The following is a 226,694-nucleotide window of genomic DNA, read 5'->3' as shown; positions in this document are numbered from 1 at the left end:
TGCTCAGACAGCCAAGGTATCGAGGCGCTGTCAAAGCTCGCCGAACCATAGGCGTGGTATTTTAGAATCACGACCGAGCAAGCCCAGTACGTTGCGCCTGCGATAAAACACCCAATCAAGATCGCGATAGGGAAATCACGTTGTGGGTTTTTAAACTCTTCTCCCATATGCGCGAATGCTTCTATACCGACAAAGCACCAAAACATTACACCAAGCGCCGCGCCGATACTCCAGAGGGATTCTTGAGTAAGTTCTGGCATAACCATGTCTGATGTACCAATTGAACCTTGCCACCAAAAGCTCGCGATGAGAGCGAAAATACTCAGCGCGATGACCGTTTGTAACCTTCCAGAGGATTTGGTCCCCGCGAGGTTGACCGCGACAAGCAGACCGACGGCGATAATTTGTGCCACAAGAGAGCTATTGATTGGCTGTGGCAGAAGCTGTTGTAAAAAACCGGCTGCCAAGGCAATCGCAGCGGGAACGCCAACAGGAATCACGCTAACAAACAACCAAGCGACGCTTTTTTCTAACCGCTTATTGAACGCTTGTCTGACAAAGTAGGCAGTGCCGCCTGCATTTGGGTAACGTTTTCCAAGTTGGGCAAACGTTAGGGCGATTGGGCAAATGGCGACAAACAGAATCAACCAAGCCCAGAGAGAAAAGTGGCCAGCAATACCCGCGGCGATGGCAGGCACCATAAATAGACCTGTGCCGAGTAACGTGGTTGAGAGTTGGCCTATGCCAGAGATTAAGGTGATGTCCTTTCTGAGTTCGCTCATTGCATTGCTTCCTGTGCTAGTGGATTACAGCTTAATCAATTACTCGCATGATGACAGCCATCAATTCGTCGTAGATAAAAGTCAATGTGACGGAAATTCCTGTTAGATAAGTCAAATTGAACACTTTCCCCTGTCGGGCGTTTGTGTCACATTACTTTTAATCAACAGGATAAGTTGGGTAATGAGCTGGAAGAATATGGACAAATTTGATCATCAAATCATAGAGATACTAAAACGCAACGCGAGATCCTCCGTCAGTGACATTGCTCGTCAGGTCAATCTGTCGCGTTCGGCGGTGACGGCACGCATTGCTAAGCTGGAGCAAGAAAAGGTTATTTTGGGCTATCACGCTCAACTTGCAGATAAACAAAGCGATGCTCCTAAAATTCAAGCCTATTTGGCGCTTAAGTTCGATATGTCCTCGACGACTCAGTACTGCGAGACTTACGCAGAAAAGATCTACCAGATTGACGGGGTGAAGTGGTGTCATGCGATCAGTGGCGAGACTGACATGATGCTCTTTGTGGAAGTGCCAACCATGCAGCGGTTGAATCAAGTCCGTGATGAACTGCAAACCATCCCTGAGTTACGACATTTAATGACCCATACCGTCTTAACGGAGTTTTTCAATACCCATGGCCATTGACCAGATCAACCTAAACCTGCTTCGCTCATTGCAAGTGCTGTTAGATGAGTGCCATGTGAGTCGTGCCGCCGAGAAGCTCAATCTAACTCAATCGGCAGTAAGCCGACAGCTGTCCCAACTGAGAGAGCTGTGCGGTGATTCCCTATTGGTCCGTGATGGCAATCAGTTGATCCCGACACCCAAGGCGATGGAAATGAGAGGAAAGCTGGCTCAGCTGCTGGGTGAGGTGGACCAACTGCTCAATGATAAACCGTTTGATCCTTTGCTGTGGCAACAAGAATTTGTCATCTCCTCGAGTGACTACGTGGCGCAGTATATTCTACCAAATATTGTCGCCCTTGGTGCAGAGCATGCGCCGAAGGTGAATCTGGCGTATCGTCTATGGCAGCCTGACTATTTTTCCAAGATGAATGAGCAAGGCATACATTTAGCATCTACCATGTTGCCTGAGCCGCCCAAACATCTGAGCAGTGTTCAAATTGGCGAAGATAAATCCCTTTGCTTGATGCGAAAAAACCACCCATTGGCGAGCATTGAATCGCTGAGCTGTGACCAGATAACGGCGTATTCACATCTCAAAGTGACGGGGGGAGGAGACAAAGACAGCCCTGCAGATATTGCCCTGAATGCATTGGGTTATCAGCGCAGAATTGCACTTAAAGTGCCGTTTTTTTCGGCTGCCATTAACGCCTTACTTGCCAGTGATTATTTGATGATTGTACCTGAGCATATTGCGATTAATCTCTCACGTGAGTATCCACTTACTTACGCGACTCTCCCTTTTGATACTCAGGCACACCAGTATTGGCTGATGTGGCACCCGAAATATGACCTCGATAGCGCGCATCAATGGATGAGAGCGCAGGTCCTCCATGTCATGCAAACATGCCCTTATTCAATAGGCATGATTTGAAATCATGAGTGGTATGATTAATGACAATTTCAAATCATAACCTGTGTCATTTACCTTGGTAAAAAAAGGAAACAACAATTAGGAAAAAAAGATGACTCTGACAGTTTGGCTTTCACTGTTTACTATTTGCCTATTGGGTGCGATGTCACCTGGGCCAAGTTTGGCGCTCGTGGCGAAACACAGCTTGGCAGGAGGCCGTATGAATGGGCTCGCGGCGGCGTGGGCTCATGCGACAGGGATTGGTATCTATGCGTTTATTACCCTTATCGGCTTGGCTGTGGTGCTGCAGCAATCCCCGCTATTGTTTAAGAGTATCAGTTACGCGGGCGCGGGCTACTTAGCCTACTTGGGATTCAATGCGCTGCGCTCGAAAGGTGGTGTTGCCGCTAAGCTGGAATCGGGTGAGCAAACTAGCCTTTGGCAGTCGGCGCGAGAAGGCTTCTTAATCTCACTGCTTAGCCCGAAGATTGCTCTTTTCTTTATCGCACTGTTTAGCCAGTTTGTTGCAGTCGGAGATGGCTATGCGGCAAAAACGGTTATCGTTGCAACACCTCTGGTGGTCGATGGTTTGTGGTATACCTTGATTACTTTTTTACTATCCAGCCCGAAAATAATTGATAGAATTCGTTCCAAAGCACAGTTGATCGACAGATTGTCTGGCGCGGTACTCATATTGCTTGCTATCCGAGTCGTGCTTACAGTCTAGATAACAACCATGCCCACGTTAGAGTGGGCAATCAGGGAGAAAATAATGATAAGACTTGCGGTCATTGGGACAAACTGGATCACAGACCAGTTTGTTGAAGCGGCATTGAAATCGGGGGAGTATCTACTCGCAGGGGTATATTCGCGTTCACTTGAAAGTGCAGAAAAATTCGCAGAAAAGTATGACAACCCTGCGCTGTTTGATGATCTTGATGCGCTAGCGACATCACCTTTAGTCGATGTTGTGTACATAGCGAGCCCCAATAGCCTACATGGTCCACAAGCGATTCAAATGATGGAAGCGGGTAAGCACGTCATCGTTGAAAAACCGATGGCCTCAAGTTTTGAACTCGCACAGCAGATGTTTGAGGTGGCAAAAGAACACAATGTGATTCTGTTTGAAGCCTTTATGTCTTGTCATATGCCTAACTTTAAGCGTTTAAAAGACGCCCTTTCGGGAATCGGCAAGATTCGCAAAGGTTTGATCACCTATTGTCAGTATTCGTCGCGTTATCAAAAATACCTCGCGGGCGAAAATCCCAATACGTTCAATCCAGCGTTTGCCAACGGTTCCATCATGGATATTGGTTTCTACTGTTTGAGTTCGGCGGTTGAGCTGTTTGGTGAACCCTTGGCAGTGAATGCGCAAGCGCACCTTTTGGAGTCAGGAGTGGACGGCAGTGGCAGTGTCACTATGAGTTACGATGGCTTTGAAGTGGTCTTGCAACACTCGAAAATCAGCGATTCCTACTTACCGAGTGAAATTCAAGGGGAAGAAGGGGCACTGTTGATTGATATGATCTCGACAGCGAAGAAGCTCACCAAATTCACTCGAGGCAGTGACTTAGGCGTGGACCTGAGCGTTAAGCAAGAGACCAACCCAATGTATTACGAAGCACAAGAGTTTGCTAGGCAGTTCAAGCAGAAATCAGCAGATGAAAAGTGCACGCAACGATCCTTGATTGTGGCAAAATTACTTGAGGAAATTCGCCGCCAAACCGGTGTGAAGTTCCCTACAGATACGATTAGCTCAACCAAATAAGAGAAAAACAGATGCAAGCTGAAGTGAAATGGATTGATGAGTTTAAGTTTTTAGGTCACTCCCAGTCGGGGCATTCCGTGGTAATGGATGGCAACGGCGGTGCGACCGCGCCAAGCCCGATGGAAATGGTATTGATGGCCGCTGGTGGTTGTAGCTCGGTAGACGTTGTCGATGGGCTCAAAGAAGCGGGTCAAGCTGTGACAGCATGTACTGCTAAGTTGACCACAGAGCGTCGTGAAACGGCACCACGTATTTTTACTAAGGTGAATATTCATTTTGAAGTGTCTGGAGAGAGCCTAGATGCAGAGGTCGTCGCGAAAGTCGCTGCCGATTCTCTGGAAAAGTATTGCTCAGTGTGTTTGATGCTTGGCCAAGGTGTGGAGATGACACACAGTTGGGAAATCATCTAGTTTAACGCTCACCTCATAACTAGCCGAGCAATTTGCTCGGCTTTTTTGACGAAGATAATCACTATGTTTCAAACCCATAAATTTACTATCGCCGGTATTGCGGCCATTCTGCTTTGGAGCAGTGTGATGGGCGTTGCGCGTGCGGTGACGGAAATGCTTGGCCCTGTTGGCGGAGCCGCGTCGATTTACACCGTTGCTGCCCTGTTTCTTGTTGCGGTGATGGGCGTGCCCAAATGGCGCCAATATTCTCTGCGTTATGTGCTGCTCGGCGGCGGGCTTTTTGTCGCCTATGAAATGTGTTTAGCTCTGGCTCTGGCAATGGCGAATGATCGCCAACAAGCCATTGAAATGTTGGTGATTAATTACTTATGGCCAGCGTTAACCGTGCTTTTGGCGGTGCTGGTGAGTGGCAAGAAAACCAATGTGCTGGTTTATCCAAGCGTGGCACTGGCGTTTGTTGGCGTCGCATGGAGTATTTCCGGCGATCAAGGGCTCTCTTTAACCCAAATCAGTGCCAACATTGCCACTAACCCGACCACCTACGCGATGGCGTTTGTTGGCGCTTTTTTATGGGCAATCTACTGTAATTTGACCAAGCGAATTTCCAACGGGCAAAATGCTATCACGCTGTTTTTCATCATGACGGCGATTTCTCTCTGGATTAAATACGCTCTAAGCGCAGAAACCGGAATGAGTGTGACGTTAGAGTCGGGCAGCTTACTTTTGGTAGCTGGCGTGTTTATGGGCAGTGGCTATGCGTTATGGAACTACGCCATCATTGGTGGGAACATGGTGCTACTGGCGACGTTGTCGTATTTTACCCCTGTCTTATCGACCATTATTTCGTCGATTATTTTAGGGATTGCACTGTCGTCTAGTTTTCTACAGGGCGTCGTGATGGTGACGTTGGGGTCGTTGATGTGCTGGTGGGTGACACGAGATAAACCGATCACCAAACAATCTCGATAGGCGTGCCAATAGTCACTAGGCTGAGTAACTCGTCCATTTCTTGATTAGTAATGGCGATACAGCCGTCCGTCCAGTCAAAGCTTTGCACATAATTGGCTGGACGACGCTCTCCGTTTTTCAAACCGTGTATCTTGATGTCTCCGCCTGGGTCGAGGTTGTGCACCCTTGCATACGTTCTATCCCGTAGGTTGGGATAGCTAATATGGATCGACTTATAATATTGCGAGTCTTCGATAACAAAATCGAGATAGTAGCGACCTTCTGGGGTTTTTTGATCACCTTCCTGTCTCTTATGTCCTTTTGGTGATTGCCCCAGAGCGACTCTATACTCCCGCACCACCTCTTTGCCATCCATCAGGTACATTCGGCGTTTAGATTTATCCACTTTGACTAAGTCTACGCCTGCAATGGACACCGCTGAAAACAGAGTCAGTAAAGTCATCAACAATAGCTTTTTCAATGGTCTCTCCAGAGATATTGGGGGTGTACGCCCTTGGTACTTTTATTTTATACCGATCCAAACTTAGGGATGATTCTCTTTCTTCGAGGTCGTATCGGATAAACAAATTACATATTGCTCACTGATGTAAGTTTTGGAAATAAGATCATAAAAAATGTAAGTCGTATCATATCTCGTAAACTTGCTTCATATGAAATGCGAGGCACTTAACAATGGCCCCGAATAACATTTGATTGCACCTTGGTAACTGTTACTTTTTTAATCGAAAAAAGATAATAAAAAAGGTCCAGGCTAGGATTATGTTCCCACGAATGCTACTCAAAAACATCTTATCAGCTAGGAACCAACGGTTTCTCGCTAATTCGTTGTTCCAGTATATCGATGAACTCTTGGGTGTAGAGCACATCGGTGTGTTCAGCGAACCAAAAGTCGGCAACTCCGCTGAGTTCCTTTACAAAAAAGGGGAACCCGCTGACTTAGAACTATACCCTAAAACTTTCTGGACTTGGGTATCGCAATTTGACACCTCTGATGGTCTTCTGCCTCTAAAAATGAACACGTGTCAGTGGGCATACGAACAGCATATGTCATCTGAGAGCTATGTGTTCATGCTCGACAATCATCCTGAAATGCGTACCTACCTTATTGCCGAGAATGTGGACCCTCAGCGTATCAGCCAGTCGAATGAGAGCAATCAACTGGAGGCGCTACAGATTATCGCCGCGCGCTGGCAATGTGTTCGTGCGGAAACCGAAGCTGCGAAAGAGTTCAAACAGCGAGACATCAAAGAAGCCAAATATTTAGATGTCATCAAACAGCGCGAGTTATTTATTGAAAATATGAAACTTGTCCAACAAGTGGCGGTGGACATTTCTAACCCATCTAATCTTGATGAGTTATATCGAATGGCTGTTGAGTCAGTGCGAGATAAACTAGGGTTCGACCGCGCTGTGTTTATGCTGCTCGACATTAAAAAGCGCTGCTTTAGTGGGACTTACGGCACCGACGAGTTTGGTAACACAGCTAGTGAGCACCATACTCAATATGATTTGCATCAGCTTGAAGAAACCTACATTAACGCCTTGTTTGAAGGGAAAGAGAACCTAGTGATTGTTGACGGTGCGCCATTGTACACCGCTGGCAACGTGATTGGTCAGGGCTGGAACGGTATGCTCATCCTCCGTGATGGCGAAGAGATCATTGGTTGGATTGCGCTCGACAATTATATTAATCGTAACCCTATTACCTCCTATCAACGCCAAATGCTCGAGTCATTTGGCTCGCTCCTTTCCCAGATTTATATTCGTAAACGTCAAGAACAAAATGTGCGCATGTTACACGCCAGTATGGTTGAGTTGTCGCGCTGCATGACAGTGAGCGAAGTGTGTAAATCTGCGGTCACCTTTGCCATTAACCGATTGGGTATCGATCGTTTTGCGGTATTTTTGACCGATAAAGAGTGCACCCACATGCAAGGTACTTGGGGTACCGATATTCAGGGCAATGTGGTGGACGAATCCTACTACCGTTCAGATACGGTCGAGCGCTCAATCGTGAATGCGGCTAAAGTCAGCCCAAACGATGTGGTGTTTGAAGAGTCGGTTCCCATCTACCATGACTTCCATATTGTAGGTTTTGGTTGGACTGCGATGACGATGCTTGTCGACAATAACGGGGAGCCTATTGCGTTTATCGCAGCAGACAACCTGATTAAGCGAACTCCTCTGACGCACCAACTGCGAGAGGTCATTCGTATGTTTGCGTCCAATCTGACGGAAGTTCTGTTGCGCACTCGGGCTCAAGAAGAGATTCACCAGATGAACGAGAATCTTGAGCAAGAAGTGAAAGCGCGTACTCGCGACCTACAGAAAGCGAATGAACAGCTTGAAATGATGGCAAAGATGGATCCATTGACGCGATTGGGTAACCGTCGCATGCTCGAAACGACGTTAGAAGAGTTGTGTATGAGTTGCGAGGATGGGAGCCAACACTACGGTTTAATCCTGGTCGACATCGATCATTTTGGTTTATACAACAATCACTACGGCCATATGCAAGGCGATATCGCATTGATGCGAATCGGCAATATTTTGCAGCATCATACTCAGTCAGAAAACGAAGTGTTTTGCCGAATTGGTGGCGAGGAGTTTGCCTTACTGGTGGTAAATCAATCTCCAGAACGTGTTGCCCATTTGGCGGAATGTATCCGAAAATGCATTGAGGATGAGCAAATCCCGCATCACCTCAATACGTGCAGCGAGTTTCTCACCGTCTCTGTGGGGTATGCGGTACTGGAGCTTAATCAAAGTGAGTTCAGTTTCGACCGTTTGTATGTCGAAGCGGATGACTCACTGTATCGGGCAAAAGAGCTAGGCAGAAATACGGTCAGTGGTAGTGTCAGTCTGATTGAAGTTGCGTAACTGAGCCCCGAGAATAGCAAGGCAGCCTCTGGATGGCTGCCTCTATTTTTCTCGTTATTACAACGATGCAAGTTCCGTACGAGCTGCTGGCTTTTTATTTTGTATTTTTTCCACCTTTTTGATGAGTTGTACAAGCTGGCGGCTATCCCAAGTTACGCTGCTTGATGAGTATTGGCTTTGGTTCATTGCCTCAAGCTCTAAATCGATTTGGCGTTTCAAATCGTCATCTTGAATTTGAATTTCTGACCACCAAAGATTGAAGCGGTAACCGACCTGAACCAAGTCTCGGGTTTTAATTGCATCCATCAATGAGTCGAGGCTTGATTGCGCTTTTGGCGAGGTGCCTTGAGCTTGGCGCGGCGCTCGTTTCAATTTCAATAACCAAGCAAGAGTCATCAGCCAAAGAGAGGCAAACAGAGCTGTTGCGTGGGGCCAATAGCCTCGGTCAACAATCGTTACTGTCTCTTGCGCCAACTGCGGTGTATTGAGTAAAACTGGTTCACCAGTATTGATTTGCTCTCCTGGAGCAACATTTAACGTGATACCTTCAATGTTGGCCGTTGCAGCGGCTTCTTTTTGGCTATCCCACCAATTGAGTTGAATCGCGTTGAGATCAATGTTTCCTTGCTGCTGAGGGATCAACACCTGCTTGACTGTCATACGCGTGACGTCGTCACCCAAGGCGGAAAACTGCGGTTTTTCTTGATACACACGCACAGAGCTTGGGTAGTTGACCTTGATGTCGGGGAAGCGCTCGCTAGAAAGCCCCTGAATATCAAGGGTAATCTCGCGGCTAATGGAGTCTCCAACTGTTGTGTCTAGGACTGCGGAGGTGAGAGCGTTGCCTTCACTGTCCATCCAACGTTGGGTCATTGATAGTTTGGATGCAGGCAACCAGTGCCCTTGAAAGCTCTCTGGGATCGCGTGGACCTTGATAGTGAAGGTTTTTGGCTCAGTGTTTGCTGACACTAGTTTGGTGGTGCCGCTACGACTGTCACCAACAATCACGCTACCTGTAAAGCCAATCCCAGAGAGAACAAAGTCGCCGGGCTTATCTGCGGTGATACGGTAGTTTTGAACGAGAACCGTCACCTCAACACCGTCTAGAACGCTTTGGTACTGATTCGGTTCCCCGATCGCGTCCAACGTTAACCCTTCGCCTTTCGGTGGAAGTACGCTCGGGTTTTGCAGCCTTCTTGGATCCGCTTTAATGATCAATCGCGTTTTTAGCAGAGCGCTCTCACTTGGATAGAGAGTTTGTTTATTGAGGGTGTTCTGCAGCTCGACAAGATCACTAGCCTTAGGCGCTTCACTGTCCATATTTACTTCAATGGCGATAGGATCAGATTGCGCACCTTCGACTGAAAATGACGGGATTCGGGTTATACCTAAGCGCTGAGCGGCGAGAGACACGTTCCACTCGCTCCTCGTTGTTCGGCTGCCGTTGATAATGTTGAGTGAGGTACCAAAACTAGGTCGACCGACATAAAAGTCTTGTTCTAGTACGCTAAAGTCAATCTCATCAGAGTCGACTTTTTCGTCTACCACAATACGCAGTTGAAACACTTCGTTTTTAACCACTTTGTTTTTGCTGACCGTCACCCAAATGTTCGCGGCAGACGACGGAGCGCTCACCAACGCGAGTAAGGTGACGAGTAAGCTGATAAAAATGCGTGTGTTGAGGTTCATCATTACCATTTCTTACCTGTTTGTTGTGGTGGTTGTTTTTGTTGTGCTTGTAGCAGCATTTGCGCTCGCAGCAAACGGCTGGGATCTCTAGCAGCTTCCATTTGCTGGAGTTTTCTCAACTCGGGATCAATCGGTTGTTGGTTGTCTTGGCTGAGATCGGCAGCAAGAGCGTCAGAGTCTGTTTGCGGCTCGTTGGTTGAGGGTTGAGCCTGCGATTGAGGGCTTGGCTCACTGTCCTCTTGTTGACCTTGTGGCTTCTCTTCTTGTTGACCGCTTGGCTTGCTTTTTTGCATGCCATCTGGGTCATCTTGCGCTTGCTCACCTTGTTGAGGTTGGGATTTTTCCTCTTGTGTCGATTGTTGTTGTGGCTCACCTGTGTCAGAGGCTTGCTCAGGGTTCGACTGCTGCTCAGAAGGCGTTTGTTGACCTTTTTCCTGCTCTGAAGAGGAACGGTTTTGCTGAGCATTTTGATTGTTTTGTTCAGGTGACTGGCTAGAATCGCCTTGCTGTTGCTGTTGCTGTTGCTGTTGCTGTTGCTGTTGCTGTTGCTGTTGCTGTTGCTGTTGCTGTTGCTGTTGCAGTTGCTGTTGCAGGCGCTTCTTTCCCCACTCTAAATTGGTGCGTGCGTCTTGATTGTCTGGCTCTTGTTTTAGAACCGATTCGTAGAGGTCAATCGCATCTTGATAGTTTCCAAGTTGAGCCAAGGCATTTGCTCGGTTGTACATTGCCTGTGGGCTAGAGAGTGGCGCGAGGGTTTCTGCTGCGCCTTGGTAGTCGCCCGACTCATATTGGGCAATGCCTTTCCAATTCGGATCCTCAAACAAGTCTGCGGCTTGTTGGTATTGTTTGTTTTCGAAATGCTGCATTGCTTGCTGATCTTTGGTTAACCATGGGCTCGCTTGGGCCGACGGTGAGTGAGCAAGTGGCAGAACTGCCAGAGCAATCGCAAAGAAGACTCCTCGGCGAAACATCAATAACGCTGGAATAATCAGTAGCGGAATCAACCAAAAACCTTGATTGATTCTCTCCTCAATCATTTGATCGCTTTTGGTTGCACTTGTTTCATCAACTTGGGAAGTGGATCGGGCAATTTGCAACACATCATTGTTGGTAACTTGTACGGGAACAAATTGACCACCCGTCTCGAAAGCCAGCGTTTGCATATTGGTAAAGTTGGATTTCGCAACAACAGGTTGGCCGTTGTCTAGCGTCATTAGGCTGCCATTGTCCAGTTTGATTGGCGCGCCTGCACGAGACCCTATGCCCAGTATCGATAGGTGCCAGTTTGAGTTGCTCAGCAGGGATTCGATGGTGTTTCTCTCGGTATCATCAATATCGTCAGTAACCAATACGATATGACCAGTCGCGAGGCCAGTATTTTGCATCATCTCGATGGCGAGCTTTATGCCACTGGCAGCATTCGCGCCGGGGTAGGGCATAAGTTCAGGTGATAAGTTAGGCACCAAGTTGGCGATGGTGTTGGCATCACTAGTCATTGGGCTGACCATATAGGCGTCGCCTGCATAAGCGACCAAACCCGTGCTCCCTTCTTGCCAGTGAGAGAGGAGATCGGTCACTTTGTAGCGTGCTTGAGTGAGTCGGTTGGGTTTAATGTCGGTGGCGTACATAGACATCGACATATCCATCACAACGACACGGGCACTGGTGTTGGCAAATCTTGGACGCTCAAGGGCGTGAAAACTAGGGCCGGACAGCGCAACTATTGCAACCACCCCACTCAATGCGATGAGAGCGAATCGGCGGCGATTGAGCGTTGTGCCTTGAACTCCCATCGCTTTTGCTAGATGGGGGGCGATTAAGGTTTGTGTTCGCGCTCTACTCTTTATCCAGAATATGAGGGCGAACCATGGTAGCAATGCGATTAACCACATCGGGTTAAGGAGAACGAAATTAGACATGATTTCTCCTCAATAAGATCAGAAAAACAAAGCCAAGCAAGGCAATGCTCAGCGGCAGTGGAAACCACTCTTTTTGTGGACGCCAAGTTTGTGTCGCCTGAGAAATTGGCTCCAAACTGTTGATGGTGTCATAAATTGTCGCGAGATCTTTGGCGTCGCGGGCTCTGAAGTACTGCCCGCCAGTCACTTGCGCAATGTCCATCAGTGTTCTTTCGTCGAGGTCTTGGGCGGTGTTGACTTTGCGGGTCATAAAAAACTCTTTCACGACCATTTCTCCAGCGCCCACGCCGATGGTGTAGATCGTTGCGTTGTATTTTTTCGCGATCTTGGCGGCTTCTAGCGGATCCAGCACGCCTGACGTATTGCTCCCATCGCTAAGCAACACCATCACGCGTTGCGGCGCATCGCTATCGACAAAGGTTTTGGTGGCAAGACCAATGCCCTCACCGATTGCCGTTTTTTCCCCAATCAAGCGTAATACCAATTGATTGACCTGCTCGGCAATGGTCTTTCTATCGAGAGTCAGAGGGGTTTGCAAATAGGCGTGATCGGCAAACAAGACCAATCCCAAGCGATCTCCCTCTCGTTTGCTTGCGAAGTCACTCACGACCTTTTTTACCGCGGTGAGGCGATCGACGTAGTCACCATCATCAAGCATATCTTCCTTGCTCATGGAGTAAGAAAGATCGAGGACCAACATCAAATCTCGATGCTTCGGTTGAGTGGTGACAGGCTCTCCATACCAGACGGGTCTTGCCATTGCCGCAAGCAGGGCAACCCAAACAATGGCGGCGATGATTTTTGCCAGCCCATTTTTCGGCGCGTTTCCTTGTCCATGACTAGGAACGTACGGCAGATAAATGGGCGATTGATGTTTAGCCGCTGGCGCAAAGTAGTAAATGACCAGTGGCAAAGGTAGTAGCAATAAGCTCCACCACCAAACAAGATCAAAACTAGCCAACTATGTTCTCCTTCTTTTCGGTGGTAGTGCTTGCTCTACCCAATCTTTGCAATCTTGGATCAGTTCATCGCCATTAGAGATCGGCTGCTTGCTGTACAGCGCCTGCTGCCATTGTGTTTGATTGGGCGTAAAGCGCGGTGCTTTGAGTTGACTGTCTAAAAACTCATACCAAGTTGTTCCGGTTAACTGGGCGATCTCTTCACGAGGGTAGTAACAAAGTGCCGCTTGCCTAACGAGTTCAATCGCTTCTGACGGTTTAGTTCCTTGAGTTAACAGTCGCAAAGCCGTTTTCTTGGGCGCAAGGCGCTTTTTGTTCCAACGCAGCAGTAGCCACATAACGAGCAAGCATAAAAGGACTGCTGCAAAAACTGCCCACCATCCCCATGCGAGTGGAAACCAAGCTGGGGCCTCTGGTAAATGCAGAGGTTGGAGTGAGAGTGGTGAGGCTTGAGTGTCTGTACTCATGATTGGAATCCATGTAGCTGGTGAATAAGCGCAGTGTCGCTAGAGAGCGTCGAAAAACTCATGCCCAAGCGATGGGCAAGGAGCTTGAGTTGCTGCTGCTGTTGATTGAAGGCAGACTCAATGCCTTGGCGCGTTTTCTTTGATGAAAAGTCGAGCCAACGTGTTGTGTGTTTGTCTGACACTTGTTCTGTGCCACGAAAAGCCGTAATGCCTTGCTCAAGCGGATCACAGATTTGAATCAGACGAACCCGATTATGCTGACCCAAACGGCGAAGCAGGTTTTGATCTTCTTCACTGAGTCTAATGAAGTCGCTTAACAGGACGATCTCACTGCCTTTCGGACACATGCGCACCAAGGCTTGAAGCCCTTTGGCCATGTTTTCATCAGCGCTGTTGGGCTCGGTAAGTTGAGCTTGATGATGGGTCACTAGGGCTTGGGCAATCGCCAATGCTCCTTTATTGCGCGATGTCGGTTTTAGCTCAATAAGCTGGTTTCCCAAATCCAACAATGCGCCAACCCTATCTTGCGCAGAGACACTCAGCCAAGCGATTAGGCTCGCCATGTGCGCCATCTGGACCGATTTGAGCATTAACTGAGAACCAAATAGCATACTTGCACTTAAATCAAGGTAGAGCACTATTGGCTTTTCTCGTTCTTCAGTAAACAGCTTGGTATGAGGTTTTCCAGTGCGAGCGGTTACTCGCCAATCAATTGCGCGGATGTCATCACCACTTTGGTATTGGCGAACCTCACTAAAGTCCATGCCTCGACCAAGTTGTCGGCTTTGGTGTTGACCAAGCATCTGTGACCACAGACTTTTGGCGGGGGGCAACCATTGGACACATTGCTGCTTGTAGTAAAGCAACTCATCCAAGTTGAGGTTAACGCCATCACTGTAAGGCGCGAGTTCTGGTGTCATACTCACCTCTACGCGCTGCCGACTAACGATAAAATCTTGTTGATGACTTGATTCGGGTGTATCCCTTCCGCCTGTGCTTGGTAACTGAGTAGCAGACGATGGCGCAATACAGGGAATGCCATCGCTTGGACATCTTCAGGGGAGACGAAATCACGTCCGTTTAACCAAGCGTGAGCACGAGCGCAGCGGTCTAAGGCGATGGTCGCGCGCGGGCTGACACCCATTTCAAGCCATTGGTTCAGTGTATCGTCGTACTGCGACGGTTGACGAGTCGCCATAACCAAGCGAATGATGTATTGCTCAATCGTGTCAGCCATATGAATATTCAGCACCTCTTGGCGCGCAGCAAAAATATCCTCTTGGCTCAATCTTGGCGGCTTAGCACTACTGTCACCTTTCGCTTCGCCTCGATTTAAGCGCAATATAGCCAATTCACTTTCTGCGTCTGGGTAGTCGACATCAAGGTGAATCAAAAAGCGATCCAACTGAGCTTCTGGGAGTGGGTAGGTGCCTTCCTGCTCGATCGGGTTTTGAGTCGCCATCACCAAAAAGAGCGCTGGCAAGGTGTAGGTTTTGCGCCCAGCAGTGATCTGCTTTTCTGCCATCGCTTCGAGCATGGCTGCTTGCACTTTTGCCGGAGCACGGTTTATCTCATCAGCCAGAATGAGCGAATTGAAGATCGGACCTGCTTGAAAGGTGAACTCGCCAGTTTCCGGGCGATAAATGTCGGTGCCTGTTAGGTCGGCGGGGAGGAGGTCAGGGGTAAACTGGATACGGTGAAAATCCCCTTCAATACAGTCGGCGAGTGATTTTACTGCGCGAGTTTTGGCTAAGCCAGGAGGCCCTTCAACTAAGATGTGGCCATCTGCCAACAGTGCGACCAACAATTGCTCGACCAATTCACTTTGACCAATAACTTGGCTGTTTAAGTACTCTCTTAGCTGTAAAAGTGCCTGTGATTGCATTCCATTTTCTCCTCATTTTTTCACTTAGTGATTTGCAACTTAGAAAAGTTCCGTCCCTTAAGGTGTTTTTACCTCACTTGGCGATAAAAGCATCAATAAGAACAAGCCATGTCGATAAAGCCTTATCGGTCAGCAGGTTAAGATATGGGGCTAAAATCTAGAGAAACAATATTTCATTAGTGAAATCACAAATCTCAAACTAGATAGCAAAGTTTTGCAGGAAAAATGTCCGGTTAACTACAAATTAGTAAAGGAATGTGTCAAAACGTCGATATACTTAGAAGATTGGACAGGCCTCACGTAGGGAGAGCATCGGCGAATGTCGTCAGTGTGAAGGCCAAACATTTACAACCATTGCTTTCAGAAGGCAGAGAACCAATGAAATTTAACTCCATTAGTATCAAGCAAAAGGTCGTTGCAGGGATTACCTTCGCTGTACTAGCGTCCACCATTATTGTTGGTGTTATGGCGCAACGACAAGCGCGAAGCGTTCTTGAACATCGTCTTATTGACATCGAACTCCCGTCAATGCTTGAGCAAATCAATGCACAGATTGACCGCGAAGTGATGCAGCTTTTGCTAGCGGCAGAACAAGTCGCGAACAACGAATTTATTAAGCAAGCGGTCAATACCACATCCATTGATGCGCAAACCGAAGCCTTGTTGGTGAAAGAGCTTAATAACGTACGTAGTCAATATCAGTTGAATGATGCGTCTGTTGCGAACCGAAACACCGCATACTATTGGAATCAAAACGGCTTCTTACGCCAACTAAACCAACAACAAGATGGTTGGTTCTTTGGCTTTACGCAGTCAGGTAAGCCGACGTCGGTCAGCATTTTCCAAGAGGCGAATGGCGATGTGAAAATGTTCGCCAACTTCCAGCTAACCAATGGGTTGACCATGTCCGGCTTGTCCAAATCAATGGACGATATGGTCTCTTTGCTAAACGGCTTTAAGATTGAGAAAACCGGTTTTGTCTTTTTGACGGACGCAGAAGGTAACGTTCAAATCCACCGTGACAGCAGCAAAGCAAAATCTTCTCTGTCTCAGCTGTTTGGTCGTGAATCGGCAGATCTATTAGGCAAATCAGGTTTTAACCTCATCGAGGCAGATTCAGATGGACAGCGCGTGTTCGTTGCCAGCACTTACATTCCTTCAATGAACTGGTTTGTCGTTGGTGTTGTACCTGTTGATGAAGTGTTCGCCGATCTAAACAGTGTTGCCAAGCAAATGATGATAACGACTGTTGTGGTAGCTGGCTTGTTTATCTTTATGGGTATCTTCCTTGCCAACAGCATTGCGAGCCCAATTCGAGCGATTGCAGAACGTTTCAGTGACCTTGGAAAAGGCGACGGTGATTTATCTCAGCGTATCGAAGTGAAAGGCAGCGATGAAATTGGCCAGCTTTCGGAAGGGTTCAACGGCTTTATCGAGAAGATTCACGAATCGATGAAAGAAGTGGCATCGACCAGTGGTGCGCTTCAGTCGGCTGCGGATGGGGTTTCAAGCAAAGCCCATACTACGCACAACAACAGTCAGATGCAGCGCGATCAAACTATCCAAGTAGTGACAGCGATTAACCAAATGGGCGCAACGATCAGCGAGATTGCATCGAATGCCGCGACCGCTGCTGAAACGGCTTCACAAGCATCAGACAACACTCAAGTCGGTCAAGATGTGGTCAACAAAGCCAAAGATGCCATCAGTCGACTTGCTTCCGACATTGAGAGTACTGGCCAAGTTGTAGAACAGTTAGCGTCTACCACGCAGGATATTGGCTCAATCTTAGACGTAATTCGTGACATTTCAGAGCAAACCAACCTGCTTGCACTTAACGCGGCCATCGAGGCTGCACGTGCTGGTGAGCAAGGTCGAGGCTTTGCGGTGGTTGCGGATGAGGTTCGTAACCTTGCTAGCCGCACCGCAGACTCTACCGAAGAAATTCAGAAGATGATCAACCAACTGCAAAGCGACGCAAAAGATGCGGTAACCGCGATGGAAGCAGGTAAAGCGGTAACGGGTGAGGGCGTTTCCTCTTCCGATGAAGCGGTGGAAGTATTGATCTCTATTTCTGAGCGTATTCATGATATTTCAGATCGAAACACGCAAGTGGCAACGGCGACCGAAGAGCAGTCAACGGTTGTTCATACCATTAACCAAAATATCGAAGAGATTAATGCAATCAACGAAGTGACCACGGGCACGGCAGAAGAACTGGCGGCAGCAAGTGCGGAGCTGAAAGATCTCTCGATGCGTCTTGATCGTATGGTTGGCAGTTTTAAACTGTAAACTGCACGCCAAGCTAGAAAAAATGGGGCTAAGTGGGTTACACTTAGCCCCATTATTTTTAGGTAAGTTTGAAATATAGGGTCGTTGAATCATGAGTGATTTCGAGAAAGAACTAGAGCAAATGTCTCAAGAAATGGGTGATCAGCCAGAAGTCGCGCTGCCAACAATTGACGAGCAAAAGGCGATTGCAGCAGAGCTGAAACAGCTTGAGGCAGAAGGCAAACTCACTCCAGAAGTACTTGAACAGTACTTTGGTAAGTTTTACGCGAAGAACGACAGACCTGTTCATTAATTCGTCGTGATTGCATTTCGAAAGCCGCCAATGGCGGCTTTTATTATTTGGACGACAGAAATGTTTATTGTTTATCGATTGATTAAGTTAGCCGTGATTTGTGCGGTCTTTTTTACCCTTTATGATCTTATCGCTTTCGGTGAAATTACTTGGGTAAGTCGGCTCATTGCCCAGTTTTAGGCTTGCGTACAAACTATCGACAAAAGTTTTGCTTCAAGACTAGAGATAACTCTTTGTAAAGACTAGGCTATCAGTATATCCCTCATCACAAAGAGACAGATAATGGAACAAAAGCTCTATTACTGGCTACATCGAGCCTACATGTTGGGTCTAAAAGTGGCAGCCAAAGTGCTTCCCATCTCCAAACCGACCCTTTTCTTGGGTAAAGAAGCGCTTAAACAGCTTTGCCACAGTGTCTCTATCATGGACATCAAAAAAGTGCTGATTGTGACCGACAAGGGGATTGTAAAACTCGGCTTAGCGAAAAAGCTCGCGTTTGAGTTTGAACGTGTCGGGGTGCACTGCGATATCTATGATGGGGTTGAGCCTGACCCGACATACAATCACGTGGAAGCAGGGCTGTCTCTGTATCGAAAGCATCGGTGCCAAGCTGTTGTGGCACTTGGTGGCGGCTCTCCAATCGACTGCGCGAAGGTGATTGCTGCTTGTGCAACCAACCATAAACCGATTCGACGTTTGGTCGGTTTGCTCAAGGTATGGAAGGCACCTGCTCCAATCTTCGTCATTCCGACAACGGCAGGCACAGGATCAGAAGTGACCGTTGCTGCCGTGGTATCTAATCCTGATACTCACCAAAAAACACCCATCATGGACCCGAAACTTGTGCCAATTGCAGCAGCTCTGGACCCAAGTTTGATGCTCGCGTTACCAGCGCATATTACTGCGCAAACTGGCATGGATGCATTAACCCACGCTATTGAGTCTTATCTTTCAGGCAATGCTACTCAAGAAACCGATCGCTACGCGTTAGCGGCTATAACCTTGATTGATGAAAACCTCGAAAAAGCGGTCAAGTTTGGCCAAAACGCGACAGCTAGGCAGAACATGGCGCTGGCTTCTTACTATGCGGGTCTCGCGTTTACCAAAGCCAGTCTTGGGTATGTTCACGCGATTGCTCACACGCTCGGGGCGAAGTACGGTATTCCTCATGGGTTAGCAAATGCAGTCGTACTGCCGCACGTACTCGCGTTTTCTCAGTGCGCGGCAAAAGAAAGAATGGCGAAGTTGGCCGATACGCTGGCATTAACCGACAGCCATGTCTCAGACTCGTTAAAGGCGCAAGCGTTGGTTGACTATGTTAAGCGTTTACAGAAGCAGCTAGATCTGCCGTCAAGTTTTGACCAAATCTTGCAAGAGCATGTTACGGAATTGGCGAAGCAATCTTTACATGAGGCGAGGTGGAATTACCCTGTGCCCAAGTATATGCAGCAAGAAGAATGTGAGCAGTTGATTTTGGCGGTCGCCGTAAATAAATAAAAGCCCCAAGCATGGCTAAGGGACTATCAACTATTTACAAGATTGGTTTTCTATTTAACGGTCCAACCGATGGTTTCGCCTGCGCGAATCGGTACAACGATATCATTGCCAAATGGCATAGATTCAGCCACTGGCCATTCTTGTTTAGTAAGCGTTACGGTATCTGTGTTGCGAGGCACGCCGTAGAAATCAGGGCCATTATGGCTAGCAAACGCTTCAAGATTCTCAAGTTTACCTTCCAACTCGAACACTTCTGCGTAAAGTTCTAACGCTGCATGCGCCGTGTAAGAACCCGCACAGCCACAAGCCGCTTCTTTCATGCCTTTCGCATGTGGCGCTGAATCTGTACCAAGGAAGAACTTTTTGCTGCCGCTCGTTGCGGCTTCAACTAGTGCTTTTTGGTGAGTATTGCGTTTTAGAATAGGGAGGCAGTAAAAGTGTGGCTTGATTCCGCCAACCAGCATGTGGTTGCGGTTGAACAGCAGGTGATGAGCGGTGATCGTTGCTGCCACGTTGTCGTTCGCGTTTTTCACAAACGTTGCCGCATCTGCGGTCGTGATGTGCTCTAAAACAATTTTTAGATTTGGGAAATCATTGACGATAGGCGCTAAAACCGTATCAAGGAACTCTTTTTCACGGTCAAAGATGTCAACATCATGGTGAGTCACTTCGCCATGCACGAGCAGTAGCATGCCGACTTCTTGCATTGCCTCTAGCACGTGGTAGATGTTTTTTGCGTTAGTCACACCAGAGTCTGAGTTGGTTGTTGCCCCCGCAGGGTAGAGCTTAGCCGCAACAACAGCACCGGATTCTTTCGCTTTGCGAATTTCGTCTGGCGTTGTGTTATCCGTTAAGTAGAGCGCCATAAGAGGCTCAAACTGCGCACTTGGTTTTTCTGCCATGATACGTTCACGGTACGCAAGCGCCATTTCAGTGTTGGTCACAGGTGGGACAGTGTTTGGCATGATTAGCGCGCGGCCATTGTAGCGGCTAATATCTCGCACGGTATCCTTTAGAACGTCGCCATCACGAAGATGAACATGCCAGTCGTCAGGACGTGTGATCGTAAGTGTTGTCATTATTGCTCCCACCATTAGTAAGTTGTCTGATTGGAGCCCAAGCCAGCGAAAACTGTGAAAGCAAACGCTTACGCTTAGGCGACAGGATGATAGAGCAATCAGCTTTGTATTTCATCCCTTTTTTGCGGGCGCAAATAATCGTTGGACTTTTACTCAGTTATTTCATCGTAAGCCACAATGCGTGGATGCTGCCGGGAAGAAAGAAAAAGATCGTTAACACGAGGTTGATAATGAAGTCTTTATTGAGTCCTTTGTCGAGAAATACCGCGAGTGGCGGCAAGAAGATACAAAGTAGAATCATGACCAGTTTGTTCATAGGAGTTTCCTTGTTGATAGAATAGATAACAACACTATAGAGTTTTTTAAATATTTGGTGTTTTTTGTTTAGAGAAAGCAATGCTGTCTCAAACTTAAGATAGATTGAAACGTAAACCTTATCTGTACAAAACAATGACGACAATCTAAGGGAACTATCTATTCCAAGACAGTCGAGTCGAGATGAGTATAATATAGCCAAATTATTACAAGCTCAGGATTAGCAATGTCAGCTTCAACTCTTTCTCAAATCAATGTTTTTCCGGTTAAATCTGTTGGTGGTATCTCACTCTCTTCTGCATGGGTGGAAAAGCAAGGTCTCGCCTTTGATCGCCGTTTTATGCTTGCCCTTTCTGATGGTTCTATGGTGACCGCGCGTAAATACCCTCAAATGGTGCTGGTTACCTCAACATTAACACCGGACGGGTTGATTTTTACCGCTGCAGGATACGAGCCGCTGCGCTTGCGTTATCAAGACTTTAAAATGCAAGAGGCGCCAGCTCAGGTCTGGAAAGACAATTTTACTGCTTACACAACGACGGATGACGCGGATGATTGGTTCAGTGAAGTACTTGGCCAGCGTGTGGAGTTGCTGTTTACAGGTGAACAGTCGAACCGTGTCAGGGAAAAGCTCGGACATAACGTGAGCTTTGCTGATGGTTATCCGCTGTTGGTGATCAGCGAAGCGTCATTGGATGAGTTGAACCGACGCAGTTCAGAGACACATTCGATGGACCAGTTTCGTACTAATTTGGTGGTCAGTGCCAGCGAACCTTTTGTTGAAGATAGCTGGAAGCGAATTCGCATTGGTGAAGTCGAGTTTGAAGCGGTAAAGCCTTGTGAGCGCTGCGTTTTGACGACGGTAGACGTTGAGAAAGGTGAGTTTCGTGCGTCCAAAGAGCCGTTAAGTACTTTGTCACAGTTCAGAGCGAACGAACGGGGTGGCGTTTTCTTTGGTCAGAACTTAGTGGCGAAGAATGAAGGAATGATTCGCCAGGGCGATCAAGTCGAGGTCCTAGAGTATAAAGAGAAAGAGGTCTACGAAGACAATTCTCCGGTACAGCGTCTCATGACATGCGTAGAGCGAGAAGATATCGCCCGAGATTTCACCACATTTTGGTTGGAGCCTCAGCACGGAGACATGCCGATTTATCGATCGGGTCAACATCTGCCGATTACGTTGGACATTGACGGTGAGCAAGTAGCGCGTCGCTATACGTTGTCATCTAGTCCATCACGACCTGGTCGTTTGGCCATCTCTGTTAAGCGGGTTAACGGTGGTCGCGTGTCTAACTGGCTAGCCGACCACTTCCAAGTCGGCGATACATTGAGCTGCGAAGACCCTGATGGACGTTTTCATATTGGCAATAAGCAAGGTTTACCGATGTTGCTGCTATCGGCTGGGAGTGGCGTCACACCCATGATGTCTATGCTTCGTTATCTTTCAGATCATGACCAAGTCAATGATGTCGTGTTCTACCATCAATGTCGCAGTGTGGAAGACATTCCGTATAAAGAAGAGCTGGATGAGTTAAAGCGCAAGCATGAAGGATTGACTGTGTTTATCTCGTTGACTCAAGCGCCGATAGACTGGTTTGGCTTGAAAGGAAGATTAAGCCTTTCTCACCTCAAGCAAATTAAAAATCCAGATCAGCGTCAGGTGTTTGTGTGTGGTCCTGATGGCTTCATGCAAAAAGCGAAGAACTTGCTGTTAAGACAGGGGCTGCCTGAGTCTTGTTATCACCAAGAAGCATTTGGTGTGGCGACTGTCGCCGTGAAAGAGCACAAGTCAGTCACGATTTCGTTAAATGGCAATGTGTTTACAGGGGACAACCAAAAAACATTGCTTGAGCAAGCTGAAGATGCCGGTTTACCCATTGCAAACAGTTGTCGTGCGGGGCTGTGCGGCGCTTGTAAGGTGACGGTAGAGTCAGGGAAAGTGCATCAACCTGATGTGCCAGCTATCACCGAGGAAGAGCGCAATATGGGTGTCGCGTTAGCTTGTTGCTGCGTCCCAGAAACCGACCTTGATATCGTTAACTAACGAAGGTTAGCGTCTCTTTTTTTGAGGCGCTTTTCGTTTTCATCTCGATAATCAGCGGATCGCACTTTTGTTGCGTCCGTTGTGCTTCGCATCATAAAGCGCTTGATCGGCGCGTCGGTACAACGCGAAAAAATCGCAGTCTTCACGGGTGAGCTCAGTCACTCCGCATGAAATTGTAAACGGAGCAGTCACATGATTGATCGGCGAGTTCTGAAAGTTAGTTCGTAAGCGCTCAGCAATCTCATGCGCACCTTGTGCTGAGGTGTTACTCAATACAATCAAAAACTCTTCACCGCCAATTCGTCCACAGCAGTCAGCACTGCGCAAGTTGCGGCGAATAATATCAGCTAGCTCGACAATCACTTTGTCGCCAAAATCGTGTCCGTGTGCGTCGTTTATTTTCTTGAAATGATCAATATCGATAACGATACAAGAGAGCGGTGTATTTAACTCAGACGCTTGGTGGTAAGCGCTGGAAAAAAACTGCCACAGCTTACGTCGATTGCACAATTTGGTGAGTTCATCGGTATTGGCGAGTTCGGCTAATTTCTCCCGCATGTTGACCAAATCGGTTATATCCGTTGAAACGCCAATTAAGCCAATGACTTTCTTCGTGTTGATGCAAATAATGGGCTTTTTGATGGCTCGGTAGATGCGCAGTTTGCCGTCGGGAATGGCTTTGGTGTGCTCTTCGTGAATGACCGTATTCGCCGTTTCAAACACGGTTCGGTCGCTGGTTAGAATATCGTCGAGCAGCTCGGGGTCGAAAAAGTCATGATCGGTTTTCCCTTTTAGCGCTTCGAGGTCAGTGTTGAATAACTCCAGAGTGAGTTGATTGGCGTATAGGTACTCTCCATGACGGTTCTTGACGAACACGTAAGAGCCTATTTCATTCAAGACCACTTCATGCAGTGTGAAGTGGTCATGGTTGTAGATGTCTTCAATGCGCTCCAGTTCTATCATAAAACCTCCCAACGTGAGTGAGGTCTAGCCCATTTTTTACTGACGTTTGCGCAACTAACAATCTTATCTAATTATAAAGTACATTTTAGCTCGCCCTTTAACCATATACTGAATTGTCAGTAACTACCTATATCTGGTTAACGTTTTGCAGCGTTTGTTGTGTCTTACGTTTGAGTTTTAGTTGAGAAAGTAGTACGCCAGAGATCACCATCAACCCACCAAACAGGTGATAGTGTTGAATGGTTTCACCAAGTAACGTTGCTGCAAGGGTTATCGCTACGACCGGCATTAGGTTCATAAACATCGCGCTTGAATCTGCGCCTATGATGTCAATCGCTTTAACCCACATCCAAGGAGCGAGAACCGACGCCGCAACGCCTGCATACGCGATGAGTGGTAAAGATTCAGTGGCCGGCAGTAGTTGATCGCTGGTTAACCAGAGCGGGGTGAGCATCAACAGTGCCAATACGCCTTGCATGTAAACCATAGTCCAATTCGAGATTGGCATTTTCCAACGTTTAAGCAGGACACAATAGGCGGCGTAGCATACTGCGGTGATCACCATCAGCCCGTCACCAAACGAAATAGAGTTATGCAAGAAGAAGGTGGCATCACCTTGACCCAGCATCAGCGCTAACCCAGCGAGCGCCAAAACGCCCCCTATGATGCTTAAAGGTGAGATGGATTTACCCAATAATGGCACGCTTAGGAAAACGCTGAGTAACGGAACCAGTGATGAAATCAGTGCCATGTTTGATGCGCTGGTGGTTAATCCGGCGTAGTACGCTAAGGTCTGGTTAAGTACCATGCCAAGCAATGCCAAAAACGCGATTTTTGCCAAGTAAGGTTTGATGATGCCCCACTGCTTGATCACTTTCGAGAGGCAAAAAGGGGTCAACAAGGCAATCGCCAGTAGCCAACGGTAAAAAGCCATTGAGCTTGGTTCAATGACCTCTGACGCCATCTTGTTAATGATTGCATTTCCGCCCCAAATGAAAACGGTAATGAGGGGTAACAGGTAAACCATGTGATTGCCATCGCGTTATTTTGATGGAAACTAGTGTGACAGGTCTATATGATTGCAAATATCTTTAAAAAGACATTAGGCGTTGTAGGAAGACAAGTTTGAGAAAGTCAGCGAAACATCTTCATCCGTCTTTATCAATCGATAAAGCACCATCCGATGTATTTATGAATTTTGAGGCGTTTTTGTCCAACACAGAAACCCGAATGCACAGCCATCCGTGGGGGCAGGTGCAATTGATTAGTGGTGGAATTTTAGAGATGGAGGCGGAAGATACTCGATTTCTCGCGCCGCCTCATCTAGCGATTTGGGTACCCGCGGGGGTAAAACACACAAGTTATAACCGAAAGCCCTTATCCTATTGTTCGTTAAACATCGATCATACTCTCACCACAAATTTTCCTGATTGTACAAGCTTGATCAAAGTGACGCCGATTGTGTCGGCGATTATCGACGATTTTCGTCAACGTGGGGTAAATGTGGCGCAGACTGAGCAGGATAGGCGATTGGTTCAAGTGCTGCTTGATCAACTCGCTACGCGGGATACGCAACATCACTTTCTTCCGTCCACGGACAATAAGTATCTGGCGACGATATTAGCAGCGGTAGAAGAAAACCCCATCGACAACCGCAGCCTATCGGAGTGGGCGGAGCACGTTCACACCACGGAGCGTACGCTCGCGCGCCATTGCCAATCTGAACTCGGAATGAGCTTTACGGAGTGGCGGTTGCGTGTTCGTTATCTCTATTCGATGGATCTTTTGCGTAAAGGTCATTCGGTGAAAGAGGTGGCGCTCACCTTAGGCTATAACCAAGCGAGTCCGTTCATTGCCATGTTTAAAAAGTACTCTGGGCAGACACCAGAGCAGTACAAAAACAAACTGCTGTAATTGTTTGGTTAAAGCGCAGGCTAGGTACGTTCGTTAGAAACCAAAAAAGGCGCAATATTGTCTGCGCCTTTGTTGTAGTGAGTTGATCTTTAGAGCTGCTCTATTACAAAATCTAGCCCACCGACGATCGCAGCGACTTGCGCGCGGTTGCATTCGTCGTCGGTGACTTTGTCACTATCTGGATACACTTCGGTTGTGGTGCCAAAAGTGCAGGTCGTGACGCCTCCGCACAGACCAAGTTTCACCATCGGGTAATTGATCACGCCATGTTGCACAACCGGTGAACCGATGATCTCGCCTTGCTCATCGGCAGGTGCGATATGTGTGACCTTGCTCACCGATGCAATCACTGCTGCTTGGAACTCAGGTTGTGGATTTTCCGTATCGCCCACGGTGTAGAAGCCATCAGGAATCATGCCTTCGATGTATTCGATACCCTCTCTTGCGGCGAGCGCTGGTCGAAACTCACTCTCATCTGTATCCGTTGTTTCATGCAGGTCGATATGAACCAGCACATCGCCTTCAATTGTCGCAACAAGAGCCATAAGGTTTGCTGACTCTTCAGCAGGACTGTTTGCGTAGAAAGAACGGTTTGGATCGATGGCCAGTGGGTTCCAACGATTGATGGTTTCATAACCCCAAGGGCTAACACAGGGCGCGACGATGATATTGAACTGTTGGCTATATTTCTCCATCTGTTCATCAGCAAACAGCAGAGCGCCATGTACGCCGCTGGTTTCGTAGCCGTGGACGCCGCCTGTGATTAAAACCGTTGGTTTCGCTGCGTCCCATTGTTTGCTCTTGATGCACAAAAGAGGGTAGCGCTCAGGGTCATAAGAGAGCGCGCCATATTGCTCAACATTAAAACGTTCAGCTAGCGCTTTAATTTTAGGCACAACTTCTTGCTGGTATTCGCGTTTGATGGTGGTTTGTTCACGCCAAGCGATTCGTTCCGCATCTCCCCATTTTTGTCCTGGGGTGCCGATAGGGTAGGTGTAAGAACTGCGCATTACCTTGCCTTTGAGGTTATTAAAATATCGCCACAGCATAGTGCGCAATGCGCAGTCTCGCAATCACTAGGCGGTAAGAATGGTCAGTTTTTCCCTCTCTTAGCGTCAATTTGATTTGTCCTTTCTAATTCTAGTGTTACATTTGCTTACATTGATTGATGGTCCTAATGAGAGTGGACTTATGGCAGGTGCAAGCCTTTTAACCTTGTTGGATGATATCGCAACCGTTCTTGATGACGTTGCATTAATGTCGAAAGTCGCGGCAAAGAAAACTGCCGGAGTTTTAGGTGATGATCTTGCGTTGAACGCGCAGCAAGTATCTGGCGTGACAGCAGAACGTGAGATCCCCGTAGTTTGGAGTGTGGCGAAAGGATCATTTCGCAACAAGCTCGTGTTGGTTCCTGCGGCGCTATTGATTAGTGCTTTTGTCCCTTGGCTGATTATGCCGCTGCTATTGCTTGGCGGCTTGTTTCTGTGTTTCGAAGGGGCAGAGAAGATCATTGAAAAGCAGTTTCATAGTAAGCATCCCGAGCAAGAGAAAGTGCAGCTGGACAATGAGTTATCCATTGAAGAGTATGAGAAGCGAAAGATCGCCGGTGCAATTCGAACCGATTTTATCCTTTCAGCGGAAATTATTGTGATTGCGTTAGGGACAGTGCAAGGTCAGTCCACACTTACCCAAGTGCTGGTGGTGAGCTTAATAGCGGTATTGATGACGATCGGTGTCTATGGTCTTGTTGCGGGTATCGTTAAGCTCGACGATCTTGGTTTTTACTTAGAGCGCCGAAGCCAAGGTAAAGGGATGATGGCGACAGTTGGACGAAGCTTGATTGCGTTTGCCCCTAAACTGATGAAGGTGCTGGCGGTCGTCGGTACAGCGGCCATGTTTCTTGTTGGTGGTGGGATTGTGGTCCACAACGTTCCGATGATTCACCACTGGATAGAGCCGATTATCATGGACATTCCCAACATCTCTTTGGCAAAAGCGCTGTTTCCTAGCTTATTAAATGGCTTGATTGGCGTGGTCGCTGGCTTGGTCGTGGTCTCTGTTTGGTGGCTGATTGGGCGAGTTAAAAACCGATAAACTAAGGAGAACCAAGGCTCTCCTTGTTACTCTTGTGTGATTTGTCGTAACGCTGAAATCAAGAGGTCGGTTGTTTGCGCCCCTGAGATCAGATGCTTTTGATTAATGATAATCGCAGGTACGGCGTTGATACCAGCTTCAAGCCATTGTTGCTCCGTAGTGGCGACACTCTCTGCCCAGCCTTCATCACGGATAACCTCTTCGGCCACACTTGGGTCTAGACCGACGCTTTGAGCGCATTGGATCAAGACTGCTTCGTCTCCGATATCTTGATTGTCGGTGAAGTAGCAGTGGAAAAGTGCAAGTTGTAAGTCCAACTGTTTCCCTTCGCTCGATGACCACATTAGCAACTGGTGTGCTTTGCGCGTGTTGTAGATGCGCATATCCGGAGTGAAATGGAATGAGAATCCAACTTCATTCCCGAGTTGGGTTAACGTTTGCCTAGCGGCGTCACTCGCTTCATCGTTGGTGCCATACTTTTCCTGTAAATGCTGTTTGAGATTTTGCCCCTCTACGCCCATTGCTGGGTTGAGTTCAAAAGGGTGCCAGTTAATATCGGCTTCCACTTTATCAGACAGTGTCATCAAGGCTTGCTCTAAACGTTTGTAGCCGATGATGCACCATGGGCAAACCACATCAGAGACGATATCAATACGAACTTTGTTCATTGTGCTTCCCTTACTTAACTTATCTATCAGTATAGCCTCGTCTTGGAGGCAATTTTATTGGAAGGGTCACTGTTTCGCTATCTCTACGCCTTATGGCTACTACGCAAAAAGTGCATCTTAGGGGGATAGGAAGGGTGATCCTGTTTGCTACTATGATGACAATGAAATGATTACGTTCAATAAAGAAGAACAACCAAAGGAACAGGTGATGTGTAACATTCACGCAACTGATGTCATTTTGCATGCGTTTGATTGGCCCTACGAACTGGTGACCAAGCGAGCGAAAGAAATTGCCCAAGCTGGATATAAAACCGTATTGGTCTCGCCACCAATGAAATCACTAAAAACAAAGGCGGGAACTCAATGGTGGCAACGTTATCAACCACAAGATTATCGCGTTATTGATAACCAGCTAGGTAATACTGACGACGTCAAGACAATGATTGCAGAGTTAAAGCAATACGACGTTCGCGTCTATGCCGATGTGGTGTTTAATCACATGGCCAATGAGTCGTCCGTGCGCACCGATTTACAATACCCAAGTGATAATGAGTTAGCAGACTATCAAACAGAAGCGGACTACTTCGAACAACAGAAGTTGTTTGGCGATCTGACTGAGCCCTTGTTTGACTATCCTGATTTTGTTGAAGCGTTCGGCATCAAGGACTGGGAAGACAAGTGGCAAGTCCAAAACGGTCGTATTACTGGAGGTCCGCAAGATCCAGGATTACCGACCTTACGAGTCTGCGACAACGTTGTGACCCAACAGCAAAACTACCTTTTAGCGCTCAAAAAGTTAGGATTTAAAGGGTTTCGCATTGATGCGGCAAAGCACATGACTCTAGAGCATCTACAACAAGTTTGGACCGAGGAGATTTGCCAAGACACGCATATTTTCGGCGAGATCATTACCAGTGGCGGCGCCACTAAGCCCGAGTACGAGCTATTCTTGGAACCTTTTCTCGCTCACACCCGCTTCGGTGCTTACGATTTCCCATTGTTTCAGGTGACGTATGACGCGCTCGAAGCCGGCGGAAGTCTAAAAAGCTGGGTTGATCCATACTGTTTTGGGCAGGCGCTATCACAAAGACGAGCCATTACTTTTGCCATCACGCATGACATCCCCAATAACCAAGTTTTTGAAAACCTTGTGATGGACGAAGCGTTAGAGTGGCTAGCCTACAGCTATATTTTGGGGCGAGATGGTGGGGTGCCACTCATCTACACCGACCTAGATACCAGTGGCTACTTAGATAAACGTGGTAACCCGAGATGGTTAAATGCGTGGAATGACCCTAAGATGGTCGCTGCGATCAGGTTCCACAACTCTGTTCACGGTGAACCGATGAAGGTCATTGAAGCGTCGGATGACGTTTTGGTCTTCTCTCGTGGGGAGAAGGGCGTTGTTATCATCAACAAATCGAAACGGGCGCAAACGATAGAGTTGACCTCTGAGCACAATTGGACTGATTTGCTCTCCGGACGCGAGTACTCCTCCGTGAAAGGACGTGTCGAAATGCGTGTTTCTGGCACAAGCAGCATGATGGCGGTCAGCACTGAATAAATAAAAAAAGGGCGCATAGATTGCGCCCTAACATAGGGTTGATTAGCGTCGAGCTTAGACGGTGAACTTGTTCAGTATAGAGTCCTGCTCACGAATATTCTCTGTTTGGGCTTGCATCGCGATGTTAGCGTTTTCAGCCGCATCCGCCACTTGTGTGGAGAGATCTTTTATCTTCACAGTGTTGTTGTTGATTTCTTCTGCGACCAAACTTTGTTCCTCTGCAGCAGAGGCGATTTGGATATTCATATCGCTAATGCGTTGAATAGCATCGCGAATACTGTTGAGCGCGACATTGGCTTCTTGCGCACGTGCAACTGCATCGGTTGCAGTGGATTTACTCATGTTCATCGCGTTGGCAACTGAGCTTGCACCGGCTTGAAGTTGTTCAATCATATTGCGAATTTCAGTGGTCGACTCTTGAGTGCGCTGAGCCAAGGTTCGCACTTCATCGGCAACCACGGCAAAGCCGCGACCAGATTCGCCCGCTCGAGCTGCCTCAATCGCCGCGTTAAGAGCAAGTAAGTTGGTTTGATCGGCAATGTCATTGATCACTTTCAGAATGGTTTCAATGTTATCGGTTGCCGACTCTAACACCTTAACCTCTTCTACTGCCTCATCGATTTTCTGCGACAGGTTATTAATTGCGCCCGTCGTATCGCTGACAACCGAAGTCCCCAAGCTTGTCGCGTCGTCGGCTTCTTTTGCTGCTGCGGCGGCGCCTTGGGCATTGTTGGCGACTTCACCAGAGGTGGTAGCCATTTCGTGCATCGCGGTAGCAAGCTGTTCTAACTCATGAAGCTGATCTTGCATTGCAGCTGCTGACTCTTGTAGGCCCATTGATGTCATTTCCGAGCCACGCAAAATTTCAGAGCCGATGGCTTTCGACTGGGTTATCAGTTGTTGCAGGGTTCCTGTAAAATCATTAAAGCCAGAAGCCAGCACTGAAAACTCTTTGTCTGTTTTAGTGTCCAGGCGCTTGGTCAAATCACCTTGCCCAGAGGCAACGTCTTGGATGGCGTCATTTAATGTATCTAGAGGTTTCATCAGAGCACGAATCAGTAACAGTAGTAAAAACACACTGATGACAAGCGCGATAATCGAGTAGACAATCGAGCTGTTTCGCAAGTCCGCGAGGGATTGATACGCCACTTCCTCGTCAAGTATCACACCAATGTACCAGTCTTCACCGGACACTTTAGAAAAGTCGAGGGTGAACTGCTTTCCATCCAACATGACTTGTTGAGGCTCTTCTTTAATTTGAGCGTCGCCGAGGAAATCTCTCATCGGAGCGCCATTTAGCTCCGTTTTGGGGTGGGCAATGGTCGTACCGTCTCCAGATACGATAAATACATAACCGGCGTTGAAAAGTTGGACTCGGTTAACCAACTCGGCAAGGGCGGCCAAGCTTACGTCATAGAAAATAGCACCAATGAACTGGCCGTTATCACGAACAGGGGTGGCAATCGAGACCAGAATCTCTCCGGTAGCAGAATCGGCGTAAGGCGCGGTGATGATCAGTTTGCCGGAGTTTTTCGCGTCAATGTACCAAGGGCGAACGCGTGGGTCCCACGTTGGTCCGGGATTCCAAGAAGGGTCATTATTGATGTTCGAGCCATCTTTCTCAAAACCTAAACCGGCGAGTAAAAAGGTCTCTTTGACAACCGGTCTCGTTAATACCGCTTCGATGGATTTGGGCGATAAATCGACTTCAAGCATACTTGTCGCGTATGCCGCGATCGCCTTGCGGCTGTTGATTTCTGCGCCGGTCGTGTCCCTTACCCCATCAACGATTTCGTTGACACTGGAGGTGACTTGCGAGCGGATTTCACTTTTGACGGTGTAATATTGTTGGAGCGTAAGTAAAGTGACGGTGGCAAGCAAGAGAGCAGATGATGCTGCCACGATTTTATGGCTGAATTTCATTCGGACATCCCTATCTATAAAATTGAGCGGTTACTCATAGATCTATAGTTAGTAAATGATTATTCAGCCAGTAAATTGTTAAACTTTTCTACTAGTCACCTAGCGTGATGGATTCCAGTTGCGTGAATAGCGCTTCGTTTCCATCAAACATTTGATTGATGACTTGCGCTCGTTTGTTGCCCGACAAAAGCCTCTTTTTTGCTTCACGGATTTTCAATACCAACTGATGCTCATTTATTAGGTCAGACTCTGCGCAATCCCACGTCCATTGATTGACCTGTTGGGTCAATGGACTCTCTTGCAGAGTGGGTGCCAACTGTGCGATGTCGGCTTTCAGCACTGTGAGCAGATCGACGTCGTTTTGAGTGTTTCGTGAGTCGTCCGATAAGCGATTGAATATCGCTTGAGCAAGTTCAGTTAGGGACACAAATCCACCTTGTTTCGGCAACGACACTTGGACTCGGCTCGAGATTTCAATACATTGAACGCGTGTATTTGGGAAGTAGCTAACTGCACATAAAGTATCAAACGGCAACCAGAAGCTCTGGCGAGGTTCTACGGCATACTCTAACTTGCCTAACTTGACCAATACCAAACCTTCTTTGACCTGCAAAAGGGTGTGCTTTAACAGTTTTCGTCTTGCCGTGGAGTGGAGGAAGTCGTATCGCGAAGTCTGATGTGAGATGGCGTAGTGCATGGGAATACTCATTACAAATGGGGCGCTAAGAGTAACGTGTCTCGTCTCAAAATCCAATATCAAATCAAGTTAAGGTAAAAACGTGGTCTGACCTTTGCAAATCTGAGAGAAGTATAGCTGCTAAGATCGCCATCTATGCGTAGAATAGGCCAGCTTTTTGTTTGATGTAACTAGAAATGACTAAAACTAACGACCCATTTATTGATATCCGTCCTTACAATGATGACGAGATTCCAGCGGCGATTGATCGACTGGTAAACGACGAAGAATTTATTAGCGCTATTTTACAGCACCGTTTCTCTAACCACGCTGGCTGGTTTAAGGCACTGATGTCACCTTTGGTGAAAGTGTACTTAAGAATGAAATGGTCCAAGCTCAACTCCGTTGAAGCGATACAGTTTGAAGTAAAAAAATATCTTGAACAAACCCTTAGCACCACAACAAACGGGGTGACTTATAGCGGTTTGGAGAAGCTTGATAAGCAGGAATCCTATCTCTTTGTTTCCAATCACCGTGACATTGCGATGGATCCTGCCCTAGTTAACTATGGTTTGTACCAAAGCGAACACAAAACGGTTCGTATCGCGATTGGCGACAACTTACTAAAAAAACCGTGTGCAACAGAACTGATGCGTTTGAACAAGAGTTTTATCGTGAAACGCTCAGCGAAAGGCCCGCGTGAAATGATGAAGGCGCTTGGGACATTATCTGCTTATATCAAGCACTCGTTGGATACGGGGCATTCGATCTGGATTGCGCAAAAAGAAGGACGCGCGAAAGATGGCAATGACTTTACCGATCCAGCGATTTTAAAGATGTTCCACGTTGAAGGACGTAAGCAGAAAATTGAGTTTTCTGAGTACATTAAATCGTTGAAGATTGTTCCGGTGTCTATTTCTTACGAAAATGATCCGTGTGACATCGCAAAAGCGTTAGAGCTATGGCAAAAAGCAGAGCACGGAAGCTACGAAAAAGGTGAGTTCGAAGACATCGAGAGCATCATTCAAGGCATCGTGGGAGAAAAGGGTCGTGTCCACGTTGCGTTTGGTGACGTTATCTCCCAGACCTATGACACGCCAGAAGCGCTCGCAGAAGAAATTGATCGCCAAATCCATCTGCACTACAAGTTGTTTCCGATCAACCAACTGGCAGCAGGAAATGAGGACGTTGATCAAAGCGTCAAGCAGAGCCTGAAAGATAAGTTGGTCCAATTGCCAGAAGCTGCTCAGCCTTATTTGATTGCCAGCTACGCGAATCCGGTGAATAACCAAAATTAGTGATAAAAATGAATAAAGGGATGCCGTAGCGCATCCCTTTATCGTTTAACCACCCCATTATGGAGCAACGGCACCCCCAAGGTTGAGTTTGGTTGGCCATTTACTGATCCGGTTTCCACCTAAAAAGATGTTTCCCCGTACCGTCATTGTATTTGGGAACTCGGTAATTTTTGAGCCACCAATGTACAAATTACCCTCCACGACCAATCCTTCCGGTAGCTTCGTTAATGGCGTGCGAATGACACTCAAATCGCCTTTTACTCTGAGTCTTGGTGGCAGAGAGGTGAGCGGCGTATCAGTTAGGTTGAGGTAACCCCCAAGTTGAATACCGGGCGGCCAGCGTTTGATATTGGCGCCGAGTAAGTTGGCAAATCCTTTGATGCTCACCCCTTTCTCCAACCGACTCAGGGCGCTATTTGACGCATCAAGGCTGCCATGAATTTCCAATCCCTCAGGGAGCGTTTTAATACCCGTCTTTGCAATGTTTAAGTTTCCATCCACGATAAGACCTGGGGGGAGCTCATCATAAGGCTTATTTCGCAGATCAAGGTTGCCGTAGTTATCAAGATGATTGAGTATTCGAAACTGATCTAATGGAGCGGCGTAGCTAATGCCCGTCGTGAGGGTTAACAACATCGCCAGAGCTATTGTGCGCATACCTTGCCTTTACGAATCAAACTTTCTTAAGTATGGATTGACTCGTAACCTTGGGTCAATCTGAGAAGGCTGCAGACATAAAAAAACGGGCGTGATGCCCGTTTTATAGTCCACTTGGAAAGTTATCGTGCCAGTGAGCGAGTCTTCAATTCGAAGATCAGTTTTTCTGCGCTGACTTCAAATTTAAAACGTGCTGTTAGCTCGTTTGACTCTTCTTCGATAGGGGACACTTCATATTGCACTGCCGCGCAGACTTGTTGCGCCAGTTCAATGTATTTAGCCAGTTCACTCTCAAGCAGTGCTTTGCCTTGCGCATAGATTGTCACCTCAGCGACATCGTCGCCTTCTTTGATGATGAAACCCATTTCTCCAGCGCAACCGCAAGCTTCACAAACGTCTTGTTGTTCAGTGCTCATCTCAATATATCCTCTTACTTAAATTAGGGTCATTTTAGCGACTAATGATCGGTTTATCTATAAAAAGCAAAGGGTGTTGAATTTGTTTCAAGGCTGCGTTTTATGTTGTTTCCAAGTTACTAACTGGATGGATTTTGAACGGAGGATCTACCGCCATGAGATCTAGATCACTAATTGGCGAAATTTAATGTCATTTACGCGTCAGAATGCCATTCAGTTAGTTGTCAGCTAAAGTAAATTATTAGACTATCGGCAATCAAATTATATCTAGAAAAGATGATGCCTTTTCATTTCATAAGTTCGTGGAATGCGTACTTGTGTTGGTTAGCTTACACCATAATTAGATTGCTTGTACGGTTTATCTGATGCAAGCGCAGTATAGGTAGGCGACAGAGAAGAGGTTTTTTTATGCATGACTCTTATTGAGTTAGACAGACGGATTTACAAAGAGAAGAGCCTGAACATGCCAAAGCGTAGTAAAGAAGATACTGAGATCACGATACAAAAGATCATGGACGCGGTTGTTGATCAACTGTTGCGTCTTGGTTATGACAAAATGTCTTACACCACTCTAAGCCAGCAGACTGGCGTTTCTAGAACGGGCATTAGCCACCACTTTCCAAAGAAAACGGACTTCACTGCCGCGTTAGACGGTCGCATTTTCAAGATGTTTGTTGAGCATGTTGATTTTGATAACGGTTTAGAAGCGTTTTCTTCAAGCTGGGTGAAAGCGCTAGACAATGAAGAGTTTCGCGCGATTTTGCGTTTGCTTTTCCATCATATCGTTACCTCTCAAAGCACTCACGAGTTTGCGACAAATGGGATTGAGCGTTTGTACAAAATGACTGAAACACAGTTTGGTCAAGGCAGCGAGAAAGAGCTGGAATGGCTGATTGGTAAATCGCTGGTTCGTATGGTCTAGGTCGTACTATCGCTATGAAAAAGCCTTCATTTGAAGGCTTTTTTTGTATCTAGGCTAGAGCAAAGGTTTACTGCTGAACAGGCTCTTTCTAGTACGTGGTTTTGGGTATGGTTGCGCCCATTAGTCAATTTTCCTCTTCTCTCGCTGGATCAAATTGGCGCTGCAACTTGCTGAAATTCGATAGTTTTAAGCTACCCTTAAAATAGATAGCAGCGGCTAGGGCTAGTGAAGGTTTTTGGGTCAAAGTGGTCGGAGAGTAAACCGTTTGGCCAGCGTTTTTACGACCTTTGATAAAGTTAATAATTCAAAAACTTCCCGTACCTGATGCGCTAACTATCTGTTAAACTGAATTTATTAATTGTACGAATGGCAGTAGGTGTACGAATGTCTTACCCAGTTTTAATATGTGATGACTCCGCCTTAGCAAGAAAACAAATGGCTCGCTCATTGCCCGCTTCGCTAAATGCCGATATCACCTTCGCTGTTCATGGTTTGGATGCACTTGAGCAGTTAGAGCAACATCAATTTAAGCTGATGTTCCTCGATTTGACGATGCCAGAACTCGATGGCTTCGGTACCCTTGAGGAAATTGGTAAACGTGGCATTGATGTGCCAGTCGTTGTGGTCTCGGGCGATATTCAGCCTAAAGCCAAAGAGCGTGTAATGGGGCTTGGAGCAAAAGCCTTTATTCAAAAGCCGATCGATAAAGATGCGCTAAACGAAGTGCTTAGAAGCTTAGTTCAGCCTGCTGAGCGTCCTCAAGTCATCACGCCAGTCTCTATTGAGTTGCCGATTCTACGTCGCCGCGACATCTATATGGAAGTCGCCAACGTATCTATTGGTCGCGCAGCTGACGCTCTCGCTCGTCATTTTGATGTATTTGTTCACTTACCGCTTCCTAACGTAAACATCTTTGAAGTCAGTGAGCTTCACATGGCGCTGCGAGACTTAGCGGAAAACGATCAAGTGTCAGGAGTATGCCAAGGCTTTAGTGGTGAAGGTATCGCGGGGGAGGCGCTAGTCCTTTTAAGTGACTCCAGTGTCTCTGACCTTAAAAAGCTGATGAAAGTGCCAGCAGACAGTGAAGAGCTTGAAGAGCTTGAGCTGCTGATGGATGTCTCTAATATTCTCGTTGGTTCTTTTCTGAATGGCTTAGGGCAACAGGCTGAGGTTCGTTTTTTCCAAAGCTCGCCAGTGTTGTTAGGGCAACATATTTCGATCGACTCTGTTATTCAGTCCACGACCGGCTCGTTTAAAAAGACAATGACTTTTGAAGTCAGCTACAACATCGATGGAACGTCTATCCGCTGTGATCTTCTGTTTATGTTTGTCGATGAATCATTACCACTTCTCGATAACAAGTTGGCCTACCTCATGGAGGACTTTTAATGATATCTCTTCCTGCAGAATTCGAGCAATTCCACTGGATGGTGGACATGGTACAAAATGTCGATTTAGGTCTGGTGGTGTTGGATCGCGATTATAAGGTTCAAGTTTGGAACGGGTTTATGACCCATCACAGCGGGATTCAAGCGCATGAAGCTATCGATAAGTCTATCTTTGAGCTGTTTCCTGAAATTCCGCAAGATTGGTTCAAGCTTAAAACCAAGCCAGTCTACGACTTAGGTTGCCGCAGTTTTATTACGTGGCAACAACGTCCGTACCTATTTAAATGCCGAAACGTACGACCTGTTACTCAACAAGCGGATTTCATGTACCAAAATATCACGCTGAACCCAATGCGAACCCCGACTGGTGAGGTGCGCTCTTTATTCCTATCAATACAAGACGCGACAGCGGAAGCACTCGTCTCTAAAAACAGCTAATTTGACCACAGCGCCAAGGTTTTTCTTGGCGTTGTGGTTTATGCTCAATAGCGGTTCCCTTTTCATGGATGCTTGTAATGACACTTCCTCTTTATCTCTATACCGCAGAGCAGGTTAAACGTGGCGAAGTAGTCGCGGCTCAGCAAGCTGGAATCGAGTTATATCAATTGATGCTACGTGCGGGTGAAGCGACCTTTGCGCTGTTGCAAGAGCAGTATCCCAAGGCTGAGCACATTACGGTGGTGTGCGGTGCTGGTAATAACGGCGGTGATGGCTTTGTGGTGGCGCGTTTGGCTAAGGAGGCGGGCCTTGACGTTGACCTCTTTCTCACAAGCGATGCCACCCGCTTGATGGGCGATGCCGCTCAAGCCTATCAGGCATGGTTAACTGCTGGTGGTAGGCTAACGTCTTTCGACAAATTTGAGACGAGCCTTCAGAGCTGTGACGTGATTGTTGATGGCATTTTGGGAACGGGTCTACAAGGAGACGTTCGGGCTAATTTGGTGTCTCTATTTCAAGTCATCAATCAAGCAAATAAACCAGTCGTCGCGATTGATCTCCCTTCAGGACTATGTGCAGATACTGGGAGAATACTTGGGGCTGCCATCTGTGCGAATCACACCATTTCGTTTATTGGATTGAAGCAAGGGCTCGTCACGGGAGACGCAAGGTCGGTGACAGGTCGACTTCACTTTGCTGGCTTAGAAGTCGAAGAGCAATTTATCGAACTCTACTCTCCATCGGCGCAGCTGCTTGATTACCACAGCGTAGCGGAGCTGTTGCCAACGCGATCCCCGGTGGCCCATAAAGGAGATCACGGACGTGTCACCTGTATTGGCGGTAACCTTGGCTATTCGGGCGCTATACGGCTTTGCGCTCAAGCCTTAGTGAGAAGCGGGGCAGGATTGACCAGTGCTTTGTGCCACTCAGCCTCGATTTTACCTCTCCAACTTGCGTGCCCAGAGGTTATGGCGCGAGATTGGGATGGGAGCAAGCGTATTCTCTTTGAGCGGCTAAAAAATCAAGATGTCGTTGCGATTGGCCCTGGTCTCGGCATAGACGATTGGGCCAAAACAGCGGTTCAATCCGTTAACCAGATCCAGATATCTAAGGTGGTTGATGCGGATGCCCTTAACCTTCTCGCGCAAAGTCCAAATCGTGATGGAAATCGAGTGATCACGCCTCATCCCGGAGAAGCAGCAAGATTGCTAGCTGTAAGTATCAACGATATCGAGAGTGATCGCTACGCTGCGGTGAAAGCGCTCCATCAGAGGTACGGTGGTGTGGTTGTGCTAAAAGGCGCGGGTACACTGATATTCGATGGTCAGACTGTTTTTGTTTGTGCCGCAGGCAATGCGGGTATGGCTTCTGGTGGTATGGGTGATGTATTAACGGGTGTCATAGCGGCGCTCATCGGACAAGGGCTATCTATCTCGCAAGCAGCTCGACTTGGGGTTCTCGTCCATAGCCAAGCCGCAGATGATTTGGTCTCGACCCACGGCCAGATTGGTCTGACTGCAAGTGATCTAGTTCCTCAGATCCGGCGACTCCTCAATGGTATCCACAAGTCTTAGTACTAAATCGCAAACGATGCTTTTTTGTGACTTCGATTGTTATTTTATCTGATTCCGTTACAATGCTCTTTCGCTCCTGAGTTGTGCATCCGTATTTGCATATAAAAGGAGCCGATTCTGGTCTTTAATCGTTTGAATTTGATATTAAAGACATAATTTGAATTGCATGTGTTGCTTGGTGTGCAACACCACTGTAAAGGATATTTTAATGCCTATTATTACCCTTCCTGACGGCAGTCAGCGTCAATTTGACAACCCTGTTTCTACTCTTGAAGTTGCTCAATCTATCGGTCCAGGTCTTGCGAAAGCAACCATCGCAGGTCGTGTAGACGGCGAGCGTGTTGATGCATGTGACCTTATCGCACAAGATGCAAGCCTTGAAATCATCACCGTAAAAGATGAAGTAGACGGTCTAGAAATCGTTCGTCACTCATGCGCTCACCTTCTTGGTCACGCAATTAAGCAGCTTTACCCTGAAGCGAAAATGGCGATTGGTCCAACCATCGACAACGGCTTCTACTACGATATCGACCTTGAGCAGTCTCTAACGCAAGAAGATCTTGAAAAGATTGAAAAGCGTATGAAAGAGCTTGCGAAGACCAAATACCAAGTTATCAAGAAAAAGGTTAGCTGGCAGGAAGCTCGCGATGCATTTGAAGCTCGCGGTGAAACGTACAAGATGGAAATCCTAGACGAAAACGTCTCTCGTGATGATCGTCCGGGCCTATACCATCATGAAGAATACCTAGATATGTGTCGTGGTCCACACGTACCGCATATGGGATTCTGTCAGCACTTCACTCTACTAAACGTAGCAGGTGCATACTGGCGTGGTAACAGCGACAACAAGATGCTGCAACGTATCTACGGTACGGCTTTCCATGATAAGAAAGCACTTAAAGCTCACCTAACTCGCCTTGAAGAAGCGGCGAAGCGTGACCACCGTAAGATTGGTAAGCAGCTAGACCTGTTCCACATGCAACAAGAAGCACCAGGTATGGTGTTCTGGCATCATAACGGTTGGTCTATCTTCCGCGATCTAGAAGTCTTTGTTCGTGAAAAACTGACGGAATACAACTACCAAGAAGTTAAAGGTCCTCTAATTATGGACCGCGTGCTTTGGGAACGTTCTGGTCACTGGGATAAATACGCAGATGCGATGTTTACAACCGCGTCTGAAAACCGTGATTACGCTCTGAAGCCAATGAACTGCCCTGGTCACGTTCAGATCTTTAACCAAGGTCTAAAATCGTACCGTGACTTACCGTTACGTATGGCTGAGTTCGGCTCATGTCACCGTAACGAGCCATCAGGTGCACTGCACGGCATCATGCGTGTACGTGGCTTTACTCAAGATGACGCTCATATTTTCTGTACAGAAAGTCAAATCCAAGAGGAAGTGACGGGCTGTATCAAGATGGTATACGATACGTACCAAACATTTGGTTTCGACAACATCGTAGTGAAACTATCGACTCGCCCTGAAAAGCGCGTTGGTTCTGATGAGATCTGGGATCAATCAGAAGAAGCGCTGAAGCACTCACTTGAAGCGATGGACATTCCATACGAGATTCAAGAAGGTGAGGGTGCGTTCTACGGTCCTAAGATTGAGTTCACTCTCTATGACTGTCTCGATCGTGCATGGCAATGTGGTACGGTTCAGCTAGATTTCAACTTGCCTGGTCGCTTAGGCGCATCTTACGTTGATGAAAACAATGAACGCCAAGTTCCTGTTATGATTCACCGTGCGATTCTAGGTTCACTTGAGCGTTTCATCGGTATTCTTATCGAAGAATACTTTGGCTTCTTCCCTACGTGGTTGTCGCCAGAGCAGGCTGTTATCATGAATATCACTGATAAACAGGCTGATTACGCACAAGAAGTTGCTCAAAAACTACAAAAAGTTGGAATTAGAGCAAAAGCGGACTTGAGAAATGAGAAGATAGGCTTTAAAATCCGCGAACATACTTTGAAGCGTGTACCATATATGCTTGTTTGTGGTGACCAAGAAATGGAAGCCGGTGAAATCGCAGTACGTACACGTAAAGGTAAAGACCTCGGTAAGTTTAAAGTGGATGATTTTATTTCTTACATCCAAGACGAGATCTCTACCCGTAAGCTCAATCTGGAGGAATAAACTATTAAAGGCGGAAGACGCGGCCAAATACCGGCCAAACAAAATGCTCATCGTTTAAACGGTGAAATTCGTGGCGTTCGTGAAGTTCGTTTAACTGGCGCTGATGGCGAATCAGTTGGCGTTGTTTCGATTCAAGAAGCAGTAGCCGCAGCTGAAGAAGCTGGTATGGATCTGGTAGAAATCAGTCCAAACGCTGAGCCACCAGTATGTCGTGTAATGGACTACGGTAAATTCCTCTTTGAGAAGAGCAAATCTGCTAAAGAGCAGAAGAAAAAGCAAAAGCAGGTTCAGATTAAGGAAGTAAAATTCCGTCCTGGAACTGATATTGGAGACTATCAGGTAAAACTACGCAACCTGACGCGTTTCCTTGAAGAAGGCAACAAAGTGAAGGTAACAATTCGCTTCCGTGGCCGAGAAATGGCACACCAAGACATCGGTGTTGACGTTCTAAATCGTCTTAAGGAAGACACTGTTGAAATCGCAGTAGTGGAATCTTTCCCTAAGAAGATCGAAGGTCGTCAGATGATCATGGTTCTTGCCCCTAAAAAGAAGTAATTAACGGCTTTGCAAGTAATAAAACTCAGCTGCCGTAAAGTGGCTGAGTTTTGTTCGCCCTAATTACTATTGTTTAATACAACTCAACAATGCGGAGTTATTCATCATGCCTAAGATGAAAACCAACAAAGGTGCTGCTAAGCGTTTCAAGAAAACTGCTGGTGGTATTAAGTTTAAGCACGCTACTAAACGTCACATCCTGACTAAGCGTACTACTAAGAACAAGCGTCAGCTTCGTCCAAATGCAATCCTTCCTAAGTGTGAAGTGGCTGCAGTTGCTCGTATGCTACCATACGCATAATTCTTTTTAGTTTATTAATCGTTTAGTTTAGGAGAAGCATAATGCCTCGCGTAAAACGTGGTGTACAAGCTCGTGCACGTCATAAGAAAGTTCTAAAACAAGCTAAAGGTTACTACGGTGCACGTTCACGTGTTTACCGCGTAGCTTTCCAAGCAGTTACTAAAGCTGGTCAATACGCTTACCGTGACCGTCGCAACAAGAAACGTCAATTCCGTCAACTATGGATTGCACGTATCAACGCTGCATCTCGTCAAAATGGTCTATCTTACAGCCGTTTCATCAACGGTCTTAAGAAAGCATCTATCGAGATCGACCGTAAGATCCTTGCTGACATCGCGGTATTCGACAAAGCTGCATTCGCAGTTCTAGTTGAAAAAGCGAAAGCTGCTCTTTAATTAGAGTCAGTTATTAGGATTAAGGAAAGGAGAGCCTAGGCTCTCCTTTTTTCTTATCTATTCAACTACAAGTTTGATAGTGGGCTTTTAACTCCTCCGCCTCCTCGCTCTATCACGTGAGTGTATATCTGCGTCGTCTTTACATCACTATGACCGAGCTGCTCTTGAACCGTTCTAATATCGGTGCCTGACTCGAGCAAATGTGTCGCAAAGCTATGCCTCAATGTATGGCATGTCACTGCCTTAGTTATTCCTGCTTCTTTGGCGGAACGCTTGACTGCTCTTTGTAGAGATGTTTCATTTATATGGTGCCTCTTAAGCTCTCCAGTATTTGGGTCAACTGATAGCTGGTGGGAGGGAAATAAAAAGTGCCAGTTAAAATCTAACTCTGCTTCAGGGTATTTTCTCTGCAACGACGGCCGTATGTGGACACCAGCATATCCAGGCGAATTGATATCCTTTTTGTAGTATCTTAACGCGATGCCCTGCTGTTCTTTTAGTAGTGAAATAGCTTCACTCGCTAGCGTCACAACGCGATTTTTTCCTCCTTTTCCTTGCCACACACGAAGTGCCTTATAATCATAATCTATGTCTTGAACTCTCAGGCGGACACACTCCATAACACGTAAACCTGAGCCATAAAGCAGCATAATGTGTAACTTATACCTAGGATCTATATGCATCAGAAAACGGCGCATTTCGTCTTTGGTTAGCACAACAAGCAATTTTCTATCCAACTGTGATTTCTGAAATTTCATTTCCACTGAAAGTGGGGTTCGAAAATATTCCCTATAAAGAAAGCTAATAGAGTTGAGTGCCAGAGCTTGTGTTTTGGCAGCTACTTTGCAGTCAACCGCTAAATGAGTTAGAAAAGCTTCCACATGGCTTTCATTCAATTTGGATGGATGAGCTTTGTCGTTAAATAAGATGAACTTTGTGATCCAGAGTAGATATGCTTGAATCGTTTTGGGAGCATAATGTCGAGCAATCATATGCTCTTTTACACTTAGTAAAAACTGGCTTTTCATTGGTAATTTTTTAGTTATTTAAACTGTATTTATATACAGTTATCTTTAATTTGGCAGGAATCAATAATTAGTTGACACTTTGCGGCCTAATTGGGATCTCGGATACGATCCCTACTCCAACAAGTTGATTATTTTCATAGGCTTATGTGATAGTATTTTGTTCTATTTAATTAGTGTCGAAATGCAAGAGTACTGGATTAGTTCGGCTTGTTGTTTGGTAGATAGCGTTATGAGCTTTAGGAAAATTGAAGATGACGGAATTAGAAAAATCTTTAGAAAGTTGGAAGACGATCACCGATGAGAATGCTCACTATGACTCAATAGGAGCATTGGCCGAAGCAACGGTTTCAACAAGTCCAATTATTGATAAGTTATCAACTTGGGCAGCTGCTGGCAGTGCAGCTGTTGCAGGGCTTTCAATAACTAACATCGATAAAATGGCGAATTTTTATGATCATTCCGAGCTAAAGGTTTTATTTTCATGTTTGGCTGCATCTCTCTTATTCGCGCTATTTCAAAAATACTTCGCAATGTTATGTTCGCTCAGTATTTCAAGCTCTACTGAAGTTCGTGCACGTTTAGCACCAGTAATTGATAACTTCGAACAGCACGCTAATAGTATCGAGGAGATGGCAGAAAAAAACGGATTAGCTATCAAACCTGAATTTGATCTAATGAAAAGTATTTCATCTTTTCAAGAGTTATACCCGTGGTACATTAAGTTAGTTTTAAATCGCCCAATGAATAAGGCAAAAGAAAATCGTAATTATCACCATAAACGAATGGTAGTCACTCATTTTTGGCAGGGTATGACTCTATTTGTTCAATATTTGATTTTGGTCGCTTTTGTTGGAATGTCCGCCGTATACATTTAGCACGCTCATAACAAACAATTTAAGAGTGATTCAGCACGCTTGGCATTTTTGGTTTGGGTTGAATTCAGTGATTACAGTGGTCAAATCGAGTGTCGTGGTCGCGTGCTTCACACCTTAATTGGGCGTTATGTATATCGTTTGCGTAAATCATTGACAACAGTGTAAAATTGCATATTATTCACTTCGGCACTATGGTCTAATGCGGAAAGACGGCGGTTACTAAAATTTCTAGTTAAACCCGACGACGTAGGTTCGATTCCTGCTGGTGCCACCATACCTCAAGATACCCCATGTCAATTGAAAGCAATCATTTAAAAGAGTTCTTAGACGATGTAGGTCATAGTGTTCATTGTATGAATACTATCGCAGTTGCGTTGTCGACAATAACAGAAGAAACGACAGCACCTTCAACTTTAAATATTTCTTGGAAACCCGGAAATGCAAAACAGTCATCAATGAACTCTAGGCGTTTTGCTGTAAAGTCTGCAATTGTCTATTCTGTTGAAAGTTTGTTTGAATACTTGTCTAAGGTTAGCAACTCTGAATTGTGGCTTAACGAAGACATGAATTTTAATGTTAAAAAAAATCCTACCGACTCTAAAGCGGACAGGGTCGTTCGATTTCTTGAAGCTACACCAGAAGTGGAGCCTGAATGGATCATTTTAGTTGAGCTTCTATGCCACTGGAGAAACAAAGTTGTTCATGCTAAAGCATCTAATGCGAAATTGTCGAAAGCATCGATACAACACTTAAAAGAGAATGCTCAAGCAATATTCGATAGTTACCATCACTTTGATGTTAATGAAGCTTTATCCAACTACGGCACGGGAAAGTTTACTTTAAAGGATGTATCTACGTTGATCACTATGGTAATCAAGAGCATCCGTGCTGTTGATAAAGTTTATGTTGAACAGGCTTCATCTTTACCAGCTAACGAGTTAATTGCTTATTTGTCTAAGGATGAACAATTCATTCAATTTATGAAGCTTGCTGATGAACATACAAAGGCAAGAAAAATAAAAACTTGGCTGGAGATGCACTTTGCATTTTTGGGAGAAAGCCGAATAAAAGAGATCATTGCAACACTCTGATATACATAACAAAGCATTTAAGAGTGATTCGCAACGCTTGGCGCTTTCGCTTCGCTCAATTATAGCCAAGCGTCGCTCACACCTTAATGCGGCGTTAGGCAACGGGCAGAAAAGTTCTTTGTTCTCATCTTCTTAGTTCTCTTTGAGCATTTGTTTTTCTAAGTCGGCAATTAAGCGTTATCGGCTCAAATTCTTGAATATCTCTAACCATAAAACATGCCAAAGTTCGTGGGTTGCCTCATTGGTTTTTAGTGCAGGTTGGCGGTGAGTTCCACTGGCTTAAAGTGTGGCAAAGGCAAGTCAATCGAGGCTTTCGCTCTTCCTTTACGTTTGCAGCTTTATGCTTCGTCTTCTCAAAAGCAACTTGATCGCTGAAAGTCTGTATCTCGTGGTTGTCGAAATATAGGCTGAAACATAGTGGCTTTTATGGTTCTTGAATCACAAAAAGTCAGTGGGTGCTTGGTTGCATATTTCGTTTCGGGTAATCTGCTTTCAAGACAACTTAAACACTGGTGGAAAACTTCGCCTAACAAGGCGTTTAAGGCGGATTCACAACGCTTGGCGATTTCAGTCCAAGTCAGTTTAAGTGTTTAAGGTACAATGGTTTAGGTTTGGTGGTTGGCGTTGTTCACCACTTAACGCGGCGTTAGCTATTTCTAGTATATAAAGGAGTTCCAGTGGTAAAAGTTCTCGTTAGTTCATGTCTGGTTGGAAACAACGTTAGATACAATGCGAGCTGTTTATCAGTCAAAGAGCCTGAGCTGCTATGGCTCAAGTCAAACGCAGAACTAGTGACCTTTTGCCCCGAAGTCTCAGCAGGTTTACCTATTCCTAGAGCACCTGCCGAAATCATTACTGGTAAAGGTGTTGATGTGCTTGATGGTTTGGCAAACGTTGTTGGAAATGATGGTATTGATGTTACTGAACAATTTGTAAGTGGGGCAGAGAACGCTTTGGAGCTTTGCAAAAAACAGCAAATAAAGTACGCGATACTCGCTGAAGGCAGCCCTTCCTGTGGCAGTTCAAAAATTTATGACGGTACATTCAACGGGATCAAAATCGATGGCTCAGGGGTAGCTACTGCATTGTTAGAGCGCAATGGAATTAAAGTCTTCAGTCAACATACGATAGCTAAGCTCCGAGAGGCGTTGGAAAAAAATAGCTAACAAACTGTTCAAGAGGGATTCGCAACGCGTGGCATTTTTACTATGCGTTGATTTTAGTGATTAAGGTGGTATGCAGCGGCTTCGGTATTGCGTTGCTCACCCCTTAACAGGGCGTTATGTTAACGAACGAAAGGAGTTCCAGTGGAAAAGAAACTTGAAGAAGCATTGAGAAATATCTGGCATGTAACGTCATTGGAAATGGGACAGAGTATTCTCAAGTATCAATCTATTTGGGGTACAGATCCAGATGGAGCGGCAAATTTTCATCCAAATCAGGTTTCATCAAATATTCCTGCTCAAGATAGTGAAATATCTATTGGTTTCAGGTGGGAGGGGGAGATAAAGCTTTTGGATCTTAATGATTGTGAGCTGACGGGATTAAAGTCAGGTGTAATGTATGTAGTTTTAACCGAGGGCTTTCACAATCCGACCTTCGATACAGTTAAAGTTTGGACATGCAAGATTCCAAGAGGTACGGAAAGCCATCTTAGCTGTATTGACGTGGTACCTTTTACTGATATGTTGAAAAATAGAAATTTTAAAAAGCAGTTTAGTAAGTTTCAAACTGAGTGCTTAAAAACATTCCCAGTGAAAGTACCAAGTAGCCAAGAAATTTCACAAATAGTTAAGACCATAAAGGAAACTCCGAAAAAATCGTTGTTACAGCGTCTGTTTGGTTAAATTAACATAACAAAGCATTTAAGAGTGATTCCCAACGCTTGGCATTTTTCATTCAATCGTTGGGTTTTGTGTTTACGGTGGTCTGGTTAAGTTTTGTTGCAGCGTTGCTCACACCTTAATGCGGCGTTATGTGTTCGGAGGAAATCATGGGAAGACGCTACAGGCGAAGATCAAACGGTTCTGCGATAGTAAGTGATTCAGTTTATATAGCGGCTAGGTTACCTTGGTGGGCTGCGATTTGTTTCGGGTTTATATCCTTCTTAACTTTCTACTTCGGCTTTCCTGCATTTCTTGAAAGTAAGGCATCAGAATTGAGTGGTAGTGCTGTTTCACAAGCTTTTGAGTCAATCTTCATGCGTCGAATTCACTGGTTTAAATGGCTTGGAATAGCTTGTGGTTTAGTCGGCGTGTTTTTTGGTATTCGTAACTATTCAGTATCGTCTTATGCAGGGTATGAAGAGCGTGGGTTAGTTGCGTTTATAGCTAAAATTGTCAGTAGAAACATCAACTAACACACATAACAAAGCATTTAAGACGGATTCCCAACGCTCGGCATTTTTGGTTTGCTTCAACTTCAGTGTTTACGGCACAATGCTTTAAGTTCAGTGGTCTGCGTTGCTCACCACTTAATGCGGCGTTAGGATTAATTAGAGGGTATTTTAGTGGAAAACTTGTTTATTGATACGAATGTTTATCTGTCTTTCTATCATCTTAGCAATGATGATCTTGAGGAAATTCATAAGCTTGCTGTTCTGATAAAAACGAAAAAGATTAAGTTATGGGTGACTCAGCAAGTAAAAGATGAATTCTACCGCAACAGAGAAGTTAAAATTCAAGATGCAATCAAGAAACTTAAAGATCATAAAATTAAAGGAGCATTTCCTCAGTTTTGTAAGGAATACGATGAGTATGAGCAGCTAAAGGAATTACAGAATACCTATGGAAAATTACACTCTAAACTGCTGAAATCTATAACCGAGGATGCTTTGGAACGTAAATTCAATGCTGACGAAAAAATCAAGGAACTATTCAAATTGTCAAAGTTTGTTGAGACTTCTGATGACATCCTATCCGATGCAAAGTTAAGGCTTTCGGTTGGGAATCCTCCGGGTAAAAATGGTTCACTAGGTGATGCTATAAATTGGGAAGCTATTTTATACGAAATACCCAAAGATGAAGACTTACACTTTGTAGCTGATGACAAAGATTATTATTCCGTATTAGATGAGAACCGTCCAAAAGACTTCTTGTTGTCTGAATGGAATGATTACAAGCGTTCAGATATTTTCTTTTATCGACGCTTATCTCAATTCTTCAAAGAACATTACCCTGAAATTAAATTGGCTAGTGAACTAGAGAAAGAAATAGAAATCAAAAACCTATCTCAAAGTGGCAACTTCTCACGAACTCATACTGTTATTAGTAAGTTAACTAAATTTGAGGGCTTTTCACAGACTCAAGTAAATCAGCTAATTGAAATTGCAATTGAAAATGATCAGGTCCGATGGATATTTGGTGATGATGACGTTTATGAGTTTTATACAGAGCTTGTCGATCGAAACATAGAATCAATTGACGAAGATTCTTTGGAAAAAATCCAAGAATTGATAGCACGCTACGCAGATTAATCCTAACAATCTGTTTAAGAGTGATTCGCAACGCTTGGCATTCTTACTATGCGTTGTCTTTAGTGTTTAAGGTGGTATGCGGTGGATTCAGTACTGTGTTGCTCACACCTTAACAGGGCGTTATGTATATCGTTTGCGTAAATCATTGACAACAGTGTAAAATTGCATATTATTCACTTCGGCACTATGGTCTAATGCGGAAAGACGGCGGTTACTAAAATTTCTAGTTAAACCCGACGACGTAGGTTCGATTCCTGCTGGTGCCACCATACCTCAAGATACCCCATGTCAATTGAAAGCAATCATTTAAAAGAGTTCTTAGACGATGTAGGTCATAGTGTTCATTGTATGAATACTATCGCAGTTGCGTTGTCGACAATAACAGAAGAAACGACAGCACCTTCAACTTTAAATATTTCTTGGAAACCCGGAAATGCAAAACAGTCATCAATGAACTCTAGGCGTTTTGCTGTAAAGTCTGCAATTGTCTATTCTGTTGAAAGTTTGTTTGAATACTTGTCTAAGGTTAGCAACTCTGAATTGTGGCTTAACGAAGACATGAATTTTAATGTTAAAAAAAATCCTACCGACTCTAAAGCGGACAGGGTCGTTCGATTTCTTGAAGCTACACCAGAAGTGGAGCCTGAATGGATCATTTTAGTTGAGCTTCTATGCCACTGGAGAAACAAAGTTGTTCATGCTAAAGCATCTAATGCGAAATTGTCGAAAGCATCGATACAACACTTAAAAGAGAATGCTCAAGCAATATTCGATAGTTACCATCACTTTGATGTTAATGAAGCTTTATCCAACTACGGCACGGGAAAGTTTACTTTAAAGGATGTATCTACGTTGATCACTATGGTAATCAAGAGCATCCGTGCTGTTGATAAAGTTTATGTTGAACAGGCTTCATCTTTACCAGCTAACGAGTTAATTGCTTATTTGTCTAAGGATGAACAATTCATTCAATTTATGAAGCTTGCTGATGAACATACAAAGGCAAGAAAAATAAAAACTTGGCTGGAGATGCACTTTGCATTTTTGGGAGAAAGCCGAATAAAAGAGATCATTGCAACACTCTGATATACATAACAAAGCATTTAAGAGTGATTCGCAACGCTTGGCGCTTTCGCTTCGCTCAATTATAGCCAAGCGTCGCTCACACCTTAATGCGGCGTTAGGCTTTTGGAGAAATAATCAACATGGTTAAAAAGGGTATGCTTCTTCAGCTATTGGATGAACTCCGAAAGCTTGAGGAAAAAGGTAGTGAGTTTACAGCTAAAGAAGTGGCGGAATCAGTCGGTTACAGTGTTAGCTCTGTAAACAAGTACTTCAACGAAAAGCTCAAGGGCGAGTACATCGTTAAAGTGAGTCGTTCTCTATGGAAATGCAGCGGTATTAATAAACTCTCTAATGACGAGTTTTTCAGGCTCATGTCCCAGAGTTTGAATACACAGTCCAAATCACCTGATGAAATTCTCTCGGATCAACTGATAAAAAGAAGTCATGATGCTTTTACGTTAGCGCTTGAAGTTTATAACCGTCCGACACTGGGGAACCGGGTTGAAGCATTTACCATTATGATGGTAAATGCATGGGAACTCATGCTTAAGTCGGAACTAGCTAAAAAAGACGGTGCGTCAAGTATTTTTAAAGAGGGTGATTTCAGCATTAGCATTCGTGAAGCTATGTGTAAGCTGATCGAGTCATCCGACAATGTGGCTAAAAACTTGGAAACGCTGATTGATCTTAGAGACCATGCGATTCATCTGCTAATTCCAGAGTTACAACCTCAATTATCTCGTTTGTTCCAAGCAACAGTACTGAATTATCAAAAACGCTATAAAGCGCTAATGGGCAATAGCCCATTAGCGGGTCAAAGCGTTGGTTTACTGAGTCTTATTGTCGATGGCTGTGAACCTGAAGTCGCAGTAATCAAAGAAACTTATGGTGAGTTAACTGCAACTCAAGTGAAAAGCTTTCTGGGCAAATTTACGGAAATGGCACGAGAATGTGACTCGGATGAATTTTCGATTTCCGTAGACTACAAGTTAGCGTTAACCAAAAAGTCTTCAGAGAGTGACTTATCTTTATCACTGAGTGATGGTGGCGAGAAAGCCATCATCATCCGCGAAACTAAAGATCCAGATGTTACCCACCCATACCATCAGAACACAGCAATCGCAGAAATTAATCTTCGACAGACACTCGTTAAAATTACAAGTTACTCTTTTCAAGCTGTTGTAAAGAAAAACAAAACTCAGAAAGCCAAGCGTTCTAACTATCATTATGAGCTAGATGGGCGTCACAGATACTCTGAGGCTTTCATTGAATGGTTTGTGAATAATCTTAACCAGAAAAATTGGCTGGACGGTGCATTAAAAAGTCACCGAAACCGTCGGAAAAAAGCCTAACAAACTGTTCAAGAGTGATTCGCAACGCATGGCATTTTTGCTATGCGTTGGTTTAAGTGATTAAGGTGGTATGCCGCGGCATCGGTATTGCGTTGCTCACACCTTAACAGGGCGTTATATTTTTAGGAGATATTGGTGTTTAAAAAAGAGTTTTGGTCTAAATTATCTGAGCTTCAACCGCTGGGTAATTACCCTGCATTACCTTGCCCATACTGTAACAGTTTAAACTTAGAGCCAGATGTAGAGAGTTTTAGTGCTAGGGGCTTGTCTGGACGTGCAGGGAAGGCATATGTCGAGAAATTCAGAGATAATGACTTACTAGATCTCGTGAAAGATGAAGATAATAATTTTTTAAAATTAGCGGCTACTTTCATCACGATTGCAAATGAGGCAGGTTATAGCCCTTACCAGTTCATTGCTTTCTTTAAGTGCAAAATGTGTAATGAAAGTGTGTCCGCCACTGGATTTGCTAAAATCCCAAACGATAAAACTAATCGAATACGCCAAATCAAGGTAGAAAGCTTTAATCCTCCAGTTTCTCTATTCCCACTGAACAGTACTACCCCTAATTCTGTAAACGAAGAATTGTTAAGCTCTTTTAACCACTATTTCTCGGACACTTGTTCGGCTGGAAGTAGGTTAAGAAGAGCCATTGAAAAATTATGCGCTGAACTAGGCTTTTCTCAAGGGAATCTACATAGAAGAATTCAAAGTATGGCTAAAGAGTTTCCTCAAGAAGCTCGTTGGTTAGAATCACTTAAACTTGTTGGTAATGAGGCAACTCATGCCGACCGTGTGTCAGAAGACGACTTGTTAGACTCATACAAAGTATTTGAAGTCGTATTAGATATTTTTAGACGCAAGCAGTTAGACCCAGAAATTGATAGCACAGTACTCAAGCTGGAAAACAAGTACAAAAAAATATAACAAAGCATTTAAGAGTGATTCGCAACGCTTGGCAGTTTCGCTTCGCTCAAGTATAGCCAAGCGTCGCTCACACCTTAATGCCGCGTTATGTTTACTTGTATTTCAAAGGCTTAAATACCTTAGGCTCTAGTTCTTTGTCCCTTTGGCAATCGTCCCTAGTAGACTCAGCAAATCCGCATTGTCGGTCTAAGTTCTTGAATCTCTCAGCCCGTAAAACATGCCAATGTTCGCGGGTTGCTTCATTGTCAGGTCGTGGCGGTCGGCTTCTTGTTTAACTGGCTCTAAGTCGCTTTCAGGTTCATTATCAAGCAGCATTTCAGCTTGGCAGTTGCCTCGGCAATTCAACATTGTTTTGCGCTTTGGTCGGAAATACAGGGCGTTTGTGGGTGCTTAGTCGGGTTGCCTCATTGGGCAGGGAAGTGGAATTACTCGTTTCTGGTTGGTCGCCTTTGGTGGCCAAGTCGGTTCTTGTCTTGTGGTTCGGTTCAGAAAACTAGTTAGAAATAGCAGTTCTTTCTCAATTAAGTCAGTAACTTGTGGTAAAACATAACAAACTGTTCAAGAGGGATTCGCAACGCGTGGCATTTTCACTATGCGTTGGTTTTAGTGTTTAAGGTGGTATGCGGCGGCTTTGGTATTGCGTTGCTCACCCCTTAACAGAGCGTTATGTACTTTGGAGGAAAAAGTGGAAATTTGCTCAAACGAGAAATGTGGGAAAGCATTTAAAGTTTTTGTCTCTGGCGCAGGCTTTGTTGGTGGTGAAGAGCTAGAAGATATCGACTGTCCTTACTGCAAACAAACAGTTCGTCGCGAAAGAACAAGCGGAACTTATCTTGAATCTAAGCTGGATGTGCATAAAGCTCTCAACGATTCGAGCTCAATCCAAGATTTTGCGGAGGTTTTGCGTGCAATGTATCAGGATGCTCCCCGCGGTGAGCAGGTGTTAATGATTCATCTGTTTGGTATTAAATTTGGTGAAATAATCCGAACAAAAAACATAAGTATCAGTACATTAGTCAACGAAGCTAGAATGAGCACAAACTATGTAACTGAGCTAAATAAAGGCATTGGTTTGGCTAAATATGTGCAACTAAAAGAACGTACATAACAAACTGTTCAAGAGGGATTCGCAACGCGTGGCATTTTTACTATGCGTTGGTTTTAGTGTTTAAGATGGTATGCGGCAACATCGGTATTGCGTTGCTCACCCCTTAACAGGGCGTTATAACTCAAGGGGAAATTGTGAAACTGAAGAATATCAAAGGTGTGGCTAAGAACTTCACCTTATCATTTTTTAGTGGCGAAAATTACATCGATGGTGGGTTTGTCCGTGATGATATCTTCAAATTAGCTAATCTTAAAGCGGGTGATTTAGTGAGAATTAGTTGGATTCCAACTAAAGATGAAGAGCTGTTTAAGCTAACGCCTAGAGTACGTAAGACGGTTCTCGCTTATCGCAAATGGCTACCTAAGTTGTGCGAATCTCACAGTTTACCTATCGAATGCTTCGAAGAATTTTATATATCGGCTTATCGTGCTGATAACCATCAGGTGTACGTCGAAGCGGTAGTTGTGGATCTAAATGGAAAAATCTATCAACTGCCAATTTGGGTTTGAGTTATAACAAACTGTTCAAGAGTGATTCGCAACGCGTGGCATTTTTACTATGCGTTGGTTTTAGTGTTTAAGGCGGTATGCGGCGGCTTCGGTATTGCGTTGCTCACACCTTAACAGGGCGTTATAACACAGAATCAACTTCTTGCTCAAAAGGATTAGTTGAACTATTATTTGTACGTTATTCTGTACTAGTGGGAGTTCAATATGAGTCGTATTCATTTCGATCAAGATATTCAGCCTTTATCTGAGTTTCGTGCCGGTGTAGCTTCATACATCAAACAAATCAATGAGACTCGTCGTCCATTGGTTATTACGCAACGTGGCAAAGGTGTTGCTGTTGTTCTCGATGTTGCTGAGTATGAAGCAATGCAAGAGAAAATCGAATTACTGGAAGAAATGCGCACAGCAGAAGCTCAGTTAGCTTCTGGTCTCGGTGTTTCCAATGATGATGCGCGTGCTCAAGTACTTGGGCGCATTAAGAAATGAAAGTAGTCTGGTCTCCATTAGCACTTCAGAAACTAGGTGATGCAGCGGAGTTTATTTCTTTGGATAATCCACCTGCGGCAGAGAAGTGGGTAAACGAAGTTTTTGATAAAACTGAACTCCTTGGAAGTATGCCTGAAATGGGGCGGTTTGTTCCTGAAATGCCCCATACGAATTATCGTGAAATCATCTTTGGTCACTATCGTATTATCTACAGTTTAAGTCACGAAATTCGCGTACTAACAGTTCGTAATTGTCGTCAAATTTTATCGGAAGATGACGTGTAAAACTGTGTTATAACAAACTGTTTAAGAGTGATTCGCAACGCGTGGCATTTTTGCTATGCGTTGCTTTTAGTGTTTAAGGTGGCATGCGGAAGCATCGGCATTGCGTTGCTCACACCTTAACAGGGCGTTATACCGCAAAGGAGAAATCAATGATAAAGCAAATAAGCGGCACAGATCAGTCGCTCTTATCTCTATCAAAAACAAGCTTCTCCGAGCTGCGAAAAATCTATCGCCCAACTTCCGAAGCTCAAAGAAACCAAGCTAGTTCAACAGATGAGTGGACTTGTTTGGGATACTATTTGGATCACCAGTTAGTGGGTCTTATAAAGGCAAAGTTGTCCGGCAACAAGCTTAATTTAAGTACACTTGCTGTCATGCCTGAATGTCGTAAAAGAGGAGTAGCTCGAAGCTTAATTTTAGAAGCAGAGCGTATGTTCTCAAATGCAGACTTGCTCTCAGTTTGGTGTGTTGAGCAAACTGGTAATGTAGAGATCTTTGAGGCTCTAGGTTTCAAGGTGGCGGAGCGTGTTGAGTCAGATATTTTTGAGTTAGCTGACAGCTCAAACGTTAAAGCAATAGAAGTTCGTCTGGAGCGGCAGGCAGCGGTATAACAAAGCGTTTAAGAGTGATTCTCAACGCTTGGCATTTTTAGTTTGAATCAACTTTAGTGTTTACGGCACAATGGTTTAGGTTAGGTGGTAGCGTTGTTCACACCTTAACGCGGCGTTATGTGTAATAAAGAGGTTTTATGAAAAAGTTTTTTAAAGTTTTTGCGATACTAGTTGCTCTAACTGTTGTTTTAATTGGGGGGCTACTGTTTTGGGCTGCCTCTCAAACAAGTGAGGTCACTGCTGAAGCGACTCCATTTATTGAAGAAAGCGTGCCTTTAATTTCAACATGGGAAATATCGCAGTTTGAACATCTATTTAGTATTGAAGGGCGTTCAGCGTTAAATAGTGATGAAGGTCAAAAAGTAATAGAGTATCTATCTAAAATAGGTGGTTTAAAATCCTTCGACTCCCCAACTTTTGTCAAATCTAAATCTTCTGTTGCTACTAGTGGTGAAAGTAAAGAAATAGCGATATTTACAGTTGAAGCAAAATTTGAAAATGGTGCGGGTTTGTTTACGTTCGTTCTTTCTAAAGTAGACTCAGAATACAAAATTGACCGCATAAATCTGAATTCGAATGCATTTTTGGATTTATAGTCAAAATTACACATAACAAGGCGTTTAAGGCAGATTCCCAACGCTTGGCATTTTGCATTCTAAATTGGGTTAAGTGTTTAAGGTGCAATAGTTTAGGTTGGGTAGATGGCGTTGCTCACTACTTAACGCGGCGTTAGTGTTTACATGAAAATTTACACAAAAATAGGGTAGTTGTATGAGCAAGTCTGTCTATATTGCTGGTAGTTTCAAAAATCTAGAAAAGATGCTGGCTATACGAGAAACTTTGGTCAATGCAGGTATTGAAACTACTATCTCTGAGCCTCTTCAAGCTAATGGCATTGATGGTTGCTTGCAGCGCATTCGAGAAGCCGAAATTACCTACATTCTAAACTTTGGTGGATATGTCGGAAAAAGTGTAGCAATGGATATTGGTTATGCTTTAGGTCTCGGCAAACCAGTTTATGCTCTCGAACCTATTGAAGATCCAGGCATCACTCACTTGTTAACACGTGTTGTCACACCAGATGACGTCATTGCTGAGCTCAGTGGAAATAGTAAAAACTAACAAACTGTTTAAGAGTGATTCACAACGCGTGGCATTTTTACTATGCGTTAGTTTTAGTGTTTAAGGTGGTATGCGGGAGCTTCGGAATTGCGTTGCTCACACCTTAACAGGGCGTTATAAGGCTTGGAGAAATATGGAACTAAATTGTCTAATTGATTCGGAGTTACTCTCGCTTAATCAAAGTTTTGATGATACCTATATCGAAATGTTATTCCTTCTAGAGTCTGATCAGAAGGTCAAATTATTTGTCAGTAATAAGCAAGGTAAAGCGATAACTGTTCGTTTTAAGGGAATGCAGCTATCTGCTAAAAAGACGACTATAAATGACATTCCAACATTAGGTGAAGTTGAAGGAGCATCTTATTTGCAAGGCTCCCTTTCTTTAGAAGGTGACTTTGGATTAATTGAAGTTGATGGTCACGATATTGTCCTTGAGCCCGCCTTATAACAAAGCGTTTAAGACGGATTCACAACGCTCGGCATTTTCAGTTTGATTTAGCTTTAGTGTTTACGTCACAATGGTTTAGGTTTGGTGGATGGCGTTGTTCACCACTTAACGCGGCGTTAAGTGGCTAAGTGCAAACTATGGAGATTTTCGTGTTTGATTTAATAAATAAATTTTTACAGCAATCAGATTTGCTAATTGAATTGGGTAAGGACCAAATACAAATCAAATCATTTTCTTCAGATATCGTATTTCAAGATTCTCCCTATATTGCTGTAGAGACGACGGGTGAAGGTCAGACTATTAAGGCTATTGGCTCAAAAGCCAAACTCTTGTCCTCGAACAGTGTTGAAGTATCCAATCCATTTGAATCGATTGCATTGGAGCGAATTGATACTTATCGCGGGAAGCGAGTTATGGAGCTTTTCATTTTTGAAATGCATAAGTTGGCCAAATTTCGTCTTTCGCCACGTATAGTTGTACATCCTCAAGAACTATCAGGATGCATGTCTCAAGAGTTCGTAAAAACCCTTCTACAGTTGGTAACAGAAGTTGGTGCCAGAGATGTAGTTGTGTATGAAGGAAGTCGAATAGATCACCTTACTGAAAGTTTTAAGTCTGTCAAAAATAGGTGTAGCGCCACTTAACAAGGCGTTTAAGGCAGATTCCCAACGCTTGGCGTTTGGCATTCAAGGTTGGTTTTAGTGTTTACGGTGTAAGGTTTTAGGTAAGGTGGCTGGCGTTGCTCACTACTTAACGCGGCGTTAGGGCTCATAGGATGATTCGGTGTAAATGAATGAAATGATAGAAAAGTTGGGCTTCGTTTTACTAGGAGCTCTCATGACGGGCATTGGTTATCTTATAAAGCGAAAAATCGAATCAAAGCCTGAATTAGAAATTTTGGATAAGCATCAAAAAGTTCTAGATATACATAAAAAAATGAGTGAGCAAGGTTTAGATATCTCAGGCTTAAATCAGTTTGCTTCTATGCTCACAGAAAAAAGTAGTGCGGTGCAGAGTCATGTTTTAGATTTAAACACTAAATCGGTTTCTCATATGCAGACGAGTAGCACTGAGCATATTACTCAAACTGAAATGAACCAAATGGCTTCGGATAGTTATAATCGTTCATTAGTTAAAATGAACGAGGTTTACGCTCAATTAATGAGTAAGCTAGATAGTGACCGCACCGAAGCATACGGGTCTGCACAGGTAAAGTGGAACGAGTATATCGAAGCCCATGCGAGATCAGTAGCTGATATGTACAAAGGGGGCTCTATATACCCATTGATATATTACTCGGAACTCGAAACTTTAGTTTTTGAACGAACTGCTCGCTTGCAGAGTGAGCTAGACGAACTAGTATCGCTGGGTAACTGAGCCCTAACAAACTGTTTAAGAGTGATTCGCAACGCGTGGCATTTTTACTATGCGTTGCGTTTGGTGTTTAAGGTGGTATGCGGCGGCATCGGTATTGCGTTGCTCACACCTTAACAGGGCGTTATGCATCTTCATGAGATCAGGAGAAAGAGTTGATAGAAATCGAATTCAACATCTATTTGGCGAGCAAAAAGGAGCGGGCTCACTTACTAAAAAACATTCGCCTCGCCGCCGTTCCAAGAGTTGGCGAATCTGTTAAATTCAGTAATCGTGTTGTAGGCGATTACTTCTCATGGACAGTAAATCAGGTGACTTATCGTGAAAATGGTGTAATCGAAGTCACAACAGATTTACTCGACAATATAAATTGTCGAATGTATTCATTTGAAGAGCACGATGAATTTTTAGAATATTATCACTCTTACCTGAACGAGGGTTGGATTTCACCTAATGGCGTTAAAGTTAATAGCCAATACCTAAATCGTAAAAAAGAAGCATAACAAGGCGTTTAAGGCAGATTCCCAACGCTTGGCGTTTTGCATTCAAAGTTGGGTTAAGTGTTTACGGTGCAAAGGTTTAGGTTAGGTGGTTGGCGTTGCTCACTACTTAACGCGGCGTTATAGCTCAGGTCAGATTTACAGTTCCAATAATTATGGCTACGTTAATCACGTATAGTTTTGCCATCTGTACGTTACTTGCGTATACTCTGCGTATGAAAAGTGTATTTGTCGAATCAACCATATTTGAAAGTACCGTAATGAATATCTCAGCGATGATGAGTTTAGGCTTTTTCAAGCAGAGTTAATGTCTAACCCGAAGCAGGGTGACGTGATTCAAGGTACAGGTGGTTTGCGAAAGATTCGAGTTGCAAGTAAAGGTAAGGGCAAGCGTGGTGGCTCTCGCGTTATCTATTACTTCCTCGATGAAAAGCGTCGTTTCTACTTGCTGACGATTTACGGCAAGAATGAAATGTCCGACTTAACCGCAGACCAAAAGAAACAACTAAAGGCTTTTATGGAGGCGTGGCGTAATGAGCAATCGTGATTTGTTTGCAGAGTTAAGTTCAGCACTTGTTGAGGCTAAAGAGCATTCAGAGGGCAAGCTTACCCTTAAAACTCATCAAGTTGACGACATCAGTGAGTTAAATATCTCACCTGATGAAATCGTGAGTATTCGAGAGCAATTTAATATGTCTCGTGGTGTGTTTGCTCGTTTGTTGCACACATCATCTCGTACGTTAGAAAACTGGGAGCAAGGGCGTAGCGCACCAAATGGACAAGCAGTAACCCTTCTAAAGTTGGTTCAGCGTCATCCAGAAACCCTGTCGCACATCGCTGAGCTATAACAAAGCATTTAAGAGTGATTCGCAACGCTTGGCAGTTTCGCTTCGCTCAAGTATAGCCAAGCGCCGCTCACACCTTAATGCAGCGTTAGGCGACGGGCAGGAAAGTTCTTTATTCTCATCTTCTTAGTTCCCTTTGGTAATTCGTTTTTCCTAGTCGGCAATTCTGCATTGCCTGCTAAAATTCTTGAATCTCTCTGGCCGTAAAACATGCCAAGGTTCGCGGGTTGCCTCATTGGTTTTCACAGTCGGTTGGTTGTGAATCTTGCGGGCTTAAAGTATGGAAAGGACAAGTTAATCGAGGCTTTCGTTCTCGCTTTAAGTTTGCAGCTTTACGTCTCGCTTCCTCAAAAGCGACTTGAGCGCTGAAAGTTTGTATTTCGTGGTTGTCGAAATTTCGGCTGAAACATAGTGGCTTTTATCGTTCTTGAATCACAAAAAGTCAGTGGGTGTTTGGTTGCTTATTTTGTTTCGAGTAACCTGCTTTCAAAACAACTTAAACAGTGGTAGAAAACTTCGCCTAACAAGGCGTTTAAGGCGGATTCACAACGCTTAGCGATTTCAGTTCAGGTTAGGTTAAGTGTTTAAGGTACAATGGTTTAGGTTTGGTGGTGTGCGTTGTTCACCACTTAACGCGGCGTTATGTTGCCACTAGTTATCTTTCACCCAGTCACACTGAGCGAGTATATCTTCTAGCTTTACGGTTATATTCTGTTCTGTAGCTTTTGACCATTCACGGTGATCCGCATAGCTTAAGGCTTTCATTCTCGCTGAGTAATAAAGCTTTTGGTCATATTGATCTATTGCCCAAGCGGCGTCCCACCAAATTCTAGAAAGTTCACGCTCTTTATCGCGGTCGTTCTCCTTACCTAAGACCTGTAAATCGTAAAGGTATGCTTTGGTTGCAAGGGCTGCCTTGTACACGTTTTCTATTGCGACCTTTTTATTTTGAAGCTGCTCAATTGATTCTTTCTTCGAGTCCTTCCAAAACTTGATTCCAGACAATATTGCGTTTAGTGAAGCGGGAATAAAAGATGACATGACTAACCTTATGAAATTATTGGATAATAATCTAGCATACATTTTTTGTTCAGAGTATATTTAAATTGCTTTTACGGGCAAAATGAGGTGAATCGAGATTGCAACATAACAAACTGTTTAAGAGTGATTCGCAACGCGTGGCATTTTTACTATGCGTTGAATTTAGTGATTAAGGTGGTATGCGGCGGCATAGGTATAGCGTTGCTCACACCTTAACAGGGCGTTAGCTATAAATGGAAACAACTGAGGTTTATTAAATGTATAAAGATATCAATAAAGTATTAGAGAATATTCATGCCCATTTTGAGATGTCGTTTTCAGAGAAATTTGAAGTTGTTCGTCAGTTTCGTTATGTAGATTTTATCTCAGAAAATTACAATTTTCGTGTTTGTGCTGCGTTTATTCAAGCTCGTATTGCCGAAGACTTCGAAGTTCCGATTCAACAACGGATCGATGAGGTTTTGAAAACTGTTAGTATCGAAAAGGGTGCAGTTTATAACTTTTCAACGAAGTTCGTTGATGAGCCCTTGCCGACGAAATATTGCGTAGAGTTAGTAGAATAAGTGCACATTGTGGGTATATAGCTAACAAACTGTTCAAGAGGGATTCGCAACGCGTGGCATTTTCACTATGCGTTGGTTTTAGTGTTTAAGGCGGTATGCGGCGGCTCTTGTATTGCGTTGCTCACCCCTTAACAGGGCGTTATGTTTTATCATTAATATTCAGGATTACAAAGTAGGCAGGTATGTTGAGAATTGTATTGTTGTTTGTTTTTTCAGCAGTTGTTGGAGCGTCAGAGCCTACACAGTTGTTGCATGAGAATAGTATTGAAAATTTTCAGAAAGAGCTTCACGGATTAAAAAATAATTTAGACAATTTAAGTTTAAAAGTGGAACAAACTGCAATCAACAATGACTCTTCTATCAAAGAGAGTCAATTGGCAATAGAGAAGCTTGGCAGTACTATTATAGCTCAACGTGAAAGTCAGCAAGAACTGGTATCAGTACTTAATGAAATTAAGAAGATAAATAAGTCAAAAACCGATTTACAGTTTGCAATTGAAACTGACGTTCCGTATGTAATTACTGTTTCCATATCGATATTCGCCTCGGTGCTTATAACTTGGCTACTTCTCAGAAGAGACCTGAATGCAAACCATAATAGGCTCATCAAAGAATTTAGACAAAAGTGGGTCAATGATTTTCGAGATACTGTTTCTGCGTATGTAGACATCGCTAGTCAAATTGAAACGTTCCAAAAAAATAACATCTCTTTTTATCTAAGCAGGCATCGCCTTATTGAATTGAAAAATGACTTTGACGAAGAGTTGCAAAAACTGGAAGCACAAGAACTGTCAAAACACGAAAAGGTACGCGTCAAGTTAGCATTGCAACAGGACTTCAAACAGCATACTAGTGATGAAAGAACGGATTACTATCAAGACAAAAATACTGAATATTTAAAGCTAATCTCAAGTGCAAAAATATTAGAGTCAAAGCTTTTACTTCTTCTTAAGCCTGACCTTAGAGAGGACGATAAGTTGGACAAAGATGTATTTGATGCGATTGATGAGCTCAAAGGTATCTTGCATAGTCCTCAAGGAAGACACGGTATTGTCGATTATCATGCTCTAGGTCACTACAGTGAAAAGCTATTAACTGCTACACAGTATTTACTCAAAACTGAGTGGGATCGGATAAAAGAACTGGATGAAAAATCTTGGTTGAACATCCCAAAACGAAACTAAAACATAACAAAGCATTTAAGAGTGATTCGCAACGCTTGGCAGTTTCGCTTCGCTCAAGTATAGCCAAGCGTCGCTCACACCTTAATGCGGCGTTAAATTGATATTGGAGTAGAGATGAATTGGCGAGTTTTTCGTATAGCTATTATTTTAGGAGTAGGTCTGTTTTCGGCTACAAATTATAGCCCGGTAGTCACAAGCCTTACACAAGGTGAGCTAGTGAAATCTTTACTTCTGATCGTTCCTGCTTCTTTGCTAGCGTTGCTGTCAGTTATAGGTTTTCAAGCTGTAAATCCTTTCTCTAAGAAAGTATGGCTGGAACCATCTTGGGACATAAATCCCTTTACCTTAAGTCAGCCCTTAGTCGTTTTTCATTTTTTAGCATGTATCGTAACAGTGCAGGCGTTGGTGAATTTAGTCGTTAGCATTATTAAAGGAGATTTGTATGAGTTTTCTTTGATTGGCTGCGTCGCTGGGTTGTCTATATTGGCAGGCGTTAGGCTAGTTCGAATTGTTTTCCGTCGTAAGTTTCAGTGAAAAATCAATTTAACAAGGCGTTTAAGGCGGATTCACAACGCTTGGCGATTTCAGTTCAAGTTAGCTTTAGTGTTTAAGGTACAATGGTTTAGGTTTGGTGGTAGGCGTTGTTCACCACTTAACGCTGCGTTATGTGTAGGAGGCAGTATGGAACTAGCAACATATAAGAAAGATGGTTACTTTCTTGAGGATGGAGAGTTACTTAGCAAAGAATATCCAGACACGTTTTGGGTTCCTAGTTCTGACGCCCGATCTTCAATTAAGTTAGGGTCTATTGTTAAGCTTATCTTCAATATGCTTGACCCAGACTCCGAAGAAGGGGTTTCTGTTGAACGAATGTGGGTGGAAGTCAAAGAGCTAGAGAAAGGCTTATATGTAGGTACATTGGACAACGATCCATATGGGAACGTATTACTAAAATGCGGTGATAATGTCGTATTTGGTCCTGAGCATATTATTGATATCTACCAAGAATAAACACATAACAAGGCGTTTAAGACGGATTCACAACGCTTGGCGATTTCAGTTCCAGTCAGGTTAAGTGTTTAAGGTGCAATGGGTTAGGTTTGGTGGTTGGCGTTGTTCACCACTTAACGCGGCGTTATGTACTTGGAGAGAAATATGGATTTTCTCGTAGGCGTAGACCTTCAAGATTCATTTGTTTTGGGGTGGAACTACTGCGATCAAACTTTGGAAATTGAACTAGAGTTCAGCATCTGGCCTGAGTCTGAATACTATAAAACTCCAAAGGTAGGTGAGTATACTTGCTATCGCTTGGGCTCTCTTCTGTTTAACGATGTTTCGAGTATTACTGGGCTCTTGAATCAAAGTGATATACAACCGACCCTAGATCCTGATGGCTCAAAAGACTATGGAAACATAGAATACTTCGAAAAGAACCAATCATGTTTCAAGGTTGTTGGTAGCTTTGGGACCATAGAGTTTGAGAGCTCAGGTATTCATTTTGAGCTACGTACATAACAAACTGTTCAAGAGGGATTCGCAACGCGTGGCATTTTTACTATGCGTTGATTTTTTTGATTAAGGTGGTTTGCGGCGGCATCGGTATTGCGTTGCTCACCCCTTAACAGGGCGTTATGCGGCAGAGGGTGATAAGGGGCTAGAGCTTGAGTCCTAGCCCAATTAAACAACTACTACTTAGTTCTTACAGCCGTTTTTGTCACATGTAATTTTACTGTGTGAGTCGCTCCAATGAGATGCTTCTTTCTTGGTGTCAAAGCCACAACCAGTAGTACCTCCTTTTTTGCCTTTATTAACGACTCCAGTGGGTGTGTGTTTTACTGCCATAAACGTACTTCATATCTATCACCAGTATTGGTGCCCGTATTTTACTTCTGAGAACAGTTTTAAAGTGTGTGCTTGGTTGCTTATTTCATCTCAAAGTAAGGTAAAATTAAACTTTGCGAGCAACCGCATAACAAACTGTTTAAGAGTGATTCGCAACGCGTGGCATTTTTACTATGCGTTGCGCTCAGTGTTTAAGGTGGTATGCGGGAGCTTAGGTATTGCGTTGCTCACACCTTAACAGGGCGTTATATTTTTGAGAGGAAGTACAGTTGAAATATGAACATAGAATAGTAGCTTTTATTGATATTTTGGGTTTCAAAGCTCTGCTAAATGATACGGTAGACAACAAAGGTAACGATGATGAAGCTGCTATAGAAGCAGTTGTATCTGCATATGAAGCAATTCGTGATATCTGGGATCTAGATACTCAATCAAAACTCGAAGATTTTGGCGTATCTCATGCATCTGATTCTCGAGAGGTTTCTATCTTTTCTGATTGTTTAGTAGTTTCTTTCTTAGTTGATCAGCCCAAAGAAGTTTTCTTCACTCTTATCGATATTCAACTGCTAATAATGAACCTGTTATCAAGAAATATACTCTGTCGCGGAGCTATTTCTATTGGCAAGTTTATTCACACTAGTAAATACCTTTTTGGTCCCGCTTTGGTTGAGGCTTATACATTGGAGTCTAAAGCGGCTTTGTATCCAAGGGTGATTTTGGATAGAGCTGTTATCGAGGCTGGCATTGAGCATAGCTCTATGAGTAATAACTCCAGTTTTGATACTGATTTGATTAACTCATTGTTAAAGCAAGATTCCGATGGTATGTACTACATCGATTATTTCTATGGTGCACAATCAGAATTGAATGATCCAGAGTATGATTTTCCTAATTATATTTCTAATTTAGGTCAAATAATTCGTAAGGGATTAATGAGTGCATCTCATCACAGTAAAGCTGATATAAGGGTTAAGTACCTTTGGATGCGGGAAAGGTATAACGATATGATCGATATAGTGACATCTAAAGATGCAATTGAAAATTTGGAAAGTCGAGGTCAGTTTGATCTCGTAAATTTCTATAAAAGTTTGAAGAAAATCAGCCCTAACCGTTACGCTAAGCAACTTGGTGTTAGTGCAAAAAAATATAACAAAGCGTTTAAGAGTGATTCGTAACGCAGGGCATTTTCATTATGCGTCGTATTCTGTGTTTAAAGTGTAATGCAGTGGCTTTGGCATTGCGTTACTCACACCTTAACGCGGCATTATAGCGATTCGGAGAATATCTTGAAATTTTTGTTAAACGTAGTTCAACTTCATTGGTTGCTATTGACCGCTTTAATAGTTACGGCAATTACTGTTTTGTCTCTATATCCGCTGGATAATCTTCCTTCCGTTCCAGGGACAGATAAAACTCACCATTTTATTGCTTATGGGGCTTTGGCATTTCCAGTAGCGTTAGCGAGACCTGAAAAGTGGTTGTTATTTATCCTAGGTTTCTTAGTTTATAGTGGAGTTATTGAATTAGTTCAGCCATATGTAAATCGTTATGGTGAGTGGCTCGACTTAGGTGCAAATGGTTTAGGGCTATTTGTAGGTATTTTAATTGCTTCTTTTGTTCGGTCGATTTTCCTGAAAGAAAAATCGCTATAACAAGGCGTTTAAGGCAGATTCCCAACGCTTGACGTTTTGTATTCTAAGTTGGGTTAAGTGTTTACAGTGTAATGGTCTAGGTTAGGTGGTAAGCGTTGCTCACTACTTAACGCGGCGTTAGGCTTCGTAATTGTACAAGCCCTTACTTGTGGTGTGGTATTCTAAAGGTTGTTGTAAATTTGGATAAAAATTATGTGTAATAAACTTCTAACGTCAGTGCTAGCGAGCTTCCTACTATCAGGATGTGTGTACTCTGTCCATACTTCCAAACTTGATACACCAATTAAGAAGCAAGTTTTAGAAGAGCAGGAGGCAACTAACTTTTACTCTGAAATGTCGATTGATAATGTAGAAAAAACGGCATCAATTGGCGATGAGTTGTTTAATGTAGCTCGTTATTACGAAACTGTTGATTTCTATGAAATCATTCCGTTTTCTAGCCCAACTAGTGTTCGTTTCCCTCAGAATCAAGAATGGACAGCAACTCACGAATACAATGACGGTGTATCTGGTGATTTACTCGTATATACAACTCCCGCATACCACCGCAGCCAAATCGGTGTAATTTTGGATGAACAGTATGTTGTTTCCACTTCAGAGCCGCTGGTTCAACTTAGTGGTGCAAAAGAAGGGCGTCGTTGGAAGCTGGCTGGAGAGGGTAAATTTTTCTCTTTAAGAGAAAAAAGCAGCCGTGTTACAGACGACCCACGTTGGGGATTGAGATTTGGTGGTGTTCAATCAGGAATGTATGTTTTTGAAATTATTAATCGCTCTGAGTCAACAGTTACCGAAGTTTTACAAACTTTGAAAGTTACTGAACAAGATTTTATGTCGGGTTTTGTAGTAAGAAATGTATTTGTAAAAGGGACTCGTAGCTATAAGGCTGGTGTTATTGGGTTTAAAGCTAAAGACTTGAAAGCAACCAAAGCCTAACAAGGCGTTTAAGACGGATTCCCAACGCTTGGCGACTTGAGTTCAAATCAGTTTTAGTGTTTCAGGTGCAATGGTTTAAGTTAAGTGGTTGGCGTTGCTCACCACTTAACGCGGCGTTAGAGCGCAGGAGAAAAATAATGAATATGACGGAGATAATTGAATACGTTTCATATCTTATCGCTGGCATTATTATCGCTCCCTTCGGCTTTATGTTGTTTAAAGAATTCATCGGTAAAGATCGCAAGACGGTCACAGATGAAGTCAAATCTACGGTAGGAGACGAATCGAGAAAGTTTCTGGGCGGTAGATATGGTGATGCAGTTGTAGGTCAGTTTGTCGAGTTTAAACTGATAATAACGATAGGTTTGCCAGTAGTTCTATTTCTAGGGATCTCTTCCTTGGTAAATTCTCTTTTGAAAGTTCTGTTCAACCTGTGAGTTGCGCTCTAACAATCTGTTCAAGAGGGATTCGCAACGCGTGGCATTTTCACTATGCGTTGATTTTAGTGATTAAGGTGGTGTGCGGTGGCTTCGGTATTGCGTTGCTCACCCCTTAACAGGGCGTTATGTTTACTTGTATTTCAAAGGCTTAAATACCTTAGGCTCTAGTTCTTTGTCCCTTTGGCAATCGTCCCTAGTAGACTCAGCAAATCCGCATTGTCGGTCTAAGTTCTTGAATCTCTCAGCCCGTAAAACATGCCAATGTTCGCGGGTTGCTTCATTGTCAGGTCGTGGCGGTCGGCTTCTTGTTTAACTGGCTCTAAGTCGCTTTCAGGTTCATTATCAAGCAGCATTTCAGCTTGGCAGTTGCCTCGGCAATTCAACATTGTTTTGCGCTTTGGTCGGAAATACAGGGCGTTTGTGGGTGCTTAGTCGGGTTGCCTCATTGGGCAGGGAAGTGGAATTACTCGTTTCTGGTTGGTCGCCTTTGGTGGCCAAGTCGGTTCTTGTCTTGTGGTTCGGTTCAGAAAACTAGTTAGAAATAGCAGTTCTTTCTCAATTAAGTCAGTAACTTGTGGTAAAACATAACAAACTGTTCAAGAGGGATTCGCAACGCGTGGCATTTTCACTATGCGTTGGTTTTAGTGTTTAAGGTGGTATGCGGCGGCTTTGGTATTGCGTTGCTCACCCCTTAACAGAGCGTTATATGAAAGGATGCACATGGAAACAGAACATATAATATCGATGTCAGCGGCTGTTATAGCTCTTTCTGCATTGGGCGTCTCAGTGTGGCAAAGTGTGCTGAATCGAGAATATTTCCGCAAATCTACAAAGCCACATTTATGTATCGATCAGACTTTAACAGATGAAAAACTCTTGGGGTTTACGTTGCAGAACAATGGGTTGGGTCCAGCTATTATTACTGATTTCTGTGTTCTAGTTGATGGTTATCGATTATGTAGTCTACATCCCGATGACCAGATGGAGAAGGCATTTTCGATACTTGGTATCGACCAAATAGGATATGGTTGCTATATACCGTCAAAGCAACAATCCATCTCGACAGGTTGTACACTACAGCTACTTGAAATCGATGATGCATCCTATTCATCAGATATACAGGTTGGAATTGAGCAAATAGCTACATCAATTACTTTCGAAATTGAATACGAGTCAATATACGGAGAAAAATTTAGGTATGCGGGTAACGAATAAATTCATATAACAAAGAATTTAAGAGTGATTCGCAACGCTTGGCAGTTTCGCTTCGCTCAAGTATAGCCAAGCGTCGCTCACACCTTAATGCGGCGTTATATTGTTTTTGGAGTTCAGCGTTTGGAAATTGATGAAATAATAGCTTTAACTCGGGAAATTATCTCGGATCATTCTTGTAATGTTGACAATGATGAAGAGCTTTTTCCTATCGTATCTGTTGCTACAAGCGATGCGTATAACTCGGTTATCGACAGCTTTTACCTCTTAGAGGATACACAACTAGCTAAACATTCGTTTCTAGAGCGAAATCCATCATTGCCATTTGGTGATCTCTATTTGTACTTCTATGGTGTCCTCAATGCTGTTTATATGCAGCAGCAAGCGCTGTTAGTTTTGCTAAGAAAAATGGGTATGGAGTTTGAACTAAGCGAAATTCAAGGTTGTAAGATCTTCGATATTAGAAACAGCTTTGCTGCCCATGGTGCAAATAGAGGTGTCAGAAAGATCAAGGAACATAGCTTTATTCTAGACCGTCATGCTCTTCGACAAGGCAAGTTAAAAGGATACTCTGCCAATCATGATAGCGGCTTTCTATCTCATGACACTGATGCTTCAACTTTGATTTCAGAGTGGGACAAAGTGTTTTCTAAGTATCTGGAACGTATCTTAGGCATAATAAAAAAGAACTACGAAACCACAATATAACAAAGCATTTAAGAGTGATTCGCAACGCTCGGCATTTTCGCTTCGCTCAAGTATAGCCGAGCGCAGCTCACTCCTTAATGCGGCGTTATATTTTTAGGAGATATTGGTGTTTAAAAAAGAGTTTTGGTCTAAATTATCTGAGCTTCAACCGCTGGGTAATTACCCTGCATTACCTTGCCCATACTGTAACAGTTTAAACTTAGAGCCAGATGTAGAGAGTTTTAGTGCTAGGGGCTTGTCTGGACGTGCAGGGAAGGCATATGTCGAGAAATTCAGAGATAATGACTTACTAGATCTCGTGAAAGATGAAGATAATAATTTTTTAAAATTAGCGGCTACTTTCATCACGATTGCAAATGAGGCAGGTTATAGCCCTTACCAGTTCATTGCTTTCTTTAAGTGCAAAATGTGTAATGAAAGTGTGTCCGCCACTGGATTTGCTAAAATCCCAAACGATAAAACTAATCGAATACGCCAAATCAAGGTAGAAAGCTTTAATCCTCCAGTTTCTCTATTCCCACTGAACAGTACTACCCCTAATTCTGTAAACGAAGAATTGTTAAGCTCTTTTAACCACTATTTCTCGGACACTTGTTCGGCTGGAAGTAGGTTAAGAAGAGCCATTGAAAAATTATGCGCTGAACTAGGCTTTTCTCAAGGGAATCTACATAGAAGAATTCAAAGTATGGCTAAAGAGTTTCCTCAAGAAGCTCGTTGGTTAGAATCACTTAAACTTGTTGGTAATGAGGCAACTCATGCCGACCGTGTGTCAGAAGACGACTTGTTAGACTCATACAAAGTATTTGAAGTCGTATTAGATATTTTTAGACGCAAGCAGTTAGACCCAGAAATTGATAGCACAGTACTCAAGCTGGAAAACAAGTACAAAAAAATATAACAAAGCATTTAAGAGTGATTCGCAACGCTTGGCAGTTTCGCTTCGCTCAAGTATAGCCAAGCGTCGCTCACACCTTAATGCCGCGTTAGGCAAATGGAGGAAAAATGGAGTTTACTCTCAAATGTGAAAACATGAACCCTTTCAGAGGTTGATCTACGAATGGAAGGTTACTAAAGGTACAGATGAAATTATCGGCGTTTATGTAGGCAAAGCTTCAAATGGAATTAGTCGTCCTTTAAAAGACTATAAAAGGAATGTCGCCAAAATTATCGCAAAGAAGCCATATCGGAAATCTAACCCTGAGGGCTTTAGAAAAGTTCATCTTGCTCTGCATACGGCAGTAGTAAACAAACATTCTATCGAATTAACAATTCTTGAAAATGTTACTGAAGGGCAATGTATTAACTTACTTGAGCAGCAATACATATCTAAGGCTAGGGAAAAGCACGGGAAGTTCTGCTTAAACGGTTAGATTTGCCTAACAAACTGTTCAAGAGGGATTCGCAACACGTGGCATTTTTACTATGCGTTGGTTTTAGTGTTTAAGGCGGTATGCGGCGACTTCGGTATTGCGTTGCTCACCCCTTAACAGGGCGTTATGCGTAATTGATGGAGTACCGAGAATTAGATGGAAGTAGTAGAAGCGGAAAAATCGGATTTAGATTCATTCTTTGTGTATCTAGAAAATCAGCTGTCTGAAAATGGTAATGGAGAAGTTCCTCTTTTCCAGCCAATGTCCAGAGAGCAAAGTGAAATTCCAGAAACAACAAAAGATAAGTTTATCCAAGGCTTTTCTCATCAGTTTGGCGACTTAGGTTGGAGAAAGCTTTGGGTTGTAAAAGACACCTCTGGAAATATCAAAGGTCATATCGATCTTCGCCACCACAGTGATGAAAGCTGTTCTCACAGAGTTCTATTAGGTATGGGCGTAGATGTTTCTTGTCGGAAGCAAGGTCTTGGTCAAAGACTCATTGATGCTGTTATAAATTTCTGCCAAGAAAAAGCTGAAATTGACTGGCTTGATCTTTGTGTATTATCAGAGAATTTCCCAGCAAAGAACCTCTACCTAAAGGCAGGGTTTAATGTTGTTGGAGAGTTCCAAGATCAATATAGAATCGACGGTTTGTCAGTCTCGGAAACAGCAATGACAAAGTACGTCAAAAATTACGCATAACAAACTGTTTAAGAGGGATTCGCAACGCGTGGCATTTTCACTATGCGTTGGTTTTAGTGTTTAAGGTGGTATGCGGCGGCTTCGGTAATGCGTTGCTCACCCCTTAACAGGGCGTTAGGCTATTGAGGAGAATTTGAGCTTGAAAACAGTTTGCGTAGCTCTAAGTATGTTGCTTATTTCATCGCTTGCATATGCAGCAGTCGTTCCTGGTTTTCAGGGGCATTATGAGCGGTATAACAATGATCAATTGGATACTGACACTGCCTTTATTGACTTAACTAAGGTGGGTTCGAACACATACGAACTATCTGGCACATCAGTTTGGGTAGGTGACTCTTCTTCTGGCCTTGTGAATTTTGGAGAAATCGACGGAGTTGTAACGTTAAAAGGTAATCAAATAGACTATGACGTTGACGGCTGTACTCTCCAAGTTTTGTTAGATCAAGATACCCTCGTAGTTAGCAAAGACAACGGTTGTGGCGGGTTAAATGTCACCTTCAATGGGACGTATGTGAGAATCTCAGAGGGTCAATAGCCTAACAAACTGTTCAAGAGGGATTCGCAACGCGTGGCATTTTCACTATGCGTTGGTTTAAGTGATTAGGGTGGTATGCGGCGGTTTCGGTATTGCGTTGCTCACCCCTTAACAGGGCGTTATGCGACTGTAAGAAAAATTATCTCATCTCTCGTTTTCGTTCTCTTTGGCCATCCATTTTCGGTGTCGGCAACTTAGCATTATCGACTCAATTTCATGAATCTCTTAGGCCGTAAAATATGCCAACATTCGCGGGTTGCCTCATTGGTTTTCAGAGCCGGTGCGTGGAAGTTTTGCTGGGTTCAAAGTGTGGAAAGGGCAAGTCAATCGATGCTCAGTATTTGTTAAACGTTCGGCGCCGCTAGGTTAGGTGGTTTAAAAGCAACATTGTTGCTGAAAGGCCGCATTCGTGGTTGTCGGGACTTTGGCTGTAACATAGTGACTCTGCTGTTTCTTGAATCACAAAAAGTGTTTGGTTTGTTTGTTGTTTTTCGTGCTTAAGGTAGTCTGCATTGGGCTAAGTTGGCTTATGCGTGCAAATTCGCATAACAAGGCGTTTAAGGCAGATTCCCAACGCTTGGCATTTTTGCTTCTACTTCAAATTTAGTGGTTATGGCACAATGCGTTATGTAAGGTAGTGGCGTTGTTCACCCCTTAATTGGGCGTTAGGTTAATAATATGATTTCATTAAGAAACGTGGATTTATCTGATTTTGATAGCTTGCGAGTATATGCCCAAAGTATCGACAGCGATCAGTATATGTCTCGTTATTTACCTCGCGGTCAAACTTTTGAACAGATGCAGGCAAATACGTTTGTTTGGAAAGTAATTGTAGTAGACAAGGAATCATCAGGTGTTATTTGGCTTGAGCGAACCGTTAATGCCGAGTGTGCGGTCTTAGGGATTATGCTTTTTGACTCCATACACTTTGGTAAAGGCATTGGAACTCATGCTATAAAATTATTGCTTTCTTATCTTGAAAAGCAAAAATTGGTTAGAACAATCAGTTTGAATGTTCGAGAGTCGAATCAAAGGGCTATTTCATGTTACAAACAGGTTGGTTTTGAAGCTGTAGGTTCAGGCTTAAAGATACAAAACCATATAGAAATACCGTATATCAAAATGCAACTTAGTTTAACCTTTTGAGTCATTAACCTAACAAAGCATTTAAGAGTGATTCCTAACGCTTGGCATTTTTTCATTCCATCGTTAAGTTCAGTGTTTACGGTGGTATGGTTGAGTTTCGTGGTTGCGTTACTCACACCTTAATGCGGCGTTATATGCACGGGAGAGTTCAGTGGAAGAAAGAATCCGAAAAAGGGAAGTAAAAGTCTGCCCTGTAGTGCTCAGAAAATCAGGAAACTATCGTGAGTTACTGTTGTTTGAACATCCATTAGCTGAGGTTCAACTTGTTAAAGGAACACTAGAACCGTCGGATATTTCTATTGAAAGTGCTGCTTTGAGAGAGCTAGAAGAAGAATCTGGGTTATCTAGTGTATCAAGTGCTCATTATCTCGACTGCTGGGAAAGCGACTTTCAAAATCAACTGTGGCATTTTGTGCTTTGCGAAATAGACCAAGAACTACCGAATAGCTGGAGTTTCTTTACTCAAGATGACGGTGGGCATGAGTTTAATTTCTTCTGGCATAAAGTAGGAAGTAAGCCCGATTTTAAGTGTCATAAAGTATTCTTTGACGCCATTAAGCAAGTCGAAATTCTGTGCATATAACAAACAATTTAAGAGGGATTCCCAACGCTTGGCATTTTTGGTTCTACTTCCAATTTAGTGTTTATGGCACAATGCTTTAGGTTGGGTGGTAGCGTTGCTCACCCCTTAATTGGGCGTTAGGCTACAAACAGTCGCTATAAAATGGAGATGGAAAACCTGAATGCCGTAGAAATAAAGTCATTCGTTCCCGCTAAAGACTTTGAATGCTCTAAGCGCTTTTATCAGACAATGGGTTTTGAAATGGCATCTGAGTTTGACGGAATCGCATACTTCAAATCAGGCTCTTATTCTTTCTTGCTTCAAGACTTTTACGAACCTGCTCACAGCAACAACTTTATGATGCACCTCTTAGTTGAAGATGCGCAAAGTTGGTATGCACATGTTTTAAAACTCAATCTAGACAAAGAGTTTGGTGTAAAGGTTACAGAGCTTATTGAGCAGCCGTGGGGAATGCTCGAGTTTTGTCTAACAGATCCGAGTGGTGTGTTGTGGCGCATAGGCGAAAATCAGTAGCCTAACAAGGCGTTTAAGGCAGATTCCCAACGCTTGGCGGTTTGTATTCTAAGTTGGGTTTAGCGTTTAAGGTGTAATGGTTTAGGTTGGGTGGTAGGCGTTGCTCACTACTTAACGCGGCGTTATGTTTATCTTCGGCACTTTCACTAAGTTATTGAGGTCTTTGTCCTGAGTTTGCTGTAAAGTATCAGGTAGTTAAAATGTGTAAGTGAAACTTTATGAATAAGAATGATTTCGAGAGTCTAGTTGAGATAAGACTCAAGGAAGCGAAGCTCTTATTGGATGGTGGCAGCCCACAAGGGGCGTACTATCTTGCAGGGTACGCTTTAGAAGCAGCACTAAAAGCTTCAATTTGCATGCAAGTGAAAGAAAATGACTTTCCTGATAAAAAGTTAGCAGTTGCGTGCCATACTCATAATTTAAAAGACTTGATTGGTGTCGCAGGTTTGAAGCAGAAGTTAACCGAAAAAGAAAACCAAGACGAGGAATTTAAAGTTAACTGGGCGGTGGCTAAAGACTGGGCAGAAACCACAAGGTATGAAACGGACATCGATGAGATTAAAGCAAACGACCTCTACGATGCGATAACAGATGAAGATTCAGGTGTATTGGTATGGTTAAAGAATTATTGGTAAGCGAAACACTTTCTGACGCCATGATCAAATCTGGTGTTCAGCTAGTTCAGCAGTTAGACCTTGCAGAGGCTGACGTTCAGTCAGCTTTCTGGTTTTTTATTTCTGAGGAGCATACTTGGAAATTAATTTTTGCTTCTCCAAGAGTAAGTAAAGAGGGACCTAGAAAATACTATAAGAGAATTATCGAAGCTAATAAGGCTATTTCAGATGAATCTCAGAAAATCTCTTTAAGTGACATCGGAGTTTCAACAACTGACAACTCTATGGTTCAATTGTTGTCTACGATGATTAAGACGGACTCATCCATAAACCACATTAGATTTTCAAAAAACACGATAAATGGGCATTTCATTGATGACGTTTACATTTATAGGATGCAATAAACATAACAAAGCATTTAAGAGTGATTCCCAACGCTTGGCATTTTTTGTTTAAGTTAACTTAAGTGTTTACGTCGCAATAATTAAGGTGTGGTGGTAGCGTTGCTCACACCTTAACGCGGCGTTATACGCTTTTGAGGAAATAGCCCAATATGAACAAGGTAGTATTCAGAAATTGCGATGAAAATACCCAGTGTTGGGTTGCTCTAGAGAAGCTGTTTCAAACGGAATGGTCTGATTTTCGATTCGTAGATACCTATCAACCCGAAGCTAACCTTCCACCGGTGATTGTTGCCCTCAGAGACAATCAAGTTATTGGTGGTCTCGCATACTCGCGCTTCAAAGAACCTTATGGTGACTTAGAAGTTATTTGGTTTAACGCTGTTTATGTTTCACCAGAGTGGCGTGGTCAAGGTATTGCCAGTGAACTGATTAACCGAGGTGTTAGTCAGGTATCGGCAACAACTCAAAGTAACCTGTATGCTTACACAAATGTACCATCGCTGTATGAGTCTTTAGGTTGGTTAGCGGTTGACATTGAAAGTAAACCAAATCATCAAGTTATGAAAGTTTCGTTGTAGTGTCAGCACGCGTATAACAAAGCGTTTAAGACGGATTCCCAACGCTCGGCATTTTCGGTTTGCTTCAGCTTAAGTGTTTACGGCACAATGGTTTAGGTAGGGTGGTCTGCGTTGCTCACCACTTAACGCGGCGTTATGCGTAGCCCACAAAATCAAGCAATTAGAAGGAATTAATGCTCATGATTACTTGCTATGTCAGGTATGTAATAGACCCTAAAAAGGTTAAAGAGTTCGAAGAATACGCGAAAACGTGGATTCCATTGGTTGAAAGGTTTGGTGGTCAGCACAATGGCTATTTTCTTCCATCTGAAGGTGCGAACAATATTGCTCTCGCTCTATTCACGTTTGAAAGTTTATCGGCTTATGAAGAGTACCGAGTTAAATCTCTAAAAGATCCAGAATGTATTAAAGCATTCGAATTTGCAGACAAGGTGGATTGTATCATCAGTTATGAACGTAGCTTTTTTAGACCAGTGCTAAGCTGAGAAACTACACATAACAAAGCGTTTAAGGCAGATTCGCAACGCTCGGCATTTTCGGTTTGCTTTGAATTTAGTGTTTACGGCACAATGGTTTAGGTAGGGCGGTTTGCGTTTCTCACTACTTAACGCAGCGTTATGTTGTAGGAGGAAAAATGGACTTAAGTATCTACAAAATGGAGCTTTTAGCTTCGGAGCACATCAAGGAAGTTACGTCACTTTGGCGTGAATCAATGATGGAAGCTTTAGGCATACAGCCGGTCCACTCTTTTGAATCTCAAGCGTACTTTCTCGAACATATCCTACCTAGTAGTTACCAAGTGTTAGTTGTTGTCCGTATCGATAACTCCGATCCGGTTGCCTTTATGGCCAGTTCGGAAACAGAAATAAGCCAACTGTACGTTTCACCTAAATTCCAAGGAAAAGGTATCGGCTCGTACTTACTGAGCCAAGCCAAAGAACAATCGAATGGTTCTCTTACTTTACGGACGTTTGAAGTAAATGAGAAAGCTCAGAGGTTCTACCGTGCACATGGTTTTGTTGTTCGGCCTGGAAACAGTGAAAATAAAGAAGGGCTTCCAGACTTAGAGTGTCAGTGGAAAGGGAAAGGTTAGGTTTACAACATAACAAGCAATTTAAGAGGGATTCACAACGCTTGGCACTTTTGCTTCTACTTCAAATTTAGTGTTTATGGCACAATGCGTTAGGTTGGGTGGAGGCGTTGTTCACCCCTTAATTGGGCGTTATAGCGCTCGATAAAATTGAATATGGATGGTCATGGATAATATCGAAAAAGAGCTCTATCAAGCAGCAATAGAACTGGTAAATGTCGATATCCTTCTGGTTGGGGTGGAGCTGCGGCTGTTAGAACAGAGTCAGGAAGAATATTGACAAGCATTGCTCCTGATACGAAAAACGATGCTCTTTCACTATGCATGGAAGTGGGAGCGTATTTAGAGGCTCACAAACTCAATGAGCGAGTGACCCACTCATTATGCCTGTGTCGTGAGAGCGAGAACGATGAATTTCTAATCTTGTCACCATGCGGAGTTTGCCAAGAGCGCCTTGTCCATTGGGGTGGGGATGTCAAAGCAGCAATTACGACTCCAGAGAATGCATTGGTTTTCAAAACTATACGAGAATTAATGCCTCATCATTGGTCACTTGTAAACGGCAAAGCACTATAACAAGGCGTTTAAGGCAGATTCCCAACGCTTGGCGCTCAGCATTTAAAGTTTAGTTTTGTGTTTACGGTGCAAAGGTTTAGGTTAGGTGGTTAGCGTTGCTCACTACTTAACGCGGCGTTAGGCGACGGGCAAAAAAGTTCTTTGTTCTCATCTCTTAGTTCTCTTTGACCATTCGCTTTTCTAAGTCGGCAATTCTACATTGTCGGCTCAAATTCTTGAACCTCTCCAGCCGTAAAACATGCCAATGTTCATGGGTTGCCTCATTGGTTTTTGGAGACGGTTAGTGGCGATTTTCACTGGCTCAAAGTATGGCAAGGCAAGTTAATCGAGGCTTTCGCTCTTGCTTTACGTTTGCAGCTTTATGCTTAGTCTTTTCAAAAGCAACTTGATCGCTGAAAGTCTGTATTTCGTGGTTGTCGAAATTTCGGCTGAAACATAGTGGCTTTTATGGTTCTTGAATCACAAAAAGTCAGTGGGTGTTTGGTTGCTTATTTGGTTTCGGGTAATCTGCTTTCAAACATCCTTGAACACTGGTGGGAAATTTCGCCTAACAAGGCGTTTAAGACGGATTCACAACGCTTGGCGATTTCACTTCCAGTTTAAGTAAGTGTTTAAGGTACAATGGCTTAGGCTTGGTGGTTAGCGTTGTTCACCACTTAACGTGGCGTTATGTGCCAGAAGGAGTACAAATGAAATTTGAGTTTTTCTCTGATACGGAAAACTTTGCATTCAAGGTTGATGAACCAACACAGTGCTCAGTTTGTTTTAAAGTAGGCATATGGTTCGACGCTGGAATGTACCCAGGGCAAAATGACATCGATTGTATATGTGATTCTTGTTTGTCTTCTGGCGCTTTGATAGAACTAGATATTGAACCTAACGATTGCGCTGAGAGTGATACAGAAGACTCAAAGACGGTCACCTATAAAACTCCATCCTTACCATGTTGGCAAGAGCATGAGTGGCCATTTATTAGTGGCCAGTATCCAGTTTTTGAGCGAATAGCTTCAAAAGAGGACTTCACAGATAAACAAGAATTCATTGAAGCTTATATTCCGGAAGATACCGATGCAGACTTTGATTGGTTATGGGCAACGTTACCGAATGAAAGGCTTAAGAATTACAAAGAGGCTGGTAATGTCTCAGTATATTTGTTTAGTCTTGGTAAACGGAAATATTGGTTTTTCGATTGTAACTAGCACATAACAAAGCGTTTAAGACAGATTCCCAACGCTTGGTATTTTTCATTCCATCGTTGGTTTTTGTGTTTACGGTGGTATGGTCAGATTTCGTGGTGGCGTTGCTCACTACTTAACGCGGCGTTAGGCGACGGGCAGGAAAGTTCTCTGTTCTCATTTTCTTAGTTCTCTTTGAGCATTCGTTTTTCTAAGTCGGCAATTCACCATTGCCGGCTCAAATTCTTGAACCTCTCTAACCGTAAAACATGCCAATGCTCATGGGTTGCCTCATTGGTTTTCAGCGTTGGTTGGTGGCAAGTTTCGATGGCTCGAAGTGTGGCAAGGGCAAGTCAATTGAGGCTTTCGTTCTCGCTTTAAGTTTGCAGCTTTACGTTTCGCTTCCTCAAAAGCAACTTGAACGCTGAAAGTCAGCATTTCGTGGTTGTTGAAACCTTGGCTGAAACATAGTGATATTTGTGGTTCTTGAATCACAAAAAGTCAGTGGGTGTTTGGTTGCTTATTCGGTTTCGGGTAATCTGCTTTCAAACAACCTTAAACCCCGGTGGGAAACTTCGCCTAACAAGGCGTTTAAGGCGGATTCACAACGCTTGGCGATCTCAGTTTAAATTGAATTTAGTGTTTAAGGTACAAAGGGTTAGGTATAGTGGTTTGCGTTGTTCACCACTTAACGCAGCGTTATGCATTTTCTTAGTTGGTCGTTACGGAGGTAAAATGGCACAAGGTATAATTTCAGACAATTGGTCTCTTCAAGATATATCCAGCTTATTTGTTTATGGCATGGAAAATACCTCGGCACACGAAATAACGGTAGAAAATGGTGAGCACCATTTTAAAGATGTTAGTTACCCTTCAATTCAGACTGAGGCTCTATTTGATTTCTTAACGGATTTAGTTTTAAGGGATGAGATCTTAGTTGAAGAGAAATTTGAACATGCTTGGGTAGAGGCTAATAGTCCCATACTAGCAGCGAAAGAGTTAGGAGTCGTGAGGAGTTATCCATTCCTAGAAGAGCCTTATAAGTTAGTCGAGCCGCGTAATCGTATCATTGAGCATATGAGTTCAACTGAATCCCTAAAACTGGCTCATCAAGAGAATGTATTGAGTTGGAAAGAAACGAAAAGGGTTCAGAGTCCACTTCTTTCAGCAACCATGTGGGGTGGTGCAGGTATGTGCGCTCGTAGTTTTGTTTACGAGCGTAGTTACACACCTCATCCTCTTAGAAAGCGGTTTTTTGTCAATTCTGGTTTTATGCTGCCAGCAGGTGATGCTTTGCATCAACTTACCTCATTTCTGAATGACGAGCAGATGAGGGTATCAAAAAAAGTCTATGGAACAGACGCTTTGTATTCTCTATTTGTAAATATGCCTGCAATCCCAGTCAGAGTTATTCAGGAGGCTTCTTCACCTAGCGAGCTTATCCATGTCGCTCTCCAAATGAGAGAGGACTTTTCACAGTTGAGGGATTGGCTAAAGTTATTTCAAAATGCACTTTCTGAAGACAATGTTAAGGAAATTGCTAATTATCGTAGACAATTAGATTCAATATCTGAATATGTGAATTCTAAAATAGGAATGGGGTCCATTCATAAGCCTGTAACCATGGAAGCTGGCGTGGGTATTTTTAAAATGGTCACACAAGCTAACCCGGTTAATACTCTTAAAAATCAATTTGGTATAAGAGCAACGTTGAACAGTTTGATTTTTGGGTCCAACGGCAAGCAAGAAATTAAAAAGTTTATCAATATGTTTGAACAGAGAGGCACCGTGGTTGGGTACGATATAGAACAGCACTTCACAAAAAATGCATAACAAAGCATTTAAGAGTGATTCGCAACGCTTGGCAGTTTCGCTTCGCTCAAGTATAGCCAAGCGCCGCTCACACCTTAATGCGGCGTTAGCAGCCAGAAGTAATAAGGAGCCATAAATGGAATTAAAGTATCGTTCAGCTGATTTTGAAGATTTGGAAAGTCTTGTAGCTTTGCTTTCAAATGACCCACTTGGTAGTAAAAGAGAAGATGCGTCTGTTCCGCTGAATAGTGGGTATCTTGAAGCGTTCGAAGCAATTGTAAGAGACCCAAATAACGAATTACTTGTTGTTGAGCTGGAAAACTCTCTAGTCGGGATGCTTCAAATTACTTTTATTCCTTACCTAACGCATATTGGTAGTTGGCGTTGCCTTATCGAAGGTGTTCGAATCCATAGTGACTATCGTGGACAAGGCTTCGGTGAGCAAATGTTCGCACATGCCATCGAACTGGCAAAAAATAAAGGCTGTACAATCGTTCAGCTAACAAGTGACAAGCAGCGTCCTGATGCAATCAGGTTCTATGAGAAACTTGGATTTAAAGCAACACATGAAGGGTTTAAACTCGCGTTGTAAGTTGCTGCTAACAAAGCATTTAAGAGTGATTCGCAACGCTTGGCATTTTCGCTTCGCTCAAGTATAGCCAATCGTCGCTCACACCTTAATGCGGCGTTAGTTGTACTAGTTAGCGTCATGAAAACGGATAGATTTATGGTTAAAACAATTACAGATGCCGAATTAGATGAAGTTCAAAGAATATTGGGTTTTGAATTTCCGCTTGAATATATAGAGTTCGTTAAATCTGGTTATGACCTAGGCGACGCTCCTATTGAAGCTTTAGAAATATTGAACCCTCCCAGTTATGCAAATATCTTCGAGACACTGAAAAATGCTCGAGAGTATTACGATTTACCCGTGGAACTGTTACCTATATGCGAAGATAACTCTGATTATTACTGTTTAAACGCTACTGGTGAAGTAGTGTTTTGGTCACACAACGGTGTAACAGATGAGAAATGGGCAAATATAGCCGAGTGGCGAGCACAAATGATCGCGGAATCTGAGTAGTAAACGTAAAACTAACAAGGCGTTTAAGGCGGATTCACAACGCTTGGCGGTTTCAGTTCCAGTCAGGTTTAGTGTTTAAGGTACAGGGGTCAGGTTTGGTGGTTGGCGTTGTTCACCACTTAACGCGGCGTTATGCGCTATATCGTTCAAAAAGGATATCGAATGAATAAGTTATTAGAAGAGTTGCTAAAACGAGGGTTCAAAGCAAAAATACGCAATAAGAGTATATTTGTTCGTCTGTCTTTGTTGTCATATCCAGTATCAATATCTCACAACACTGAACGGAATACCTACGAGTTAAATATTGAATACTGGCGCTATGCTGTCGTAATGATAGGACTGTTGATCAATGTAATAGTCGGTTTTGTTTACGGATATGTCATTCTAAGTTCCTTCATATTGGCCATTGTCTTGTTGCAACCAGTAGGGTTGTTAATATCAAAATCTAGATCCAAGAAGCTAAAAGAATATCTTGAATCAGTTAATGGTGAAGTACGCGCATAACAAGGCGTTTAAGGCAGATTCCCAACGCTTGGCATTTTTGCTTCTACTGCAAGTTTAGTGTTTATGTACAATGCTTTTAGGTTGGGCGGTAGCGTTGCTCACCCCTTAATTGGGCGTTATGTTTACTTGTATTTCAAGGGCTTAAGTTTCTTAGGCTGAAGTTCTTTGTCCCTCTGGCAATCCGTCCCTAGTAGACTCAGCAAATCCGCATTGTCGGTCTAAGTTCTTGACTCTCTCAGCCCGTAAAACATGCCAATGTTCGCGGGTTGCTTCATTGTCAGGCCGTGGCGGTTGGCTTCTGATTTAACTGGCTCAAAGTCGCTTCTAGGTTCTTCGCCAATTAGCATTTCGGCTTGGCAGTTGCCTCGGCAATTTGCCATTGTTTTGTGCTTTGGTTGGAAAGACAGGGCGCTTGTTGGATCTTAGTCGGGTTGCCTCATTGGGAAGGGAAGTGGACTTGCTTGTTTTAGGTTGGTCGCTTTTGACAGCCAAGTTGGTTCTAGCCTTGCGGTTTGCTTCAGAAAACTAGTTAGAAATTGCAGTTTTTTCTCAATTAAATCATGTGTTTGTGGTAAAGCATAACAAACAATTCAACAGTGATTCGCAACGCTTGGCGCTCTCACTTCGGGTGAATTTAGTGTTTACGGCGCAATATTCAAGTTCAGTGTATGCGCTGCTCACACGTTAATTGGGCGTTATGCTAACCTCTTACTCCATTATCTCATTGTTTTTTAGCCTAAAATTTGCTTAGATCTGTGGAATTAGGTGACTATTCCTTATTGTAGGTTAAGCAAGTATGACAAAAGTGAATGCTGGTGCGGCATTAAAGAGAAAAGAACTAGTTACAAAAAAAACTGAGGCCGCACTTGTTGAGTATGAAAAGAGATATGGGGAAACCATTGTTCCTTCTGAATTTTATGCTTTCACGAAAGAGCACGGAGGTTTTGCTGAGGTAAATAGTGGAGCACTTGAGCGCTCAAAAGTTAAGTTAAAAGAACTTGTGCAAAAGAAAGGTTTAACCTATTTAAGAAAGAGGAATGTTAGTAAAACACCGAAGCAGTTGTTAACTTTTTTGCAAGATGCGAATGTTGTTTATGTTGCAGATATGGGTGTAAATGACTTAATTGATGCTATAGCGAAGCATCAGAAAGTAGGCTTTGGAGATGTGCAGTCTTATGTAAATCGAGTTTTTGGGCCCGCCGAGATATTCTTTGATCTATTTGTAAGTGGCATTGAAGTAACAGAAGAAAGCATTCAAGATTTATCACAAGCTGAACTTAAAAAATTGTTCTCAAAAAAACATTTGAAGCTAAAGGAACAAAAATCTATAAGTATCCCTGATAAGACAATTGACTCCGAATATCTCTACTCATTTAGAGCTAAACCGGGTGTGTGGGTATTTGGTAGGACCGCAACTATTGAGCATGCTCTCGCCGACCAGAAATCTAAAGGAGTACTTGGAGAATTAATTGAAGTTAGAGTGTTTGAGTCGAGTAATGCAGACTTTGTAGAAAAGTTGGTTTCTGTCGAGCTTGAGCGGGTTGGTGCTGTTAAAGTAGAAAACAGTACGCAACAGTATTACATAAAGAGTGCTGCGGCGATTGCTCTTTGGAATTATGTTCTTCAACTGGCTAAATCTTAAACCACATTAGCATAACAATCTGTTTAAGAGTGATTCGCAACGCTTGGCATTTTTGCTATGCGTTGCGTTTTGTGTTTAAAGTGCTTTGCAGTAGCATCGGTATTGCGTTGCTCACACCTTAACAGGGCGTTAGGCATCAAAGGTTACAAATGTACAGCTCGATATTGATAATATTGTTTGGTCTTTTGGTTTCGCTTGGTGCAGTTTCGGGTACTTGCACACAGGGAGATGATGGGCGTTTTTATGCTTCGATAATGTATGGCTCAGTACTGTTCATTTTCATCATAGTCAGGCTTCTTCGAGAAAATAGAGGTTCAAAATTTACATGGATTACGCCCTTAATTGCTTTGTTGGCTGCTATGTTGGTAACTTATTTCTGGGCTCCTTTTGTAATTGAAACGACCATTGAAGGTCATCATTTGTGTGGCAAAGAATTTGATTATCATTTGGTAGAGTCTGATGTTTGGTCTAGAGGCATACCGACGCTTCATATTGTTCTCTCGTTGGTTATTTTCATGCTTTCATTTTGGAAGTTAATTAGGTGCAAAACGGGTAAGTAGTTTGTGGTGACAAGATGCCTAACAAACTGTTCAAGAGGGATTCGCAACGCGCGGCATTTTTACTATGCGTTGGTTTAAGTGGTTAAGGTGGTATGCGGCAGCTTCGGTATTGCGTTGCTCACCCCTTAACAGGGCGTTAGCTGCTTGGAGAAGATTTATGGTTCGTGTAGCCCAAATCAAAGATTTAGATGTGTTGGTTAGCCTTTTCATTGCTGAGAATGAGCACAACTCAGACTTAGTCCCAGATGTTGTTCGCAAAACTGAAGATGTACTAAATGAGACTGAGCTTCAAGACATTCTATCTGATGAAAATCAGTTGCTTATTGTTAGCGAGCACGATGGAAAGGTAGTCGGAGCTTTATTGGGGAATCTCACTGACGTTAAAGAGCGTCGTTGGACGCAATCACGAACGTATGGATATATTGAAGAGTTAATCGTTTCTAGCGAAGCTCGAAAGCTGGGTGTAGCTACAGGGCTAGTTTCTTACTTTTCTAAGTGGGCTAGTGCTCTTGGCGCTAGTTCAGTTGACCTGCATGTTTGGTCAAATAACACAGGAGCTATCGGTTTTTATACTAGCGCCGGATTCGAATCAAAACAGAACCTGCTCTCCAAAAAGCTACGCAGCTAACAAAGCGTTTAAGGCGGATTCTCAACGCTTGGCATTTTTCATTCCATTGTTGAGTTCAGTGTTTACGGTGGTATGGTTGAGTTTTGTGGTCGCGTTGCTCACACCTTAATGCGGCGTTAGTTGCCCTCTCAATATCGCATGTTCAATTTACTGTACAAATAAAGTGATGAAGGCTATACTTGTGCTATTAAATGTACATGTGGAGGTTCTTATGAGAATCGTATCTTTTACTGAAGCTAGAAATGGTCTTAAAGCTGTTTTGGACGGTGTAGTTAATGACGCTGATACAACAGTTATTACACGTCGTGATTCTGAAGATGCTGTGGTTATGTCTTTAGACTACTACAATAGCCTTATGGAGACCGTTCACTTACTACGCTCTCCTCAAAACGCTGAACACCTAAACCGTTCGATAGCACAGTACCGCGCTGGTAAAACAACAGCACGAGAGTTAATCGATGAGTAGTAGTCAACGTTTACTGTCGTGGACTGATGACGCTTGGGATGACTATCTGTATTGGCAAACTCAAGACAAGAAAACACTCAAGCGCATCAACAAACTCATCAATGATGTTAAGCGCTCCCCATTTGAGGGTATAGGTAAACCAGAGCCGTTAAAAGAGAACTTATCTGGTTTTTGGTCTCGTCGTATTGATGACACTAACAGGCTTGTTTACGCAGTCGATGATCAAGCGATAACGATCATTTCGTGTCGTTACCACTACTAAATCAGGCTCAGCGTTCTGGCATCTAACAAAGCATTTAAGAGTGATTCCCAACGCTTGGCATTTTTCATTCCATCGTTGGGTTTTGTGTTTACGGTGGTGTGGTTGGAGTTCGTGGTGGCGTTGCTCACACCTTAATGCGGCGTTAGTTCCCCAGAGGAAGCAATCAATCCGTAGGGAATTTTTGTTTCTGGTGGAGTACACGCATAACTCGGATGATATCGCCCTCGACCCAGTAAGAGACAATCATCGAAATCTCAGGAATAATGAGTAATCGTCCGCGGATGCCATCTCGTTGTACACCCATTAAAGGTTGTTCAAGCAAGTTTTCTACTTTTGCTTCAATGAGGTTGTCAGTTTTTTCTGCCGCATCAGGGTTGAAGTCATAGAGAAACTCGAAGATCTTTTCACGATCATTAAGTGACTCTTCTTCCCATAAAATCATTGCTTACCTCGATTACGGATTCTGGCTTTGCGCTCTTCCATTCGAGACTTAGCAGTTTGGTGCTCAACGAAAACAGATTTTCCTGAGTCAAACTTCTCAAATGCTAGATTTACTTGTTCAGTTAGCCATGCATCGTGAGATAATGTTTTTCTTTGTTGTTCAGCGAGTTGCTCAGTAAGTTCACGGCAAGCATCACTTAAAGTTCGACCTTGGCTCTCAGCCATTTGTTGAGCAAGGCGTTTTGTTTCTTCATCAACACGAAATTGAATTCTAGTGTCCATGATATATTCCTTTGTTGGTGTGTGTACAAATGTTAGCACTAGGCTTTGAGATGGGCAACTAACAAACAATTTAAGAGTGATTCGGCACGCGTGGCATTTTTACTATGCTTTGGTTTTAGTGATTAAGGTGGTATGCGAGAGCATCGTATTGCGTGCCTCACACCTTAATTGGGCGTTATATTGTTTTTCAAGTTCAGGGATTAAAATGGGTGAGTTATTTAACACTCTGATGGTTTGTGCGGTGTTGGTTTCAATGTTTCCGCTCATAAAATCCAGCAAGAGTTTTTATGATGAATGGAATGAAATGGAGCATGAGCATTGGCGTTCTAGAGGGGCTCCACCGTTCGTAGTGTTCCATTTTGGTATGTTCTTATTTGTCCCGATGCTTTTCGGTAAAGATCTGGATCAACTGAATAATAAGAGGTTGATAAAACTAAGAAATGATCTCAGGTACAGCTTTGCTATTTTTTCGCTACTGTTGTTCGCATCCCAGTTAAATCAATAAATTGGTTTTGGCGGCATCAATATAACAAAGCGTTTAAGGCGGATTCACAACGCTTGGCGATTTTACTTCCAGTTGAATTAAGTGTTTAAGGTACAATGGCTTAGGTTTAGTGGTTGCGTTGTTCACCACTTAACGCGGCGTTAGGCGACGGGCAGGAAGTTCTTTGTTCTCATCTTCTTAGTTCTCTTTGAGCTTTCGTTTTTCTATGTCGGCAATTCAACATTGTCGGCTCAAACCCTTGAATCTCTCTGGCCGTAAAACATGCCAAGGTTTGCGGGTTGCCTCATTGGTTTTCATAGTCGGTTGGTTGTGAATTTCACTGGCTCAAAGTGTGGAAAGGTCAAGTTAATCGAGGTTTTCGTTCTCGCTTTAAATTTGTAGCTTTCCGTTTCGCCTCCTCAAAAGCAACTTTATTGCTGAAAGTCTGTATTTTGTGGTTGTCGAAACTTCGGCTGAAACATAGGGGGCTTTTATGGTTCTTGAATCACAAAAAGACAGTGGGTGTTTGGTTGCTTATTGGGTTTCGGGTAATCTGCTTTCAAAACAACTTAAACACTGGTAGAAAACTTCGCCTAACAAGGCGTTTAAGGCGGATTCACAATTCAGTTCAGGTTAGGTTAAGTGTTTAAGGTACAATGGGTTAGGTTTGGTGGTTAGCGTTGTTCACCACTTAACGCGGCGTTATAAGCCTTAATTGGATACAGGTAAATATGGAAACAGATAGACTTAAACTACTGCCCCCTTCAATGGAATATCAACCTCTGATGCTCGAAGCGATACTGGAAAGCCAAGATGAACTTGGTGCCTATCTTCCTTGGGTTCCATATGCGTTAACAGAAGCTGAATCAATTGAAAACACGCAACAAGCCATCAATAACTTTGAGAATTTTGAAGGTGAGTTACGTTATTCAATCATAGAAAAAAGTACAGGGCGCTTTCTTGGTGCAATAGGGTTAATTATTCGCGATAAATCAGTACCGTTTTTTGAAATTGGTTATTGGATGCGTAGTTCAAGTGTTGGCAATGGTTTCATTTCTGAAGCAGTGAAAGCAATAGAGTCATACGCGTTTAATGAGCTAAACGCTAACCGAGTTGAAATCAAAGCTGCAGAACAGAATTTGAAAAGTCGAATGGTAGCAGAGCGAGGCGGGTATGCTTTTGAAGGAATTTTACGTAACGACCGAAGATTGCCGTCTGGTGAACTGAGTGGTACGGCCGTTTATTCGAAAACAGGCATATAACAAAGCATTTAAGAGTGATTCGCAACGCTTGGCAGTTTCGCTTCGCTCAAGTATAGCCAAGTGCTGCTCACACCTTAATGCGGCGTTAGCATTTACATTAGTTGGAGATGGAAGTTGAGCTTTGAAATAAATAGTTTTTTGTCTGCTTTAATTGGCGGTGGTGCTACTTTAAGTGGTGTTTGGATTGCTAATTGGTTTCAAGAAAAAGCTCGAAATAAGCAGCAGGCTGAATATGTCCAAGGGGTTTTAAATGGTTTGCATGCCGAACTGGAATCGTTGTGGTTAAAATATGACGAACGAATGGGAAGTGAAATTGAACAGCTCAAGGAAGATACTCCTTTGGCTGTCTATTGGCCCATAACTCAAGACTATTTTACGTTTTATTCAGCCAATGCGAATGCTTTAGGGCATGTGCCAGATAAAGAGCTTCGACATAGTATTGTAAATGTTTACGGTGAGCTAAAAAGTCTTGTAGATAGTTACCGCATGAATAATGCACTAGTTGAAAAGTTCGATTTTGCATATGCTCGTTATCAATCAGAGCCAAGTAATGTAAATGAACATGCTCTTGTCAGCGCTCAAAATACGCTCACAGACTACGCCAAATCACTTAAATCATCACATGAATCATGCAAGAAGCAAATAAAACCATTATTAACAGCGCTGCGAAGAAAATGCTAACAAGGCGTTCAAGGCGGATTCACAACGCTTGGCGGCTTTAGTCTAAGTCAGCTTCAGTGTTTAAGGTACAATGGTTTAGGTCGGGTGGTAGCGTTGCTCACCACTTAACGCGGCGTTAGTTTATTGAGGCAAGTATGAAGTTCATCCCGTATCATGACTTTCAATTTGATAGTGCATTATCCAAAGACGAAGTATTAAACAAAATTCAGGATCGTACAGACAAGCCCACAATGCTTCGTAGACGGAAGAGAAAAGAGTTTACTGGCAGTGTATTTAGTAATTCATTTGATATTAGTAAAAATTTGCGCCGTAGGAACTCTTATTCACCAATAATTAAGGGCTGCGTCGAAGATATAGATGCAGGGGCGAGAATAACTATTTTAATGAGAATGCACCCGCTTATCATAGTCCTCACGCTCTTCTGGTTAGTTTTTATTGGCGCCTCGAGTGTTGTTATGCTCTATCGTGCTGAGAATATTGAATTACCATTATTTATACCAATTATAATGTTTTTCTGTGGTCTAGTTTTTCCCCCTGTAAGTTTTTGGAGTGAAGTCAGAAGGCAAGAAACGAGAATTAGGGAGTTATTATCAACAAACTAACAAGGCGTTTAAGGCGGATTCACAACGCTTGGCGATTTTAGTTCAAGTTAGGTTAAGTGTATAAGGTACAATGGTTTAGGTTCGGTGGTAGGCGTTGTTCACCACTTAACACGGCGTTATGCTTTTTCTTAAACTTGTAAGTATAAACACTTTACGTATTTAACAAATATCACCGGTATCTGCCCTAGCATCTATTCCAGAAAAATTAGGTTCTTATCTCTTAATAGACTCTAACTTCTCTGAAAACCATTGCAGCTCACCAAAAAATTGCGTTCTGTCTTATCTAACTTGTCAGTGTTTTGATAGAGTTATGATTCGATATGCAAGGAGGGATTTAGATGGGAACTATAATAAGCTTGGTCATTTTAGCTGCGTTAGATTGGTATCTTGTTCGTAAAACAGGACTTCATATCCATCAACTCATTTCCAAAAAGTATGCCGAGCATTCAAGTGGCAAAGAACATAATAAATAAGACCTCTTTATAGGCATAGTCTAACTGGATGAAGCGTTGGAACGTCACTGTGCCTACTGATAGAACAAGCATAACAAACTGTTCAAGAGGGATTCGCAACGCGTGGCATTTTCACTATGTGTTGGTTTTGGTGTTTAAGGTGGTATGCGGCAGCTTCAGTATTGCGTTGCTCACCCCTTAACAGGGCGTTATACACATTAATTGAGGTTAAGTATGCAGTGGATAGTAGATAACAAAGAATGGTTCTTTAGTGGAGCTGGTATCTTCATTTTGACTGTTATTTTTGGTTTGTTTTCGAAGTCTACCGTAATGACTCAAAAATCAGGTAGTAAATCGAAAAACATACAAGCAAAAAGAGATATACATATAGGTAAACTTGATGATTAATGATAAACATCTTGAGCAAATATCCGGTAATAACTCAGAAAATTATCAGGCTGAAAAAATCGTTGTACACAAGCAAGGGTTAAGTTACTCAGACTGTAAAGAGGTGGCACTTGATGTATATAAATCAAACTATCTCCAGCTATCAAGTGACGCTGCCGCATTGGCATATCAGCGAGCCGAGCATTTGCTAGATCAACTTTTAATCAAGTTAAAAGAAAATCAGCAAGAAAGCCTAGCGGCTTTCCAAGACCCAGGAATGCAAACGGCAATATATGATGCTCAAAAAGCAATCGTTAGATCTGGTGATGAAGATCTTGAAGCTGTTTTAGTAGACCTATTACAAGAAAGGTTTAACTCTGAAGAGAGAGATCTCAAACAGATCATTTTGGATCAGGCTTTAAATGTAGCTTCTATGCTTACATCTCAACAAATGGATATTCTGTCTTTAGTCTTCATTTTTACACAAACTAAACGAAATGGTTTGGGGACTCTGGAGGAATTTTATCAATATCTGGAATCTACTATCGCTCCACTTACTACTGACCTAACAGGCAGCGAATTATGTTACCAGCACTTAAAGTTTTCTGGGTGCTGTTCACTATATGAAACAAGTACAATTAAACCAATTGAGGAGTTAATTCGAAGTTCATATCCTGCATTTTTTTCTAAGGGCTTTGAGTTGAGTGATATCAGCCTAGAAGAAGCCAGAGTGGAAAAGGTTAAACCTTTATTTTTACAATGCTTTCATTATCCAAACTTGCTTCAGTTCAATGCTCTTAACGCGGATGAATTGAAAACAAAGTGTACGGAGGTTGGGTTAAACGAAGATGAAATACGCATTATAGTGCAATTGTTCAATTCAACTACTATGAGTACGCAAGAGATCAAACAGCATCTATCTGATAAGTTTGACTATATGGAAGAGTTGCTGTCTAAATGGGGTGCAACAAGCCTAAACAAAGTATCAATGAGTACAGTAGGTATTGCTATAGCACAAATTAACTATCGAATTAAGACTGGAAACTCTCTTGATATAGGTGTTTGGCTCGAACCGTAATGTGTATAACAAAGCATTTAAGAGTGATTCGCAACGCTTGGCAGTTTCGCTTCGCTCAAGTATAGCCAAGCGCTGCTCACACCTTAATGCGGCGTTATGCGTAGCCCACAAAATCAAGCAATTAGAAGGAATTAATGCTCATGATTACTTGCTATGTCAGGTATGTAATAGACCCTAAAAAGGTTAAAGAGTTCGAAGAATACGCGAAAACGTGGATTCCATTGGTTGAAAGGTTTGGTGGTCAGCACAATGGCTATTTTCTTCCATCTGAAGGTGCGAACAATATTGCTCTCGCTCTATTCACGTTTGAAAGTTTATCGGCTTATGAAGAGTACCGAGTTAAATCTCTAAAAGATCCAGAATGTATTAAAGCATTCGAATTTGCAGACAAGGTGGATTGTATCATCAGTTATGAACGTAGCTTTTTTAGACCAGTGCTAAGCTGAGAAACTACACATAACAAAGCGTTTAAGGCAGATTCGCAACGCTCGGCATTTTCGGTTTGCTTTGAATTTAGTGTTTACGGCACAATGGTTTAGGTAGGGCGGTTTGCGTTTCTCACTACTTAACGCAGCGTTAGGCGACGGGCAGGAAAGTTCTTTGTTCTCATCTTCTTAGTTCCATTTAGCAGTTCGTCTTTCTATTTCGGCAACTTAGCATTGTCGGCTCAAATTCTTGAATATCTCCAACCGTAACACATGCCAAAATTCGTGGGCTGCCTCATTGGTTTTTAGTGTCGGTTGGTGGCAAGTTTCACTGGCTTAAAGTGCGGCAAAGGCAAGTCAATCGTAGCTTTCGTTTTTGCTATTAGCTCGTAGCTATTAGTTTCTCAGGTTCAAAAGCTACTTAGTCGCTGCAAATTCGCATTTCGTGGTTGTTGAAACCTTGGCTGAAACATAGTGGCTCTTATGGTTCTTGAATCACAAAAAGTGAGTGGGTGTTTGGTTGGTTATAGGGTTTCGGGTAATCTGCTTTCAAAACAACTTAAACACTGGAGGAAAACTTCGCCTAACAAGGCGTTTAAGGCGGATTCACAACGCTTGGCGTTCTTAGTTTAAATTGAATTTAGTGTTTAAGGTACAATGGCTTAGGTTTGGTGGTTTGCGTTGTTCACCACTTAACGCGGCGTTAGGCTTCAAAATTTCGATTGTGCATCTATTGTCTTTTTACATTCAATTCCCATATAAATATTGTTGTTATTAATAATGTTGCATTTGAGGTAAATATGAACGAAGACAATATGTACGAAGTCGGCAAAATTGTAACTTTGAAATCCGGTGGTCCAACAATGACTATTAAATCAGAAGAGCGTGATTACCATGAGAGCTGGAAAGGCACATATGAGTGTCAATGGTTTGCAGGTAAGAAGCTTGAGCGTGGGGTTTTCCCTCATGACTCTTTAGTTGTTGTAGAAGACTAATGGATATCCAATCTGTTGCCCTTTGGATGCAAAGCATACTGGATATAGATGGTTGTTTATATCAGGATGATGTAGTTGATTTTTTGGTGAAAAACCAGAAAGAAGAACTACTTAGAGAAAATGCTGACGGCAACTTAGTTGTTGGGCGTCCAGTACTAAACGCATTCAAAAAATTAAATGAAAGCTCTGTTGTTTGGGTAAAGCCAGATAAATATTGGCGCTTTAGAGTACCTGAAGACGAAGATGGGCGTGATGCAAGGGGCTAAAGCCTAACAATCTGTTTAAGAGTGATTCGCAACGCTTGGCATTTTTGCTATGCGTTGCGTTTAGTGTTTAAGGTGGTATGCGGTGGCTTTGGTATTGCGTTGCTCACACCTTAACAGGGCGTTATAAGCCATGGAGGGAAAATGGAATTTTACAATTGGATTATAGTTCTTTTAGGATTTAGCTTTATTAACTTATGCGGTTCTGTCTATGTCGCAACGAGGAGTGAATTAAACTCATTTCAAAAAGTAGCGCAAATCACAATTATTTGGCTAATCCCTGTTATCGCAGCAATTGGGCTATATGTATTTCATCGTTCGCAAAGCGTATCGCATGGTCCATCGAAAGAATTCGGTGGTGGGGTAAATCCAAATATAAAAATCAAAACAACTGGTGAACGAGACGAGCCTTAAGTCATTGGGAAAAGGCATATAACAAGGCGTTTAAGGCGGATTCTCAACGCTTGGCGGTTTTCGTTTGAATCAGCTTTAGTGTTTACAGCACAATGCTTTAGGTACGGAGGCATGCGTTGCTCACCACTTAACGCGGCGTTAGCGTAATTAGTCAGAAATTAAATAAATTATAGGAATGAGCTTTTGGAAAACTTAGGTCAAGAGTTGTATGAAGAGTATGCGTTGATTAGTAAGAAGTATCTTAAAAAATGGTGGCATCAGATGCCGAGTTTTTTAAAGAGAACTTTCGGCAACGGAGAGCATTATTCTCAGTTACTTAAAAAGGAACAAGTGATAGTCCATGATGCAAAGTTATTTGCTGCCTCAAAGCTTGAAGCTGGGGGAGGGCTAAACAAAGAGTATATTAGCGAAATCATAGTTGCTTATAAAAACACTAGGGAGAGATTAGTTAGTCGGTCAAACTATTTAACGTTGTTAGCAGCTAGTTTTGGTTTGATTTCAGCCGTTACAGGAATGTCGCTAAAGTTGGAGGTTGTTTCAGGCATCTTTTCTAGTTTGGTTACTTTGGCATTGTTCATTCCGCTATTTTTACTTTTAGTTGAACGGAGTAAATTGAATGAACATGCAGCACAGACTCAAGAGTTAGCCAATATACTTGAACTGGTTAAAAACGATCTTGATTCAGACCCAAATAAAGAGGCTGAACAACGCGAAGAGGTAGAGTTACACGAAGAGGTGCTCGTTTATAATTAAGCTAACAAACAATTTAAGAGTGATTCAGCACGCTTGGCATTTTTAGCTTAGGTGTAGCCCTGTGTTTACGGTGTTCTAGTTGAGTATCATGGTAGCGTGCTTCACACCTTAATTGGGCGTTATACGAATGCGAGCGGACGCAAGTGTCAGGCAGAGCTCCAAGTATGCTCATTCAAATAAGTATCTGATCCTCAATCCAAGATAAATATTTTTAGGTTCTGGAGCATTTGGTGCTAAAAGATAGGTGACAATAATTATGTGGTATCTGTTTAAAGATTATGTGGACACGCCAAATCATATAGAGTGTTTGATCTTTGGAGTGTCAATGATAGCTTCCTACATTGTGGCTTGTGTGTCCTGTAAATCTCGCAATATGTTAGGGTATGAAGTGCGGGTTATTGCTACAGCAGCAGGTCTTATGGTGGCAGCGCTAGTTGGGGGAGTTAAATTTACTTTCGTGTCAACTTTACTGGTATCGATGCTTTTCACATGGTTGATGGTGAGAAAAGGACATGCATTGGGTTAGGGGTAGTCATTGCCTTCAAGGGAAATAGCCAGATTCCTAAACTTTAATTTAATCCAATGATTCAATCGGGAAAATTCGTATAACAAAGCGTTTAAGACGGATTCCCAACGCTTAGTATTTTCGGTTTGATTCAGCTTTAGTGTTTACGGCACAATGATTTAGGTTTAGTGGTCTACGTTGCTCACCACTTAACGCGGCGTTATACGTTTGGAGATTTTGATATGCCAGCAAGAATGGATGAATACCTAGATAAGGTTATTAAAAATCGATTTTCAGTGTCACTAATGTCAAATGCTAAATGGCGTAAAGTGTTTACGGTATTGGATGTGCCAGAATTGATGTTGAACCAGTGTTACTGGAAGTTTGTTGATAACGATTATGAGTTTTTAGGTTGGTTTACCAAATCAGATGAGTTAATGGAAAAGTATGTGGGTGACTATGGCTCAGGTCCTTTCGCCTACAAGCGAATTGAGTGGTTAGAAATCCCCAAAGTAGGTAAGCCTAGTGGGTATGAAAATGTGCCCTTTAAACATTGGCACCAAGATATAGATGGAGCATTGAGTATCTTAAACTCGGTTGGGCACTTCGATATTGAGCTCACAGATAGAGGGTTGCGTATCTACGGTTTCAGAGAGTAAACGTATAACAATCTGTTTAAGAGTGATTCGCAACGCGTGGCATTTTTACTATGCGTTGCGTTTGGTGTTTAAGGTGGTATGCGGAAGCATCGTTATTGCGTTGCTCACACCTTAACAGGGCGTTATAGCGATTCGGAGAATATCTTGAAATTTTTGTTAAACGTAGTTCAACTTCATTGGTTGCTATTGACCGCTTTAATAGTTACGGCAATTACTGTTTTGTCTCTATATCCGCTGGATAATCTTCCTTCCGTTCCAGGGACAGATAAAACTCACCATTTTATTGCTTATGGGGCTTTGGCATTTCCAGTAGCGTTAGCGAGACCTGAAAAGTGGTTGTTATTTATCCTAGGTTTCTTAGTTTATAGTGGAGTTATTGAATTAGTTCAGCCATATGTAAATCGTTATGGTGAGTGGCTCGACTTAGGTGCAAATGGTTTAGGGCTATTTGTAGGTATTTTAATTGCTTCTTTTGTTCGGTCGATTTTCCTGAAAGAAAAATCGCTATAACAAGGCGTTTAAGGCAGATTCCCAACGCTTGACGTTTTGTATTCTAAGTTGGGTTAAGTGTTTACAGTGTAATGGTCTAGGTTAGGTGGTAAGCGTTGCTCACTACTTAACGCGGCGTTATACACTAGGCACTAGGGCGATTTGCTACTTCAAATCGCCCTGAATTATTTGCTACAGTATTTGTAGTGCTTTGAATAACCCTCGATGAACTACAATATTCTCTCTAAAATTCAGTCTAGCCTCTTTGTTCTTGTACCTGAAGAAATCAACTTCAGGCCTTGGTTGGTTACCAATAACTGAGAAATGAAACAACAAGCGCAATACAGTATCGGGATCGTTTCTAGTAACTCTTCCACTCTTATGGTATTCCATGTATATGGATTTGAACTCCTCAATAGTAAAAACTTGCTTCCGTATTTCAGAGATGATTCCAAAAATTTCTGCTATATCTGGTAGTATCCCATGAATTTCATCTTCTAGTTCATTTTTTAAATAATTTGAGAAGGCTTTGTCAACCTTCTTTATATATTGCGGGTGAATTATTTTATCATCGTTTTCAAGCACTTCATTTGCTAATTCTTGAAGATAATGAACGTAGTCTCTAGGCCTAAGATGGGTGCTTCTTGTGATAAAGTCAAAGCTATCTATCTGCTTTTTCTGTTGCGAACCTACTCGTATTTTTTGAGTAGAGAATATAGCATTCCATGCTTGGCCAAAATTTAACTCCAAATCAGAAGAAAAACATTTACTAATCCTAAAGGCCAGTAATTTTTTGATTTTATCTCTACTCCAGTCGATATCTATTCGAAAATCATTCCACTTATTTTTATCTGGATCATCTATTAGGTCGTATATGTCATCTCGAAGGAATATAACTGGTTTTATCTTTTTGTTTGTTCCTTGGAAAATATACTTAATATCCTGAACCGCCTTAAATAGGCTAGTTAGAAGCGAGATGTAGTTTTGATCCTGTCCTTTATTTACGACATCTTTGTAGTCTTCATCAAGTTCATCAAAAACCACTATATAATCAGAATCATCAGCGTAATCGATCACTATATCTTCTAGTATAGATAGCCTTTCAAGCCAATGTTGCTCTTTTTTCTCCTGCAACCCAATTTTTCCCCCAGTTCCAAGAACTTGCAAAGAAAAATCCCTTGTTGTCCATTTCTTAATGTTTTCTTCTAGTCGATCTTTCACTGGTTTGATATTAAACAACTTTGATAACGATTTTCGTATGGAAGCATCAACTTCTTCATTCTTAATCATCATCTTGCATATTGAGCAATATATTAGATATTTCCAAATTGATATATACTGATTTGGAAGTGTGTAGTCTTGATTGTCCAACGAATATAGGTAGTTGAATGGTACGTTTTTAAAGGTTAGTTTCTGTGTGTAAATATTGTCGTTTTCTTGAGAACAAATATACTCAGAAATTGCTGTCTTTCCTGACCCTTTTCTACCAATAACAAAAGATTTTTCGCCAGACATTATGTCGCTGACTTCATTGGAATAGTAAAAATACCGATTGGAGGAATCTAGTTTGGCTTCTAGTTTCCATCCCTTAATATTTTTCAAGGCAGTCCGCTTACTTTCATCACTAAGAGAATTGTCAAGCTTTGGGAAGTTGATTTTTTTTGCTTGCAAACCTTTCGGACTGCTAGTTGTTTCAAAGTATAAATCAGTCCCAACAGTTACTTTATCAACATTTTTCTCTTCGATGTCGGATATATGAAAAAAAATATCTTGCCCATTGTCATCTTTTACAAAACCAAACCCTTTTGCATGATCGAACATTTTTACTTTTCCAGAATTCATTCCTTGCCCCTCTGTTTGTCATCAACAAAAGGTATACAATGCAATGGACTTATTTTTCTTGCGGTGCATCTTGTTGCTCTAGATTACTTGGATTTGTAACAAATAATGTGATTAGAGACGCACTGTGTGCCAATGTATAACAAGCAATTTAAGAGTGATTCAGCACGCTTGGGATCTTCAGTTTAGGTTGAGCTCAGTATTTACGGATGTCAAATTGAGTATTGTGGTAGCGTGCTTCACACCTTAATTGGGCGTTAGGCATATGGGGCAGCAAATGTTACCCCTAAGTATGCTTTTCTCAGTTTATTCGCAAAATAAAGCCGAGTATCAATATATCAATGATAATTGTTGCAGTAGCAAAAATTACGTTTTGGTCGTTTTTTAGTTCTTTGAAGGTTACAACTACTTGAAAAACTGCGAGTCCAACAGAAAGAGTTGCAATAAGTTTAGCTATATACCCAGAATATTCCTTTAGTCCGTATACAACTAAAATGAAGCCTACAGCTAATAAGAAAAGAGTAAATTTTTGTTTTCCGCTTAACGACTTTTCATCCCCTCCTTTGGTGCTGTATGCAATCCATAGAATAGAAGTTAAAAGAGCTACTACAGATAGCAGGGCATTTTGGAGAGAAGTATACTCATTAATATGTTGCGTATAACCTTTGGCTTCAATCGGGTAAGAGAAAGCAATCAACACTATCAGTGAAGTAGCGAGGCAAGCAGCAACGACATTGTTCCGTTTTTCTATAAGGCTCTGATAGCTTGATAATGCAATTATAGCTAATAGTGCTACGCCTCCTACATAGTCGCGCACAGATATATCTTGACTATCGATTTTAAAAAGCTGAAAAACTCCAAATGCGAGAACACACATAGCAGAGAAAAGTACTAAAAACTTTATTGTTTCGTTTTTTATGTCCATTTTTTCTGACATTGTAACATACTGTTAAGTTTATGATTTTTATCATTCTACTTATTTAGTGGTAAGTTGTATATGCCTAACAAACTGTTCAAGAAGGATTCGCAACGCGTGGCATTTTCACTATGCGTTGGTTTTAGTGTTTAAGGTGGTATGCGGCGACTTCGGTATTGCGTTGCTCACCCCTTAACAGGGCGTTATGCGCCAAAATAGAAATGGAGACAACAATTATGGATGATTTAGTAAGCTCATTACAAAGTGATGGTTTTAATGCCAAGGTTAAAAATGGGAAAATTGTAGTTAGGCTCGAAGGACTTTCAAATGTTGTATCAGTAAGCAAGGATATAGCTGCCGATGAGTACAAAATTAAAACAAATGATACGGCTTTATCGATATTGGCCAGTTTATGTCTACTGTTTGGCTTGTATGGCATCAATCAAGCTGATGGTGGTAGTTTTTTAGACTTTTCCCTAGTAACAATTTCTGTGCTGAGTTTCGTCATAGTTATACTCACAGAGCTTAAAGTGACCGAATTACGCACTGTTATAGATAGGCTAACCCGCGGAGCAAGCGCATAACAAACAATTTAAGAGGGATTCCCCACGCTTGGCATTTTTGGTTCGGGTCAAGTTTAGTGATTACTGCGTCCAAATTTAGTATCGTGGTAGCGTGGCTCACCCCTTAATTGGGCGTTAGAGCGCAGGAGAAAAATAATGAATATGACGGAGATAATTGAATACGTTTCATATCTTATCGCTGGCATTATTATCGCTCCCTTCGGCTTTATGTTGTTTAAAGAATTCATCGGTAAAGATCGCAAGACGGTCACAGATGAAGTCAAATCTACGGTAGGAGACGAATCGAGAAAGTTTCTGGGCGGTAGATATGGTGATGCAGTTGTAGGTCAGTTTGTCGAGTTTAAACTGATAATAACGATAGGTTTGCCAGTAGTTCTATTTCTAGGGATCTCTTCCTTGGTAAATTCTCTTTTGAAAGTTCTGTTCAACCTGTGAGTTGCGCTCTAACAATCTGTTCAAGAGGGATTCGCAACGCGTGGCATTTTCACTATGCGTTGATTTTAGTGATTAAGGTGGTGTGCGGTGGCTTCGGTATTGCGTTGCTCACCCCTTAACAGGGCGTTATACGCTTTTGAGGAAATAATCCAATATGAACAAGGTAGTATTCAGAAATTGCGATGAAAATAGTGAGTATTGGGTTGCTCTAGAGAAGCTGTTTCAAACGGAATGGCCTGACTTTCTATTCGTAGATACCTATAAACCAGAAGCTAACCTTCCACCTGTGATTGTTGCTCTCAGAGAGAACCAAATTATTGGTGGTCTCGCTTATTCGCGCTTTAAAGAACCTCATGGTGACTTAGAAGTTATTTGGTTTAATGCTGTTTATGTTTCACCAGAGTGGCGCGGTCAAGGTATTGCTAGTGAACTGATTAACCGAGGTGTTAGCCAAGTATCAGCAGCAACTCAAAGTAACCTGTATGCTTACACAAATGTACCATCGTTGTACGAGTCATTAGGTGGGTTGGCGGTTGATATTGAAAGTGAGCCAAATCATAAGGTGATGACAGTTCCGTTGTAGTGTCAGCGCGCGTATAACAAGCAATTTAAGAGGGATTCACAACGCTTGGCATTTTTGCTTCTACTTCAAATATAGTGTTTTTGGCACAATGCTTTAGGTTGGGTGGAGGCGTTGTTCACCCCTTAATTGGGCGTTATGCCTCCGAGTACCCCCACGTTTAGTAGACACTTTACTGAGTTAGATCTAGGGTCTAATTGAGAGGTGATTTATGGCTAAACATCGTAATCCAGCGTACACCGAAGAGTTCCGAAAAGAAGCAGTCCGCTTGGCCAGTCTTCTTGGCCGAACAGCCGTCTCCGTTGCCAAGGAGCTGGGCATCAGTGCCCAGCAGATCCGGAACTGGAAGCGCCAGTTCACACGCCTATCTGATAAACAGTTTAACACCTTAGATGGTGTCGATTATTCGAAGAAAGAGTCCGAAGAGCTTCGAGTGCTAAGGCGCGAGAACAAGCGACTCAAAGATGAAATGGAATTCCTAAAAAAGGTCTCGGCGTACTTCGCGAAGCAGCAAGAGTGAAGTACGAGTTCATTGAAAGCTATGTCGGCGAGTACTCCATCAGCTTAATGTGCCGTACGTTAGAGGTGAGTCGAGGCGGTTACCATAAGTGGTGTCATCATACGCCGACTGAGCGTTCAAAGCGGCGGGAGCGCTTTGAACGGCTTGTCATGTGTACCTTTGCTCAATACCGGGCACGTTACGGCTCAGTGCGAATAGCCGAAGAGCTTAACGAAGCAGGCTATGCCTGCTGCGTGAATTATGTGGCTGATATCATGAAGGAAAAAGGTATTAGGGCACGTAATGGTAAAGGGTTTAAATACAACAAGGATGTGGCTGCGATGACGAATGTTGCTGACAACTTACTGCGAAGAGACTTTGAGTCTGAGACGCCAAATCAGAAGTGGGTCACGGACATCACGTATATCTGGGTGAAAAGTCGTTGGCTCTTCTTGGCGACAGTGATGGACTTGCACTCGAGACGCATCGTGGGTTGGTCGCTAGGGGCAACAATGACCGTCGAGCTCATCACCAATGCTCTAAAAAAGGCGTTTGAGTCACGCAAGCCGCCTAAGGGCGTCATTATCCACTCAGACCGTGGTGTACAATACAGAGCATATAAATATCAAGACTTCATGCGCAAGCATGGAGGTGTACCGAGCATGAGTCGACAGGGTAACTGTTAGGATAATGCGGTGATGGAGTCGTTCTACAGTCGACTGAAAGTCGAACTGATATATGCAGAAGACTATCAAACTGTCGAAGAAGCCCGAATGGGCATCTTCGAATACATCGAGGTATTTTACAATCGCAGAAGAAGACACTCAGCGTTGGGGCACGTCAGCCCAGTTGAGTACGAGAGTATGTAGTTATGTACTGTCTACTTTTTGTGGGGTACACCAGCGACGGGCAGGAAAGTTCTTTGTACTCATCTTCTTAGTTCTCTTTGAGCATTCGTTTTTCTATGTCGGCAACTTAACATTGTCGGCTCAAATTCTTGAGTCTCGCCAGCCGTAAAACATTCCAGTATTCGTTGGTTACCTCATTGGTTTTCACAGTTGGTTGTGAATTTCACTGGCTCAAAGTGTGGAAAGGGCAAGTTAATCGTAGCTTTCGTTTTTGCTATTAGCTCGTAGCTGTTAGTTTCTCAGGTTCAAATACTACTTAGTCGCTGCAAATTCGCATTTCGTGCCCGTTAGAACCTTGGCTCAAACATAGCGGCTTTTATGGTTCTTGTATCACAAAAAGCCAGTGGGTGTTTGGTTGCTTATTTGGTTTCGGGTAATCTGCTTTCAAAACAACTTAAACACTGGCGGGAAACTTCAAATACATCGAGGTATTTTACAATCGTAGAATTGTAGGACGAATTTGTGAACGTTAAAGATTCCTTTCGGCATGTAATACTGGATGAATTTATCGTTTTAAGTGTTTATCGTGAAGTGAGGCTGAAAGGAGAGGGTAATGACAGCGAGTAAGATAAAAAATATTGTGTTTGATATCGGCAACGTTGTGGTGCGGTGGTCTCCGCTAGAAATAGTTAGGCTCACCTGTGGAAATATTGATTCGTTGGAAGAGAAAGCGAGGCTGATATTTCAATCGCCGACGTGGTTAGACTTAAATAAAGGCGTATTAACTGAGAGTGAGGCAAAGGCGCAGTATCAAGCATTATTGGGTTTTACAGACTTAGAGTGTGAGAGATTGTTCTATTATGTGAAGCGAACGCAAATACTGATTCATGGTTCTGTTGAGCTGATTCAATGTTGTAAATCCGCAGGTTACCGTGTGTTTGCTTTGACTGATAATGTCCACGAAATTGTTGCTCACCTCAAAGAAACGTACGATTTTTGGCCACTGTTTGATGGCGCTATCGTTTCAGCGGATTTTGGCTTATTAAAGCCTCAGCCTGAGATTTATCGGTCGCTGCTCTCTCACTATGATTTAGAAGCTTCTGAAACGGTGTTTATTGACGATATGGCACACAACGTTGAAGGAGCAGAGTCCGTTGGCATTCAGGGAATTCAGTTCGAAAATGCGCATCAATGTGAGCTGGCACTAATTTCAAAAGGTGTTGAATTGTCACTGTAATTAGCATGTCATTTATACAGAGATTTGGGATTCGACGCGTAATCTTGTATTAACAATCATCTATACAGGCGGTAAGCCATGGAAGAGGCAAATAGAACCAAGAGCGTACTCATCGCTGGGGCAACGGGCTATATTGGTCGTCACGTCTGCAAGAACTTTCTTGACAGCGGCTACAATGTGTTCATTTACACTCGAAGCGGTCAGATCGCTTGTAACGTAAGTGGTAGGGAAGTAAATGCGTCTGAGCTTGTCAGTTATTTTGATGTCGTAGTCAATTGCGCACGTCCACATTGGTTAGAGTTTTCGCCAGAAGACATTGCACAGATAGAGTTCAAACTATTACAAACGTTGGACACGTTTGCTGCGAATAACGCGACAAAAATTCATACCTCAGGCGTCTGGCTGTTTGGCCACGCAACAAGCGATGACCTACTGCACTTTCGGTTACAGCCACTCAAGGTAGTGGAACCGGACGTCCGAACGATAAACGATGCCATCCAAAAACAATGGCACATCGTTTACTGCCCGAGCCTAGTTTATGGTGGTGAAAACTGTCAACTGCAACGTATTGTGCAATCATGGGCTAACCAATCCATACAGGTTGCAATTCCCTCAGAGGGCCACAATCAATATATCCACGTCGACGACGTTGCACGATTCTATTTGTTGCTTGCTCAACAACAGACGACTGCAAGACAACATTTTATTGCTGAGCCGAAAGGTTACTCTCCAAAAGAGTTCGCCAATCTTCTATTGAGATTTCAAGCAATACGAAGTGTTGAAGAGGTCAGTTGGGCGAAGTTTGAAATCAACAATGGATCCTCGGCGTTAGAAATCGAAAAACTTAACCTTAATGTGCCCATCAGCTCATTGTTTCAAGCTCAACAGTCGATTGGTCACTATCTTGAAAGGCGAATCATATAAAAGCTACTTGCCAAGTATTTTGCAAAACTGACCCGTGTGATATAGGGCGCTAACTGATATACACGGCATCGTAAGGTTGGGCTATGGTTATATTTCATAATCTAGGAGAAATTAATCATGTCTTATGTCGATGGATTTATTGCGGCGGTGCCGAAGGGAAACAAGCAAAAATACATAGCGCATGCCGAGATCGCTGCACAAATGTTCAAGGAGTACGGAGCGCTGCAAGTGGTTGAAGCGTGGGAAGATGACGTGCCTGAGGGTGAAGTAACGTCTTTTCCTATGGCGGTTGACCGAAAACCCGATGAAGTCGTTGTCTTCTCATGGGTTATCTGGCCATCACGAAGTCGACGAGACGAAGCATGGGAGAGGATCACCAAAGACCCAAGAATAAGTCCAGAACACAACCCCATGCCTTTTGATGGAAAACGTATTATCTATGGCGGTTTTACAATCATCGTTGAAAGCTGAACATGCGTCATCTTGGAGTTTAAATGAGCGAAGTTTTGATAGTGGGAGTAATACTCCCACGTTTGAGTGGTCTGCAAAACTCGATTTCAGGTCACAAACTAGGGTTAAAGCAGGCACATGAATGAAACAATTAGCTGAGAACATTTGGATATATGACGGCACGACCGTGTCTTTTTTGGGTTTTCCTTTCAAAACAAGGATGACCGTTATTCGTTTGGCAACTGGCGAGCTCTGGATCCATAGTCCGATCAAAATGTCACCAGCGTTAAGCGAGCAAATAGGGCAACTTGGAGAAGTAAAGTATCTGATTGCGCCCAACCATTTACATCATCTCTTTATCTCTGACTGGTTGAGTGCTTACCCTCAAGCGTTGTTATTTGGAACCGATGAGGTCATAAAAAAGCGCTCAGATCTTACCTTCGAAGGATCGCTGAACTCTTCGACAGAAGCGCTTTGGGCAGGGGAAATTGAACAAGAGTTGTTTTCTGGATCGCCTGTTATGGAAGAGTGCGTGTTTTTCCATGTCACTTCGAGAACCTTGATTGTCACGGACTTGGTTGAAAATTTCTCAGGAGAGGATTTTAACTATTGGCAGAGACTGGTTGCGCGAGGTGTCGGCATATTGGCTCCAAACGGAAAAACGCCCTTAGACTGGCGTTTGAGTTTTATGTTTGGGAAAGAAGGCGCTCGCCTCCATCTTGAACGCCTGCTTGCGTGGAAGCCCCAAACTCTAGTCATGTCACATGGTGAAATAGTAAAACAAAACGTTGGGCAGTTTTTAAATCGATCATTTGACTGGCTTATCTAAATCATCACAAAAGGTTAAAACGTAAGCGCCTGTAAGCCTATCCCACCTCCGTGGCTGTTCGATTATATAATCCCGGCATCAGTTAAATCGGGTGCACAACGATGCATGAAACTCACTTTTTGAATATTGACCTAGATATCGAGTCTTCTCGAGATATTCGACCTCTCGTGGAACATTGGGGAGATCAAGTGATGGTGTTTCGTGTGGAGAAGGTTGCCGATATGTGGTTTGGCAGTTTCGAAACCTGTGAAACCTCTGAGGACGCGATAGTCAATCAATACTACCAGCTCGTTAATCGCTTACCTCAGCACTTAAGAAAGCTATGGGATAGTGCGAGCAAACGTGTGTTTGATGTTGGTTTTGAAGCTGCAGGTAGCACGAAGGCTTTTCAATCGAGTCTTACGCAAGAGTCTGTAACAAAGCTTGCTGAAATCGGCGGTGCGATAACCATATCAATTTACTCCAATGACGATGTGTAAACGATCTATTCAACGAGGAGCGCTATGTTAAAGCGATTGCTATTCTTAGTTTTATTATGTTCATCAACGTTATATGCGGCTGAGTTTGAAGGCTGCTACCTCGTCAAAGATGATATTGCCAGTGCAGTCACTGGTGAAACTGAAGAAAGAACCTCATACATGCACGTTACTCGAGTGGCAGAAGATTACTTCGTTGAAGGGACACTTTTTGGTGCCAACTTCCATGTGTGCTCGGTAGGCTCAACATCGGAAGACGTTGCTGGCCCGCTCAAAATGACACGTGAGGGGGACGTGCTTGTCTACCGAGAAAGTGATGAAGAATATGATTTCTCTTGTGAGCTGAGCGTCTCGCGTAAAGGGAACATGCTCGTCTTCAAAGACGAGGGAGGACAGTGCTCTGGTGGCGTATTTTTCTGTGGCGCTCGAATCGGCTTGAATGGCATTGAGATCCCGAAGGTTGACGGCGAGTGCCCAACCGAAAACCAATGAGTATTTGATTGTCTACTGCAATTGAACGCTTCGTGGCCTCCTTCATTACGTAATTTTTATTTTTCCCATAAAGGCATTGTGGCGCCTAAGCAAGTGCGCAATTAGGGCGGCAATGAACGTTAGTTATTAGGTAAATGATGAACTTTTTTAAAACTATTTCCGTTACACTTTCTGCAGTACTTCTTTTTGGTTGTGCGTTACCGGCACAGGTAAAAAACATGAAAGTAGATGGTGCGGTGAATCACCAATATGATGAGAACCTAACGAAATCTGTTTCGATAGATAAGGTTTCAGGGGGGAAATGGACCAATCCGTTGCTGCAATCAGAAATTGGTAACGATGATTTTTCTACCGCATTAAAATCCTCGCTACAGTCTCAGCAGCTATTGGCTGAGACAGAAAACTCAGTCTACGCGCTGTCTGCTGACATGGTTGAAGTCGATCAGCCACTCGCTGGGCTAGACATGACAGTTACGTCATCCATTCAATACCGCTTGATTGAAAAGAGCACCGGCAAAATCCTATTTAATGAGCTCATTACCGCTGCATTTACAGCATCAACTGACGATGCCTTTGACGGTATGCAGCGTTTAAAAATTGCCAATGAAGGTTCAGCGAAGGCCAATATTGCTCAGTTTTTGTCGCAGCTTTCTCGGCTTGATGTCGCCAATGCGTCTATCGAACTTCCCCAATAAAAATCTGACACTTTGTTGATTATTACTTAGGTGAGACGTTGCTGTTCTCATCTAAGTGACCGATTTACTACATTCCACATACCAATTATTTGCACTGACTCGCATTAGCTCTCCGTTTCAGGAAAGATAGTAAAGATAACCTCCCTTCAACTGCCTTCACGTTTATTCTTCCATTATGATTGGTGAATTGTTAGTCACCGAATAACTTCTATTGTCATGGCATCACTGAAAAGACTGATTATTGAGTTCCTAAAATATTACCTCGCTGCGGTAGTAGTGATCGGCATTAAAGGGGAGCTGTTTAATATTGCACTTAGGGTTTGGTCTAATAACCAGATGACGTTTTATCAAGATGGGTTATGGCAGATAACATTGTTCTTGGCCTTGGTTTTTTCGCTGCATACGATGGTGATGAAATATTGCCCAGAGTAGTCAGTCTTCCCACTCCGTTAAATAACCAGTTCGAACAACAATATTTACTTATGTTTGAGAATAAGTGATTCTACACGGAAATATTACAACACTGTTGGAGAAGAACTGGTGCAGTTCGAACTAGGATCCGTATTTCGCTTTTTGTCTTGGCTCTTTTTTACCCTCATCATCGATGGAACAATTAAAACCACAGGCCGTATAGTCTGTGCTGTATTTACAAAAAATAAAGGACTAAGTGATAACTTGCTGATTGTCATAGGGGGCCTTTTCTGTATGTTAGTATTGGTTTTAATCGTGCAAGCGAACCAGTTTATCGCTGTCGATGTGTGCTTAGATGCGGGTGGTTCTTACGATTATGATGCAAAGGTTTGTATCAAGTAGACTTAAAAAATTAAAAGGGCAGAGAATATGGAAATTCGAATTGATGACTTGAGTGGTGGTGAAGTGTTACAACTTTTGCAGGAGCACCTACAAGATATGTACGCAACGTCACCACCAGAAAGTGTTCATGCATTGGATGTAGATGCGCTTAAAGCGCCTGAAATTACCTTTTATAGTGGGTGGTCCGGTGAAAAACTGCTCGGTTGTGTTGCGATAAAATCACTCAGCGACCAACACGTTGAACTTAAATCGATGAGAACATCGAGCAACGCCCGAAATCAAGGCGTTGCCTCTGGCTTACTGGAACATGTGATACAGCAAGCGGGCGCGAAGGGATACAAGACCATCAGTTTAGAAACGGGTTCGCAGGCATTCTTTCAACCGGCTCGATCTCTGTATGAGAAATATGGATTTGAGTATTGCGGACCGTTTGGGGGGTATAAGGAAGATCCTCACAGTCGATTTATGACTCGCCCTCTATGATGCTTAAAGCGTCAATTATTGATGGTGCCATCTATGTTTGCGGCTTAGTGAGTCACTAAGCCGCTATTTCGTTTTACTCTGGTTTTAGGGCAAGTACTTTGTCAATGTCGGCAGCGCTGTTGCGTTGCGGTACTTGTTCCCATGCTTCACCCCACGAACGGTTGACTACTCGGCCTCGCTGGACGGCTTCACGCTGTTCGATCTCTTTTGCCCAGCGTAAAACGTTGGTGTAGCCCTCAGCTTGCAAGAACTCTACAGCATCGTAGGCATGACCAAGTACAACGTTTCCGTACCACGGCCATGTTGCAATATCCGCAATGGTGTATTCGTCACCCGCAAGGTAGCGCGTTTTAGCGAGCTGTTTGTCAAGCACATCCAGTTGACGCTTTGCTTCCATGGTGAAGCGGTTGATTGGGTATTCAAACTTTTCTGGGGCGTAGACATAGAAGTGACCGAAACCGCCACCAAGATAAGGCGCAGAGCCTTGTAACCAAAATAGCCAGTTTAGCGCTCGGGTTCTTGCAGCGATCTCTTTTGGTAAAAAGTGACCAAATTTCTCTGCCAAGTAGAGCAAGATGTTACCCGATTCAAAGACGTTAATTGGCTCGTCACCTGAACGGTCCACCATAGCTGGGATCTTTGAGTTGGGGTTAATCGAAACAAAATCGGAACCAAACTGATCGCCATCGCCAATCTTGATTATATAAGCGTCGTACTCAGCTTGTGTCACGCCAAGTGCCAGCAGTTCCTCAAGCATGATCGTTACTTTCTGACCATTAGGAGTCGCGAGCGAGTAGAGTTGAATCGGGTTATCGCCCACAGGCAATGTCTGTTTGTGACGGGCTCCAGAGTCTGGACGGTTAATACTGGCCCATTGGCCGCCGCTTTCGTCGTCCATAGTCCAAACTTTTGGTGGTTGATACTGAGTTGTCATTGTTATTCCTTATCCAAAATTGATATCCGGCAATTACTATCATTGGGCTAAAAATAACAAATAAAAAGAGTGACACAGAGAAACTGATAGATCGGAAAGTTATTGAAAAGCGTTTGGAAGAATAATGAGGCGCTCTCAAGTTTGTTGGAGCGCCTTTGGGGTTACTTTTTCAGTTCGGTTAATGCATCGTGCAGGCTATTTACAATTTGGTGCCCGAGCGCTCGAACTTCGTCACATGGTTCAACTAAATCTGGAATCTGAAACGTAGTCATATTGGCAGACACCGCGCTGCGAACGCCATTGTTTGAATCTTCAAACGCCACACACTGATTTGCCTCAATGCCTAAACGCTTGGCGGCAAGAAGATAGATCTCAGGATCGGGTTTGCCGTGAGTCACTTCACAGCCACAGGTGAGGCTTTTAAAGTACTTGTCCAATCCTGCAAGGCGCAGTTTGGCTTCGGCGACCTCTTTGTGAGTTGAGGTTGCGACTGCGGTGGGAATATTGTTTGCTTTTAACCATTCGAGTAGCTCGATCACGCCATCTTTAACTGGAATGGCCTGATGTTTAACAATGGCATCGTAGTTTACTCGCCATTCTGCGTGGAGAGCATCGTAATCTTCGCCATACGCATCGCGGAATATCTTCTCGATACCGGCAGAGTTGCGGCCAATAATGGACAGGTAGACGGCTTCGTGAAACGGCAGTTGTAAAGTCTCGCATGCTTGTTTGAATACACGCATACAGACACGCTCTGTATCGAGCAGGAGACCATCCATATCGAAGATAGCGGCTTGAAATTTCATGGGATTACTTACTACAAACTAACAAATTGATGGTCGAGTGTGGCATATTTTGTTTTGCTGGAAAAGCCGATTTATTGCGTTCAATCATTATGAAAGAGGATTGAATGATAAGAGGTTCCTATAGAGTATCAGGGACTTAACGATAAGTAGTTAATTTGATAGACGTTGTTTAGTACACTGGCGTAACAAAAAACGAATAACTAGGAGAGGAAGTCATGGAGAAAGCAGTCGCTTTTATTGGGTTGGGCGTGATGGGATACCCAATGGCGGGTTATTTAAGTAAGGCTGGGTATTCAACAAAGGTATACAACCGTACGTTTGCCAAAGCTGAAAAGTGGGCAGGCGAATATGATGGCCAAGCGTGTGAGACGCCAAAACAAGCCGCTGAAGGTAGCGACATCGTCTTTGTTTGTGTCGGTAATGATGATGACGTTCGCAGCGTCGTTTACGGTGATGACGGCATTATTGCAGGTCTTAAGCCGGGTGCAGTGCTGGTGGATCACACCACGACCTCGGCAGAACTGGCCGTAGAACTTGCAAAAGCGGCGCAGGATAGCGGTCATCAATTTATCGACGCTCCAGTGTCTGGTGGTCAAGCAGGGGCTGAAAACGGTGTGCTAACCATTATGTGTGGCGGCGATCAGCAGGTGTTTGATCGTGTCTCACCGGTGATGGACGTTTACGCAAAGCAAATCAGCCTACTTGGGGAAAACGGACAGGGGCAACGCTGTAAAATGGTCAACCAAATCTGTATTGGCGGTATTTTACAAGGGTTGAGTGAAGCGTTGCTGTTGGCACAAAAATCAGGCTTAGATATTGAACAAGTGGTCGAAACGCTTAAACATGGTGCAGCAGGATCATGGCAGATGGAAAATCGCGCCGTGACAATGTCACAAGATAAGTTTGATTTTGGCTTCGCGATCGACTGGATGCGCAAAGATTTAGGATTCTGCCTAAAAGAAGCAGAGCGCGTTGGGTTGGATTTACCACTGACGCGCAAAGTTGACCAACAGTATGCAGCCCTACAAGAAGAGGGCTTGGGTCGAATGGATACGTCTGTTTTGATGAAAGCTGTCGCGAAAGGACAGTCTTCAAACTAGTAGAATATAAACAGTTCTTTGGTATCAAATAGTTTAAAGAAATCAAAAGTATTCATAGCCAACTCTCCTCAGTGTGGAGGTGCAATGCACCTCCTTTCTCATTGTTGCTATAGATTAACCCTAGAGCAAAAAGCGACAGTCTGCCAAATTAAAGGCGCTTGCTTGACTCAAACAAGCGCCTATTGTCGTTACTTCACATCGAATCGGTCGGCGTTCATCACTTTTGCCCACGCCGAGACAAAATCGCGAACAAACTTCTCTTTGTTGTCGTCTTGAGCGTAGACTTCCGCATAGGCGCGCAAGATAGAGTTCGAACCAAACACTAGATCAACGCGTGTTGCTGTCCAGGTTTCCTCATTTGTCGCGCGATCAACCAAGGCGTAAGAGTTACGTCCAGTTGGCTGCCAGCGGTAACGCATGTCGGTTAACGTCACGAAGAAATCGTTAGTTAGCGCGCCGACGTTATGGGTAAACACACCGTGCTGTGATCCACTATGGTTAGCGCCTAGTACGCGAAGGCCGCCGATCAGCACCGTCATCTCAGGCGCCGTTAATCCTAGAAGTTGCGCTTTATCGAGCATCAGCTCTTCTGGCGCGACGGCAAAGTGCTGCTTCTGCCAGTTTCTAAAGCCGTCAGCAACAGGCTCAAGTACCGCGAAAGAATCGACGTCAGTTTGCTCTGCAGAGGCGTCTCCTCGACCTGGTGAAAATGGCACTTCCACTTCAACGCCAGCAGCAAGAGCGGCTTGCTCAATGGCAAGGTTACCCGCCAGAACTAGGGTGTCAGCGACACTTATTTGCGCGTCTTGGGCGATCTTCTCGAGTACGGCCAACACTTTCGCTAAACGTTCTGGTTCGTTGGCTGCCCATTGATTCTGTGGCGCGAGTCGAATACGCGCACCGTTGGCACCACCACGCTTATCGGAGTTGCGGTAAGTACGTGCGCTATCCCAAGCCGTTGCGACCAAATCTTGAACACTAAGTCCGCTTGCTGCGATTTTCATCTTAACTGCGTTCACGTCGTAATCGTCTCGACCAGCAGGAATCGGGTCTTGCCAAATTAGTTCCTCAGCTGGGACATCTGGGCCAAAGTAACGGCTTTTTGGCCCCATATCGCGGTGAGTCAGCTTGAACCAAGCGCGAGCAAACGTCTCTGAGAAGTATTCTGGATCCTTGTAGAAACGCTCAGAAATCTTGCGATACTCAGGATCCATTTTGAGCGCCATATCAGCATCGGTCATCATAGGATTATGACGAATCGATGGATCCTCAACATCTACAGGTTTATCTTCTTCTTTGATATTGTCCGGTTCCCACTGCCATGCACCAGCAGGACTTTTAGTTAGTGACCAATCATAGCTAAACAGCAGGTGGAAGAAACCGTTGTCCCATTGAGTTGGATGCGTTGTCCAAGCACCTTCAATACCACTTGTCACTGTGTCACGGCCCACGCCTCTTGACTCGTGGTTGTTCCAGCCTAAACCTTGCTCATGAATGTCTGCGCTCTCAGGATCGTCTCCCAGTTTGCTCGCATCGCCATTGCCGTGCGCTTTGCCCACCGTGTGACCGCCTGCGGTTAAGGCGACGGTTTCTTCATCGTTCATACCCATACGTGCGAAGGTGGTTCGCATGTCTGCCGCCGTTTTAAGTGGATCTGGGTTGCCATCGACACCTTCAGGGTTAACATAGATTAGGCCCATCATGACCGCGGCCAATGGGTTTTCTAGATCTCTATCACCGGAGTAGCGGCTGTTTTTAGCTTGACTGTCTGCTAGCCACTCTTGCTCTGAGCCCCAGTAAATGTCTTTTTCTGGATGCCAAATATCTTCGCGGCCGAAAGCAAACCCGTAGGTTTTGAGTCCCATTGATTCATAGGCCATGTTGCCCGCAAGGATCATAAGGTCTGCCCAACTGATTTTGTTGCCGTATTTCTGCTTGATAGGCCAAAGTAAGCGTCGAGCTTTGTCAAGGTTGGCATTGTCTGGCCATGAATTAAGAGGAGCAAAACGTTGGTTACCGGTTTCAGCACCGCCGCGCCCATCGCCAATACGATAAGAACCCGCAGAGTGCCACGCCATGCGAATCATAAGGCCGCCATAGTGACCCCAATCCGCTGGCCACCAATCTTGGCTGTCGGTCATTAGTGCTTTAAGGTCGTGCTTTAATGCGTCGACATCGAGTTGTTTTAACGCTTCGCGGTAGCTAAAGTCAGCGTCCATTGGGTTCGACTTGTGATCGTGTTGGTGCAAAATATCTAGGTTGAGTGCGTTTGGCCACCAAGCGACATTGGAAGAGTTGGCTGACGTTGCAGCGCCATGCATGACAGGGCATTGGCCGCCGGATTGAGTATTTTTATGGTCCATGATTTGCTCCTAGTGTGTTGCACTGCTCTAGTCGCTGACACTATCGGTCTCACAACGGAACAATGCTGAATAACAACCACGAATACACTGTGGTTTTGCTTTACTCAGAATAGGCGCAGAATCGGGATTGATAAATCTGGTTGTGTCTATGTTATTGATAGGTGGTTTCTATGCGTTTGCAGTTCACGCATGACGAACCGATTGGGAGAGGGGTTAAGCACTTGATTGGTGCCGCCAACGCCGGCGGCACCTTGCTACTATTTAGCCATGTTGAGCTTCTAATGCTTGTGCAGCGTGCCATGAGTCATGGCTTTCGAGTTGCTGAGCGTATCGAGCGATGTTGGGGTAGCGATCAACTAATCCAAACTTACTCAAGATCTCTACAATGAATGACATCATAAAATCAGCCCCCGTAAGCTTGTCTGCCACTAGGTATCGTTTGCCATCAAGCGATTGGTCCACGTAGCTCATTACCTTGTGCAATTCGACTTCCGCGTAATCTGCGAGGAAGTTTGTTGGCGCTCCATCTTTAGCGACAAAGGTCTTTAGTAGCAAGGGAAGCGCGGCAGAGCTTTCGGCAAAGTGTAACCATTGAAGGTATTCCACGTACTCGTCGCTGTCTTGACTTGGCGCGAATTTCTCAGGCGCGTATTTGCTGATTAAGTACTCGGTAATCGCGCCAGACTCTGTAATCACTCGACCTTGCTCTTCAATCACTGGCGATTTACCAAGCGGATGAATCAATTTAAGCTCCGGTGGGGCAAGAAAAGTCACGCTGTCTCGGCGGTACGGGACGATTTTGTACTCTACGCCCAGCTCTTCCAACAACCAGATAATGCGTTTAGAACGTGATTGATTGAGGTGATGTAAAATGATCATGGTTGCTCCTAAACGGGTTCGTTTGTTTTGACGACAAGTTTGCCGAAGTTTTTCCCTTCAAGCAGGCCAATGAAGGCTTCTGGTGCATTTTCTAGCCCTTCAACCAAGTGCTCGCGGTAGTGAATTTTGCCCTCTGATAACCACTGAGTCATTTGAGAGGCAAATTCACCATAACGATGACCATAATCATCAAAGATGATGAAACCTTGCATCTTGATGCGCTTAATCAGCAATTGCGCCATCAGCATTGACATGCGATCTGGTCCTTCAGGAAGCGAAGTTGCATTGTATTGAGAGATAAGACCGCACAGTGGAACGCGAGCACCAGTATTGAGTAGCGGAAGCACCGCATCAAACACTTTGCCACCGACATTTTCGAAGTAGACATCAATACCTTGGTCACAGGCTGCCGCAAGTTGTTCTGCGAAGTCTTCCGCTTTGTGGTCAATACACGCATCAAAACCAAGTTGCTCGGTCGCATAGCGGCACTTCTCTTCGCCACCTGCAACACCAATGACTCGACAACCTTTCAACTTACCAATCTGGCCCACCATAGAGCCAACAGCACCAGTCGCTGCTGCAACTACCAGAGTATCACCTTCTTTTGGTTGGCCGATATCAAGCAGTCCCATGTAGGCGGTAAAGCCAGGCATTCCCATTACTCCCAGCGCGTAGGAAGGGTGGCTTGGGTTCATCCCCATTTTAATGAGACCTTCGCCATCTGAAATGCCGTAATCTTGCCAGCCAGTGAATCCTAAAACCCATTCTCCTTTGTCAAAGTTTGGGTGGTTGGATTCTACAACTTGACACACGGTGCCGCCGACCATGGTCTCGCCAATTGCAACAGGATCGGCGTAAGACTTCGCATCGCTCATTCGGCCGCGCATGTAAGGGTCAAGAGAGAGGTAGACACTGCGCAGCAAGACTTCGCCATCTTTTACGGTAGGAATCGAATTGTTTTCTAGTCGGAAGTTGTCTGGAGTTGGTGCACCTGTCGGGCGAGATGCAAGTACGATTTGTCGATTAGTAGGTTGAGACATAGCTGTTTTCCTTATTAGACCGGTCGTCTAGTTGTTATTTCAAAAAATCCCGTCATTCAGTTTGACGGGAGATTTCTATGAGTTAGAGCGTAAACGTTGCTGAGTTGTAAGCAAGCACAGTTCAAGATTGGTTTGATCTTGCATGAGCTTGTTGAGCAAACTTGCCCCTAGCCACTGCTGATAAAGCTGTCTAGCCACCAAAGAACTGTTCATTTCATCAATTGAACCATCTTCGATACCACGCTGGATGGTCGACGCTAACGCTCCAATAATTAACTCAGCGCCTTTTGCTAACGATACGCGCATTGAATCAGAAAGATCAGATACTTCAGCGCTCAGTTTTACGATAAGGCACTTATTTGCGTTGCACACGCCATTTTCGACGTTGAGCCAACGTGAAAAGTAGTCGAGCATGCAGTCGTAGCCACTCACGTCATTTTGATTAAGCACGGGATGAATACGTGACATATAGGTGTGCACATACTCTTCGATCAACGCTTCCCCAAACTGCTCTTTGGATTTGAAGTAATGATAAAACGAGCCTTTAGGCACATCTGCCGACTTCAAAAGCTGGGAGAGACCCACAGCGGTAAAGCCTTTGTTGACGATAAGCTCATAACCAACGTGCAAAATGTGTTGGCGAGTGTCTTGTGTTTTCGAGTTCATGGCGAGAGGATAATAGCAATTAGACCAGTCGTCTAGTGTTTTTTTGATCGTCAACGATCCCCTCGCCAATATTTGCACCTATCTTGCTATTTTTGCTTGAGGGGATAAACGCGATTGTGCCTAGCATCTGCCTATGTTTGTCAAACCAGTTCGAAGTGAATAACGAACAAGTGGTTGTTGTTTGGATAGATCTCGCGGATAAGCTGCTTCAGTTTCGGTAGTTCAATGTACTCTTGCTCGGCGTGAAACTCGTTGATGTCGTCGAAGTGTAAAGGCTCTACCGAGAGGATTTTTACGTCACACACTTTGGTATCGGTTTCGAGTGTGTACACCTCGACAGTGGTGCCAGGGACATAATCGGCTTCCGATTCATCTCTGATGGTAATCGTCTTCTTACCTGCCGCGACTAGTGGAGTCAAAAACTCGAAAAACGTTATTTTAGTTGGGTAAGTCATGGGTGGTCCTACAAATACTCATATTTTTCGTGGCAGAGAATACTACGAACGAACCGAGAAAAGATACGTCGCAAGTGCACCGTGTGATAAAGGGATAGAATTTATCCCGATATAGAGAATAGATATATTCAACTGATTTACTATCCTTAAGGGTAATGAGTTCGAAGGGAGCGTCGAATGAAGATTGTGTCAGTTGTTGCCTTTTTGGTGGTATTGTTGGCGAGTAGTTGGTGGTTGATTGAGGAGCAACCATCGCCTCATGGGTTAGCAGAAACTTCGGTGAAAGTTGCTGTGTCACTTACGCCTCTCAGTACGCCGTTCTTTATTGCACAAGAGCAGGGCTTTTTTGCCAAACACGGGCTGGATGTTGAAATCATGCCTTGTAAAGGCGGAGTGAAGTGCGCTCATTTGCTGCAAGAAGATAAGGTAGATTACGCGACCGCTTCAGAAACTGTGGCACTGTTTAATCGCTATCATCATAGCAATGTCTCGATTTTGTCCAGTTTTGTGCGTTCAAGTAATGACCTCAAACTTTTATCGCTCGACGCGAATAACATTAGCAAACTGTCGGATCTTGCGGGCAAAAAAGTGGGCATTGTTAAGTCCAGTTCGAGTGAATTCTACTTTGATCTCTTGTTAATCACCCATGCTCTACAAGATTTGCAGGTAGAGCGCGTTTACCTCCAGCCAGATGAGTTGGTTGCGGCTTTGCTCTCGTATCAGGTTGATGCGATTTCAATTTGGGAGCCGTATGGCTATAGAGCGACGCTCGTGTCTGCTTCTCCGTTGGTCAACTTGGGCACAGAGGGGGTCTATCAGTTGTCCTTTAATCTGTTATCCAAATCGGTAAGAGGAGAGGGTACGAAGGAGCAAGACCGATTGCTCTTGCGAGCACTGTCTGATGCCATTGAATGGATAGAAGCGAATCCAGATGACAGCATCGATCTTATCAGCCAAGAGCTCGGCATATTACCTCAGCAAGTGAACTGGGCTTGGAATGACTACGTTTTTGAGCTCACCAACGACTACAGCCTGTTATCCAATTTACAACTGCAAGCAAGGTGGGCGTCAGAGCGCAATATTCTTGAAGGCGCTCCTGTCGATGTCAGAGCTTTGGTTGACTATCAACTTCTAGAAACAGTGGATTAGGAGTGACAATGAAAGGTTCAATCACTTCTAAAATGTATACGCTGCTTGGGATTGGTATTCTGATGACAGTGATCTCCGCATGGTCAATGTACAGTTTGTACAACCAACACGTTGACGCAACACGTAACCAGATGAAACTGCTTGAGATCCAGACGGAAGTCAGTGCTCTTCAAGGTGAGCTATGGCTCTACTTAGAATATAAAGACGACAAAAGCTTTTCTAATCTCGTCGAGCAGCAAAAACGCTTGTCTGAACGATTGGCCATGTCCAACGTCAATGTGACTAAAGTCACTAAGCTCAACCGATTAAACAATCAACTTACCGCTCTTCTATCGGAAGACAAGCGGTTTCAAGCCGAGCTCAAGCAGTTGACTGCAAGACGCGATTTCATCGTGCAGCGACAAGCAGTATTGACGGGACGGTACAATATGTTGATTCAAAACATGTACGAATACATTTCAAGCGAACACGAAACCGAACTTTCCCAGACTAACCTCAAAATCGAGGAGACCATGGTCTATCTTGCGGTTGTGCTGGTGATGTTCTCTGTTGGCATGAGCTTCGCTGCGTTTATGTTGCTTAAAAGTTTCCGTATTGGCGCGCGCGCGATTTCAACGGCCATTAACAGTGTTAAAAAACGTCGTTTTTCCCATCGAATTCACTGCGAACACTTAGACAATGAGTTCAGTACATTGGGAAAAACGTTTAACGCAATGAATGAAGAGTTAGAGCACAGTATGTTTACTAAGTCTCAGTTGGAGAACGAGGTGAGTAAACAAACCCTTGAACTCGAAAAGAAAACGCATGCGCTCGAATATTTGTCAGAGCATGACTCTCTGACGGCATTGCTCAATCGACGCTCGATGGAAAAACGCTTGCAAACCGCGCTAGAGAAAGCAGAAAGAACGGGGCTATTGGTTGCGTTGCTTTTTCTCGACTTGGATAAGTTTAAAGAGATCAATGACACCTACGGCCATGATATTGGTGATGAAGTTTTGATACGTCTTTCTGAGCGCCTTTTAACCGTCACGAGGAAGACGGATATCGTGAGCCGTTTCGGCGGGGATGAGTTTGTTGTCTGCTTGGATTTACTGACGGACAAGTCTTTTATTTCCGCTAAAGCGACTCAAATCATTCATGAAGTTGAGCGGCCGATTGTCATCGGTAATAAAGGTTATCATGTTGGCGTCAGTATCGGTATTGCCGTGTATCCGAATTGTACGGACAATCATCGTGACTTAGTGAAATTGGCCGATCAGGCAATGTATATCGCTAAAGAGCGCCAAGGCAGCCACTTCGTATTCGCCAAGGAGAAACCCTCTAATGTACTTAAAGTGGTCGATGATTAAAGAAAAGAGGCCAACTTGGCCTCTTTACTCGATTGGGACTATTGATTGAGTCTTTTGTTCATCGGCACGACTTTGCGTGGTTCAAACCCTTCGATCACTCGGCGCTCAATCAAGTGACCTAGACGTGCTTCTATCATGCACAGATTTTTAAAGTTGTCCTTTGACACGAACGAAATTGCTTCGCCTTGCGCATCCGCACGACCAGTTCGGCCAATGCGGTGAACGTATTCATCGGCAGGGAAAGGCAGGTCATAGTTGATTACACGAGTGAGCCCTTCGATATCGATACCACGTGCGCCGACACCGGTTGCAATCATGTACTTGATTTTGCCTGCTTTGAAGTCAGCCAGCAGTTTAGAGCGCACCGCTTGGCTGCGTCCACTGTGGAAGGCTTCTGCCTCGATCCCACGCTTTTCTAACTGCGATGCCAGTTTTGCTGCGCCGTGCTTCGTTTCGATAAAGATCAGGGCTTGGTCCCAATTATTCTCTTTGATCATGTGGCTAAGTAGCGCCGATTTTTTGTCTTTATCAACAGTGATAAGCCATTGTTCGATGTTCTTTTTTGATGCTTGATTGGCGGCGATCGAAATCTCAAACGGGTCATGCACGGCGGTTTTCGCCAAGTCTCGTACTTTGTTAGAAAGCGTCGCGGAGAACAACAGGTGCTGAATATCGGTTGGCAGACGATCTAGAATCTTATTGATGTCATCGATGAAGCCCATGTCGAGCATGCGATCTGCTTCATCCATTACCAACACTTCGATTTCCTCAAAGTGAACCGCGCGCTTACCGTACATATCGAGCAATCGACCCGGTGTTGCGATAAGAATATCGACACCCTCGATAAGGGCTTGCTTTTGTGGCTTTTCATCCACGCCACCATACATAGCGAGAGACGTAAGTGATAAATTCTGACCGTAGTCGCGCACTTTCTGTTCAATTTGTTGAGCCAGTTCGCGAGTCGGCGTAAGAATTAGCGCACGTACTCGTTTTTTTCGCTGAGTTTCACCCTTCGCCAATTTTTCCAGAATAGGCAAGACAAAACTCGCGGTTTTCCCCGTGCCGGTTTGAGCGGCCGCAATAAGGTCATCCCCTTGTAAAATAGCTGGGATCGCTTTGGTTTGGATGGTTGTGGGTTTGCTGTAACCGAGAGATTGAATGGCTTGAGTTAACGGTTGGCTTAGGCCTAGTTTTGCGAACGGCATGGGTGACACTCTGTGTTAATAGTCTTGAGGAATCAAATCCCCTGAATTGACGCAGAGTGTACCATGAACTGGTGAGTGTGATTAGACTTGTTTTTCGAGATACCAGGTTCCTTTACATGGACCATTAGTCAGGAACCACTTGCCTTGAATTTTGTCTTTCCCAACACTTCCACTGAAGCGGTAATCCCATTGACGGTTAGAAGCGTAGAGAGTGAGCTCGCCTTCGTCCGCGTTTATCCATCCTTTTAGAGAGGTTCCATTGTATGTTAGGTTCAGCGTTGCAAATCCATCGACAACCTTGCCTGTGATGGTGGTGCGCTCACACATATTGTTGCCTGTCACATCGACACGGCGCCCTAGCCAGATGCCATCGTGCTGGGTTGAAACCGCAAAATGGGGAGAGTCCGGCAATTTAGGGAAAGATTCCGGTTTGTTTGAGCCGAACAAGTTGGCTTGCTGGCCGACTAAAATGAACACGCCGAAAGCGATGAAAGTGGCTAATAACGCTTTGTTTTTCATGACTCTGCCTCGTGGGTGAGATTTAATCGAATGTCGGTTTTGACTGAGTTGGCGATAAAGCAGTGTCGGTGCGCTAAATGGTGCATTTTCTCAATTTGCTGAAAGGATGGTTTCTTGTCGCCGGAAAAACAAATCGTAGGAGAGAGTGTCACCTCGGTAACAGAGGTATAGCCGTTTTCATCTTCGGCCATGACACCTATCGCGTTATCAACGTAGGAATCCACAACATACCGCTGTTTTGCGGCGATGCCGAGAAATGTCAGCATATGGCAACTGGAAATAGCGGCAATGAAGGCTTCTTCTGGGTCAACGTTTTCTGCGACCGAGTAGGGGAGCGGAACCACATGAGGCGATGACGAGGCTGGGACACTGACACCGCCGTCGAACTCCCACAGATGCCCTCGGCTGTACTGATTGTCGCTAAAAGGTTCATTTTGCTGACGCTGCCAGCGAATCGTGGCTGAATAATCGGACACAGCTACCATACTCCAAACTTATGTGGTGGCTGTTGATGGTAACGCGTCATTGCTAGGACTTCGATAGAAGTTTTGTCTATCGGTCAGAAAGGCAGAGCTGGCTCACAGCCGGGATAGGAACTCACACAATGTTGCACCTAACCCTTTGTTAACTATCATCACTTCTCAATTGGAACTGATTTCTTCCTTGCTCTTTTGCTGTGTAGAGTGCGCTATCCGCAACATTGAACAGGTCGTTGAAATCTAATGGTTGCTCTTTGTAAAGACGATGATTAGACACGCCGATCGAGAGCGTGAGGTAATCACTGGCATAAGAACGTGGATGCGCAATTTTTAATGACAAAATAGCGCTTTGCAACTGATGGATTTTGCGGATGACCTGCTCGTCGGTTTGACCATCGCACAGCACCAGAAACTCGTCTCCGCCATAGCGAAAGATATGGTCGATGGATGTATCTGAAAACGCGTTGCTGATGTTGGCGGCGACGATCTTCAGCGCCTCATCACCGGCTTGATGACCAAACTGATCGTTGTAGCCTTTATAGAAGTCGATATCGATGATCACGATGGCGATTTGCGTGCCTTGATTGATTGCTTTTTGAATCAACGTCGGGGCAATCGTATCCAGTTGATAGCGATTGTAGAGCTTGGTCAATGGATCGGTTTTCGATAAGTTGTCTAACAAGTTGTTGGCTTGTTGCAGCTTATGACGCTGGACATGATTTTCGAGTGCGATGGCAATAAAACTGGCGAGTTGTTCAAACAGCTGGCAGTGGTGGGGTTGATACTGCCCAGATTCCGTATGTTGCGTAGACATAATACCCAGCACTTTGTTCCCCAACAGGATGGGGGTAAACATCAGTGATTGACTCGAAGGAGTGTCCGCTTTTCGATGAATGGCCGCATTGTCACTATCGACGCTTAAGCCAATCGCTGCCCTGACGCTGGTGGCATCCGCGTTGTTTAGGTGGACCATGGATTTAGTTTTGACCACATAAGAACCAATGCTGGTTTGTTTGTTGCAGTCGACATAGAAGCGCTCAATCGGACCTTTAGTGTTGTAAAAGTAGCGATAATCGAGAATGCCTTGTTGTTCATCATAAAGTGCAATACCGAACTCTTCGCTCGGAATGATGTTGGTGATCTTGCTAAAAATAGAGGGTAAATGAACCGAGATGTCTTGGCAGGTCGCTAACTCTTGGCCAATTTCTGTAATGGCTTCAATGTGCTCTTTGATTTTTTGCTGTAGACGGCGCTCTTGGTCATCCGCGGTTTGCTTCACTTTACTGATGATGGAAGCGTATTCCTTTTGGCGGGTATCTGCGAGCGCTCGGTTGGCGGCTTCTATATATGTCGCTTGTAGGGAAACCAGTTCAGCTTGATTGTGTTTTTTCGCCAGATTAATCGCCACTTGGCAGTAGAGCAGATGAAACTTGATGTTGCAGGTCGGGTCGATGAGCTTTTCTAGTTGTCGACACAACTGGATCGCTTCCGAGTCGATGTCATGCTTTTCCAGAAATTGCGCGTAATAGGTGTCGTTCTCCATTTGGATGTACTTATCTTTGAGAACAACACTGTACTTATTGGCGAGTTGAAAATGTCTTTTTACCTCGTTTATCGAGTAATCATCAGACATCGACTGGATACGCGCAAGGTAGCCGTACGCATAGGCGATGGTGCGCGGGTTATCAATCTGCAAAGCGATCATCAAAGCGTGATTGGCACACTCGATCGCCCGATGGATTTGCTTTGCAAGCGCAAGGGCCAATGCTTTGTTTAGGTAGCTAATGGACTCAATCGACTTGTTCGCCACTTTTCGCGCGCTAGCGACCGCTTTACTCGCGAAATCCACAGTCATGTCATATTGCTGCAATTGAAGTAATAAGTTGCTGACATTGCAATAAGCGAGTGACATGTAGTTGTCATCGAGCTTTTCGCTGTTGTCGATCACGCGCTTATACATCAAATAGGCGGAGTAGTAATTCTCTTGCTCAGTATAGAGGGTCGCCAGCAATATGTTGGCGTGAAGGGCTAGAATTTCATCCTCCCCAGTGACAAGCTCAAGGCACTTCAGGTAGTGATCAATCGCTTCTGCAATACGATCTGTTCGGTTACATTTTAATCCTTCAATAAAATGAAACTGAGCGAGAGGCAACTCAATGTCATATTTCGCACAGATCGCGTACACCTGTTGTTCCATGACGATTGCGCCATCAATACCGGGATAGCGTTGAAATTGAGAATAGATGGTTTGTATTTCATCCCGAGCTTGATTGTTCATTGAGCCTCCCTTGAGTAGCGCTATAGTATATACCGTGCTGTATGAGTTTTTAAACAAAGGTTGCGTCAAATGAGTGCTTGTAACAAAAATATCAACTCAACCACAGGATGAATCAGGGTTATTTATAAAACCATTACTAATCATTAAGCAACAAGTTGTTATCATCAAAACTCACACTTTGCACTGAAAGTCATTGGCTCATGGTTGTACGGATGGTGTAGTTCAAGGCGTTGAGCATGTAGATGTAAGCGATCACTTTTTGTTCCGTATAGCGCATCACCAACGATGGGCATATTGAGACCAAGGTGATGAGCACAATGGACACGGAGTTGATGCGTTCTACCTGTCTTGGGATGCATATAGAGCTTTGATTGCCCGTTGGATGTCTCGATCAATTCCCAGTAGGTCTCAGCGGGTTTTCCGTGCTCGTAACAGACAAGCTGACGCGGTCGGTCATCTGGATCGCCTCGCATAGGTAAGTTAATGGTGCCATTTTGCGCTTCGACTTCGCCTTCAATCTGTGCGATGTAGCGTTTTTGCACAGAGCGGGAGATAAACTGTTTCTGCAGGCTTTTGTTGGCGCGTCGGGTTAGAGCGAATACCAAGATTCCTGATGTGGCCATATCGAGTCGATGAATAACAAATGGCCCCTCAGCATCTGGGTAGCGCTTTTGCAATCTCGTGTAGGCGGAGTCGGTGATGGTTTTACCCGGGACAGAGAGCAGACCGGACGGCTTGTTGACGATCACCATAGCGTCATCTTCATATACGATCTCTAGCTCTTTGTCTTCTGCCCAACTTTTCTCTAGCGGATTGTCGTCAACACGCATACCTTCTAGCATATGGCCCAAAATCGGTTGGCATTTACTGTTGCAAGACGGGTAGTAGCTTTTGTGTTTGCGAATCTCCGACTTTGGCGACACGCCCCACCAAAATTCGGCCAGAGCGAGCGGTGTGTAGCCGTGTTTAAACGCAAAATGAAGCAGCTTGGGTGCTGCGCATTCTCCCGCGCCCGCTGGTGGGGTTGGGCTTGTCGTTGGGGCAAATATCGCTTTAAGAGACTTTTCATCTTTACGGATGTTGTAAAAGCGATACTGCTCGAACAACTTGTTTTGCAGTTGATTGGAGCGTTGTTTGCGCTGCTGTTTGATCGCATCGATTTGCTCGGTTAGCTCATTCAACTGAATGGAAACTTGATTGATTTTCTCTTCCCATTCCAGTTTGAGGTACTTAAGCACATTCTTTTCTGCCACGCTTTGCCTAGCCAGATCATCGAGCGCCAGTGTTAACGCATCGCCAGCCAGCGTTTGCTCTGCGAGTTTTCGCTGCTTCTTGCGCGCCGCACGGCCTTGAATCATCAGTTCGCGCTGGGTTTGCTCCGCTTGCTGATAGTCATCCTGATACTGCGCTAACTGTTGTTGAAGCGCATGAAGCTCTGGATTGGCTTGCTGCTGTTTTACTTGTTCGTTAAGTTCCGTGATCTTAGCTAAATCTGATCGGAAAAAGCTCTCTTCTGCCAACATATCGAACACTGGCGGCACAAAGCCGGGTAGCAGGTTTTGATCGGCGATTTTTCCAGAGAATGCTGAAAAGTAGCCAAGTTCTCCGTCTGGGGAGTGCACCAAAAGCACGCCAAACATCTTACCAATGCCATCTTGATTCCCCGTCAGGCCAAAATCGTGCTGCCAGTCAGTTTGGTGAGTCAAATGCGTTTGCAATTGCTCGGCCGCGAGAACACACAGCGGATGAGGCTGGTAGTAGAACGGGAAGGTAAACTTTTCTGGAAGCGTTATTCCGTCGATTGGGGTGTTAAAACGGGTAAAGAGTTGTTCCGGTTGGTGCATGGACGGGTTCACTACAGGCAAAATCACAGGGACGTGATTTTACCTGTTTGTGGTCGGATTGCTAGTCTAGCGCACGTAGTTGATGTTGGCGCTGATGTACCAGTGTTCAACCTTGCCATCGCCTTTTTCGACCCAGAGGTCATTATCAAAGTGTTTTACGCGACCTTTAATACTCAAGCTCAGTTTGTTATCGACGACGCTATCGACGGTTAAGAATGGATCAGAGCTGATTAAGAAAGGTTCGGCATCTTCAATTGTGGCGTCTTTCGCGATCAGGAAGTAATGGTTCAGCTTACCGTCTTGCGGTTTGGTTGAGATTGCCTTGTAACCGACTAGACGATAGTTTTCGCCCACTTCTTGATTCGTTATTTCGCTACCCAAGCGCACATGCGTTGGGATAAACACGTAAGCAAGTAGCGCCGCTATGGCCACTAGAGCGCCGAGCAAAGACAGTTTCAATTTAGACATGGATTTAATTCAATAACCAATAAAGGGAAAAGTTTACCACAAGCGCGCCATTTTACAGCGATAAGCGTGTTGCGTTTATTATTACCTCAGTGCAACAATAAGACGTAGTTAAGCATGTATTTGATGGATAAATGTAATGGCAAATTGGGAAGGTGTCAGCGAGTTTGTTGGCGTGGCAGAGACGCAATCTTTCACCGCAGCAGCGAAAAAGCTCGATACTTCTGTCGCTCAGGTTAGCCGCAGAGTCTCGTCGTTGGAAGAGCGCTTGGCGGTGAAGTTGTTCAATCGAACCACGCGGCGAGTCTCGCTTACCGAAGCGGGGCAACTTTATTATCAGCAGTGTAAGCAGTTAGTCGAAGGGTTAGAGCTTGCGGAGTTAGCCGTTACTCAAATGCAATCAACGCCAAAAGGGTTATTAAAAGTGACGGCCCCGGTCACCTATGGAGAACAGCAGCTCGCTCCTTTGCTGCATCAGTTTTTGGAAAAGTACCCACAAGTAGATTTGGATTTGAATCTGACGAATCAAAAGCTCGATTTAATTGAGATGGGCGTTGATGTCGCGATTCGACTAGGAAGATTGCAAGATTCGAGTTTGGTCGCAAAGCGTTTGTCGAGTCGTCAACTTTATGTATGCGCAAGTAAAGAGTATCTCGACCGTTTTGGTGAGCCTCATACATTGTCTGAACTCTCGAATCACCAATGTTTGGTGGGGTCGGTTGATTACTGGCGTTTTAAAGATAGCAAGGGTGAAAAGTCAATCCGCGTTTCTGGGCGCATTCACTGCAACTCGGGTTATTCGCTGCTTGACGCTGCGATACGCGGTTTAGGCTTGGTTCAATTGCCTGATTATTATGTCCAATCGGCGTTGGATACAGGCAGCTTGATTGAAGTCTTGAGCGATTATCGGGATGAGCGAGAAGGGATATGGGCTCTTTATCCGCAAAACCGAAACTTATCTCCTAAAGTACGCTTACTGATTGATTTTTTAGCCGAAAAGTTGAAAGACTGAGCCTGAAGTTGTTCACTTCAAGCTCGTCTGGTGGAGTTTTCAAACCTCAATTAGGTTGGCGTTCGGCATCTTCGCGTTTGAGTACTTTGTGGCCATCTTCAGATACCCCTTGTTTCCAGTAGCTGCTGATGTATATGTATTCACGATCTACGTTGTGTTCATTACGGAAGTACTGACGCAGCGCACGCATCGAGTCAAACTCACAAGCACACCAGACCGAGACTTGACCGTTGAGCCAAGGCTTGCGTTTAGCGGCATCTTCTAACGAGTCTTGGGTCACCCATTCGATCTGCATACCTGCTGGTGCTTCTAGCGTTTGTATATCATCTTCGGTCTGAACCTTGATCACGGCATACCCTTGCGCATCTTGCGGTAAGCGTTGAATCTTCGCTGATAGCGCGGGTAAAGAGGTCATGTCGGCGGTCATAAAGTACCAGTCGGCATCAAGGTTCATGTTTTGAATGATCCCAGGGCCCGCGATATGAATCGTATCCCCCTGCTTTGCTGCCATGGCCCAACGCGCGGCAAAACCACACTGTTGATCTTCGGTGACGTGTTTTACGAAATCGACTTCGATTTGCGACTTATTCGGATCAAAGCGCCGAATCGTATAAGTACGCATGACAGGGCGGCTATCTTCTGTTTGCTGGGACAGATCGGTTCCACCCACTTGATTGAACAGCAGCTTGATGTAGCCTCCTTCGCAGTCGAGAGGAAAATCAGCCAGCGCTTCACCTTGTAGAGTGATGCGCTGCATATTTGGGGTGACGGAAAAAGTATCGGTAACGGTGACAAGCTTAGCTGAAGGTTTTTTCATTTTTCTACTCAATAGTTATTCTTATTCTCATTTAGATTAACAGGTAAAAAAACAGTTCCGAAGCCTCTTTAATTAAATTTACATTTGCGCAGACGGTCACAACATAGGCACTGTCGAACCAATCAGCAGTGCCGCCATGGTGAGATTAAACACTCGCACTCGTTTGGCGGAGGTCAACCATCGCTGTAACTCGCGCCCTGCAAGTACCCAAAAGCTGCATGACGGCATATTCACCAGCATAAACATGGCGGAAATGATCAACAGTTCATGCCAATTCCCAGAGCTGCTGTAGATCGCTACAGAACTAAGTGCCATCGACCAGCCTTTCGGGTTAACCCATTGGAAAGACGCAGCGCCAAGGAAGGTCATGGGTTTGTAGTCGTCACGGGTTTCCGCTTTCCCAGAACGGACGATTTTGAGCGCGAGGTAAGCTAAGTAGGCAAGACTCAGCCACTTTAAAACGGTATGAGAGACAGGGTAGGCATTGAAGACGCCGATTAACCCCAATCCTACCAGCAGCACCATAAACCCGAACCCTAAGGTAATTCCCAGCATATGCGGCAAGGTTCTCTGGTAGCCAACATTGGCGCCAGAAGTCATCAACATGAGGTTGTTTGGCCCAGGGGTAAAAGTAGAAACAAAGGCAAACATCGCCAACGCACTGAGTTGTTGTAATTCCATAGTGTCTCCTCAACGTTTACAACAGATGAATGGATGTGTTTGACCGGTCAAGAAACAGTTTAAGTAGATTGAAGCGCAATTATGTGTTTTTATTCGAATGATTAGGGGTATGTTTGCAATAAAGGTGCGTGATGGATAGGTATGAAGAAATAATATTGCGTGAGCTAAAGCGGGATGGACGATTGTCAAATGTCGATCTCGCTCATCGGATTGGTTTGTCTCCATCGGCGACGCTGCGTCGCGTTCAAGATTTGGAAAAGCGCGGTGTAATCAAAGGTTATCGAGCGGTTCTCGACAGAGCTCAACGAGGGGTTGGCTTTGTTGCCTATGTGTCGATTGGATTGGCAAGCCACCGCAAGCAAGCGCAATTAGAGTTTGAGGAGCACGTTCGGTTTGTTGACGAAGTGGTTGAATGCCACAACATTACTGGTGCTAACGAGTATTTGCTACGAGTAGAGACGCAGGATCTAACCAGTTATAAAAAATTTCATGCGGATGTACTTGGTGAGTGTGCACAAGTTCAATCTATTACGACTATGGTGGTGATGGACTCGCCGAAAGATGAGCGATAGCCCCGAGAGCGAGTCATCTCTTATCATTACCATTATCAATTTGTTTTCTATCAATGCTATAGCTCAGGTTTGCGTTTATAACCCTGTTGCATGTGTTTGTTAATGCATATTTACAAAAGTCTCCAACTAACTGATGAATTATCCAACAATGTTTTGTGGCATTGATCACATATTATGATAGACTTCGCCCCACAAATCGTATGGGAATATTCCCAGTTCACGGACGACTCAACCGAGCTGATTGAGAACAATAATGCAATTATCCTTAAAAAATTTGTCTATTCGTACACAGGTGTTGTTACCTGTGCTATTCACAACCGTTGCCTTGTTTATCGCCCTTTGGGTGACCAAAAACAATTTGGAAGCTGAGCAAGAGTTGATGGACGCGAATACCGACGCTCTAGTGTTCTACAAAGACACACTGGCTAAGATTGACGACCAAGTTTACCCGCTTCGTATTAGTGCGGTGTATGCTATTTATGATGCGTCACGTCGTGACACGTTCCTTAACGAACTGAAAAATGCAATGCGAGAAATCGACCAAGATCTTGACCTAATACGTGAGCGTAAAACGTTCCGTGATGACATCGTTACCGTGCGCGCTTCAATCGAAAACTATGTTCAATTCTCGACCCAAGGCGTGACTTTGTTCAACCGAAAAGACCAAGGGCTAGCGACTGAACTCGAGTACAGCAACTTTATTAGCCAATATCGTATTGCTGGCAATGAAATGGTGCAATCAATCAATACGCTATCTAAAAAGGTCAATGAGGCTGCGACGCTAGCTATGGACCAAAGTGTTGAACAAAACACCAAAGTGAAGAACTTGGCGATGTTCCTTGTACTTAGTGTGCTAGCCATCTCATTGTTGGTGGCGTGGGTCCTATCTGGAATGATTGTTACGCCAGTTCAAAAACTGCAAGAAGTGATGCGAGAGCTTGCACAGGGTAACCTATCGATTCGCGCCAATGCCGATGGTGAAAACGAAATCTCTCAGCTTAGTAAAGACGTCAATACGACAGCAGAGCAGCTCCATACAACCGTTGATCAACTGATGCGTATTAGCGAAGAGGTGGCTTCAGCATCAACAGAGCTTGCTGCTGTAATGACACAATCTCAAGCGAATGCCCAGCAAGAGTTGGCGGAAATTGAGCAAGTTGCTTCTGCCGTAAATGAGCTTTCAAGTACCGCCGATAATGTGAGTGACAACGCGCAAGTGGCTGATTCTACAGCGCGTGAAGCAAATCAACTGGCTGCATCAGGCATGGAAATCTTCGAAGAGAGCAATCAGGCAAGTGCTCAAATGGGCGATGCGCTTAACGATGCGGCTCAAGTGGTTCTGTCGCTAAAAGAGCAGTCGGAGCAAATCAGCGATGTGATTGAAGTGATTCGCGGTGTATCTGAGCAAACGAACCTATTGGCGTTGAATGCGGCTATTGAAGCGGCACGTGCGGGCGAATCTGGTCGTGGCTTCGCGGTTGTGGCAGACGAGGTACGTATGCTTGCGGCGCGCACTCAAGAGTCAACTGGTGAAATCCAAACCATCATCGAAGAGCTACAAAAGCAATCGGGTATGGCGAATGACAGCATGCAGCTTAGTTTGGAAATGTTGGCCAAGAACAATGAACTGGCGCAACAAGCAAACAGTGCGCTGCAAGGAATCACTGAGTCCGTGACCAACATTAACGACGCTAATACACAGGTTGCAACCGCAGCAGAGCAGCAGTCACAAGTAACCCAAGACATTAACCGCAACGTGGTCAACATGTCTGAGCTGGTGAATCAAAATGTGTCTGGTATTTGCCAGAGTGCGAGTGCAAGCGAAGAATTATCTTCACTGGCAGAGAAGCAAAAAGCGCAACTGGCGTTCTTTAAGCTCTAATTAATTCAGCCATCGTTCAAAATGAAAGCAGAAGGCGCTTCGGCGTTTTCTGCTTTTTTGCGTTTTGTGAGTGTTAAATCATCAGTTAGCACTCAAAAGTAGAGGTTGTTTAATCGGCTAAAAACACTGGTTTGTGAACTGAACATAATGATCCTGCAACCGAATGCTTGAATAGTACTCACCGATGGTAAGAAAAGGATTGCGCAAACGTTTAGTTGATGGCTCTTTAAGTGTTTGTTTTTGTGATGTTTTTGAAGCTTTGGAGAGGAGGGGAGTGTGCTTAGGTATGCAACTTAACCGAACTGTAGCATAAAAAAATTAGAAATATCAGTCTTGCGGGAAATAAATCGCGGCCTATAATGCTGAAAACCGGAGCGTCTGCCAACGCTCCGGTTTTTTTGTGTCCGAAACTCAGTAAAACGTCTGCCAACGTTTACCGAAAACGCACGACACGTAAATTTACTTACAGGAAAATTTATCATGCGTATCGAACAAGAACTTAAGTTAGGCTTTAAAGATGTATTATTTCGCCCGAAGCGTTCTACTCTTAAAAGTCGTTCTCAAGTTGAGTTAACCCGCGAGTTTACATTCAAGCATAGCGGTCGTCAATGGTCTGGTACTCCAGTTATTGCTGCCAATATGGACTCTGTAGGTAGCTTTGCGATGGCAAAAGCACTGGCTGAGCACGGTGTTATGACAGCTGTTCATAAGCACTACAGCGTTGAACAGTGGGCCGACTTCGTTAAATCAGCAGACAAAGCAACGCTTAACAACGTCTTTGTTTCTACCGGCACTTCAGACGCTGACTTTCAAAAAACCAAAGACATCATGGCGCTATCTGAAGAACTTATCTTCATCTGTATTGATATTGCCAACGGCTACTCAGAGCATTTGGTTGAGTACGTAGAGCGCGTTCGAGCGGCCTTCCCAGATAAAGTGATTTCTGCGGGTAATGTGGTAACGGGCGACATGTGTGAAGAGCTCATCCTAGCGGGTGCTGACATTGTTAAAGTGGGCATTGGCCCAGGATCGGTATGTACTACACGTGTAAAAACTGGTGTGGGTTACCCTCAGCTTTCAGCAATCATCGAATGTGGTGATGCAGCACACGGCCTTGGCGGCATGATCATCGGTGACGGTGGCTGTTCATGTGCAGGTGACGTGGCTAAAGCCTTCGGTGGCGGCGCGGATTTTGTCATGCTAGGCGGTATGCTTGCAGGTCACGAAGAGTCAGGCGGTGAAATCATTCAAAAAGATGGTGAAACTTTCATGAAGTTCTATGGCATGTCTTCGCAGTCAGCAATGGACAAGCACTCAGGTGGTGTTGCTAAGTACCGCGCAGCTGAAGGTAAAACCGTACTTCTACAATTTCGTGGCTCTGTTCACGGCACTATCTCTGACATCCTTGGTGGTGTACGTTCAACGTGTACCTACGTAGGCGCAGCAAAGCTTAAAGAGCTAACTAAGCGTACGACTTTCATCCGCGTACAAGAGCAAGAGAACAACGTATTCGGTAAAGAGAAGTAATTTAATACTTCGGAAAATTCAGTTTAATAAGAGCCGCATTTTGCGGCTCTTTTTTTGTCTAAAAATCAACAAGTGACGACAAACTACAGACTAGTGATTGGCTTCTGAGAGATGATCAGGTGCCAAGTGTGCGTAATGCATGATCATGCTGATATCGGCATGGCCTAGAATGTCTTTCAGCACAAGGTCGGTGTGAAGCATTCTGCAAAGATTTCATGATAAAGCTCTCAAGATATGGGCACAGAGCAATGTTTCTTCAAATCGCTGAACTTGTATCACTTATCGGTTGGCCTGTTGATGCCTAGCTTGTCGACCAGTTCAGCGAAAGACTCTTCTATTGTTTGGCCTGCCGTGTCGATTGTAATCACTCTATCATTCCACGGTTCGTAGTATCGACTTTGAACTTGTTTCCAGTTGGGTAGGTTAAGGTTTTCCACTTCACTTTTTCGAGAGTTTACTCGACGCTCATGCTCTTTGGCATCTGAACACCGAATTTCAATATTGACGAACCTAGCCCCCACACTTTCTGCGACTTCTTGCCATTCATTTCGTGTCAGTTCGATTGGGTTGCATGAGTCAGACACTGCACTTAGGCCAATTGCTAGGTTGTCTCTGATAATTCTATAGCTAAGCCTGTAACCCTCGCCTTCAACTTGGAAATTACACAGGTCTCGAATTCCTTGCTCTACCGTATCGATACGAATGTACGTTGCTCCAATCCGATGTGAAAGCAATTTAGCCAGTGTTGATTTCCCAGAAGCCGGAAGCCCTGAAAATATGTATAAAGTCGAGGATTCCAATGTATCTCCTTAAATGAACCCAAAGTCGTCAAACGTTACATACCCGCTTTAAATGCTGGTTATGTCGATACTAAAGCGGTAAGTACAATCTCAGCATGTCTTTGTGTTGAATTCCATTTTCATAGATTGGCTCTGGATAATTCAGCAAGAAGTGATCTTTGAGGATTGAATCAACCCGAAAGCCGAGGCGTTGATAATAAGTTAGCTGATAGCCAAAGGTCCCCGTACCCAACTCAACTCGTTTGATTCCTTTACTTGATAATTGCGATAGAACGGACTTAAGCAACGCCGAACCAATACCTTGACCTTGTGAGTTTGGATATACAGAAATATTGAATATCTCAGCAATGCTATCAGTTTGTGGCTTTACTATGCAGGCGGCTAAAACACGCCCATTGTCTAGTGCAGCAAAGCACCAAGAATCGGATAAGTATGAAGAAATACTCGTTTCAGAAGGATCAGCTTCAAGCAGTAAATCAATAGGAATCTGGCTACTTTCTACTTCGATATATTGCATTTTTGCTCCAAGCACAGTGAATCCGTCATGAACGCTTTGCTAGTCATTTTTCATCAAGGCCAATTTTGTACCGAAAGCTATAAATACCAAACCGGTTATTGAGTTTAACCACGTTTTAAACCTCGCACTATTGGTCACCGTCTTAACTCTTGCAAGGATCATAACCATGATGGCGAACCATACAAAATTGACCATAGAATGTGCCGTTACTAGAACGTATGCACTCATTGGGCTTTCGGTATTGGGAATAAACTGAGGAAAGGCTGCCAAATAGAACATAGACACTTTCGGGTTCAATACGTTTGTCATGAGTCCTTCCAAGAAGGATACACGTAGGGAAGATGCTTTAATACTCTTCGGTTTAACATCGGGTTCTATTGAACTTCCTTGAAAAGCACTTGCTATCGCTTTCAAACCAATCCAAACCAAATAAGTGGCGCCTAACATTTTAAAAATGAAAAACGCCTGAGATGATTTAGACAGGATCACCGAGATACCCAAAATTGATAAGGTACCATGCACATAAAATGCAACGACAAATCCCCAGATGTTAGCAAATCCTGCTTTTCGTCCTGAAATGGGTACCGTTTTCGCTATTAGGAATCCATTAGGTCCCGGAGAGATAACGAGCAATGTAGCAACCGCCATAAAAGTTAAGAGATTATTCAAGTCCATTTTGTCCGTTCCTGGTATTGTGAACCTACCAAAACGCAACTACCGTGCGTGAGGAGTTTCCCCCTAAACGCGTTCCTCTATGCGTTTTGTAAGCTTGCCTTTGATGAATGCGATAACCAAAAGCAACGTTATATAAAATGCATTCAGACAAAGCTGTTCATGTATGTATGCAATCGATACTTGCTGCGTCTCAAAAGTTAGCTGCCTTGTATTTCGATCCTCTTCGGTTGGCTCAAACATCTTTTCATTGCCAGAGCTATCGACATAATAGGTGCGCTCATGTCCCAAAATAAAAAGTTCTTTAGCTAGAAGCTTGGTTACTGCAGTTCGGTCTTTAGCTGAAATCTGTTCGCTATGCCTTGCCTCAATGTAATAATGAATACCATTCTGCCTATTACTATTTTGCAGATCTAAATAACGTGATAACTGGAAGATCGAAAATGTTGAAATAAAAAGGTTTAGGGTTAGAGCTGTTATTAAAAGAAATCCAACTATTTTAAATAGTTTCACATCACACCTAACCTATGAATTCTTGAAGTATACAAAGCAAATTAGGCGACTAACACTCGCCAATCGTGTGTATATGATGCCGCCTTTCAAGCGCCTGTTCAATTTCCAATCAATAGGTTGTTGCGGATTTGAGAACACTAGCGGAGCTTGCGATTGACGTCTCATTCTTGGTTCAGATGGCCGAGTGCAAAAGTGTTACGTATTTTAGCGCTAGAGAAAGCCATCCTGGGTTGGGAAGGGCAAAGCCCGAGTTGGACTCGGGGCTATTTGTATTCATTAGGAAACTAGGCGTTCGTCGAATGGGAAGTGTATTACGTCGATGATTTTTGCGTGTTTCGCGTTGGGGTGACTGGCGTTAAACAAGTAATTCGTCGATTCGGGAAGAATGGCACTAGGCACTTTGGCAAGTAAGGTTTGGTTGGCTTTTAGCCAGTTATTGCCTTCACTCTGTGTGCCTCTCTCATGCTTCACCCAGTCATTGTGTAAGGTTGGAACATGACATTGGCTGAGTTCTGCGTCATCGACTTCAACTTTAAGCAGTTTAAATCGGTCGGGTAGGTCTTCGAGATCGATATCTAATCCAGCCATAACTTCAAGAAGCGCGAGGGCAGGGTGCTCTGCCAAATAGACGATTAAGTGCCCTTGTGAGTGCCAACGCCCGCTTGCTTTTAGCCCTCCGATGCCGTGAAGGTCTTCGAAGTCAGATATACGCCAAAGGATTGCCATTAAAAATACCCAGATTCGATTCTTAGCAGCAGTTGCTCGACAATGCTTGCACCAAACTCATCTTGCATTGCCTCTTTGGGCGTACGACCTTCGAGCTTTTTCTTTGGCTTGCTGAGCCAGTTGTTGGCTTTTTGCTCATTGCCAAAAACCGCGACCGCTTGCGCTGTTAAGCGTGCTGCTCGGATGATTTTGGCACTTTCATCACGGGTCAGTTTCTCGGCTTTACTAACACGATGAGATAGCGTTCGGCTCGGTATCACCCAATTGAGTTCTTGTTTATTGAACCCATGTTCCATCAAGGTATTGATTACCGACGGATCCACACCATCACGAACTAGGTTTGACAGATCTAACTCATTGTCAATCGACCAACCAAACCAAGCATTGAGGTTGGCATTTGCTGCCATTTCCATTGCTGTAGACATAAATTTGTACCTCTTGGCAATATGCCTAAATATTAGCGCATATTGCTCATTTTTCAACTGGTTCTGTTTGCTAAAGCAAAGTAGCAATGAAATGTTTCCAAGAAGGTTGACGCGTAATCAATCCTGTAGCACAGATAAATCCGTTGATAATCAAATTAATTTCAGCGAGTTAGCATCTGGCTCCAAAGTAAACTGCAAACATAGATTACTGACTACTTTTCTGGCCTCTGCCCGTTTTATGATGCGTGACTCACTGTTGGCAAATAAAAGGAACAAGTATGAAAAGGACACTACTCGCACTAGGGCTTTGCACCGCATTTATGAGCAACGCAAACGCAGCGCAATGGGGTTACGAAGGGCAACATGGTCCATCACACTGGGGAGAATTTGCGTCCGAGTGTTCGAACGGGGTAAACCAAAGCCCGATTAATATAGCGTCAGCAACAGAGGCCAAACTGGAAAAACTGTCGTTTGACTATCAGGGGCAGGTTGTATCGCTACTCAATAATGGTCATACGTTGCAAACCCAACTTGAAGGGAGTAACACACTAGCGATAGATGGAAAGTCGTTTACGCTTAAGCAGTTTCATTTTCACACCCCATCTGAAAATCACGTAGACGGCAAAGAGTACCCATTGGAAGCCCATTTTGTGCATGCCGATAAAGCCGGTCATTTGGCGGTCGTTGCCGTCTTTTTCGAACTGGGGGACGACAATAGTGAGCTCGCGAAGTTGCTTGATAATATCCCAGAGCAAGGCGCTGACTCACCGATAGATGTTCCCTTTAATGCGAGCGCTTTGTTAAGCGATACCAATGATTACTATCGCTTTAGTGGTTCGTTGACCACTCCGCCGTGTTCCGAGGGCGTAAGATGGCTAGTGTTGAAAACACCTCAGACGGTCTCTGCTAAGCAAGCTGCGTTGTTCAATAAGATTATGGGTAACAACAATCGCCCGCTACAAAAGCTCAATGCCCGACTCATCACTCAAACCCAATAAAACGAACGCCAGCGCAATGCTGGCGTTTTACTTATTTCTGAGCAATTTGCGCGTATTGGCGCAGTAAGTCTGTAAGAGTCGTGACCCACTCAAGGGCGCTGTTCGGGCTCTGTTTAAGAATCACCTCAGCGTGGTTGCAATGTGTTTCTAAAGGAATGGCGCGATCTAACTGGAACGAAGAGGCATAAAAGTGCCAAAGGAGCAGTCTTTGCATACGAAGCGTGTTTTGCTCTTTGTTTTCTGATTCACTGAACAGTTCAGGCAGTTGACTCAGTGCGATGGCGCTCATTCGTAACATGGCATCAAAGCGCGCTTCCATCAGTTTATCTTCTGACTCCGTTTCTTCTGCATCAAACGTAAATAGCTCCGTCATTGAGTCTTCAGGAATCAAGCGCTGTATCAAGCGCATACTCAGTTCTTCGAGCTCTTCTCGCGGTAATTGCGAGAGCGAGGCGTATGTGTAATCTCGTTCCATAATGGCTCACTATTGTGTTTTTCCCGCATTGTAATGAGCATGCAGCACAGTGCAAGTATCGATATAAAAAAGCCCCACGTTGAAGTGGGGCAAAATTTGTTGTGTTTGTCTAAGCCGCTGACGTTGTTAGGAAATAGATTATGTTCACTAGTACGTTAGTTGACACATCTATAAAACTAGATGGCGAAATGATATTTGCCCAAATTTATTTTGAAATGATAACGATTACATAGTAAGCGTTGTGATCTTGCTCCAGAAAATAAATGCAATTAAGTGCGTATTTCCTTTGTCTTCCCTTGCTGGAATTTTCTCAAATCTTCGAAATAGTTGGTGTAATCGTTTACAGAATGAACGCTTGAACGTTTGCGTTAAAAAATGTGATGAATATCTCATATCCTTCGCTATACTTTCCGCCCGGTTAAGAGCGAGTGCTCTGCCAATACAAGCCGTCACACGGAAAGGTGAATGACCCCACGGACCGGACCAGCTACCTATTGAATGCTTGTAGAGGTGATCTTTAATGAATGTTTTATTCGGTTTAATCGGTGTTGTCGTTCTATTGTTGTGCGCAGTACTGCTGTCTGAGAGTCGTAAATCGATCAATTGGAAAACAGTGTCTCGTGCACTTATGCTCCAAGTTGGATTTGCTGCTCTTGTTTTGTATTTCCCATGGGGACAAGCGGCACTCACCAGTTTGAGTAGTGGTGTTTCTAGTCTTTTGGGGTTTGCTGATGAAGGTATCGGCTTCCTATTTGGTGATTTGGCCAATACTGGATTTATCTTCGCTGTTCGTGTCCTTCCTATTATTATCTTCTTCAGTGCTCTAATCTCCGCTCTCTACTATCTTGGCATTATGCAAAAAGTCATCGAATTTATTGGTGGCGGTATCCAAAAGTTTTTGGGTACAAGTAAAGCTGAATCACTAGTTGCAACCGGCAACATTTTCCTTTCTCAAGGCGAGTCGCCACTTCTTGTTCGTCCATTCCTATCTCGTATGACTCGTTCTGAACTGTTTGCTGTTATGGCTGGTGGCATGGCTTCGGTAGCGGGCTCTGTTTTGGGGGGGTATGCCGGTCTTGGCGTTGAGCTCAAATACCTTATCGCCGCGAGTTTCATGGCTGCTCCGGGTAGTTTGATGATGGCGAAAATCATCGTTCCTGAGCGCGATACACCAATCAATCAATCTGATATTGAGATGGATAAAGCGCAAGAGAGCAATGTCATTGATGCACTTGCAAGCGGCGCAATGAACGGTATGAAAGTAGCGGTTGCGGTGGGTACCATGCTAATCGCATTCGTGAGTGTAATCGCGATGGTCAACACTGGCTTAGAAAGCCTTGGTGAAGTTGCTGGATTTAGCGGTATTACCCTACAAGCGTTATTTGGTTACTTGTTCTCGCCATTAGCATGGGTGATCGGTGTTCCTTCAAATGAAGTGCTGATGGCAGGCTCTTACATTGGTCAAAAGATTGTGATGAACGAGTTTGTGGCATTCATTGACTTTGTCCAGCATAAAGCAACCTTGTCTGAGCATACTCAAGTCATCATTACTTTTGCTCTGTGTGGATTTGCAAACATCGGCTCAATTGCAATCCAACTTGGCTCGATTGGCGTGATTGCTCCTGAGCGTCGTGCTGAAGTTGCAAACCTCGGTATCAAAGCTGTGCTTGCGGGTACGTTAGCCAACCTAATGAGTGCGTGTTTAGCGGGTATTTTTATTCTTCTTTGAGTATCAGTTAGATTACTGAAATGAGGAGCGGCTAGCACGACCCACCCTAGATGTTGAGAAGTAAATCAAGGTGAGATCAATTTTCGTTTAAGCAATTGAAAGTATGTAGCAACTATAGCGAATTAAGAGCTGCTTATAGGTTTGCGCGCTTTAAAATTGCAGTGGGAAAAGCACATAAAATTGGCCATCGCTAAAGTCGCGATGGCCAATCGGTAACGCCATTGATTCCATTAATTTCTAGAAGGGTACAGGCCATTTACAGCGATGCAGTAAGTGAGCGCTAGCGATGGACTGCGAGTGCTAAATGATTGGTTGGAACCAGTAGGCATGACGGAGATGGAAGGCTGAACATAACTTGTAAACACTCCCTCCAAGGGGATTGGGTTTCCTTTGCCCTCGCCGTACAACATCGCTTCCGAGTTGTAGCTTAAGCCATTTTGTGCCACACCTTGCAGAAAGCTCTCTGTATATGTTGGTTCGGGGCTTGTTCCCTTACCAGAATAGGCTGTCAACTGAACAGCAATACCGCCATTCGAAGCGTAAGCTGCATGCGTGTGCGCAGGTAAATTCGCAAGCGTAAGTGTTTGTGTCTCTGAACCATACTGACCTCCCAATATGGCTTCATTCAGGCCAGGGCTATTTCCACTACCGATAGCAGACCTACCTCTTAGATCTGGTAGTTGAAAATTAGTTGTGCCGTTGCCACCGTAGCGGGTTCCTAGTAAGGAATAGAGAGCGTTGTAGTTTGATATTGCCAACAGACTTCCGTTAGCCTGGAGATAACCTCTTGGACAGAAATTAGCCGCAGTGGTGCAGGTTGACCCTATATAAGGTTCTGGCACGCATGAGGCATATACATTATTGGATACCGAGAGCATGACCCCGGCGAGCAGGAGTTGTTTTTTTGAAACCAACTGATTAGTACTGAACATAGTAAAGTCCTCTTTAATGAGTTCAATTTTTATTATGGGTGGTGCGAATGGTTAAATATTATGGCATTTAAATGGTAAATGTGGCTGTGGATAGCGCCACATTTACTATAGACATAAAGTTCAAAAAACTCTGGAACACTACTTGACGATACCTTGCGATGAATCTGTATAGGCCTCTAAGGAAATCACTGATTTGACGTTGAAATGAAGTTGATGATGAACGAAGCGTTGAGTCTAGCTGGATCAAATTAAACGAAAAGTATGAGGGGTTGACTTTGCACTTTTGGCATTTTAGTTCATAAAAATGGAAAGAAGATCACGTCATCATTGACGGTGAGAATATAAAATTGCCCAGAATATAATGCATCATAATGAATATATGAATGTATCAGGATGAGGCGGACCAATTGCAACTCGTACTCTTCCTTCATGAATTTCAACCCCATCACATTACAGTCGATGGAATTTTCCCAACTTGAATATAAATGGACTTAACAGTATCTAGCATCACTAGGGCTAAAAAACGAGCATAGTGCATGTTTGAGTCAATCGATTATGGATAAATCAAATATATTTCTAGCGCAGCTATCAATGGTCATGTTGAGTATGGTCAGTTTTTCCGCTCTCTCAGCGACCGACACCATGGACTCAGCATCTGTTACTGGTTCGACAGTCAACAGCTCTGTCGATTCCATCTCTTACACTATAACGGGACCGTCAAATTGGTATGGTAACTCAACGTTTGACTATGGTACTGACTCACCATCAGGAAACCTAAATGGACAGCTCGTTTTTACTCAAGATAATACCTCTACTTATACCTTTACTTTTAACTCGGCATTAGATCTCACCAGTATTGCGGTTCTTGAGTTACAAAAGAGAACGGGTAGTTCATATATATTTACAGATACGACACCTAGCAGTTCAAATAGTAGTGTCAGTGTAACGAGTGCTTCGTTTGATTCATCCAGCTCGTCAACCATAGGCCCAGGGTTCTATTCAAAAACGGTTAACTTAAACTGGTCGGGAGTAACAAGCTTTACTGTAACGACCTCTGGGATGCATTTTAACGCGCAGCTTGGATTTGATAACTTGGTTGCCTCAGCGCCAAGCGCTGACTCAGATGGAGCTTTGACTGCAGCTAATGGTGTTTCTGAACCGGTCAGCCTTGCAACGACGGTGGATAGTAGCGGTGAAGCCATTAATTTGTTTGATTTTACCTTAACTGATGGCGGCTCTGGCGATGGGCTGCCGCTAGATGTTTCACAGATTGTCGTCAATGTGGCAGGGACGGCTTCGGATGCGCAGCGAGCGAAGATCACTTACCGCTTAAGTGGTCCGGACGCGACCAACGTGACGGGCGTGTATAACGCCAGCGCCGATACGCTCACCTTCTCAGGCTTGTCGATTTCGGTGGCCGATGGGGCGTCGGAGGTGTACACCTTAAACGCTTACTACCATGACAACACCGGCATCACCGAGGGCAACACGCTTCTGCTCAGCCTGGATGGTGACACCGATGTGACGGTCAGCGGCAGCAACACCCAATTTGGGGCGACAACCGCCGTCAACAACGGCAGTGGCACCACGCTGGAGGTGACGGCGACAGCGCTGGCCTTTACAACGCAACCGGCTGGCTCGGTCTCGGGCTCAGCGTTAACCACTCAGCCGATCGTGCGGGCGCAAGATGCGTTCGGCAACACTGACGTGGACTTTACGGAGACCGTCACTCTTACCGAAGCCAGCGACGGCACGCTGTCGGGCGACTCGGTGGCCGCGGTCAATGGGGTGGCCACGTTCACGGCGCTGACCTACAGCGCAACGGCTGATCAGCAAAGCTTTACGGTCACGGCCAACGATCAAGATGGCGTCGGCAGTGATTTGGCTTCGGTGGCGGCGAATGCCGTGATCGCGGATGTGGTGGCGACTCAGTTGGTCTTTGAGACACAACCGGCACCGCTTTCAGTAAACTCGGCCGAAGCGACCAGTTTTACCACCGTGCCCGTCGTATCTGCGCAAGATAGCGTCGGCGTTGTAGACACGGGCTATACAACGGATATTACGCTTTCAGAAGTGAATGGAGCGGGCACTATCGTGATGACGGGGACCGGAGATACGGATGGCAGCGCCGCCACAGTATCGATTACGCCGGCCTTTGGGGTGGCCACCTATACGGGGTTACAGGCCACCTATACCGCTTCAGGTGGAAGCAGTGAATCCTTCAACATACGGGCCAGCTCAGGCGGCTTAACCTCGGTGGACAGTAGCCCACTCACGGCGATCGTTGCCGACAACGACGCCAGCTTAACCGCCGCATCGGGCGTCAGTGAGCCTGTGGGGCTGCCAACCACCGCCGATACAACCGGTGAAGCGGTTGACCTGTTTGATTTCACGTTAACCGATGGGGGCACCGCGGACGGCTTCCCTCTTGAAGTGTCACAGATTGTCGTCAATGTGGCAGGGACGGCTTCGGATGCGCAGCGAGCGAAGATCTCTTACCGCTTAAGTGGTCCGGACGCGACCAACGTGACGGGCGTGTATAACGCCAGCGCCGATACGCTTACCTTCTCAGGCTTGTCGATTTCGGTGGCCGATGGGGCGTCGGAGGTGTACACCTTAAACGCTTACTACCATGACAACACCGGCATCACCGAGGGCAACACGCTTCTGCTCAGCCTGGATGGTGACACCGATGTGACGGTCAGCGGCAGCAACACCCAATTTGGGGCGACAACCGCCGTCAACAACGGCAGTGGCACCACGCTGGAGGTGACGGCGACAGCGCTGGCCTTTACAACGCAACCGGCTGGCTCGGTCTCGGGCTCAGCGTTAACCACTCAGCCGATTGTGCGGGCGCAAGATGCGTTCGGTAACACTGACGTGGACTTTACGGAGACCGTCACTCTTACCGAAGCCAGCGACGGCACGCTGTCGGGCGACTCGGTGGCCGCGGTCAATGGGGTGGCCACGTTCACGGCGCTGACCTACAGCGCAACGGCCGATCAGCAAAGCTTTACGGTCACGGCCAACGATCAAGATGGCGTCGGCAGTGATTTGGCCTCGGTGGCGGCGAATGCCGTGATCGCGGATGTGGTGGCGACTCAGTTGGTCTTTGAGACACAACCGGCGCCGCTTTCCGTGAAAACGGCCGAAGCGACCAGTTTGACCACGGTCCCAGTGATCTCGGCGAGAGATGCCCTCAATGTGGTGGACAGTGACTATGTGACAGGCATTACGCTTTCAGAAGTGAATGGGGCAGGGTCTGCGATCATGACGGTCACAGGAGACACCGATGCGAGTAATGCGACGGTCACGGTTACTCCTGACAATGGTGTCGCGACGTTTACTGCCCTGCAACTGACCTATACCGCTTCAGGTGGAAGCAGTGAATCTTTCAACATACGGGCCAGCTCAGGCGGCTTAACCTCAGTGGACAGTAGCCCACTCACGGCGATCGTTGCCGACAACGACGCCAGCTTAACCGCCGCATCGGGCGTCAGTGAGCCTGTGGGGCTGCCAACCACCGTCGATACAACCGGTGAAGCGGTTGACCTGTTTGATTTCACGTTAACCGATAGGGGCACCGCGGACGGCTTCCCTCTTGAAGTGTCACAGATTGTCGTCAATGTGGCAGGGACGGCTTCGGATGCGCAGCGAGCGAAGATCTCTTACCGCTTAAGTGGTCCGGACGCGACCAACGTGACGGGTGTGTATAACGCCAGCACCGATACGCTTACCTTCTCAGGCTTGTCGATTTCGGTGGCCGATGGGGCGTCGGAGGTGTACACCTTAAACGCTTACTACCATGACAACACCGGCATCACCGAGGGCAATACGCTTCTGCTCAGCCTGGATGGTGACACTGATGTGACGGTCAACGGCAGCAACACCCAATTTGGGGCGACAACCGCCGTCAACAACGGCAGTGGCACCACGCTGGAGGTGACGGCGACAGCGCTGGCCTTTACCACGCAACCGGCTGGCTCGGTCTCGGGCTCAGCGTTAACCACTCAGCCGATTGTGCGGGCGCAAGATGCGTTCGGCAACACTGACGTGGACTTTACGGAGACCGTCACTCTTACCGAAGCCAGCGACGGCACGCTGTCGGGCGACTCGGTGGCCGCGGTCAATGGGGTGGCCACGTTTACGGCGCTGACCTACAGCGCAACGGCCGATCAGCAAAGCTTTACGGTCACGGCCAACGATCAAGATGGCGTCGGCAGTGATTTGGCCTCGGTGGCGGCGAATGCCGTGATCGCGGATGTGGTGGCGACTCAGTTGGTCTTTGATGTCCAACCGGCACCGCTTTCAGTAAACTCGGCCGAAGCGACCAGTTTTACCACCGTGCCCGTCGTATCTGCGCAAGATAGCGTCGGCGTTGTAGACACGGGCTATACAACGGATATTACGCTTTCAGAAGTGAATGGAGCGGGCACTATCGTGATGACGGGGACCGGAGATACGGATGGCAGCGCCGCCACAGTATCGATTACGCCGGCCTTTGGGGTGGCCACCTATACGGGGTTACAGGCCACCTATACCGCTTCAGGTGGAAGCAGTGAATCTTTCAACATACGGGCCAGCTCAGGCGGCTTAACCTCAGTGGACAGTAGCCCACTCACGGCGATCGTTGCCGACAACGACGCCAGCTTAACCGCCGCATCGGGCGTCAGTGAGCCTGTGGGGCTGCCAACCACCGCCGATACAACCGGTGAAGCGGTTGACCTGATTGATTTCACGTTAACCGATGGGGGCACCGCGGACGGCTTCCCTCTTGAAGTGTCACAGATTGTCGTCAATGTGGCAGGGACGGCTTCGGATGCGCAGCGAGCGAAGATCTCTTACCGCTTAAGTGGTCCGGACGCGACCAACGTGACGGGTGTGTATAACGCCAGCGCCGATACGCTTACCTTCTCAGGCTTGTCGATTTCGGTGGCCGATGGGGCGTCGGAGGTGTACACCTTAAACGCTTACTACCATGACAACACCGGCATCACCGAGGGCAACACGCTTCTGCTCAGCCTGGATGGTGACACCGATGTGACGGTCAGCGGCAGCAACACCCAATTTGGGGGGACAACCGCCGTCAACAACGGCAGTGGCACCACGCTGGAGGTGACGGCGACAGCGCTGGCCTTTACCACGCAACCGGCTGGCTCGGTCTCGGGCTCAGCGTTAACCACTCAGCCGATCGTGCGGGCGCAAGATGCGTTCGGCAACACTGACGTGGACTTTACGGAGACCGTCACTCTTACCGAAGCCAGCGACGGCACGCTGTCGGGCGACTCGGTGGCCGCGGTCAATGGGGTGGCCACGTTCACGGCGCTGACCTACAGCGCAACGGCCGATCAGCAAAGCTTTACGGTCACGGCCAACGATCAAGATGGCGTCGGCAGTGATTTGGCCTCGGTGGCGGCGAATGCCGTGATCGCGGATGTGGTGGCGACTCAGTTGGTCTTTGAGACACAACCGGCGCCGCTTTCCGTGAAAACGGCCGAAGCGACCAGTTTGACCACGGTCCCAGTGATCTCGGCGAGAGATGCCCTCAATGTGGTGGACAGTGACTATGTGACAGGCATTACGCTTTCAGAAGTGAATGGGGTAGGGTCTGCGATCATGACGGTCACAGGAGACACCGATGCGAGTAACGCGACGGTCACGGTTACTCCTGACAATGGTGTCGCGACGTTTACTGCCCTGCAACTGACCTATACCGCTTCGGGTGGAAGCAGTGAATCTTTCAACATACGGGCCAGCTCAGGCGGCTTAACCTCGGTGGACAGTAGCCCACTCACGGCGATCGTTGCCGACAACGACGCCAGCTTAACCGCCGCATCGGGCGTCAGTGAGCCTGTGGGGCTGCCAACCACCGTCGATACAACCGGTGAGGCGGTTGACCTGTTTGATTTCACGTTAACCGATGGGGGCACCGCGGACGGCTTCCCTCTTGAAGTATCACAGATTGTCGTCAATGTGGCAGGGACGGCTTCGGATGCGCAGCGAGCGAAGATCACTTACCGCTTAAGTGGTCCGGACGCGACCAACGTGACGGGCGTGTATAACGCCAGCGCCGATACGCTTACCTTCTCAGGCTTGTCGATTTCGGTGGCCGATGGGGCGTCGGAGGTGTACACCTTAAACGCTTACTACCATGACAACACCGGCATCACCGAGGGCAACACGCTTCTGCTCAGCCTGGATGGTGACACCGATGTGACGGTCAGCGGCAGCAACACCCAATTTGGGGCGACAACCGCCGTCAACAACGGCAGTGGCACCACGCTGGAGGTGACGGCGACAGCGCTGGCCTTTACCACGCAACCGGCTGGCTCGGTCTCGGGCTCAGCGTTAACCACTCAGCCGATCGTGCGGGCGCAAGATGCGTTCGGCAACACTGACGTGGACTTTACGGAGACCGTCACTCTTACCGAAGCCAGCGACGGCACGCTGTCGGGCGACTCGGTGGCCGCGGTCAATGGGGTGGCCACGTTCACGGCGCTGACCTACAGCGCAACGGCTGATCAGCAAAGCTTTACGGTCACGGCCAACGATCAAGATGGCGTTGGTAGTGATTTGGCCTCGGTGGCGGCGAATGCCGTGATCGCGGATGTGGTGGCGACTCAGTTGGTCTTTGAGACACAACCGGCGCCGCTTTCCGTGAAAACGGCCGAAGCGACCAGTTTGACCACGGTCCCAGTGATCTCGGCGAGAGATGCCCTCAATGTGGTGGACAGTGACTATGTGACAGGCATTACGCTTTCAGAAGTGAATGGGGCAGGGTCTGCGATCATGACGGTCACAGGAGACACCGATGCGAGTAACGCGACGGTCACGGTTACTCCTGACAATGGTGTCGCGACGTTTACTGCCCTGCAACTGACCTATACCGCTTCGGGTGGAAGCAGTGAATCTTTCAACATACGGGCCAGCTCAGGCGGCTTAACCTCAGTGGACAGTAGCCCACTCACGGCGATCGTTGCCGACAACGACGCCAGCTTAACCGCCGCATCGGGCGTCAGTGAGCCTGTGGGGCTGCCAACCACCGCCGATACAACCGGTGAAGCGGTTGACCTGATTGATTTCACGTTAACCGATGGGGGCACCGCGGACGGCTTCCCTCTTGAAGTGTCACAGATTGTCGTCAATGTGGCAGGGACGGCTTCGGATGCGCAGCGAGCGAAGATCTCTTACCGCTTAAGTGGTCCGGACGCGACCAACGTGACGGGTGTGTATAACGCCAGCGCCGATACGCTTACCTTCTCAGGCTTGTCGATTTCGGTGGCCGATGGGGCGTCGGAGGTGTACACCTTAAACGCTTACTACCATGACAACACCGGCATCACCGAGGGCAACACGCTTCTGCTCAGCCTGGATGGTGACACCGATGTGACGGTCAGCGGCAGCAACACCCAATTTGGGGCGACAACCGCCGTCAACAACGGCAGTGGCACCACGCTGGAGGTGACGGCGACAGCGCTGGCCTTTACCACGCAACCGGCTGGCTCGGTCTCGGGCTCAGCGTTAACCACTCAGCCGATTGTGCGGGCGCAAGATGCGTTCGGTAACACTGACGTGGACTTTACGGAGACCGTCACTCTTACCGAAGCCAGCGACGGCACGCTGTCGGGCGACTCGGTGGCCGCGGTCAATGGGGTGGCCACGTTCACGGCGCTGACCTACAGCGCAACGGCTGATCAGCAAAGCTTTACGGTCACGGCCAACGATCAAGATGGCGTCGGCAGTGATTTGGCCTCGGTGGCGGCGAATGCCGTGATCGCGGATGTGGTGGCGACTCAGTTGGTCTTTGAGACACAACCGGCGCCGCTTTCCGTGAAAACGGCCGAATCGACCAGTTTGACCACGGTCCCAGTGATCTCGGCGAGAGATGCCCTCAATGTGGTGGACAGTGACTATGTGACAGGCATTACGCTTTCAGAAGTGAATGGGGCAGGGTCTGCGATCATGACGGTCACAGGAGACACCGATGCGAGTAATGCGACGGTCACGGTTACTCCTGACAATGGTGTCGCGACGTTTACTGCTCTGCAACTGACCTATACCGCTTCGGGCTTAATTAGTGAGGTCTTTAATTTAAAAGCCACCTCTGGCGAGCTAACGTTGGCTATTAGCGAAGACATGACAGGTAAAGTGAATACACCGCCTGTTTTCTCGAACCTAGATGCGACACCGGAGTTTACTGAAGACGGTTCACCAGTCGTGATTGACAGTGATGCCTCCGTCAGTGATGCAGAGTTGGATTCTCTTAGCGGTGGTGCTGGCAATTACGACGGTGCGACATTGACCATTGAACGTAAAGGTGGCGCTAATGCTAACGACCTATTTGCGAATCATGGCAATTTAGGAGTGCTAACTGAAGGAGGAGCGCTAACCTACAATGGAACTATTGTGGGAACAGTCACTCGTAACTCTAGTGGGACACTAGTTCTGACCTTCAACAGCAATGCGACCACCGCAATGGTTAATGGCGTACTTCAAAATATCACGTACCAGAATGAGGCGAATGAGCCCGCAAGTTCGATTGTACTCAGCTTTACCTTTAACGATGGGGAAGACAACAGTACCGGCACGAATGAGGTGACCACTACCGTAACAGGTCGCAATGATGCACCAACCCTTACCGTGACCGTCACAAACCCAACCTTTATCGAAGGTGGTGAAGCGGTAGCTCTGTATCAAGGGAGTGACGTCAGCACCGTGGAAAGTGATCAGTCTTTAGTTGGATTCGTTCTGACTGTTAGCAATGTCAGCGATACAAGTGAAGAAGCCTTAATGGTATCTGGTCACTCTGTTGCATTGAACCATGGGCAAACGGGCTCTGTGGGTGAGTTTGATTTTGTAGTATCACTAGTCGATAACATAGCGACAGTCTCCTTTAACGGAGCCACTTTAACTGAAGAAGCATTCCAGGACTTAGTCAATGGTATTCGCTACCTAAACGGCAGTGAGGATCCTAGCGTTGATATTCGTCGCGTGGTCACTATTGCAGCGGTCACAGACAGTGGTAGTGAAAATGCAACAGCGACCTTGGCCCTAGCGTCGAACGTAACTTTGGTGGCTATCAATGATGCACCAACCCTCAAGGCATCAGCGCTCAACTCAACTTACACAGAAAACGCAGAGGCAGTGTTACTGTTCAACCAGGCGGCAGCTAGCACAATAGAAAATGGGCAGACTTTTACAGGACTGGTATTGACTGTCAGCAATGTAATTGATGCTAGTGAAGAGGTGTTGACTATTGATGGTACGTTACTGGAGTTAGGCAGTAACGCTAACGGTATGACCTCTACCCGTAATTTGGCATATAGCGTGGTGAATACGGAGCAAACATCGACCATCACGTTATCGGGTATGAGTTTGACTCAAGTGCAACTGCAGGCTCTGGTTAATGGGATCACTTATTTCCATAGCAGCGATCACCCAAGTGTGGACAAGCCCAGAGTAGTAACATTGGTGGCGTTGACCGACAGTGGTGAGAGTAGCGGTGACAACATCAATACGGCAGCGCTATCGGTGTCATCTACAGTGGCGGTGGCCGAGATAAATGATGTACCAGTGATCACTGGGTTGGTGCCTAGCTTTGCTGCAATAGAAGATGAGATCAGCAACATTGATTTAAGTGCTATTGTCGTTAGCGATGCCGAAGGTGACGAGGTCACATTGGTATTCCAGGTATCCAGTGGTCGCTTGACTGTTGCCGGTGGTAACGGAGTCACTAATGGTGTCACCGTGAGTGGTTCAGGTACAGCCAGTGTCATGCTAACTGGCGCAGCAGAGGATATTAACCTTTGGTTAGATGGAACAAATCAGATTCATTATACCTCGGCAGCTAACAGTAACGGGAATGTGGTTCTGACGGTAACCCCAAGCGATACAGACGATGGTAGCACTGCGACTTCTGTGGTGGTAGTGGGTAGCGTTAATGACGCTCCAACGATAAGTGGTACACCAACTACAACAGTCGAGGAAGACAGTGCGTATCGATTTACGCCATTAGCGAATGATATTGAAAACGATACACTGTCATTCAGCATCACCAATAAACCATCTTGGGCAAGCTTTGATACAGTGACGGGTGAGTTAAGCGGTACACCAAAGAATGCGCATGTGGGCACGACGGCAGGTATTGTTATCAGCGTGTCGGATGGCCAGATAACCTCGAGCTTACCTGCGTTTAGTCTGGTCGTGACGAACGTGAATGATGGGCCTGTGGCCGAAAATGATCGCTTTACTTTCCCTGTTACGGAGAATGGGATTTACACCTTAGATGTATTGCAGAACGACATCGACGTGGATGATGGGGATGTCATGGCACTGAGCTGGGTATCCACTGATCAAGGAAGCACAAGTATCAGTGAAGGTGCAATCACGCTGACGACGACACATATCGGTTTGGTAAACCTACGTTATGGCATCGTTGATGGAAATGGTGGCAGTGCAACAGGTGAAGCGATAGTCATCATTGAACCATCGAGTACTAAAGCGCCTGTGGTAACAGCGGCTGCGGATATCACGGTGAACGCGACGGGGCTATTTACCAAAGTCAACCTAGGTGTTGCCACTGCTATTGACAGCCAGGGTAATGCGCTACCTGTATCTTTGATTGACAGCGACAGCTTTTTTGAACCAGGGTTGCATACTGTTTACTGGCGTGCGACTGATGCTGAGGGTAACGAAGGGCGAGACAGTCAACTGGTAACGGTGAATCCATTAATCACAATAGGTAAAGATGACATTACTACAGAAGGCTCGACTCATCGTGTAGGTGTCTATCTTAATGGTGAAGCGCCGAGCTATCCGGTGAGCGTCGACTATACCGTCAGTGGTAGTGCAGACGCTTCAGACCATAGCCTCACTAATGGACAGGTAGTGATAAGCCATGGAACAGAAGGCTATATAGAGTTTGCGGTGAATGATGACAGTGTGAACGAAGGGATTGAAACCTTGGTGATCAGTTTAGTTGACAGTATGAACCTTGGTAGTAAGTCGAGCTACACACTGACCATATCTGAGAGTAATATTGCTCCAGAGGTGAGCGTATCGGTCAGCCAAAATGATCAGACTCGTTCAATCATCGAGAACAGTGACCAAGTGGTAACTGTTACGACAACAGTCACAGACGCAAACCAGGGAGACAGTCACAGCTACCGCTGGATCAACGATAATGCGCAGCTCGCAAACATCAGTAATGATGCAACGCAGTTCGTGTTTAGCCCTGAATCACTAGAAGCCGGTATCTATCGAATTCAAGTTGAAGTGACCGACAGTGCATCGGCAGTTGTTACCCGTGATGTGTATATCGAAGTCGTGGAACAGCTTGAAACTTTAGTCAGCGGTCAAGACAGTGACGGTGACCTTATTCCTGATGTCGAAGAGGGGTTAGGTGACAGCGATAATGATGGTATTCCTGATTACCAAGATGCCATTAGCGAGTGTAACGTAGTACAAGAGCAGGCGTTGGAATCTCACCACTACTTGGTGGAAGGAGAACCGGGCGTTTGTTTGCGCAAAGGTATTACTCTTGCGAGCAACGAAACGGGGGGACTACTACTTCTGAATAACGAGCTGAGTGATGACTTAGAAGCTCGTAATATTGGCGGTATCTTCGATTTCGTTTCGTACGGGTTACCGACTCCGGGACAGACATATCAAATCGTCTTCCCACAACGCCTACCTATTCCTGCGAGTGCAAAATATCGCAAGTATCGAGACAACCTTGGTTGGATTGACTTTGTTACGAACAGTGAAAACTTTGTTTCATCGACACAAGGGGAAGCGGGTTACTGCCCTCCTCCAGGAGATGAAAGTTGGAGCAGAGGACTCACAGAGGGTCATTGGTGCGTACAGTTAACGGTGCAAGATGGGGGCCCGAACGATGATGATGGAATTGAAAATGGGACGATTGTTGATCCAGGCGGTGTGGCAACAACATCGAGCAATACACTCCCTACTGCAGTGAATGACAATGTGTATGTAGCGTTGAATAGTTCAGTAACCGTTGATGTACTAAGTAATGATGGCGACGCAGATAACGACACTTTATCGGTAGTAAGTGCTACGGCGACCTTCGGCAGCGTGTCAATTGAACAAAACCAAGTTGTTTATCGTGCTGCGCAAGGCTTTTATGGTACCGATACAATTCGCTATGGCGTGAGCGATGGGAATGGCGGTACCGCGTATGCAGATGTAACAGTGAACGTTACCCCAACAGCGGGTAGTAAAGTCAGTAACAGTGCCGGTGGCGGTAGTTTAGGAGTTACAGTCGTGTTGTTGTTAGGCATGTTGAGTATGATGCGACATTGTGGTCGAGTGTTTTTAGGGGGCTTTCTCTCTTTGATCTGTTTCACTAGTCAGGCTAGCTGGTTTGTCAATGGTGATGTAGGTATGAGTCTGGCGGACGGTCGATCATCGGCGTACGATGAATTTCTGCAGAGTCAGGACAGTACCGATATAATGTGGTCTTTTGGTTTGGGTTACCAGTTTGCCGATCGCTGGGCTATATCGGGTCGTTACCTTGACCTTGGCGAAGGCAGTGCAACTCTGGATCACGATGTGAGTCTTCCTCCATCAGAATATCATGCTCGTGTCGCGAAAGTGACACCAGTACTGGCAAAAGGGTTTGCATTAGATATCCAATACAAACTTTTTCATGAAAACAATGCTAGCGTTAATGCGATTGTGGGTGGCTTTGCTTGGGAGGTTGACTACAAGAGCGAGTATCAGGGAGAAACGATTAAGAGCAGTGACGATGGCATTGACCCTTATGTTGGTTTGGGGCTGGATTATCAGTTTGCTGAAAGCTGGAGTGCTGGTTGGCAGATCACAAGATACTTTATCGATGTGAATGACGTAACAACGTTTAGTGCAAACCTTCGTTATCACTTTGGTGACTAAGTTCATCGCTTTAATCGTTTATCAAACCTCGTGGGTTAAGTTGCTAACCTCGGTATCAGCGGGTACATTAGCCAACCTAATGAGTGCGTGTTTAGCGGGTATTTTTATCCTTCTCTAAGTACTAACTAAATGATGCATTGAAAGCCCAAGTAGGAAACTTCTTGGGCTTTTTTACGTATAAAAGGCGACGAATAAGGAGATTGATATGAATGTGAAAAGCACGCAACAACCACGCTCAACGATGCTGAGTTTGGGTTACCTTGGCTTAGTTCCTTTTGCCGTAGGGTTGGTTTTGCAACTTAACAGCATTAGTGTGTTCGGCGTAGGCGGACTGGAAATGTTTGTGTTTTACAGTGTTGTAATTCTGAGTTTCCTCTCTGGCGTTTTATGGGGGAACGCTATTGATCATTCGAAACATCGAATGAGCCGCAACGCTTTGCTGCTCAGTAACTTGTTTGCCATTCTTTCGTGGGGCGTCTTACTTTTAGCGCGGAGCAATGTGGGGTTAGCGCTCATATTGCTCGCGGTCAGTTATGGGCTAGTGTTGCTCGCAGAGCTTGCCTTAAGGAACTCAGAACAAGAGCGTGGACCAAATGGCTATGAAACGCTTCGAATCCGTTTAACATCGGGCGTTGTGGTTATGCACGGTATTGCGCTGATCGCTTAAAACCTGATTTATAGCAAAATTTTCTAAAACATTAGGCGTAGGATGGGGGCCAGATTACGAACTAAAACCATAAAAGTTAGAGATATTGCTATGAATGAACTTGTTCAACGCTTTTTACGCTACGTCACGTTTAACACTCAATCGAACCCGAACAATCTAGAATGCCCAAGCAGCCCAGGCCAATACACGTTTGCAGAGTTCTTAAAGCAGGAGCTCATTGAGTTAGGTCTGGCGGATGTTTCGCTCGACTCAAACGGCTACCTAATGGCAAAACTACCTAGTAATGTAGCTTACGAGGTGCCTGCAATTGGCTTTGTCGCTCATATGGATACCGCCCCTGACGCTTCGGGTGAGAATGTGAACCCTCAGTTTATCGAAGATTATCAAGGGGGCGATATCGCGCTAGGAAAGGGCGATGAGGTGCTCTCACCGATTCAGTATCCAGAACTGCACAAGTTACATGGGCACAATTTGATCACGACAGATGGTTCGACGCTACTGGGCGCAGACAACAAAGCGGGTATCGCGGAAATTATCTCTGCGATCGCAGAGTTGATCGCTCATCCGGATATTCCTCACGGTGACATTTGCATCGGTTTCACTCCAGATGAAGAAATTGGCCGCGGTGCTAACTTGTTTGATGTTGAAAAGTTTGGTGCGCAGTGGGCTTATACCATTGATGGTGGACCTGTTGGTGAGTTGGAGTTTGAAAACTTCAATGCGACCAGCGCGGATGTGATCTGCTACGGCACCAATGTTCACCCTGGAACCGCGAAAGATAAAATGGTCAACGCTATGAATATCGCGGCCCAGTTTCAACTTATGATGCCCGCCGATGAAACTCCAGAAACAACCCAAGGGTACGAGGGCTTTTATCACCTAAAATCTGCAGAAATGTCCGTTGCTCGCAGTGAACTGGGTTACATCATTCGTGATTTTGAACGAGATGGCTTAGAAAAGCGCAAGGCGTTCATGGAGCAAAAGGTCGCAGAACTTAACGAAAAGCTAGACAAAGGACGTGTGGAACTTCGGCTTACTGACAGTTATTTCAACATGAAGGAGATGGTTGAGCCTCACCCGCACATTATTGAGCTCGCTAAAGAGGCGATGATTGCCTGTGATATTCAGCCTCAAATTAAGCCTATTCGTGGCGGCACCGATGGCGCTCGACTTTCATTTATGGGGCTACCATGCCCGAACATTTTCACTGGCGGGTACAACTTCCACGGCATTCATGAATTCATCAGTATTGAAGGGATGGAGCAAGCGGTGCAAGTGATCGTCACATTGGCAGAGAAAACCGCGTTGCGCTATCAATAATTACTTGGTGCAACACTGATATCTTGTTGATTATCGTGTACATTAAATTTAGGCCCATTGGAAATGAACACGATAATGATGAAACGGATCTTACTTGTTGCCAGCCACCTACTTGTTGGTGGGATAGGCTTTGCTCTTGGTATTTACGCGCTGCCTATCCTTACCCAACCTCAGTCCCCCGCGATGCATGAAGTACAAAGCGTAACGAACAACGCGTTGTACACTGGAACGTTTCAACGCGACAGACAAGACAGCGATTTTTTGCATTGGGGAGAAGGATCCGTCTCCATCAGTGATGACCATATTGGCTTTGTGGGCAAACTTGCCCCTGGCCCTGATTACAAGCTCTACCTCTCACCACTGTTCATTGAAACGGAACAGGCTTTCTTGCAAAACAAATCCACCATGGTGCAAATTGGCGATGTTAAAACCTTCGATCGTTTTTCGTTACCGATCCCTGAAAGTGTAGAAACGGCCAACTACAACACGGTCATTGTATGGTGTGAAACGTTTGGTCAGTTTATTACCTCTGCCCGCTATAAATGATTAAGCCGCTATTCCGTTTGGCTTGTTAGACACTACCTAGTACATCATTGGGAGTGAAAGTGCGCTAACCACTCGACAATATTGGCATATTGCACTAGACCCGAGTGGGGATGTGTGGGAAGTTACCTTTCTGAAATACGAATAATTTAAAGGGGCTATGTGCCCCTTTAATCATAATTAGAGAGGGAGCGAGTATGGAGAAAGTACAGGTCGTTATTGATTTTCTTCTCACTCATAAATTGGTCTTTACCGCACTGATTGTGGTGTTGGTAGTATTGGTTCGCCGAACCATATTATGGAAAATCAGAGGCGATGTCGCTTTTGTTTCTGAAAAGCAGCGTCATTGGATGTCGAGAACGAAGAATGGTTCGTTTGTCCTCACCGTTTTACTGTTATTTGTCCTTTGGCAATCTGAGATTAATGAATTTGCCTTATCGGTGACGGCCATTGCCGTTGCTATTGTTGTCGCATCGAAAGAGATCATTCTCTGTTTTACGGGCTCGATTCAAAGAGCCAGCTCTCGTTCATTCCGAATTGGCGACTGGATTGAAGTGGGGAAAATATGTGGTGAAGTGATTGAACATAATATGATGGCGACGGTGATCCAAGAAATCGACTTATACCACGGTCATTACCATTACACCGGAAAAACGGCAACGCTGCCAAACAGCATGTTCTTCACCTACCCAGTCAAAAATCTCAATTTCATGAAGCGTTATGTCTACCATGATTTTTCGATTATTGTGCCGTCTTTTGTCAATCTATACCCAATGATTCCTGACATCATGGAGAAAATCGACGGGCACATCAGCTATTTCAGCGACGTAGCGAAAAGGTACAACACGGTGATCGAAAAGCATGCAGGCGTTGACTTGCCAGGCTCAGAGCCACATATCCACATTACTAGTGGTGCAACGGGTGAGCAGATTGTGCATTTCATGCTGTTTTGTCCAACCGACAAAGCGACCCATCTAGAGCAGGACATTCGTGCTGATTTTATGGCGCTTTATGAAGAAAGGTTTCCCAAAGAAACCGACGAATAATAAGACTGGCTAAGGAGAACAAGGATGTTCAAGAAAATTGGTCCAACGGAAATCAAAGAGAAGCATTTGCTCACATGTCATTGTGGCAGTGTGGAGCTTGAGCTGACATTGCCTAATGGTGTCGAGAAACCAAGGCGTTGTGATTGCTCTATGTGCCGACGTCGAGGGGCTATTGTTGCGTCGGTTAAGCTTGACGGGATCAAAATCCTCAAAGGAGAAGAGGCGCTTCAGCTTTATCAATTCAATACTCATACTGCTAAGCATTACTTCTGCAAATACTGCGGTATTTATACCCATCATCAAAGACGTTCGGTACCCGATGAGTTCGGTTATAACCTAGGGTGCCTTGAGGGTGTTAACCCGTTCGATATTGGTGACGTCGTCACTCACGATGGGGTTAATCATCCCGCTGACCGCTAGCTATATCGATTCAGCAAAGGTGAGTTTTGTTGTTACGATAGAAACTGTGATTCGATCTGATGATTGAAAGCGAGTATGGTGCGCCTGGTTGCTTATATCTGATATTTGCGCAGCGCTCACTTCGTGCAGTGCTCAGGAATAATTACAATTAAGGACTCGCTACTTATATAAGCCTTGCTCTTGATTAGAGGGCAGAAACGCACCCGTGGGTGAGCTATCAAAATGGGCAGTTAAGACCGATTTGGTAGGGCAACTCATAGACGGGAGCATGTCGTAAACTGTGATTTGACCTTAGGCTTAGTCAATGAAGTTCCTGTTTGATAACAAGCCCATGTATGCGTTTTTCGTGCGAGTATCAGAAAACGCGTACTTAAATGGCTTGTGTAATGTATTTGTAATGTTGCTGCCAGTCTCCTTGCTTTCTGCATTCAGTATGTTGATTGGCAATGGGTTAAACGTCATTGGGTTTGAAAAAATCGGCGGCCATGTTCTGTTCGTGAGCACCTTAGTTTGGAAAATGTTTCCGATCTTGCTGCTTGTCTATTTTTCAGACTTTTTGGCGCGTCTTCATCGTCTGTCCCGCACCACCGTCATTACTCCGTCTTTGCTTATTTACATCATCTTGTGTAACGAGTGGGGATTGCTACATGCGGGCTCTGTGCTGCCATCCAACTATCCTTTGGCGATCATCACTCCCGCATTAATAGCGTTTAGCGTGAGGGGATTAATCTCTAAGAATTGGATCATCCGTTCGGAGTTGCCAAATGTTGTCGATCAGTCACTCAACCTGGTATTAGGTACATTGTTGCTGGTCACCTTGTATGTTTGCGCGGGCTATGCGGTTGGCTACTGGCTAGAAACCAACTCGTATATACAAAGCTTGTTGCCATCTCTTGATACTCACTCGTTGTTTGACGCGATTTGGTATGAGTTCCTAAGGAATCTGTTCTGGTCGATTGGCATCAATGGGCACATTATTTTCTCGCCATACAAATCTGAGCTGTATGCACTGACTCAATCAAGTTTTGAGATGAATGCGCAGTTTGGTACGCCGTTGCCCATTCTCACCAGTAACTTTTACGACATTTACGCGGGTATCGGCGGGGCAGGTAATACGCTCAGTTTGGTATTTTGTATGCTGTTCTTTGCCAAAAACAGAGGGTATCGCGCACTGGCTTTGGCAGCACTGGTTTTGAGTGTGTTTAACATTAATGAACCTGTGCTGTTCGGCTTGCCCGTCATCTTTAACCCGGTGCTGCTTGTTCCATTTATGCTCGCGCCGATCACGGGAATCTTACTCGCGTATTTTGCGATTTCAATGGGTTGGGTGGCACCGGTTTCTGAATTTATCAGTTGGATGACGCCTCCATTGCTGAGTGGGTATCTCGCGACAAGTGGCGATATTGCCGCGAGCATTCTTCAAGTCGTGATCATAGTGATTGGTATGGCAATCTACTTGCCGTTCTTTAAGCAGATGGATCAAGTAGCTGGGTCAAACAAGTTGTTTTCGAAAGAGACTTGTGATGACTTTTTCAACTACGAGGAGGTCGGAAGTGGGCGCAGTGTGAATGGGCTGTTCCCGCACGTCAGCAGTAATCTTGTGGCTCAAAAGGCAATCAGAGATTTGCAGCAAAATGGCGATTTTGTTCTCTACTATCAGCCTCAGTACGATATTAACAAATCGTGCGTTTGCTCGATGGAAGTCTTGGTAAGGCACCGTAGTCACGATGGGGTGATCACTCCGCCGACCTTTTTGTCTTACTTTAACAAGTTGGGGCTGACGTCTGAACTGGATTTGTGGGTGATCAAGCAAGCGCTCTATGAAGTGCGAGATCTTGCGAGTAACCCTAACTTTAAAGTATCCATTAACGTTTCTCCTGAAACGTTTTTAGTCAACGGATTTGCTGCGAGTGTGAGTAAACTTATCGAACAGAGCGATGTTGATTTTACTCAGGTTGAGTTTGAAATCACCGAAGAGCTACTGATTCAAGATGAGTTAGCGACGAGTAGTGTGTTGAAATCACTTCGTGAGCTTGGTATTCAAATCGCGCTGGACGATTTTGGCTCGGGGTATTCGTCGATCGGTTATCTGTGCAAGTACGAGTTTGATAAGGTTAAGATTGACCGATCTTTGGTTGTGAACTTGACGCAGGAGAAAGGCCGAGAGCTGTTTCGCTTAACCACAGAGTTGGTTCGAGCAACGGGGGCAAAAACGGTTGTTGAAGGCGTCGAAACAGAGCAAGAGTTAGACTTCGTGACTCAGCAAGGTATTTCTTTGATTCAAGGTTACTACTTTTACAAACCGATGCCGTTAGAAGAGGTGTGCGAACTGATGGATTCGTGTGACGGCCATCAATGCTAATGTATCATCAAGTTGTTAAAGAGGAGCACTGAGCTCCTCTTCTTACATTCGCTTTTTATTGGTGGTACTTGGCTTTTAATCTTAAGGCGATATTTACCAGCGCAATCAACACAGGCACTTCAATTAGTGGACCAATCACCCCTGCGAACGCTTGGTCGGAATTGATGCCAAATACCGCAATCGACACGGCGATGGCCAGTTCAAAATTGTTTCCTGTTGCGGTGAACGCAATAGAGACGTTCTTATCGTAGTCGATACCCAGTTTCTTACCGATGTAGAAGCTGGCGAAGAACATCACAACAAAGTAGATGGCCAGCGGTAAAGCAACACGCAGGACGTCCATCGGGAGTTCAACGATCATATCGCCTTTTAAACTGAACATCAGAACGATAGTCGCAAGAAGGGCGATAAGAGTGATTGGTGAAATTCGCGGAATAAACACCTCGTTGTACCACTGTTCGCCTTTTCGACTAACCAGAATCTTACGGCTCAAAAAACCAGCGATAAAAGGGATACCAAGATAAATCAACACACTTTGCGCGATGTCGACCATAGAAATGTCGACAGCGAACCCTTGGTACTCCAAAAGAGGAGGCAATACCGTGATGAATAGCCATGCCATAAAACTGTAAGTCACAATTTGGAATGCGCTGTTAATCGCGACCAGTGCGGCGCCATACTCTTTGTTACCACCTCCGATATCATTCCAAACCAAAACCATGGCGATGCAGCGCGCCAAACCAATCAAAATAATCCCGACCATGTAACCTGGGTGATCACCCAAAAATGTAATCGCCAGAATAAACATCAAGATAGGGCCGACAATCCAGTTCATGATAAGAGAAAGCGCGATGGCTTGCTTATCTTGCTTAACTTTCCCTAGCAATGAGTAATCCACTTTTGCAAGTGGCGGGTACATCATCAGGATGAGTCCAATCGCCAGCGGTATATTGGTACTGCCTACTGATAGCGTTTCATTTAGCTGCGCCACTGCAGGGAAAAAGACGCCAATCGCAACGCCTAACGCCATGGCTACGAAAATCCAGACGGTTAGGTAACGATCCAAAAAACTCATATTGTTTGCGGCATTCTCGGTTAATGCTTGTGTGGTCATAATCTTGCCTTATTTCGTTTATCGTCGAATGGCGATATTTTCATTGTGCTTTGATGAAAACCGTTATACGCCAAGGAGATGTCAGATTAATTAAAAATAGCGTCGAACAAGTGGTTGAACTGGCTGATCGTTTCTCGATTCACGCGATAGCACACCTTGGGTGGGTTGGGCTGTGCATGAATAAAGTTGGCTTGCTTGAGAATTCGAAGGTGTTCGGAGACCGTTGATTGAGCTAAGCCAAGTTCAGAGACCAAATCGCTATTGAGGCAACCACCGAGTTTATCGAGTGTGCACAGTATTTTTAGGATTCGAACGCGAGCAGGGTGCGACAACGCCTTTGCTTGCATAGCGAACTGTGCTTCTTGTTCGAGTTGCGCTTGTGTTGATGCGAGCGCCTGTTGATTGGTGAGATTACATTGTCGGGACATAATATAGATAGTCTATCGTCGAATTGCGATTGATATTATCACCAAACATCATTTGCTGCAATTACGGGTAATGTTCTATAAATGATCTGAATTTTATAAACAAAAACAGTTGTTTGGGTTATATTTCAAGGCAAATTACCAACAGAAGTATGGCTATGCGAATTATTCTATTGTTCTTTTCATTGATCTTGGTCGGTTGCTCTCAACCCGAAATGACGACACCGATCCAACCTGACACCAATTGGACGAAAGGAGAGCTTGGCAACGGGCTAAAGTTCCACATTTATCCAACCACCAGTGAACCTGTTTCTTTGCGAATGTACGTTCATGTCGGTTCGGCACATGAAACTGCAGAGCAACGCGGATACGCCCACTTTCTAGAGCACATGGCGTTTAACGGCAGTAAGAACTTCAGCTCCAACGACGTGATTAACTTGTTTGAAAAAGCGGGCTTAACTTTTGGTGCTGACATCAATGCGTACACCAGTTATTACGAAACCGTCTATAAGCTTGATTTGCCGAACAAGAATCAGCTTGATGAAGGCGTGTTGTGGCTTCGCGACATTGCCGATGGGTTAACCTTGTCAGCAACGGAAATCGACAAAGAGAAGGGTGTGATTCAAGGAGAAATTCGTCGGACCCGCCCTGAACACAAAAGTTTAGCGGAAAAGTACTACGATCATTTGATTGCAGGGACGAGCCTAGAAAGCCTTGACCCTGTCGGTAATCAGTCGTCAGTGGATGAAGCGACGGCTGAGTCAATCCGCGCTTTCTACAGCAAATGGTATCAGCCTCAGTTTACTGAAGTTGTTATTACAGGCGATGTAACGGTCGAGCAGGCTAAGCAGTTACTTGATAAACATTTTTCTACGTGGGAAAAGAAAGCATCGGTAAGTGACAACCACATAGAGGCAACAACACTCGCATTTACTGACTATACCGACACGGTAGGCGAGTTTGAGGCACCGAGTTTGAGCTTGGTTATGAATCGAGCGCTAGCCAAAGTAGAAACGCGAGAAGAGTTGCTTGCGTCATGGCTGGATGAGATTGCCCTGCAAATCATGCAACAACGCATGACCTCGGTATATCAAGAAGCGGCCATCCCACTTCAGAGTATGGCGATCACTCCCTACTACATGAACTATCAACGCAATGCGTTATTTTCTGTCGCCTTTAATATGGAGCTTCGTCAGCAGGTGCAAGACAAGTTCGTTGCAACGCTTGCCTCACTGCGGGACTTCGGCGTGACTCAGGAAGAGCTAGATACCTCTTTGGCTTACTATCAGCAATTGGTCGATGATCTCGATTACAACTGGAGTAAGCGGGATGCAATTACGTTTGCTGAAGATCGCGTATGGGGAATTTCTACCCAGCAAAGCAGTCAGTCTAAGCAAGATTACCAAGAAAGTTTACAAGCGCTTATTGCTCTGGCTAGCTTAGAGCGAGTCAATGAACAGGTTCAGTCACTGTTAACAAGTGACTACTCTGTGATTTTTGGTGCGGATGAAGCAGAGTCTGTGGATCAACTTGCAGAGCAAATTCCCTTACTTCGTAAAGCGCTTAAACAGCCAGGCACTGCACCTGTTACGCTCCTGCCAACGGCAAAAGAACTGGCGGAACCATCGCAAACGGGGGCGATTTTATCTCAAGGAGTAGATGAGTTTGGCGATCACCTTTGGACGCTCTCTAACGGCATTCAAGTTAGGCTCCAGAATGATCCTACGACGCTAGAAACCGTTAACATTGTCTATGCGAGTCAAGGGGGGAAAGCCGCGCTAAACCCGGATTTATTTGCTGCTTCTCAACTTGCAATCCCCGTTGTGGTGAGAAGTGGTGTTGGGGAGTTTACCGGCACTCAGTTTGATGCATTTCTAACCAAGAACAACTTAGAGGTTTATCCATTTATTAATTTCACCCATCACGGTATCGAGATGGGAGCGGCGAAAGATAAACTCGCTGATGCGCTGAAAGTGATTTATAACATCTCGACCAACATCAATGTGGACCCAAGGCAAATTCGTGTTCTTCAGCAGGAGACGTATGACAATCAGGAGCGTTATCTAGCGACGCCATATGGTCAATGGGAGCGAGCCATTAACCGCAACAGCTACCGACCGACAAGTAGCCACTACTTCCTGACGGCACCTGCTTATGCTGCGATTGATGAAGCGCAAATTCGCCAAGTTCACCATGAGCTGTTTGCGAAAGATCGCGGTTTTCAGCTTGTGATCGTGGCAAACATGAAGCCAGAAGAGGTGACACCGCTGCTGAAGCATTTTATCGCTTCTATCCCATTGGAAAAGGTGTCGGCGCCTAGCTATCAGGCACACTACAATCAGGATTGGTCGCCCCGTGTCGACTTGGCTATCCACAATGAACAGAACGGCATTTACTTGCTTCGTGTGGTCAACCCTAACGCTCAGGCAAGCAGCGCCAAAACCGCGTTTATGGATGATATGATTCAGCGCTTATTGTCTAAACGACTTACGAACTACGTTCGTGAAGAACTAGGATTAGACTACGCGCCTGACGCTTATTCGGTTGCAGCAGACCAAGAGCCAAGCACGGACTGGTTTATTGAGGCGCAAGTGGCCCCTAATGATATCGGTAAAATTGAAGTCGCCGTCGATAAAGTGGTTAGCGAGCTTGTAACCAACGTGAGTGAGCAAGACTTTCAACTGGTCGCCAAGCAACTTTCAACCGCTCTTCATCCTTTGAAAAATGAGCCAGTTGATCGTACTTGGTTTTACGCTCGCTACTCAATTCACGGTTATGGGGTTAAAGCGATAAAAGACGTGGATGCCATGATTGATTCGATCTCACTGGCGGACCTTAAGCATCGAATCGCCGAAGCGTTTGGCCGCGATAGTGTAAAGACCAAATACACGCTAACGCCAGAACCAAAGTAGTTTAAATCAAAAACAGCCGCGCAAAGCGGCTGTTTTTATTTATAGTTTTCTTGAAAGCTGACGCCCAACCACAAAGGCGATAAAGGCAAACAGGTTTATAAGCATGAGGCTCAACACTATAGCATTGAGGTCAGACAGACCTAGCCCCCAAGCGAGAGAAAATACCAGCCCTTCAAATGCTTCTAGTGGCCAGTGCGAGACAGGAGTTTGTGAATCACCTGCGAGCACGAAAATGACACCAAGCAAACTCATCGCCATAAACAACAACCCGATGACAACGTCTTTACGCATAAATAATTTTACCATTTTTAATACTGTTGAACTTCAATCATGTCGACAGTCGACATCTAATCTGAAGCGATTTCAACGCGTTAGTGCTGAAATACGTCGTTTTCAATAAAGTGGTGAATTTGGTCTGGTACGAAAGTACTGTAAATCAAGCTAGTGTGGCTTTTTGGCGTCTCTATGTGATCCGTCATTCCGCGGATCTTGGTTTCTTCGACCGTGACCGTACCGTCTGAAGGAAGCCGTCTGTCCATCAACAGTAGGGCTCGAGCACCAATAGGCAAGGTTCCAGCAATGCTGCCGAGCTTTTGCGGATAAGACCATTCGTCATGATGTTCGCTGAGTCCAAAGTGAGGGGAATTGCCTAGCAATGTGCCCATGCCAAGTTCTTGTAAGCGAGTCACAATCGAGGCGCCTCTAAGCGGTGAACCTATGGTCACTACGTGTGAAATCTTGGTGGTGCTTGGATGGCGAGATTGCAGGTATTGTTTGATCACCAAACCGCCCAGACTGTGTCCGACAAGTATATTTGGCATTGTTGGACTGAGCGCATTGTCGATCATACTAAACAAACGGTGTTGATTGATCGCAACGCTATTGTAGGTCAGGACTTTTGTTCTATAGCCATAACTGCGTAGCTTTCGACTCAGAGGCTGCATGACCATTCCATGCATATAGAGTCCATGCAATATGATGATTTTCATAGGGTGTCCTCGCAAACGTTGTTCTAATAATACAGTGTTTTATTGCAAGGAATCCAGTGAAATTTGAATGTTTGTATGCTATTCCAAATAACGAAACAGCACTAACGATGGCGGTGTTTGCACGCTAAATAGGCTGGGTGTGAGCGATAGATAGTGGGAATAGTAAGAAAGCAATGCGCTGGTGGTTGAGATGAAGGTCACTACTGAGTGTTAGACGGCTTTCTTAAAAATATCGAACTATATTGTATTTGACATAAATGTGTTGCTGAATAAGTAAGAGCCATCGTCGCCTAACTGGTTTGAAGCAGTAGGTTGATACGATGGCTTTTTAGTTTTTACTCAAGAGCTGCGGAGAATCTTATCCGTTAGGCTGCGGTGAGATCATCTAGGATACTGTGTGATTCGTGATGAACCTCATCAGTAATCGAGATGGTCTCTATCGATGCAGAGCGATCAAAGTGGCAGTGCACTTGAACGCTGGCTCTTTCGAAAATGACATCATCAAAATCTGTCATAGCAATCTTATAACCTTCACTTGCAAACAAGCTTGTCACTTCCGTGCGACGTTTTGCATGAAATGCAGATGTGAGTAACTTATCCAAAAGGAGTCCCTCCAACTTTGGTAAACATTGAGGTAAAGGTTAGACAGTGATAGCCAGTTTATCTATGTGCAAAAAAACCACCTAAACTTTCGTTTATTCCATTGGACTGCACACTCAGTTGGATAACTCTCTAATCTTCAAACGATAAACCCAGCTTCTCTCGAAATGACGCGCTCTATTGATGTGATCAATAATTGACTTTCTGTTGATCTAAATCAATTTGAAGATGGGTAAAGACCTCTTGTTGTAAGGCGACAAGAGGTCTGTGTTGTCACTTAGCGGAAAGAACGTCCTTTGAGAGGTAAACGCACCTGACGAAGTGAATTCTTAACACGCGCTTTGTGCAACTTCTGACTGGTTACCTTAGGGAATAGGTCGGGGTTGAACGCATCATCTTGCATCAAATCCTGACAAAGATTATCAATCAGTTGCTCATCAACATCCCACATCGTAAAGAGGTGGACGTAATGACGCACTTCATCTTCGAGCTTGCCATCTCTCTCCACTTTTACCGTGGTGCTTTCTTTCGCCAGCGAGTATCTGAAGATGATCTCTTCGTTGGGTTGACAGAAAATCAGCGACAATGACAGCGGTGTTCTTTGTAACCAAAGTTTCTTCGGAAAAGAGACGTTTTCATCACCCTTGAACTTTTCGTCCCAGTACTTGGCAACTTCAGTGAGCTTACTATGGGCATAAAGCGCCATCTCTTGGGCTCGCATCGTCATTTTCATTTGGTCGGTAAAGCTGTTTCTAGCGAAGTATTCCCATAGAACCAGCGGCGAAAGCCCATTTCGTGACCCAGCAAATGTTGTATCTGGAGAGCCAATGTACTCTGGATCATCCGGCGGTGAGACCATGTATTTTTGCTTGGTCATATAGACACCGGTTGGCCAAGGCGCGCCTGGCCATTTGTGCCCGCTGGTAACAATTGAGTGCACCATAGGGTTAGAAAAGTCGAAGTTTGGACCTGTGTAGCCGTTATTTCCACCAAAGAAGGTTCGGTAACGGCCACTCTCTTTTGCCATTTTAATAAAGGGTACGTAGCTTCCGCCTAGTGCGCCATCGATGTGCAGCCAGTAACCTGTTCGTTTTTCATATCCGCTGGTTGGATCGTCAGGGTCAACAAGCACCTCGCGCTCCCACAGGTCGTGGTCTTTCAAGATGGGCTCTAGCCGTTGGGTAATGGTGTCGACATCATCGTAAGCGCCCTTAAATGTGGTTCCGCAGTTAAGAACAATCAAAATAGGATAGCCTTTGGAAGCGAAAAATGAGACGTACGCGATGAGTTTATCCACATCGATTGCACCAGAGCCCGCAGGTAGTGTCTCGGTTGGTCCTTCAGATTCCACTTCCATGGGCCAAGGTTGACCAGGGTTAACAGGGTTGTCATCGGGGTAGAGTCGATTGCCAAGATCGCCAAATGTTTCGATCTTCTCAACCGCCATCGCTTTTACGATTGAGTAGTGGGTATCCTCTGAGAAAAACGCCACGGGTGTATAGGCGTTGGGTTTGTGTTGTGGGGTTTTAGGGTAGTGAGCGTAGACCTGATTGTTGCAGATGGTTTCGCCTTTGTCTGTCTCTGCGCGGATTTCTTCTTCAAGTAACATCACGCCGCTTAGATAGTCTCGAGCGTTGAGCATTCCATACAGGTTTCCTTCGGTGCTCCCCATTGTGAGCACATAACCCCAATAGCTGTCGCCAACCCCTTTTTGAAAGTCTCCATTTTCGTCGATGTAAGGACCTTGTGAGGGCCAAGTGGCATTCCAAAGTGACGCGTAATAGTCGAGCACTGAGCGTTCGACGCACTTAGAGTTGATGGTGTAGTTACCATTAACAAAGGGGTCGCCAACGTTGTTTAGGCTAACGTTAAGAAAAGGGGCAAGGCGAGTTTTATAGCTGATATTCTCTTCGGTTTGATAGCCTAAAAAGCGCTCTTTTTGTGAGTCAACGTAAGCAAGGATTTGTTCGTAAACACTGTTTTGTTCTTGGCAGCTTTGGCCAGAGGGGGGGAGCTCGACATCAAATCCATTGATGGCTTGCTCGGTGTAGTGAAAATCGTAGTTTCGCTCTGCGTAAACTTGAATGGGATCCGCCGATGGAGGCGAGATCCTCTCTTTGGCGAAGTCAGGGACTTGATGCTCCCAAGGGATTCGCTTAGGTCCGTACTCTATTTCTTTGTTGTCACTCATATTTTTGCTCCAAGATTGATTCTATTTTTGTCTCAGGAACAAGTGGCGAGAGCCATTTTTCGCCACCTAGCCAACACGATCTGTCGTGTATAGGTGACTATAGACAGTGATCTGGATTCCAAATTGGTAAGATGTTAAATCGTGTCGCTGCGCGCAATTATTCGCTATTTAAATGAGTTTAAAGTTAGTAGTGAGAATTATTTCGCCAAATTATCGATTGAATGTTGAATATTTGCCAGATGGACACTAAACGTAGTTATAGGCATTGGGTTGCGTAATTTGTTTGGTGGCTCAGTGTTGGCTAGGGAAGGTTGACCGGTAAACACCGTGTACTGCGCGGTACTAATTAAAATGACTGGCAATCGTACCTAACTCTGAAACGGCTCATGAGGTGAGTGGAGTTGGCTATGAATTTAGGCTTTAAATCAAGAATATACCTAGGTGTAGGTAGTTTGCTGGCTGTGTCATTGATTGTTCTTGGAACGCTCAATATTTTAGCAATGCGCGACAAAATGGTCACAGGCTTGGTAGCTAAAACGTCGGACAAACTGAGTTTTCATGTCGCAGAACTTGAGCAAATGATGAAGCAAAAGATCACGGCGATAGAAAATGGAGCAGACAGTTTTAATTCGCAGTTGAGTGATGAAGCCAATCAAAGGTTGGTGACTATCTTGGCGCGAAGTAGTCAATTGTCGAATGTGATCATGACGTACGAAGATGGCCGAGCTTACATGTACATCGACGGCACTAAGTACGATTTCAGGACGCGAGATTGGTACAAAGCGGCTCGTGCCAAAGGTGGAGTGACGCTAACTGATATTTATCAAGATCAGGTGACCAATCAGAAAGTGATCAGCGTTACGATGCCAGTCATGGATGGCGGTCAGTTTGTCGGGGTATTGCTTGGCGACATCCAACTGGGAGAGATCATTACCGCGGTGAGCAATCTGCGTTTTGCTGGTGGGGCGGCGACCCTCACGGATAGAAATGCGGTCTTTTTTGCCAGTGACGACCCATCGGATATAGGCAGAACACCGTCGCAAATCAGCCCTAACTTTCAAGAAATGGAACGTATGTTCTTTTCACAAGAATCCGGTCATATGACGTTCCCTTATCTGGGTATTCAATTTGATGGTTACTTCGAGCGGGTCAACTTAGCGCCGGGCATGTATTGGACGTTGATGGTGTTTGTGGATCAGGCCACAGCACTGACCCCAGTTTACAGCGCGATGTACGAGTCATTGACGACAGGATTTATACTGCTACTCGCGAGTTGCGGCGCTATCTTCTTTATTTTGCGTTACGCTTATCGTCCTTTACTCAAGCTGAAACGCGCTGTATTGGACCTTTCTCAGGGTAATGGCGACCTAACCCAACGACTCGCGGTTGAAGGGGATGATGATTTGGCGCAAATGAGTGCAGGGTTTAACCAGTTTGTTGCCAACCTGCAAGAGATGATGCTGCACATCTCCGATGCCAGCCAAAATATTTCGGTGAGTGTGAGTCAACTTGGTTCAACGGCACGCGACAACGAAGCGAAGCTGCTATCTCATTCGCAGGAAACAGAGCAAGTGGTCACCGCAATTACTGAAATGAGCGAAAGTGCGCGCAACGTTGCTGAAAACGTGACTCAATCTAACCGTATTACCGAGGAAGCGAGCAAAGAGGCACAATCATCGTTGGCTATCGTCAACAATGCGGTAGATACGGTGAGTGCGCTAGTGACTGAAGTTGAAGAGATGTCCAACAGCATTATGACCATGAATCAAGATGCGAATAAGATCAGTAACGTTCTTAGTGTGATTGGCGAAATTTCTGAGCAAACAAACTTGCTTGCGCTCAATGCGGCGATTGAAGCAGCGCGAGCGGGTGAGCAGGGACGCGGCTTTGCCGTCGTTGCGGATGAAGTGCGAGCACTGGCAGGAAGAACACAAAACAGCACCATGGAAATCTCCGATATGCTGAGCCAACTATTGAGCGGGACAGAAACGGTGGTGACGGCGATGACGGCGACCAAGAATCAATGCCAAGAGACGGCGGATAAAACCTCTGAAGTCTCTCAAAGCCTGAAAGTGATGAGTAACTCGGTCAATGAGATCGATGATGTCAGCACTCAAATAGCGGCAGCAACCGAAGAGCAAAGTACGGTGGCAGAAGAGCTAAGCCGTAACATGCTGTCGATTCGAGATATCGTTGAAGCATTAGTCAGCAGTGGTCAGCAAACGGTTCAAGCGGCTGAGCGGCTCAATGACACCAATGATGATTTGAAGCGTCAAGTTGCCAATTTTAAATTAAGGTAACCTAGAGTCTTAATCTTCCTAAACCAGCCCCTGCTCTAGGGGCTGGCAAAGTATTCCTGATGCCAACATACTGTTCTCTTCTTTTCTCTCGTTGTATTCTTTCAAACACACGTCTAATCGATTGAGAAAACAACACGTTACACAGAGTCATTAAAAGACAAGGAACACTATGATCACCTACCGAGAAATGGATATTTCCGATTACGCCCAAGTCGCAGCGCTATGGCGTGAAACCGAGCACATGCTACTCCGAGACGCTGACTCCAAGCAGAGTATTTCACAGTACCTAGTTCGAAACCCGGGGCTAAGTTATATCGCCCAAAAAGACAAAGTTATCGTTGGCTGCGTACTTGTGGGTACCGATGGTCGACGAGGTTACTTGCAACACCTCGCGGTGAGCAATGAAGAAAGGGGCAGCGGTATCGGTAAACATCTGGTTTCGTTATCCATTAACGCGCTTGCACAGATAGGGATTGCGAAAACCCATTTATTTGTCGCCAATGACAACCCAAAGGCGCAGGCATTTTATCAATCCCAAGGGTGGCAGCCCCGTGATGAAGTTAGGATGTTCTCTTTTAATTCATCGTCAAATTCAGAGGTTTAAACTACATTAACAAACCTTAATCTTCCCTCAACCGAGGCTTAATCCTCACTTGGTTATTTTAGAGTTATAACAATTAACCAAGAGGACAAAAGGTGAATATACTCGGTTACTTACAAAAAATCGGCAAGGCGTTGATGGTGCCAATTGCCGTGCTACCAGCAGGTGGCTTAATGCTGGGTTTAGGCTACGCGATAGACCCAGCGGGCTGGGGGGCGAACAGTGCGCTCGCAACAATACTCGTATACGGCGGTAAGGGCATTATGGACAACCAAGCTTGGTTGTTTGCGGTTGGTGTCGCATACGGGCTTGCCAAGGATAACAATGGCGCGGCTGCTTTGTCGGGATTGCTTGGGTTACTGATTATCGAGATGATTGTAGGCAATGTTGCCGTGATATCACAGATAACGGGTGTTCCTGTCGATCAGATGTCTTCATCCGAGGTCATTGCATCGAAAGCGGCGGTGAGTGCCTTTACTGGGATCATGATGGGTATCGTGGCTGCGACGCTGTATAACCGTTTTCATACAATCAAGCTTCCAGCTGCACTTGGCTTCTTTGGTGGTCGACGATTCGTCCCTATTGTTACCTCTCTTACTGCGATCACCATAAGTCTTGTCATGGTTTATGTATGGCCTGTTGTCTACGGCGCACTGGTGGACTTCGGTATCGCGATTTCCGAGCTTGGCGCGACAGGGGCTGGTTTGTATGGTTTCTTTAACCGACTCTTGATTCCGATTGGCTTGCATCATGCCCTTAACCAAGTCTTCATTTTTGACTTAGTGGGGATCAATGACATCAGTAAATTCTGGTCGGGTACCGGTGAACTCGGTGTTACGGGCATCTACCAAGGTGGCTTCTTCCCTGTGATGGGCTACGGTCTGCCAGCCGCGTGTTTGGCGATGTATCACTGCGCGAAGCCTGAAAACAAAAAGAAAGTTGGCGGCATTTTGGGCGCATCTGCACTAACTGCGATTCTGACCGGAGTCACAGAGCCGATTGAGTTTGCGTTTATGTTCGTTGCGCCTGTTTTGTACGTCATCCACGCTCTTCTAGCGGCGCTATCACTCTACATTGCTGCAAGTATGCAGTGGATTGCGGGCTTCACATTCAGCGGCGGATTAATTGACTTTGTGTTGTCGTTCAACTTGCCGTTGGCCAACAAACCTTACATGCTGATTCTGCAAGGTCTTTGCTTCGGTGCGATGTATTACTTTGTGTTCCGTTTTGCCATCTTAAAATTTGACCTCAAAACACCGGGTCGTGAAGATGTGCAGGTCGAGCAAGGCAATGAAGCAACCAGCAATGAAAAAGCGCTGCAATACGTCAAAGCGCTGGGCGGACGAGCGAATCTGGCAACGATCGATTCTTGTATCACTCGTTTACGATTAACACTCAATGACATGTCAGTCGTGAACGAAGAGACGTTGAAATCGATTGGTGCGCTTGGTGTGGTGAAAATGGGCAACAATAATCTTCAGGTGATTGTAGGCACCGAAGCGGAAGACATCGCTCACGCAATGAGGCAAGTTTCAGAGTCGCAATCCCTTACGCCTTCTATGAGCACATAGTAAAGCGGGAGTATGACGAAAAGACCGAGTCACTGTGACTCGGTCTTTCTCTATTTGATGGGAGAGCGAAACTGCTTGGATTTAAGGGCAACCAAAGAACAGTTGACGCTCTGAACGATGTTCTCAGCAGTGTTGCCGATCACCACGCCAGGGATGCCAGTTCGAGCGAGTGTCCCCATCACCAACACATCAATGTCGGTTTCCTCTACACAGTGAGGGATTTCTGCGTCGGGCGTGCCATGTAAGCGATGCATCACTAAATCGCCCCCTATCTCAGAGGCTTCGACCAACGTTTGAAGGGCTTCGTAGTGTTGCTGTTTCGCCAGTTCAATCTGTTGCTGGAGCTCGTCTTGCGACACTTTTATCCAAATATGATCGTCTAGATAATGTTCGAGCACATATTCCCAACAAGAGATGATGTGAAGGCGGCTATCACAGCTATCGGCTATAGAACGACCGAGCTGAAGGAGTTGGATAGAGAGCGTTTTCTCTTCGTCTGTGGTGGCATTTGGATTAACCGCTACCGCAACACGTTGTTTGCTTCGTGGCTTTTCTGACGGACGATTTAGCCAAACAGGGCAGGGGCATTTTCTTAGCAGGCTCATATCAATAGCACGTAGACCGCGACTGCGAGACTTATTTGGCTCCGCATCTTTAATCACCAAGTCGATCCCGTGTTCTTGAACGTACCGAATGGCTTGAACCGTCGGCTTATCTGCGACAGTAAGTTCAACAGGAAACTGCAGGTCTTCGCGTGACATGTCTTGTTCGACGAGGCTTTCTTGTACAAGACTTTGCATTGACTCCATTAGCCAAGTCTCGTACTGATCCTCATAGTCATTCATGTCGTTGGGTAGGTGAGGGCAAACAACAAGCCCTTTTAGTTTGGCTTTATTCCGCCATGCTAAACGAATTGATTGTGCAAGGGACTCTCGATTGTCCATCACTCCTTGACTGAGAAAGAGTATGTTGTTGAATTGTTGCATAGTCACCTCCTTTTACTTCAAGTCTTGACGCTAGGAGGTGAAATTTCCACTAATTTAGTAAGGTTTAATTGAATAAAATGCGTGCGCGCAAGCCAGGGTGATTATCTTTGAATATTAGCTCGGCACCGTGCTGATGAACCACCGCATCAACCAATGATAGCCCTAAGCCATTGCCATGCTCGCTGCGACTTTTGTCAGCGCGATACATCGGTCGGCACACGTTGGGTTTGTCTTTATCAGCAATGCCGATTCCACTGTCGGCAACCACAACACCTAACCTATCAACAACCACATTGATTTGACCATTTTCTGGGGTGTACTTAACGGCGTTTTCAACCAGATTAAAAATCGCTCGGAACAGAAGCGACGGATCCCCTTTGACTTGGCAGATTTGGTCTTGCCGAAAGGTGAGCGAAAGCTGTTTTTGCTCGGCAATAGGCGAGATAAATTCGATCGCATCTTGGCTGATTTTGGCTAAATCAACGGGCTCGGCTTGTAAGGTAACTTGACCACTGTTGATTTTCGCAATTTCTAGCATGCTATTAAACAACGATAAGATGAGCTCCAACTCGTCATGACACGCAGAAATTTGAGCTTGCTGAGCTGGGCTCAACTGCTGATGTGACAGAACATCTTCTAGCCTCAGCTTAAGGCGCGCCATCGGTGTTCGCATATCATGAGCCATGCCGACCGTGAGAGATTTCAATGTTTGCTCTTTTTTCGCCATTTGTTCAATCATGTAATTGAGGTGAATGGCGAGAATGTCGAACTCATCGTCTTGTTGTGATACCTCTAACTTCACATCGCGCTCGCCGCACAGGACTCGGTTCATCGCTTTGTTGACGTTTTCGAGTCGGCGCAAGATCAAAATGGTGAAAAACAGAGCCGCGACCAACATAACCGCAATGGGTAACACAATACTAGAAAGGACGATGGGCACCAGCGCGTTTCGATACGCTTCAACTACTTGGGGATTGACGCCTATTTCGAGTTTAACGTTATCTCCAATCGCGATATTGGTCGTGTCATTGGGCAGTGAGCTAATCGGATAGAACTGAGTAGTGTAAGTCGGCTCTATGTGTTCAATTAAGCGATAATAGAAAGGGGTATTGGACGCTTTTTTCGCTTGGAGTAGTTTTTCAACCTCTTCCCGACTCTGTTCGGCAAGGTAACTGAATTCCATGATTTCGTCATTCAGTTGTTTGGTGAGCTGCTCGCGATGAAAGCTGTCAGAGTCGATGTAGACTTGCCGCACGACCATAATGTTAATGATAGCGATAACCAAAAAAAGCCCGATTAAGGTTTTAAAAACAGATGATCGCGTGAGGGTATAATCATCGACGAAGGACATAACCCGCTCCCCGAACCGTGTGCAGTAGATCACGACATCCCGCTTCTTCAAGTTTGCGGCGCAGGTTGGCTACGTGAACATCAATGACATTGGTTTTTGGATCAAAGTGATAGCTCCAGATACTCTCAAATAAACGCATTCGTGAGACAACCTGTTCACTGTGCTCAATAAAGTGCTGAATCAACTGGAACTCTTTGGGCTGAAGTTGCAACTCGGTATTGTTGCAGGTAACGCGATGCGCACGGAGATCGACCGTTAAGCAGTCGTAGCTGAGCGTCGAGTGCGGCTTAGTTTGACGTTGGTTACGGTGAATGATGATATCAACACGGGCAATAAGTTCTGCCAACGCGAAGGGTTTGATGAGGTAATCGTCACTGCCTGCTTGAAGCCCATCGACGCGGTCTTCGACGCTGTCCATGGCACTCAGAATAAGGACGGGTAAATGCTCTAAAGTCGCCTTGATTGCAGATAGGACTTTCATGCCGTCCAAATAGGGCAGCATTCTATCTAATACCACCAAGTCATACTCGCCACTTAGCGCCATCATCAGACCACTGTTGCCATCTTCTGCTTGATCAACCGTGTAGCCATGCTCTTGCAGTCCCTTAGCAACAAATTCTCGCGTTGTTTGGTCATCTTCTATAATCAGCAGTTTCACATTCACTCCTTGTTTACGCGCGTCATATCATATCCGATTCACCAGCAATTGGGGGGAATAAAAAGAAGGCTCGCGTGACTAATGCGAGCCATAACGGTCTAGGGGGTAAACCGAAAAACTCTAATAATATTAGAGGCTTTTATTATCTGCTCCTTGCCATTGAGGTAGGATTTATGAAACATTAAGTTTTCTTAATCTTGGGCAGACAAGAAGGAACTTGGATGAAGTTAGAGTTTGTTACGGTCGAAACGAATGAATTTGAGCGACTGTTTGATGTAGTGAAACAAGGGTTGTTTACTCACGTTGATAAGGTCTTCGGCTGGGATGATGATTTTCAGCGCGAACGATTGAAAAACAACTACCAATCATCTTGGTTTCATTGGGTAGTCAAAGACGAAGAACAAGTCGCTTTGGTCTGTTTTAAGCCATACGAAAACGCGGTTCACTTACACTTTTTGATTGTGTTTCCTGATAAGCAACGAAAAGGTATTGGTCAGCAAGTGATGGCACAGATAGAACAAATGGCGAAAGGTGCTGGCTGCGAGAAAGTGACCTTATCGAGCTTTGTTGTTAACAGTGGCGCGACGTCACTGTATCAAAAACTGGGTTATCAAGTGGTGGAGACAGACGAAGCGTTTCTATCGATGGCTCTTAACCTAAAAGAGTAAAGCCGCATAGAGCGGCTTAACTAGCAATGTTCATTGTCAGATTAAGATCCAGAGAGAGCTTAGACAGTTTGTCTTTCAGCACTCGGCGGGTTTTCTCAAGCTCCGCCACGGGTACTTGTGAGCCTTTGGCGTGAACATCAAGATTGACACGAAGCTCTCGTCCTACTTTGGTCACAGCGGCGACTTCCAGATGTTGCTCAACCTGTTGGTCTAATGCTGAGACTTCGGCATCGACAGTGGTAATGATATCGTCACTGGGTTTCATCATCAGCAGCTCACGCATCGCTTCTCTGAGCATATCAAACGGCACCTTAATGAAGTAGAAAGACATCAAAATCATCATCATTGGGTCTGCGTATACGGCGTATTCTGCGTACGATGACAACGAGACGAGCCATGCTGCGATAAAGCCTAATGTAACCGCAACACTTAAGAGCGTATCCATTTGCCACTGGGTTGCTTCTGCTTCAATCAATCCTGAAGAGAAACGTTTTGATTTGTTGGCAATGTAGTACCAACCGTAACCACAGCCGATGACATTGACCAAACCAAAGAGGGTCGCGATTGAGGTGTCGACTTCACGGCCGCCTGTAAACATGGACTGAATAGCCGAGTAAAGTGAGTAACCCACAACCAACAGAATCACGCTGCCTTTAATGGCGATCACCACTGGTTCAAGAATGGCTTTACCAAACGGAAACTGGCTACGTGATGGACGCTCAATGTAGCGAGAAACAGCGAGTGACAATAAAGTTAACAGCAAACTCACTAAGGAATAGACGCCATCAAAAACAATCACTAGCGATCCGACAAGCAAACCAAGCACTAAGCCACCACCCGCGAAGCCAGAGGCCAAAAGGGCTGAAAAGGTCAGTGTTCGTTTTTCGTTTAAGCTTGTCCTAGCACACATAAAATTATCTCAATGGAAAGTACCTCTATAGTTTTCTGAATTTTTGACCATTTAACAAACCCAATCGGTATGAGTGCTCGTTATTGATAGAGGTAGTTTCAACTAAGTGTTTACATTTCAATGAGTTAAACGTTTTATGTGGTGTCAAATATTTTGGCGGTCAGTGATTTTGACCGTCAAAATATTTTAAAAATGAAGAATGACCGTTTAGAAATCGAACAAATACTCGTTCAATTTGTCCGCAAGCCAGCTCATGCCCGGGTGTTCCGTCATGCCTGCCGCGGTAAACATGCAGTAGTCTTCTTGGGTTAAACCGTAAGTGTGTTTGATCACCGCTAACTTTTGTTTTCTCAACAAATGACGAATCAAAGGTTCAGGTAACACGCCCCATGCTTCTTCTTCCAAGATCGTGTTGAGCATATAATCAAAGCTGGAAAAGCCAATGTGTCTGAGAGAAAACGGCTGAAGTTCTGGGTTGTCTTTTTCATTTAGGTAAACCATGACAGCTTGCATGGCGTTACGCAGCTCGTCATCGGACACGCGGCGCATTTTACTTAGGGGATGATCGGCGCGACATACCGACATCATGCGGATTTTCCCTAGTGGCTGATAGGTGATATGGGGATCATCGATTCGCTCATAATCGACTCCGAATGCAAAGTCGACCTGTTGGGTGGCAACAAGGTTGGCAAGGTCGCCACTGGATGCAAGAACAATGTTGAATGCGGTTGCCGGGAAGCGGTTATTAAGTTTATGAGAGAGCTCATGCCACATTTCATCAGGCAGGGAGTCATCACGCGCTATCCATACTTCTGCGTTGAACTCTCCGGACACTTGGGCGCAAGTTTGGCGAATACGGGCCGCGGTAACCAGTAGGTTCTGACAGTCTTTATAGATTGCTTTTCCTGCTTCGGACAGGGCCAAGTGATTACCGCTACGGACGAACAGTTCAATGCTCAAATCTTTCTCTAACGCTTTGATTGCCATACTGAGCTTGGTGCGATTGCACTCAAGTTGACGAGCGGCTTCCGATACGGAGCCTGTGTCCGCGACGCTACAAAATGCTTCGATTTGAGATAAGTTCATTGTTTAGTCGATATGAAAGATCTTTTGCCAGATAGTACAACAATAATCGCAGATTGTCCGTTTTGCGGAACGAAACGCTAGGAATTTCATGCAGTTTTGATACTCTTGGGCGATGCCAAATGAATGAAGTTATAGGGAGATCATGATGGCTACTAGTTGGGATGATATCGCGGCAGATTGGGACAAAGACAAATCGACCGGCGAATACGCAAATAAAGCGTTCGAATCGTTGTCAGGTATCATTAATATTCAAGGCGCTCGCGTTCTGGATTTTGGTTGTGGGACGGGATTGCTTTGCCAAAAGTTATCACCATTGGCGAAAGAGATTGTCGCGCTTGATAGCTCAGAAGCGATGATCGAGCAGCTTGATAGGAAAGAGCTAGAAAACGTCGAGCCAGTAGTGGATATTCTTAGCCGTGGACTGGTTGCAATGCACCCTGCGTTTCGTGATCAGTTTGACCTTGTGGTGGCGTCCTCGGTGTGTAGCTTTCTTCCTAACTATGCAGACGTTGCGGATATCATCTATAGCTTGTTGGACCAAGGAAATCACTTTGTGCATTGGGATTGGTTGTCAGAGCGAGATGAAGTGGGCGGCATGACTTACGAACACGTCGAGCAAGTGCTGACCAGTGTCGGCTTCGAAGAAGTCACTGTAACGACCCCATTTGAGATAGAAACTCCGCAAGGTACACTCAAGGTGTTGATGGCTGTTGCCAAAAAATAAACCAGCATTTACTCACAAAGCCCGGCGTTTTCAGCCGGGCTTTTTGATCAATTGGCGTATTGAATGATTTCCTCCAGAACGGCTGGGTTGGCGATCGCGCCTTTGTTCTTAACCTCTTGACCATGCAGTACTTGCTTGACCGCAAGTTCCACCAGTTTCCCAGATTTCGTTTTAGGGATCTCGCTCAGCGGATAAATCTCACTAGGTACATGTCTTGGCGAGCATTTTTGCTTTAGCGTGGTACATATCTGCTCAACCAAAGCGTCATCAAAAACATGGGATGGCTCCATTTGAACAAATAACACGATCTTTTCATCGCCATCCACATGTCGCGACACGGCAATTGAATCTTTAATTTCGGTGAGTCCATTCACTTGCTGATAGATTTCCGCCGTCCCGATCCGCACTCCGCCGGGGTTTAGGGTGGTGTCACTTCGACCGTAAAAGACCATGCCACCGCTTTGGGTTAGCGCCACGTCATCCCCGTGATGCCATGTGTTGTCGAACTTGTTCCAGTACGCGTCATGGTAACGTTCTCCGGTATCACCCCAAAAACCGAGTGGCTGATTTGGGAAGCTGTTTCTACAGACTAACTCTCCTCGTTTACCCGTAATTTCGATACCGTGTTCATCGTAGACTGCGACGTCCATACCTAAGCCCGGACCTTGGCACTCACCACGGTAGACAGCCGAAATGGGGTTACCCAAAACAAAACATCCGCAGATGTCGGTACCGCCTGATATAGACGCCAAATGTACGTCGACTTTGATGTCGGAGTAGACGAAGTCAAACTGATTTGGGTAAAGCACCGAGCCGGTGGAGCAGAGGGTTTTAAGGCTCGACAGATCATAGCTCTCTGCGGGTCTAAATGCTGTTTTTTCTAGTGCTTCTAAGTATTTGGCAGAAGTTCCAAACAAGCTGACTTTTGCTTCATCCGCCAGTTGCCAAAGCACATCTGGGTTGGGGTACATCGGGCTGCCATCAAAGATCACTAGGGTTGCGCCACTCGCCAACGCAGAGACATGCCAATTCCACATCATCCATCCACAGGTGGTGTAATAGAAAACCCTATCCTTTGGCTGAATATCGCAGTGAAGTTGATGCTCTTTTAAGTGGTTGAGTATGGTGCCGCCTACAGAGTGGACGATACATTTGGGTTTCCCTGTTGTGCCCGAAGAGTAGAGCACAAACAGAGGGTCGTTAAACCCGATGCGCTGATAATGGGTACCTCGAGGGAGAAAGCTTGCCAATATCGCTTCCCAATCAGAAAACGTTTCGTTACTCATGGAATCGGTGAAGCCTTGGCGAAGGTAATCAATTTGGCAGGTATTGGTGATGCTTGGCAATGAGGCGACAATTTCTCGGTTCTTGTGCTCCATATTGAAGGTTTTACCGTTGAACTGATAGCCGTTGCAGCAAAACAGAACCTTGGGTTGCACCTGACCAAAACGTTCTGTCACACTTTCGACGCCAAAATCGGGTGAGGTAGAGGTCCATATCGCCCCAAGGCTGGTGGTTGCCAACATAGCGATAACTGTTTCCGTCATGTGCGGCAGGTAACCCGCAACCACATCGCCTTGGCCAACGCCATTGTGAATAAGCCATTGCTGTAAAATCGACACTTGATCGCACAGTTCTTGCCACGTGGTTTTTTGCGATTCGCCCCGTTCGTTCTTAAACCAGATGGCGATATCGTCAGGCGCTTGGAAGGCCTGAGCAAGTAAATTTTCGGCGTAGTTTAGCTGCGCTTGAGGAAACCAAATGGTATCGCGGCTGGGTTGAAACTCCCCCCAGCGGGCCAATCCTTCGCCATGAATGCAGTCGCCTTTAAAACCAATGACATCGCAAAACTGCCAAATTTCCAACCAAAAATCTTTCTTTTGTTTGACCGACCACTGATGTAAATCTCTGTAATTATTGATGTTGTGGCCTTGAATCTTAACGTGGTTGATGAATTGTTGAAGATTAGAAGACTCAATTCTTTGTGGGCTTGGAGCCCAGATCGGCTCGTTGTTACTGACTTCACACTGCGACATGACATCCTCGTCGATGATTTCCTTGTTGTTGTTTAAGTCTTGTTGGAAATTTATACAAAGTCAAACAAATGGACCATATTCAGAGTGCTGATAAATAAGAGAAAAAATGTCAAATGTAAAATTATTGTTACACGCAATTTGACCCAGATGTAGCGGGTTAAATTGTCACCAATCACTCATCGCGATAGGCTTTATGTAACGAAATTGTTAAAGGAAATAGCAATGACGCAGTACGTATCTAAGCCAGTGAATGAGCAAGGATTTGTTGAATGGACGCAAGAAGAAGATACCATTTGGCATGACCTCGTTACGCGGCAACTGGCGTTAATAGAACAGAGCGCGTGTAAAGCGTATTTGGATGGATTGCAAATGCTTGATTTACCGATCGAGCGTGTTCCTCAGCTGCCAGAAATTAACCAAGTGCTTTTGAGGGAGACAGGTTGGCAAGTCGAACCTGTGCCTGCACTGATCAACTTTGACCGCTTTTTTGCGTTACTCGCGGATCGCAAATTTCCTGTTGCGACGTTTTTGCGAAGCCGAGAAGAGTTCGACTACTTACAAGAGCCGGATTTTTTTCATGAAATCTTCGGTCATTGTGCCATGTTAACCAATCCGCAGTTTGCTGAGTTTACTCAGACTTACGGCATGTTGGGCAAAGAGGCCAGTGCAAAGGAGAGAGTCTATCTCGCTCGCTTGTATTGGTTTACGGTCGAGTTTGGTTTGGTGCGTGAAAATGGACAACTTAAGATTTTTGGCGGGGGCATCCTTTCTTCTCCAGGAGAAACCAATTACGCCCTGAGAGATGCTAAGCCGCTACGAGAATCATTTGATATACATACAGTGTTAAGAACGCCATATCGAATAGATATTATGCAGCCAGAATACTTTGTACTCGACGATATTGAACAGTTATACAAACTCAGCAAAATGGATTTGATGTTCCATGTTAAACAAGCGATGAAGGCAGGGCTTTTGCCGCCATTATTTGAACCAAAGGAAGTGACACATGCTTAATGAATTACGATGCGAAGCGTGCACAAGCAGTGCAGTAGCATTAGGTGAAGAAGAACGACGACTACTCTTAACGGAACTTGATGGCTGGACGATGCTAGAGCGAGACGGCATTCCACAACTCGAAAAAGTCTATACTTTTAAGAACTACAAGTTGGCGTGGGCATTTGCGAATTTAGTGTCTGAGCTGGCAGAAGAGGAGTTCCATCACCCATCCATTTTGCTTGAATGGGGCAAAGTCACGGTAACTTGGTGGAGCCACTCGATTAAAGGCTTACATCAAAATGATTTTATCTGTGCAGCCAAATGTGACCGCTTAGGTTAAGTTACGGATTACCCTTTCCAAAGCCTGCTTCATGCAGGTTTTTTTATGCACTTTGTCGATTTTGTTGATTTAAGCATTGTTCAAGCTTACAGACGGTCACTGGTTTAGATTTTAGGTAGCCCTGCACATAGTGACACTGATATTGAGTCAAGATAGCCAGTTGTTGTGGCGTCTCGACCCCTTCCGCGACCACTTTTAAATCTATGGTGTGGGCGAGGTTGATGATGGCTTGGCAAAGGCTATCTGCGTTGGTTTGGCCAAGTGCGATGCGACTGACAAAGCTGCGGTCAACCTTGATCACATCGACCGGATAGTCATTGATGACTGAAAGTGAAGAATAACCCGTACCGAAATCATCGAGATAGAGGGTGATCCCTAGGTCCTTGATTCGCTGCAGTTGCTGCGCGCTGCAGTCGTCACTCAAAAGCATGGATTCTGTGATCTCAACGCCGATGAAGTGAGCTGGAAAGTCACAATGATTTAATAAGCGTGATAGCGTTTTATAGATGTGTTCTGACTCAAACTGCTTGGCGGAGACATTGATGTTAATCCGTGGCATCACTTTAATCGCTGGGTCGTGCCACAAGCGTTGCAGAGTTTTACAGCATTCCTTCGCTACCCAGTCTCCAATCGAGATGATGAGCCCTGTTTCTTCGGCGATTGGAATAAACTCATTAGGTGAGACGTGGCCAAACTTAGGATGGTTCCAACGAAGCAGCGATTCAAAACCAACAATGTCATCCGATTGTGTTTCATAGATAGGCTGGTAAACCAGCGAGAGCTGCTTCAAAGCCAGTGCGTTGGTGAGCTCTTGCTCGAGCGTGAATCTCTGCTTGGCTTTTTGGAACATGGTCTCGTGAAAGAAAACCACTTTGTCATGACTGGAGCTCTTTGCTTGATACATTGCGGTATCGGCTTCGCGCAGAATCTCCGTCAGGCTTCGATTGTAATCAGTGACGATCGAAATGCCGATACTGGCACCTATGTAACAGCGTTGACCGTCCAATATGTATGGTTGGCTGAGCAGTTGGGCGTAGCGTTTGCAAATCTGACTCACTCTCTGCTTATCGGTTAGCTCAGGTAAACAGATCACAAACTCATCCCCGCCAAATCGAAAACTCACATCGTGGTTGCGACAATTTGCGGTTAAGCGTTGGGCGACAAGTTGAAGCAACCTATCGCCATGCAGGTGGCCCATCGAGTCATTGATGACTTTAAAACGATCTAGGTCGATAAACAGGATAGAAAATCCTTTGGTTTGCCCTAATTTGAGTTGAGCTAGCCGCAGTTCCACCTCTTGTGCGAGGGCACTTCGGTTGGATAAACCGGTCAAGCTATCCTTAACCGCTTGAATGGCAAGTGATTGGGTTTTTTCTGCGATGACGCGATCAGAGACTTTCAGGCGCGTCGCATAAAAGTTGGCGGACAGTGTCGCGCTTACTGTTAGAGCAAGAATCAGTGCAACCAGAGTGGCGCCATACATGGCGGTACTTCCCGTCCTATCGACCATTGACACCGACACTATCCAGTGCTGGTCAAAAAGCGCATTGTAGTAAGGCTTTTCAAGTGTGACGGTACGTTCGGACAGCTTCTTATCACTGAGTGACGTATTGATATGTGATTGGAAAATGACTTTATCTGCGGCTTCTGAATAGACCGAAATGTGGCTGTCGGCTGAATTAATGTCCTCTTTCCAGGTTAGGCCTAAGAGTTCGTGTAGGACGATATTGGCAACCAAACATCCTTTGAGTTGTTGGTTGTCCGTATACAGCGGTAGAAACAGTCGAATGCCTGTCTGGTTGTCGTGCTCATAGTGAGCAACACCAATTCTGTTGTGGTTAAACGATTGTGTGATTGCATAGAGGTTTTCTGTTCGACTTTCGAGTCGCACTCCCAAGTCATCGCTGGCTTCGAATATCGACGAGACGTAGTAGATAGGGAGGGTAGAACCTTGCAAAAACGTCGGCAAGTGGATTTGCGGATCAATAGGTGGCTCGATTCGATAACCAAGAAATCCATGCGTTGCGGCGGCTTTTTCTAACTGAGGAATCTCTTCGATGGCCGTTTTAGGCGCCCAAACAATCGAGTGAACACCGCGATCTGTTCCTGTTTGACCTCTGAGAAATTGTTCAAACTGCCGTTGCGATGCCTGATTACTGTTTTCTAGAAAAGCACGAGTCAGAAACATCAAATGTCGCGTCGAATCGAGTGTTTGGCCAAGAGCATGAATCTTCGTCTCTAAGCGTCGTTCGAGTTGTGCTTCCATCTGTTTGGATTCGTAATAGTAAACGGTCGCGACACTTGTAATGGCAAGCAAGATGCCAGCTAGCCAAATGAAGGCAACGTGTTTAATAGACAGTGATAATTTCAAAGCGATAGATATGGATGGTTGGCGTGCCATAAATGGTAATGATAAATGACATTTATGCAAATGATAATTAATATCATGTGAAATTTTTATAAACTATTGATGAAAATGACAATAAATGAAGATTGTTTGTGAGAAGCGCGGATTTTTATCAAAAGAGACACAGAAAGTTACAAACTTTTCTGCGTATCTAACGGTCAGGTGGTGGATTAGAAACCGCCATCAACGTAGAGAGTTCTAGGCGGTATCGATGTTGGATTGTGGCTAATTTAGACAGTAGTTCGCTTAAACTCGCGAGTAGGGCGTCATTGCTTTTAACGTAGTTATCACTAATAACGCTGTTTGTGGCGTAGCGCGCATCATGGCAGTGGGCACCAAGTTCGCGCCATTGAGTTCGCGTCTCTTTCACGTTTTGCTGAAGTCGAGATATGAGTTGGCTCTCTTCGCTGATGGCCTGAATAAGATGTCGAGAAGACTCCATTTGCAGCTCAAACTTCTGTTTTGCATTTGGCGTTCCTGTGACCCAAAGTGTATTGAGCTCTTGTGAAGAGAATGCTTGGTGCAAAAAGGGCTGATGTTGATGGTATTGGAGAAGGCGGTTAAATCTCTCGGCATGTTGGTTGTAACTGGCATCAATCTTCTGCTGTATTTTGACAAGTTGATCCCACGCCTTTGCATCGCAGTGTGCCGCAGTGCCATGAAAGGGTAAAGTGCAGAGCCAAGCTGCCGTTATAGTAGAAGTAAACGAGAGCCATTTCATCTGAATGTGAGCGTAAGTTCGGATGTAATAAGTATAGGAAAAGAATCGGCATCACTATGAAAAAGATAATTATGATTGTTTTGCTGCTGGTCGGTATTGCGTGTGCGGGAGGGGGATATTACATCTTCTATCTTAAACCCAAACAAGATGCGGAACTGGCAAGTCAGATGGAAAATGCCGAGGAGCCAATAAAGCCGCTCAACATCGTTAAAGAAAAACCTCAACCGCCAAAGCCACCTGTTACCGATTACTACGTCAGCCCCGAAAGATTGGGTGTGCGCGAGTCGCCAGACCATAGCGCGTTTGTTGAGAGTGTCGTTTACCGTGGTGACAAACTGCATGTGCTTGAAAAGAAAGATGGTTGGGGAAGAATCTCGGCGTACTATGTGTACGAGGAGGGTGGGCCGGAAGTGGCTGAGTGGGTTCCAATGGACGCACTACTAGAGGTAGCACCTACCATCACCAAAGATGAGCGTAGAGAAACAGTTAGCAGTTACATTGAAGACTCCGATGATTTCAAAGCGCATTTTGAAATGTTTGTGAAGAAAACCGATCAGTTACTCAAAGACAAAACGTGCACACCGGAAGACTTTGAAGAAACTAAAGGCTGGATGCGCTCACTCACCTTTAACGAGCGTGATGTTTACTTCGTTTATTGCGGAGGTCTAAAACAAGCAAATAAGATTTACTTGGACATACGCAGTGGTGAGATTTTCTACCGCTAGTAGGGTCTACCAAAACTGAAAGCTTAAGTTTTAGATAATTTTAGTTGTCGCGGCGCTTTCGAGGGCCTACTATCCACGTAATTGATTTGATAGGTTACGTGAATGTACCAACGGGTGATAACACTTCTTTGGCTTGCTTTGTTTGCGATGGTTTTACCAGCGCATGCAGTGGCGTATTTAAGCCAAACTGAAAGTGATATCGGCGCCCGACTTGACCCTTCTTCAAGCCAATTTGCACCGCTATCAAAAAATGATGCTCAGGCTCTTTTTGATGCATCTCGAAAAGCACAAGACTCCAGTTCTAGTCCTGTTTCTCAGTCGGAAGGTACGATTGATGTTGTTGCCATCATCAACCTCAACCGATGGGGGATGTCTGGCCGCATTGCTGACGAATCGGACTCAAATCAAGCAGAGTCTAATCTCGCTGACCTCAATCCATCTTCACCTTATAAACCCTATTGTCACCCATTACCAGTCAATGAGTACTGGGTTGATGATGCCTTGACATCCAGCCATCGCATTTCTGGTTGGAAAGAGTCTAACGCCCTCTACGTCGCTCTAAACAGCCAATTCGCTTAATCCATTCTAGCGAGTCGTTAATGCTATTAGCGACATTCCAAGTTTGTCGTTTTTGATGCTTCCGTGACGTTCTCACGCAGAAGTCAGTGGCGACCTATTGCCGATTTTCGCCCTTTACGCAAGTTGAAGGGGCGAGCACATACTATGAAAAATTATGAAGCGAAATATGGCCAATAAGGCGAAAAGTGCGCGAGTGATGAATCGTTACTCGGCGTGGAAATATGTGGTGCTTGTCGTCACGATTGTACTGTTAGCACTGAGTGCTATACCTACGTGGTATGGCGAACAGCCCTCAATTCAGGTGACAACGTCACAAGGTGGTGGCGTGCTCAACAACCCTGCGGAGCTAAACCGCTATTTAGATCAGCACAATATCAAAGCCGATCGCATTGTGCAGCAGGGCAACAGCACGACCTTGGTGTTTGAAGATGAAACTCAGCAAACTCATGCACGTGAAGTGCTAAATACCTTGATTGGAAAAGAAGACTCGATCTCTTTCTCCTACGTTTCGGTGGCACCAGAGTGGTTGGGAGAGCTTGGCTTTAGTCCGATCAAACTGGGTTTGGATTTGCGCGGTGGTGTGCAATTTCTGCTGAATGTTGATATCGACAAAGCGTTCGAAGAACAACGCAACGTTTTGATGGATGAAATGCGAGACATGCTTCGTCAAGAGCGTATTCGCGGGGTGAAATTTGCTCAGGTTGGCGTCGACGGTTTTGATGTCAAGAGTGAAGCTGGAGAGTCACTCTCTCGCGTGGCTACTTATCTCAAGCAGAATTATCCAGGCTGGGATGTTAAACGCCATTCCGACTATCTGGCGGTAAAACCAACTCAACAAAACAAGACAGAGTTCCAAACCATTACTATTACGCAAAACCTAAAAATCATGCGTGATCGTATCGAGGAGTTGGGTATCACAGAAGCTGCGGTGCAGCGTCAAGGTGAACACAGCATCCGAATTGAGCTACCCGGCGTTCAAGACCCGTCTCAAGCGAAGAACGTCATCGGTGCGACCGCGACCTTGGCGTTTCACGAAGCAAAATCGCCATCGGAAGGGGTGAGCTACGGAGATATTGTGCTGCAAGACAATGATGGTCGCGATGTGGTGCTTGCCAAGCGTGCCGTCTTAACGGGTGAACACATTGTGAACGCGCGTGCTGGTATCGATAAGATGGGTTTTTCAGAAGTTAACATCTCATTGGATCATGCTGGCGGCAAGATCATGAGTGATTTCTCTGGCAGCCATATTGGTAAACCGATGGCGACCGTCTACAGCGAGTACACGACCAATGCGAAAGGTGAGACCGAGCGCAGTGAACGTGTTATCAGTGTTGCGACGATTCAATCGCAGCTAGGCAGCCAATTCCGAATTACCGGTGCTGGCTCTATGGAAGAGGCACAGAATCTTGCTCTGCTACTTCGTGCAGGTTCATTGACTGCGCCAGTCACGATTGTTGAGGAAAGAACCATCGGCGCATCACTGGGTGCAGAAAACATTCAAAATGGTTTTGCTGCTCTAGGGCTCGGCCTTGCGATGACTTTAACCTTTATGGCGCTTTGGTATCGCCGTCTAGGCTGGGTGGCAAACGTCGCACTGTTGATCAATATGGTGAGTCTACTGGGGCTTATCGCTTTGCTACCTGGCGCAGTGCTGACCTTGCCTGGTATCGCTGGCTTGGTATTGACAGTCGGTATGGCGGTAGACACCAACGTTTTGATCTTTGAGCGAATCAAAGACAAGCTCGCAGAAGGGCGTACATTTGCCCAATCCATAGACTTAGGATTTGGTAGTGCGTTAAGCACCATCTTAGATGCCAATATCACCACCATGATTACCGCAGTCGTGCTTTATTCAATTGGTAATGGTCCAATTCAAGGCTTTGCGCTGACTTTGGGGCTAGGTCTGTTGACCAGTATGTTTAGCGGTGTGTTCGCATCTCGCGCAATTATCAACTTAGTTTGGGGACGTGACAGTCGTCGCGATGTGAGGGTTTAATCATGGTCGAATTTCTAAAACAAAACATCCGTAAGATTCGTTACGTCACCAGTATTGTGTCTGTCGCCTTGATGATCGTATCGCTTGTCGCATTGGGCGCACGTGGTCTCAATATGGGGTTGGATTTCACAGGCGGCATGGTGACAGAAGTCCAAGTGGACAAGAGCTTAACAAGCAATGATTTGTTGAACACGCTCAAGCCAGAGCTCGGAGAATTTACGTCAGTGACCCACTCTGATGACGCAGGTCGCTGGGTTATCCGCTATCCAATCCCAGAAGCGGGGCAAACTATCCCGGATATCAATCAGGTGCTGAGTAAAGTATCTCATCACGTGTCGGTGGTCAGCAGCAGTATGGTTGGCTCTCAAGTTGGCGATGATCTTGTTGATCAAGGTGGACTTGCGCTGCTTATCTCGATGATGTGTATTTTGGGCTACCTCTGCTTCCGCTTTGAGTGGCGATTAGCGAGTGGTTCACTGTTGGCGTTGATTCATGATGTGGTTTTGGTGTTAGGCTTTTTCGCTGCGACTCAAATGGAGTTCAACTTGACGGTGTTCGCCGCCATACTCGCGATTTTAGGCTACTCACTGAATGACTCGATCATCATCGCTGACCGAATTCGCGAGCTGCTGGTAGCGAAACAGTCAACGCCAACCGAGACCATCAATGACCAAGCGGTTATCGCCACCTTTTCCCGAACTATGGTGACGTCAGGTACGACCTTGATGACGGTCTCTGCATTGTGGTTAATGGGCGGCAATGCGTTGGAAGGGTTCGCTGTGGCGATGTTTATCGGTATTCTTTCGGGTACGTGGTCTTCCATTTCAATTGGTACTGTGCTGCCAGAATGGCTAAAACTGGAGCCAAAACATTATCTTCCGATTGAAGTAGATTCTGCGCCTTAGGTGGGCGTTAAAAAGGGTAAATTGCACTAAGCAAAGGCTAGAGAGCGATCTCTAGCCTTCTTTTTTATTGGGTGTTTTGCTGTAAAAACTCACCAAATCGCTGCCAAGATTTCTTATCCGCATCGGCACGATAGCGATCGCTACCAAACACGGTAAAGGCATGAGGGGCGCCACTGTAAGTGATCATTTCATGGGCGATTTTTTGTGTTTCCAATTCGGTCGCGAGCTGAGCAAATTGCGACATTGGAATCGCTGAGTCCGCAGTACCGTGAAGAACTAAGATAGGGGCGGTAGTTGATTGGTAATTTTGTCCTTCCGGTGTGCTTAAACCGCCATGAAAGGTGACAAAGCCTTTAGCCTTCATCCCCGCGCGAGCAGACTCTAAAACAGCGGCTCCACCGAAGCAGTACCCCATAACAACCACATTATCAGCATTCCCGCCTAAAGACGCCGCATAATCCCAACTGCCTTGCATGAGAGCCCTGAGCTTCTCTCTATCTTTATAGAGTTCGCCAGTGTGTTGTCTTTTGTCTTTTACTTCAGTAGGTCTCACACCTTTACCGAAAAGATCAGCCGCGAATACGTTGTAGCCCATATCGGAAAGCATTTTCGCCCGTTTCATCTCGTAGTCAGTGAGTCCGTCCCAGTCGTGAACAAGCAAAACCAACGGGGCATCATCTCCAGCTTTCATCCAGTAGCCTTCGTAATTGTTGCCATTTACATTGTAAACTTTATTTTCGCCAGCAATGCTTGCCGCGCTGATAAGCGTAAAGAAAAGGAAAATCAGTTGTTTCATCGGTCACCTCCTGTGGTTTCAGAAAGTGTAGTACGGTTTAAAGGAGACGATAGTACAAAAAAACCTCCCCGAAGGGAGGTTGAACTGGAGTAAAGGAAAGAAAGAGTGCGTTACATCGCTGCAGTAAAGATGGCAGAGATTTCTTCGTGAGTCGCTTGTTTAGGGTTAGTAAAGCCACATGCGTCTTTTAGCGCGTTATCTGCAAGTGTTGGGATGTCTTCCGCTTTTGCACCTAGCTCTTTGATACCAGCAGGAATACCCACGTCTTTCGCAAGAGCGACAATTGCATCAATCGCGGCTTCTGCACCTTGCTCAGCGGTCATGCCTTCAACTTCAACACCCATCGCTTTTGCGACATCACGTAGACGTTCTGGGCAAACTTGCGCATTGTAGCGCTGTACGTGAGGCAGAAGAATTGCGTTACAAACGCCGTGTGGAAGGTCGTAGAAGCCACCCAATTGGTGCGCCATTGCGTGAACATAACCCAGTGACGCATTGTTGAATGCCATACCTGCCATGAACTGAGCGTAAGCCATTTGCTCGCGAGCTTCGATGTCATCGCCGTTTTCAACCGCTGTACGTAGGTGGGCTTGAATCAGCTCAATCGCTTTAATCGCAACCGCATCAGTGATTGGTGTCGCAGCAATAGAAACGTACGCTTCCACAGCATGAGTTAGAGCGTCCATACCTGTTGCAGCGGTTAATGACGCTGGTTTTGCAAGCATTAATTCAGGATCGTTTACCGAAATCAATGGTGTTGTGTGTTTGTCTACGATTGCCATCTTAATGTGACGCTCTTCATCTGTGATGATGCAGAAACGCGTCATTTCAGAAGCAGTACCCGCTGTCGTATTGATAGCGATAAGTGGCAGCATTGGTTTTGCTGATTGGTCAACGCCTTCGTAATCTGCGATTTGTCCGCCGTTAGAGGCAACAAGCGCAATGCCTTTCGCACAATCGTGTGGAGAACCACCGCCAAGAGAAATAACAAAATCACATTGATGTTCTTTTAGAAGTGCCAAACCAGCATTAACGTTGCCGATAGTAGGGTTTGGTTGTGTGCCATCAAATACTACAGTCTCAACTGCTCGCTCAGTTAGTAGATCTTGCACCTGTTTTACCACACCGATTTGGTTCAAGATTTTGTCTGTAACGATAAGACCTTTTTTGAAGCCTTGAGATTGAATGCTGTCAGTTGCGTCTTTTAGGCAACCAGCACCCATTAGGTTTACTGTAGGGATGAAAAATGCACTTGTCATTGGATGACTCCATTATTATAGGATTTAAGAGTTGCAGTTAGATTCGCATAAAATTTCACGATGCAGAATTGATCTTGAGCAATTCTCTCACCCAAAAGTGGTAGCTTGAGACTAAAACTGTGATGTAACTCTTGTTGCATATTTATCGTTGATAGTATTGTTAAATTTTTGTGCGTTGACGCAATCGTTTTACCAACAGATTTGCTGTTTTTATCAATAATTACAATTGGTTGTGAATTGAGCGAAAAAACGCCCATTAAGATTGTGACCTTAATGGGCGTTTATAATTTGAAGTGATTTTATGCGATTTCTATTAGTTTACTGACCAGCTTTTCAATCCCAGACGCGGCTTGAGAAATGTTTTCTGCCAACATGTAAGCGGGGGTAGAAAGCACCTTACGCTCTTGGTCATAGACATAGTCATTCACCGCGCATTCAACGTGTTCTCCACCTAATGCGTTGAACGCGACACCCGTTGCTTCATCTGCTCCAATCGTGCCTTTTACTTGGTCTTTATAAATCATCGGTATGATAACGGGAGCAATACATAAATATCCGGCAGGTTTACCTGCGTTGGCAAAGGCGCGACATGCTGAGGCGACATGGGTATTGATACTACACTCTGCACCTTTAACGGCAAAATCGGTTAGGTTTTTCGCGGCTCCAAATCCGCCGGGCAACAAAAGCGCATCAAAGTCGTCGACGTTGAGTTTTGCGACATCTTCGATTTTACCCCGTGCGATGCGCGCAGATTCAACCAGTACGTTTCGGCTTTCGCTCATTTCTTCGCCTGTTTTGTGGTTGATGACATGAAGCTGTTCGATATTTGGAGCAAAGCAATGCCAGCTTGCCCCTTCTTTTTCAATCGCATAAAGCGCCAACACCGCTTCGTGGATTTCCGCTCCGTCAAAGACACCTGAGCCACTGAGTATGACCGCAACTTTTTTCATGGGATTTTCCTTATCTATTTGTCGTCATTAGGCTAGTTGAATTTAGGCGAGTGCGCTAATAACGAGCTCGCAGTTTCATAGATAAGTCGTAGACAGGGCTTGCTTGGGTTTCATAAATGGCAAGCCCGATGAAATGAAGAGTTTAGATGGGGATGATTGTTTACTCGATAAAAGCGGCTATTCATCGCTTGTGGGCGGTTGCTCGACGTCTTCTACAGGGTCAAGTTCATCGTTGTCTCGTTCGTCGTCTGAATAGTATTTAACGACAAAGGGAGTAAGCATTACACTGGATGGAAAAAAACGTTTCATATCAGACTCCAATGGTTTTCTTTCTTAAGCCAATAGTGCATTTTCTGGTTGCGGATGAAATTGCTTTGCGTCACTTGTTGGCTGACTAATCACGTCAATCTTACGTTCTGGGCTATGCATCACATCGTCTTGTTGGGATATGTGGGTGGAGGTGACAGGATCAACAGACCCTAATCACTGCATCCCCTCGTTTCCAACTGGGTTGAAAAGGATTAAACTGGTTGCTTAACGTTAGGAGAGACAAATGAAGTACGATTGGATTCTGTTCGATGCCGATGAAACCTTATTCCACTTTGATGCGTTTAAGGGAATGCAATTGATGTTTTCTCGCAAAGGGGTTGATTTTACAGAGCAAGACTTTGCGCACTATCAAACGGTTAACAAGCCTCTATGGGTTGACTACCAAGATGGAAAGATTACCGCGGATGAGCTAAAACATACCCGCTTTAACGAGTGGGCAAACAAACTGGGTACGACGACCAGCGAGCTAAACAGCGCATTTCTTGATGCAATGGCCGATATTTGTACCATGCTACCGGGCGCGCAAGAATTGATTGAATCTCTACACGGTAAAGCAAGGCTTGGCATCATCACGAATGGATTTACCGAACTCCAGGCTATTCGTCTTGAGCGTACGGGGATGACGCACTATTTCGATCACGTGATCATCTCTGAAGAGGTCGGAGTCGCTAAACCTGATGTGGGTATCTTCCAGTATGCGCATGAGAAAATAGGCTCACCATGCAAATCAAAAATACTCATGGTGGGTGACAACCCTCACTCAGACATTCTGGGCGGGATCAATTTTGGCATTGAGACGTGCTGGTTAAACCATTCTGGAGCAGCCAATATTCCGGGGATTGGACCAAACTATCAGGTTGAATCGCTGCACGAGTTAAAAAGTATTCTACTTGCGTGATGCCTAGTGATCGTTCTTTTCTTTTGCTCAGTACAAGGGGTAAGAACGAAAAAGGGATTTAACGATGGCGATGGTAGGTAGAGTTGTAAACTGGGACTCAAAACATGGGATTGGCCTCATTAGAGCAGATATGTCAGATGAGACGCTGTTCTTTCATGTTCGTGACATGGATTTAGGGGCTCAACCACCTTACATTTCTGAACGCGTCGCCTTCGACGCTGAGCGCGATATGAACGGGTGCGCAATGGCTTTGCACATCATGCCTGTTCGATAATCTCCCTACTATTTATAGGTCGTCAAGGCGCTATCTACGGCGCCTTTGTTCATTAAGCGAGATAATAGTTTGTCCTCTTCAACCGTCTTTTACACGGCTCTATCTGTCTATTGATTGTTATATAACTATCTCGTTATGAAACTGTGACGGCTACTATGCCTATTGTTTCTTACTTGTCTATATTTAACGCGCATACATATAAATCAATTAAACGTTACGTTAGGCAACAGTGCTGCATGGTGATGCGTGTGGCGCGATAGGGTAAATGACAATGGCTATTCAAGGAACGATCAGTGAGTGGAATCATCACAAGGGATACGGCTATATTTCAGTTGATGATCAAGAGGCACAAGTAAGGTTTGACTTATTTGATTTTGAAGCATTCGGGCACCCGCCTAGGCTAAGAGACAGAGTACAGTTTCGTCTCGCCGAAGATGAGCAAGGAGCCTTAAAAGCGGTTCATGTTGAGCGGCAATTTGTCTTCAGTTTTCCGTTGGCTGTCGCGATTTGGTTTGTTTCGACCATGGTTGCGAGCGTGTTTTTACTTAACTTCCCACCTGTTGTTCTTGTTGGTGCGATTGCCCTCTCAACGGTCACCTACCTAATCTATTCCGTCGATAAACAAGCGCAGCACACCGGTGGCAGCCAAGTACCGGATATGGTCTTCTATTTACTTAACCTGTTTGGTGGCTGGCCTGGTGCTCTGCTTGCTCAGTCGATCTTGCACCACAAATACACCAATGTGGAGTTTCGCTTTCTGTTTTGGGCATCGATAACGCTCAACATCGGCTTTTATTGTTGGACGCTGACCTATGAAGGGAGCATGGCTCTAGCAAGCATAATCAGCCAACTCCAAGTCTATATTGCGTCTTTCTGATCTGAAAGCGGCCTTATGTTAGGGCCGCTTTTTCCCTCGTCTCAATACTTTTCCCTCGTCTCAATAGTAGATGCGTTGCTCTTTCCCTTTACATCTTCCCTAACCTGTAGCAAAACTAGGGGCGAATTAAGGAAGGAGGATGCGTTGGATATACGTCTTATTTCTGCTGAAGAAACCTTGCCAATTCGGCATGCTGTGCTGTGGCCGACCAAAAGTATTAATTTTTGCCGCGTGAGCGATGACGATAAAGGTCTTCACTATGGTGCTTATCGACACGGCGAGTTGGTGTCAGTGGCTTCAATTTTTACGTCGGGTAAGGTGAGTCGGTTACGAAAGTTTGCAACTCGCTCCGAGTTTCAAGGGCAAGGTATCGGTAAAGCGATGTTGACTCGCATAATTTCCGATCTTAAAGCGAGTGGTGTTGAGCACTTTTGGTGCGACGCGCGCATCAGTGCTACTGGCATCTACGCGAAGTTTGGCTTACAACCTGAAGGGGAGTGCTTCTACAAAGGTGATGTCGCCTACACAAAGATGGCCGTCTCTTGGTTAGGTGAGCCACTTAAATCCACTTGCACGTGAAGCAACTTCCTGCCACTCATTGCTCTATTTTGCGTGTATAATTGCTTGCCAAACAAAGTAATGGTTAACCAAAGGGCAGACTGTGCAATACGTAAAAATTAAAGACGCGATTGTTGAGCAAATCGAAACCGGAATGCTCGCAGCAGGCGAGAAGCTACCGTCAGAGAGAAAACTCGCGGAAGCGTTTGATACGACGCGCGTTACTTTGCGTGAAGCCTTGTCATTACTAGAATCAGAAGGGCGCATTTATCGTGAGGATCGTAGAGGTTGGTTTATCTCTCGGCCGACGTTAAAGCTCGAACCTTCAGTATCGATTAGTTTTCGAGAACTTACGAACCAGCAAAACCGTCAAGGTAAAACTCAAGTTCTTGTGTCGAAATCGACGTTAGCGAACAAGTACGCGTCAGCACTAATGGCACTAGCGCCGTTTTCTGATATCTATCAGATTGAACGGGTACGCTACCTAGAAGGGCGACCTGTTTGCTATGTCGTGCATTACGTTCAGCCTACAATTGTCCCAAACCTGCTTGAAGTGGATTTTTCAATGTCGTTGACTCAGGTTTATCGCGAAACCTACGGTCTCTCTTATGGAAAGACGCAGCAACGCATTACGACCACAGGCCTGCAAGGTGACATTGCCCATGCTCTAAACGCGACGGTAGGGACACCAGCACTGATGATTGAGTGTACTAACTACGATGAGCAGGGAAGGATAGTGGATACATCAATTGAGTATTGGCGTCATGATGCGGTCAGTATAGAGAGTACGATTACCCGCTGAGTGGTCGTCGATGAAGGTTGATAAGCCCCTGATTGATTCAGGGGCTTATTGGTTTTAGCGCAGATTACTGCTCTGCTTCAACGAGTTCTGGTTGTTGCTCTGCACGTGCGACGATAAGCATCTTACGAATCACGAATGAACAGATCAGAGCGATCGCGACCATCACAACAGCTAAAACAGTAAGTAGTTGGAAGTAATCGCCATAGACGTTTTGAACGATTTCTTGGGTGATCTCTTGCCCCTTCTCTAGCGCAATAGACGTAGAGAAAACTGCACCGACAATACCACTCAACGCCATTGCTACCGAAAACAGCGACACTGAGAAGCCTTCGATGTGTTTTGGCGCAACAGACAGAATAAACGCAACAACTAAGCTACCTACAATCACCTCTGCAAACGCTTGGAAGAAGTGAATGGCTAGGAACACTTCAGGGCGAATGATCACATCTTCGCCAATGTTCATGACGGCCATCGTTAAAATACCAAACGCGATAGCTGTGAAGATGAACGCAAAACCGATCTTAGTGGCGGTAGAAAAAGTGATGCCTTTTTTCTCAAGGCTTGAGAAGGTCATTGAGATAACCGGACCCGCAACAATACACCACAATGGGTTCATTGCCATCGAGGCTTCTGGAGCAATCGGAATAATATTGAACAGATCACCGCGCATAGTGTTTATCGTTACCATGGTCATTGAGGTCATCATTTGGCCATAGTAAACAAAGAAACAGGTCGTCAGCACCGTCATGATTAGGATTGTGCCCATTTTCAACGCGTCGGATTTGCCAGACTTAAACATCAGCGAGATGAAATACAAAATCGCGGCTGCGCCGATAGCGTAGACAATGTTTTGGCCAACATCCATGTTCGAGAACATGAAGAATACTAAGCCAACCATTGCTGCTGAAAGGCCAAGAAAGGCAATCCAGTTTTTGGTGCTCACCGGTTTTTGGTCGATGTCGGCGGCAACGTTCACTAGCTGCTTATTGAAGATGATGAGTACCGCAAACGCAAATGCAGCCATTACAGCAGATAGGGTGAAACTGCCGTGGAAGCCGATCACCAAGACAAACATTGGGAACAGGTATTGCCCCAGCAGCGCACCAACGTTGTTTACGGAATAGTTGACGGGGTAGCCGTTTTCAAAGTCTTCTTCTGAAGCAAAGGTACGTTTGTAAAGACTTGGGTAAGAAGGAGACATCAAACCTCGAGCGTAGCTTGCCAATGCAATGCCTACCAAGGCCAGCGGAACATTAGTTGCTGACGCACCAAGGACAAGCAAGGTGTATCCGGTCGCAAATGTGCCATAAGCAATCGTCAACGAACGGTATGCGCCAAGGAATTTATCTGCTATAAAACCGCCCGCGATGGCGAACAGTGGACCTATCGACGAAAACGCACCAACTACCATCATTGTATCTGCCTCGCTGTATCCTAAATCCTCTAGGAAAAAGCGAGTTAGAATCACCATGACACCGTAGAATGATAAGCCAAACATAGCTTGGCAGAACATCATTGATTTGTTCAATTTATTCCACATAATATTCTCTTTTGATTGGTATAACACAGAGTTAACAACTGCAATGTTACAATTCCGTGGTATGTTATAAATTGAAACAATTATCGCAGAAAACCCTATTGATGCACGATTTTTTGTCTATTTCGCATAAATTTTTATAATGAAATTGATCCAAATCGTTTGCGTTGGATATTTGTTATTCAATTGGGCTGGTTAACAGCATGGGAATTCGATGTTTTGTTGATGAGCTTTGTGGTAGCCTGCCCGTGTTGACCTCAAATGTAAAAGGAACGTAACTTTATGAAGATCTTCAGCAACTTCGATAGTGGTAGCATCGAAATCGTTAGCCTAGAGAATAAGGAAGACATTCAACTTAAAATTCCTAATGACAACCAGTCTGAGTTTTATCAGTGGTTCCATTTTCGTTTAGAAACGGAAGCTGAGCAAAAACACACCATCAAATTGCTTGACTTAAAAGGCTCGGCTTACCCTGAAGGATGGCAAGGTTACGATGTTGTCGCATCTTATGATCGAGAAGAGTGGTTTAGAGTTCCTGCTGAGTTTGATGGTGATACCCTCACGTTCTCAATCTACCCAGAGCGCGGCTCACTTTATTTTGCTTACTTTGCCCCATACAGCTATGACCGTCACTTAGATTTACTGCATATGGCGCAAAGTGCGCACCATTGCCAGTTGGAAACGCTGGGTCAAACCCTTGATGGCAATGACATGAGCTTGCTTACCTTTGGTGAACCAGAAGAAGGTAAGAAAAAGATTTGGTTGATTGCTCGTCAACATCCAGGCGAGACGATGGCTGAATGGTTTATGGAAGGGCTAGTACAGCGTTTACTGGATGAAGATGACACGACAGCGCGCGCATTGCTTGAAAAAGCCGTTCTTTACGTGGTTCCAAACATGAACCCAGATGGCGCGATTCGAGGCCATCTTCGTTGCAATGCAATTGGCGTGAACTTGAATCGTGAATGGCAAACGCCGTCAATGGAGCGCAGCCCTGAGGTATTCTTAGTGCGCGAGAAGATGCTCGAAACAGGCGTTGATATGTTCCTAGATATTCATGGTGATGAGGCGATCCCTTATAACTTTGTTGCGGGATCTGAAGGCATTCCATCTTACGATGAGCGTCTAGCGGGCTTAGAATCGGCATTTAAACACGCATTGCACGCCGTGACACCCGAGTTTCAAGATGAGCACGGTTACGACAAAGATGAGCCGGGCAAAGCAAACTTGACGGTGGGCTCAAACTGGGTGGGGGAGCAGTTTAAGTGTCTCTCTTACACGGTAGAGATGCCATTTAAAGATAACAACGATTATCCGGACCCACTGTATGGCTGGTCACCAGAGCGAAGCATTAAGTTTGGTCATGATACTTTAGCTGCAGTTTGGGCGGTATCGGATAAAATCTAACGTCGAAATGATAAGGAAAACCCAGCGATGTCGCTGGGTTTTTTAATCATTATTCGCAAGGCGGAGCCATATGGATGACGGCCAGTCCTCCTAATGATGTTTCCCTGTATTTGCGGTTCATGTCTTTGCCGGTTTGATACATGGTAGCGATGACTTTGTCGAGCGAGATAAGACACTTACTGGTGCGCTTGAGCGCCATACGAGAGGCATTGATCGCTTTCATTGCGCCCATGGCGTTACGTTCAATACATGGGACTTGGACTAACCCGCCGATTGGATCGCAGGTCATGCCTAATGAATGCTCCATCGCGATCTCAGCCGCTATACAAATTTGCTCGTTACTTCCTCCGCGCAGTGCAGTAAGCCCTGCTGCTGCCATCGAAGATGAGACGCCAACTTCACCCTGACAGCCTACTTCTGCGCCTGAAATAGACGCATTGGTTTTATACAAAATACCTATAGCACCTGCGACGGCGATAAAGTCCTTAATCTGCTTCAAATCGAGCTCTTTGATAAAGCGGTGGTAATACATCAGCACAGCCGGAATTACCCCAGCCGCACCATTGGTCGGAGAGGTGACAACTTGACCGCCCGCGGCATTTTCCTCACTGACGGCAAACGCGAACAGATTGATCCAATCCATGATTTCCATCGGATCGTTTTCAATCGCGGCATTGGCTTCGAGTTTTTTAAGTAGGTTAGGCGCGCGTCGGGTCACATTCAGTCCGCCTTCTAGAATCCCTTCGGTTTCGAATCCGCGCTGCATACACAAGGACATCACTTTCCAGATCTGCTCTGCTTTGCGGTCAATCTCTTCTTCTGACCAAAAACTTTGCTCATTTCGCAAAATCATCCCTCCTAAGCTGAGACCGTTTTGCTCGGCCTGATTGAGCATTTCATCGGCGCTCGAGAAGGGGTAGCGAACCTCTACGTCGTCTTGCTGCTTTCCATTTTGCATCTCATCGGCGGTGGCGATAAACCCTCCACCAATGGAATAGTAGGTTTCGGTGAACAATTGCGCGCCAAGTGCATCATAGGCAGTGATCGACATACCATTTTCGTGGAGTGGTAAGTTATCACTATGAAACAAAATATCACTTTCATAGCTAAAACTGATGGTATGGGCTGACGCAAGCGACAGCTTACCGCCCTCAATGGCTTGCGAAAGTGCCGTTTTTGCGCTGGTCATTTTGATGGTGTCAGGTTTATTGCCAAGCAATCCCAGAATGACCGCACGGTCGGTGTGGTGTCCTTTGCCTGTGAGAGACAATGAACCAAATAAGTCGACCTGAACACGGTGAGTTTTCGTGATCGAGTGAGCGAGTTGTCTGGTAAAGTGGTAACCTGCGAGCATCGGCCCATTTGTGTGTGAGCTTGAAGGGCCTACACCCACTTTAAAGATATCGAAAATCGACAGCATAAACTTGATTCCTGTATAGAGAATTGCTGACTGAACCTGTTAATCAGGCTTTTTAATAATAGTTAACATAATTTTAACTTGGTAAGTTACCGACAAAATTTAGTTTTGTACAGACACAGTTTAAATAGAGGTTAATAAGTGATAACTCGGCAAAGCAAGAGCATTCATAGTGTGATCATTGTCCTTGGTAAAAGATTGGTATGTAATCAGTTGACTTTAGAAGGACAAAGCCGAGTCGATTATCTCGCCGATTACTTACAGCGCTTCGATTTGGCGCAAACGGCATTGATTTTTTGTGGTGGAGTAACGAGCGGGCAAACGGATGCAGAGGCCAAAGCAATGTACACGCGATTTGAGCAACTCAAGATAGATGCAAAGCCTGCTTTAGTGGTGCTCGAGCCTGATTCAACGAACACGGTAGAAAACGTTGAGAACGCCGCACTGAAGATGATTAATTCGAATAGATTCAACATTGACGAGTGCTTAAACGTCTTTTTCGTGAGCAATGATTATCACCTAGAGCGAATTTTCCAAATCCAAACATTGATGGATGAGCAGGGGCTACTAAAGGTGTTGCGTGAACGCTGTCTAAAGGCAGGGTTATGTTTAAATATTTCGCCAGATCTGTTTAAGCACGGCTTAGTGCCATATCCTCATAAGAATGATGCCGGAACGCGGTTTCTGGCGATTGATGAACTCACGGTTTACAGAGTCTACTTAGAGGGGGTAGTGCAGGGCGCGTTTGAACGTTCGTTAGCAGAAGTAAGAGCCGAGCCTTATTGCATTGCGAAACGTGCACTCGAAAAGCTGACACAATCACTCGAATGCAAGCATGACCTAGCGCTGGTCAACGAACTATCTAAAATTGTGGAGTCGACGACCGAGCAATGCCCAGTGGAAACTGTACGCACTCAACTTGCTCGGTTTCATCAAATATTGATGGGTTTGAATCGAAAGTACGACCCTGAGAGCGCTCAATAGAGACTATGAATCGCTCTCATTAGTGTGGTTGTTGCGATAATACTCCCACTGTTCGACGCGATCCTTGTTTGGAAGTAGACAGTAGGTCACGCGTTGATCATTTTCACTGACGGTTTCTAGCTCTCCGCCTTGTTGAACGCAATACACTGCTGCTGGATTCGCCAACGACGTGTACTCTTTTACTTCATATTCATCAGGTTCACTTGCACAACCAGCCAGCAATAACGAACCTGCGATTGCGCATAAGAGTGGTGTTTTATTCATTCTAATTCTCCAATGGGAACAACAACTCGATTTGGAGTATAGGATAAGCGTGAAAAAACATTGTCTTAAGTTTGTTAAAACAAAGACTAATACTAAAATAATAAGAGACCGATCATACTTACCGATTGTTTTATTGATGAATGATTAGTACTGGTTATGGTAGGGTAATCAGTATAACTAAACGTGTATTAGCATAGGACGTGCAAGATGTCGGAGCAAAAATATCGACTTGTAACCCGCAGTGATTTTGATGGCCTCGTTTGTGCCGTGTTACTCAAACAACTAAACCTTATTGATGACATTAAGTTTGTCCACCCGAAAGACATGCAAGATGGTGTTGTCGAGATTACTTCTAGAGATATTGTCACCAACCTTCCTTATGTGGCGGATGCGCATCTTGTATTTGACCACCACCTTTCAGAGACGATTCGCAATGAGGGCGATCGTGAGAATCATATCATCGATCCGAATGCGCCATCAGCTGCACGCGTAGTTTGGGAGCATTATGGTGGTGAAGCGACGTTCCCATCTCAATGGCTTGATATGATGGAAGCGGTGGATAAGGGGGATTCAGCGCAGTTCACCCGTGATGAAGTATTGGATTCTGACGGTTGGAACTTGCTGAACTTCTTGATGGATGCACGCACTGGGTTGGGGCGTTTCCGTAACTTCCGCATTTCGAACTACAACTTAATGATGGATTTGATTGAGTACTGCAAAAACCACACAATCGATGAAATCCTTCAGCTTGATGACGTCAAAGAACGTATCGATTTATACCGAGAGCATGAAGTGTTGTTCAAAGACCAGATTCAACGTTGTGCAACGGTTCATGGCAATCTGGTACTGCTCGATTTAACTAACGAAGAAACCATTTATGCGGGCAACCGTTTTATGATTTATGCGTTGTTCCCTCAATGCAACATCTCTATTCACAAGATGTGGGGTTTCCAAAAGCAGAACACCGTATTTGCAACCGGAAAATCCATTTTTGACCGTAGTTCTAAAACCAACGTTGGGGAACTGATGCTCAAGTACGGTGGTGGTGGTCACAAAGCTGCGGGAACCTGTCAAATTGATAATGACAAAGCAGAGCAAGTACAGCAGGAGCTTATTGCAACCATTACTGCTGATGGCTAATAAGCGATTGCAATAGATTTAAAAAAAACAAAGCCCTAGCATTTTGTGCTAGGGCTTTTTAGTTGGGTAGCAATTACAATGGCATGACTCTATTTCTGCCGAGTTGTTTGGCCTCATAGAGCAGTTTGTCTGCTCGTTCAATCAATGAGTCTGCGCTTTCGTTTTCCTCAAGCTCAGCCACACCAAATGACGCTGTAATGTTTGCGACCAAACTTCCCGAACGTTTGTCTTTAATCGACAGTTTTTCAATAGAACGACGCAAGCTATCAGCGTACTGGCGAGCAATTCGTAACTGTTTGTTTGGTACGATTAGGGCAAACTCTTCTCCACCAAAACGATAAGCATGAACGCCATCACGTGCGTTGATATGGAGTCGTTTGGCAATTCCTTTGATGACCGCATCACCAAATAGGTGACCATAGTTGTCGTTGTAGCTCTTGAAGTGATCAATATCTGCCAATACTAGGCAGATTTTTTGTCCTGTTTGGCAGAGCGTTTTAATATCGTTGTCGAAAGAACGGCGGTTGTACAAGCTGGTCAGGCTGTCAAACAGCGCGTCTTGTTGAACTTCAGCGAGCTCAGTTTTTAGGCGCTGGATTTCTTCACTCGCTGATTCCAACTGGTTGTTTAAAAACTTGGTGGAGTGGCGAATTTCTTTCGATTCGTCGACAAGCTGGCGCACAACCGTCATCACTTCTTCCAACGACATGTTGTCGTCTTTTACTTTCTCTAAACTAGAGAAGCTCTTGTCTATCATGCTTGAGAATGTGGAAGTGTCGGCGAGTGTATCGGTAACTGATGAAGCAACTTGGCCAACCAACAGTTCGATATTTGCTCGAAGATCGCTGATGTTGGTTTCTGCGCGTGAGGCAACGTAGTTTTTATACAACTGCTCTCCCGAAGCTGGTGGACAGACACCATAGCTTTCCAGCACAGTGTCGAGCTCCCTATTAAGCTGCGGGATCGCGTTATCAACGTAGGTGTACCATAGCGCATAGTTTGCAGGTGTGGCCGCTACGTGATTTTTCATCATTAGAGGGACGGCTTTTTTTAAATTTGCCGTCGATCTTTTGTAATCGTCGTCGGTCATTCGTTATTAGGATCTTAATGTACTTACCAATTAACTTAAGATTAGCGGATTTGCTAACGAGATGCTTGAGTTAATATCAATTAAATACGAATTATTGATGATTATTATGTGCTTAAGCGATTAATTGAACAATTAAGTAGCAATTATTCATACTAAGCCTAAAGTTTAGGCATGTAACCGGTGACTCAGTATCGTTTTGAGTCTGATTTAAGCTAAACATCCACTTCTATTCGCTCTGTAATATTCGTGCCTTCTTCAAGTTTACTTGCTCCCCTCAACATTGCTTTGATTAGGTCACCAGCGTTGAACTTTTCGAGTGCTTCATGGGCACCGACTTGCTGCGCACGGTCTACACATATCTCACTCGATAAGGAGGTATGCAAAATGATGTAGGCGTTGCTCAATCGACTGTCACTTTGAGTTTCAAAAGCGAGCTCATAGCCGTCTAGACCGGGCATCTCGATGTCACTCACTAGTAAGTCAATGGGCGTATTGTTATCGGCTTGCTCTCGCATCGCTTGTAAGGCATCGAGCCCATTATTTCGAATCTGATAGGGGATGTTGATGCTGTCTAATGCATCAGAGAGTTGTTTACGAGCAATGGACGAATCGTCAACCAAGAGAATGTTCAGTGCCTTGAGCTTTTCCCGTTCGATGTCGGTCAGCATTGGGATGTTTGTAGATTCGTATTGCGGATAAATCTTGGATAGCAGCAATTCCACATCAAGCATTTGAACAATTTTGTCTTGGAAGCGAGTAATGCCCGTTACAAACACATTGTTGCCCGCGGAACGAGGCGCCGATTCGATCGCTTTCCAGTCACACTCGATAATTTTCTCTATCGAACGCACCATAAAGGCGACAACCGTTCTTAAGCAGTCTGTCACGATCAAGTAGCAAGAGTCGTACTCTTCTGGCTGGATTGGTCTAAAGCCAATCGCGGCCGGCATGTTGATTACGGGTATGGTCATATTTCGTATCGTCACCGTACCCACGACGTGATGATGCGAATAGGGAATCTGCGTGGTGGGCATGAAGGGTACGATTTCGCGAACTTTTAGGGTTCCGATAGCAAACAGCTGTTGCTTTGCTGTTAACGTAAACATCAACATGCCTTGCGATTGATTAGCTTTGCTTGCGATTTTTGCCATGGTGTATCCAACTGCACATAAACTTAAGGGTTATTTTTATAGTAACGAAATTAGCGTGTTGTTCAATTAGGATAGTCCAAATCTACCGTTAATAGCCTAGATAATCGTCAGTCAATATCGATTAGATCAATTGCTGGGATGAACAATGAGGGTGTTTCGGCTACAATCCGGTCAAATTTAGGTTTCGAGGTTTACACTATGGCAAACACCGCAGCTGCTCTGCACATTTTGGTTAAGCATAAAGAGCAGGCAGAAGACATTATTAAACAGCTCAAGAAAGGGGCGAAATTCCAAACGTTAGCGAAGAAATATTCGACGTGCCCTTCGGGTAAAAAGGGCGGTGATTTAGGTGAATTTCGCCGTGGTCAAATGGTGCCTCAGTTTGAAAAGGTAGTACGTGTTATAACTCCTTTAAAAACGGTAATCAGCTAGATTTTTGCATTTAATGCGTCCTGAGAATGTATTAATATATGAAGTAGATATTGATATAGGAGTTTCGGATGACATTACCATGCTACATATACAGTCGAGTTAGCTTGGAGGTTCAAGTCGAGAAAACAGGTCTTGAACGCCAGAAATCTATGGCTCTTGATTGGCTATCAAAGCGTCCTGAGTATCATTTCAAAGAATCGATTATTGATGATGGTCGTTCTGCATATAAAGGTCATAATCTATCTTCAGGTGCTCTAGGGGAGTTCATTAAGCGATGTGAGTATGGGGAGATACCAGAAAACTCCTTGCTACTGGTTGAAGCAATAGACCGAATTTCAAGACGTTCTGTTGATGAGCAACGTGAACTCTGGCAAAAGCTGAAACATCTTAGGATCAACATTGCTGTAGCTAAATTTGGTGACAAAGTATTCAAGTGGAATGATACATACGAATTAGGGATCGATATACACCTAACGGTGATGATGGATCTGGCTCACCAAGAGTCAAAGCAAAAAGCTGAACGTATCCGTTCAGCACATGCCCGTAATTTTGGTGTCACTAAATCTAAAATGTGCCCTTATTGGCTGAAATTGAATGCCGATAAATCTGAGTACGAAGTGATTGAAGAAAAAGCTGAAGTTGTTCGTAAAGTATTTCAGATGAAACTTGATGGCATGGGGGCAGATTCGATAGTTCGTTCGTTAAGAAAACAGGGAATTAAAACTTCATCTGGTCGCTGGTTTAACGTTGGAACAGTTCGTAAGTATCTCAAAAATGAACGAGTAATGGGGTGGTTAAGGAAATCAACAGTTGTCTATACCGACGATGGTAGGACTGAAAGACACCCAACAAATCAAGTCATTAAGGACTACTATCCTGCAATAATTTCAGAAGAAGATTTTAATGCAGTTCAGATGTCCTTTAAGAAAATGACTTCGGGTAAACGCAGTAAGATAGCAAACCCACTTAGAGGGCTTATGGAATGCCCGAAGTGTGGTCGAGTTATGACACTCAGTAACAAATGGCTGCGTTGCCGTGGTCGAGCGAGTTTCAAAGATTGTGACCACACTTACTTGATAGCAGAACCGATATTTGATGCTTTCAATAAGTATATGAGGAAGATTATCTCAGTTGGTATGAAAGGTGGGGGTGTTAACTTACGTGATATTGACTCGAAAAAGCACGAAATCGAGCAACTTAGTGATGAACGAAACAATATCATAGCATCACTTCGTTATCTTCCTGATGAAGCAAGTCGTCAGGATGCGGGTCGAGAGATTGAGCATGTTAATGATAAAATTGCTAGTGCCAATTTGCAGTTACAAGAACTTCAAAATAAAAAGGTTAGCGATGAAGTAGACCTTAATTTCGATCTCAATAGTGAAGCTGGCAAGTTCAAAGTAAATGCAATTCTATGCTCGGTACTCGATAAGGTGGTACTAGACGATTTGCATTGTCGAATTTTCTTCAAAAACGGCAACAATATCAAAATTAGTTATGTCTTGATGAAAGGCTTGGCGGAGAGTGAAGATCGAATGAAAAACGGAGAGCCTTGGGAGTAATTGATGCCTCTCCGTTTATCTGTAGTGCTTACTCATCAGGGTAGTAATCGTCTTCATCGAAGAGTTTTTCACCACAAGTCTGACAGTTAGGTTCAATTTCTGGTGGCATGAAGATCAAACAATGGCAATGAGGGCAAGTATCGCCTATTTCTAGATTTTTCATTAGTTGGCCTCCAAACGGGTTAAAATGTTCCTTACACCCGCAGCAGTCCAGTCTTTACCTCGCTGAGTTTTGAACCCTTGAATATTCAACGCATCAGCAATACCTCTTAGCGAGATACCTGCTTCTCGTAGAGGGACGATAATCGCTCGAATCTTTTCAGCAAATTCATCAGCCTTACTTTTCATTACAGCGCCAGCCTTGCGACCCATTTCGACTAACTCTTGAACAGAAGTCGGGCGACCGAGCTTAGTACCTCTTTCTTTCGCTGACTGTAGGGCTGCTTTAGTACGTTGCTTAATGAAGTCTCGTTCTTGTTCAGCTAGAGCAGCATATAGATGAAGTTGGAATTTATCGGCAAATGGTAAGCAAGCCACTTTCAAATCGACGGTCTTAATCAGACGAGCTATTTCTTCAACGTCACGTGATACACGATCAAGCTTTGAAACCAGTAAGATAGCTCTTTCTTTTTCAGCTAATTTCATAGCTTTCTGATAGCTAGGACGGGAAGCGTTAGCTCCTGACTCGACATCAGTAAATTCACCAATTATCGAGTAATTTTCAGCATAGCTATTGAGGAACAAGCCGATATCACGCTGTTGGGCTTCAAGACCTAAACCTGATTCACCTTGCTTTTTGGTAGAGACTCGGTAGTAAACGACATACTTTTGCATTTTTACATTCCTATCGGACGTTTGGTTATTTATACGGATTAGGAGCAAGTATGATGTGACTGGGTTGTGTGTAAATCATTGTTTCTAATGAATAATGCTTAATTTTAGATTGGTGTTTATCTGGCTTGGTGCTAAGTTGGAGGGGCTGTAAGTCTCGAGATCTTTGACATCGCAGATTCATTAAGTGGAGATATAGATACCCTTGTATGATCTTTACATGTGCAGGGTAAGTTGACTGTACTGGATGTTTCCCATGCAAGGGCTTTGACGGTTATGTGAGAGGTCTATTTTTCGAGCGTAGCATGATAGCTTGCACAGTGCTGCTCCTTACAGGAGGTCTATTGTTGTGTGGTTTATCTGTTATGTAGTGAAGCCGATACATGTAACCGCCTTGGACGAGCTATCAGGAGTCTGATTTATCAACGGATCATGCTACCTTGAATTGACACTGCTCCTTACAGGAATACGTTGTGTGCAGAGCCTGTATTGTCAGAGAAAAAGACCAACAGTTTGTTTATGGGTAGTAATCTCTGTGTCAAACAGTATGATTGTAATACGAGGAACGAATATCCAGTGCATGTGACAATCAGTCTGGTACATGGCTGTGATGGATGAGTCTGTCACACTGGGAATCAGGTCTAGAATCTTGGTCTGGCTATTGTTTCTAGCTACACACATAACAGTTCTCTTTACTGTGTCGAGTACTTCACTAGTCCTCAAGTCCGTCTGTAACGGAGTTCTTCCGTCTTTTTCCTCACCAGAAATATTTAGCAGATTATTCAATGTGTTTTGTCTGATTGCAGATACCGCTTATCAGATGTTTATTGAGTGTTAATTACTTCAGTATTTATCTATACAGTGACATTTAATTCAGAGATACCAGAGCTTAGGGTGTAAGGATCTTTAGAGAGGAATTATGCTCTATATGCTTGAATAGGAATATCGACGTTATTTGATTCTCTAGGGGATGCTGGAATGTCTGAGTGGCAGAGAGATGTATGTTAGGAGAAAACTGTGTGATACCGTCTGCTTCAATCACCTACTAACGAGTGTCTAACGGTTGTAGGAGTTGGAGCATAACGGAATCACTTGAAAGCCTAAATCATGTCTGTCAAAAATCGCCAAAATTCTGCACAGCGTAAAAATCTCGCTACTAGGGATATAGATCGATCTGCATGTATTAAATAGGGAGTAGGGGCAAACGATAGCAGATGGAGTGGAGAGTGATAGCCTACTCGAAAGCAGGCTATCAATAGATCATCAAAGCAATGATCTGTATTCGTTCTCAATACTGATTAAAACTTCGACCAGCTCATCAGCAGTACGTTTATCTAAGAAATCGTAATCAGTCAGAGTAATACCTAGATTACTTTTTCCTTTAAGATTTAGATTAGATAATGCTTTGCATAAGATCTGATTTTTAGGTGCGTTCCTAGTGAATGCAATTCGTGGTGAGTTACCAACACGAGCAGCAAACTTACTATCGGCGATTCTGATGCTTACATCAGAGCAAAACTGTTTAGGAAGAGTAAAAACTCGCCCTTCACACTCAAGCCCTAGAGCAACGAGATCATTTCGATAATCAGAAGTAGTTTTAATAGTTTTCAGTTCGATTGTTGACATAAAGTATCCTCCGGTAATAACCACAGCCACGAAATATGACTGCTTGGAGGATTTGTGTATTATATGGAATGGCATTCTATATGTCAAAGTGGATATCTAACCAGTAAATAAAATGCCCCAACCATAATTGGTCAGGGCATTTAGTTTATGTTTGACGTTTGAGTTCTTCTTCAGGATAAACATAGTCTTGCTTAGTGCCTATGTTTGCAATAGCTCTTCGATAGCGACTGACTTTCAAGTTTCGATTCCTCAACGATTTGATATGGTCAGGCTCTTGATTCACTTTGCTTATGCGTTTTATGTGGTCTTCAAGCATAAGAAAACCAACTTACTGTGCCAGAATTGCAAGTATGGATATGCTGATAATTAATGCAGCAAGCATGTATGAGCAGATGTTTTCTTTAAATTTCATATTGATTCAACCTATGTAGATGGTGGGGATGGTTTGATGCAGGAGGATGACACTAGTGTTGCTTGTGAAAACGGTTAGTATTTGACTTGCAGAATGGTACACCCAAGAGAAATGCAAGGGCTCTTGGGTTTATCTATTTATATGGAGTAAGACGGTGAGTAATCTACTGTAATACGACCATTTTCATCGTATTTTATCGGCAGTAGTGCTAAAGCGTTCTTTTTCGATAGTTCAGATGAATGCTCATTGATATCCCAGTAAGCTGATGTTGGGTCACTAGGTACAGGTTGTTTGGCCATAAGCGCTCGAATATTCTGATATCTAATGCTTTTTAGTCCAGAATCAAGTCCATCACGGCACATTAGGTACAGTCTACCAACAGTTACGTTTATCCTTTTTCTGAAAGCTATGTTGATTGAATAAGCAGGATATGAATATCGCTTTCCATCAGATAAGATAAATGGCTGCTTGTACTTGCGGGAACTTGGAGACCAAAGTTGATAGGTTTCCATGTTAAATTTGTATCGTTGGCTACCATGCGACCTTATTTCTACCCAAGGGTATTCGGTTGGGGGTTCAGGAACTCGATCAGCCCTTTTATCTGCGATATTCTTGGCTACCTCTCGATGAATATCTTTAATTAGCTGCATAGCCCCATGCAGGTTGTATTTATAAATGAAGTTCTTAACCTTACTCTCAGAAATATTGTGACCTAGTTCAGTGGTCAATATCCTTGATAGCTTGGATTGGCTTCCACCACTTTCATATAAGCAGTGAGTGATTCTATCGGGATCGATAAATCGGGTGATCTTGCAATAGCCTTTGCTTGGCATAATTTGTTTCTCCATTTCAGAAGTACACACCAAATATTCGCACACACCTAAACACCCAAATTAGAAACAGTTTGGTGTCAGATGATGTGCACTTTTGGAATGTTTTGGGATTTATTGAAGAGCTTGCGATTGCTCGTAGAAATGGAACGATTTGTTCCGTTTGAGTGGAGTATACCTATGGACTCCATATTTGAGTTGTAAGTTATTGATTTATAATGAGTTGAAAATTGCTATTTTCCTGCCAGCATTACTTACAGCTATTTTCGAGTAAGAACTTGCATTTCAACTGAAGAGAAGCGAGTAAGATGAAGAGCTTTCATGAAGTTGAATTTATCCGATAGCTCATGAGCAACTAACATAGCAACTTCAGTGACATGCTTGTTATGGATTCTGATTCGGAATCTACCTTAATACTTGATGAACTCGAACAGAGCATATTTTAATTGTTCAGTATCATTGATAGTCCAGTTGTATAGTGAAGATGCAGAAACAACAGCGAGTCTTTTACGTCGTCGTGAATCAACAACAGTGTTATAGATTGCTTCTAGTAAATTGACTGGATTATTAAAGTCATCTTTGATGCGATAACATTTTTGACGGACATAATCCCATTTTTCGAGTGAGAGTGAATCTGACATAGTGGTTCTCTTTGATGTGGGAGAGAGTGAGACTGATAGGATATTTACGTGAGTCCAGCCCGTTTACGGGTGGACGGAACGTCTTATAGCGTCCCAGTCGGTCGCACGTAGCAATAGCGAAGTGCCGACTGGGTTAACACCTTAGTGTTAAAGCCCAAAATATTCCCCTACAAAGGGGGTACTTTTATATTAAATATTACCTATTAAGTATTTAAGATTCAGAATCACTCGTATAGGTCTTCACGGTAGTCACTAAATATTAGGTCAGGAGCTTTTTGTCCTTTGGCTAACTTTTTAGTTAACAAGCTGTGATCAGCAGTTTCGAAGAAATAGTTTTTACTAAATCTGCCAATACTTACTGTGCATCCTAGTACACAGATATCAGTATCTTTTTCTCTCAGCATTACGATAGTGACAAATGCATTGGTCATTAGTTGGGTATGTAAAGGATTGCCTTTATTACCAGAGCAGGTCGGAATACCTGATTGTTCAGAAACAACCTCGAAAGAGCCAGAGTTTGATTCAATAAAACTTTCGACTTTATTCCGGTGCCATAAGTAATAAGGGATGTCGTTTCTTCGCCCAGTTTTATAAACTTTCTTAAGTTGTCGAGCGAATGCCTTTGCCGTTTCTTTTTGTGCATAGGTAGTGATTGAATCAAGCTGAGGCATAGGCTTTCTATCTTCGTCAATGGTAAGCTGGATTTTAACTTTCGAGTTCAGCCTGTTTTTGTACAGTGCTCCCGATATGTAAGTAAACGAATCTTGCTCTACACGTGAAGTATCAAGCCTTTCCCAATACGGAAATGAACCATCTTTGCGATTAAAATACTTTACGAATTCAATAGGGCGTTGGTCGTCTTGAATGCCTTCAGGTTTGATAAGCATTGATTTACTCCTTTTCAATAAATACAGGACGTTCACCGCTTAAAAGGTACGGTTGCCCTAGTGACAAGTGTTTGAACCTGTATGAGATGATTTGAGGCTAAATACAGGGAGTATTAGCCGTTGGAAGTGGTTCGAGCATTGCGGTAGTTGAGGATAAACTCTCGACGGATAGCGATTAACTTATGCTTGGAGATATTACTGCGTAGGTTCAGTTTCGTGCGTTGCCTACGCCAAGCAGATTTCTCAGCCTCGTTAAGTGTCCCAACAACCATATCCATTGCAGCCATAATGATGCTCCTTGGAAATGTTTAATGTTAGTTGCGGAGGGTCTTCCCTCCCTTATAGGGCGTGTAATCGGCAAGCCTTATGTCACGGGGAACACAGGAAACAGGGGAAATATGGTGAGGCGACCCTTTGGTCGAGCTAAAAAGAAAGCCCCAGATACCATGAGGCGTCTGGGGCTTTCTCTCTCAACCCAATAGGGTTGGCCATTAATCTTCAAATTCCATCTGTTCTACAAGGTCAGGACAAAGAAACTCAACATAGTCAACATTGTATTCTTGCGTATACCACAAAGAATACTCATGAGAGTCGAGCAACCAACTTTGATCTATTAATTCAAAGTCTTCTGTATTGCCAAGAACTAAGTATTCTCGAAAATATTCAGCCTCACCACTGTATTCACGACACTCAGGTGAATCGTATGACAAAACTAAGGTGTTTGTCTGACGATTTGCGTAAATCGTAGATGCACCATCAGCATTGTGATGATCGGTAAAGACCATCTCCCAATTTTCACTATCGAAAGGATAGATTTCCTCGCTAACGATATAAACGTTAGTGATCGGTAACGATGAGCCAGTGATGTTGAACTCTTCAAGTACAGCTAGAAGTTTAGATTTAGTTGATAACATAGTTTACTCCTCAGGTTTTAGATTCCCACCAAGACCAGAATCAGCCTCGATGTTCAGCAGTGTGCTGAGGAGATGTGTGCAATATAACGTCCCGAGAACGCAAAGTCAATAATGGGTTCTTAGGACGTAAAGATTAGGTCTGATAACTGACTTTACAGTAGGTGATGTAAGTGACTAATACATATCTAGAATGCTAAAATGGCTATAGAAGGAGTTTGCTATGGCAAAAATTAGTGCAGAACAACGAGCTGCAAACAAAGCTCAGTTTGATGAAGTAATAGTTGAGATGTTTTGGGAAAGTGGTTGGGATTCGATAACACTTAACAACGTGAGTGACCGACTAGGTATTCGTAAGTCTACTGTTCAGAATTACTACCCAAACAAGAAAGATTTTGGAGAGGCTCTGAAAGGAAAAGTCCTACCTGTGGTACTTGATTGCCTCGATTTAACCAATTCAGAAGAATTTAAGATCTCGTGGGAGATCGCTATGAAAACAGACCAGCGCTTTCGTAGGGTTGTTCATTTATTAGTATCTAACGCTACATCAGAGGCTACATCAGCACTTACTGTTGGTGGAGTGGTTCGTTTGAGGCATTTACTGGCTGATAAATGGGCAAGTGATAAGGTTGCAAACGATACAATTAACTGGGTCTTGGGGTTGTCAGTAGTTAAGCTGGCGGAAAGCTAGTATCATCTCCAACAATTTAGATTTTAGAGAAGCACACTATGGCACAAACAGCCCATGCACTTCACATCTTAGTGAAGCACAAAGAACAAGCTGAAGAGATAATGAAGCAGCTTAAACAAGGTAAGAAGTTCGCTGACCTTGCACGTAAGCACTCTACATGCCCATCAGGCAAAAAGGGTGGAGATTTAGGAGAGTTTCGTAAAGGGCAGATGGTTCCGCAATTTGATCGAGCGGTCTTTCAAGGTGAAACGATTACTCCTCAATTAGTGAAAACCAAGTTCGGTTGGCACATTGTAAAGACTCTTTGGCGCACATAACTGAATAAGTACTCCTTTACCTATGTACCAACCAATCCGAGACGGTTGGTACTTTAAACTTTTTGTGACTCAAATAAGTGCTCTTGCGCTAAAAGTTCTTTTTGGCGTTCTTTCACCTCACTCCAACTTCCACCAGTATTAATCGCATTTAGGCGTTCACTGTATTTTTGTTGAGCACGTTTGAAGACTCGTTCAGCATTGATTTCAATTTCTGACTCTAGGTTTTTCAAAAGACACAGATATACCCAAAGAATATCTCCTAACTCGTCTTCCAAGTAACAATTTCTACCACTATCCATTTCGGTTTTAACTTCTTCAAGCTCGTCAAACATGGCTTGGAAATAGGTAATACTACCTTTTGACCATGTGCCTTTTTTGTCTCTTTCGATTTTCTTTTCGGCGAGTTCAAGTAATTGTTTAAAGGAATTCATTCAGTTTCTCAAATATGTAATGCAAGTGTTGTGATGACACCATTTTACAAGGCATTCTATTAAACTGAAGATCTTGAAACCTTTTCAGACATAAATCTATGGAAAAAATCACAGCCCACTTGAGACAACAGTATCCAGATCTGATCGTATTCTTGGATCAAGCATCTCCAATCAATGAGTTGGATGCGAAAAACACACATATCGTAGAGGCAATGGCAAGGATTATAGTTGGTCAGATGTTATCTAGGCACGTGGCAAATGCTATTTTCAGACGAGTTGAGCATCTGTTCCAATCCCCAGAGCAACTGCTTGAGTGCAACGAATCAGATTTTACCCAACACGGTGTATCGAAGAACAAAGCAAAAGCTATTTTAAATTTTGCGGAGATGTACTTTCATGATCCAGAACGGTTTGAACAATGGTCTAGTCTGGATTTTGAGCAGCTCCGAAGAGAGGCTAAAGATATTTGGGGTGTATCAGATTGGTCATTGTCAATCCTAGCTATATTCCACTTTGGTCATTCTGACGTTTTTCCTGAAAAAGATGGTACGCTCAAGCGTGCTCTTTTCAAATTTCAAGAACAAAAGATAAATATTGATGTGGATGATGCTAAGCCTTACAGGTCTTACTTAGCTTTATACCTCTGGAAGTTCATTGATGAGGATATTATCTAAAAATCATAAAGTTAAGATGTTTCTTCTGGACGATTTTTTGCAAGAATAGTACTCTCGTTCAAAATACTAGAACGAGGCTAGATATGAATACGTGTGAACTATTACAGAAAATTAGTAATGGCCATCGGATTAATTCAAAAGAAGACATTGCACTTAAGAAAGATTTCAAGAAAATTTTTTATGGTGGTGATGGCTATATGGCTTGGCGTAAAAAGGAAGAAACAGGCGCAGGAGGCTCTTTTAACAAGGATCGCTATGCATTGCTTCAAAGCTATGTGAAGGAAAGAGCTGATCAGATCGCGAGTGAATTTGTTGAGGATGCTTTACAGGATGTATATGAGCTAGCATTACAACACTTGAATGCTCGATTGTATGGTGTAGTAGATAACTTTTCAGCTTGGAAGAGCGATAGAGAGTTTTCTCTCAAAGGTTCAGCACTGAAGTTATACGATACAGTTTGCGATATTCTTAAAAATGGCAAAGATGCACAAAAACATCGTATCATATTGATTCTTGGTGTTTATGCAGAGGGGAGCTTAAGCCAAGCTAGGAAATCCATTGCGGGAAGCGGTGGTGAAATGGTGTTAGAAGCATTGTTACAATCTCGAGGATTTACCAAAGATAAAGATTATGGCACTCAATTTACTTCTGAAGGATCTGACACTGATATTGTTATCCCAAATGCGACTAAGCCTGAGGAAGTCAAAGCCTATATCGCTGTTCAGATTAGCTCAAACGACCGAACTCGCTTAACGACAAGCGAGCTAGTTCCGGGACAACGTAATTACTTCGTATCATTCAACGGTTGCAGTGCTTCTACCAAGAATACAGATGATATTGGTGATGAAATAGTTGCGAAGTATGTAAAAGAAGATATTTTGTATGTTGTTACGGAAAAAGAAAGAGAACGTGCAATTGCTACGTCTGTAGAACGATTAGAAAAAGAGAAAAAGAAAAGCAAACCTGACCCTGAAAAAATTAGGTTCGGTGAAAATAGACTCAAATGGCTTGATGAAAAGAGCATAACGTTTGATGAATTTATTGAGCAAGTATCTCGCCTGTAATAAAAAAGCCCTTTCGGGCTTTTTTATTATCGATTTCGATTAAGGAGGTCTTTGATAATATATCCTAGAGTTCTCCCCAATAGTGGAGGAACTGCGTTACCTACTTGGGTGTATTGTGGAACTTCGAATCGTCGACTTAAACCACCAGTAGAAAGTTTAGAGCGAAACACAAATGAATCAGGGAAAGATTGCACCCTTGCCATTTCTCGAACAGTAAGTGTTCTTAGTGGATCATAGTGACAAGCATCATCAGGGATACTTAACGCAGCTGGTGCTGGAGCATCAGGGTTAAGTGCTTTCTGAGTTTGCTTCTTAGTCTTATGAGCAAGAAGCAAAGACAGGATTTCTTCACCATCAATAGCTTTCCGAAGACTTTGTTCATTTTCAAATAGGAAATCAAAACCCATAAGTTCTTGAGCAGCGATGTCTGTTAATTCGACCTCTTTACCTTTAAGCACTTCTTTAACTTCTTTCTCAGTTGTCTTTGATACTTTAGTTAGCACTTGATAAATCCTAAATCTACGTTGTACAGACTCAGAGTTCATCTTAGGAGTAAAGTTATCGATTTCTTCAGTTCGTTCACCCAATAGATCATTGATTAAATTGACGTAGTATGACTTTGCATTATTAGTACACAGGTCATCAATCGCTTGTTTGACACTAAACTCATGACCTTTGAACTGTATTAAGCTTTGCAAGAAAGTGTTCTTGAAGGCGTTTTCTTGCTTTTCTACATCGAAGCACTGGAGAATTCCAAATTCAGGTTCAATGTTATCGTTCATACTGTTTGATAAAGCGATACCAGATTCGAACAATGTTTGTTCTTTTTCACTAAACGTATGAATAATGTTGTTTAAGTAATCTCTACGAACAGAGATCATGATAAAGCGAGGTCGATTTTGAGCTACACCTGCATATTTCGCATTAATGTGTAAGCAAAGTGGAACATAATTTAGACTAGCAAAGACTTTGGCCACTTCAAACCAAGCATGATATTTATTGCCGTCATCGTCTGAAAACGGACGTAGTATGCCAGTCACATTTTCTAGCAACGCAATCTTAGGCTGAACGTGTTCAACGAACTTGGCAAACTCCCATGGTAAGCTGTTTTTATCACAGTCTTTCTTTCGCATTCCAGCCATACTGAAACTTTGACAAGGAGGTCCACCTGAAACCAAGTCAACGCCCAAGTTAGTGCCATTAAAAGCATGAGAGATTGAGTTTTTTAGCTCTTGGTTTTCAGATAGAAGTTGATTTATATGCTTGATATCACCAACTAACATTTTTCCTTTTAACTGGTGTGGAGCATAAGTTTCAAAGTCATTAACACCTTTACCTAGTTCAGGGTACTCGAATGGGTTTTCTCTGAGTCGAGGTTTTAGCTCTTCGAATTGGCTACTGACCCATAGAGCATTTTCTGGCTTTTCTTGGTTATCAGCTTTCTCAAGCAGATTTTCTTTAAAAAAGTTATAGGTGAATGTCTCCGCAGCCATAGGAGAGATTTCATTTGCTAGCAGTAACTCAAAGCCAACGGAATCTAGACCAAGGGACAAGCCACCACAGCCTGCAAATAGTTCGATATGGTTCATAAAACAACTCAGGAAAAAAATTTGCTCTATTGTATATAAAGACAGTGGTTTTGGGTACTGAAAGCTAGGGAAATTTATGAGCAAGTTTTTATCTAGCGTAAGATTGTTGCGTTATATAGCATACCCGCTTTGACAAGGTCTGTTTCTCTGGTGAGACCCTCGTACCACATCTCGTAAAAACCAAGTTTGGTTGGCACGTTGTGAAGGTGCTGTACCGTACTTAATACCATAAGGTGTTCTGTTAATGAGCTTGTGTGTTTTGCTGAGCGTAGTACGCGGCAATATCTTTTAAATCTTGCTCATTGAGTCGAGATAGCTGCGCGGCCATCATTTCAGCAAGTGGACCAGAGCGATTACCACTTTTGTAATCTAGCATCGATTGATACAGATATTGTGCGTTTTGGCCGTTGAGGTTGGGATAGCTCTTATTGACCGCAACGCCGGTTGCACCATGGCAAAACACACAGCTTGGTGACTTGATCTTACCCAGTTCGGCATCGCCAAACTGAGTCGCATGTAAGTGTGAGGCAAAAAGCAGGGCAAATAAGGTAAGTATTGGCTTCATCGCGTGGATTTGAGTTGTTGAAATTAGCCTAAAGAATAAAGCTTCCCCTAAGGGGAAGCTCAATAGTTCAGATCAACAAATCGTGAGGCGTTACAGATACGCGTTGATTTTCTCGATCAAAGTATCGATATCTTGCTTGGTGATATCTTTGTGTGTCACGAAGCGGATCGGATTTCCGGGCGTAATCGTAATGCCGTCTTGAGCGAGTTGCTTGGCAATACCATGAATATCAACGCTCTCATCCAATTTCGCGAATACGATATTGGTCTGTACAAATTCTGTGGCCACAGTAAATCCATCTAACTTATTCAACTTTTCAGCCAGATGCTTCGCGTTTTGGTGGTCGACTTTCAATTGTTCTACTTGCTCTGTTAGTGCCAGTTTGCCAGCAGCAGCAAGAATCCCGGCTTGACGCATACCACCGCCAACCATTTTACGCAGACGACGTGCTCTGTCGATAAAGGCTTGGTCACCAAGGAGTAAAGAGCCAATAGGGGCTGCGAGCCCTTTTGACAAACAAATTGTCATCGAGTCAAAGTATTGAGCGATCTCTTTGACGTCAATCTCAAGTGCGACCGCTGCGTTGTAGACGCGTGCGCCATCAAGGTGAAGCAATAGGTCGTTTTGGTCAACAAACTCACGAGCTTGTTTAAGATACGCCATCGGTAACACTTTGCCATTGATGGTGTTTTCCAAGCTAAGCAGCTTCGTTCTGGCAAAGTGGGAATCATCCGGTTTAATAGCAGCCTTAAGTTTGGCGAAATCGAGTGTACCGTCTGGATTGTTTTCGATAGGCTGAGGTTGAATCGAGCCCAAAACCGCAGCGCCACCGGCTTCATATTTATAGTTGTGGGCTTGCTGACCGCATAAGTACTCATCACCGCGCTGACAATGTGCCATTAGACCTAGCAAATTGGCTTGCGTTCCTGATGTGGTAAACAGTGCCGCCTCAAAACCATGGCGTTGTGCGACCCATTGCTCAAGTTCATTGACGGTCGGGTCATCACCGTAGACGTCATCTCCCACAGGGGCTTCCGCCATCGCTTTTCGCATCGCGGGAGTTGGTTTAGTCACGGTATCTGAACGAAAATCCATTTGATTATCTCCTAAAGGTATCCACATAATTTCGCTTTGCTAAGACACGCTATGGTTTTCGCATCGCTCACTTCGCCACGAATGATCTTTTGTTCTAATTCTTCAATGGTTAGGGTAATGACTTCGATCACTTCATCGTCGTCACATTCGTATCGGCAGGTTTTGTCCAACTCTTTTGCGACAAACAGGTACTGTATTTCATCACAAAATCCAGCTAAAGGCGTCACTTGGCCGAGCGAGATCATTTGTTTTGCGCTGTATCCCGTCTCTTCTTCTAACTCTCTTCTGGCACATTCTTCGATCTCTTCCGCGCTTTCAATGGTGCCTGCTGGAAGCTCTAATAACCACTTCTTTAGCGAAGGACGAAACTGATTGATAAGAATGATATGACCATCTTGAGTTATCGGTAAGATCACCGTCGCTCCGGGGTGAACAATCGTTGTGTGTTGAATATTTTTGCCATTTGGGAGGGTGACAGACTCTTCGACCAAAGAGATTCGTTTCCAGCTATGGAGGGTTTTACTTGTATCGGAAGGTATCATGATTATTTTCTTTACAACTAACGCTGACGTTACCTTATCCGCTTCTTCTCGCGAATGAAAGAATTAACCTGTTATCGTTTGCGTCTCGCTGAAGCATTTTTGCGACTCAAGCTACATTAATGCAAACATTGATTTCAATGGCTTACAGACAACCCTGATTTGATATAAAGATTTGCCCTATCTACAAAATGCACTTGTAACAAAGTGATAACAAATGTATAAACTTATACATAAGTCTGCTCATAATCAGAGGTAAGCATGATAAACCCAACAAGAGCCTCCCACTCACAAAAAGCATTACTCTCTGAAAGGATCAATAAGCTCGCTCAAGCCTTATCTGACGGGGTTTACGAGCGAGAAGAAACCATTAAACTTTGCCTGTTAGCCGCCCTTTCTGGGGAGAGCGTATTCCTACTTGGCCCCCCTGGTATTGCAAAAAGTTTAATCGCCAAGCGCCTGATCCAGGCATTTGACAATTCCTCGTATTTCGAATACCTGATGACTCGCTTCTCAACACCGGAAGAAGTGTTTGGTCCGCTTAGTATCCAAGAATTGAAAGATAACGGCCGCTACGTCCGTCTAACGGAAGGGTATTTGCCAACTGCACAAGTCGTCTTCCTCGATGAGATTTGGAAGGCTGGACCTGCGATACTCAACACGCTTCTCACTGTGGTGAATGAAAAAACCTTTAAGAACGGTAATGAAATTGAGCGCGTCCCGATGCGCTTGTTGGTTTCTGCATCTAACGAGTTGCCAGATGAAGACAGCGGCTTGGAAGCGCTATATGACCGAATGCTGGTGCGTGTGTTCGTCAATCGTATTCAAAACAAGCAGAACTTTAAGTCTATGCTCACGGTGGGAACGCCACAAGAAGCAAAACTCCCTGAGGGTTTAGCCATTACGGATGAAGAGTATCACCAATGGCAATCGGAGCTAGATACGCTAGAGCTGTCTGATTCTGTGTTTGAAAAACTCTACGAACTCAAAACCATGTTGGAAAACGCAGCGCAAGAGTCAACGGGCGTCGACATTGCTGATACCGACATGTATGTCTCTGACCGTCGCTGGAAGAAAGCCGTCCGATTGCTAAAAGCGAGCGCATTTTTCAATGGCCGTGATGAAATCAATCCGCTTGATCTGTTACTGCTACAAGACTGTTTGTGGAACAGTCCAGATTCACGTGAGGTGGTTCGTAAGGTCATCAAAGAGTTTGCCTTGATGCGAGCGTTTGATCAGCAAGACGTTGAGCAGCAAATTACCTTGTGCCGTGAAGAACTTGCAGAGATTCAAGAAGAACTCGAATCTGAGTTTGGCGTGATGCTTTCAATGGAATCAACAACGGGTCTACTCAAGAAGCAGATCCACAGCTACGACATCTCCGATGCGAAAAGCTATCAGGTGGGCAGCGCTTACGACCTCGTTAAATTGGTCTTACTCCAAAGTAACATGTCAGTCACTGAGTCTGAAAAAGGTGACAGTCGCTGGGTTTACGTCCCTAAGAATGAACTAGAGCGAGTGATCAAAGAAGGTCACGGTGACGTTTATGGATACGTGAATACCAATACAAATCTGGTTAGATTGCGTTTTGATGTCGATGGCGCGAACAACTTGGTGATTAAAGACATCGCTAATCGTGCCGTCTTAGTTTCCATCGTGACCAACAAAGGCTTAGATCAAACGCTTTATCAAGAGTGGTTTGCCAAAGCTGAGAAAGCAATGGCGCAGCTAGAACATGCTGAACACCACTTGCTGAGAGTGCGTTCGAATTTCCACGGAGCCTTGCCACATAGCTTTGTCGAACAAGAGATTCCAAGGGCAATGGAAGCGAGCTTACAACACCTTCAACAAGTACTGGAATCGACCAAAACCGAGTGTGAACGTACGGTTTTCCGTTTCAAGACCTTAAATCAATTCTTTGAATAGGAGAAATGAATGTTAGGCGCAGATGGATTAAACCTCGCACTGATGATTGCCGATTCTGGCATCATAGACACGGCTGTGAACGACTTAATGGCTCGCTCTCAGATGATGGCGGTAGCGGAAAACCGCGGCGTTAAGTCCTCGGTAAAAAACCATCTATTGAAATGGCGTGGAAGCGTTAAGAAGCGCATAACTAAGGTGTGTGAGACGGAACGTTTTCAACAAGAACTCGCGCTCTACCAAGAGGTGATCTATTGGGATGAAGCGCAGTTTTTTGAACAGATACCAGAAGTCATCAAAAAGCTAGAATGGCACTCTGCATTTTACTTGCAGGCGCGTCGCCTAATGGAGAAGAACAAAGGGGTGAACAACCCAATGTTCCCGCACTATTTCTGTGATCAATGGTATCAAAGCCTTTCCGATGCCATTCGACAGGCGCAATTGACCGAGCTCGAAGCCAACAAAGAGAAAGTGCTCAAAGATCTTTACCAACGCATGGAAACCATGAAGAACATGGATAAAGTGACGGAAGAGGGTGATGAAGGCAGTGTTGGCCGTCTGTGGGACATGGCGTCGGCTCGATTGAGCAAAACTGATCTTACCGTGATGAAGCGTCATGCAGAGTTTTTGAAAAAGAACCAAGGCCTTCAAGAGATCGCAGAGAAGCTTGGCCGAATGGCGAGTCAAGTTGACGATCCTGATTTGAACAAAGCGCCTTTGGAAGAGCCTCAAATTGTTGAAGAGAAATCTGACAAAGCCACCGATGATATCGTTGGTATTCATGAAGGCGACGATCTTAATAAGCTGTTACCCAACGAAACCATGTTCTTGGCTTATCCTGAGCTAGAAGTAGTGTTCTACAAGCATCTTGTTGATAAGCGTCTCATGAACTACAAAATGCAAGGTAAGTCTCGCACTTTGCGCAAAGTACGCGCGCAAAAACCAGACAATGCCCAAGTTGATGTAGAGAAAGGGCCATTTATCATTTGTGTCGATGCATCTGGCTCAATGAGTGGCTTTCCTGAGCAGTGTGCCAAAGCGATGGCGTATGCGCTGATGCAAATTGCGCTGGCTGAAGATCGTGACTGTTATGTCATTCTCTTTTCTTCAGAGCAAATTACCTATGAGCTGACTAAGCAAGATGGCTTAAGAGAAGCGAGTGATTTTCTTACCTACAGCTTCCACGGTGGCACAGATTTAGAACCCGTGCTTATGAAGTCAATTGACTTAATGACCGGAGACAAATACCGAAACGCGGATATGGTGGTGATCTCGGACTTTATTGCACCTAAGCAGTCAGAAGAGATGATCGCCAAGGTCGATGAACTGAAAGAGCATAAAAACCGCTTTCATGCGATCAGCCTGTCTAAATATGGCAATCCTGAGTTAATGACAATGTTCGATCACTGCTGGTCTTATCATCCCAACCTGATGGGACGAATCATGAAAAAATGGTAGTGGAAAGATAAAGAAAAGGAGCTCAGTGAGCTCCTTTCTTTTAGATAGCCAATGGCATTTGATCATTAGATTGGTCGTGTTTACGGTAAACGCGAATAAGACCAATCAGCGCGAGTAATGACATGATCAACATCAATGCACCTAAAGGCATCTGATTAGTGGTTGGAATCATGGATGCTCCTAAGGTTGCTAAGCCAGCACCGAGGTTTTGCATGCCACCAAGAACCGCACCGCCAGTCCCTGCATGATAGGGAAGTGGAGAGAGCGCACCTGTCGTGGCAGCAGGGAAAAGAATGCCCGCACCCAAGAAATAAATGGTTGCTCCGCCGACTAATGTCAACGCTGTAGTTTGCCCCATTAAACCAGGAATCAATACAATCAAAGAGCCAGCCATAATGGCAAACAAACCGAACATCAGCGCGCTTTTTTCGTTCTTCTTCGCAGCAATAATGCTTGAAAGTGCGGCACCGACTAAGTAACCCGGAATCGGCATTACAAATAGTAAACTGACGGTGGTTGCAGGAAGTTGTAACACCCCACCGAGCAGCACACCTGCCGCCGCTTCAAAAATAGCGACACCAGAAAACGTTGCCACCAAGCAAATTAGGTAGCCTTGGAAGCGTCGGTCCGATAATACGTAGCGATAGCTGTCGGTGACTTTTTCATAGCGACGTTTCTCTTTTGGCAGTGTTTCCATAAAGCTTGTCATCATGGTAATAACGACCGCGATACCAAATAGCGCGAGGAACATGTAGCTAGAACGCCAACCGAACACTTCTGTGAGATAGCCCCCTAGAACAGGTGCGATAAGAGGCGAAAAAATCACACACATGCTGATCAAGCTGTTGACCTTATGGAGCTCTGCGCCCGAGAACACGTCTCTCGTTAAGGTGCGTGACATAGCGCCACCACAGCCTATACCAAGACCTTGAATAAAGCTTCCCGCTAAGAACCATTCATATTGATGGGCAAACAACGCCATGATTGTGCCTAGGATATAAATCACCAATCCAACAATGATGATGGGTTTACGGCCTAAGCGATCGGAAAGAGGTCCATAAATGAATTGAGAAAAACCATACGGGATTAAGTAACAAGCCATGACCGCCTGCAATGCTGCCGGTGAGACTAAGAACTCATTCGCCATGTGACCGATTGACGGTACGTACATGGTTTGAGTCATTTGGCCAACAGCGGTCAAAATCGCAATTAAAAACGTGAGTTTAATAACTTGTGAAGACGCGGACATTTCCTATTTTACCTAAATTCAAAACGCAAGAAACCAATAGCTTTGCCGTAGCTAAGCTAATTTAAATAACGAGAAAGGGAACTTTCAGGCGCGAGATATTAGAGCGAGTTAGAAGAGCGAGCAACGAAAAAGTGTGATCTTAAGCAAGATAAAAATCTATGATTTGGATTAGAAAAACTAATCCAAAATTTAATCCATGAAAACAAGAATTTTTATGCGATGGGTAAGTTTGTTAGGCAAGAACGGCATAGGCAAGAATCGTTACTCTGTAGTGAGCTTGTATCGCGTCTTTCCAAACTAAAACACCAACATGTGGCCTTGCCTTCACTAAGATCGCAGCTTGCTGGTTTACCGCATTGAGGACACTGATGGCTTGATGTTTTGCCACGTAAACGGTCTATAACAGACTCTCTTTGCTCATCGGTCATCATTCGCCACGTTGCGATCTCTTCAACAGTGCGATGACACCCAAGGCAGATTCCACCTTCATTTTTACATGCAGCGATACACGGTGTTTTCACAAACTTATTCCAACAATGATTTAGGGCAGATGACTATAAAGGTTTTAGCAGAGAACCACCATAGTAAAGAAAACACACAAATTTCTTTGTCATTAATTGCAAATGACAATCATTATCATTAATATAATTTGCAGTTGAATAAAAAAATAATGTTTACAATGATTCCTTCTCTTGCTGCCGGAGTCTTTATTGCCGCGTTGGGTAAGAAGATCCATTTACAAAACGTTGAACTGCTGGTCTGGCTTATCTGGTTAGTTGTGCTCGAAACATGGCTTTCACACGGTGCGGTCTCGTTACTTATCGCACTTTTTGTGTTGGCTCCCTTCATCATTAAATGCAAGCCTTATGCAAAACCACTATTCCGCGCTGCGATCGTTGCCAGTTCTCTACTGATTTATTTGAACTTTGGCGGTTGGTAGAGCAAGGAGCTATCTTGCTTCATAAAAATATTGCTCGCGATAAGGCTACCAATACAAATCAGCGACAGAGCCACCCAACCAAGAAGTGAAGGCTGCTCATTGAAGATTGGGATGGCTAAAAATGTCGCAATTGCTGGCGTTGCAGCGCCAAATGCTGCTGTTCTTTCTGCGCCCAGCACGGAAATAGCATGTAGATAAGTAAAGGCGGCAATCACGCCTGCACCAATCCCTTGTAGCATGATGTGACCAATTAGTTCTTTCCATGGCCATTCATTTACCGCTGTGGTGGCTAAGTGGCTAGGCAACCAGCCAAGATGAATCGAAAGTGCGAGTGTGAATGTCGAGAGGAGTGATATAAAGCCCGCCGTTACCAACGGATTTAGGCTCGATACGCGAGCACAGATGGTGAACATTGCCCACATGATGCTTCCGGTTAGGAACAGCAGATGCCCTTGCATACGCTCACCGTTGAGTTCCATCAAGTTGTGCGACATAAAAGCGGCAATACCAATGATGACCAATACCAAACCAGCAATCCGATGCTGGCTTAACGGCTGCTTAAACAGTAAAACAGCAATCCCAGAGACAAACAGGGGCAATGTGCCTGGTATCAAGGCGCTGCCATCAGAGACCGGTGCAAACTGCATCCCTGAGCCTGCAACCAACAAATAAGGCAGACCGCAGCCAATGAACATGCCAAGTAAATAGCGTGGCGGAACCGCTTTAATGCTCAGCCGAGAACGAATCACGAGTGGAAGTAAAATCACACACGGGATTACAAAGCGTGTCAACGCGATATCAGCGGTGGTGAGATCGGAATGCGCACCGCTTCTCAGCGATAGAAAAAAACCAGACCAGAGCAGCAACGTGGCAATCATTGCCAAATATCCTGAAATCATAATGATGTTATCAATTTGTATTTGTTTGCGTTAATTATGAGTCGTAACCGTTGGCGTTATATGGCAAACTTCGCTAAATTTTTCTCATTGCTTGGTGGAAAGCATTAAATCTATCGTAATAATTGATAGAAAAAGTTAAGGATAAGTATGGATAGAATTGATAAGCATATTCTTTCGCTACTGCAGAAGGATGCAAGGTTATCCACTGCGGACATTGCGGATAGGGTTGGACTTTCGGCTTCACCGTGTGCGCGGCGAATCAAAAAATTGGAAGAAGAAGGCGTGATCGCGGGATACCAAGCCAAATTGAGCAAACCTGCGATTGGAGTCGGGATGACGGTTTTTGTTGAAGTGAGTTTAAACAACCACCAAGCGGCGTCTATTGATGCATTTGAACAGGCGATTTTGGAAATGGGCGAGGTGACAAACTGCCACGTTGTGTCAGGTGCCTATGACTACTTGTTGGAGGTTGTTAGCCAAGATCTCACCGGATATGAATCGTTTACTCGAAAGTTACAGAGGTTGGATAATGTCAAAGACATTCATACCCACCTTGCAATCCGCCAAGTGAAAGAGTCGAGTGAGCTGCCTGTTTTCACTTAACGGTTTGTTTGCCAGACTCTTGTTGATAATCAACATCTTCATATTGAGAAAGCGTCGAGTCG

At 44.7% G+C, this 226,694-nt stretch carries 236 protein-coding genes, 2 tRNA genes and 5 pseudogenes (2 of these 243 running past the window's edge); 153 read left to right on the top strand and 90 right to left on the bottom strand.

The window, feature by feature from the left end; all coding sequences use genetic code 11:
- Window positions 1–782, bottom strand: the 5' portion of a protein-coding gene (yjeH, locus tag ACUALS_RS19815; protein ID WP_454449487.1) for an L-methionine/branched-chain amino acid transporter. The gene continues 484 nt to the left of window position 1, outside the view; 782 of the gene's 1,266 nt are visible here — the first part of the coding sequence; it begins with the start codon at window positions 780–782; the stop codon falls past the left edge of the window.
- A 196-nt stretch (window positions 783–978) separates the two neighbouring features.
- Between yjeH and ACUALS_RS19810 the strand changes: the two genes are divergently transcribed.
- The 6 genes from ACUALS_RS19810 (at window position 979) to yddG (ending at window position 5,467) form a co-directional block, all read left to right on the top strand.
- Window positions 979–1,428, top strand: coding sequence for an Lrp/AsnC family transcriptional regulator (locus ACUALS_RS19810; protein ID WP_038134973.1), 450 nt, complete (start codon window positions 979–981; stop codon window positions 1,426–1,428).
- Complete coding sequence (locus ACUALS_RS19805; RefSeq protein ID WP_454449486.1) at window positions 1,418–2,341, top strand: LysR family transcriptional regulator; 924 nt, start codon at window positions 1,418–1,420, stop codon at window positions 2,339–2,341. The genes ACUALS_RS19810 and ACUALS_RS19805 overlap by 11 nt, the downstream gene beginning before the upstream one ends.
- Window positions 2,342–2,432: 91 nt before the next feature.
- Window positions 2,433–3,047 (top strand): LysE family translocator, encoded by a 615-nt coding sequence (locus tag ACUALS_RS19800; RefSeq protein WP_039477035.1) that lies wholly within the window; start codon window positions 2,433–2,435, stop codon window positions 3,045–3,047.
- A gap of 45 nt (window positions 3,048–3,092) precedes the next feature.
- Window positions 3,093–4,088 (top strand): Gfo/Idh/MocA family protein, encoded by a 996-nt coding sequence (locus tag ACUALS_RS19795; protein WP_454449485.1) that lies wholly within the window; start codon window positions 3,093–3,095, stop codon window positions 4,086–4,088.
- An 11-nt stretch (window positions 4,089–4,099) separates the two neighbouring features.
- A complete protein-coding gene (locus ACUALS_RS19790) occupies window positions 4,100–4,498 on the top strand; it encodes an OsmC family protein (protein ID WP_005469796.1) in 399 nt (132 codons plus the stop codon).
- A 63-nt stretch (window positions 4,499–4,561) separates the two neighbouring features.
- A complete protein-coding gene (gene yddG / locus ACUALS_RS19785) occupies window positions 4,562–5,467 on the top strand; it encodes an aromatic amino acid DMT transporter YddG (protein ID WP_039477032.1) in 906 nt (301 codons plus the stop codon).
- On the opposite strand, the gene ACUALS_RS19780 is transcribed toward yddG, so the two are convergent.
- Entirely contained in the window at window positions 5,448–5,909 is a 462-nt protein-coding gene (locus tag ACUALS_RS19780; protein ID WP_039477030.1) for a L,D-transpeptidase family protein, read from the bottom strand. The genes yddG and ACUALS_RS19780 overlap by 20 nt on opposite strands.
- 317 nt (window positions 5,910–6,226) lie before the next feature.
- On the opposite strand from ACUALS_RS19780, the gene ACUALS_RS19775 reads away from it, so the two are divergent.
- Entirely contained in the window at window positions 6,227–8,347 is a 2,121-nt protein-coding gene (locus ACUALS_RS19775; protein WP_454449484.1) for a sensor domain-containing diguanylate cyclase, read from the top strand.
- A gap of 57 nt (window positions 8,348–8,404) precedes the next feature.
- On the opposite strand, the gene ACUALS_RS19770 is transcribed toward ACUALS_RS19775, so the two are convergent.
- Genes ACUALS_RS19770 through ACUALS_RS19745 form a run of 6 tightly spaced genes read right to left on the bottom strand, consistent with a single transcriptional unit; the run spans window position 8,405 to window position 15,266 of the window.
- Entirely contained in the window at window positions 8,405–10,036 is a 1,632-nt protein-coding gene (locus ACUALS_RS19770) for a BatD family protein (RefSeq protein ID WP_454450053.1), read from the bottom strand.
- A 2-nt stretch (window positions 10,037–10,038) separates the two neighbouring features.
- Window positions 10,039–11,955 (bottom strand): VWA domain-containing protein, encoded by a 1,917-nt coding sequence (locus tag ACUALS_RS19765; RefSeq protein ID WP_454449483.1) that lies wholly within the window; start codon window positions 11,953–11,955, stop codon window positions 10,039–10,041.
- On the bottom strand, window positions 11,948–12,916 hold the full coding sequence (locus tag ACUALS_RS19760; protein ID WP_454449482.1) for a vWA domain-containing protein: 969 nt from the start codon (window positions 12,914–12,916) through the stop codon (window positions 11,948–11,950). The genes ACUALS_RS19765 and ACUALS_RS19760 overlap by 8 nt, the downstream gene beginning before the upstream one ends.
- Window positions 12,917–13,381 (bottom strand): DUF4381 domain-containing protein, encoded by a 465-nt coding sequence (locus ACUALS_RS19755; RefSeq protein WP_454449481.1) that lies wholly within the window; start codon window positions 13,379–13,381, stop codon window positions 12,917–12,919. It abuts the gene before it with no gap.
- A complete protein-coding gene (locus tag ACUALS_RS19750; protein ID WP_454449480.1) occupies window positions 13,378–14,301 on the bottom strand; it encodes a DUF58 domain-containing protein in 924 nt (307 codons plus the stop codon). Before ACUALS_RS19750 ends, ACUALS_RS19755 begins: the two co-directional genes overlap by 4 nt.
- A gap of 8 nt (window positions 14,302–14,309) precedes the next feature.
- Window positions 14,310–15,266, bottom strand: coding sequence for an AAA family ATPase (locus ACUALS_RS19745; RefSeq protein ID WP_038141642.1), 957 nt, complete (start codon window positions 15,264–15,266; stop codon window positions 14,310–14,312).
- A 378-nt stretch (window positions 15,267–15,644) separates the two neighbouring features.
- Between ACUALS_RS19745 and ACUALS_RS19740 the strand changes: the two genes are divergently transcribed.
- The 4 genes from ACUALS_RS19740 to ACUALS_RS19725 all read left to right on the top strand — a co-directional run bounded on the left by ACUALS_RS19740 (window position 15,645) and on the right by ACUALS_RS19725 (window position 19,347).
- A complete protein-coding gene (locus ACUALS_RS19740; RefSeq protein ID WP_454449479.1) occupies window positions 15,645–17,558 on the top strand; it encodes a methyl-accepting chemotaxis protein in 1,914 nt (637 codons plus the stop codon).
- 91 nt (window positions 17,559–17,649) lie between these two features.
- Complete coding sequence (locus tag ACUALS_RS19735; RefSeq protein WP_005469882.1) at window positions 17,650–17,850, top strand: hypothetical protein; 201 nt, start codon at window positions 17,650–17,652, stop codon at window positions 17,848–17,850.
- Window positions 17,851–17,880: 30 nt separating this feature from the next.
- Window positions 17,881–18,030 (top strand): hypothetical protein, encoded by a 150-nt coding sequence (locus ACUALS_RS19730; protein ID WP_005469480.1) that lies wholly within the window; start codon window positions 17,881–17,883, stop codon window positions 18,028–18,030.
- 102 nt (window positions 18,031–18,132) lie between these two features.
- On the top strand, window positions 18,133–19,347 hold the full coding sequence (locus ACUALS_RS19725; protein ID WP_005469669.1) for an iron-containing alcohol dehydrogenase: 1,215 nt from the start codon (window positions 18,133–18,135) through the stop codon (window positions 19,345–19,347).
- Between the two features lie 50 nt (window positions 19,348–19,397).
- Here the strand turns inward: ACUALS_RS19725 and pyrC are convergent, their stop codons facing one another.
- Window positions 19,398–20,426 (bottom strand): dihydroorotase, encoded by a 1,029-nt coding sequence (gene pyrC / locus ACUALS_RS19720; RefSeq protein ID WP_331402642.1) that lies wholly within the window; start codon window positions 20,424–20,426, stop codon window positions 19,398–19,400.
- 157 nt (window positions 20,427–20,583) lie between these two features.
- Window positions 20,584–20,742: a YqaE/Pmp3 family membrane protein gene (locus tag ACUALS_RS19715; protein WP_005469665.1), complete on the bottom strand. Its 159-nt coding sequence runs from the start codon at window positions 20,740–20,742 to the stop codon at window positions 20,584–20,586.
- A gap of 225 nt (window positions 20,743–20,967) precedes the next feature.
- On the opposite strand from ACUALS_RS19715, the gene ACUALS_RS19710 reads away from it, so the two are divergent.
- Entirely contained in the window at window positions 20,968–22,785 is a 1,818-nt protein-coding gene (locus tag ACUALS_RS19710) for an MOSC N-terminal beta barrel domain-containing protein (RefSeq protein WP_454449478.1), read from the top strand.
- A 51-nt stretch (window positions 22,786–22,836) separates the two neighbouring features.
- Here the strand turns inward: ACUALS_RS19710 and ACUALS_RS19705 are convergent, their stop codons facing one another.
- Both ACUALS_RS19705 and ACUALS_RS19700 read right to left on the bottom strand, forming a co-directional pair.
- Window positions 22,837–23,748, bottom strand: a complete 912-nt coding sequence (locus ACUALS_RS19705) for a GGDEF domain-containing protein (protein WP_454449477.1) — start codon at window positions 23,746–23,748, stop codon at window positions 22,837–22,839.
- 127 nt (window positions 23,749–23,875) lie between these two features.
- A complete protein-coding gene (locus tag ACUALS_RS19700) occupies window positions 23,876–24,775 on the bottom strand; it encodes a DMT family transporter (protein WP_454449476.1) in 900 nt (299 codons plus the stop codon).
- Window positions 24,776–24,873: 98 nt separating this feature from the next.
- On the opposite strand from ACUALS_RS19700, the gene ACUALS_RS19695 reads away from it, so the two are divergent.
- The gene (locus ACUALS_RS19695) at window positions 24,874–25,662 is read left to right on the top strand and encodes an AraC family transcriptional regulator (RefSeq protein WP_269978254.1); all 789 of its coding nucleotides are present in this window, start codon (window positions 24,874–24,876) and stop codon (window positions 25,660–25,662) included.
- 89 nt (window positions 25,663–25,751) lie between these two features.
- Here ACUALS_RS19695 and ACUALS_RS19690 read toward each other — a convergent pair whose 3' ends face one another.
- A complete protein-coding gene (locus ACUALS_RS19690; protein ID WP_454449475.1) occupies window positions 25,752–26,672 on the bottom strand; it encodes a M14 family metallopeptidase in 921 nt (306 codons plus the stop codon).
- A 181-nt stretch (window positions 26,673–26,853) separates the two neighbouring features.
- Between ACUALS_RS19690 and ACUALS_RS19685 the strand changes: the two genes are divergently transcribed.
- A complete protein-coding gene (locus ACUALS_RS19685) occupies window positions 26,854–27,756 on the top strand; it encodes a DUF808 domain-containing protein (protein WP_454449474.1) in 903 nt (300 codons plus the stop codon).
- Window positions 27,757–27,782: 26 nt separating this feature from the next.
- Here the strand turns inward: ACUALS_RS19685 and ACUALS_RS19680 are convergent, their stop codons facing one another.
- The gene (locus tag ACUALS_RS19680; RefSeq protein WP_454449473.1) at window positions 27,783–28,424 is read right to left on the bottom strand and encodes a DsbA family oxidoreductase; all 642 of its coding nucleotides are present in this window, start codon (window positions 28,422–28,424) and stop codon (window positions 27,783–27,785) included.
- Between the two features lie 208 nt (window positions 28,425–28,632).
- Here ACUALS_RS19680 and ACUALS_RS19675 point away from each other — a divergent pair, with 208 nt between their 5' ends.
- Complete coding sequence (locus ACUALS_RS19675; RefSeq protein WP_454449472.1) at window positions 28,633–29,988, top strand: alpha-amylase family protein; 1,356 nt, start codon at window positions 28,633–28,635, stop codon at window positions 29,986–29,988.
- 54 nt (window positions 29,989–30,042) lie between these two features.
- Here ACUALS_RS19675 and ACUALS_RS19670 read toward each other — a convergent pair whose 3' ends face one another.
- Both ACUALS_RS19670 and ACUALS_RS19665 read right to left on the bottom strand, forming a co-directional pair.
- On the bottom strand, window positions 30,043–31,911 hold the full coding sequence (locus tag ACUALS_RS19670) for a methyl-accepting chemotaxis protein (protein ID WP_005469572.1): 1,869 nt from the start codon (window positions 31,909–31,911) through the stop codon (window positions 30,043–30,045).
- 91 nt (window positions 31,912–32,002) lie between these two features.
- The gene (locus tag ACUALS_RS19665; RefSeq protein ID WP_454449471.1) at window positions 32,003–32,608 is read right to left on the bottom strand and encodes an AraC family transcriptional regulator; all 606 of its coding nucleotides are present in this window, start codon (window positions 32,606–32,608) and stop codon (window positions 32,003–32,005) included.
- 176 nt (window positions 32,609–32,784) lie between these two features.
- Between ACUALS_RS19665 and ACUALS_RS19660 the strand changes: the two genes are divergently transcribed.
- Window positions 32,785–33,885, top strand: coding sequence for a 1-acyl-sn-glycerol-3-phosphate acyltransferase (locus tag ACUALS_RS19660; protein WP_454449470.1), 1,101 nt, complete (start codon window positions 32,785–32,787; stop codon window positions 33,883–33,885).
- A 57-nt stretch (window positions 33,886–33,942) separates the two neighbouring features.
- Here ACUALS_RS19660 and ACUALS_RS19655 read toward each other — a convergent pair whose 3' ends face one another.
- Both ACUALS_RS19655 and ACUALS_RS19650 read right to left on the bottom strand, forming a co-directional pair.
- Window positions 33,943–34,542, bottom strand: a complete 600-nt coding sequence (locus ACUALS_RS19655) for a hypothetical protein (protein ID WP_454449469.1) — start codon at window positions 34,540–34,542, stop codon at window positions 33,943–33,945.
- Window positions 34,543–34,664: 122 nt separating this feature from the next.
- Window positions 34,665–34,958, bottom strand: a complete 294-nt coding sequence (locus tag ACUALS_RS19650; protein ID WP_038141607.1) for a YfcZ/YiiS family protein — start codon at window positions 34,956–34,958, stop codon at window positions 34,665–34,667.
- 463 nt (window positions 34,959–35,421) lie between these two features.
- On the opposite strand from ACUALS_RS19650, the gene ACUALS_RS19645 reads away from it, so the two are divergent.
- The 8 genes from ACUALS_RS19645 (at window position 35,422) to rplT (ending at window position 42,668) form a co-directional block, all read left to right on the top strand.
- Window positions 35,422–35,880 carry a TetR/AcrR family transcriptional regulator gene (locus ACUALS_RS19645; RefSeq protein ID WP_038141606.1) on the top strand — a complete coding sequence of 153 codons (459 nt, stop codon included), beginning with the start codon at window positions 35,422–35,424 and terminating at the stop codon, window positions 35,878–35,880.
- A gap of 384 nt (window positions 35,881–36,264) precedes the next feature.
- On the top strand, window positions 36,265–37,269 hold the full coding sequence (locus ACUALS_RS19640) for a response regulator (protein ID WP_038141605.1): 1,005 nt from the start codon (window positions 36,265–36,267) through the stop codon (window positions 37,267–37,269).
- Window positions 37,269–37,706, top strand: coding sequence for a PAS domain-containing protein (locus tag ACUALS_RS19635; RefSeq protein ID WP_038141603.1), 438 nt, complete (start codon window positions 37,269–37,271; stop codon window positions 37,704–37,706). Before ACUALS_RS19640 ends, ACUALS_RS19635 begins: the two co-directional genes overlap by 1 nt.
- Before the next feature lie 77 nt (window positions 37,707–37,783).
- Complete coding sequence (locus tag ACUALS_RS19630; protein ID WP_454449468.1) at window positions 37,784–39,280, top strand: NAD(P)H-hydrate dehydratase; 1,497 nt, start codon at window positions 37,784–37,786, stop codon at window positions 39,278–39,280.
- A 208-nt stretch (window positions 39,281–39,488) separates the two neighbouring features.
- Window positions 39,489–41,417 carry a threonine--tRNA ligase gene (gene thrS / locus ACUALS_RS19625; protein WP_322414260.1) on the top strand — a complete coding sequence of 643 codons (1,929 nt, stop codon included), beginning with the start codon at window positions 39,489–39,491 and terminating at the stop codon, window positions 41,415–41,417.
- 3 nt (window positions 41,418–41,420) lie between these two features.
- Window positions 41,421–41,972 (top strand): translation initiation factor IF-3, encoded by a 552-nt coding sequence (infC, locus tag ACUALS_RS19620; protein WP_454450052.1) that lies wholly within the window; start codon window positions 41,421–41,423, stop codon window positions 41,970–41,972.
- Between the two features lie 106 nt (window positions 41,973–42,078).
- Window positions 42,079–42,273, top strand: coding sequence for a 50S ribosomal protein L35 (gene rpmI / locus ACUALS_RS19615; protein ID WP_004411425.1), 195 nt, complete (start codon window positions 42,079–42,081; stop codon window positions 42,271–42,273).
- Window positions 42,274–42,314: 41 nt separating this feature from the next.
- Window positions 42,315–42,668 (top strand): 50S ribosomal protein L20, encoded by a 354-nt coding sequence (rplT, locus tag ACUALS_RS19610; protein ID WP_004401084.1) that lies wholly within the window; start codon window positions 42,315–42,317, stop codon window positions 42,666–42,668.
- Window positions 42,669–42,733: 65 nt separating this feature from the next.
- Here the strand turns inward: rplT and ACUALS_RS19605 are convergent, their stop codons facing one another.
- Window positions 42,734–43,696 (bottom strand): integron integrase, encoded by a 963-nt coding sequence (locus tag ACUALS_RS19605; RefSeq protein WP_454449467.1) that lies wholly within the window; start codon window positions 43,694–43,696, stop codon window positions 42,734–42,736.
- Window positions 43,697–43,947: 251 nt separating this feature from the next.
- Between ACUALS_RS19605 and ACUALS_RS19600 the strand changes: the two genes are divergently transcribed.
- From ACUALS_RS19600 to ACUALS_RS19550, 11 genes are all read left to right on the top strand, one after another.
- Entirely contained in the window at window positions 43,948–44,571 is a 624-nt protein-coding gene (locus ACUALS_RS19600; RefSeq protein WP_045619987.1) for a hypothetical protein, read from the top strand.
- A 185-nt stretch (window positions 44,572–44,756) separates the two neighbouring features.
- A tRNA-OTHER gene (locus tag ACUALS_RS19595) sits at window positions 44,757–44,845 on the top strand.
- 16 nt (window positions 44,846–44,861) lie between these two features.
- Window positions 44,862–45,662, top strand: a complete 801-nt coding sequence (locus ACUALS_RS19590; protein ID WP_239912701.1) for a hypothetical protein — start codon at window positions 44,862–44,864, stop codon at window positions 45,660–45,662.
- Between the two features lie 677 nt (window positions 45,663–46,339).
- Window positions 46,340–46,828 (top strand): DUF523 domain-containing protein, encoded by a 489-nt coding sequence (locus ACUALS_RS19585; RefSeq protein WP_047104042.1) that lies wholly within the window; start codon window positions 46,340–46,342, stop codon window positions 46,826–46,828.
- Window positions 46,829–46,969: 141 nt separating this feature from the next.
- A complete protein-coding gene (locus tag ACUALS_RS19580) occupies window positions 46,970–47,509 on the top strand; it encodes a hypothetical protein (protein ID WP_454449466.1) in 540 nt (179 codons plus the stop codon).
- A 146-nt stretch (window positions 47,510–47,655) separates the two neighbouring features.
- Window positions 47,656–48,021 (top strand): hypothetical protein, encoded by a 366-nt coding sequence (locus tag ACUALS_RS19575; protein ID WP_454449465.1) that lies wholly within the window; start codon window positions 47,656–47,658, stop codon window positions 48,019–48,021.
- Between the two features lie 150 nt (window positions 48,022–48,171).
- On the top strand, window positions 48,172–49,137 hold the full coding sequence (locus tag ACUALS_RS19570) for a PIN domain-containing protein (protein ID WP_454449464.1): 966 nt from the start codon (window positions 48,172–48,174) through the stop codon (window positions 49,135–49,137).
- Window positions 49,138–49,317: 180 nt separating this feature from the next.
- Window positions 49,318–49,406 (top strand) — tRNA-OTHER (locus ACUALS_RS19565).
- 16 nt (window positions 49,407–49,422) lie between these two features.
- Window positions 49,423–50,223 (top strand): hypothetical protein, encoded by an 801-nt coding sequence (locus ACUALS_RS19560; RefSeq protein ID WP_239912701.1) that lies wholly within the window; start codon window positions 49,423–49,425, stop codon window positions 50,221–50,223.
- Window positions 50,224–50,342: 119 nt separating this feature from the next.
- A complete protein-coding gene (locus tag ACUALS_RS19555; RefSeq protein ID WP_446556672.1) occupies window positions 50,343–51,554 on the top strand; it encodes a DUF3644 domain-containing protein in 1,212 nt (403 codons plus the stop codon).
- A 135-nt stretch (window positions 51,555–51,689) separates the two neighbouring features.
- The gene (locus ACUALS_RS19550) at window positions 51,690–52,481 is read left to right on the top strand and encodes a DUF4145 domain-containing protein (protein WP_046268218.1); all 792 of its coding nucleotides are present in this window, start codon (window positions 51,690–51,692) and stop codon (window positions 52,479–52,481) included.
- A 186-nt stretch (window positions 52,482–52,667) separates the two neighbouring features.
- Here ACUALS_RS19550 and ACUALS_RS19545 read toward each other — a convergent pair whose 3' ends face one another.
- The gene (locus ACUALS_RS19545) at window positions 52,668–52,829 is read right to left on the bottom strand and encodes a hypothetical protein (protein ID WP_454449454.1); all 162 of its coding nucleotides are present in this window, start codon (window positions 52,827–52,829) and stop codon (window positions 52,668–52,670) included.
- A 337-nt stretch (window positions 52,830–53,166) separates the two neighbouring features.
- On the opposite strand from ACUALS_RS19545, the gene ACUALS_RS19540 reads away from it, so the two are divergent.
- The 13 genes and pseudogenes from ACUALS_RS19540 to ACUALS_RS19480 all read left to right on the top strand — a co-directional run bounded on the left by ACUALS_RS19540 (window position 53,167) and on the right by ACUALS_RS19480 (window position 59,771).
- Window positions 53,167–53,589, top strand: a complete 423-nt coding sequence (locus tag ACUALS_RS19540; RefSeq protein ID WP_079857209.1) for an HTH-like domain-containing protein — start codon at window positions 53,167–53,169, stop codon at window positions 53,587–53,589.
- Window positions 53,590–53,723: 134 nt separating this feature from the next.
- Window positions 53,724–54,098, top strand: a complete 375-nt coding sequence (locus ACUALS_RS19535; RefSeq protein WP_061895855.1) for a hypothetical protein — start codon at window positions 53,724–53,726, stop codon at window positions 54,096–54,098.
- A gap of 204 nt (window positions 54,099–54,302) precedes the next feature.
- Window positions 54,303–54,584, top strand: coding sequence for a type II toxin-antitoxin system Phd/YefM family antitoxin (locus tag ACUALS_RS19530; RefSeq protein WP_000086647.1), 282 nt, complete (start codon window positions 54,303–54,305; stop codon window positions 54,582–54,584).
- The gene (locus tag ACUALS_RS19525) at window positions 54,581–54,868 is read left to right on the top strand and encodes a type II toxin-antitoxin system RelE/ParE family toxin (RefSeq protein WP_015296903.1); all 288 of its coding nucleotides are present in this window, start codon (window positions 54,581–54,583) and stop codon (window positions 54,866–54,868) included. The genes ACUALS_RS19530 and ACUALS_RS19525 overlap by 4 nt, the downstream gene beginning before the upstream one ends.
- A 149-nt stretch (window positions 54,869–55,017) precedes the next feature.
- A complete protein-coding gene (locus ACUALS_RS19520) occupies window positions 55,018–55,479 on the top strand; it encodes a GNAT family N-acetyltransferase (protein WP_239912703.1) in 462 nt (153 codons plus the stop codon).
- A 137-nt stretch (window positions 55,480–55,616) separates the two neighbouring features.
- Complete coding sequence (locus tag ACUALS_RS19515) at window positions 55,617–56,075, top strand: hypothetical protein (protein WP_045384470.1); 459 nt, start codon at window positions 55,617–55,619, stop codon at window positions 56,073–56,075.
- A 175-nt stretch (window positions 56,076–56,250) separates the two neighbouring features.
- Window positions 56,251–56,601 carry a nucleotide pyrophosphohydrolase gene (locus ACUALS_RS19510; RefSeq protein ID WP_010448889.1) on the top strand — a complete coding sequence of 117 codons (351 nt, stop codon included), beginning with the start codon at window positions 56,251–56,253 and terminating at the stop codon, window positions 56,599–56,601.
- A 133-nt stretch (window positions 56,602–56,734) separates the two neighbouring features.
- Window positions 56,735–57,049: a hypothetical protein gene (locus tag ACUALS_RS19505; protein ID WP_454449463.1), complete on the top strand. Its 315-nt coding sequence runs from the start codon at window positions 56,735–56,737 to the stop codon at window positions 57,047–57,049.
- Between the two features lie 149 nt (window positions 57,050–57,198).
- Window positions 57,199–57,693, top strand: a complete 495-nt coding sequence (locus ACUALS_RS19500) for a rod shape-determining protein MreB (RefSeq protein WP_256913771.1) — start codon at window positions 57,199–57,201, stop codon at window positions 57,691–57,693.
- Window positions 57,694–57,838: 145 nt separating this feature from the next.
- A complete protein-coding gene (locus ACUALS_RS19495; protein WP_130239788.1) occupies window positions 57,839–58,426 on the top strand; it encodes a lysozyme inhibitor LprI family protein in 588 nt (195 codons plus the stop codon).
- 152 nt (window positions 58,427–58,578) lie between these two features.
- Window positions 58,579–58,926 carry a hypothetical protein gene (locus ACUALS_RS19490; protein ID WP_042769886.1) on the top strand — a complete coding sequence of 116 codons (348 nt, stop codon included), beginning with the start codon at window positions 58,579–58,581 and terminating at the stop codon, window positions 58,924–58,926.
- A 212-nt stretch (window positions 58,927–59,138) separates the two neighbouring features.
- Window positions 59,139–59,470 (top strand): annotated as a pseudogene (locus tag ACUALS_RS19485) (type II toxin-antitoxin system RelE/ParE family toxin).
- Window positions 59,457–59,771 carry a helix-turn-helix domain-containing protein gene (locus tag ACUALS_RS19480; protein ID WP_454449462.1) on the top strand — a complete coding sequence of 105 codons (315 nt, stop codon included), beginning with the start codon at window positions 59,457–59,459 and terminating at the stop codon, window positions 59,769–59,771. The pseudogene ACUALS_RS19485 and the gene ACUALS_RS19480 overlap by 14 nt, the downstream one beginning before the upstream one ends.
- Window positions 59,772–60,419: 648 nt before the next feature.
- Here ACUALS_RS19480 and ACUALS_RS19475 read toward each other — a convergent pair.
- Window positions 60,420–60,809, bottom strand: coding sequence for a hypothetical protein (locus ACUALS_RS19475; RefSeq protein ID WP_454449461.1), 390 nt, complete (start codon window positions 60,807–60,809; stop codon window positions 60,420–60,422).
- A gap of 257 nt (window positions 60,810–61,066) precedes the next feature.
- Between ACUALS_RS19475 and ACUALS_RS19470 the strand changes: the two genes are divergently transcribed.
- From ACUALS_RS19470 to ACUALS_RS19430, 9 genes are all read left to right on the top strand, one after another.
- On the top strand, window positions 61,067–61,372 hold the full coding sequence (locus ACUALS_RS19470; RefSeq protein WP_454449460.1) for a hypothetical protein: 306 nt from the start codon (window positions 61,067–61,069) through the stop codon (window positions 61,370–61,372).
- Window positions 61,373–61,554: 182 nt separating this feature from the next.
- Window positions 61,555–62,556 carry a hypothetical protein gene (locus ACUALS_RS19465; protein ID WP_454449459.1) on the top strand — a complete coding sequence of 334 codons (1,002 nt, stop codon included), beginning with the start codon at window positions 61,555–61,557 and terminating at the stop codon, window positions 62,554–62,556.
- A 216-nt stretch (window positions 62,557–62,772) separates the two neighbouring features.
- On the top strand, window positions 62,773–63,090 hold the full coding sequence (locus ACUALS_RS19460) for a hypothetical protein (RefSeq protein ID WP_454449458.1): 318 nt from the start codon (window positions 62,773–62,775) through the stop codon (window positions 63,088–63,090).
- Between the two features lie 147 nt (window positions 63,091–63,237).
- Window positions 63,238–63,567: a DUF2314 domain-containing protein gene (locus tag ACUALS_RS19455; RefSeq protein ID WP_454449457.1), complete on the top strand. Its 330-nt coding sequence runs from the start codon at window positions 63,238–63,240 to the stop codon at window positions 63,565–63,567.
- Between the two features lie 144 nt (window positions 63,568–63,711).
- Window positions 63,712–64,071 (top strand): hypothetical protein, encoded by a 360-nt coding sequence (locus tag ACUALS_RS19450; protein WP_032550858.1) that lies wholly within the window; start codon window positions 63,712–63,714, stop codon window positions 64,069–64,071.
- Window positions 64,072–64,667: 596 nt separating this feature from the next.
- On the top strand, window positions 64,668–65,573 hold the full coding sequence (locus ACUALS_RS19445) for a hypothetical protein (protein ID WP_454449456.1): 906 nt from the start codon (window positions 64,668–64,670) through the stop codon (window positions 65,571–65,573).
- A gap of 111 nt (window positions 65,574–65,684) precedes the next feature.
- Window positions 65,685–66,050 (top strand): VanZ family protein, encoded by a 366-nt coding sequence (locus ACUALS_RS19440; protein ID WP_454449434.1) that lies wholly within the window; start codon window positions 65,685–65,687, stop codon window positions 66,048–66,050.
- A 192-nt stretch (window positions 66,051–66,242) separates the two neighbouring features.
- Window positions 66,243–66,983: a hypothetical protein gene (locus tag ACUALS_RS19435; RefSeq protein WP_454449455.1), complete on the top strand. Its 741-nt coding sequence runs from the start codon at window positions 66,243–66,245 to the stop codon at window positions 66,981–66,983.
- A gap of 137 nt (window positions 66,984–67,120) precedes the next feature.
- The gene (locus ACUALS_RS19430; protein ID WP_454449430.1) at window positions 67,121–67,420 is read left to right on the top strand and encodes a hypothetical protein; all 300 of its coding nucleotides are present in this window, start codon (window positions 67,121–67,123) and stop codon (window positions 67,418–67,420) included.
- Between the two features lie 227 nt (window positions 67,421–67,647).
- Here the strand turns inward: ACUALS_RS19430 and ACUALS_RS19425 are convergent, their stop codons facing one another.
- Window positions 67,648–67,809, bottom strand: coding sequence for a hypothetical protein (locus ACUALS_RS19425; RefSeq protein WP_454449454.1), 162 nt, complete (start codon window positions 67,807–67,809; stop codon window positions 67,648–67,650).
- 334 nt (window positions 67,810–68,143) lie between these two features.
- On the opposite strand from ACUALS_RS19425, the gene ACUALS_RS19420 reads away from it, so the two are divergent.
- From ACUALS_RS19420 to ACUALS_RS19305, 24 genes and pseudogenes are all read left to right on the top strand, one after another.
- Entirely contained in the window at window positions 68,144–68,638 is a 495-nt protein-coding gene (locus tag ACUALS_RS19420) for a hypothetical protein (protein WP_454449453.1), read from the top strand.
- Between the two features lie 120 nt (window positions 68,639–68,758).
- Window positions 68,759–69,343, top strand: a complete 585-nt coding sequence (locus ACUALS_RS19415; RefSeq protein WP_318117383.1) for a hypothetical protein — start codon at window positions 68,759–68,761, stop codon at window positions 69,341–69,343.
- 106 nt (window positions 69,344–69,449) lie between these two features.
- The gene (locus tag ACUALS_RS19410; protein WP_046268218.1) at window positions 69,450–70,241 is read left to right on the top strand and encodes a DUF4145 domain-containing protein; all 792 of its coding nucleotides are present in this window, start codon (window positions 69,450–69,452) and stop codon (window positions 70,239–70,241) included.
- A gap of 148 nt (window positions 70,242–70,389) precedes the next feature.
- Window positions 70,390–70,713, top strand: a complete 324-nt coding sequence (locus ACUALS_RS19405) for a hypothetical protein (protein ID WP_454449452.1) — start codon at window positions 70,390–70,392, stop codon at window positions 70,711–70,713.
- A 156-nt stretch (window positions 70,714–70,869) separates the two neighbouring features.
- The gene (locus ACUALS_RS19400) at window positions 70,870–71,415 is read left to right on the top strand and encodes a GNAT family N-acetyltransferase (RefSeq protein ID WP_454449451.1); all 546 of its coding nucleotides are present in this window, start codon (window positions 70,870–70,872) and stop codon (window positions 71,413–71,415) included.
- Window positions 71,416–71,554: 139 nt separating this feature from the next.
- On the top strand, window positions 71,555–71,950 hold the full coding sequence (locus tag ACUALS_RS19395) for a hypothetical protein (RefSeq protein WP_158653459.1): 396 nt from the start codon (window positions 71,555–71,557) through the stop codon (window positions 71,948–71,950).
- Between the two features lie 678 nt (window positions 71,951–72,628).
- The gene (locus ACUALS_RS19390; protein WP_454449450.1) at window positions 72,629–73,096 is read left to right on the top strand and encodes a GNAT family N-acetyltransferase; all 468 of its coding nucleotides are present in this window, start codon (window positions 72,629–72,631) and stop codon (window positions 73,094–73,096) included.
- Window positions 73,097–73,247: 151 nt separating this feature from the next.
- The gene (locus ACUALS_RS19385) at window positions 73,248–73,679 is read left to right on the top strand and encodes an NUDIX hydrolase (protein WP_454449449.1); all 432 of its coding nucleotides are present in this window, start codon (window positions 73,248–73,250) and stop codon (window positions 73,677–73,679) included.
- 147 nt (window positions 73,680–73,826) lie between these two features.
- Window positions 73,827–74,192 carry a VOC family protein gene (locus ACUALS_RS19380; protein WP_454449448.1) on the top strand — a complete coding sequence of 122 codons (366 nt, stop codon included), beginning with the start codon at window positions 73,827–73,829 and terminating at the stop codon, window positions 74,190–74,192.
- Window positions 74,193–74,410: 218 nt separating this feature from the next.
- Window positions 74,411–74,827, top strand: a complete 417-nt coding sequence (locus tag ACUALS_RS19375; protein WP_454449447.1) for a hypothetical protein — start codon at window positions 74,411–74,413, stop codon at window positions 74,825–74,827.
- A complete protein-coding gene (locus ACUALS_RS19370) occupies window positions 74,806–75,210 on the top strand; it encodes a hypothetical protein (protein ID WP_454449446.1) in 405 nt (134 codons plus the stop codon). Before ACUALS_RS19375 ends, ACUALS_RS19370 begins: the two co-directional genes overlap by 22 nt.
- A 149-nt stretch (window positions 75,211–75,359) precedes the next feature.
- Complete coding sequence (locus ACUALS_RS19365) at window positions 75,360–75,788, top strand: GNAT family N-acetyltransferase (RefSeq protein WP_454449445.1); 429 nt, start codon at window positions 75,360–75,362, stop codon at window positions 75,786–75,788.
- A gap of 179 nt (window positions 75,789–75,967) precedes the next feature.
- Window positions 75,968–76,273 carry an NIPSNAP family protein gene (locus ACUALS_RS19360; protein ID WP_454449439.1) on the top strand — a complete coding sequence of 102 codons (306 nt, stop codon included), beginning with the start codon at window positions 75,968–75,970 and terminating at the stop codon, window positions 76,271–76,273.
- 149 nt (window positions 76,274–76,422) lie between these two features.
- On the top strand, window positions 76,423–76,881 hold the full coding sequence (locus tag ACUALS_RS19355; RefSeq protein WP_454449444.1) for a GNAT family N-acetyltransferase: 459 nt from the start codon (window positions 76,423–76,425) through the stop codon (window positions 76,879–76,881).
- A gap of 163 nt (window positions 76,882–77,044) precedes the next feature.
- A pseudogene (locus tag ACUALS_RS19350) lies at window positions 77,045–77,454 on the top strand (cytidine deaminase).
- Window positions 77,455–78,143: 689 nt separating this feature from the next.
- Complete coding sequence (locus ACUALS_RS19345) at window positions 78,144–78,653, top strand: CbrC family protein (protein WP_193281230.1); 510 nt, start codon at window positions 78,144–78,146, stop codon at window positions 78,651–78,653.
- A gap of 711 nt (window positions 78,654–79,364) precedes the next feature.
- Window positions 79,365–80,462 carry a hypothetical protein gene (locus ACUALS_RS19340; RefSeq protein WP_454449443.1) on the top strand — a complete coding sequence of 366 codons (1,098 nt, stop codon included), beginning with the start codon at window positions 79,365–79,367 and terminating at the stop codon, window positions 80,460–80,462.
- A 115-nt stretch (window positions 80,463–80,577) separates the two neighbouring features.
- Complete coding sequence (locus ACUALS_RS19335; protein WP_126576033.1) at window positions 80,578–81,033, top strand: GNAT family N-acetyltransferase; 456 nt, start codon at window positions 80,578–80,580, stop codon at window positions 81,031–81,033.
- Window positions 81,034–81,168: 135 nt separating this feature from the next.
- On the top strand, window positions 81,169–81,525 hold the full coding sequence (locus tag ACUALS_RS19330; RefSeq protein WP_193286434.1) for an SMI1/KNR4 family protein: 357 nt from the start codon (window positions 81,169–81,171) through the stop codon (window positions 81,523–81,525).
- Window positions 81,526–81,687: 162 nt separating this feature from the next.
- Window positions 81,688–82,029, top strand: a complete 342-nt coding sequence (locus tag ACUALS_RS19325; RefSeq protein ID WP_454449442.1) for a hypothetical protein — start codon at window positions 81,688–81,690, stop codon at window positions 82,027–82,029.
- Between the two features lie 796 nt (window positions 82,030–82,825).
- Complete coding sequence (locus ACUALS_RS19320) at window positions 82,826–83,671, top strand: hypothetical protein (RefSeq protein WP_454449441.1); 846 nt, start codon at window positions 82,826–82,828, stop codon at window positions 83,669–83,671.
- Between the two features lie 717 nt (window positions 83,672–84,388).
- Window positions 84,389–84,859 (top strand): GNAT family N-acetyltransferase, encoded by a 471-nt coding sequence (locus ACUALS_RS19315; protein WP_318106025.1) that lies wholly within the window; start codon window positions 84,389–84,391, stop codon window positions 84,857–84,859.
- Window positions 84,860–85,070: 211 nt separating this feature from the next.
- Entirely contained in the window at window positions 85,071–85,325 is a 255-nt protein-coding gene (locus ACUALS_RS19310) for a type II toxin-antitoxin system Phd/YefM family antitoxin (RefSeq protein ID WP_005526636.1), read from the top strand.
- Window positions 85,318–85,587 carry a Txe/YoeB family addiction module toxin gene (locus ACUALS_RS19305; RefSeq protein ID WP_005464459.1) on the top strand — a complete coding sequence of 90 codons (270 nt, stop codon included), beginning with the start codon at window positions 85,318–85,320 and terminating at the stop codon, window positions 85,585–85,587. The genes ACUALS_RS19310 and ACUALS_RS19305 overlap by 8 nt, the downstream gene beginning before the upstream one ends.
- Before the next feature lie 163 nt (window positions 85,588–85,750).
- On the opposite strand, the gene ACUALS_RS19300 is transcribed toward ACUALS_RS19305, so the two are convergent.
- Together ACUALS_RS19300 and ACUALS_RS19295 are read right to left on the bottom strand one after the other, a co-directional pair.
- Window positions 85,751–86,029, bottom strand: a complete 279-nt coding sequence (locus ACUALS_RS19300) for a type II toxin-antitoxin system RelE/ParE family toxin (RefSeq protein ID WP_005398411.1) — start codon at window positions 86,027–86,029, stop codon at window positions 85,751–85,753.
- On the bottom strand, window positions 86,026–86,310 hold the full coding sequence (locus ACUALS_RS19295) for a type II toxin-antitoxin system TacA family antitoxin (protein WP_005398409.1): 285 nt from the start codon (window positions 86,308–86,310) through the stop codon (window positions 86,026–86,028). Before ACUALS_RS19295 ends, ACUALS_RS19300 begins: the two co-directional genes overlap by 4 nt.
- Window positions 86,311–87,525: 1,215 nt before the next feature.
- Here ACUALS_RS19295 and ACUALS_RS19290 point away from each other — a divergent pair.
- The 11 genes from ACUALS_RS19290 (at window position 87,526) to ACUALS_RS19240 (ending at window position 95,780) form a co-directional block, all read left to right on the top strand.
- Window positions 87,526–88,056: a GNAT family N-acetyltransferase gene (locus tag ACUALS_RS19290; protein WP_029388633.1), complete on the top strand. Its 531-nt coding sequence runs from the start codon at window positions 87,526–87,528 to the stop codon at window positions 88,054–88,056.
- Between the two features lie 114 nt (window positions 88,057–88,170).
- Window positions 88,171–88,737: a hypothetical protein gene (locus ACUALS_RS19285; protein WP_036829226.1), complete on the top strand. Its 567-nt coding sequence runs from the start codon at window positions 88,171–88,173 to the stop codon at window positions 88,735–88,737.
- Window positions 88,738–90,025: 1,288 nt separating this feature from the next.
- Window positions 90,026–90,199, top strand: a complete 174-nt coding sequence (locus ACUALS_RS19280; protein WP_229611604.1) for a hypothetical protein — start codon at window positions 90,026–90,028, stop codon at window positions 90,197–90,199.
- The gene (locus ACUALS_RS19275; RefSeq protein ID WP_454449440.1) at window positions 90,192–91,256 is read left to right on the top strand and encodes an LPO_1073/Vpar_1526 family protein; all 1,065 of its coding nucleotides are present in this window, start codon (window positions 90,192–90,194) and stop codon (window positions 91,254–91,256) included. Before ACUALS_RS19280 ends, ACUALS_RS19275 begins: the two co-directional genes overlap by 8 nt.
- 140 nt (window positions 91,257–91,396) lie before the next feature.
- Window positions 91,397–91,702, top strand: coding sequence for an NIPSNAP family protein (locus ACUALS_RS19270; RefSeq protein WP_454449439.1), 306 nt, complete (start codon window positions 91,397–91,399; stop codon window positions 91,700–91,702).
- A gap of 779 nt (window positions 91,703–92,481) precedes the next feature.
- Window positions 92,482–92,676: a YodC family protein gene (locus tag ACUALS_RS19265; RefSeq protein WP_454449438.1), complete on the top strand. Its 195-nt coding sequence runs from the start codon at window positions 92,482–92,484 to the stop codon at window positions 92,674–92,676.
- Window positions 92,676–92,942, top strand: coding sequence for a DUF6953 family protein (locus ACUALS_RS19260; protein WP_454449437.1), 267 nt, complete (start codon window positions 92,676–92,678; stop codon window positions 92,940–92,942). Before ACUALS_RS19265 ends, ACUALS_RS19260 begins: the two co-directional genes overlap by 1 nt.
- Window positions 92,943–93,083: 141 nt before the next feature.
- Window positions 93,084–93,353: a hypothetical protein gene (locus ACUALS_RS19255; protein WP_454449436.1), complete on the top strand. Its 270-nt coding sequence runs from the start codon at window positions 93,084–93,086 to the stop codon at window positions 93,351–93,353.
- Between the two features lie 183 nt (window positions 93,354–93,536).
- Window positions 93,537–94,106, top strand: a complete 570-nt coding sequence (locus ACUALS_RS19250) for a hypothetical protein (RefSeq protein ID WP_454449435.1) — start codon at window positions 93,537–93,539, stop codon at window positions 94,104–94,106.
- A gap of 747 nt (window positions 94,107–94,853) precedes the next feature.
- Window positions 94,854–95,270, top strand: coding sequence for a DUF6678 family protein (locus ACUALS_RS19245; RefSeq protein ID WP_025507116.1), 417 nt, complete (start codon window positions 94,854–94,856; stop codon window positions 95,268–95,270).
- Window positions 95,271–95,414: 144 nt separating this feature from the next.
- On the top strand, window positions 95,415–95,780 hold the full coding sequence (locus ACUALS_RS19240; protein ID WP_454449434.1) for a VanZ family protein: 366 nt from the start codon (window positions 95,415–95,417) through the stop codon (window positions 95,778–95,780).
- 171 nt (window positions 95,781–95,951) lie between these two features.
- Here the strand turns inward: ACUALS_RS19240 and ACUALS_RS19235 are convergent, their stop codons facing one another.
- Together ACUALS_RS19235 and ACUALS_RS19230 are read right to left on the bottom strand one after the other, a co-directional pair.
- Window positions 95,952–97,601, bottom strand: a complete 1,650-nt coding sequence (locus ACUALS_RS19235; protein ID WP_454449433.1) for a cold-shock protein — start codon at window positions 97,599–97,601, stop codon at window positions 95,952–95,954.
- A 298-nt stretch (window positions 97,602–97,899) separates the two neighbouring features.
- A complete protein-coding gene (locus ACUALS_RS19230; RefSeq protein WP_454449432.1) occupies window positions 97,900–98,535 on the bottom strand; it encodes a hypothetical protein in 636 nt (211 codons plus the stop codon).
- A gap of 215 nt (window positions 98,536–98,750) precedes the next feature.
- Between ACUALS_RS19230 and ACUALS_RS19225 the strand changes: the two genes are divergently transcribed.
- The 14 genes and pseudogenes from ACUALS_RS19225 (at window position 98,751) to ACUALS_RS19160 (ending at window position 107,859) form a co-directional block, all read left to right on the top strand.
- Complete coding sequence (locus tag ACUALS_RS19225; RefSeq protein ID WP_454449431.1) at window positions 98,751–99,098, top strand: hypothetical protein; 348 nt, start codon at window positions 98,751–98,753, stop codon at window positions 99,096–99,098.
- Window positions 99,099–99,233: 135 nt separating this feature from the next.
- Complete coding sequence (locus ACUALS_RS19220) at window positions 99,234–99,533, top strand: hypothetical protein (protein WP_454449430.1); 300 nt, start codon at window positions 99,234–99,236, stop codon at window positions 99,531–99,533.
- 154 nt (window positions 99,534–99,687) lie between these two features.
- The gene (locus tag ACUALS_RS19215; RefSeq protein ID WP_454449429.1) at window positions 99,688–100,116 is read left to right on the top strand and encodes a GNAT family N-acetyltransferase; all 429 of its coding nucleotides are present in this window, start codon (window positions 99,688–99,690) and stop codon (window positions 100,114–100,116) included.
- Between the two features lie 208 nt (window positions 100,117–100,324).
- On the top strand, window positions 100,325–100,633 hold the full coding sequence (locus ACUALS_RS19210; RefSeq protein ID WP_454449428.1) for a transposase: 309 nt from the start codon (window positions 100,325–100,327) through the stop codon (window positions 100,631–100,633).
- A pseudogene (locus ACUALS_RS19205) lies at window positions 100,630–101,481 on the top strand (IS3 family transposase). The gene ACUALS_RS19210 and the pseudogene ACUALS_RS19205 overlap by 4 nt, the downstream one beginning before the upstream one ends.
- Before the next feature lie 592 nt (window positions 101,482–102,073).
- Complete coding sequence (locus tag ACUALS_RS19200; RefSeq protein ID WP_454449427.1) at window positions 102,074–102,697, top strand: HAD family hydrolase; 624 nt, start codon at window positions 102,074–102,076, stop codon at window positions 102,695–102,697.
- A 78-nt stretch (window positions 102,698–102,775) separates the two neighbouring features.
- Window positions 102,776–103,621 (top strand): NAD-dependent epimerase/dehydratase family protein, encoded by an 846-nt coding sequence (locus tag ACUALS_RS19195; protein ID WP_454449426.1) that lies wholly within the window; start codon window positions 102,776–102,778, stop codon window positions 103,619–103,621.
- 117 nt (window positions 103,622–103,738) lie between these two features.
- Window positions 103,739–104,092 (top strand): DUF1428 domain-containing protein, encoded by a 354-nt coding sequence (locus ACUALS_RS19190; RefSeq protein ID WP_454449425.1) that lies wholly within the window; start codon window positions 103,739–103,741, stop codon window positions 104,090–104,092.
- Window positions 104,093–104,213: 121 nt separating this feature from the next.
- Window positions 104,214–104,900: a DUF4336 domain-containing protein gene (locus ACUALS_RS19185; protein ID WP_454449424.1), complete on the top strand. Its 687-nt coding sequence runs from the start codon at window positions 104,214–104,216 to the stop codon at window positions 104,898–104,900.
- A 101-nt stretch (window positions 104,901–105,001) separates the two neighbouring features.
- Window positions 105,002–105,379 (top strand): hypothetical protein, encoded by a 378-nt coding sequence (locus ACUALS_RS19180; RefSeq protein WP_454449423.1) that lies wholly within the window; start codon window positions 105,002–105,004, stop codon window positions 105,377–105,379.
- A 24-nt stretch (window positions 105,380–105,403) separates the two neighbouring features.
- Window positions 105,404–105,868: a hypothetical protein gene (locus tag ACUALS_RS19175; RefSeq protein ID WP_454449422.1), complete on the top strand. Its 465-nt coding sequence runs from the start codon at window positions 105,404–105,406 to the stop codon at window positions 105,866–105,868.
- Between the two features lie 218 nt (window positions 105,869–106,086).
- Window positions 106,087–106,563: a hypothetical protein gene (locus ACUALS_RS19170; protein WP_454449421.1), complete on the top strand. Its 477-nt coding sequence runs from the start codon at window positions 106,087–106,089 to the stop codon at window positions 106,561–106,563.
- A 216-nt stretch (window positions 106,564–106,779) separates the two neighbouring features.
- Entirely contained in the window at window positions 106,780–106,995 is a 216-nt protein-coding gene (locus ACUALS_RS19165; RefSeq protein WP_005472423.1) for a hypothetical protein, read from the top strand.
- A 408-nt stretch (window positions 106,996–107,403) separates the two neighbouring features.
- A complete protein-coding gene (locus ACUALS_RS19160) occupies window positions 107,404–107,859 on the top strand; it encodes a GNAT family N-acetyltransferase (RefSeq protein WP_454449420.1) in 456 nt (151 codons plus the stop codon).
- A gap of 73 nt (window positions 107,860–107,932) precedes the next feature.
- On the opposite strand, the gene yghU is transcribed toward ACUALS_RS19160, so the two are convergent.
- Both yghU and ACUALS_RS19150 read right to left on the bottom strand, forming a co-directional pair.
- Window positions 107,933–108,793, bottom strand: a complete 861-nt coding sequence (yghU, locus tag ACUALS_RS19155) for a glutathione-dependent disulfide-bond oxidoreductase (protein ID WP_454449419.1) — start codon at window positions 108,791–108,793, stop codon at window positions 107,933–107,935.
- 161 nt (window positions 108,794–108,954) lie between these two features.
- Complete coding sequence (locus tag ACUALS_RS19150) at window positions 108,955–109,599, bottom strand: HAD family hydrolase (RefSeq protein ID WP_038193186.1); 645 nt, start codon at window positions 109,597–109,599, stop codon at window positions 108,955–108,957.
- 215 nt (window positions 109,600–109,814) lie between these two features.
- Between ACUALS_RS19150 and ACUALS_RS19145 the strand changes: the two genes are divergently transcribed.
- A complete protein-coding gene (locus ACUALS_RS19145) occupies window positions 109,815–110,699 on the top strand; it encodes an NAD(P)-dependent oxidoreductase (RefSeq protein WP_038214145.1) in 885 nt (294 codons plus the stop codon).
- Between the two features lie 188 nt (window positions 110,700–110,887).
- On the opposite strand, the gene katG is transcribed toward ACUALS_RS19145, so the two are convergent.
- From katG to yqfB, 5 genes are all read right to left on the bottom strand, one after another.
- A complete protein-coding gene (gene katG / locus ACUALS_RS19140; RefSeq protein WP_454449418.1) occupies window positions 110,888–113,062 on the bottom strand; it encodes a catalase/peroxidase HPI in 2,175 nt (724 codons plus the stop codon).
- A gap of 261 nt (window positions 113,063–113,323) precedes the next feature.
- Window positions 113,324–113,941, bottom strand: a complete 618-nt coding sequence (locus ACUALS_RS19135; protein ID WP_454449417.1) for a glutathione S-transferase family protein — start codon at window positions 113,939–113,941, stop codon at window positions 113,324–113,326.
- Between the two features lie 8 nt (window positions 113,942–113,949).
- Entirely contained in the window at window positions 113,950–114,981 is a 1,032-nt protein-coding gene (locus ACUALS_RS19130) for an NADP-dependent oxidoreductase (RefSeq protein ID WP_038193196.1), read from the bottom strand.
- 75 nt (window positions 114,982–115,056) lie between these two features.
- On the bottom strand, window positions 115,057–115,647 hold the full coding sequence (locus ACUALS_RS19125) for a TetR/AcrR family transcriptional regulator (protein WP_454449416.1): 591 nt from the start codon (window positions 115,645–115,647) through the stop codon (window positions 115,057–115,059).
- A 140-nt stretch (window positions 115,648–115,787) separates the two neighbouring features.
- Window positions 115,788–116,102 carry a N(4)-acetylcytidine aminohydrolase gene (gene yqfB, locus ACUALS_RS19120; protein WP_038141063.1) on the bottom strand — a complete coding sequence of 105 codons (315 nt, stop codon included), beginning with the start codon at window positions 116,100–116,102 and terminating at the stop codon, window positions 115,788–115,790.
- Between the two features lie 177 nt (window positions 116,103–116,279).
- Between yqfB and ACUALS_RS19115 the strand changes: the two genes are divergently transcribed.
- Complete coding sequence (locus ACUALS_RS19115) at window positions 116,280–117,251, top strand: ABC transporter substrate-binding protein (protein ID WP_454449415.1); 972 nt, start codon at window positions 116,280–116,282, stop codon at window positions 117,249–117,251.
- Between the two features lie 8 nt (window positions 117,252–117,259).
- Window positions 117,260–118,600, top strand: coding sequence for a diguanylate cyclase domain-containing protein (locus tag ACUALS_RS19110; protein ID WP_454449414.1), 1,341 nt, complete (start codon window positions 117,260–117,262; stop codon window positions 118,598–118,600).
- 38 nt (window positions 118,601–118,638) lie between these two features.
- Here the strand turns inward: ACUALS_RS19110 and ACUALS_RS19105 are convergent, their stop codons facing one another.
- The 6 genes from ACUALS_RS19105 to ACUALS_RS19080 all read right to left on the bottom strand — a co-directional run bounded on the left by ACUALS_RS19105 (window position 118,639) and on the right by ACUALS_RS19080 (window position 125,393).
- The gene (locus tag ACUALS_RS19105) at window positions 118,639–119,805 is read right to left on the bottom strand and encodes a DEAD/DEAH box helicase (RefSeq protein WP_005472311.1); all 1,167 of its coding nucleotides are present in this window, start codon (window positions 119,803–119,805) and stop codon (window positions 118,639–118,641) included.
- An 81-nt stretch (window positions 119,806–119,886) separates the two neighbouring features.
- Window positions 119,887–120,324 carry a hypothetical protein gene (locus tag ACUALS_RS19100; protein WP_454449413.1) on the bottom strand — a complete coding sequence of 146 codons (438 nt, stop codon included), beginning with the start codon at window positions 120,322–120,324 and terminating at the stop codon, window positions 119,887–119,889.
- Entirely contained in the window at window positions 120,321–120,800 is a 480-nt protein-coding gene (locus tag ACUALS_RS19095) for an OsmC family protein (protein ID WP_038141156.1), read from the bottom strand. The genes ACUALS_RS19100 and ACUALS_RS19095 overlap by 4 nt, the downstream gene beginning before the upstream one ends.
- Before the next feature lie 148 nt (window positions 120,801–120,948).
- The gene (locus ACUALS_RS19090) at window positions 120,949–123,081 is read right to left on the bottom strand and encodes a diguanylate cyclase (protein ID WP_454449412.1); all 2,133 of its coding nucleotides are present in this window, start codon (window positions 123,079–123,081) and stop codon (window positions 120,949–120,951) included.
- Window positions 123,082–123,245: 164 nt separating this feature from the next.
- The gene (locus tag ACUALS_RS19085; RefSeq protein ID WP_454449411.1) at window positions 123,246–124,925 is read right to left on the bottom strand and encodes a pseudouridine synthase; all 1,680 of its coding nucleotides are present in this window, start codon (window positions 124,923–124,925) and stop codon (window positions 123,246–123,248) included.
- A 66-nt stretch (window positions 124,926–124,991) separates the two neighbouring features.
- The gene (locus tag ACUALS_RS19080; RefSeq protein ID WP_039624389.1) at window positions 124,992–125,393 is read right to left on the bottom strand and encodes a hypothetical protein; all 402 of its coding nucleotides are present in this window, start codon (window positions 125,391–125,393) and stop codon (window positions 124,992–124,994) included.
- 136 nt (window positions 125,394–125,529) lie between these two features.
- On the opposite strand from ACUALS_RS19080, the gene ACUALS_RS19075 reads away from it, so the two are divergent.
- Entirely contained in the window at window positions 125,530–126,402 is an 873-nt protein-coding gene (locus ACUALS_RS19075) for a LysR family transcriptional regulator (protein ID WP_005472351.1), read from the top strand.
- 46 nt (window positions 126,403–126,448) lie between these two features.
- On the opposite strand, the gene ACUALS_RS19070 is transcribed toward ACUALS_RS19075, so the two are convergent.
- Together ACUALS_RS19070 and ACUALS_RS19065 are read right to left on the bottom strand one after the other, a co-directional pair.
- Complete coding sequence (locus ACUALS_RS19070) at window positions 126,449–127,219, bottom strand: siderophore-interacting protein (protein ID WP_454449410.1); 771 nt, start codon at window positions 127,217–127,219, stop codon at window positions 126,449–126,451.
- 96 nt (window positions 127,220–127,315) lie between these two features.
- Window positions 127,316–127,900, bottom strand: a complete 585-nt coding sequence (locus ACUALS_RS19065) for a LysE family translocator (protein ID WP_454449409.1) — start codon at window positions 127,898–127,900, stop codon at window positions 127,316–127,318.
- A gap of 131 nt (window positions 127,901–128,031) precedes the next feature.
- On the opposite strand from ACUALS_RS19065, the gene ACUALS_RS19060 reads away from it, so the two are divergent.
- The 3 genes from ACUALS_RS19060 to ACUALS_RS19050 all read left to right on the top strand — a co-directional run bounded on the left by ACUALS_RS19060 (window position 128,032) and on the right by ACUALS_RS19050 (window position 131,881).
- Complete coding sequence (locus ACUALS_RS19060; protein ID WP_454449408.1) at window positions 128,032–128,472, top strand: Lrp/AsnC family transcriptional regulator; 441 nt, start codon at window positions 128,032–128,034, stop codon at window positions 128,470–128,472.
- 253 nt (window positions 128,473–128,725) lie between these two features.
- Window positions 128,726–130,354, top strand: coding sequence for a methyl-accepting chemotaxis protein (locus ACUALS_RS19055; RefSeq protein ID WP_454449407.1), 1,629 nt, complete (start codon window positions 128,726–128,728; stop codon window positions 130,352–130,354).
- A 480-nt stretch (window positions 130,355–130,834) separates the two neighbouring features.
- Entirely contained in the window at window positions 130,835–131,881 is a 1,047-nt protein-coding gene (locus tag ACUALS_RS19050) for a GMP reductase (RefSeq protein WP_454449406.1), read from the top strand.
- A gap of 90 nt (window positions 131,882–131,971) precedes the next feature.
- On the opposite strand, the pseudogene ACUALS_RS19045 reads toward ACUALS_RS19050, so the two are convergent.
- From ACUALS_RS19045 to parS, 7 genes and pseudogenes are all read right to left on the bottom strand, one after another.
- Window positions 131,972–132,067, bottom strand: a pseudogene (locus tag ACUALS_RS19045) (integrase); the annotation flags it as partial.
- A gap of 89 nt (window positions 132,068–132,156) precedes the next feature.
- Window positions 132,157–132,681 (bottom strand): AAA family ATPase, encoded by a 525-nt coding sequence (locus ACUALS_RS19040; protein WP_454449405.1) that lies wholly within the window; start codon window positions 132,679–132,681, stop codon window positions 132,157–132,159.
- 70 nt (window positions 132,682–132,751) lie between these two features.
- Window positions 132,752–133,198, bottom strand: a complete 447-nt coding sequence (locus ACUALS_RS19035; RefSeq protein WP_005472229.1) for a GNAT family N-acetyltransferase — start codon at window positions 133,196–133,198, stop codon at window positions 132,752–132,754.
- Window positions 133,199–133,237: 39 nt separating this feature from the next.
- Window positions 133,238–133,873 (bottom strand): LysE family translocator, encoded by a 636-nt coding sequence (locus ACUALS_RS19030; protein ID WP_454449404.1) that lies wholly within the window; start codon window positions 133,871–133,873, stop codon window positions 133,238–133,240.
- A gap of 63 nt (window positions 133,874–133,936) precedes the next feature.
- Complete coding sequence (locus ACUALS_RS19025) at window positions 133,937–134,383, bottom strand: hypothetical protein (RefSeq protein ID WP_454449403.1); 447 nt, start codon at window positions 134,381–134,383, stop codon at window positions 133,937–133,939.
- A gap of 276 nt (window positions 134,384–134,659) precedes the next feature.
- The gene (locus ACUALS_RS19020) at window positions 134,660–135,109 is read right to left on the bottom strand and encodes an RES family NAD+ phosphorylase (protein ID WP_331400247.1); all 450 of its coding nucleotides are present in this window, start codon (window positions 135,107–135,109) and stop codon (window positions 134,660–134,662) included.
- Window positions 135,109–135,534, bottom strand: a complete 426-nt coding sequence (parS, locus tag ACUALS_RS19015; RefSeq protein WP_005472201.1) for a type II RES/Xre toxin-antitoxin system antitoxin — start codon at window positions 135,532–135,534, stop codon at window positions 135,109–135,111. The genes ACUALS_RS19020 and parS overlap by 1 nt, the downstream gene beginning before the upstream one ends.
- 278 nt (window positions 135,535–135,812) lie before the next feature.
- Here parS and ACUALS_RS19010 point away from each other — a divergent pair, with 278 nt between their 5' ends.
- Window positions 135,813–136,532, top strand: coding sequence for a carbonic anhydrase (locus ACUALS_RS19010; RefSeq protein WP_454449402.1), 720 nt, complete (start codon window positions 135,813–135,815; stop codon window positions 136,530–136,532).
- Window positions 136,533–136,563: 31 nt separating this feature from the next.
- On the opposite strand, the gene ACUALS_RS19005 is transcribed toward ACUALS_RS19010, so the two are convergent.
- Window positions 136,564–137,007 carry a hypothetical protein gene (locus ACUALS_RS19005; protein ID WP_005472356.1) on the bottom strand — a complete coding sequence of 148 codons (444 nt, stop codon included), beginning with the start codon at window positions 137,005–137,007 and terminating at the stop codon, window positions 136,564–136,566.
- Between the two features lie 520 nt (window positions 137,008–137,527).
- On the opposite strand from ACUALS_RS19005, the gene ACUALS_RS19000 reads away from it, so the two are divergent.
- Window positions 137,528–138,736 (top strand): NupC/NupG family nucleoside CNT transporter, encoded by a 1,209-nt coding sequence (locus ACUALS_RS19000; RefSeq protein WP_038188795.1) that lies wholly within the window; start codon window positions 137,528–137,530, stop codon window positions 138,734–138,736.
- Between the two features lie 230 nt (window positions 138,737–138,966).
- On the opposite strand, the gene ACUALS_RS18995 is transcribed toward ACUALS_RS19000, so the two are convergent.
- Complete coding sequence (locus ACUALS_RS18995) at window positions 138,967–139,668, bottom strand: phage tail protein (protein ID WP_454449401.1); 702 nt, start codon at window positions 139,666–139,668, stop codon at window positions 138,967–138,969.
- Window positions 139,669–140,223: 555 nt separating this feature from the next.
- Between ACUALS_RS18995 and ACUALS_RS18990 the strand changes: the two genes are divergently transcribed.
- The 7 genes from ACUALS_RS18990 (at window position 140,224) to ACUALS_RS18960 (ending at window position 158,938) form a co-directional block, all read left to right on the top strand.
- Complete coding sequence (locus tag ACUALS_RS18990) at window positions 140,224–152,580, top strand: beta strand repeat-containing protein (protein WP_454449400.1); 12,357 nt, start codon at window positions 140,224–140,226, stop codon at window positions 152,578–152,580.
- A 205-nt stretch (window positions 152,581–152,785) separates the two neighbouring features.
- Window positions 152,786–153,247 (top strand): DUF3429 domain-containing protein, encoded by a 462-nt coding sequence (locus tag ACUALS_RS18985; RefSeq protein WP_005472416.1) that lies wholly within the window; start codon window positions 152,786–152,788, stop codon window positions 153,245–153,247.
- 90 nt (window positions 153,248–153,337) lie between these two features.
- Window positions 153,338–154,567: a peptidase T gene (gene pepT / locus ACUALS_RS18980; RefSeq protein WP_005472206.1), complete on the top strand. Its 1,230-nt coding sequence runs from the start codon at window positions 153,338–153,340 to the stop codon at window positions 154,565–154,567.
- A 78-nt stretch (window positions 154,568–154,645) separates the two neighbouring features.
- Complete coding sequence (locus tag ACUALS_RS18975; RefSeq protein ID WP_039481642.1) at window positions 154,646–155,113, top strand: DM13 domain-containing protein; 468 nt, start codon at window positions 154,646–154,648, stop codon at window positions 155,111–155,113.
- 194 nt (window positions 155,114–155,307) lie between these two features.
- Complete coding sequence (locus ACUALS_RS18970; RefSeq protein ID WP_005472427.1) at window positions 155,308–156,156, top strand: mechanosensitive ion channel family protein; 849 nt, start codon at window positions 155,308–155,310, stop codon at window positions 156,154–156,156.
- Between the two features lie 24 nt (window positions 156,157–156,180).
- A complete protein-coding gene (locus ACUALS_RS18965) occupies window positions 156,181–156,576 on the top strand; it encodes a GFA family protein (protein ID WP_454449399.1) in 396 nt (131 codons plus the stop codon).
- A 304-nt stretch (window positions 156,577–156,880) separates the two neighbouring features.
- Window positions 156,881–158,938 carry an EAL domain-containing protein gene (locus ACUALS_RS18960; protein WP_454449398.1) on the top strand — a complete coding sequence of 686 codons (2,058 nt, stop codon included), beginning with the start codon at window positions 156,881–156,883 and terminating at the stop codon, window positions 158,936–158,938.
- Window positions 158,939–158,993: 55 nt separating this feature from the next.
- On the opposite strand, the gene arsB is transcribed toward ACUALS_RS18960, so the two are convergent.
- Together arsB and ACUALS_RS18950 are read right to left on the bottom strand one after the other, a co-directional pair.
- On the bottom strand, window positions 158,994–160,052 hold the full coding sequence (gene arsB, locus ACUALS_RS18955; protein ID WP_454449397.1) for an ACR3 family arsenite efflux transporter: 1,059 nt from the start codon (window positions 160,050–160,052) through the stop codon (window positions 158,994–158,996).
- An 86-nt stretch (window positions 160,053–160,138) separates the two neighbouring features.
- Entirely contained in the window at window positions 160,139–160,480 is a 342-nt protein-coding gene (locus tag ACUALS_RS18950; RefSeq protein WP_038141114.1) for an ArsR/SmtB family transcription factor, read from the bottom strand.
- 155 nt (window positions 160,481–160,635) lie between these two features.
- Here ACUALS_RS18950 and ACUALS_RS18945 point away from each other — a divergent pair, with 155 nt between their 5' ends.
- Window positions 160,636–163,389 carry a M16 family metallopeptidase gene (locus tag ACUALS_RS18945; protein WP_454449396.1) on the top strand — a complete coding sequence of 918 codons (2,754 nt, stop codon included), beginning with the start codon at window positions 160,636–160,638 and terminating at the stop codon, window positions 163,387–163,389.
- A 39-nt stretch (window positions 163,390–163,428) separates the two neighbouring features.
- Here the strand turns inward: ACUALS_RS18945 and ACUALS_RS18940 are convergent, their stop codons facing one another.
- The 4 genes from ACUALS_RS18940 to ACUALS_RS18925 all read right to left on the bottom strand — a co-directional run bounded on the left by ACUALS_RS18940 (window position 163,429) and on the right by ACUALS_RS18925 (window position 167,169).
- The gene (locus ACUALS_RS18940) at window positions 163,429–163,695 is read right to left on the bottom strand and encodes a hypothetical protein (RefSeq protein ID WP_454449395.1); all 267 of its coding nucleotides are present in this window, start codon (window positions 163,693–163,695) and stop codon (window positions 163,429–163,431) included.
- Window positions 163,696–163,760: 65 nt separating this feature from the next.
- Complete coding sequence (locus tag ACUALS_RS18935; protein WP_005472388.1) at window positions 163,761–164,378, bottom strand: PGAP1-like alpha/beta domain-containing protein; 618 nt, start codon at window positions 164,376–164,378, stop codon at window positions 163,761–163,763.
- A 365-nt stretch (window positions 164,379–164,743) separates the two neighbouring features.
- Window positions 164,744–164,980 carry a hypothetical protein gene (locus ACUALS_RS18930; protein WP_005472369.1) on the bottom strand — a complete coding sequence of 79 codons (237 nt, stop codon included), beginning with the start codon at window positions 164,978–164,980 and terminating at the stop codon, window positions 164,744–164,746.
- Between the two features lie 275 nt (window positions 164,981–165,255).
- Entirely contained in the window at window positions 165,256–167,169 is a 1,914-nt protein-coding gene (locus ACUALS_RS18925) for a pyridoxal-dependent decarboxylase (protein ID WP_454449394.1), read from the bottom strand.
- Window positions 167,170–167,576: 407 nt separating this feature from the next.
- Here ACUALS_RS18925 and ACUALS_RS18920 point away from each other — a divergent pair, with 407 nt between their 5' ends.
- The 3 genes from ACUALS_RS18920 (at window position 167,577) to nagE (ending at window position 171,641) form a co-directional block, all read left to right on the top strand.
- Window positions 167,577–169,469, top strand: a complete 1,893-nt coding sequence (locus ACUALS_RS18920) for a methyl-accepting chemotaxis protein (protein ID WP_454449393.1) — start codon at window positions 167,577–167,579, stop codon at window positions 169,467–169,469.
- 169 nt (window positions 169,470–169,638) lie between these two features.
- Window positions 169,639–170,073, top strand: coding sequence for a GNAT family N-acetyltransferase (locus tag ACUALS_RS18915; protein ID WP_038193234.1), 435 nt, complete (start codon window positions 169,639–169,641; stop codon window positions 170,071–170,073).
- A 92-nt stretch (window positions 170,074–170,165) separates the two neighbouring features.
- Window positions 170,166–171,641, top strand: a complete 1,476-nt coding sequence (nagE, locus tag ACUALS_RS18910) for an N-acetylglucosamine-specific PTS transporter subunit IIBC (protein ID WP_331399260.1) — start codon at window positions 170,166–170,168, stop codon at window positions 171,639–171,641.
- A gap of 50 nt (window positions 171,642–171,691) precedes the next feature.
- On the opposite strand, the gene ACUALS_RS18905 is transcribed toward nagE, so the two are convergent.
- The 3 genes from ACUALS_RS18905 to ACUALS_RS18895 form a co-directional block, all read right to left on the bottom strand.
- Entirely contained in the window at window positions 171,692–172,627 is a 936-nt protein-coding gene (locus ACUALS_RS18905; RefSeq protein WP_454449392.1) for a universal stress protein, read from the bottom strand.
- Window positions 172,628–172,691: 64 nt separating this feature from the next.
- Window positions 172,692–173,978 carry a sensor histidine kinase gene (locus ACUALS_RS18900; protein WP_454449391.1) on the bottom strand — a complete coding sequence of 429 codons (1,287 nt, stop codon included), beginning with the start codon at window positions 173,976–173,978 and terminating at the stop codon, window positions 172,692–172,694.
- The gene (locus ACUALS_RS18895) at window positions 173,962–174,636 is read right to left on the bottom strand and encodes a response regulator transcription factor (protein ID WP_005472294.1); all 675 of its coding nucleotides are present in this window, start codon (window positions 174,634–174,636) and stop codon (window positions 173,962–173,964) included. The genes ACUALS_RS18900 and ACUALS_RS18895 overlap by 17 nt, the downstream gene beginning before the upstream one ends.
- 221 nt (window positions 174,637–174,857) lie before the next feature.
- Between ACUALS_RS18895 and ACUALS_RS18890 the strand changes: the two genes are divergently transcribed.
- The gene (locus ACUALS_RS18890) at window positions 174,858–175,304 is read left to right on the top strand and encodes a GNAT family N-acetyltransferase (protein WP_454449390.1); all 447 of its coding nucleotides are present in this window, start codon (window positions 174,858–174,860) and stop codon (window positions 175,302–175,304) included.
- Between the two features lie 16 nt (window positions 175,305–175,320).
- Here the strand turns inward: ACUALS_RS18890 and ACUALS_RS18885 are convergent, their stop codons facing one another.
- Window positions 175,321–176,214 carry a cation diffusion facilitator family transporter gene (locus ACUALS_RS18885; protein WP_454449389.1) on the bottom strand — a complete coding sequence of 298 codons (894 nt, stop codon included), beginning with the start codon at window positions 176,212–176,214 and terminating at the stop codon, window positions 175,321–175,323.
- A 207-nt stretch (window positions 176,215–176,421) separates the two neighbouring features.
- On the bottom strand, window positions 176,422–177,300 hold the full coding sequence (locus ACUALS_RS18880) for a LysR family transcriptional regulator (RefSeq protein WP_005472238.1): 879 nt from the start codon (window positions 177,298–177,300) through the stop codon (window positions 176,422–176,424).
- A gap of 145 nt (window positions 177,301–177,445) precedes the next feature.
- On the opposite strand from ACUALS_RS18880, the gene ACUALS_RS18875 reads away from it, so the two are divergent.
- Window positions 177,446–178,024, top strand: a complete 579-nt coding sequence (locus ACUALS_RS18875; protein ID WP_331399660.1) for a class I SAM-dependent DNA methyltransferase — start codon at window positions 177,446–177,448, stop codon at window positions 178,022–178,024.
- A 47-nt stretch (window positions 178,025–178,071) separates the two neighbouring features.
- On the opposite strand, the gene ACUALS_RS18870 is transcribed toward ACUALS_RS18875, so the two are convergent.
- The gene (locus ACUALS_RS18870) at window positions 178,072–180,060 is read right to left on the bottom strand and encodes an acetoacetate--CoA ligase (protein WP_454449388.1); all 1,989 of its coding nucleotides are present in this window, start codon (window positions 180,058–180,060) and stop codon (window positions 178,072–178,074) included.
- Window positions 180,061–180,276: 216 nt separating this feature from the next.
- Here ACUALS_RS18870 and phhA point away from each other — a divergent pair, with 216 nt between their 5' ends.
- Entirely contained in the window at window positions 180,277–181,074 is a 798-nt protein-coding gene (gene phhA / locus ACUALS_RS18865; protein WP_454450051.1) for a phenylalanine 4-monooxygenase, read from the top strand.
- Window positions 181,067–181,396: a 4a-hydroxytetrahydrobiopterin dehydratase gene (locus tag ACUALS_RS18860; RefSeq protein ID WP_005472312.1), complete on the top strand. Its 330-nt coding sequence runs from the start codon at window positions 181,067–181,069 to the stop codon at window positions 181,394–181,396. The genes phhA and ACUALS_RS18860 overlap by 8 nt, the downstream gene beginning before the upstream one ends.
- A gap of 43 nt (window positions 181,397–181,439) precedes the next feature.
- On the opposite strand, the gene ACUALS_RS18855 is transcribed toward ACUALS_RS18860, so the two are convergent.
- Both ACUALS_RS18855 and ACUALS_RS18850 read right to left on the bottom strand, forming a co-directional pair.
- Window positions 181,440–183,797: an EAL domain-containing protein gene (locus ACUALS_RS18855; protein WP_454449387.1), complete on the bottom strand. Its 2,358-nt coding sequence runs from the start codon at window positions 183,795–183,797 to the stop codon at window positions 181,440–181,442.
- Between the two features lie 157 nt (window positions 183,798–183,954).
- Entirely contained in the window at window positions 183,955–184,524 is a 570-nt protein-coding gene (locus ACUALS_RS18850) for a hypothetical protein (protein WP_454449386.1), read from the bottom strand.
- 56 nt (window positions 184,525–184,580) lie between these two features.
- Here ACUALS_RS18850 and ACUALS_RS18845 point away from each other — a divergent pair, with 56 nt between their 5' ends.
- The 4 genes from ACUALS_RS18845 (at window position 184,581) to secF (ending at window position 188,729) form a co-directional block, all read left to right on the top strand.
- Window positions 184,581–185,249, top strand: coding sequence for a hypothetical protein (locus tag ACUALS_RS18845; RefSeq protein WP_454449385.1), 669 nt, complete (start codon window positions 184,581–184,583; stop codon window positions 185,247–185,249).
- 102 nt (window positions 185,250–185,351) lie between these two features.
- Window positions 185,352–185,828 (top strand): hypothetical protein, encoded by a 477-nt coding sequence (locus tag ACUALS_RS18840; protein WP_454449384.1) that lies wholly within the window; start codon window positions 185,352–185,354, stop codon window positions 185,826–185,828.
- Between the two features lie 166 nt (window positions 185,829–185,994).
- The gene (gene secD / locus ACUALS_RS18835) at window positions 185,995–187,824 is read left to right on the top strand and encodes a protein translocase subunit SecD (RefSeq protein ID WP_454450050.1); all 1,830 of its coding nucleotides are present in this window, start codon (window positions 185,995–185,997) and stop codon (window positions 187,822–187,824) included.
- Between the two features lie 2 nt (window positions 187,825–187,826).
- Window positions 187,827–188,729: a protein translocase subunit SecF gene (gene secF / locus ACUALS_RS18830; protein ID WP_454449383.1), complete on the top strand. Its 903-nt coding sequence runs from the start codon at window positions 187,827–187,829 to the stop codon at window positions 188,727–188,729.
- Window positions 188,730–188,793: 64 nt separating this feature from the next.
- Here secF and ACUALS_RS18825 read toward each other — a convergent pair whose 3' ends face one another.
- The 4 genes from ACUALS_RS18825 to ACUALS_RS18810 all read right to left on the bottom strand — a co-directional run bounded on the left by ACUALS_RS18825 (window position 188,794) and on the right by ACUALS_RS18810 (window position 192,043).
- The gene (locus ACUALS_RS18825) at window positions 188,794–189,525 is read right to left on the bottom strand and encodes a dienelactone hydrolase family protein (protein ID WP_454449382.1); all 732 of its coding nucleotides are present in this window, start codon (window positions 189,523–189,525) and stop codon (window positions 188,794–188,796) included.
- Between the two features lie 110 nt (window positions 189,526–189,635).
- Window positions 189,636–190,784: an L-threonine dehydrogenase gene (gene yiaY / locus ACUALS_RS18820; RefSeq protein WP_454449381.1), complete on the bottom strand. Its 1,149-nt coding sequence runs from the start codon at window positions 190,782–190,784 to the stop codon at window positions 189,636–189,638.
- Between the two features lie 299 nt (window positions 190,785–191,083).
- Window positions 191,084–191,734, bottom strand: a complete 651-nt coding sequence (gene elbB / locus ACUALS_RS18815) for an isoprenoid biosynthesis glyoxalase ElbB (RefSeq protein WP_038214265.1) — start codon at window positions 191,732–191,734, stop codon at window positions 191,084–191,086.
- Between the two features lie 177 nt (window positions 191,735–191,911).
- Complete coding sequence (locus ACUALS_RS18810) at window positions 191,912–192,043, bottom strand: hypothetical protein (RefSeq protein WP_269410213.1); 132 nt, start codon at window positions 192,041–192,043, stop codon at window positions 191,912–191,914.
- Between the two features lie 244 nt (window positions 192,044–192,287).
- Here ACUALS_RS18810 and yjjG point away from each other — a divergent pair, with 244 nt between their 5' ends.
- The 5 genes from yjjG to phnR all read left to right on the top strand — a co-directional run bounded on the left by yjjG (window position 192,288) and on the right by phnR (window position 195,473).
- Window positions 192,288–192,962, top strand: coding sequence for a pyrimidine 5'-nucleotidase (gene yjjG, locus ACUALS_RS18805; protein ID WP_038137294.1), 675 nt, complete (start codon window positions 192,288–192,290; stop codon window positions 192,960–192,962).
- A gap of 64 nt (window positions 192,963–193,026) precedes the next feature.
- The gene (locus ACUALS_RS18800) at window positions 193,027–193,236 is read left to right on the top strand and encodes a cold shock domain-containing protein (protein WP_454449380.1); all 210 of its coding nucleotides are present in this window, start codon (window positions 193,027–193,029) and stop codon (window positions 193,234–193,236) included.
- A 271-nt stretch (window positions 193,237–193,507) separates the two neighbouring features.
- Window positions 193,508–194,113: a DUF1294 domain-containing protein gene (locus ACUALS_RS18795; protein WP_454449379.1), complete on the top strand. Its 606-nt coding sequence runs from the start codon at window positions 193,508–193,510 to the stop codon at window positions 194,111–194,113.
- Between the two features lie 144 nt (window positions 194,114–194,257).
- Window positions 194,258–194,692 (top strand): GNAT family N-acetyltransferase, encoded by a 435-nt coding sequence (locus tag ACUALS_RS18790; RefSeq protein WP_454449378.1) that lies wholly within the window; start codon window positions 194,258–194,260, stop codon window positions 194,690–194,692.
- Between the two features lie 82 nt (window positions 194,693–194,774).
- Window positions 194,775–195,473: a phosphonate utilization transcriptional regulator PhnR gene (gene phnR / locus ACUALS_RS18785; protein WP_454449377.1), complete on the top strand. Its 699-nt coding sequence runs from the start codon at window positions 194,775–194,777 to the stop codon at window positions 195,471–195,473.
- A 64-nt stretch (window positions 195,474–195,537) separates the two neighbouring features.
- Here phnR and ACUALS_RS18780 read toward each other — a convergent pair whose 3' ends face one another.
- On the bottom strand, window positions 195,538–197,013 hold the full coding sequence (locus ACUALS_RS18780; protein ID WP_454449376.1) for a peptide MFS transporter: 1,476 nt from the start codon (window positions 197,011–197,013) through the stop codon (window positions 195,538–195,540).
- A 279-nt stretch (window positions 197,014–197,292) separates the two neighbouring features.
- Here ACUALS_RS18780 and ACUALS_RS18775 point away from each other — a divergent pair, with 279 nt between their 5' ends.
- Entirely contained in the window at window positions 197,293–198,417 is a 1,125-nt protein-coding gene (locus ACUALS_RS18775; protein ID WP_039474416.1) for a M14 family metallopeptidase, read from the top strand.
- Between the two features lie 49 nt (window positions 198,418–198,466).
- Here ACUALS_RS18775 and ACUALS_RS18770 read toward each other — a convergent pair whose 3' ends face one another.
- On the bottom strand, window positions 198,467–199,837 hold the full coding sequence (locus ACUALS_RS18770) for an L-serine ammonia-lyase (protein WP_038137276.1): 1,371 nt from the start codon (window positions 199,835–199,837) through the stop codon (window positions 198,467–198,469).
- A 138-nt stretch (window positions 199,838–199,975) separates the two neighbouring features.
- Between ACUALS_RS18770 and ACUALS_RS18765 the strand changes: the two genes are divergently transcribed.
- On the top strand, window positions 199,976–200,818 hold the full coding sequence (locus ACUALS_RS18765) for a YdcF family protein (RefSeq protein WP_454449375.1): 843 nt from the start codon (window positions 199,976–199,978) through the stop codon (window positions 200,816–200,818).
- Between the two features lie 3 nt (window positions 200,819–200,821).
- Here the strand turns inward: ACUALS_RS18765 and ACUALS_RS18760 are convergent, their stop codons facing one another.
- Window positions 200,822–201,082, bottom strand: coding sequence for a putative hemolysin (locus ACUALS_RS18760; protein ID WP_005472358.1), 261 nt, complete (start codon window positions 201,080–201,082; stop codon window positions 200,822–200,824).
- 207 nt (window positions 201,083–201,289) lie between these two features.
- Here ACUALS_RS18760 and ACUALS_RS18755 point away from each other — a divergent pair, with 207 nt between their 5' ends.
- On the top strand, window positions 201,290–202,222 hold the full coding sequence (locus ACUALS_RS18755) for a DHH family phosphoesterase (protein WP_039480215.1): 933 nt from the start codon (window positions 201,290–201,292) through the stop codon (window positions 202,220–202,222).
- Between the two features lie 73 nt (window positions 202,223–202,295).
- On the opposite strand, the gene ACUALS_RS18750 is transcribed toward ACUALS_RS18755, so the two are convergent.
- The gene (locus ACUALS_RS18750; protein ID WP_038137267.1) at window positions 202,296–203,312 is read right to left on the bottom strand and encodes a GGDEF domain-containing protein; all 1,017 of its coding nucleotides are present in this window, start codon (window positions 203,310–203,312) and stop codon (window positions 202,296–202,298) included.
- A gap of 212 nt (window positions 203,313–203,524) precedes the next feature.
- Window positions 203,525–204,463 carry a chemotaxis protein gene (locus ACUALS_RS18745; RefSeq protein WP_005472307.1) on the bottom strand — a complete coding sequence of 313 codons (939 nt, stop codon included), beginning with the start codon at window positions 204,461–204,463 and terminating at the stop codon, window positions 203,525–203,527.
- 198 nt (window positions 204,464–204,661) lie between these two features.
- On the opposite strand from ACUALS_RS18745, the gene ACUALS_RS18740 reads away from it, so the two are divergent.
- Together ACUALS_RS18740 and ACUALS_RS18735 are read left to right on the top strand one after the other, a co-directional pair.
- Complete coding sequence (locus ACUALS_RS18740) at window positions 204,662–204,895, top strand: peptidylprolyl isomerase (RefSeq protein WP_454449374.1); 234 nt, start codon at window positions 204,662–204,664, stop codon at window positions 204,893–204,895.
- A gap of 68 nt (window positions 204,896–204,963) precedes the next feature.
- Complete coding sequence (locus ACUALS_RS18735) at window positions 204,964–206,457, top strand: recombinase family protein (RefSeq protein ID WP_454449373.1); 1,494 nt, start codon at window positions 204,964–204,966, stop codon at window positions 206,455–206,457.
- A 28-nt stretch (window positions 206,458–206,485) separates the two neighbouring features.
- Here ACUALS_RS18735 and ACUALS_RS18730 read toward each other — a convergent pair whose 3' ends face one another.
- The 8 genes from ACUALS_RS18730 to ACUALS_RS18695 form a co-directional block, all read right to left on the bottom strand.
- A complete protein-coding gene (locus ACUALS_RS18730; RefSeq protein ID WP_219906490.1) occupies window positions 206,486–206,620 on the bottom strand; it encodes a protein rep in 135 nt (44 codons plus the stop codon).
- Complete coding sequence (locus ACUALS_RS18725) at window positions 206,620–207,291, bottom strand: recombinase family protein (protein ID WP_454449372.1); 672 nt, start codon at window positions 207,289–207,291, stop codon at window positions 206,620–206,622. The genes ACUALS_RS18730 and ACUALS_RS18725 overlap by 1 nt, the downstream gene beginning before the upstream one ends.
- Window positions 207,292–208,551: 1,260 nt before the next feature.
- Window positions 208,552–208,914, bottom strand: coding sequence for a hypothetical protein (locus tag ACUALS_RS18720; RefSeq protein ID WP_454449371.1), 363 nt, complete (start codon window positions 208,912–208,914; stop codon window positions 208,552–208,554).
- A 549-nt stretch (window positions 208,915–209,463) separates the two neighbouring features.
- Entirely contained in the window at window positions 209,464–210,159 is a 696-nt protein-coding gene (locus tag ACUALS_RS18715; RefSeq protein ID WP_454449370.1) for a hypothetical protein, read from the bottom strand.
- A 407-nt stretch (window positions 210,160–210,566) separates the two neighbouring features.
- Window positions 210,567–210,797, bottom strand: coding sequence for a hypothetical protein (locus ACUALS_RS18710; RefSeq protein ID WP_454449369.1), 231 nt, complete (start codon window positions 210,795–210,797; stop codon window positions 210,567–210,569).
- A gap of 224 nt (window positions 210,798–211,021) precedes the next feature.
- A complete protein-coding gene (locus ACUALS_RS18705; RefSeq protein WP_454449368.1) occupies window positions 211,022–211,684 on the bottom strand; it encodes a hypothetical protein in 663 nt (220 codons plus the stop codon).
- 113 nt (window positions 211,685–211,797) lie between these two features.
- Complete coding sequence (locus tag ACUALS_RS18700; protein ID WP_454449367.1) at window positions 211,798–211,971, bottom strand: hypothetical protein; 174 nt, start codon at window positions 211,969–211,971, stop codon at window positions 211,798–211,800.
- 204 nt (window positions 211,972–212,175) lie between these two features.
- Window positions 212,176–212,598, bottom strand: a complete 423-nt coding sequence (locus ACUALS_RS18695; RefSeq protein WP_454449366.1) for a hypothetical protein — start codon at window positions 212,596–212,598, stop codon at window positions 212,176–212,178.
- Between the two features lie 220 nt (window positions 212,599–212,818).
- Here ACUALS_RS18695 and ACUALS_RS18690 point away from each other — a divergent pair, with 220 nt between their 5' ends.
- Window positions 212,819–213,286 (top strand): hypothetical protein, encoded by a 468-nt coding sequence (locus ACUALS_RS18690; RefSeq protein ID WP_454449365.1) that lies wholly within the window; start codon window positions 212,819–212,821, stop codon window positions 213,284–213,286.
- 38 nt (window positions 213,287–213,324) lie between these two features.
- Window positions 213,325–213,603, top strand: coding sequence for a peptidylprolyl isomerase (locus ACUALS_RS18685; RefSeq protein ID WP_044179973.1), 279 nt, complete (start codon window positions 213,325–213,327; stop codon window positions 213,601–213,603).
- Window positions 213,604–213,656: 53 nt separating this feature from the next.
- Here ACUALS_RS18685 and ACUALS_RS18680 read toward each other — a convergent pair whose 3' ends face one another.
- Window positions 213,657–214,034 carry a MazG nucleotide pyrophosphohydrolase domain-containing protein gene (locus ACUALS_RS18680; protein ID WP_454449364.1) on the bottom strand — a complete coding sequence of 126 codons (378 nt, stop codon included), beginning with the start codon at window positions 214,032–214,034 and terminating at the stop codon, window positions 213,657–213,659.
- A gap of 98 nt (window positions 214,035–214,132) precedes the next feature.
- Here ACUALS_RS18680 and ACUALS_RS18675 point away from each other — a divergent pair, with 98 nt between their 5' ends.
- Both ACUALS_RS18675 and ACUALS_RS18670 read left to right on the top strand, forming a co-directional pair.
- Complete coding sequence (locus ACUALS_RS18675) at window positions 214,133–214,708, top strand: DNA-3-methyladenine glycosylase family protein (RefSeq protein ID WP_454449363.1); 576 nt, start codon at window positions 214,133–214,135, stop codon at window positions 214,706–214,708.
- Between the two features lie 83 nt (window positions 214,709–214,791).
- On the top strand, window positions 214,792–215,772 hold the full coding sequence (locus ACUALS_RS18670; protein WP_454449362.1) for a hypothetical protein: 981 nt from the start codon (window positions 214,792–214,794) through the stop codon (window positions 215,770–215,772).
- Window positions 215,773–215,798: 26 nt separating this feature from the next.
- On the opposite strand, the gene ACUALS_RS18665 is transcribed toward ACUALS_RS18670, so the two are convergent.
- Window positions 215,799–217,361, bottom strand: a complete 1,563-nt coding sequence (locus ACUALS_RS18665) for a DNA cytosine methyltransferase (RefSeq protein ID WP_454450049.1) — start codon at window positions 217,359–217,361, stop codon at window positions 215,799–215,801.
- 125 nt (window positions 217,362–217,486) lie between these two features.
- On the opposite strand from ACUALS_RS18665, the pseudogene ACUALS_RS18660 reads away from it, so the two are divergent.
- Window positions 217,487–217,585, top strand: a pseudogene (locus ACUALS_RS18660) (peptidylprolyl isomerase); the annotation flags it as partial.
- A 17-nt stretch (window positions 217,586–217,602) separates the two neighbouring features.
- On the opposite strand, the gene ACUALS_RS18655 reads toward ACUALS_RS18660, so the two are convergent.
- From ACUALS_RS18655 to ACUALS_RS18645, 3 genes are all read right to left on the bottom strand, one after another.
- Window positions 217,603–217,926 carry a c-type cytochrome gene (locus ACUALS_RS18655; protein WP_038137264.1) on the bottom strand — a complete coding sequence of 108 codons (324 nt, stop codon included), beginning with the start codon at window positions 217,924–217,926 and terminating at the stop codon, window positions 217,603–217,605.
- Between the two features lie 90 nt (window positions 217,927–218,016).
- Window positions 218,017–219,021, bottom strand: coding sequence for a low-specificity L-threonine aldolase (gene ltaE / locus ACUALS_RS18650; RefSeq protein WP_454449361.1), 1,005 nt, complete (start codon window positions 219,019–219,021; stop codon window positions 218,017–218,019).
- An 11-nt stretch (window positions 219,022–219,032) separates the two neighbouring features.
- Entirely contained in the window at window positions 219,033–219,563 is a 531-nt protein-coding gene (locus tag ACUALS_RS18645; RefSeq protein WP_454449360.1) for an NUDIX hydrolase, read from the bottom strand.
- Window positions 219,564–219,821: 258 nt separating this feature from the next.
- On the opposite strand from ACUALS_RS18645, the gene ACUALS_RS18640 reads away from it, so the two are divergent.
- Together ACUALS_RS18640 and viaA are read left to right on the top strand one after the other, a co-directional pair.
- The gene (locus ACUALS_RS18640; protein ID WP_038137257.1) at window positions 219,822–221,486 is read left to right on the top strand and encodes an ATPase RavA domain-containing protein; all 1,665 of its coding nucleotides are present in this window, start codon (window positions 219,822–219,824) and stop codon (window positions 221,484–221,486) included.
- Between the two features lie 9 nt (window positions 221,487–221,495).
- Window positions 221,496–222,941: an ATPase RavA stimulator ViaA gene (viaA, locus tag ACUALS_RS18635; RefSeq protein WP_038137255.1), complete on the top strand. Its 1,446-nt coding sequence runs from the start codon at window positions 221,496–221,498 to the stop codon at window positions 222,939–222,941.
- 40 nt (window positions 222,942–222,981) lie between these two features.
- Here viaA and emrD read toward each other — a convergent pair whose 3' ends face one another.
- Window positions 222,982–224,190, bottom strand: a complete 1,209-nt coding sequence (gene emrD / locus ACUALS_RS18630) for a multidrug efflux MFS transporter EmrD (RefSeq protein WP_005472324.1) — start codon at window positions 224,188–224,190, stop codon at window positions 222,982–222,984.
- Between the two features lie 212 nt (window positions 224,191–224,402).
- A complete protein-coding gene (locus tag ACUALS_RS18625) occupies window positions 224,403–224,711 on the bottom strand; it encodes a cysteine-rich CWC family protein (RefSeq protein ID WP_454449359.1) in 309 nt (102 codons plus the stop codon).
- Between the two features lie 149 nt (window positions 224,712–224,860).
- Between ACUALS_RS18625 and ACUALS_RS18620 the strand changes: the two genes are divergently transcribed.
- Window positions 224,861–225,130: a hypothetical protein gene (locus tag ACUALS_RS18620; protein WP_331399844.1), complete on the top strand. Its 270-nt coding sequence runs from the start codon at window positions 224,861–224,863 to the stop codon at window positions 225,128–225,130.
- On the opposite strand, the gene ACUALS_RS18615 is transcribed toward ACUALS_RS18620, so the two are convergent.
- Window positions 225,106–226,029: a DMT family transporter gene (locus ACUALS_RS18615; RefSeq protein ID WP_197057160.1), complete on the bottom strand. Its 924-nt coding sequence runs from the start codon at window positions 226,027–226,029 to the stop codon at window positions 225,106–225,108. The genes ACUALS_RS18620 and ACUALS_RS18615 overlap by 25 nt on opposite strands.
- Window positions 226,030–226,176: 147 nt before the next feature.
- Here ACUALS_RS18615 and ACUALS_RS18610 point away from each other — a divergent pair, with 147 nt between their 5' ends.
- Window positions 226,177–226,632 carry an Lrp/AsnC family transcriptional regulator gene (locus ACUALS_RS18610; RefSeq protein WP_038137243.1) on the top strand — a complete coding sequence of 152 codons (456 nt, stop codon included), beginning with the start codon at window positions 226,177–226,179 and terminating at the stop codon, window positions 226,630–226,632.
- Here ACUALS_RS18610 and ACUALS_RS18605 read toward each other — a convergent pair.
- A protein-coding gene (locus ACUALS_RS18605; protein ID WP_454449358.1) for a GGDEF domain-containing protein crosses the window boundary here: on the bottom strand, window positions 226,625–226,694 show its final stretch. 992 nt of this gene lie beyond the right edge of the window; only the last 70 of its 1,062 coding nucleotides appear in the window; the start codon falls outside the window, past its right edge — the gene reads right to left on this strand; its stop codon occupies window positions 226,625–226,627. The genes ACUALS_RS18610 and ACUALS_RS18605 overlap by 8 nt on opposite strands.

This window comes from Vibrio sp. NH-7 (assembly GCF_053643215.1).
The sequence above is the reverse complement of the archived record's forward strand: the minus strand, read 5'-3'. Positions and strand labels throughout refer to the sequence as shown.

What these genes read in the sequence shown, in the direction of transcription:
- ACUALS_RS19810 (WP_038134973.1), top strand. Translation starts at nt 979, where the DNA reads ATGGACAAATTTGATCATCAAATCATAGAGATACTAAAACGCAACGCG.
- ACUALS_RS19805 (WP_454449486.1), top strand. Translation starts at nt 1,418, where the DNA reads ATGGCCATTGACCAGATCAACCTAAACCTGCTTCGCTCATTGCAAGTG.
- ACUALS_RS19800 (WP_039477035.1), top strand. Translation starts at nt 2,433, where the DNA reads ATGACTCTGACAGTTTGGCTTTCACTGTTTACTATTTGCCTATTGGGT.
- ACUALS_RS19795 (WP_454449485.1), top strand. Translation starts at nt 3,093, where the DNA reads ATGATAAGACTTGCGGTCATTGGGACAAACTGGATCACAGACCAGTTT.
- ACUALS_RS19790 (WP_005469796.1), top strand. Translation starts at nt 4,100, where the DNA reads ATGCAAGCTGAAGTGAAATGGATTGATGAGTTTAAGTTTTTAGGTCAC.
- yddG (WP_039477032.1), top strand. Translation starts at nt 4,562, where the DNA reads ATGTTTCAAACCCATAAATTTACTATCGCCGGTATTGCGGCCATTCTG.
- ACUALS_RS19780 (WP_039477030.1), bottom strand. Translation starts at nt 5,909, where the DNA reads ATGACTTTACTGACTCTGTTTTCAGCGGTGTCCATTGCAGGCGTAGAC.
- ACUALS_RS19775 (WP_454449484.1), top strand. Translation starts at nt 6,227, where the DNA reads ATGTTCCCACGAATGCTACTCAAAAACATCTTATCAGCTAGGAACCAA.
- ACUALS_RS19770 (WP_454450053.1), bottom strand. Translation starts at nt 10,036, where the DNA reads ATGAACCTCAACACACGCATTTTTATCAGCTTACTCGTCACCTTACTC.
- ACUALS_RS19765 (WP_454449483.1), bottom strand. Translation starts at nt 11,955, where the DNA reads ATGTCTAATTTCGTTCTCCTTAACCCGATGTGGTTAATCGCATTGCTA.
- ACUALS_RS19755 (WP_454449481.1), bottom strand. Translation starts at nt 13,381, where the DNA reads ATGAGTACAGACACTCAAGCCTCACCACTCTCACTCCAACCTCTGCAT.
- ACUALS_RS19750 (WP_454449480.1), bottom strand. Translation starts at nt 14,301, where the DNA reads ATGACACCAGAACTCGCGCCTTACAGTGATGGCGTTAACCTCAACTTG.
- ACUALS_RS19745 (WP_038141642.1), bottom strand. Translation starts at nt 15,266, where the DNA reads ATGCAATCACAGGCACTTTTACAGCTAAGAGAGTACTTAAACAGCCAA.
- ACUALS_RS19740 (WP_454449479.1), top strand. Translation starts at nt 15,645, where the DNA reads ATGAAATTTAACTCCATTAGTATCAAGCAAAAGGTCGTTGCAGGGATT.
- ACUALS_RS19735 (WP_005469882.1), top strand. Translation starts at nt 17,650, where the DNA reads ATGAGTGATTTCGAGAAAGAACTAGAGCAAATGTCTCAAGAAATGGGT.
- ACUALS_RS19730 (WP_005469480.1), top strand. Translation starts at nt 17,881, where the DNA reads ATGGCGGCTTTTATTATTTGGACGACAGAAATGTTTATTGTTTATCGA.
- ACUALS_RS19725 (WP_005469669.1), top strand. Translation starts at nt 18,133, where the DNA reads ATGGAACAAAAGCTCTATTACTGGCTACATCGAGCCTACATGTTGGGT.
- pyrC (WP_331402642.1), bottom strand. Translation starts at nt 20,426, where the DNA reads ATGACAACACTTACGATCACACGTCCTGACGACTGGCATGTTCATCTT.
- ACUALS_RS19715 (WP_005469665.1), bottom strand. Translation starts at nt 20,742, where the DNA reads ATGAACAAACTGGTCATGATTCTACTTTGTATCTTCTTGCCGCCACTC.
- ACUALS_RS19710 (WP_454449478.1), top strand. Translation starts at nt 20,968, where the DNA reads ATGTCAGCTTCAACTCTTTCTCAAATCAATGTTTTTCCGGTTAAATCT.
- ACUALS_RS19705 (WP_454449477.1), bottom strand. Translation starts at nt 23,748, where the DNA reads ATGATAGAACTGGAGCGCATTGAAGACATCTACAACCATGACCACTTC.
- ACUALS_RS19700 (WP_454449476.1), bottom strand. Translation starts at nt 24,775, where the DNA reads ATGGTTTACCTGTTACCCCTCATTACCGTTTTCATTTGGGGCGGAAAT.
- ACUALS_RS19690 (WP_454449475.1), bottom strand. Translation starts at nt 26,672, where the DNA reads ATGCGCAGTTCTTACACCTACCCTATCGGCACCCCAGGACAAAAATGG.
- ACUALS_RS19685 (WP_454449474.1), top strand. Translation starts at nt 26,854, where the DNA reads ATGGCAGGTGCAAGCCTTTTAACCTTGTTGGATGATATCGCAACCGTT.
- ACUALS_RS19680 (WP_454449473.1), bottom strand. Translation starts at nt 28,424, where the DNA reads ATGAACAAAGTTCGTATTGATATCGTCTCTGATGTGGTTTGCCCATGG.
- ACUALS_RS19675 (WP_454449472.1), top strand. Translation starts at nt 28,633, where the DNA reads ATGTGTAACATTCACGCAACTGATGTCATTTTGCATGCGTTTGATTGG.
- ACUALS_RS19670 (WP_005469572.1), bottom strand. Translation starts at nt 31,911, where the DNA reads ATGAAATTCAGCCATAAAATCGTGGCAGCATCATCTGCTCTCTTGCTT.
- ACUALS_RS19665 (WP_454449471.1), bottom strand. Translation starts at nt 32,608, where the DNA reads ATGCACTACGCCATCTCACATCAGACTTCGCGATACGACTTCCTCCAC.
- ACUALS_RS19660 (WP_454449470.1), top strand. Translation starts at nt 32,785, where the DNA reads ATGACTAAAACTAACGACCCATTTATTGATATCCGTCCTTACAATGAT.
- ACUALS_RS19655 (WP_454449469.1), bottom strand. Translation starts at nt 34,542, where the DNA reads ATGCGCACAATAGCTCTGGCGATGTTGTTAACCCTCACGACGGGCATT.
- ACUALS_RS19650 (WP_038141607.1), bottom strand. Translation starts at nt 34,958, where the DNA reads ATGAGCACTGAACAACAAGACGTTTGTGAAGCTTGCGGTTGCGCTGGA.
- ACUALS_RS19645 (WP_038141606.1), top strand. Translation starts at nt 35,422, where the DNA reads ATGCCAAAGCGTAGTAAAGAAGATACTGAGATCACGATACAAAAGATC.
- ACUALS_RS19640 (WP_038141605.1), top strand. Translation starts at nt 36,265, where the DNA reads ATGTCTTACCCAGTTTTAATATGTGATGACTCCGCCTTAGCAAGAAAA.
- ACUALS_RS19635 (WP_038141603.1), top strand. Translation starts at nt 37,269, where the DNA reads ATGATATCTCTTCCTGCAGAATTCGAGCAATTCCACTGGATGGTGGAC.
- ACUALS_RS19630 (WP_454449468.1), top strand. Translation starts at nt 37,784, where the DNA reads ATGACACTTCCTCTTTATCTCTATACCGCAGAGCAGGTTAAACGTGGC.
- thrS (WP_322414260.1), top strand. Translation starts at nt 39,489, where the DNA reads ATGCCTATTATTACCCTTCCTGACGGCAGTCAGCGTCAATTTGACAAC.
- rpmI (WP_004411425.1), top strand. Translation starts at nt 42,079, where the DNA reads ATGCCTAAGATGAAAACCAACAAAGGTGCTGCTAAGCGTTTCAAGAAA.
- rplT (WP_004401084.1), top strand. Translation starts at nt 42,315, where the DNA reads ATGCCTCGCGTAAAACGTGGTGTACAAGCTCGTGCACGTCATAAGAAA.
- ACUALS_RS19605 (WP_454449467.1), bottom strand. Translation starts at nt 43,696, where the DNA reads ATGAAAAGCCAGTTTTTACTAAGTGTAAAAGAGCATATGATTGCTCGA.
- ACUALS_RS19600 (WP_045619987.1), top strand. Translation starts at nt 43,948, where the DNA reads ATGACGGAATTAGAAAAATCTTTAGAAAGTTGGAAGACGATCACCGAT.
- ACUALS_RS19590 (WP_239912701.1), top strand. Translation starts at nt 44,862, where the DNA reads ATGTCAATTGAAAGCAATCATTTAAAAGAGTTCTTAGACGATGTAGGT.
- ACUALS_RS19575 (WP_454449465.1), top strand. Translation starts at nt 47,656, where the DNA reads ATGGGAAGACGCTACAGGCGAAGATCAAACGGTTCTGCGATAGTAAGT.
- ACUALS_RS19560 (WP_239912701.1), top strand. Translation starts at nt 49,423, where the DNA reads ATGTCAATTGAAAGCAATCATTTAAAAGAGTTCTTAGACGATGTAGGT.
- ACUALS_RS19555 (WP_446556672.1), top strand. Translation starts at nt 50,343, where the DNA reads ATGGTTAAAAAGGGTATGCTTCTTCAGCTATTGGATGAACTCCGAAAG.
- ACUALS_RS19545 (WP_454449454.1), bottom strand. Translation starts at nt 52,829, where the DNA reads ATGTTGAATTGCCGAGGCAACTGCCAAGCTGAAATGCTGCTTGATAAT.
- ACUALS_RS19530 (WP_000086647.1), top strand. Translation starts at nt 54,303, where the DNA reads ATGAGTCGTATTCATTTCGATCAAGATATTCAGCCTTTATCTGAGTTT.
- ACUALS_RS19525 (WP_015296903.1), top strand. Translation starts at nt 54,581, where the DNA reads ATGAAAGTAGTCTGGTCTCCATTAGCACTTCAGAAACTAGGTGATGCA.
- ACUALS_RS19520 (WP_239912703.1), top strand. Translation starts at nt 55,018, where the DNA reads ATGATAAAGCAAATAAGCGGCACAGATCAGTCGCTCTTATCTCTATCA.
- ACUALS_RS19515 (WP_045384470.1), top strand. Translation starts at nt 55,617, where the DNA reads ATGAAAAAGTTTTTTAAAGTTTTTGCGATACTAGTTGCTCTAACTGTT.
- ACUALS_RS19510 (WP_010448889.1), top strand. Translation starts at nt 56,251, where the DNA reads ATGAGCAAGTCTGTCTATATTGCTGGTAGTTTCAAAAATCTAGAAAAG.
- ACUALS_RS19505 (WP_454449463.1), top strand. Translation starts at nt 56,735, where the DNA reads ATGGAACTAAATTGTCTAATTGATTCGGAGTTACTCTCGCTTAATCAA.
- ACUALS_RS19495 (WP_130239788.1), top strand. Translation starts at nt 57,839, where the DNA reads ATGAATGAAATGATAGAAAAGTTGGGCTTCGTTTTACTAGGAGCTCTC.
- ACUALS_RS19480 (WP_454449462.1), top strand. Translation starts at nt 59,457, where the DNA reads ATGAGCAATCGTGATTTGTTTGCAGAGTTAAGTTCAGCACTTGTTGAG.
- ACUALS_RS19475 (WP_454449461.1), bottom strand. Translation starts at nt 60,809, where the DNA reads ATGTCATCTTTTATTCCCGCTTCACTAAACGCAATATTGTCTGGAATC.
- ACUALS_RS19470 (WP_454449460.1), top strand. Translation starts at nt 61,067, where the DNA reads ATGTATAAAGATATCAATAAAGTATTAGAGAATATTCATGCCCATTTT.
- ACUALS_RS19465 (WP_454449459.1), top strand. Translation starts at nt 61,555, where the DNA reads ATGTTGAGAATTGTATTGTTGTTTGTTTTTTCAGCAGTTGTTGGAGCG.
- ACUALS_RS19455 (WP_454449457.1), top strand. Translation starts at nt 63,238, where the DNA reads ATGGAACTAGCAACATATAAGAAAGATGGTTACTTTCTTGAGGATGGA.
- ACUALS_RS19450 (WP_032550858.1), top strand. Translation starts at nt 63,712, where the DNA reads ATGGATTTTCTCGTAGGCGTAGACCTTCAAGATTCATTTGTTTTGGGG.
- ACUALS_RS19435 (WP_454449455.1), top strand. Translation starts at nt 66,243, where the DNA reads ATGTGTAATAAACTTCTAACGTCAGTGCTAGCGAGCTTCCTACTATCA.
- ACUALS_RS19430 (WP_454449430.1), top strand. Translation starts at nt 67,121, where the DNA reads ATGAATATGACGGAGATAATTGAATACGTTTCATATCTTATCGCTGGC.
- ACUALS_RS19425 (WP_454449454.1), bottom strand. Translation starts at nt 67,809, where the DNA reads ATGTTGAATTGCCGAGGCAACTGCCAAGCTGAAATGCTGCTTGATAAT.
- ACUALS_RS19420 (WP_454449453.1), top strand. Translation starts at nt 68,144, where the DNA reads ATGGAAACAGAACATATAATATCGATGTCAGCGGCTGTTATAGCTCTT.
- ACUALS_RS19400 (WP_454449451.1), top strand. Translation starts at nt 70,870, where the DNA reads ATGGAAGTAGTAGAAGCGGAAAAATCGGATTTAGATTCATTCTTTGTG.
- ACUALS_RS19390 (WP_454449450.1), top strand. Translation starts at nt 72,629, where the DNA reads ATGATTTCATTAAGAAACGTGGATTTATCTGATTTTGATAGCTTGCGA.
- ACUALS_RS19380 (WP_454449448.1), top strand. Translation starts at nt 73,827, where the DNA reads ATGGAAAACCTGAATGCCGTAGAAATAAAGTCATTCGTTCCCGCTAAA.
- ACUALS_RS19375 (WP_454449447.1), top strand. Translation starts at nt 74,411, where the DNA reads ATGAATAAGAATGATTTCGAGAGTCTAGTTGAGATAAGACTCAAGGAA.
- ACUALS_RS19370 (WP_454449446.1), top strand. Translation starts at nt 74,806, where the DNA reads ATGGTTAAAGAATTATTGGTAAGCGAAACACTTTCTGACGCCATGATC.
- ACUALS_RS19365 (WP_454449445.1), top strand. Translation starts at nt 75,360, where the DNA reads ATGAACAAGGTAGTATTCAGAAATTGCGATGAAAATACCCAGTGTTGG.
- ACUALS_RS19360 (WP_454449439.1), top strand. Translation starts at nt 75,968, where the DNA reads ATGATTACTTGCTATGTCAGGTATGTAATAGACCCTAAAAAGGTTAAA.
- ACUALS_RS19355 (WP_454449444.1), top strand. Translation starts at nt 76,423, where the DNA reads ATGGACTTAAGTATCTACAAAATGGAGCTTTTAGCTTCGGAGCACATC.
- ACUALS_RS19345 (WP_193281230.1), top strand. Translation starts at nt 78,144, where the DNA reads ATGAAATTTGAGTTTTTCTCTGATACGGAAAACTTTGCATTCAAGGTT.
- ACUALS_RS19340 (WP_454449443.1), top strand. Translation starts at nt 79,365, where the DNA reads ATGGCACAAGGTATAATTTCAGACAATTGGTCTCTTCAAGATATATCC.
- ACUALS_RS19335 (WP_126576033.1), top strand. Translation starts at nt 80,578, where the DNA reads ATGGAATTAAAGTATCGTTCAGCTGATTTTGAAGATTTGGAAAGTCTT.
- ACUALS_RS19330 (WP_193286434.1), top strand. Translation starts at nt 81,169, where the DNA reads ATGGTTAAAACAATTACAGATGCCGAATTAGATGAAGTTCAAAGAATA.
- ACUALS_RS19325 (WP_454449442.1), top strand. Translation starts at nt 81,688, where the DNA reads ATGAATAAGTTATTAGAAGAGTTGCTAAAACGAGGGTTCAAAGCAAAA.
- ACUALS_RS19320 (WP_454449441.1), top strand. Translation starts at nt 82,826, where the DNA reads ATGACAAAAGTGAATGCTGGTGCGGCATTAAAGAGAAAAGAACTAGTT.
- ACUALS_RS19315 (WP_318106025.1), top strand. Translation starts at nt 84,389, where the DNA reads ATGGTTCGTGTAGCCCAAATCAAAGATTTAGATGTGTTGGTTAGCCTT.
- ACUALS_RS19310 (WP_005526636.1), top strand. Translation starts at nt 85,071, where the DNA reads ATGAGAATCGTATCTTTTACTGAAGCTAGAAATGGTCTTAAAGCTGTT.
- ACUALS_RS19305 (WP_005464459.1), top strand. Translation starts at nt 85,318, where the DNA reads ATGAGTAGTAGTCAACGTTTACTGTCGTGGACTGATGACGCTTGGGAT.
- ACUALS_RS19300 (WP_005398411.1), bottom strand. Translation starts at nt 86,029, where the DNA reads ATGATTTTATGGGAAGAAGAGTCACTTAATGATCGTGAAAAGATCTTC.
- ACUALS_RS19295 (WP_005398409.1), bottom strand. Translation starts at nt 86,310, where the DNA reads ATGGACACTAGAATTCAATTTCGTGTTGATGAAGAAACAAAACGCCTT.
- ACUALS_RS19290 (WP_029388633.1), top strand. Translation starts at nt 87,526, where the DNA reads ATGGAAACAGATAGACTTAAACTACTGCCCCCTTCAATGGAATATCAA.
- ACUALS_RS19280 (WP_229611604.1), top strand. Translation starts at nt 90,026, where the DNA reads ATGCAGTGGATAGTAGATAACAAAGAATGGTTCTTTAGTGGAGCTGGT.
- ACUALS_RS19275 (WP_454449440.1), top strand. Translation starts at nt 90,192, where the DNA reads ATGATTAATGATAAACATCTTGAGCAAATATCCGGTAATAACTCAGAA.
- ACUALS_RS19270 (WP_454449439.1), top strand. Translation starts at nt 91,397, where the DNA reads ATGATTACTTGCTATGTCAGGTATGTAATAGACCCTAAAAAGGTTAAA.
- ACUALS_RS19265 (WP_454449438.1), top strand. Translation starts at nt 92,482, where the DNA reads ATGAACGAAGACAATATGTACGAAGTCGGCAAAATTGTAACTTTGAAA.
- ACUALS_RS19260 (WP_454449437.1), top strand. Translation starts at nt 92,676, where the DNA reads ATGGATATCCAATCTGTTGCCCTTTGGATGCAAAGCATACTGGATATA.
- ACUALS_RS19255 (WP_454449436.1), top strand. Translation starts at nt 93,084, where the DNA reads ATGGAATTTTACAATTGGATTATAGTTCTTTTAGGATTTAGCTTTATT.
- ACUALS_RS19245 (WP_025507116.1), top strand. Translation starts at nt 94,854, where the DNA reads ATGCCAGCAAGAATGGATGAATACCTAGATAAGGTTATTAAAAATCGA.
- ACUALS_RS19235 (WP_454449433.1), bottom strand. Translation starts at nt 97,601, where the DNA reads ATGAATTCTGGAAAAGTAAAAATGTTCGATCATGCAAAAGGGTTTGGT.
- ACUALS_RS19230 (WP_454449432.1), bottom strand. Translation starts at nt 98,535, where the DNA reads ATGTCAGAAAAAATGGACATAAAAAACGAAACAATAAAGTTTTTAGTA.
- ACUALS_RS19225 (WP_454449431.1), top strand. Translation starts at nt 98,751, where the DNA reads ATGGATGATTTAGTAAGCTCATTACAAAGTGATGGTTTTAATGCCAAG.
- ACUALS_RS19220 (WP_454449430.1), top strand. Translation starts at nt 99,234, where the DNA reads ATGAATATGACGGAGATAATTGAATACGTTTCATATCTTATCGCTGGC.
- ACUALS_RS19215 (WP_454449429.1), top strand. Translation starts at nt 99,688, where the DNA reads ATGAACAAGGTAGTATTCAGAAATTGCGATGAAAATAGTGAGTATTGG.
- ACUALS_RS19210 (WP_454449428.1), top strand. Translation starts at nt 100,325, where the DNA reads ATGGCTAAACATCGTAATCCAGCGTACACCGAAGAGTTCCGAAAAGAA.
- ACUALS_RS19200 (WP_454449427.1), top strand. Translation starts at nt 102,074, where the DNA reads ATGACAGCGAGTAAGATAAAAAATATTGTGTTTGATATCGGCAACGTT.
- ACUALS_RS19195 (WP_454449426.1), top strand. Translation starts at nt 102,776, where the DNA reads ATGGAAGAGGCAAATAGAACCAAGAGCGTACTCATCGCTGGGGCAACG.
- ACUALS_RS19190 (WP_454449425.1), top strand. Translation starts at nt 103,739, where the DNA reads ATGTCTTATGTCGATGGATTTATTGCGGCGGTGCCGAAGGGAAACAAG.
- ACUALS_RS19185 (WP_454449424.1), top strand. Translation starts at nt 104,214, where the DNA reads ATGAAACAATTAGCTGAGAACATTTGGATATATGACGGCACGACCGTG.
- ACUALS_RS19180 (WP_454449423.1), top strand. Translation starts at nt 105,002, where the DNA reads ATGCATGAAACTCACTTTTTGAATATTGACCTAGATATCGAGTCTTCT.
- ACUALS_RS19175 (WP_454449422.1), top strand. Translation starts at nt 105,404, where the DNA reads ATGTTAAAGCGATTGCTATTCTTAGTTTTATTATGTTCATCAACGTTA.
- ACUALS_RS19170 (WP_454449421.1), top strand. Translation starts at nt 106,087, where the DNA reads ATGAAAGTAGATGGTGCGGTGAATCACCAATATGATGAGAACCTAACG.
- ACUALS_RS19165 (WP_005472423.1), top strand. Translation starts at nt 106,780, where the DNA reads ATGGCATCACTGAAAAGACTGATTATTGAGTTCCTAAAATATTACCTC.
- ACUALS_RS19160 (WP_454449420.1), top strand. Translation starts at nt 107,404, where the DNA reads ATGGAAATTCGAATTGATGACTTGAGTGGTGGTGAAGTGTTACAACTT.
- yghU (WP_454449419.1), bottom strand. Translation starts at nt 108,793, where the DNA reads ATGACAACTCAGTATCAACCACCAAAAGTTTGGACTATGGACGACGAA.
- ACUALS_RS19150 (WP_038193186.1), bottom strand. Translation starts at nt 109,599, where the DNA reads ATGAAATTTCAAGCCGCTATCTTCGATATGGATGGTCTCCTGCTCGAT.
- ACUALS_RS19145 (WP_038214145.1), top strand. Translation starts at nt 109,815, where the DNA reads ATGGAGAAAGCAGTCGCTTTTATTGGGTTGGGCGTGATGGGATACCCA.
- katG (WP_454449418.1), bottom strand. Translation starts at nt 113,062, where the DNA reads ATGGACCATAAAAATACTCAATCCGGCGGCCAATGCCCTGTCATGCAT.
- ACUALS_RS19135 (WP_454449417.1), bottom strand. Translation starts at nt 113,941, where the DNA reads ATGATCATTTTACATCACCTCAATCAATCACGTTCTAAACGCATTATC.
- ACUALS_RS19130 (WP_038193196.1), bottom strand. Translation starts at nt 114,981, where the DNA reads ATGTCTCAACCTACTAATCGACAAATCGTACTTGCATCTCGCCCGACA.
- ACUALS_RS19125 (WP_454449416.1), bottom strand. Translation starts at nt 115,647, where the DNA reads ATGAACTCGAAAACACAAGACACTCGCCAACACATTTTGCACGTTGGT.
- yqfB (WP_038141063.1), bottom strand. Translation starts at nt 116,102, where the DNA reads ATGACTTACCCAACTAAAATAACGTTTTTCGAGTTTTTGACTCCACTA.
- ACUALS_RS19115 (WP_454449415.1), top strand. Translation starts at nt 116,280, where the DNA reads ATGAAGATTGTGTCAGTTGTTGCCTTTTTGGTGGTATTGTTGGCGAGT.
- ACUALS_RS19110 (WP_454449414.1), top strand. Translation starts at nt 117,260, where the DNA reads ATGAAAGGTTCAATCACTTCTAAAATGTATACGCTGCTTGGGATTGGT.
- ACUALS_RS19105 (WP_005472311.1), bottom strand. Translation starts at nt 119,805, where the DNA reads ATGCCGTTCGCAAAACTAGGCCTAAGCCAACCGTTAACTCAAGCCATT.
- ACUALS_RS19100 (WP_454449413.1), bottom strand. Translation starts at nt 120,324, where the DNA reads ATGAAAAACAAAGCGTTATTAGCCACTTTCATCGCTTTCGGCGTGTTC.
- ACUALS_RS19090 (WP_454449412.1), bottom strand. Translation starts at nt 123,081, where the DNA reads ATGAACAATCAAGCTCGGGATGAAATACAAACCATCTATTCTCAATTT.
- ACUALS_RS19085 (WP_454449411.1), bottom strand. Translation starts at nt 124,925, where the DNA reads ATGCACCAACCGGAACAACTCTTTACCCGTTTTAACACCCCAATCGAC.
- ACUALS_RS19080 (WP_039624389.1), bottom strand. Translation starts at nt 125,393, where the DNA reads ATGTCTAAATTGAAACTGTCTTTGCTCGGCGCTCTAGTGGCCATAGCG.
- ACUALS_RS19075 (WP_005472351.1), top strand. Translation starts at nt 125,530, where the DNA reads ATGGCAAATTGGGAAGGTGTCAGCGAGTTTGTTGGCGTGGCAGAGACG.
- ACUALS_RS19070 (WP_454449410.1), bottom strand. Translation starts at nt 127,219, where the DNA reads ATGAAAAAACCTTCAGCTAAGCTTGTCACCGTTACCGATACTTTTTCC.
- ACUALS_RS19065 (WP_454449409.1), bottom strand. Translation starts at nt 127,900, where the DNA reads ATGGAATTACAACAACTCAGTGCGTTGGCGATGTTTGCCTTTGTTTCT.
- ACUALS_RS19060 (WP_454449408.1), top strand. Translation starts at nt 128,032, where the DNA reads ATGGATAGGTATGAAGAAATAATATTGCGTGAGCTAAAGCGGGATGGA.
- ACUALS_RS19055 (WP_454449407.1), top strand. Translation starts at nt 128,726, where the DNA reads ATGCAATTATCCTTAAAAAATTTGTCTATTCGTACACAGGTGTTGTTA.
- ACUALS_RS19050 (WP_454449406.1), top strand. Translation starts at nt 130,835, where the DNA reads ATGCGTATCGAACAAGAACTTAAGTTAGGCTTTAAAGATGTATTATTT.
- ACUALS_RS19035 (WP_005472229.1), bottom strand. Translation starts at nt 133,198, where the DNA reads ATGCAATATATCGAAGTAGAAAGTAGCCAGATTCCTATTGATTTACTG.
- ACUALS_RS19030 (WP_454449404.1), bottom strand. Translation starts at nt 133,873, where the DNA reads ATGGACTTGAATAATCTCTTAACTTTTATGGCGGTTGCTACATTGCTC.
- ACUALS_RS19020 (WP_331400247.1), bottom strand. Translation starts at nt 135,109, where the DNA reads ATGGCAATCCTTTGGCGTATATCTGACTTCGAAGACCTTCACGGCATC.
- parS (WP_005472201.1), bottom strand. Translation starts at nt 135,534, where the DNA reads ATGTCTACAGCAATGGAAATGGCAGCAAATGCCAACCTCAATGCTTGG.
- ACUALS_RS19010 (WP_454449402.1), top strand. Translation starts at nt 135,813, where the DNA reads ATGAAAAGGACACTACTCGCACTAGGGCTTTGCACCGCATTTATGAGC.
- ACUALS_RS19005 (WP_005472356.1), bottom strand. Translation starts at nt 137,007, where the DNA reads ATGGAACGAGATTACACATACGCCTCGCTCTCGCAATTACCGCGAGAA.
- ACUALS_RS19000 (WP_038188795.1), top strand. Translation starts at nt 137,528, where the DNA reads ATGAATGTTTTATTCGGTTTAATCGGTGTTGTCGTTCTATTGTTGTGC.
- ACUALS_RS18995 (WP_454449401.1), bottom strand. Translation starts at nt 139,668, where the DNA reads ATGTTCAGTACTAATCAGTTGGTTTCAAAAAAACAACTCCTGCTCGCC.
- ACUALS_RS18990 (WP_454449400.1), top strand. Translation starts at nt 140,224, where the DNA reads ATGGATAAATCAAATATATTTCTAGCGCAGCTATCAATGGTCATGTTG.
- ACUALS_RS18985 (WP_005472416.1), top strand. Translation starts at nt 152,786, where the DNA reads ATGAATGTGAAAAGCACGCAACAACCACGCTCAACGATGCTGAGTTTG.
- pepT (WP_005472206.1), top strand. Translation starts at nt 153,338, where the DNA reads ATGAATGAACTTGTTCAACGCTTTTTACGCTACGTCACGTTTAACACT.
- ACUALS_RS18975 (WP_039481642.1), top strand. Translation starts at nt 154,646, where the DNA reads ATGAAACGGATCTTACTTGTTGCCAGCCACCTACTTGTTGGTGGGATA.
- ACUALS_RS18970 (WP_005472427.1), top strand. Translation starts at nt 155,308, where the DNA reads ATGGAGAAAGTACAGGTCGTTATTGATTTTCTTCTCACTCATAAATTG.
- ACUALS_RS18965 (WP_454449399.1), top strand. Translation starts at nt 156,181, where the DNA reads ATGTTCAAGAAAATTGGTCCAACGGAAATCAAAGAGAAGCATTTGCTC.
- ACUALS_RS18960 (WP_454449398.1), top strand. Translation starts at nt 156,881, where the DNA reads ATGAAGTTCCTGTTTGATAACAAGCCCATGTATGCGTTTTTCGTGCGA.
- arsB (WP_454449397.1), bottom strand. Translation starts at nt 160,052, where the DNA reads ATGACCACACAAGCATTAACCGAGAATGCCGCAAACAATATGAGTTTT.
- ACUALS_RS18950 (WP_038141114.1), bottom strand. Translation starts at nt 160,480, where the DNA reads ATGTCCCGACAATGTAATCTCACCAATCAACAGGCGCTCGCATCAACA.
- ACUALS_RS18945 (WP_454449396.1), top strand. Translation starts at nt 160,636, where the DNA reads ATGCGAATTATTCTATTGTTCTTTTCATTGATCTTGGTCGGTTGCTCT.
- ACUALS_RS18940 (WP_454449395.1), bottom strand. Translation starts at nt 163,695, where the DNA reads ATGGTAAAATTATTTATGCGTAAAGACGTTGTCATCGGGTTGTTGTTT.
- ACUALS_RS18935 (WP_005472388.1), bottom strand. Translation starts at nt 164,378, where the DNA reads ATGAAAATCATCATATTGCATGGACTCTATATGCATGGAATGGTCATG.
- ACUALS_RS18925 (WP_454449394.1), bottom strand. Translation starts at nt 167,169, where the DNA reads ATGAGTGACAACAAAGAAATAGAGTACGGACCTAAGCGAATCCCTTGG.
- ACUALS_RS18920 (WP_454449393.1), top strand. Translation starts at nt 167,577, where the DNA reads ATGAATTTAGGCTTTAAATCAAGAATATACCTAGGTGTAGGTAGTTTG.
- ACUALS_RS18915 (WP_038193234.1), top strand. Translation starts at nt 169,639, where the DNA reads ATGATCACCTACCGAGAAATGGATATTTCCGATTACGCCCAAGTCGCA.
- ACUALS_RS18905 (WP_454449392.1), bottom strand. Translation starts at nt 172,627, where the DNA reads ATGCAACAATTCAACAACATACTCTTTCTCAGTCAAGGAGTGATGGAC.
- ACUALS_RS18900 (WP_454449391.1), bottom strand. Translation starts at nt 173,978, where the DNA reads ATGTCCTTCGTCGATGATTATACCCTCACGCGATCATCTGTTTTTAAA.
- ACUALS_RS18890 (WP_454449390.1), top strand. Translation starts at nt 174,858, where the DNA reads ATGAAGTTAGAGTTTGTTACGGTCGAAACGAATGAATTTGAGCGACTG.
- ACUALS_RS18885 (WP_454449389.1), bottom strand. Translation starts at nt 176,214, where the DNA reads ATGTGTGCTAGGACAAGCTTAAACGAAAAACGAACACTGACCTTTTCA.
- ACUALS_RS18880 (WP_005472238.1), bottom strand. Translation starts at nt 177,300, where the DNA reads ATGAACTTATCTCAAATCGAAGCATTTTGTAGCGTCGCGGACACAGGC.
- ACUALS_RS18875 (WP_331399660.1), top strand. Translation starts at nt 177,446, where the DNA reads ATGGCTACTAGTTGGGATGATATCGCGGCAGATTGGGACAAAGACAAA.
- ACUALS_RS18870 (WP_454449388.1), bottom strand. Translation starts at nt 180,060, where the DNA reads ATGTCGCAGTGTGAAGTCAGTAACAACGAGCCGATCTGGGCTCCAAGC.
- ACUALS_RS18860 (WP_005472312.1), top strand. Translation starts at nt 181,067, where the DNA reads ATGCTTAATGAATTACGATGCGAAGCGTGCACAAGCAGTGCAGTAGCA.
- ACUALS_RS18855 (WP_454449387.1), bottom strand. Translation starts at nt 183,797, where the DNA reads ATGGCACGCCAACCATCCATATCTATCGCTTTGAAATTATCACTGTCT.
- ACUALS_RS18850 (WP_454449386.1), bottom strand. Translation starts at nt 184,524, where the DNA reads ATGAAATGGCTCTCGTTTACTTCTACTATAACGGCAGCTTGGCTCTGC.
- ACUALS_RS18845 (WP_454449385.1), top strand. Translation starts at nt 184,581, where the DNA reads ATGAAAAAGATAATTATGATTGTTTTGCTGCTGGTCGGTATTGCGTGT.
- ACUALS_RS18840 (WP_454449384.1), top strand. Translation starts at nt 185,352, where the DNA reads ATGTACCAACGGGTGATAACACTTCTTTGGCTTGCTTTGTTTGCGATG.
- secD (WP_454450050.1), top strand. Translation starts at nt 185,995, where the DNA reads ATGGCCAATAAGGCGAAAAGTGCGCGAGTGATGAATCGTTACTCGGCG.
- secF (WP_454449383.1), top strand. Translation starts at nt 187,827, where the DNA reads ATGGTCGAATTTCTAAAACAAAACATCCGTAAGATTCGTTACGTCACC.
- ACUALS_RS18825 (WP_454449382.1), bottom strand. Translation starts at nt 189,525, where the DNA reads ATGAAACAACTGATTTTCCTTTTCTTTACGCTTATCAGCGCGGCAAGC.
- yiaY (WP_454449381.1), bottom strand. Translation starts at nt 190,784, where the DNA reads ATGACAAGTGCATTTTTCATCCCTACAGTAAACCTAATGGGTGCTGGT.
- elbB (WP_038214265.1), bottom strand. Translation starts at nt 191,734, where the DNA reads ATGAAAAAAGTTGCGGTCATACTCAGTGGCTCAGGTGTCTTTGACGGA.
- ACUALS_RS18810 (WP_269410213.1), bottom strand. Translation starts at nt 192,043, where the DNA reads ATGAAACGTTTTTTTCCATCCAGTGTAATGCTTACTCCCTTTGTCGTT.
- yjjG (WP_038137294.1), top strand. Translation starts at nt 192,288, where the DNA reads ATGAAGTACGATTGGATTCTGTTCGATGCCGATGAAACCTTATTCCAC.
- ACUALS_RS18800 (WP_454449380.1), top strand. Translation starts at nt 193,027, where the DNA reads ATGGCGATGGTAGGTAGAGTTGTAAACTGGGACTCAAAACATGGGATT.
- ACUALS_RS18795 (WP_454449379.1), top strand. Translation starts at nt 193,508, where the DNA reads ATGGCTATTCAAGGAACGATCAGTGAGTGGAATCATCACAAGGGATAC.
- ACUALS_RS18780 (WP_454449376.1), bottom strand. Translation starts at nt 197,013, where the DNA reads ATGTGGAATAAATTGAACAAATCAATGATGTTCTGCCAAGCTATGTTT.
- ACUALS_RS18775 (WP_039474416.1), top strand. Translation starts at nt 197,293, where the DNA reads ATGAAGATCTTCAGCAACTTCGATAGTGGTAGCATCGAAATCGTTAGC.
- ACUALS_RS18770 (WP_038137276.1), bottom strand. Translation starts at nt 199,837, where the DNA reads ATGCTGTCGATTTTCGATATCTTTAAAGTGGGTGTAGGCCCTTCAAGC.
- ACUALS_RS18760 (WP_005472358.1), bottom strand. Translation starts at nt 201,082, where the DNA reads ATGAATAAAACACCACTCTTATGCGCAATCGCAGGTTCGTTATTGCTG.
- ACUALS_RS18755 (WP_039480215.1), top strand. Translation starts at nt 201,290, where the DNA reads ATGTCGGAGCAAAAATATCGACTTGTAACCCGCAGTGATTTTGATGGC.
- ACUALS_RS18750 (WP_038137267.1), bottom strand. Translation starts at nt 203,312, where the DNA reads ATGACCGACGACGATTACAAAAGATCGACGGCAAATTTAAAAAAAGCC.
- ACUALS_RS18745 (WP_005472307.1), bottom strand. Translation starts at nt 204,463, where the DNA reads ATGGCAAAAATCGCAAGCAAAGCTAATCAATCGCAAGGCATGTTGATG.
- ACUALS_RS18740 (WP_454449374.1), top strand. Translation starts at nt 204,662, where the DNA reads ATGGCAAACACCGCAGCTGCTCTGCACATTTTGGTTAAGCATAAAGAG.
- ACUALS_RS18735 (WP_454449373.1), top strand. Translation starts at nt 204,964, where the DNA reads ATGACATTACCATGCTACATATACAGTCGAGTTAGCTTGGAGGTTCAA.
- ACUALS_RS18730 (WP_219906490.1), bottom strand. Translation starts at nt 206,620, where the DNA reads ATGAAAAATCTAGAAATAGGCGATACTTGCCCTCATTGCCATTGTTTG.
- ACUALS_RS18725 (WP_454449372.1), bottom strand. Translation starts at nt 207,291, where the DNA reads ATGCAAAAGTATGTCGTTTACTACCGAGTCTCTACCAAAAAGCAAGGT.
- ACUALS_RS18720 (WP_454449371.1), bottom strand. Translation starts at nt 208,914, where the DNA reads ATGTCAACAATCGAACTGAAAACTATTAAAACTACTTCTGATTATCGA.
- ACUALS_RS18715 (WP_454449370.1), bottom strand. Translation starts at nt 210,159, where the DNA reads ATGCCAAGCAAAGGCTATTGCAAGATCACCCGATTTATCGATCCCGAT.
- ACUALS_RS18710 (WP_454449369.1), bottom strand. Translation starts at nt 210,797, where the DNA reads ATGTCAGATTCACTCTCACTCGAAAAATGGGATTATGTCCGTCAAAAA.
- ACUALS_RS18705 (WP_454449368.1), bottom strand. Translation starts at nt 211,684, where the DNA reads ATGCTTATCAAACCTGAAGGCATTCAAGACGACCAACGCCCTATTGAA.
- ACUALS_RS18700 (WP_454449367.1), bottom strand. Translation starts at nt 211,971, where the DNA reads ATGGCTGCAATGGATATGGTTGTTGGGACACTTAACGAGGCTGAGAAA.
- ACUALS_RS18695 (WP_454449366.1), bottom strand. Translation starts at nt 212,598, where the DNA reads ATGTTATCAACTAAATCTAAACTTCTAGCTGTACTTGAAGAGTTCAAC.
- ACUALS_RS18690 (WP_454449365.1), top strand. Translation starts at nt 212,819, where the DNA reads ATGGCAAAAATTAGTGCAGAACAACGAGCTGCAAACAAAGCTCAGTTT.
- ACUALS_RS18685 (WP_044179973.1), top strand. Translation starts at nt 213,325, where the DNA reads ATGGCACAAACAGCCCATGCACTTCACATCTTAGTGAAGCACAAAGAA.
- ACUALS_RS18680 (WP_454449364.1), bottom strand. Translation starts at nt 214,034, where the DNA reads ATGAATTCCTTTAAACAATTACTTGAACTCGCCGAAAAGAAAATCGAA.
- ACUALS_RS18675 (WP_454449363.1), top strand. Translation starts at nt 214,133, where the DNA reads ATGGAAAAAATCACAGCCCACTTGAGACAACAGTATCCAGATCTGATC.
- ACUALS_RS18670 (WP_454449362.1), top strand. Translation starts at nt 214,792, where the DNA reads ATGAATACGTGTGAACTATTACAGAAAATTAGTAATGGCCATCGGATT.
- ACUALS_RS18665 (WP_454450049.1), bottom strand. Translation starts at nt 217,361, where the DNA reads ATGAACCATATCGAACTATTTGCAGGCTGTGGTGGCTTGTCCCTTGGT.
- ACUALS_RS18655 (WP_038137264.1), bottom strand. Translation starts at nt 217,926, where the DNA reads ATGAAGCCAATACTTACCTTATTTGCCCTGCTTTTTGCCTCACACTTA.
- ltaE (WP_454449361.1), bottom strand. Translation starts at nt 219,021, where the DNA reads ATGGATTTTCGTTCAGATACCGTGACTAAACCAACTCCCGCGATGCGA.
- ACUALS_RS18645 (WP_454449360.1), bottom strand. Translation starts at nt 219,563, where the DNA reads ATGATACCTTCCGATACAAGTAAAACCCTCCATAGCTGGAAACGAATC.
- ACUALS_RS18640 (WP_038137257.1), top strand. Translation starts at nt 219,822, where the DNA reads ATGATAAACCCAACAAGAGCCTCCCACTCACAAAAAGCATTACTCTCT.
- viaA (WP_038137255.1), top strand. Translation starts at nt 221,496, where the DNA reads ATGTTAGGCGCAGATGGATTAAACCTCGCACTGATGATTGCCGATTCT.
- emrD (WP_005472324.1), bottom strand. Translation starts at nt 224,190, where the DNA reads ATGTCCGCGTCTTCACAAGTTATTAAACTCACGTTTTTAATTGCGATT.
- ACUALS_RS18620 (WP_331399844.1), top strand. Translation starts at nt 224,861, where the DNA reads ATGTTTACAATGATTCCTTCTCTTGCTGCCGGAGTCTTTATTGCCGCG.
- ACUALS_RS18615 (WP_197057160.1), bottom strand. Translation starts at nt 226,029, where the DNA reads ATGATTTCAGGATATTTGGCAATGATTGCCACGTTGCTGCTCTGGTCT.
- ACUALS_RS18610 (WP_038137243.1), top strand. Translation starts at nt 226,177, where the DNA reads ATGGATAGAATTGATAAGCATATTCTTTCGCTACTGCAGAAGGATGCA.